This is a genomic window from Nitrosovibrio sp. Nv4, from assembly GCF_900215485.1.
Lineage (GTDB): Bacteria > Pseudomonadota > Gammaproteobacteria > Burkholderiales > Nitrosomonadaceae > Nitrosospira.
Genome location: NZ_OCMZ01000001.1, coordinates 346029 through 576714, shown reverse-complemented (window position 1 = coordinate 576714; position 230686 = coordinate 346029). Strand labels below are relative to the sequence as shown.

The window sequence follows — 230686 nt, the reverse complement described above, 5'->3', positions numbered from 1 at the left end:
ACCCTCCCGGCTATCGCAGAGCAATAACACCAGATTTGCCCTTTCGATAGCAGTGCGACTTCGAGCGATGCCAATTTTTTCCACCGCATCCTCGGTTTCCCTTAACCCGGCTGTATCCACCAGATGTAGCGGAACACCTTCAATTTCGATTGTCTGGCGGATAGCATCCCGTGTCGTACCTGGCACTTCCGTGACGATGGCTGCCTCTTCCCCCGCCAGCTGATTCAACAGGCTGGATTTTCCCACGTTGGGTTGGCCTACCAAAACGACGGATATACCTTCCCGCAGGATGCTGCCCTGCCGGGCTGACGTGAACACCTGCTCCAGTTGCATCTGAATCTTTCCCAGCTCGCTGCCGACGTCGGCCCCTGCGAGAAAATCCGCCTCCTCTGGGAAGTCCAATGACGCTTCCACAAGCATTCGCAGGTCAGTAAGCGCTTGCACAAGAATATGGATCGCGGCGGAAAATTCCCCCTGAAGGGAGCGCATTGCACACCGCGCGGCTTCGCTTGTCCCGGCATCGATGATATCTGCTACGCTTTCAGCCTGAGCAAGATCCAGCTTGTTGTTCAGGAAGGCGCGCAGCGTAAATTCCCCTGGCTGCGCCAAGCGGGCGCCTGCGAAAAGACAACTGGATAACACCAGATTCATTACAGCAGGCCCGCCATGGCCCTGCAGTTCCAGTACATCTTCGCCGGTATATGAATGAGGAGCTGGAAAAAAAAGAGCGATTCCCTGGTCGATAATCGACCCCCGTTCATCGAGGAACTTGCTCAGACGTGCATGACGGGCTTGGGGAGTAGACCCAATGACTTTCCGCGCTAAAGTGCTCAGGTTCTTGCCAGAGACCCGCACAACACCGATACCGCCTCTTCCGGGCGGCGTAGCGATAGCGGCAATAATGTCAGAATTTTCCATCCGACATTCACCCGGCGAGAGGTTCATTCAGTCAGATATGAGGATTCCAGGCGTTAACTGCTTGCAGGTTAGCAGGTTCACACTTGCTAATTCGCTTTTTTCTGCTTGCCGGCAGCTGCTGCGGAGCCCTCGATCATGCGCGTGATTTGCCATTGCTGCAAGATGGAAAGGACGTTGTTTACCAGTGAATACAGCACCAGTCCAGCCGGAAAGAAGAAGAAGAAGATACTGAAGGCGAAAGGCATAATCTGCGTCACCTTGGCCTGGATGGGGTCTGTTGCAGGCGGATTGAGCCTCGTCTGAATAAACATGGAAATGCCCATGATTACCGGCAGTACATAATAAGGATCGGGCGATGACAAATCCTGTATCCATAAGGCAAAGGGTGCGTTACGCAATTCAACGCTAGCGAGCAGAACCCAGTACAGCGAGATGAATACGGGAATCTGGACGATGATGGGCAGGCACCCGCCCATGGGGTTAATTTTTTCCGTCTTGTAAAAATCCATCATCGCCTGGTTCAGGCGCTGACGGTCGTGGCCGTGCTGTTCACGCAGTCGCTGCAGCTTTGGCGTGACCAGCCGTAATTTTGCCATGGAACGATAGCCTGCCGCGGATAATGGGAAAAACGCTATCTTGACGGACATGGTCAGGAGAATAATAGCCACTCCCCAGTTTCCGGTCCAGGAATGGAACAACGACAACAACCAGAACAGGGGCGCGCCAATTATCGTCAGCCATCCGTAATCGACCGTAAGATCCAGTCCTGGCGCGATTGATGCGAGTTTGCTCTGTTCCTCCGGGCCGGCATAGAGCGGAACGCTGACCGTGGCGGTTTCGCCAGGCTCAATTGTGCCCACAGGTACGATCACACCGGCGGAATACTCGTTTTCGCTGAGACGCTTCGCGTAATACTCGCGCGGTTGCTTATCCTTAGGCAGCCACGCTGCAAGAAAGTATTGCTGCAGCATGGCAATCCAGCCATTATCCGCATTTTTTGGATACGTTGCGGTGCCCTTGTCGAGCGCGGAGAATTCGATCTTCTTGAATTTATCCTGCTCGGTAAAAAGCGCTGCGCCGGTATACGTGGGAATCATGAAGAACGAACCCGCCGGCGGCTGGCTGTCACGTAACATCTGGAAATAGGAAAACGGATTGATGGGAGCAGCTGTATCGTTGGTCACCTCGAAACTGACATCGATGAGATAACTTCCGCGATGAAATGTGTATACCTTGTTCACGCGCACGCCGTCGGTAGCGGGTGCAGCCAGCCGTAATTCGATTTTCTCCTGGCCTGCCTCCAGGCTATACGTACCCGGCTCCGCTGTATAACGCGTTTTGTGCGTGGGCAAATTCTCTCCAATCAGACCAGACTGAGCCACATAGACGTGATCGGGTTGATTTTCCAGCAACGCGAAAGGCTTGCTTTTATCCTCCTTATCAGGGTGATACAGCAGCTCAAGACGGCGCAAATCACCGCCGGCGGTATCGATTTCCGCGACCACCATGTCGGTCTTGACAACTATCTTTTCCCCTGACTCCAGCCTGTCGATTGCCTTAACCGGAGCGCCGTCCGCTGCGGTTTCGCTTTTCGCGGGCTGTGTCGAAATCAGTTTATCCCCGGGAACCGGCGCCCCTTCCTGAGCACTTGGAGGCGGCTGATTTCGCGATCCCTGAGGCGCGGGCGCCGATGATGTCGGAGGGGCCGGCGGAAGTTGTTCTTTCTGCCAGGCGTCCCACAGAAACAGCATCGACGTTGAAAAAATCAGGAACAGTACAAATTTTTGTGTATCCATCTTGCTTTGCGTTTTTATGTTTTGCGATACGCGTATCGGTATCGAAGTAATTCAGGTCTGATAAGTTCTATGGAACAGGATCATGTCCACCGCGAGCCCAGGGATTGCAGCGCAGTATCCGCCATACACTGAGGAATATCCCACGCAGCGCGCCATGTCTGGCTAGCGCCTCACATGCATAGTGTGAACAAGAGGGGCTGAACCGGCACGAGGGTCCAAAAAAAGGACTCAGGCAATATTGGTAGAGCTTGATAAATCCAATAATTATCCGCGACATCGCTGCAATTGAACCATGAGACTTTCGAGTTCTCCCGCCATTCGTGACAAATCGTTATGACTGACGCGACGGCGCAGTCGCACCACCAGATCAAGGCCCGCCAATTCATGTTGCCGCGCACGAAACACTTCCCGCAACAAGCGCTTCGTCCTGTTACGTCTCACGGCCAGCCGCTCGATTTTACCAGCGACAATCAGCCCCAATCTAGAATTTAACAGACCGTTGGGTTTTGCGAAAATCTGAAGAAGTTCGCTGCGGGCAGAACATCTGAATCGAATAACCGAGGAGAATTCTTCTGCTTTACGCAACCGGTGAGTTTTCGGAAAGCGAATAATACGATTCCTCTAGGTGCATTTGACGCTGCCGGTTATACCCCCAGGCGAACTCGCCCCTTTGCGCGGCGAGCCCGTATAACAGCCGCCCCGCCTGTGGTTTTCATGCGAACCCGAAAGCCATGGGTTCGCTTTCTTCGCGTGACGGATGGTTGATAAGTGCGTTTCATCGCTTCCCCTGGGTCTGGTAAATAAAACTCGGCATTACAACTCTTTACGGAGGTTGATGTCAACCAATATTTTTTTCTCCCCCTGTGGATAAGTAGGTAGGAAGAGTCTAAAATACGTCACTCGCCCCGCTTTCGAATTTCCGCTTCTTTCCCGATCCGCAATGATGACCCTGCCTGCAATGGACACCTTTTGGCTTTCCTGTCTTAAACATTTTGAGAAAGAATTAAGCGCACAGCAGTTCAATACATGGATCAAGCCCCTGTACCTGGAATTGTCGCATAACGTCCCCGAGCCCGCCCTTGTTGCTCCCAACCGTTTCGTGATGCAATGGGTCAAGGACAACTTTCTATTCCAAATTGAACAGATGGCGGAAAACTGTTTTTCTCGGACCGTTCATTTCCAATTAAAGCTTGCTGATCAGGCCTTGGTGAAAACAACCAATTCCGTCGCAGCGGAAGCCGCCATCGATCCAGTCCAGCTGTCTGCCAGATTTAATGCGCCAGCGGTGCCGGCAGGAAAAGCTTCCAAAGATACGAAGGAAAAACGCGAAAAAAATCCCAGCAGGCTGAATCCTTCATTCACCTTCAATACTTTCGTCACGGGAAAGGCTAATCAACTGGCGCGAGCCGGCGCTATCCAGGTTGCGGAACGTCCCGGAACCGCCTACAACCCGTTTTTTATTTATGGGGGCGTTGGACTCGGCAAAACACATCTGATTCAGGCTATCGGCAATTTTGTGGTGGAACATAACAGCGCGGCTAAGGTCAGATATATACACTCTGAACAATACGTCTCAGACGTAGTAAGGGCTTACCAACATAAAGCTTTTGACGATTTTAAAAGATACTATCATTCGTTGGATCTTCTGCTGATAGACGATATCCAGTTTTTCGGCGGCAAGAATCGAACTCAAGAAGAATTTTTTTACGCATTCAACGCATTAATCGAAGCGCATAAGCAGGTAATCATTACCTGCGATTCCTACCCGAAGGAAATCTCCGGCATGGAAGAGCGCCTGATTTCCCGTTTTGGCTGGGGTTTGACGGTTGCAGTCGAACCTCCGGAGCTGGAAATGCGGGTTGCCATCCTGTTGAAAAAAGCACTGATGGAAAACATTGTCCTGGATGAAAACGTTGCCTTTTTCATCGCCAAACATATTCGTTCCAATGTCCGCGAACTGGAAGGCGCCTTGAAACGGGTGCTTGCTTATTCCCGCTTTACCGGCCACTCGCTATCTCTGGATCTTGCAAGGGAAGCGCTGAAAGATCTGCTGGCGGTGCAAAATCGGCAGATTTCCATCGAAAATATCCAGAAGACCGTTGCGGACTACTATAAAATCAAGGTCGCCGAGATGTATTCGAAAAAGCGTTCGCGCATCGTTGCAAGGCCCCGGCAAATGGCCATGGCCATATCCAAGGAACTCACCCCTCTGAGTCTGCCTGATATCGGCGAAGCTTTTGGTGGCAGAGATCACACTACCGTACTGCACGGTTATCGGAAAATTGCTGAATTACGGGCATCCGACCCAACGATCAATCGGGATTTCAATACCTTGTTACATATTCTGCGCGGTTGACCATAGCAGGGAATAAAACAGAATTATTTGTGGATAAGTTGCCACTTTTGCGGAAAGGCTAATTACATGCACAAACTATCCACAGGCAATACCGCATCGATACCGAGTCAAGATAATACTTAACTGATTAATAGTATTACTGTTTTTTTATTTATACCGGACTTGGCGGACCTTTATTAATGATTATTGGATTTTAAAACAATGAAACTAATAGAAACCGATAGGGATACTTTGCTTAAACCGTTACAGACGGTTACCGGTATTGTCGAGCGTCGTCATACCTTACCTATACTTTCCAACGTGCTGATAGAACGAAAGCAGGAAAAAATATCGTTTGTTGCAACTGATCTGGAAATCCAGATTACCACTTCCGCAGAGCATGTTAATCCTGACAGTGAAGAATATGCTGTCACTGTGGCGGCAAAAAAGCTTCAGGACATATTGCGTGCTCTTCCTGACAAGGCACAGGTGATACTTGAAACCGACGAAAACCGGCTTCGAGCCAAAGCGGGAAAAAGCCGTTTCAGTCTACAAACGCTTCCTGTCGAAGATTTTCCCAAATTTCCCGAGGGCACAGAACCCCAGGCAAAAATAACGGTTCAGCAGAAGGAACTGAAACATATGCTGTCTCTGGTGCAATATGCCATGGCGCAACAGGACATCCGCTACTATTTGAACGGCTTGCTACTGCTGCTGGAAGATAATTACTTGAGGGTAGTGGCCACTGATGGTCATCGTCTGGCGTTTGCGCTGATGATGCTGGAAGCGTCTCAGGAAAAAAAAGAGGTCATTTTGCCCCGCAAGGTGGTACTTGAGCTGGTCAGATTATTGAATGACAGTGATGAACCTGTAACAGTAGAAATTCTGCAAAATCAGGTACGCTTCAGCTTTTCGAATGTGATACTGGTGTCCAAGGTTGTGGATGGCAAATTTCCCGACTACAACCGGGTTATCCCAACGGGATACGAGAAGCAATTCGATATAAACCGGCTGCTGCTGTTGCAGACACTGCAGCGCGCATCGATTCTGTCAAACGAAAAATTTCGTGGAGTCCGTTTGATATTGACCACCGGTAATCTTCGTATCGTCTGTAACAACAGCGAACAGGAAGAAGCACAGGAAGAACTGGAGCTTCAATATGATGGAGATGCGCTTGATATAGGATTCAATATTACTTATCTGCTGGATGTGTTGAATAATCTGAGCAGTGAAACAGTGCGGTGCTCGTTCGGAGATGCCAATAGCAGCGCGCTTATCGCTATCCCGGGCAACGATGATTTCAAGTATGTCGTAATGCCGATGAGGATCTAGGTGGCGCGAACTGGCAAGAACAGCTTAAACCCATTCTGGCGAAGATAAATCTCAACAGTCAACGAGTCGAGCAACCACGTTTCACGTGAAACTGAAAACAACTGAAGATATAAGGCAATGAACGAAAAAGATCGATCCCGGCAGCAAAAGAGTAAAAGCTCGACTGATTATGGTTCGGACAGCATAAAGATCCTGAAAGGGCTGGATGCGGTACGTAAGCGTCCAGGTATGTACATTGGTGACACGAGTGATGGTACCGGTTTGCATCACATGGTGTTCGAGGTGGTTGATAATGCCATTGACGAAGCGCTGGCGGGTCATTGCGATGAAATTTCGGTGATCATCCATCCAGACAATTCGATCAGCGTACAGGACAACGGCCGGGGCATTCCGACCGGCATCAAGCATGATGATGAATTGAAGCGCTCTGCCGCTGAAATTGTCATGACTGAACTTCATGCTGGCGGCAAGTTCGATGACAATTCCTATAAAGTGTCGGGGGGACTGCACGGCGTTGGCGTGTCGGTAGTCAACGCCTTGTCGGAATGGTTGCGCCTCATTATCCGCCGAAATGGACAGGTTCATCAGATCGAGTTCCGAATGGGTATTCCCGTTGCTCCGCTGGCTATAACCGGCAAGACCGAACGTCGCGGCACTGAAGTGCACTTCCTCGCGAGCAAGGAAATATTCGGCGATATAGAATATCACTATGACATATTCGCGAAGCGCTTGCGCGAACTTTCCTTCCTCAATAATGGCGTCAAGATTCATCTGATCGATCAGCGCAATGGCAAGGAAGAAAATTTCGCTTTCGCTGGCGGCGTCAAAAGTTTCGTCGAGTATATCAATCGGACAAAATCGGTTCTTCACCCGACTATCTTTTACGCTACCGGTGAAAAAGAAAACATCGTGGTGGAAGTCTCGATGCAATGGAACGACAGTTATTCCGAACAGGTTTTATGCTTTACCAACAACATTCCGCAAAAGGATGGCGGCACCCACCTGACCGGCTTGCGCGCCGCCATGACGCGCACCCTCAACAGCTATATTGAAAAAAATGAGCTGGCAAAAAAAGCCAAGATTGAAACTTCCGGGGACGATATGCGGGAGGGATTATCCTGTATTTTGTCAGTGAAGTTATTCGAACCCAAGTTTTCCTCACAAACCAAGGAAAAGCTCGTCTCCTCGGAAGTACGTCCTGCCGTGGAGGAAATCGTGTCATTAAAACTGGCTGAATTCCTGTTGGAGCACCCGCTTGATGCAAAGACGATCTGCGGGAAAATCATCGACGCGGCCAGGGCGCGCGAAGCTGCACGAAAAGCGCGTGAATTGACGCGGCGCAAGGGTGTGTTGGATGGCATGGGACTGCCAGGCAAACTCGCGGACTGCCAGGAAAAAAACCCGGCGCTTTCCGAGCTTTATCTGGTTGAGGGCGATTCAGCCGGCGGATCGGCGAAGCAGGGCCGAGACCGTAAATTTCAGGCGATCATGCCGTTGAAGGGAAAAATACTGAATGTCGAAAGAGCCCGTTTCGACAAACTGATTTCATCTCAGGAAATCGCCTCCCTCATTACCGCGCTTGGAACGGGCATCGGCAAGGATGAATACAATCCCGACAAATTGCGCTATCACCGCATCATCATCATGACGGATGCGGACGTGGACGGCTCGCATATCCGTACCTTGCTGCTTACTTTTTTTTACCGGCAAATGCCGGAACTGATCGAACGCGGCCATATCTACATTGCCCAGCCGCCTTTGTACAAGATCAAGCATGGCAAGCAGGAACGCTACATCAAGGATGATCATGAGCTTAAGCAATATCTGCTGGGGCTCGCACTGGCCGACGCGGAATTGCATACGCATGAAGACAAGTCCCCGCTAACCGGAGAAACGCTGGAAAATATTGCGAATGAATACCTGCTGGCCGAAGCCGTGATCGATCGTATGAGCTCGCTGCTCGACAGCGAAGTGATGCATGCCCTGTTGCGCCATCCCGCCATCGATTTGAGCAACGAGAGCCATGCCGCCGAAAGCGCAGCCAAGCTTGCAGCACACGTAGCCTCGCCGAATCTCACCATAACGCCGGAGTATGACGCTGCTTCCGAAGAGTACCGGCTGAAAATATCGCGTATGCATCACGGCAATGTCCGGGCCAGTTATCTTGATCAGGATTTTCTGCAAAGCGGTGATTACATTCAGGTAAAGCAAACCGCTGAAGTACTCCACGGTCTGATTGGACCTGCGGCTTACGTCAAGCGCGGCGAAAAGAAACAGGCCGTCAGCGATTTCAAGCAAGCGCTCGACTGGCTGCTTGAGGAAGTTAAAAAAGGTATCGGTACCCAGCGTTACAAAGGGTTGGGGGAAATGAACCCCGCCCAGCTATGGGAAACCACCATGGATCCAAACAGTCGCCGGTTGCTGCGTGCGCAAATCGAGGACAGCATTGCCGCTGACGAAATTTTCACCACCCTGATGGGTGACGTTGTAGAGCCGCGCCGAGCATTCATCGAGAACAATGCGCTGGGAGTGAGAAATCTGGACGTCTAGTGGATGTGCATTGCCGCTTAAAATGCAAAAACCTTGCAATCTCGTGGCACTTCCCGGTGCATATGCGTCCAGTTTTCTGGTGTTGAGCGCTGGAACATAAGAGTTCGAAGCCATTTAAAATTAAGAAGACTAACCGGATTCTTCGGCAGATTACCAGTGGTAAAATGCCCGATTCATTTTCTAAAAATATCAAAGGACTGAACCGCCATGTTGTCCCCGAAATTAACCCTGGAAAGCGTTGACCCCGATGTCTGGCAGGCAATCAAAGGTGAAATACAACGGCAGGAAGAATATATCGAGTTGATCGCCTCCGAGAACTATGCCAGCCCGGCGGTGATGCAGGCGCAAGGAACGGTGCTGACCAACAAATACGCGGAGGGCTACCCCGGCAAGCGTTATTACGGAGGTTGCGAATATGTCGACGTAGTGGAACAGCTTGCAATAGACCGGGTAAAGGCGCTGTTTAATGCGGAATATGTGAATGTTCAGCCGCATTCCGGATCGCAGGCCAACGCCGCGGTGTATTTGACGGCCCTGAAGCCGGGCGATACGCTCCTTGGCATGTCGCTCGCCCATGGCGGGCATTTGACTCACGGCGCCTCGGTCAATCTCAGCGGCAAAATTTTCAATGCGGTTTCCTACGGACTCGATCCAAAAACCGAAGAGCTCGATTACGAAGAAGTGGCACGCCTCGCGCACGAACACAAGCCTAAAATGATCGTTGCAGGGGCTTCCGCTTATGCGTTAGTGATAGACTGGAAGCGTTTTCGCAAGATCGCCGATGAAGTGGGCGCCTATTTATTCGTCGATATGGCGCACTACGCAGGATTGGTAGCAGCAGGGTATTATCCCAACCCTGTCGGCATTGCAGATTTTGTCACGAGCACCACGCACAAAACATTGCGCGGGCCGCGCGGCGGATTCATCATGGCCAGGCCGGAGCATGAGAAAGCGCTTAATTCAGCCATTTTTCCCCAAACTCAGGGCGGCCCACTGATGCACGTAATCGCAGCCAAGGCGGTAGCTTTCAAAGAAGCCGCCAGCGAAGAATTCAAGAATTACCAGGAACAGGTGATCGATAACGCGCGCGTGATGACCAAGGTGTTGCAGGAGCGCGGTCTGCGCATCGTCTCCGGGCGCACCGATTGTCATATGTTTCTGGTGGACTTGCGCCCCAAGCATATTACCGGCAAGCAGGCGGCCGAGTCGCTGGAGTTGGCGCACATCACCGTCAACAAGAATGCCATACCCAATGATCCGCAAAAGCCTTTTGTCACCAGCGGGATCCGTATCGGCACGCCAGCCATGACGACGCGTGGTTTCAAGGAAATTGAAGCGGAACAACTGGCGAATCTGGTTGCCGATGTGCTGGATGCGCCCGCCGATGTCGCGGTGCTTTCGCACGTGGCGCATGAGGCAAGATCCCTATGTGCGAAATTCCCCGTTTATCAGCGTTGATTTGTGCAAGGGTCGAAATTGCCGCTGCCGCAGGGGGAGCGGCTATGGGCAGCACCGGCCGATTTAACGGCTCATTCTCTTGACTTGAATATGAATCATGAAATGCCCCTTCTGCAATGCAGATGACACAAGCGTAATCGACTCCCGGGTAAGCGAGGAAGGCGACAGAATACGCCGCCGCCGCCGTTGCCCTGTATGCGATAAACGCTTTACCACCTATGAAACGGTGGAACTGCGTTTGCCTCAGGTAGTAAAACAGGATGGCAACCGCACCGAGTTCGATCGCAAGAAACTGCTGACCAGTTTCATGAGAGCGTTGCACAAGCGTCCTGTTCCCACCGGAGAGGTGGATGCAGCGATGGACCGCATCGTGCAAAAGCTTTTGAGTCTGGGCGAACGCGAGATACCTTCGCGCAGGATCGGCGAGATGGTAATGGAGGAATTGTATAAACTGGACAAGGTCGCATATATCCGCTTTGCCTCGGTTTACAGGAGCTTTCAGGACGCTGACGATTTTCATAACGCGATCAGGGAAATGCAAAGGCCGCAGAAGAGGAAGGCAGTAAAAAAAGCCTGATTCAAACCCAGCATCCAGCAACTCTTCATCATTCCCTACTGGACAGAGCAGTAACTGAAAGTCGCAGCAGCGCCCCGCATTTCGGAATTATGGGTTCCCATATGTTCTCGTCAACCGATTACGGCTACATGGCCCAAGCCTTGCGGCTTGCCGAAAAAGGGCTGTATAGCACCAGCCCCAATCCCCGCGTCGGCTGCGTACTGGTGCGCGGCGATCAGGTAGTGGGCAGCGGCTGGCACGAACGCGCGGGCGAGCCTCATGCCGAAATAAACGCTCTTGCTGCAGCCGGCGCGGCGGCGCGAGGCGCGACTGCTTATCTTACGCTGGAGCCGTGCAGTCATCATGGACGCACCCCTCCTTGTGCCGACGCATTGATCAAAGCTGGCATTGCCAGACTCGTAACAGCCATGCAGGACCCAAATCCCCTGGTATCAGGCAGGGGCTGCGCGCTGCTGCAAAATGCCGGGATAGAAGTGCAAACCGGTTTAATGGAAGCAGAAGCAAAGGCGCTGAATATCGGTTTCATCGCCCGCATGACGCATGGGCGACCGTGGGTAAGAATGAAAATAGCGGCGAGTCTCGATGGCAAGACCGCACTCAACAATGGCATCAGCCAATGGATTACCAGTGAGGCAGCGCGGCGCGATGGCCATCGGCTCCGAGCCCGGTCCTGTGCAGTCATGACTGGTATTGGCACTGTGCTGGCGGACAATCCGCAACTCACGGTCCGCCACATGGAAACCAGTCGCGAAAACATCAGGCAGCCGCTCCGGGTGGTAGTGGATAGCCGTCTGGAAATCCCAGTGGACGCCAGCCTGTTGCGGGGGGGCGGAGAATTGATTTTTACCACAAGCGCCAGCGAGGGTAAAATCCTGGCGTTACATGACATGGGCGCGCGCGTGATCGTATTGCCGGGGGAAAATAACGGTGTCGATCTGGCTGCAATGATGCAGAGGCTTGCCGATTTTGAAATAAACGAGCTGCTGGTTGAGGCGGGCTGCAAATTGAATGGCTCGCTTATCCAGGCGGGACTGGTGGATGAGCTGGTGATTTATCTTGCGCCATATCTGATAGGTGATATGGCGCGCGGCATGTTAAAGCTGCCGGAATTATCGAATCTTGCGGAAAAGCGTGCGCTCAAGATTCATGATTTGCGAACGATTGGGCCGGACATTCGTATCATCAGCCGTTTTTCGTAGACGGCATCAAGAAAAGTTTTAGGGTTTTAGGGCTGTCCTCATGTTTTAGCCGGGTATTTGGTAAGTTTTCGCTGCAGCGTCCGGCGATGCATGTTGAGTATTCTCGCTGTTACGGAAACATTGCCTTTGTTCTCATTCAGGACGCGCTGAATATATTCCCATTCAAGCCGCCCAACCGACAGCGGATGCGAGCGAATCTGCACATCCGCATCGCCTGAAGTGCGCTCAAATGCAAGCAAGATTTCATCCACATCGACGGGTTTCGCCAGATAATGCGTTGCCCCGAGTTTGATAGCCTCCACCGCAGTGGCGATACTGGCATAACCAGTCAACATGACTATGCGGGTACCGGGATCAAGCATTTGCAGTTTTTCAACCAGGGTCAATCCGGAAGTGCCGGGTAGCCGGAGGTCGATAACCGCATATTCGGGCGTGCAAAGCTCGACACATTCCAAAGCCTGTTCGACGGTATGCGCGCAGGTGACATCGAACCCGCGTTTTGTCATTGCGTTCGCGAGAACGGTACAAAAAGTCGTATCGTCGTCGACAATCAGCAAAGTGGGGCGATCCTCCACTTCCATCGTCGTAACCATTGTCATATTGATTGCCGTATCAGAGGTAGTATAACTTGAGTACAGGCACCGCCTTCCCGATTGGTAAGGCGCACAGTGCCGCCAAACCGCTCGATATTGGCGTTCGCTAGAAATAAGCCGATTCCGAAACCCTGCCCTGGCGCCTTGCTCGTAAAGAAAGGTTGGCCCGCGCGCTGTACGGCTTCCCCGGTGAGTCCCTCGCCGTAGTCGAGTATTTTAAGGTGTAATTCCTCATAGTTCCAGGTCACTTCTATCTCAATATGTTTCAGTGAGGCATCGGCCGCATTATTCAACAGATTTAAAATCGACTGGCTCAATAACTGCGTATTCAGGATTTGGGGAGCGGGCTGTACGCCGCTGCCGCGGTAAGTAAACTGGACGGCTGGCCGCATCAATTGCCATTTATCCAATACCTGGCGCAAAAAATAATCGACAGCCTGACCGCTGCCGTCTTCCGCTCGCGCTTGACCGGCATCGGCCAGCAATTGTGTCAATGTACGCTTGCACTGGGTGATCTGATCGCGCAGTATTCGGATATTGCCTTGAAATTCGCTATTTTCCGTATGTTCATTCTGCAGTTCCCCGGTTACCACCGCCATCGTTGCCAGCGGCGTACCGAGTTCGTGCGCCGCGCCTGCAGCCAATGTCCCAAGCGCGATGATCTGTTCATTACGTAATGCCTGTTCGCGCGCCAGTGCCAGGTCCTTGTCGCGTTCGCGTATCGAAATCCCCATCTTGACAACGAACCAGGCGATCAATACGGTGCTTAGCACAAATGCCAGCCACATTCCGGACACATGCAGGTTGAACTCGCTGTTATGCTCTTCATGATCATGCGGCAACGGTACATAATAAAAAAGCAGCAGCGTGTAACAGCTTATCGTGATTGCGGCCATTACCCAGGTGTAAGCCCAGGGCAAGGCGGCGGCGGCAATCGTCAGCGGCAAGAGATACAGAGAGATAAAAGGATTGGTCGAGCCGCCGCTGAAATACAGCAATGCGCTTAATGCAAAGACATCAACCAATAGCTGAACAAAAAACTCGACGCTCGAAACCGGCCACTTGCGGCGGAGGCGTATCCATGTTGCGACGTTCAAGACGCCCAGCATAACCGCTACCGCAACCATTTCGGACCACGGCAGCTCCATTTCGAGTACCCAGTGCGCCAGTGCAAAAGTCAGGCATTGAGCCGCAATGACAATATTCCTGAGCAGGAACAGTCGGTGCAAATTCTTGCTTAGCGGCGATTGGCTGGAATCACTGAACATTTTCGTTGCTGGTTCCTGCGCGACGTGTTTGTGTAATATGTAAGCTGGACATTAGCGTATATTGCCATTCAGGATCCCGCAGCAAATTGCCCCATGCCTTCTTGTCCTGAACAGGCGTGCAATCAGAGGTTATTGTATTTGAAATTGGAGGGTTTGATGTTCACCGGAATTGTCGAAGCGGTTGGCGAGATAAAACAAGCCGTCTCACGGGAGGGTGGCATAGCCTTGAGTATTGCCCCTGCGCCCGGCAAACTGGACCTGGGCGATATCAAAACTGGGGATAGCATCTCGGTAAATGGTGTCTGCCTCACCGTTGTCGTGTTAGAAAAGGAAACGTTTTCGGTGGATGTATCATACGAAACATTGAGCTGTACCGAAGGTCTGGATAAACAGGGGGGGCGAGTCAACCTCGAAAGGGCACTGCGCCTGTCGGACAGACTCGACGGCCATCTGGTAAGCGGCCACGTGGACGGCATCGGTGATGTGGTCAGGTTCGAGCCGGCAGGAGAAAGTTATTTACTGGCGATCAAGGCGCCCCGCTCATTATTGAAGTATATTGCCAGGAAAGGTTCAATCACGGTGAACGGCGTCAGTTTGACGGTAAATCGAATAGAAGGAGACGAGTTGGAGACCAATCTCATTCCTCACACCCTGGCTGTAACGACATTGAAGGATTTGCGTCTTGGCGCGAAGGTAAATCTCGAAGTCGATATGATTGCACGATATGTAGAACGCTTGCTGGCGGCGCGTGAGCCGCTGAATAATGGTTGAGGTTTGACATGGTTACCAGTTCGATTCAGGAAATAGTTGCCGAAATCAGGGCCGGCAAAATGGTAATCCTCGTAGATGAGGAAAATCGCGAAAACGAAGGGGATCTAGTACTCGCGGCTGATTTCGTCACCCCCGAAGCCATCAATTTCATGGCGACGCATGGCCGTGGGCTGATTTGCCTGACATTAACCGAAGAGCGCTGCCGCAAGCTCAATCTGCCGCTCATGGTAGTGTCGAATCGCTCTCCGCTGGGCACGAATTTCACGGCCTCCATCGAGGCGGCCAGCGGGGTCACGACTGGCATTTCCGCCGCCGACCGTGCCCGCACCGTGCAGGCAGCGGTGAATCGTGACGCAAAACCCGACGATATTGTTCAGCCTGGACACATTTTTCCGCTGATGGCCCAGAACGGAGGCGTACTTGTGCGGGCGGGGCACACGGAAGCCGGTTGTGATTTAGCGAATCTGGCGGGGCTTGGTCCTGCCTCCGTGATTTGCGAAATTCTGAAGGATGATGGAAGCATGGCTCGTCTACCGGATCTGGTGGAATTTGCCGCAAAGCATCAACTCAAGATCGGTGCTATCGCTGATCTCATTCATTACCGCAGCCGCACCGAGAGCCTCGTTAAACGGATGGCCGAACGTTCCATCCAGACAGTTCACGGCGAGTTCCGGCTTGTCGCCTATCTGGATAAAACAGTCAATGCTACCCACCTGGCTTTGATCAAAGGCACGATTGATCCGGACACTGAAACACTGGTGCGTGTGCATGAGCCGCTTTCGGTCATGGATTTGCTCGACATAAAGGACGATACCCATTCCTGGAATGTAAATGATACGCTTCACGTAATCTCGAATGCGAAAAGCGGCGTTATCGTGCTGCTCCACTGCAGGGAAAGCGCGGCGGAGTTGATGGAACGGGTTGTACCGGCAAAATCCCAACGTATTGTTGCCCGGACGGACCTGCGCGATTATGGTATAGGTGCGCAGATACTCAAGGACCTTGATGTGGGCAAGATGCGGCTACTGGCCGTCCCGCGAAAAATGCCCAGCATGACGGGTTTCGGGCTCGAGGTAACGGGCTATCTGGAGCCGATAAATAAAGGCCGGACGCAGCACCGCTGAAAATCCAGCCGAGATTTGGCACCGTTTCATTTTCGTTAACAGGAAAAACATTTTCCAACAGTATCCGCGGCAACCTGAGTAAATTGGCGTCTCCCAACGGATACTTGCAAGCCCGGTTTTAATGGCAGCTTTAACCGCTTTCGCTTTCGGATAGTCCGGATTTACTCTTCGTCTGTAGCAGCCAGATCTTGTTTAAAGGAGCAAACATGGCACGATATGAAAACATTCTTGAACTTGAACCCGATCTCGACGGCGCCGAGTTGCGTATCGGCATCGTTATGAGTCGTTTTAACATTGATGTAAGTGAGGGATTGCTCAGCGCCTGCACCGCGGAACTGGCGAAGCAGGGCGTGGACGACGCGGCCATGTTACTGGTGACAGTCCCCGGCGCGTTGGAAATTCCCATGGCGCTGCAAAAAATGGCTTTGACCGACCAGTTCGACGCACTGATAGCCTTGGGTTCTGTGATACGCGGCGATACTTATCATTTTGAAGTCGTATCCAATCAGTCCACCAGCGGCGTAGCCGCAGTGCAATTGGACACCGGCATCCCTATTGCCAACGGCATTCTTACTACCGACACCGACGACCAGGCATTGGCGCGGATGAGCCAGAAAGGAACAGAAGCCGCGCAGGTGGCGATAGAGATGGCAAATCTACTCAGAGAACTGGATGAAGTGACACAATGAATTTAGCGCAATGACACAGACCAAACCGGTAGTCAAACGGGGAAACCAGCCAAATCAGCCACCAAACCAGCCGGTAGCGGATGCGCCAGCCAACACGCCGTCCGTCAAACCGCACACCAGGCCGGGACGTAAAACGCGCCGCCGCCAAGCCCGCGAACTGGCTTTGCAAGGGCTTTACCAGTGGTGCGTGGCCGGCGGAACCGCTGAGGCAATCGAAGCGCAGCTACACGAAACGAGGGAATTCCCCAAGACGGATGAGGAATATTTCTCGGGCCTGCTACGAGGTGTGCTTGGGAATGTACCGCAACTGGAGAAGCAGATTCAGCCTTATCTGGATCGGCCATTGAAGGAACTCAGTCCAGTGGAAATTTCCATACTGCTGCTCGGCACCCACGAGCTGGAGAGTCACCCGGAAATACCCTATCGGGCAATAATCAATGAAGCCGTCGAGCTAGCCAAAACCTACGGCGGCACGCACGGACATAAATACGTAAACGGTGTACTGGATAAATTGGCAGCCAAGCTGCGAGCAGCCGAGGTCAGTGCAAAGTTTTGATCGCAAAACGCCAAAAAAGTGCTCTCCGAATTCGACATCATTCAGCGTTATTTTATCCGTTCCGCCTCCCATGCCGTATTAGGCATAGGAGATGATGCTGCTCTGATCAGGCCTCCCGCGGGAATGGAATTGGCAGTTTCCACCGATATGCTGGTATCCGGCCAGCATTTCTTTTCCGATGCCGACCCGCGCAAGTTGGGCCACAAATCCCTGGCGGTGAATCTTTCCGACATGGCCGCGATGGGTGCAACCCCGCGCTGGGTCATGCTTTCGCTGGCACTACCCGAACCAGTGGCGAGGGAGAATGACAAGTGGCTGCAGTCGTTCGCCGACGGGTTTTTCGACCTTGCTCATGCACATCAGGTGGAGCTTATCGGTGGAGATACCACCAGGGGCCCGCTCAATATCTGTGTGACTATCATTGGCGAGGTAGGGAAGGGAAAGGCTTTACGCCGCAGCGGGGCCAGGCCGGGCGATGATATCTGGATATCCGGCCATTTGGGCGATGCCGCTCTGGCGCTTGCCCATCAGCAGCGGCGCATCGTGCTTGAGACCGGGGATATGGAAGAATGCCTGCCTGCGCTGCATACTCCAACGCCGCGGGTCGCCTTGGGGCAGCGATTGATCGGTCTGGCCCGTAGCGCAATCGATATCTCCGACGGACTGCTGGCCGACCTGGAGCATATTCTGAAACGTTCAAACGTCGCGGCTGTCATCAGAATGGCTGAGATAAATTGCTCGGCGTCAGTAAAAAGATACCTCCCGCATCCGGTGGCGATCCAATGCATGCTGGCCGGAGGAGACGACTACGAACTCTGCTTCACGGCTTCCAGGCGGAAGCGAGCAAAAATCGAAATGCTTTCCCGTGAGCAAGGAATTCCACTGACACGCATCGGTGATGTCTGCGAGGGAGAAGGATTGGTCGTGCTGGATGCTACGGGCCGAGCAGTAACACCGGAGACAAAAGGTTATGACCACTTCCACATCGGGTAATCCACATGGTAGCAGGATGGACGGCCGGCCTGATAGCCCGCCCGAGAGCCTGCTACCGCCTGAACGGGAGACCGGGGCGGCAAAAGGACCGGGTGGGCCTGACAGATCTGAAGGACCTGGGCTTGCGCCGTCCACCGGCGCCGCCACGCCACGCCCTAGTAAGGCATTTGTGCGGAACCACCCCGCGCATTTCATCGCGTTCGGTGGTGGCGCAGGCCTAAGCCCGGTTGCGCCCGGCACCGCAGGGACGCTCGCGGCATTCCCCTTGTTCTGGGTGTTTAACTATGTCCTCGACCCGGTTAAATTTTTCCTGCTGATCAACGTCATGTTTGTTGCTGGCATCTGGGCGTGTAGCGTAACCGGCAAGACGCTGGGCAGTCACGACCACGGCGGTATGGTTTGGGATGAGATTACCGCTTTCCTGCTGGTACTGTTCCTTACGCCCAATAACCTGATCTGGCAAGCATTTGCGTTTCTGCTGTTCCGTTTGTTCGATATAATCAAGCCGCCTCCCATCGGATATTACGATAAAAAGCTGCGCGGCGGTTTTGGTGTGATGTTTGATGACTTGCTGGCTGCATTCCTGACGTTGCTTTGTCTGGCCGCATGGAAGGCGTTTGCTATATAGGAGACCAATATAGAGCATGTCGCAAGGGGATAATCTTAAAGGAACGGATTTCCAGAGGATCAAATGACATGGATGACATGATGCTTCAAGACCTTGCCAGACAGGCTGGCACCGCACTTGCGCAGCAGGAACTGATGCTTGCTACTGCCGAATCCTGCACCGGCGGTTGGCTGGGGCAGGCCCTCACATCGATAGCCGGAAGTTCCGCCTGGTACGACCGTGGCTTCATCACCTACGCCGCCATCTCAAAACACGAAATGTTGGGCGTAAGCAGCACAACGCTTGAACAGTACGGCGCGGTATCCGAGCAGACCGCATCCGAAATGTCGGCCGGTGCAATTGCCCGAAGCCGCGCCCAGGTTGCGGTTTCCATTACGGGTATTGCCGGCCCCGACGGCGGCACAGTCGAAAAACCGGTGGGGATGGTTTGTTTTGCCTGGATAATGAAAGAAGGAATGGCGCTTACCGAAACTCGATATTACAGTGGCAGCCGTGAGGAGATAAGGCGCCAGTCGGTAGCTGGAGCGCTGCAAGGCGTAATAGACCTGTTGCACAGTATCCCGCCCAAAGTCGCGTAAACACACCTGTTGTTCAGTGGGTATTCTTTGCCTTATGGGCGACGCTATTGCCGGACATGAGACGGTCGCTATAAGCAATTGCAATCGCGGAAAGCAGAAAAACCAGATGGATTCCCGTTTGGGCCAAAATGGTTTTCTCATCGTACGCCTTGGCGTTGATGAAGGTCTTGAGCAGGTGGATGGACGATATGCCTATAATGGCCGTGGCAAGCTTGACTTTTAGCACCGATGCGTTGACATGCGACAGCCACTCCGGCTGATCGGGATGGCCCTCGAGATTCATGCGGGAAACGAAAGTTTCATATCCTCCGATGATCACCATGATAAGCAGATTGGAGATCATCACGACATCGATCAAGCCCAACACAACCAGCATGATAGTCGTTTCGGTGGTCTTGGTAGGCCTGGCCGCGCCATCGATCGCAACCGCGTCCAGGATATGCTGTAACGCAGACTCGTTACCCATGACGGCTCCGATCAAATCAAGCAATTCGACCCAGAAGTGGTACACATACACGCATTGGGCCAGAATCAATCCGAGGTACAACGGTAATTGCAGCCAGCGTGTGGCGAAGATGAAATACGCCAGCGGTTGTATTCTTCGGGCAGCGGCGCGCGGACGTGGCTCTCCGGAATCCTCGTTGATATCCATTCGTTTCCGTGGTTCGCGGTAAAAAATAATTCGATATTTTACACGCTGGCTGTTTTGTTGCGCATATCGTTGACATTGCTCCACGACGAGCGTACTCAATATAAAGTAGTGACCGTTGCGAAACAGGATGCCGAAAAGAAGAAACATGAGATCCCTATATCCGGTAATGCTCGGGGCTTTGGCATCCGCCTTGCTTTCTCCGCTCGCCGCGGCTAAAACCGCCGAGGAAATTTTTACAGACGCATCGCCTTTCGTGGTATCGGTAGACATGGATGACGTCCGGGGCAAGCGTGGCAGCGGAGTAGTGATGGAAACGGATGAGGTGATTACCACCTGCGATGTGGCCGGAAAAGAAAAAAATGGCCAGGTGAGCCGGTCGGGCAGCACCTTCAAAGCCGTGTTGGAAGGCGCCCTGGCTGACCGCAATCTTTGCCGTTTGAACGTACCAGATATGCAGTCCCCACGGATCGCCCTGGGCACGGCAAAAAAACTCCGGGTGGGGCAGCCGGTCTATGCTATTGGCATTCCCGCAAAGCGGGCGGGACAGCACCGACGTGAACCGGTCCTGAATGAAGGAGTCGTCTCCAGCCTTCGGCCATACGGGGGCTCACAGTACATTCGTATTTCTGCGGCAATTCCCTCGGGCTTCAGTGGAGGAGCGCTGTTTGATAACGAGGGACAGCTGATCGGGATACTGTCACCGCAGATTGTCGAAGGCGAAAATCTTGCTTTCGCGCTGCCTGTGGATTGGATAGGTGAGCTACAAAAGGGGGCGCAGGGCGTGCGTGAGGGGCCACGGACGCAATCTGCTCCGGCGACGATCAACAAGAATGGGCTCAATTGGCTTAACCGCACGTTAGCGCTGGAAAAGAAAGGGAAGTGGCGCGATCTGCTAAAACTTTCCCAGCAGGAAATCAAACGCAATCCCGCAAACGCCGCTGCATGGTTCAATATGGGTATTGCTTCCGCCAATCTCAAACAATATAACCAGGCAATCGACGCCTATCGGGAAGCCATACGCAACCAGGCCGAGTATGCCGACGCTTGGCATCACCTGGGCGTTGCCTATGCGAATCTCGAAGAATACGCTGACGCGATCCAGGCCTATGAGGATGCGCTGTTCATGCGGCCGGACAATGCGGGGGCATGGTTTGACCTGGGAAATGCCTACTATGACCTCAAACGGTACGCCTATGCAATCCATGCCTATCGCCAGGCCCTGCGAATAGATCGCGAAAATTCCAATGCCTGGTACAGCCTCGGTGTTACCTACGACGAGTTGAAGCTATACGATGAATCGGCTGAGGCCTATCGCGAGACTGTGCGCATTCAACCGGAGAATGCTGACGCCTGGTATAACCTGGGTGTGGCTTACGCGATGCTGGACGAGCGTGGCAAGATGCGGGAAATATATCAGACCCTGCGCAAGCTCGACCCGGCACGAGCAGAGCAGTATTTCAACATTTATATTTTGCCCTGAACATTGCTCCGGTAAGAAAGGAGTTTATGCATGGCAGAGTAAAACTTGCGCCTTGCCGAACACGTTGTCATTCTCCGTCCGCCTTTCCGGTTGTGGGTTCCTGTGCGATAATTATCCTCTCTACAAAGGAAGAATTTCATGGATGAAAACAGAAGCAAAGCATTGGCAGCCGCTCTTTCCCAGATCGAGAAACAGTTCGGCAAAGGTTCGATCATGCGCCTGGGCGCCAGCGATGTTGCCAAAGACATCCAGGTAATTTCCACTGGTTCGCTAGGCCTTGATATTGCATTGGGTGTCGGCGGGCTGCCTCGAGGGCGGGTAGTGGAAATTTACGGACCGGAATCCTCCGGCAAAACTACCCTCACGCTGCAGGTCATCGCGCAAATGCAAAAGATGGGCGGCACCGCGGCGTTCATAGACGCGGAACACGCGCTCGATCCGCAATACGCGCAAAAAATCGGCGTCAACGTGCAGGAACTGCTGATTTCTCAACCCGACAATGGCGAACAGGCTCTGGAAATCGCCGACATGCTGGTGCGTTCAGGCTCCGTTGATGTGGTGGTGGTAGACTCGGTTGCCGCGCTGACTCCCCGTGCGGAAATCGAGGGTGAAATGGGCGAGCCACAGATGGGCCTGCAGGCGAGACTGATGTCGCAGGCGTTGCGCAAGCTCACCGCCAACATCAAGCGCAGTAATACCATGGTGATTTTCATCAACCAGATACGCATGAAAATCGGCGTCATGTTCGGCAGCCCCGAAACCACGACTGGCGGCAACGCACTGAAATTCTACGCATCGGTTCGCCTTGATATACGCCGTACTGGTTCGATCAAAAAGGGCGATGAGGTGATCGGTAGCGAAACGCGTGTGAAGGTGGTCAAGAACAAGGTCGCGCCGCCCTTCAAACAGGCCGAATTCGATATTCTCTACGGGGAAGGGATTTCATGGGAGGGTGAAATCGTCGAGCTGGGTGTGCAGCATAAGCTGGTCGAAAAGGCCGGCGCCTGGTATTCCTACAAGGGAGAAAAAATAGGTCAGGGCAAGGACAATGCTCGTGAGTTTCTGAAAGAGCATCACGACATAGCGATGGAAATAGAATCGAAAATCCGCGCTGCCGTGGGCGTTTCCAATCCGGCCGAACCTGCGACCGTAGAATAGTGGCGGAGTAAGTAACGTCCGGGCTCGCTGAGGCTGCTGCCCATGGCACACAAACCGAGTCTGAAAACCCGCGCCCTCGGTTATTTGGCCCGACGGGAACATTCCCGGCTGGAGCTGGAAAGAAAGCTTGCTCCTCATGCCCAAACTTCCGAAGAACTTTCCACCATGCTGGATGCGCTTGAGCAACGCGGCTTTCTCTCAGCCGCGCGCATGGTCGAGCACGTGATACACGTCCGCAAAAGGAAGTTCGGCAGCCTGAGGATAATGCATGAGTTGCGTGAGAAGGGTATAGCAGAGAATTTAATCGCCGAGGCGTTGCCTAATATCAGGGAGACTGAGCAGGATAGCGCGCGCGAAGTCTGGCGGAAAAGATTCGGTGGGATGCCTGCCAATGCGAAAGAACTCGGCAGGCAAACGCGCTTCCTGATGGGACGGGGATTTACGGCGGAGGTAATACATCAGGTATTGCGCCAATCTGTTGAGGATGAATCATGACAAAACGCCTGGCCACAATCGTGCTGGCAGCGGCAACTATAGTGGTTCTGTTGGGCGGTTGCGATCGCATCAATGCGACGCCCATCAGTGAAATCAATATGTCCCCGGCAAATTTCGACGGCAAGGAGATCATGCTTCACGGCACGGTGAAAGAGCCTACCCGGCTTCCGTTATTGAACATGAAGTCCTATGTGTTGAAAGACGATAGCGGAGAGATTGCCATCCTGACCGAAGGCGATCTGCCCAGAATGAACGAAGAAATTAATGTGAAGGTGAAAGTAGCAAATATTGCGATCATCAATGGTGAACCGTTGGGAACGACGGTAACGGAAGTGGAACGGCGGTAAACTGACAGCAGGCAGAAATGCGGTTGAAGCAAGGCCGATCGGCCAGTAGTTGTTAATCAATGACTCGAGATGAAAAGCAGCGAAATACGCCAAAAATTTCTTGAATTCTTTGAATCGCACGGTCATACGATCGTCGCGTCGAGTCCGCTCGTTCCCGCCAACGATCCCACGCTCCTCTTTACCAACGCGGGCATGGTGCAGTTCAAGGATGTATTTCTTGGCCACGACAAGCGGCCGTATGTGCGCGCTGCGAGTTCGCAACGCTGCGTACGGGCGGGCGGCAAACACAATGATCTGGAAAATGTAGGCTATACCGCGCGGCATCACACCTTTTTCGAGATGCTGGGCAATTTCAGCTTTGGCGACTATTTCAAGCGCAACGCCATCAAGTTCGCCTGGGAATTTCTCACCGTTACCTTGGGGGTGCCACGGGAGAAACTATGGATAACCGTGTATGCGGAGGATGACGAAGCTGCCGATATCTGGCTCAACGAGGTGGGGATCGACGCCTCGCGGTTCAGGCGCATTGCGACGACGGACAACTTCTGGCAGATGGGCGAAACCGGCCCCTGTGGCCCCTGTTCCGAAATTTTTTACGACCATGGTCCGGGGATTCCTGGGGGCCCGCCCGGCGCGCCCGACGCGGATGGGGATCGCTATATAGAAATCTGGAACCTGGTATTCATGCAATACAATCGGGACAGCGCGGGCACACTGCATCCGCTGCCCAGGCCATCGGTGGATACCGGCATGGGACTGGAGCGTATTTCGGCGGTTATGCAGCAGGTTCACAGTAATTATGAAATAGATTTATTTCAGGAACTGATCAAGGCGGCGGCGCAAGTTACGAACACGGCTGATTTGCATAGCAACTCGCTCAAAGTGATTGCCGATCACATTCGTGCCTGTTCTTTTCTTGTTGTGGATGGCGTGATTCCCGGCAACGAGGGCCGCGGCTACGTTCTCCGCCGCATTATCCGCCGCGCCATTCGCCACGGCTATAAACTTGGGCAGAAACAGCCTTTCTTTCATCTCCTGGTGGAAGCTCTGGCGAGCGTAATGGGACCGGCCTACCCGGAACTGATGGAAGCCAGGGTTCGCGTGGTGGCGGTACTGAAGCAGGAGGAGGAGCGTTTCGCCGAAACGCTGGAAAATGGAATGCAGGTTCTGGAAGCCGCACTGCGCCGGGGCGACCGCATGCTTGATGGCGAAACCCTTTTTCGCCTCTACGATACTTTCGGTTTTCCGCTCGATCTCAGCGCGGATATCGCGCGTGAGCGGGGTGTGGAGATAGACAAGGCCGGTTTTGAACAAGCAATGGAGCGCCAGCGTGAGCGCGCCCGGGCGACGAGCAAATTCACCATGCAGGAAGGCGTAACGTATAGCGGACCTTCAACGGCTTTTTATGGCTACGAGAGCCTGCAGCACGAAGGGCAAATTCTTGCCATCTATAAGGAAGGCAGTCGGGTCGATTTCATCGAGGCGGGAGATGAGGCGGTGGTCGTGCTGGATAAAACACCGTTTTATGCCGAGTCTGGCGGACAGGTTGGGGACTGCGGTGAACTGCTCGCCGCCAATGGCACCTTTGCCGTATCCGATACCCAGAAAATTCAGGCGAACGTATTCGGGCATAAGGGACTGCTGCGCAGCGGGCGTCTTGCAAGCGGCGACATCGTGCTGGCGCAGGTCAATCCCGAAGCGCGGGCGCGCACCGAGCGCAATCATTCAGTCACGCACTTGATGCACAAGGCACTGCGTCACGTATTGGGTGCTCATGTACAGCAGAAAGGCTCGCTCGTTGATGCCAGCAAGACGCGCTTTGACTTCACGCATAACCAGCCGGTGACGGATGCAGAAATTAGACGGGTGGAAATGCTGGTAAACGCCGAAATCCTGGCTAATGCGGCTACGGAGGCGCGCGTGATGACGATAGAGGATGCAAAAAAAACAGGGGCGATGATGTTGTTCGGCGAAAAATACGGCGACGAAGTGCGCGTGTTGGACATTGGCACTTCAAGCGAGTTGTGTGGCGGCACGCACGTTAAACGTACGGGCGACATCGGGCTCTTCAAGATCGTGGCCGAATCCGGCGTGGCTGCAGGCATCCGCCGCGTGGAAGCGGTGACGGGCGAAGCAGCTCTGGCTTACATTCAGGAACAGGAATTGCAATTGCAGCAGGTGGCGGATGCGGTGAAGGCCCAACCGCAGGAAGCAGCCGCGCGCATCATGCAAATTCTCGATAACGTCAAAAATCTCGAAAGAGAGCTCGGACGCATGAAATCCAAGCTTGCCAGTTCGCAAGGCGATGATCTTGCCGGGCAGGTTCGTGAAGTCAAAGGCGCAAAAGTGCTGGCGGTTTGTCTTGAAGATGCGGATTCCAGAACCCTGCGGGAAACGCTGGACAAGTTCAAGAATAGGTTCCAGTCCTCCGTCGTGGTGTTGGGCGCAATTGAGGATGGACGAGTCAAGCTCATTGCAGGCGTCACTGCCGACCTGGCAACGAAAGTGAAGGCAGGTGAACTGGTCAATTTCGTGGCCCAGCAGGTGGGTGGAAAGGGTGGGGGGCGCGCCGACATGGCCCAGGCAGGCGGCACCCAGCCAGATAATCTGCCTGCAGCCCTTGATAGTGTTGCCGGCTGGATTGAGCAACGGTTATAACCGCCATCCTCTTTATTTAAAAAAACAAACCCCAATAACTTAAAATAATGACTAGCAAACACTCCCGCCTCCTCATCCTCGGCTCCGGCCCAGCCGGTTATAGCGCAGCAGTTTATGCCGCTCGCGCCAACCTCAGGCCTGTACTCATCACCGGCATCGCGCAGGGCGGCCAGCTCATGACCACGACCGATGTCGATAACTGGCCGGCTGATGCGATGGGCGTGCAGGGCCCGGAGTTGATGGAACGCTTTCAGAAACATGCGGAACGCTTCGACACTGAAATCGTTTTCGATCACATTCACACAGCCAAACTTACGGACAAGCCCATTACCCTGATCGGTGATCAGGGTACCTATACTTGCGACGCGCTGATCATAGCGACCGGCGCTTCTGCTAAATACCTGGGGTTGCCCTCAGAGGAAGCATACATGGGCAGAGGCGTATCCGGCTGCGCGACCTGCGACGGCTTTTTCTACAAGGGGCAGGATGTAGCCGTTATCGGCGGCGGCAACACGGCCGTGGAAGAGGCGCTTTATCTTTCCAACATCGCACGCAAGGTTACCGTTGTGCATCGCCGCGAGAAATTCCGGTCGGAAAAAATCCTGATAGACAAATTGATGGGAAAGGTAAAAAACGGCAACATTACGCTGGAACTCAACCATGTACTGGATGAGGTGCTGGGCGATGATGCCGGCGTTAACGCGATGCGCATCAAAAACCTTCAGGACAGTTCCACCAAGACCCTGGATTTGCAAGGCGTATTCATCGCTATCGGGCACAAACCCAACACCGATATTTTCCAGGGGCAACTGAAAATGGAAAACGGTTATATCATCACTCGCAGCGGGAATCATGGCAACGCCACCGAGACCAGCATTCCCGGTGTGTTCGCGGCGGGCGATGTACAGGATCATATTTACCGCCAGGCGGTGACCAGCGCGGGAACGGGTTGCATGGCGGCGCTTGATGCGGAAAAGTATCTGGATGTTCTGACCTGAGCAGCGATTGAGCAACTACAGTTTGAGAAGTTCGTATGAAACGGCCGGACAAGCCCGCAATGGGTTATGCGGTTCCACCGAAAACGGAACCGAAGATCGACGACGACGCTGTCTTGTTCCGCAGTGCGGTTCGGGACGTTGCGCCGCTGGCTGCGTCCGGTAAAGTCGTCCTCACAGGCAGGCATCCCCAGCCAATTCCGCGCCAGGCTCAAGATGACAGACAACCCGGGTCGGAGGATTCACTCTCCGACCATGTCCCGTCGGAGATGGCAACAGGCGATGAAGGATCATTTCTACGTCCTGGCCTGTCGCGCCAGACTTTGCGGCGGCTTCGACGCGGCTACTGGAAAATTCAGGCTGAACTTGACTTGCACGGATTCACACGTGACGAAGCGCGGCAGCAACTGGTGTTTTTTCTGGATGCCAGCCGGAATCGGGGCTTCCGTTGTGTACGGGTGATACATGGCAAAGGGCTCAGCTCCAGGAATCACGAACCGGTTTTAAAAGCCAGAATTGGAAGTTGGCTCTCGCAACGAGATGATGTGCTGGCTTTCTGTCAGGCCAGGCCCGAAGATGGAGGCAGCGGCGCAGTGCTCGCGCTGCTCAAGGTTTCGGTATTGCAAAAAACGGAACATTTCTGAAAAGCACGAATTGCACGGCAACAATCTTTTGGGAAGATTCGTGAGCAAAGATGCGGGGCTAAAAAAGCTCATCCCGGTGCTTCCCGGCTAAAGGGTTGGGTTCGGCTCGTGAGAATAGGTTTTCTCATGCAATTCCTGACAACGCACACATCTTTCAGCGGTGGGAAGGACCATCAAGCGTTCGAAGCCAATTTCACCGCCGCACTCGATACAATCACCGAAATCCAGTTCCGCCAACCGCCTCAGCGTAACTTCCACCCCTCGCATCTCGTTTACCTGACGGTCTACAAGCGCAGCGTCCACGTCCACTAACATGTCAGCCACCGACTCATCGCCCGGATCAGCCACGCTGCCCGCCAGATCGGCATAACGCTGATCTCCCGAGCGTTCCAGTTCCCCTCGGACTTCTTCCCGCAATTCCAGATACCGGCGCTGCAGCATTTCTTTCAGTTGCGCTAATTGGTCTTCGCTCAGTTTTGCCATGATGGATTATCTCCTATGTCCCTTGCCGCCATTTGCCGCAACCCGCGGATTCATTCCTCTATAAGTATGGCCGATAGTCGGTAAATTGCACTGGGAAGTTTTGCAACGTCAAAAGTGACAAGCCGGTTTTATGAATCTCCAGGATTACGAACCTTTCAGCTTTTTCAAATCCTCGATTACTTGAGCAGAGTTGCGCGAAGTGCTGGCCGATAGATAAATTCTGGCGATCCTGCCTTCCGGGTCGATCAGAAAAGTGTTGCGCTTGGCCATACTGCCGTCACCCCGAAGCGAACCATATCGCGCGGCCATTTCGCCCTTGCTATCCGCCAGAAGCGGGAACGGAAGATTATATTTTTTGGCGAAACTTGCATGACTCTCGGCATCATCCACACTCACCCCAACCACCCGCGCACCCAGGTCTTTAAGCTCGCCGATATCGTCACGAAATTTACAGGCCTGTTCGGTGCAGCCCGGCGTGTCATCCTTGACATAGAAATACAACGCCAGCCACTGGCCCCGAAAATCCACCAGCTTACGTGTTTTGCCGTCCTGATCGGGAAGGCTGAAATCCGGCGCCGGCTGACCTACCTTGAGCGCAGGCGCCTCGGCACGTACCGCATGACTCGAGAACAACAGAACCATCGCCATCAATACTGCAAACATTTTCAGTGATTTCATAACACCCCTCTATCTTTGTAGGATGGGTGGAGCGAAGCGCAACCCATCAAATCGCAACCCATCATTCACACCTCACCGAATTTTCCCTCGCCTGTCTCACCATTTCCACCCCAGGTTCTCAGGATACATGCCACCTTCAACGTAAGGATGAAACGTTGAATACTTCCAATCCGCAACCTGCTTTACAAGCCGTTGTTTGACCGGATTGTAATGAATATAATCCATGTGACGTTGCCAATCTCCCTCGTCCCGCAACGTATGCTCCCAATAACGGCGCTGCCAAACGCCGCGTTCACCCTTCAGCATTTTGCTGTGAGAGCGAGAATTACTATTCGCCAAACTGCGCGAGAACGCAGCTTTGATGCGCCGCCAGCGTTCGGGATAATTAGCATCTTCGCGCAGTAACGTCCAGATACAATGCAAGTGCTCGGGCAGAACTACGATCGCGTCAAGGCTGAAGGGGTATAAGACTTTAACGTGGCGAAACGCTTGGCGTAGGCTATCGACGTGATCCACCAGCAGACGCTGGCTTCGATCTGCCAGCGCCACTGTAAAAAAATAGCTACCACCTTTGACGAAATTGCGCCGGTATTCGGTCATGGATCAATATGTCGTATTGCCTGGTCTTGATGGGTTTCGCTCCCGCTTCACCCATCCTACGCAAAACTGTCGCTCCCACTTTCAGTTAGAGTTCATAGGAGCGGTTATGAAACTTACTGTGGAACCGCTCCTGTTAGCGCTGTGGTAGCTTTTGTAGGATGGGTGAAGCGGGAGCGAAACCCATCGTTTCCTCTAAAATACAGACCATCTCCAATTCCTATCCTTTCATCTATCCACCACATTCAATTTCCTGACTGGCCAAGCCCACACTCGCAACAACAGCGCCGCGCAAGCTGCCAACCCACCTGCAAAAAAGAACGCCATCGCCGCGCTTTGGAGCTGCCAGATCGATCCGAACAGCAATCCCGCAGGAATCGCTGCAATGCCTACCATCAGATGATACCAGCCGAAAGCGGTTCCTCTCTCGCGAGGGGCTGCGTAATCGCTGATAATGGCTCGCTCTGCCCCTTCGCTCATGCCCGCACAAAGGCCATAAAAAATGCTTACTGCCCACAGCCCCGCACCATACTCAACCATGCCAAGCATCAGGAACGAGAGCGAGAATGTCGTCCAGCCGATCAGCATCAGCGTCCCGCGCCCCAGGCTATCAGCCAGTTGCCCGCCCCAAGTGGAAGTGGCGGCTTTGCAAAGATTCAACGCCGACCACAGTAATAATAATTCGACTGTGCCCACACCCAATTGGTGCCCCAGCAGCAGGATAAAAGTCTCCGAAGCGCGGGCAAATGTGAATAGCATCAGCACCAGAAGGTAGCGCCGCATCGGCAAGGATAATACGGACCAGCGCAAAGGCGGCAGTACTACGGGAGCAGAAGCAGCAGGATAATTGGCGGAAGCTTTTTCATCCTGCACACCCACCCCCAGCAGCAGCACCGCGACAAAGCCCGGAACCGCTGACCACAGAATCACCTCGGTCAGGCTCAGGCCCGACCATGCCAGCACAGCTGCCGCGGCCAGACTTCCCGCCACCGCCCCGCCATTATCCATGGCCCGGTGATAACCAAACGCATAGCCGTGCATTCCGGGTGGTGTCGCATCCGCCACCAGTGCATCGCGCGGCGCACTGCGAAGGCCCTTGCCGACGCGGTCGATACTGCGCAATACCAGAATCATTGGCCAGGAACCCGCCAGCCCAAGTAAGGGCCGGGCAATGTTGGAAAGTGTATAGCCAGTCACCGCCAGCCCTTTGCGCCGCCCGCTCATGACGTCCGAATGCCGCCCCGACCACAGCTTGAGCAGGCTCGCTATTGCATCGGCAACACCCTCGATCAAACCCAGCGCCACCGGCCCCGCGGTCAGCACAGTCGCCAGTAATATCGGAATAAGCGGAATGACGATATCGGAAGCGAAATCGTTGAAGAAACTGACCAGGCCGAGAACGATGACGGTACGCGGCAGTTTTTCGTGTTTTCTTTGATCAGCGGAGCCGCTGTCAGGATTGCTTGGAGGTGGGGAGCCGGGTTTATCCATAACCCGAATATTAGCGTAAAATGCAGCCACGGCCCTGGTAGCTCAGTGGATAGAGCAACCCCCTCCTAAGGGGTAGGTCACACGTTCGATTCGTGTTCAGGGCGCCAATCAAGACTCAGCCGGAACCGCGGCTTCCTGAGTTATCTCTACATTCTCTCAAGTGCCGTGTTCTCCAGTTGACGTGCTCTGTGTAAAGATCCTGACTTGGGTCATCTAGTCTGGCTTTAGCAACAGTTTAGGGACGATCTCGAGGATGCCGGCAGCCGTCAATACTTCCTCGCGGCTCATGCTCGCCACAGTATGACGCCAGTTTTCCATCCACCGGGATCGCGTAAAGTCGACGGACAAATGACCATTATCGATCAGCCAGACCAGTTTTCGGATAACATCCTGAATCCGTGGCGTCCCACCGGGAATATCAAAATAATGCAGCACCAGCTTCCCACGATTGGCGCAGAAGTGGATTTCCTTGAATGTACGAAGCGCGAGGATCATATAGTCGATTAGCGATTGCCAATAAATGTCGTCGTATTTTTTCCAGGATGGAATCATGAAGCGATTATAGGCCGAATTGCATTTTCCCTTCTGTGGCAGATCGCGCTCGAGCAGGACCTGCACAGGCAGGAGTTGGTCTTCCGCGATTTGCGACAGAACGACATGCAAGCGTTCCCGCTGCTGGACCCTTACAATTTTTTCGATTTGCTCAAGCAGGCGGCCTTGTCCCGGTTCATGGCTCACCGTTTCCAGAATATCCTGAAAGGTCAAATAAGACCGAGGAGGGTCTGCCTGTGCCGCTGAATCAGAATGTGCGTTCATGTGCACCTCCACAATGGTTTGACGAGTCGCGCAGATAGATTGATATTGAATATTAGTATCGTGGATTGCATTAAGCAGGGAATCTTGCCGCCTGCCTGCCGCGATTACACCAAAGTTGCACAGACAACAGAAAAGCCTTGCCACCTGGGTGAGGTAACGTTACGGTAACGGGTGACGTAACGGTGACGCTTCCAGATACAGAAGCAGATAAAAATAAGAAGAAAGCTACCCCTCTCCCCCTGATTTTCACGTCACCAACAAACTCCAAGCCCCAGACGATGCAAAGCCAATTGCGTGTCAAGAGTGTCAACCTTGGGTAAAATCTTAATACGTCAGAATTTAGGACGTTGCTGAAACCGTGTAACAGAAGGGAGCTGGCATGCGCATTTTGCTTGCTGGCCCTATGCGTGAGCAGTCGCGAGCGGAAGAAATCGCGAACAGCATCAGCCACGGCATAGCGCTGGTTGCCGCATTTGTAGGAAGCCCATTCCTCATCACGCATGCCGCAAGGCACGGGGATACTGCCTTCCTTATCGGCACATGCCTCTTCTCGGCAACCACGATACTTCTTTACCTTTCTTCTACCCTCTACCATGCCTTCCCGGCCGGTAAGACCAAGCGAGTTTTTCGGGTTTTCGAGCATTCCGCGATCTTTCTTCTTATCGCTGGCACCTATACACCATTTACGCTTGGGGTACTGCGTGGCGCATGGGGCTGGACACTTTTCGGAGTTGTTTGGTCTCTTGCCATAGCTGGTGTGGCACTGAAGGTATTCAGCAAGAGGCCACATCCTATATTTTCGACCAGTCTTTATCTATTGATGGGGTGGCTTGTCCTGATTGCAATCGAACCGTTATCTACCAGGATGCCAGCAGTGGGGATGTCCTGGCTGGTGGCGGGAGGCCTGTCTTATACCATCGGCGTAATCTTTTTCGCAACCGATTCGCGGCTACTTTATGGCCACCTGATCTGGCATCTGTTTGTTATAGCAGGTACTGCGTGCCATTTCATAGCAGTGCTTTGGTATGGAGCCTGATATCCAGGTCAACTGAACACACCCAAGCAAAGCGAAAATATGGGCCAGGACAGTTTATCGAACTTTCTCGCCATAATGAGGTAAGCCGACTAGCCGATCCGATGTGATAATAACCACCTCATCTGGCACTCCACCCTACTCCTTGCAACTCTTCACATCCTCAGTAACCGTCTTCCCATCTTTCAGCACAACGGTTTGCCTGATCGTCTTGCATTCGCGATCCTCGCTCGTTCCTACGACCTCGGCCTTGCCCTTCACGCCACTATCGGTGTTGCTGAAGGTCTGCGTTTGATTGGTTTCGTATGCCCGCTGCGATGTCTCTGCCATTCGCCGTTGATCGTCCTGGCCAAGGTGGCCTCCAATCTCGGAGCCGAGGTAGTATCCGCCAACCCCGCCGGCGACAGCGCCGATGATGCGGCCGGCGGTCCCACCGCCCAGATAGCTGCCAAGATAGCTTCCCCCAACAGATCCGGCGACGCCGCCAAGAATACCCCCAAACCGTCTTGTTTCCGCTGACTGGCACGCCGCAAGGAGCATGAACAGGGCTAATACGATCACCCGCTTGAACCATGCCATCGAGATTAATGTTCCATCCATGATATTTCCCTCCAAAATTTTATCTGACCTCTGATTCGTTTTTGCCCAAGGTGTCGGGACGCCGGTTCTGACGCCGCATGATCCATCTTTCTCCGGACTCGTGCCGTGCCGAGTCACATACGGGAAACAGGGTGCTGGATGACGCAATTGACAACTCCCTGTCGTACAGGATAAATTCCAGGTTATTTTGTTTTGCCTGTTTTATATTAGAAGAATTGTGATGAGAATAAAGAGAATAGTCTCCCTGGGTATGCTTCTGGCCGTGCTTCCGATGCTTTCGGGTTGCTGGTATGTGGTCGCGGGAGGAGCTGGCGCCTATGGGGGATACAAGATGAAAGAAAAAGGCTATACGCTGCAGAACCCGATTGCCAAGGAGAAGCGCAGTACGCAATCGTCCAAGTAGTCCGGCTTCAGGCATATTTGGTCTCGCCTTCGATTCTCCCTGACTCCCACTCTTCCTGATCTTCCGGCGGCTATCCTTTCGTATCCTGTTGCGAGGCCAGCCACCTGTTTTTCAGGCGGCTTTCAGGCGGCCTCGCCGCTCGGCGATAAGCCTATATGAGCGCATTACTTCTGATGCGCTCTTGCCCACTCTTCCGCTTGTCGCTGCGCATCGGCAATTTGCACCGGCGTCATCAACTTTTCCATCAACTCGCGGTTCTCTTTCGCATCCTCATAATCCCCCGCGCTGGCAATGTTGAACCACTTATCCGCTTCGACATAGTCTTGTGGAACGCCACTGCCCTTGTAATATAGCACTCCCAGATTCGTTTGTGCTCCGGGATGACCCTGCTCGGCTGCCTTGCGATACCAGGACAAGGCCTGCGCGTAATCCTGGGGCACTCCCTGACCATTGTCATATTTCACGCCTAAACTGTATTGCGCCCTCGCATATCCCTGTTCGGCTGCCTTGCGATACCAGGATAACGCTTGCTGCTCGTCCTTTTCAACGCCGCGGCCTTCGTCGTACCTTACGCCCAGGTTGTATTGGGCATCAGGATCTCCCTGCTCAGCCGCCTTGCGATACCAGGTTACCGCTTGCTGTTCGTCCTGTATGGCGCCTTTGCCCGTGGCATGCATGACGCCGAGATTGAATTGCGCAGGCGCGTAACCCTGTTCCCCCGCCTTGCGATACCAGGATGCGGCTTCATAATCGTCCTGTTCTATCCCCCGGCCTTTGGCATACGCAACACCAAGCTTGAATTGCGCCCTTGCATATCCCTGATCCGCGGCTTTCCGGTACCAGTGGGCCGCCTGCTTATAGTCCTGCGTAATCCCTTCGCCAGCTGCGTACATGACGCCGAGATTGAACTGCGCGTCCACATTGCCTTGCTCGGCGGCTTTGCGATACCAGGACACGGCCTGCTGATCGCTCTGTTCAACGCCGCGGCCTTTCGCATACAGTACGCCAAGTGCGTATTGCGCGTCGGCATATCCCTGCTCGGCAGCCTTGAGATACCAGGATGCGGCTTGCCGATCATCCTGTCCGACTCCCTGGCCTTTCAGGTACATGAATCCGAGAATAGCCTGAGCGGGCGCGTGCCCCTGCTCCGCGGCTTTGAGATACCAGGAGAGGGCCTGCTGATAGTCATGGGCAACCCCCTGGCCTTTTGCGTACATGACACCCAGATTGTACTGTGCTACTGCGTATCCCTTGTCCGCAGCCCTGAAATACCAGAGCATGGCCTGCTGATAGTCCTGCTCGAGCCCCTGGCCTTTTAGGTACATGAACCCCAACATGGATTGCGCCGGAACGTCCCCCTGCTCAGCCGCCTTTCGATACCATTTCGCCGCCTGTTCATGGTCCTGCGGGACGCCGCGGCCTTTCGCGTACAGGACTCCCAGATTGAATTGCGCATCCGCGTTTCCGTTCTCGGCAGCCCTTCTGAAAGATTCCGCAGCTCTGGCGTAATCCTTGCTTAGAACGAACTGCATTCCATCCTCGAAATCTCCGGCAAAAGCAGCGAGGTTCAGAAATGCCAGTATCAGCCCTGTTATTGTCGGTCCCGCTATCGTCAGTGGTATCGATAAGCGCCTCATTTGCACACCATTATTCCGCCAACTCCCGTGTTAGAACTGCCATCCGCCACGCCTCGCGAGCTTTTTCGCTATCAATGCTTTTTGCTCCATCGTCTAAAACTCGAACTTTAACTTGAAAAGCCCCGGATGTGCTGGCCGCTACCAGAACGCCATTCTAACGCGGAGCGCCTCCAAAAATTGCATGCGCGACACGACGAAGTGATTTATCGTTCGGAGTTTTTATCGTGAACGGTGGTTTTGCTCTGCTAACTTCTGACGAGGGGTCGGCGGCTGCGAAGGTGAAACGAGAGATCCTGCGTATTTTTACGGATTCGAACAGGCTTTCAGCTTCTCCCACGCTATATCGCTCTCGTATTTCTTGCCGTTCAACGTGGCGAATACGGTTGCATTGTCGGTCCTTTTTATCATCAGGACAAAAGAATAGTCGGGATTGATATCGCCGCGGGCGTCAGCATCTGGCTTGTATTGCTGAATCTTGGGAGGCGGTGGGCCATGACGGAAAACCGCGTCAGGGTTTAAGGGTGAGTTGCGCGCATATGTGCCCGGTAACGAGCCATATGCATAGGCATAAATTTCTGTTGCCTCCAGATCCGGATATCTGCGTACATCATATTGCAGGCCGCGGATTAACCACCGGTTATCCGATTGAAGGTTGCTGATGACACAATGTGCAAGCGCAGGATGACTTCCCGCAAATTTTGCTCCACGAGCTTCGGTTTTCTCTTTTAAGCCAACGCCTGCGCAGGCAGTCAAGAGGCACGCTGATAAAAGCGGGGCTAAAGCTATAATGAGTTTGTTCATGCTTGACGCTCGATCGCGATCCTGTGTTTGCAGCGAATTAATCAAGTGTACCGTTCGTCGTTCTCGTGAATGATAACCGGATTCAGCAACGGCTCTTTCCTTGCTAACCGTGTCATGTAAACGTAGGCTAAAAATATCGGGTTGTAAAGATCATTGAACTGTATTCATGGGTAGGCGCATGAGTTCTGTATACGAATTTTCGAAACGGTCCAGCCAATCGGACGCCGATGTTCAACTAAGTGAGCAGGGCGGAGTGCGTTTACTCCATCTGGGCGGAAGCAACGTGCAGAGCGCCATGCGATTGACCGCGCCGCACGAACTCGAACTCGCCTATACGCAATGCATGATGGGTTTCATGCTGTTCCATCCCAGCCCGGAAAATATTCTGATGATCGGTCTTGGGGGAGGATCGCTGGCCAAATTCATCTATCGTCGGCTGCCCCTGACCAAAACTACTGTGATTGAAATCCATCCCGAGGTGGTAACTGTGGCGCGTAGTTATTTCTTTTTGCCAGCCGATGACGAACGCCTGCAAGTGGTGATTGGCGAGGGCGGCGAATATATCGCCAGTCATCCCAGCAGCGCGGATGTGCTGATGGTTGACGGTTTCGATGACTGCCGTCAGGTTCCTTCGCTTTGTAGCCAGGATTTCTACAATCGCGCTCGCGAAGCATTGAAAAAAAATGGCGTGCTGATTGTTAATCTTCTCAGCAGGGATAAAGGATTTCAGGATTATATAAGGCGCATAGAGCATGCTTTTCCCGGTTGTGTTGCCACATTAACGGTTGAGGCGCACGGTAATCTGATAGTGTTTGCCTTCAAGCACAGCCCCGGCAAGCAAGTCTGGGAAGACCTGCAAACGCGCACTACAAAACTGGAAGCAGAACTTGACCTGCCGTTTACCAGGTTCGTAAGAAAATTACATCAGCGCAAGCCCTTCTGAGCCGCTCTGTCGCACCGTTTTTTTGAGGGGATGAATGGAGCATTGAGCCGTAACCCATCAGCTGCGGACGGGCCGCGCATGCTCGGCCGTGCTACACGCAAAGCTTACCACTTCAACATACGCAGATTGCTGCTATAACGCTCTGTTTATGGTAAAGTTTCAGGTTCGCAATAATAAAGAAAGGAGAGAATCAGACTATGAAACTGTACGAATCGGACCACACCAAATTCATGCGCGAATTGTTTGAAAAAAACCCGAAACTGGCCGAGGATCAGAAAGAAGCACGGGCCATCTGGTGGGATAAGAAACTGGACCTGGAAGAGCGTAAGCGCTTCAAGGAATCCGCTGTGGCGCAGAAAGCCTACGTCTATTTCGGAAAATAATCATAGCGCTTCGAACACGCCCGCAGCACCCATGCCGGTTCCGACGCACATCGTAACCATGCCATATTTCTTGTTATGCCGGCGCAGGCCGTGCAGCAGCGTGGCGACGCGGATCGCGCCCGTAGCGCCCAGGGGATGACCGAGCGCGATCGCGCCGCCCAGCGGATTGACCTTGGCACGGTCCAACCCCAGATCATTGATAACCGCCAGGCTCTGGGCTGCGAAAGCTTCGTTCAATTCGATCCAGTCGAGATCGTCCTGTTTTAAACCAACCTGTTTCAGCGCCTGAGGTATTGCCTTGACCGGCCCTATACCCATAATCTCAGGCGGTACGCCAGCCACCGAGTACCCTAAAAAACGACCTATAGGCGTAAGATTGAAGCGCTTCAATGCGGCTTCGCTCGCTACGACCACTGCGCCCGCGCCATCCGACATTTGCGAGCTATTGCCCGCCGTTACCGAGCCATTGGACGCGAACACCGGCTTCAGCGTAGCAAGAACCTGCGGACTGGTTCCGGGGCGCGGGCCTTCATCCGTGTCCCGTACCACGGATATGTCCCGGACTTCATGCGAAGCCAGATCGGGCCGTTTTTCCTCCACGGTATAAGGCGCGATTTCCTGCGTGAATTCCCCTGTTTCAATAGCTTTGAGCGCTCTTGCATGGCTTGTTACGGCAAATTCATCCTGTGCCTCACGGCTGACTTGCCATCGCTGCGCGACTTTTTCCCCGGTTATACCCATGCCATAGGCGATGGCAACGTTTTCATCCCTCTGGAATATCGCCGGGTCCAAGGCCATCTTGTTACCTGACATCGGTACCATGCTCATGCTCTCGGTGCCGGCAGCGATAATCACGTCAGCGTTCCCCAAGCGGATGCGGTCGGCAGCGAGCGCTACCGTCTGCAGGCCGGATGCACAGAAACGATTGACTGTCATTCCGGGGACGTTATTGGGTAATCCTGCGAGCAAGAGCGCAATACGGGCGACATTCAAACCCTGTTCCGCCTCCGGCATGGCGCAGCCGGCAATAACATCTTCAATGGCCGCCGGATCGAGCCCTTCACATTGTCCCACCGCAGCTTTCAACACATGTCCCAGCATGTCATCCGGCCGCACGGTTTTGAACATGCCGCGCGGCGCCTTGCCCACCGGCGTTCGCACGGCGGCAACAATATAAGCTTCCTGAGTTTGTCTGGTTGTCATCTCTGTTCCCTTTAACTCTAATTCGTAAGACCCCGATGGCACCCGTTGGCTTTAATTCAGAGCAATTAGAGCGCCGGATTGGCGAATCGTGCGATAGGTGACGCGTTCTTTATCAGAGGCAGCCTTATAAGCTCGAAAATCCCGATGAGGTTGCTTGGGAACCGAGGCGCGAATTTTCATGAATAGCCTAATTCCTCAGCGGCTTCCCGGTTTTCAGCGTGTGTGCCACGCGAGCCTGCGTCTTCTCGGTCGCGAGCAATTCTATGAATGCGGTACGCTCCAGCTCCAGAAACCAGTTCTCGTCGACCAGACTGCCGGGGGTTAGCTCACCTCCGCACATGACATGAGCGAGTTTCGATCCGATCAGATAATCATGCTCCGAGATGAAGTTGCCTTCGCGCATGTTCACAAGCATGCCCTTGATGTTGGCGATACCGGTAGAACCAGCCACGGTAATATTCCGGGCTTTTAGCGGAGGACGGTAGCCCGCTTCCGCCAGTGCAAGCGCCTGCGCCTTCGCGACATGAAGCAGTTCGAACCGGTTCATCACTATCGTGTCTGCACGGCGCAAATACCCCAGTTCCTTCGCCTGCTCGCCGCTTTTTGCCAATTGTGCGGTTGCCACGCTTTGAAAATAATTTTTCAGCAATGGAAAAGGATCGCCATCTTTTGCATCCTGCGATGCTCTCAGGGCAAGTTCCTTGCAGCCGCCGCCTGCTGGCACTAATCCCACGCCAGTTTCCACCAGGCCGATGTAACTTTCCAGCGTGGCAACCGCGCGGTCGCAGTGCATCACGAATTCACAGCCGCCGCCCAGGGCAAGCCCATCCACTGCCGCTACAGTTGGGATCATCGAGTACCTGAGATCCTGGGAGGTTTGCTGGAACTGCGCCACCATCGCTTCCACTTCCGCCAGTTTTCCCGCCATTAGCGCATCGGCAAGATTAAGGCTGCGCGCCGCCTTGAGCACAGCGGATTGAGCTGTTTTCCTGAGTTTTTTTGCCAATGCGCTCAAGGCGGAAGGCGGTTCGCCGCTTTTCAGGCGCTCCGTCGCTTTTTGAAGATTGGCGCCAGCGGAAAACGGAGGCTCGGTTTGCCAGATCACGAGTGCGCGCCAGTTCCGCTCCGCTTCTTCTATGGCCTGTTGTACGCCATCCAGTACATCGCTGCCAATGGTATGCATCTTGCTCTTGAAGCTGAGAATGGCAATACCGTCATCGCCCGCTCCGTTATCTCCGGGCTCGGCGGCGGTATGCCACATCCGCACCGCGTCGGTTTCGAATATGGTGTGGCCGTAATATGGCTCATCGCTCAGTAACCGCTCCGGAAACAACTGCCGGCGATATACGGGCAATGCCGAACGCGGCCGGAAAGTGTGCGTGGATGGTGCGTAAGAACCTTGCGCCCTGTGGACGCCCTGTATATCCTGATTTGCGGCTTGACTGACACTTTGACCCAGATCCCCCACCCATTGGGGCAGAGGTGTATCGCTCATGCTTTTGCCCGCAGCGATATCCTCGTTTATCCACTCCGCAACGTCGCCCCACCCCGCTGCCTGCCAGATTTCGAACGGGCCGAGATTCCAGCCAAAACCCCAGCGTATTGCAAAATCGAGGTCACGTGCATTATCGGCGACTGCATCGAGATGAATCGCGCAATAGTGAAACAGATCGCGGAATATTGCCCACAGGAATTGCGCTTGCGGATGTGGGTTGACACGCAGTGCGCCAAGCTTGTCTGCGGGATCCTTGTGTTTGAGCAACTCCCTTATATCGTCGTCAGCCGTACCTCCAGAGAGGATATATTCCTTTTTGGCAAGATCCAGCACATGAATTTCCTTGCCTTTTTTCTGATATATCCCGCGCCTGGTTTTCTGTCCCAGGGCCTTTGTTTCTATCAAGCCTTGCAACCAGCCGGGCACGGCGAAGTATCTATGCCATGGATCATCCGGTAATGTGTCGCGCATGGTATCGATCACATGTGCGAGGATATCGAGCCCTACCACATCGGCGGTGCGGAAAGTCGCGCTTTTTGGACGGCCGATGAGAGGACCGGTCAAGGCGTCCACCACATCAAACGCCAGGCCGAACTCTCTGGCGTGATGCATGGTGGCGAGTATTGAGAATACGCCTATCCGATTGGCGATAAAATTCGGTGTATCCTTTGCCCTGATCACGCCTTTGCCGAGATACGTGACCAGAAAGGCTTCCAGGTCGTCCAGCATTGCGGTGTCGCTCTCCGTGCAGGCGATCAGCTCTGCCAGATGCATGTAGCGCGGGGGATTGAAAAAATGGATGCCGCAAAAACGGTGACGCAGGTTTTCCGGGAACGCCTTTGCCAGTTGATCGATGGAGAGCCCGGATGTGTTGCTGGCAAAAATGGAATGCTCGCCGAGATACGGCGCTACTTTCTTGTATAACTCGCTTTTCAGGTCCATGCGCTCGGCGATGGCTTCGATCACGATATCGCAATCCCTGAGCTGCTCCAGGTTCTCGCCGTAGTTTGACGGCTGAATGGAGGCTGCCTTCGCGGAGATCGACAGCGGAGCGGGGTCCTGTTTCTTCAGATTCTCTACCGCCTTGACCACATTGGCGTTGGGATTGTCCTGCTCGGCGGGAAGCTCGAATAACAATGTCTCGACATTGGCATTGATCAGATGCGCTGCGATCTGCGCTCCCATTACCCCGGCGCCCAGAACAGCGGCTTTGCGCACGATGAATTTGTGATTATTCAAATCTGCCTCCAGTTCGATCCCGTTTTATCTTATTCCGGCGGAACGACGCGCGGCCTCCGGTTCTCGTCTACCGCCACGTAGGTCAGCACCGCCTCGGTCACCATGCAGCAGGTTTCCTCATTTCCTTGACGCAATCCCCGCTGGGAATAAACCACGACATCCACGGTAATGGACGTGCGTCCAACCTTGACGATGCTGGCATAGAAACTCACGACATCCCCGACAAACACCGGCTGTTTGAACACGAAGGAATTCACCGCCACCGTCACCACGCGACCGCGGGCCCGGCGGATTGCCGGAATACTGCCGGCAATGTCCACCTGCGCCATGATCCAGCCGCCGAATACGTCCCCGGCATAGTTCGTATCCGTCGGCATTGGCACCAGACGCAGTATCGGATCTCCTCCTTCGGGTAGCGATGTGGGTAGTGATGTTTGAATTTCTGCCTCAGCGTTCATTTATGCCTCAAGTGTTGCAGTTTCCTGGATGGGGGGAGTGAAACGTGACCCATCATCCGGCTAATGTCCCTCGTAGAGCCGTTCCACTTCAGCGCGATAATGGTTCAGCACGTGCCTGCGCCGCAATTTCAGGGTAGGCGTCAGCATATGGTTCTCGATAGTCCACGGCTCCTTCGCCAGCCCCACGCGGTATATTTTCGCGTAACCGGGAAATTCTTTTATCTGACGGGCGATTCGTTCCAGCAAAATTTCTTCAAGCGAATGATCCCGCGCCAGACGCCGCCAATCGCGATCAAGATTATATTGCCCGGCCATGTTTTCCCAATTGCCGGAATTCAGGACTACCAGCGCGCTTAAATATGAACGGCCTTCGCCAATTACCATCACTTGATCGAACAATGGATCACGCAAAATCGCCGCTTCCATATTCGCGGGTGGAATTTTCTCGCCTGTGGACATGACGATGATTTCCTTCAGGCGCCCGGTGATGGTTACCCTGCCATGCCCATCGATATGGGCGATGTCGCCGGAGTTGAGCCAGCCGCCAGGCGCCATTACCGCTTTAGTGGCCTCGGGATCGTTCCAGTAACCCAGCATTACGTTGGGGCCGCGGATCAGCAGGGCATTGTTTTCGCCAAGTTTTACTTCCACCCCCGGGATGGGACGGCCCACACTGGTCGGAACGTTGTCATCAGGTGTGTTGCAGCATACCACGGGGCTGCTTTCAGTCATCCCATAGCCTTGCAGAATGGGGAGCCCCAAGCCGATAAAAACCCGCGAGACATCGCCCGACAAGGCTGCGCCGCCGCTCATTGCCGTGCGCAGCCGCCCGCCCAGTTTGTTCATTACCTTCTTCGCCACCAGCTTTTCCAGCAGCGGCCACAACAGATGGGAAAAATGCCGGGGGCCGCGCCGCTGCTGATACTCAAAGCGACCATAGCCGACATCTACTGCCAGCTTGAACAGTTCCCTGCGCAAAGCCGGCCCTTCCGCCAGCGCGATTTGAATTCCCGAGTAAATCCGCTCATAGATTCGAGGTACCGAAATCAGGATAGTCGGCCGGATAGTCCGCAAATCCTCCTGCAACAGGTGAACCGAACGGGCATAAGCGACGGTAGCGCCGCGCATTATCGGGACATAGTAACCGACTGTTCGCTCGAAGGTATGCGACAGCGGCAGAAATGAAAGCAGCAGATCGTCCTGTCTGATAGGCACGACCTGGAGGGAGCTATAAGCATTCGTAAGGATATTGTAATGGCTCAACATTACGCCCTTGGACCGGCCGGAGGTACCCGAGGTATAGATGATCGTGGCAAGTTCATGTGGATCACGATCGGCACGCTGTATCGCTTCAGCTTCTTCCGGCGGCCGCTCCGGCATTTCTTCCCCCGATCTGTCCGGCAACCAGTCATGCAACGCGAGCACGAGGTCGTCGTCGGTTTTTCTGGGACTCGCCTGGATCGTAATGACGCGTACGAGATTGCCGATCTGATCCCGCACATCGGAAAATGCTTGCCATTGTGCCAGTTCTTCCAGCAACAATACCTTGACACCCGCATCATGCAGGATATAGGCGGCGTTTTCCGGGCGATCCGCTGTATAAAGCGGTACAAGCACGAGTCCGAGTCTCAGCGCCGCGTGCTCGAACATTACCCATTCCGGGCAGTTTCTTAACATCACCGCCACCCGGTCGCCGGGGTCAAGCTTTTCCCGGGAGAACGCAGCTTGCCAATGTGCGATGCGTTCATCCATCTGCGCCCAGGTGAGATCACGCCATTTGCCGCTGGACCGATCGTAATCGCGGTAGGCGACCATTTCGGGGGAACGGCGCACTCGCTCGCGAAACAGGCCGTCGAGCGTTCGGGCGGTCTCTACCGGGATAATGTCAGTCAGGTCTGGTTGTCCGGTTTGCATGATGTTTTCCGTATGCTGTTGTTTTTGACCCGCGGGATTATTGCGGCGAGCCCCTGCCTTCCATGCGCTACTCATGCAGTTGATTGCGCCGGCGCAGCTTCCGGTACCATGACTGATGCGCCACCAAAATCCGGAGGAAAATCGTCTACCATAATGACACGGCGGCGCAATGATTTCATTTCCCCCATCAGCTCCAGTTCCGATGTGGTGATGACTCTCTGCTTGAGAGCAGCCGCAATTCTTTCGTCGCCCTGAGCTGGAATTCGGCCTGTCTTGACTGCGGCGCGCAACTTGGCTTCCACTGCTTCGCACACCATTGCGCACTGTAGGGCCTGTTCCAGAATGCCCAGCGGTTCGTCAGCGGATGCAGGCACATAAATCCCCGCGGTAAGCCGGTCACGTGCTTCCCCTGGGGACAGCATCAGCTTGGCTACTTCATGGCCCAGCTTATCTGAAGGCGGTGAAAACGGCATGCCCCAGGGGAATATCATAAAACGCAACACTCGCCCCGCGACAACACTACCGGGAAAATTATCGAGCAATCCCTCGAATGCCTGCTGCATGCGATAAAGTGCATCTTGCATGGACCAATGCAGCAGGGGTGAGTCGGCGGCAGGCCGGCCGTCGTCTTTATAACGTTTAAGCGTTGCCGAGCATAAATAAAGCATGCTGAGAATATCGCCAAGGCGGGCAGATATTCTTTCCTTCCGCTTCAGGGTCCCTCCCAGGATCAGAAGGGAGATATCGGCGAGAAAAGCGAAAGCGGCAGAGAAACGCATCAGCTGGCTGTAATAACGCTGCGTTTCAGGGCCTACGCTGCCGGGAGCACTCGCAAGAGTACCGCCGGTAAGTCCATGCAGCAGGGTGCGCAAGCCATTGCCGAGTGTGAAAGCAACGTGCCCGCTGAACGCCCGGTCAAATTGCACGGAGGCGCGCACTGCATCGGCATCATTGGCAGCCTGAATTTCCTTTAGCAGGTACGGGTGACACCGTATGGCTCCCTGACCGAAAATAATCATATTGCGAGTGAGGATATTGGCGCCTTCCACTGTGATGCTGACGGGGATATGCTGATAGTTGCGCCCCAGATAGTTGCTGGGCCCAAGGCAAATACCCTTGCCGCCATGCACATCCATTGCGTCGTTTATCGCCTGGCGTCCACGCTCAGTAAGATGATATTTGACAATGGCCGAGATGACCGAAGGCTTTTCACCCAGATCCACCGCCCCAGCCGTCATTATTCGCGCAGCGTCCATCATGTAAGTATTGCCGCCGATTCTTGCCAGCGCTTCCTCAACGCCTTCAAACCGTCCGATTGGCATCTTGAACTGCACTCGCACCCTGCCATATGCGCCGGTGGTGCGCGCCGCCAGCTTGGCCGCGCCGGTGCTGGTGGCAGGCAGGGAAATCGAACGCCCGACGGCCAGGCAGTTCATCAGCATGCGCCAGCCGCTGCCCACTCCTTCGAGCCCTCCGATTACCCATTCCATCGGGATGAATACGTCTTTCCCCGAATTGGGGCCATTCTGAAAAGCGGCATCGAGCGGGAAATGACGCCGGCCGATGTTTATTCCCGGCGTACTGGTGGGAATAAGCGCCAGTGTAATCCCCAGGTCCTTCTCGTTGCCCAATAGCCCATCCGGGTCATGCAACTTGAAGGCGAGGCCGAGGAGCGTTGCGACCGGTCCAAGGGTGATGTAGCGTTTTTCCCAGTTGATCCGTATGCCCAACACGTGTTCATCGCCATTGAATTCGCCATGACAGACGACGCCGGTATCGGGAATTGCACCCGCGTCAGAGCCGGCATCCGGCCCGGTAAGCGCAAAACAAGGCACTTCCAGCCCTTTTGCCAAGCGTGGCAGATAATGATTTTTTTGCTCCTCCGTGCCGTATTGCAGCAACAGCTCTGATGGCCCCAGCGAATTCGGCACCATCACCGACACCGCCGCGGTTCCGCTGCGCGAGCTGATTTTCATGACCACCTCGGAATGCGCCAGTGCCGAGAAGCCGTGGCCACCATATTGCCGGGGGATGATCATCCCGAAAAAACCGTTGTCCTTGATGAATTGCCAGACATGGGGCGGCAGGTCATATAGCTCGCGCGTAATTCGCCACTCGTCCAGCATCGCGCACAATTGTTCGACCGGACCGGCAAGAAAGGCTTTTTCCTCGGCGCTGAGTTTCGGTTTGGGATAAGCCAGCAATTTGTTCCAGTTCGGCCTGCCGCTGAACAGTTCTCCATCCCACCATACCGTTCCCGCATCCAGCGCTTCCTGCTCGGTTTGCGAAACCTGCGGCAGGATTTTGCGGAAAATTTTGAGCATGTGGTTCGAAATGAGCGCGCGACGCACCGGCGGAACGAAAAGAATAACGCCGATGATCAGAACCAGCATCAGAAGCAGAGAAGAAATCAAGATAATTTTCCTGCGTAGTTTTGCTATAGCTGTATCACTAACTACCCTCTACGGGACTTCGGATAAAATCAACTACCCGCTGTGTCTGCTGGCGCCGCCCCGCTTCTTACGCTCATTTTATTGTCTACTTTCTTGACGCCTTCAGCCATCCACGTGAGCATGTTTACCCGCTCCAGCTGGGTTTCGTTGTCCGCAAAACCGCTGAGCATGATCTTGCCATCGTTTGCCTCGACTTTGACATCCAGATGTCTTACCTCGGGGTCGGCCAGTAACGCAGCCTTTATCGTGCTGTTGAGGGTGCTATCGTCTACCTGCCCCTGTGCTGGAGGCTCCACCCAGGATTCATGCACTTTTTCGGATTTTCCGCAACCGGCGACCGACAGGGCGCCAACAAGGGTTACGGCTAGAACAATCAATCCGTATCTATCGTTCATTTTGTTTTTCCTTCAGAATTTATTTAAAGAAATATCAACCGGGCCATCAAATAAATCATCCCGATTATGAAGCCTCTGCAGGTTTCAAGCCAGTATCCAGGAGATACCTGTGTACCTGTTGCGGCAAATTTTCTTCCAGGCAATCGAATTCCTGTATTTCTTTCATGGAACGCAACCAGGTGAGCTGCCGCTTGGCCAATTGCCGTGTGGCGGCCAGTCCCGTTTCCCGCAGTCTTTCCGCATCGATTTCTTTTTCCAGATACATCAATACTTGCCGATAGCCGACGCAGCGCATCGAAGGGCTTTCGGCGTTGAGTTCGAATTTATCACGGATTGTGCGGACTTCGTCGATTAATCCCAGTTTGAGCATTTGTTCGAAGCGTTGCGCAATGCGTTGATGCAGCAACCCGCGATTAGAGGGAATGAGGGCGATCTTGACTACGCGATAAGGAAGAGAAACGCGTCTGGGCTTCTTCAGAATTTCCGACATGGGCTTGTCGGTGAGATAACACACTTCGAGCGCGCGCTGAATGCGCTGGCTATCCGCAGGCTGGATGCGCGCCGCACTGACGGGATCCAGCCGCGACAACACCTTGTGCATCGCGAGCCAGCCGTGTTCTTCTGCTTTGGCTTCGATTATCTCGCGCACGCCGCTATCTGCGGAGGGAAGCTCCGAAAGACCGTCTAGCAGAGCCGTGAAATAAAGCATGGTCCCACCGGTCAGCAGCGGAATATTGCCTCGTTGCATAATCTCGCGCATTGCCCCAAGCGCGTCACTGAGGAATTGCGCCGCGGAATAACGCGCCTGTGGCTCAATCAGGTCGATGAGATGATGCGGCACCGCAGCCAGGGATTCCGCGTCGGGTTTCGCCGTACCGATATCCATGTGCCGATAGACCTGGGCCGAGTCCACGCTAACGATTTCCACTGGTAAATACCGGGCGATTCCCAGCGCGATATCGCTTTTGCCGCTTGCGGTGGGACCCATCAGAAATATTGCCGGCGGTAGGTCGGCCAGATGAGGATTTTGGACTTTTATGCTTTGCTGTGTCACAGGTAAACGGCGCGGGACCGGCTTATGTTGGTAGCAGGATGCCCGCAAAGCCATTTTTTGCTTTTTTAACGACGCCTTTCAGATCGAAAAATGGATTTCAGGGCCCTATTTATGTAGGAAAAAGTTATTAAACGCCATATTCAATTGAATGGCAAGCATCGGTTTTTTCGGTTAGAATTCCGTCTTTTCGCACGCCACGCTTCAAAGCGCCCCGGTTTGCCGATACCCGATACTACTCCATGATCCTTGTTCTGAATCCGGATACTCGTCCGGACAGCCCCGAATATAAGCAGTTATTGGCGCATCTCGCCAATTTACCCGGTATTTCCACGCGCGTGCATACTGAGGTCGGCATCGAACAGACGCTTACCGAGGTGTATCTGATCGGAAACACCAAGCCACTGCCTGTCGAGGAAATGCAAAACCTGCCTTGTGTCGAGCAGGTTGTCCGAATCTCGGAGGAGTATCGTGTTCTCGGGCGGCACAAGAACGATCACAGGTCCACGCACTTCAACTATAACGGCGTACGCTTTGGCCAGGATACGCTGAACGTGTTCGCCGGGCTGTGCGCAGTGGATACGCTGGAGCATGTCGAATCGATGATGCAGGCGTTACGCGACAATGGACAGGTTTGCACTCGTATGGGCGCCTATAAGCCGCGTACCAGCCCATACTCGTTCCAAGGCCACGGCAAAGCCTGCTTGCCTTACGTGTTCGAGCTGGCCGGGAAATACGGCATCAAAGTGATAGCCATGGAAATCACTCATGAATCCCATGTGGAAGAAATTTGTGACGCGCTTTACCGGACAGGAAATTCAACCGGCGTGATGCTGCAAATCGGTACGCGCAACACGCAAAATTTCGAACTGCTGAAAATCGTCGGACGCCAGCAGGAATTTCCGGTACTGCTCAAGCGCGGCTTCGGCATTACGTTGGATGAATCGCTGAACGCCGCGGAATACCTGGCTTCCGAAGGTAACCGCAAGGTCGTCTTTGGCCTGCGCGGCATGAAAACCAACATGGCTGATCCTCATCGCAATTTCGTGGATTTTGCCCATGTGCCAGTGGTCAAGCGCCTCACGCGCATGCCGGTCTGCATAGATCCTTCGCATTCCGTGGGTCTCCGCGCGTCCTCGCCGGATGACCTGCTCGATATCATGCACGTAACCGCCCAGGGAGTGATTGCGGGCGCCAATATGGTACTGGTGGATTTTCACCCGGTGCCGGGCAAGGCGCTCGTGGATGGGCCACAGGCGCTGCTGATCAGGGAGTTGCCGTTCTTTCTGGAAGATGTTCGCATCGCGCGTGAAGCTTATGAGCAACGCGTCGCTCTGGCTGGACGCTATCAGGATGCATAGTCTCCATTATTTTCCATAAAAATCTTCTTAAAAAAACGCGAATTCACAAATATCCGCATTGGGAATGCCCGTCCACCTTGCCATGCTCCTCGATAAGATACGGCGCAGCATTTTAATATTGCTGTTTGTATTTTCGGCATCACTTTGGGCTTCTATGCGCGTTGCTGGCGCTGTTGACATTGCGGATGAAGCTTCGCTGCTCACTTTTCCCATTAATCTGACCGATGATCGCGGTCGCAACACCCATCTGGACCATTTTGCCAAGCGTATCATCTCCCTTTCTCCGCATATCACTGAACTGGTATTCGCAGCAGGAGCCGGGGACAAACTGGTAGGCGTCAGCCGTTACAGCGATTATCCGGCGGCCGCCACGGCTATTACCGATGTCGGCGATTCATCCAGCCTTGATCTGGAGAGAATTATTGCCCTCCAGCCTGATCTGGTGATTGCATGGCGCAGCGGCAACGCCTCAACGGATATCGAGAAACTGGAGAAACTGGGCATCACGGTTTTTGTCACTGAAGCATCCAGGCTGGAAGATGTTCCGCGGTTGCTGCGGGCTACCGGCAAGCTGGCGGGAACCCTCACGCGCGCGGGATTAGCGGCGAAGACCTATGAGGAGGAGTTGCAGCGAATCAAGCTGAACTATGGTGGTCGACATAAAATCAGCGTATTTCCGCTAATATGGCATCAGCCGTTGATGACGGTGAATGGCAATCATGTTATCAGCGATATCATCGACATTTGTGGAGGCGTCAATATATTCGCGTCCGCGCCTTCCTTGACGCCGGTGATATCCGCCGAGAATTTACTGGAAGCCGATCCTCAGGCCGTTATCAGCAGCGTATCGCTTGAATTCGCTGAAACTGGAACGAAGCGGATGTTGCGCGGTTTTCCGGACCTCAGCGCAGTAAGAAATAACCATTTGTTTTTTGTGCATCCAGATCTCTTGCATCGCCAGACTGTTCGAATGCTGCAAGCAGCAAAAACAGTCTGTGCGAAGCTGGAAAGCGTTCGGTCAGGCCAGGGAAGGAATGTTTTTCAACAAGGCATTTAATCTCGCAACAGTAAAAGGGATTTTTGAGGGGCTGCCTGAGGACTGCCTCAGGCGGAGCCGATTTCCTTTAAGTCCGACAGGTTGTTAAAATAACGGTCCACGGCTTTTGCCATCGGATTATCGAACCATTGTGCATGTGTGGACCCCGGCGGAGTGTGCAGTGGTTGCTGAACCGCGAACAGTACCATGAGCATTATCGGTACTTGAATGAAGTCTTTATGGAGAATGACCAATGATCAAGGTATTGCTTGCAAATCCTCGCGGTTTTTGTGCCGGAGTGGATCGTGCGATAGAAATTGTCGAGCGCGCGCTGAGTATGCATGGGGCGCCAATTTATGTACGCCACGAGGTGGTGCATAACCGCTTCGTGGTGGAGAATCTGGAGAAAAAGGGAGCTGTATTTGTCGAAAATCTCGATGAAGTGCCCGTTGGCAGCATTCTGATCTTTAGCGCACACGGAGTTTCCCATGAGGTACGGCGAGAAGCCGAGGCGCAACAGTTCAAGGTGTTCGACGCCACTTGCCCGCTGGTGACCAAAGTCCATATTGAAGTGGCAAAGATGCGGGAGCAGGGAAGGGAGATCATCATGATCGGCCACGCAGGGCACCCCGAAGTAGAGGGCACGATGGGACAGGCTGAAGGAGACGGCCCTTGCATGTATCTGGTGGAAACAGAAGAAGATGTCGACAATTTGCAGGTTAAAGATCCGACTCATCTGGCCTATGTTACCCAGACTACGCTGTCGGTGGATGATGCGACGCGGGTGATCAAGGCTTTGAAAAAGCGCTTTCCAAAAATTACCGGGCCGAAAAAGGACGATATTTGCTACGCGACGCAAAATCGGCAGGATGCCGTCAAAATGATGGTCAAGCAGTGTGACCTGGTAATTGTGGTCGGCTCACCCAACAGCTCCAACTCCAACCGGTTATGTGAAGTTGCGAGGAATGCGGGCGTGGACGCATATATGATAGATCGCGCCGAGCAGTTGCAGGAAAGGTGGCTGAAAGGAAAAGACCAGATCGGTATCACCGCCGGCGCTTCCGCACCAGAAGTACTGGTGCAGGAAGTCATTTCGAGACTGAGACAGATAGGAGCAGGACAAGCGGGAAAGGAAGTGGTGGTGGAGGAATTGAGTGGCGTGGTTGAGTCAGTGGTATTCCCGTTGCCCAAAAACTGATCGGCCTCTTGCTCATCGGGCATTTTCCATAAGATAGAATCGAAAGGAGGGGGTTGCGCCATATCAGCGTGCTTGCTCCCGCTATCAGGGGAGGGCGTCCGATAGAGTACTACCCAGTACCTAGCGAACGGCCCCGTTTCCTCGTTGTCATTAACGTATCAAGGGCCCCTCACAGGCTTGAAGGACGAAGGGCTATATCTCGGCTTGTCAGGGCCGCCTCTGGTTCTGGTACAATTCCCTGTTGCGCGTCGTCTGCCCATCGCCAGAGTATGGCAAGCTACCACCCGTTGGACTGAATAACCTTATGTTCCCGCGTCTATGGCGCCCCATTTTTATGTCAGGTGCCAAGAGCCAAGCGCAGGTGTTGCCTGGGCAAGAAGTCATCATTCAGATCTTCTTCTCCGCGTTCATCTCAATAGCAGTATTGGGCAGAAGCTATATATCACCGGCAGGGGACGGAGGGCGAATGCCGTTGCTGAGATACCGGGTATGAGGCCAGTTGACCTGCTCCATATCCGGAAAATTTAACTATTTATTTTGAACCGCGACGAGCAATCAGCCGTTGTTATATCGATGCAATACCTACTGGAAAGAGCCAGGAAGATCCGTACAGTTATCTTCGACGTTGACGGAGTACTTACGGATGGAAGCCTTTATCTCACAGATGGCGGCGAGGAGATCAAGGCATTCAATAGCCATGACGGCCATGGTCTGAAAATGCTCAGGGCGAGCGGAGTCAAAATCGCCCTCATTACGGGCAGGCAGTCGCGCTGCGTGGATTTGAAAGCAAAAGACTGGGGCGTCACAACTGTTTATCAAGGCGCAAAAAGTAAGCTGCCTGTATTCGAAGCGTTGGTGAAGGAACAGGAACTGGATGCTTCCGCCTGCGCATACGTAGGTGATGACCTGATAGATTTGCCGGTAATGTTGCGCTGCGGTCTTGCCATCACCGTGCCTGCTGCGCCTGCCCTGGTGAAAAAACATGCCCATTATGTCACCCGTCTTGAAGGTGGACGCGGCGCAGTGCGCGAGATCTGCGAAATGATCATGCACGCCCAGGATACGCTGGATACCCACTTGGCGACATATCTTAAATGACCAGCCGCCTCCTTTTCGGCGTCCTTCTCGTTATACTCGTCTTGCTGGCAGCGTTGTCATTATGGCTGAATCAGCCGGCACGGACGCTTTCTCCGACGCAAGACAACGGATCGCGCCGCACTCCCGATTACGTGGTGGAAAATTTCTCGGCCATTCGCATGGGAAATGAAGGCATTGCACGTCACACCCTCATAGCGAAAAGAATGGTGCATTATCCGGACGACGATACCACTGACGTGGAAAACCCTCATTTTATCGATACCGAGCCCGGCAAACCACCGGTGCAAGTGACAGCGGACCAAGCGAAGATGTCCGCCAATGGCGAGGATATTTATTTGACGGGTAACGTTACTGTACTGCGAAATGCGGGTAAAGGTCGAGCCGAGACAACCATGACGACCAGCCTGCTGCATCTCATGCCGGATGACGACATCGCTAAAACCGATAAGCCTGTGGTTATTACCGAAACGAATGCGGTTATCAAAGCAGTCGGCATGGAAATGAACAACCGTACCAATGTCACCCGCCTGTTGTCACAGGTAAAGGTTGTCCATGATAACGCACGTAAGCCGCTATAACGCGGGACAGGCATGAAATCGTTTTTTGTCATATTTTTTTTGGGTATGCTGTTTGCGGGGCCGGTATTGGCTGAGCGGGCCGATAAAGACAAACCGGTCCATTTGGAGGCGGACCGGGCTACGGTGCAGGATGCCAACAAGCTTGCCACATTTACCGGCAATGTTGTGTTCACGCAGGGTACGCTGGTTATCCGTTCCGACAAGATGACGGTGAAAGAAGACGCGAACGGGTTTCAGCACGCCACTGCTTTCGGTAACCTTGCCAGTTTTCGGCAAAAGCGCGATGGCAAGGACGAGTACGTCGAGGGCTGGAGTGAACGTATGGAATATGACAGCAAGACTGATACAGTGGAGCTTTTCAAGAAAGCGAGATTGAGGCGCGGACAGGATGAAGTACATGGCGACTATATTTCGTACGATGCTATCAACGAGTTTTTTCAGGTAACAAGCAACAATGGCAATAACGCGAGCACTCAAACTCATTCCGAGGGGAGAGTGAGGGCGGTCATCCAGCCGAAGAAAAAGGAACCTAAACCGGACGCCGGGAATCCATGAAATGGAACCGCCAACAGTTCCAAAAATGAGCGAGTTCAAAGCCAATAATTTAAAAAAGCGTTATAAGTCCCGGACCGTGGTGCAAGATGTTTCGCTTTCTGTTCGCAGCGGTGAAGTCGTTGGCCTGCTGGGCCCCAACGGTGCGGGCAAGACCACCTGTTTTTACATGATGGTGGGTTTGGTGCCGCTGGATGGGGGCAGCATCTGTCTGGACGATGGTGATTTAAGCCAGATGCCGATGCATCTGCGCGCACGGCTGGGCTTGAGCTATCTGCCGCAGGAGGCTTCAATCTTCAGGCGGCTTTCCGTGGCGGATAATATTCGCGCGGTCCTGGAATTGAAGAATTACACGGCCGATGAAATGCAGCAGCACCTCGACGATCTGCTGCATGATCTGCATATCAGTCACATACGTGCCAGTCCGGCTATCAGTTTATCCGGCGGAGAGCGCCGCCGTGTTGAAATTGCACGCGCACTGGCAACGCAGCCACGGTTCATCCTGCTGGATGAACCATTTGCAGGTGTGGATCCCATTGCCGTGCTGGATATCCAGAAAATTATCAGGTTCCTCAAGGAGCGTGATATCGGCGTACTCATTACGGACCACAACGTCCGGGAAACACTGGGTATTTGTGATCATGCGTACATCATCAGCGACGGGAAAGTGCTGGCTAGCGGTATTCCCGATGAAATCATTTATAATGAAAGTGTGAGAAAAGTATATCTGGGAGAACATTTCCGGCTGTGAAAATATATATTCAATCCTGAATCTGGTTTTACCGTAGTTTTCCAAATTATGAAGCCTACTCTCCAGTTCAAGCTATCGCAGCATCTGACGCTTACCCCGCAGTTGCAACACTCCATACGGCTGTTGCAGCTTTCTACAGTTGAACTGAACCAGGAAATAGAACGCATCGTTCAGGAGAATCCGCTCCTGGAACTGGACGACAATCTGGGTAACGACGCCATAGACTATCGAAACACCACGCTTGATAGCCTCGCGGAGCCGCTCGCTGACTTGATTGAGATTCCGGATGATGGCAGCGCCAAGCTGCTCCCAATCGAGGATGATCCCTACGAAAAAAAAGCCGCGGATGAGCCGGACTGGTTTTCGGATGACGGACCGTTTCGCCATGCGCGTGATGACGATGACGAGCGTGATTTTCCGCAGCAGGCGGCGGAGCCACCAAGTCTGCGTGAGCATCTCAACTCGCAACTAAGTCTTAGCCAGGTCCCCGAGCGCGACAGGAAAATCGTCGGTTTACTGATCGACAGCCTGAACGATGACGGCTATCTTGTCCAAGACCTGGAAGAACTCGTCGATCTGTTGCCACCCGAGCTTGCAATCGATATTGACGATCTGCACATCGCTCTCGAATATTTGCAACATCTGGACCCCCCCGGCGTTGGCGCACGTAACTTGAGGGAATGCCTGGTCATGCAATTGCATGCACTGCCGGAATGTACCCCTTACCGGGATCAGGCGTTGCTGCTCGTGAACAACCATCTCGACAGTCTGGCGTCACGAGATTTTTGCACGATCAAAAAGCTGCTGCATTGCGACGACGAATGCCTGCGTTCGATCCAGCACACGATTACCCGCCTCAACCCGAGACCAGGCATGGCATTCAGTTCAGCGGTCGCCCGTTACATCATACCCGACGTGATTGTGACAAGGGTCAGTGGCGCCTGGGTAGCCAGTCTTAATCCGGAAGCCATGCCACGCCTCAAGATCAACCGGCTCTATGCTGACATTCTGAAACGTTGCCATGATGATTCCGCCCGGCGGTTGTCCAGCCAATTACATGAAGCCAAATGGCTCATCAAGAACGTGCACCAGCGTTTCAGCACCATTCTTAAGGTATCCTCGGCCGTTGTCGAACGCCAGCGTCAATTTTTCGAGCATGGAGCCGTCGCCATGCGGCCGATGGTATTGCGGGAAATTGCTGATACGCTTGATTTGCATGAGTCCACAATTTCGCGGGTGACCACACAGAAATTCATGCGAACGCCGCGAGGCATATTCGAATTGAAGTATTTTTTCGGTAGCCATGTGGCAACCGATACCGGCGGCGCCTGTTCCGCCACCGCCATTCGCGCTTTGATCAAGCAAATGATAAGCGCCGAGAATTCGAAGAAACCGCTGAGCGATAATCAGATTTCGGAAATTCTGGGACAGCAGGGTATTATGGTTGCCCGCCGTACGGTAGCAAAATACCGGGAGTCCATTCAGATTCCTCCCGTTAATCTCCGGAAATCGTTTTAACCCCCCAGGGAGGCATGATGAATCTCAATCTTACCGGTCACAATGTTGAAATCACTCCCGCATTGCGTGATTACGTGAATTCGAAGCTGGCGAGGATTACACGCCATTTTGACAACGTTATTGATATCAGCCTGGTCTTGTCGGTCGAAAAGCTCAGGCAAAAGGCTGAAGCCAATGTACACATACGCGGCAAGAATATTTTTGTAGAAGCCGCCGATGCCGATATGTATGCCTCCCTCGATAGTTTGGCGGATAAACTCGATCGTCAATTACTCAGGCACAAAGAGAAGAATGAAAGCTATCGGCATGATGACGCATTGAAGAATCAGGAAGCGGAGCCTGAGTGACGATGACCGATTCAGGATCACCGCCATCGGGACAATGATCAATTTTCTTTATCTCCTGTTAACTTAGAAGGCAATCCCATCCAGATGTCCGGAATCAACGCTGCACAGCTGTTTGAGGACAAACGGCAAAAGCTGAGTCTGACCTGGGACGCCGGTAGAGATGGGGGCGGCAGTCATCTTGATAATGAGTCCATTGCGCAGTCCACGCAGGGGATGATTGGCCATCTCAATTTCATCCATCCCAATTGGATACAAGTACTGAGCGAGACCGAAGCCGAGTATCTCGATGCGCTTGACGCCGCTTCTCTGGAACAGCATATGCAGCGACTGGCGCAAAGCCGCCTGTTGTGCATTATTGTAGCGGGCGGCGCCTCCGTACCAGCCTCGATAAGAAATCTGGCAGACACCACTCATACTCCTCTTTTCTGCTCACCATACTCCAGCCTTGAGGTGATCTGGGTATTACGCCCATATCTGGGGCGTGTCCTCGCTCCTTCCTGTAGCCGGCACGGGGTGTTGCTGGATGTTCTGGGACTCGGGGTGATGATTACCGGTGAAAGCAGTGTCGGCAAAAGTGAGTTGGCACTGGAACTTGTGAGCCGGGGCCATGGGCTGGTTGCGGACGATGTGGTGGAACTTTATCGCATTGCGCCGGAAACCCTGGAAGGTTGCTGTCCTCCAATGTTGCGTGATTTTCTTGAAGTGCGCGGACTGGGGATGCTGAACATCCGGACCATTTTTGGCGAGACCGCGGTCCGCCGAAAAAAAAATATGAAGCTCATTGTGCATTTACAAAAACCCAGCAGCGCTGACCTTAATGCCATGGAACGGCTGCCGATCAATGATGTTACCGAAAGCATTCTGGACGTTAATATTCGAAAGGTTATCATTCCGGTTGCCGCTGGGCGAAATCTGGCTGTCCTGGTAGAAGCGGCGGTGCGTAATTACGTTCTGCAGCTACGCGGTATCGACAGCGCCCAAGAGTTTTTCTCGCGGCATCAACTGGAAATGGAGAATGGGCAAAATAAGCAACTGCCTGAAAATGAACCGTGAACAAATTTTGACAAATGCAGCTGATCGTCATCAGCGGCCTTTCCGGCTCCGGGAAGAGCATCGCGCTTACTGTTCTGGAAGATAATGGCTACTATTGTGTGGACAATCTTCCCGCAAACCTGCTGCCCGAGGTAACGGTTTATTTAAAGGAGTCCGGACACGAACGCGTGGCTGTCAGCATTGATGCCAGGAGCCGGGAAACGTTACATCTGTTGCCGCAACAATTGGCTGATCTGAGACGGCAGGGAATGGAAGTGCACCTGCTATTTCTTGAAACTAAAACCGATACGCTGGTAAAGCGTTTTTCTGAAACCCGTCGTCGCCATCCGCTGAGCGACAATCAGTTAACCCTGCCGGAATGCATACAGTTGGAGCGCGAAACCCTGCGTGAAATACACGATCTCGCAAACCGAATCGACACCAGCGACTTGAGCGCCAGCTCCCTGAGGGCATGGATAAGAGATTTCATCGGCCTCGATCATGCGCGTTTGACGCTCCTGTTCCAGTCGTTTGGCTTCAAACACGGCATTCCTCTGGATTCCGATATGGTATTCGATGTTCGCTGCCTTCCCAATCCGCACTATGAAGCGCTTCTGCGGCCCCTTACCGGAAAGGATGGCGGGGTAATCGAATTCCTTGACGCGAATGTCAGCGTCAATCGAATGTTCGAGGACATCAAACGATTTGTGGATGACTGGCTGCCCTGCTTCATTCGCGACAATCGAAACTACCTCACTGTCGCTATAGGTTGCACCGGCGGGCGCCACCGCTCGGTTTATTTCGTGGAACGGCTGGCACGGTATTTCACAGAGAATAACCAGGTTCTGGTGCGCCATAGGGAGTTGGATGCATAGAATCGGGTTGAATACAGAAGAATAAGCGTCTCAATGAATACAACAAAAACAATTACGCTTGCTTATACCGGCGCCTCGGGGATGCCGTACGGCGTGCGTCTGCTGGAATTGCTGCTGGCCGGCGGCAATAGGGTTTACCTGCTCTATTCGCAAGCGGCGCAGATCGTCGCGCACCAGGAGATGCAACTGGTGCTGCCGTCTCGCCCGAAAGAAGCAGAGGAATTGTTCAGCCGCCGCTTTAATGCCGCGGAAGGACAGCTGCGGGTATTTGGACGCGAGGACTGGTTTGCACCGGTTGCCTCAGGCTCCAATCCGGCGGACGCCATGGTTGTGTGTCCATGTACCATGGGAACGCTCGCCGCCATCGCTGCCGGGCTAAGTCAAAAGCTGATCGAGCGTTCGGCGGACGTGATGCTGAAGGAAAATCGCAAGCTCATTCTGGTTCCGCGTGAAACACCGTTTTCTCCGATCCACTTGGAAAATATGCTCAAGCTTGCGCGCAGCGGGGCGATAATCATGCCGCCCAACCCCGGCTTTTATCACCATCCGGAGACCGTGCAGGATATGGTGGATTTTGTGGTGGCGCGCATACTAGATCATCTCGGGGTAGCGCAGTCTCTCATGCCTCGTTGGGGTGAGCAAAATTAGCTGACTGACGTAACTGATATCGATATCGGCGTTTGCCCGGCCGATAAAAATAGTCCGTTATCCTAAATCCGGTAGTTGGACGGGGTGGAGTGTGCGGTTTTTGGGGTGCGGGGCAAGGCGCGACGACACGGAATGGTGCGACCGCGCAGGGCGGAGCGGTGCCTTCCGTAGGAAGGTGCGATCCCGTAGCGGGATGCGGGCGCCGTGAAACGCGGTCGCGGCGTCCCCACGCTGCCCGATCCCCGCGTTGCGGGGTCCCTCGGGCACCCCATTCCAAGGAGTTGCAACGCAGCCATGTGCCGCAAAAACCGTTTTCAATCCGCCCCGTAGCGAACTCACCAAAAAGGTGAAGCTCAAGTGATACAAAAAGTCTTTGTCAATTAATAATGTTAAATTGAAAAAATGAGCGGTCAACTGCCGGATTTAGGGTAAGCATTCTCCGCTGCGCACTCCTCGGCAGAAATCAAATCCAGTCCGGTCAACGTTACGCGATAAATTCCAGCCTCGGTCACGACAAAATCCATAGGTACATCGTGCCGGTGCGGATGCACGCTATCCAGCCGCAGAATTTCAAACGCCACACCGATAGCCAGTGGCCGCGGATCGATTGCAACCAGCGTACGATCAAAATAACCCCCGCCATACCCGATCCGGAAGCCCATCTTGTCAAAACCAATCATTGGGATGATCAGCGCGCCGACCGTTACCGGGTCGGTGTTTTCGGGCACCGGGATGCCATAGGCACCGATTTTCATTGGCGCGTCACGCCACCATTTGCGAAACCGCAGCGGTTCGTATTTGTTCACTACCTCAGGAAGCGCAAGCGTCGCACCTCGCGCCTCAATAAAACTCATCACTGGACGGGGATCATATTCGCCGCGGTGAGGCCAGCAGAATCCCACTATGCTTTTTTGTAACAATGGAAAACCCTGTTCGAGCGAACTGGTAATGGCGGTACTCCAGCAGCGGTAATCTTCTACAGCAACGCATTCCCTCATCGCCATCAGTTCAGCTCGCTGATGCTTTCTCCAATCCCTCCAGTCATTCATCTTTTTAATTTCATGTGACGACATATGGCTAATTGGTTAAGTTGCAGTCCGTTTTTTTTGCGACAACGGCATAATTTGTGGACAGCCATGCTGTATGAGCAGTTTCCTGACCGGTGAGGGAATAGCTGCTTTCAGCGCGTCATCGGCTGTCATCCATATACTTTCGCCTCTGTCTTGTCCTTTGCTTCCGGTAGCGACTGAACAAGAAACAACTTGCAGCGACTGTGGATAGATCCTTAATTTGAAGTGGGTAAAGGTATGATCGAACGGCTGCATCTGCGCCGGTGGCTTTACTTTCATTCCAAAGTTCTGCATACAATATTCGACGGCATTTTTACTCACGGGCATTTCGGGCAGACACCACAAACCGCCCCATATACCGGTGGCCGGGCGTTTTTCCAGAAGAATCATGTTTTGCTTCATCAGCACCAACAGGACTGTTTCCTTTTCCGGTAGCGATTTTCTCAGCCGGGGAGTCGGCAGCTTGTCTGTCCGGCTATCTCGCAGCGCAATGCAGTCGCTTTGCACGGGACACGATGCGCACTTCGGTTTGCCGCGAGTGCAAACGGTTGCCCCGAGATCCATCAACGCCTGAGTATAAGCTTCGATCCGCCCATTGATCTGGTTCTGGTCTGCGTCACGGGGTGGCAGCAGTTCTTCAGCTTTTTGCCACAGCAATATTTCGTTCCATTTTTCCCCTGGGTAACCCTCAATGCCAAAATAGCGGACAAAAATACGCTTGACGTTGCCGTCGAGTATTGCGCACCGCTCGCCGTAAGCAAATGCGGCAATTGCGGCAGCGGTAGAGCGTCCTATGCCGGGAAGCTGACGGATTGCTTCCACGTCTCTCGGAAAAATACCCTGGTGATTAGCAACGATCAAGCGTGCCGCCCGGTGCAGATTTCTTCCACGGGAGTAATAACCCAGGCCGCTCCATTGTGCCAGCACATCATCGAGCGAGGCCAGGGCAAGGCTGTTGATATCGGGAAAGCGCTGGAGAAATCTCCGGTAATATGGAATCACGGTACTCACCTGCGTCTGCTGCAACATGATTTCGGACAACCAGATCGCATAGGGGTCGCGCGTATTTTGCCATGGCAGATGGTGGCGGCCATGCTGTTTTTGCCAGCCGATCAGTTTTGCGGCAAAAGAGTTCAAGTTCGGGCCTCCAGCGCTAGTTAGACCTGATATCCAGCCTGATCCCGGATGACGTGGAATTGGCAGCCTTCAATAAACCGATCCGGATTGAGCCCTGGACTTTTTGATCCTCCAATACGGATAAATCCAGCCCTTGCTCAGATGCCTTCGGCATTTCCACTTTGGCATGTTCTACGTGTTTTTGCGCTTCCAGGGACAGAAAGCGATCTAAATCCAGTTGATCGATGTCCACTTCAAAGTTGAGGTCGGGCTGGGCAAACCCGGTCGCTGCCAGCTTCGCTTCAATATTGCTGTCTGCGAACTTCCCGCTGACGCTCGCCTGCACATTCTGCGATAAGCCATCCAGGACCGCGCTCCCCAGTAGCGTAACGCCAACGCCGTTGTCACGTATGCGAGGACCATTGCCATGAATAACCCCCTTCAAGTCCGGCAGATGCAATTGCCGGGTAGTGATGCTGCCAGCAAGTGGCGAGGCAAGCATGGTTTTAACCACCAGATCTCCCCTTTTTGATTCCAGCTCAGCAGTCAGCTCACGGCTCGTGAAATCATTCACGGTGCCTTCTATGTCCGTTAAAATGAGCTGCCCGTTAGTGTTAGCTTCGGCGCTGACGATATTCACCACTGCAGTAATCCGCTTGCCAGCCACGTTTTCGCCGGTCAGGCTTAAACGCGGCGCCTCGAGTTGGATGTCCAAATTATTTCTGCCGCTTATTCCGGTAATGGTGAGAGTAAATTTATCTGCCGCGAATTCACCAGCAGCAGGACCTCCAGTCATATTTGCAAACAAGTCACCTGTCGAATTTATCACCAGATGATTGAATCCAGGAATCTGTCCCTCGCTTTTCAGCTTCAGGCCCTCCACGGCGTAATACTGCTTTTCCGCATCCAGCGTTAAACCGAATGTCAGCCTGGTCGCCAGCTTGATCCCGGCTTGTTTGGGTTGATCTAACCTGAAGCCCAGATCTACCTTGCTCCGAACCTCATTTTCAATCGAGCCAGATTGACCACCGATCCTGTCAGCCTCAAGATTAAAATCCGCTAATACAAAATGCCTTCCGCTCGCTTCGTCGCGAAGAGCAAGCGTGCTTTTTTCCACCCGCACATGACCAATATCGAATTTGAATTGTTTGGGCTCTTCGTCCCTGGCGATCAGGTCGTCAATATTCGTGCTGCCATCCGTGAAACGGACCAGGTTAACCGTCAGCCCCGTCATGATGATTTCGTCCAGCTCCAATTGCTTCCTGAGCAATGGCAGGATCGCGAGAGACACGAGAACGCGTTCCGCAGCAGCGAATTCCTGGTCGCTCTTATGTTCGCTAAGAACAAGATTGTTGAACTCCGCGCCGAGGCTGGGGAAAAACGTGAGTTTGATATCGCCATCGAGCCTGAGTTCGCGCTGCTTTTTATCTTTCACCAGTTGGATGATCTGGGACTTGTAGGCATTGGGATCGAAGATGGTGGCGATATAGATGACAAAGCCGAGCAGAAGAATCGTTACGGCGACAAATATGATTGGAACATATCTGGAATAACGTTTCATAGGCGGGGAAGGTTGGAGCGGGTGAAGGGAATCGAACCCTCGTCGTAAGCTTGGGAAGCTTCTGCTCTGCCATTGAGCTACACCCGCTGCGTAGCTGGATTATACGATGGAAAGAGCTTTATGGCTGTACCGTGATGTGAAGACAAAAACGCTATGAAAAAAGGTGCTGGCTTGCAGCCTGTCCAAGTAAAGACAGAGCAAGTGTTGGCGGAACACGCGATGCGCTGTTGTCGACTATGAGACCGCTCCCCCGTATAATCAGTGCAATAATACAATGTTATTTCAATGTATATCCTGCACTGTATCCGCTTAAGGCGGTCTTAAAAATGATACAACTCATCGTTAATGGTCAGCCCCAGCACGTCCCCATCTCGCATGGAGCGGAAACGAGAGCGCAGAGTGCAGCTGATGCAACTTTGAATATCGCGCAATTGCTGGAGCACATGGGATTGCAAGGCAAGCGGATCGCGGTAGAACGCAATGGCGAAATCGTCCCGCGCAGCAAGTTCGATGAGCCGATTCTGGTAAATGGCGATCGGCTTGAAATCGTAGTGGCTGTAGGTGGAGGATAAGGATGGCGGATAAGCTCATGGATAACCTCGTCATTGCCGGTAAAACTTATTCTTCCCGGCTCCTGGTCGGCACCGGCAAATATAAGGATTTTGACGAGACTCGCGCGGCAGTTGACGCAAGTGGTGCAGAGATCGTCACCGTGGCGATTCGCAGAACCAATCTCGGCCAGAACCCCGATGAGCCAAATCTGCTGGATGTGCTGCCGCCATCACAATATACGTTGTTACCCAACACGGCCGGGTGTTACACGCTGGAAGACGCCGTGCGCACCCTGCGCCTTGCGCGTGAATTGCTGGATGGCCACACTCTTGTAAAGCTTGAGGTTCTCGGCGATCCGAGGACGCTCTACCCCAATATGGTGGAAACCCTTAAAGCCGCCGAAATTCTGATAAAGGAAGGCTTTCAGGTAATGGTTTATACTTCGGATGATCCTATCGCAGCGAAGCAATTGGAAGAGATTGGCTGTGTGGCGGTGATGCCGCTCGCTTCGCTGATCGGCTCCGGCATGGGTATTCTCAATCCGTGGAATCTGCAGATCATTATCGAGAATGCCACCGTTCCGGTAATCGTGGATGCCGGTGTGGGCACGGCTTCGGATGCGGCTATCGCGATGGAGTTAGGCTGCGACGGCGTGCTCATGAACACTGCCATTGCTGCTGCACAAAATCCGGTGCTGATGGCTTCAGCCATGAAAAAAGCCGTTGAAGCGGGCCGCGAGGCTTATCTGGCCGGTCGCATGGCAAAGAAATTATACAGTGCAAGCCCCAGTTCGCCAGTCGCCGGGACTATCGGCCAGTTAAAGACGTAAGACAGGGGCAAAGCCTCATAATTTCCTCGTCCTTCCGCTCCTCGCTCCTTTGCGGCACTTGTTAATGGCAGAGCATCGTGCAATCCGCAGCTTTGTCCTTCGTCAGGGGCGAGTCTCAAATGCGCAGCGCCGCGCCCACGAAATGCTGATGCCGAAATATGGCATTCCATTTGCGGGAACGTCTTCGGAAAATCTGCTTGATCTTGATCAAGTCTTTGGCAGGAGTGCCCCCCGGTTTCTGGAGATAGGTTTCGGTATGGGCGAAACGACAGCCGCTATCGCAAGGTCGCATCCACAGAACGATTATCTCGCCGTTGAAGTTCACACCCCCGGGGTAGGCAGCCTCCTCAAGCAAATCGAAGAATTTGGATTGACGAATATACGCATTATCCAGCATGACGTGGTAGAGGTGCTGCAACACGCGTTGCCACCCGAGTGTCTGGAGGGCCTGCATATTTTTTTCCCCGACCCATGGCCTAAGTCGCGCCACCATAAGCGCCGGCTGATACAGCCGGAATTTATCACGTTGCTGTGCCGGTACCTGAAGCGTGACGGCTATATCCATGCTGCCACGGACTGGAAGGATTATGCCGAACAAATACTGAGCGTATTGACCGGCGAATTGCAACTAAGCAACACCGCTGTTGGTTACGCCCCCCGTCCCGAATACCGGCCCTTGACGAAATTCGAACAGCGGGGTTTACGCCTGGGGCACGGCGTATGGGATTTGATATTCCGGAAAAAATAGAAGCCCTTTCGGACAGTCCCGGGCAGCCGCCACAGCCGCTATGCCTTGCTTTTCTCCGGAAGAAAAATTTGCAACAAATCATTCAAAAACCGCCGGCCCGTGAGGGTGGGCGCGATGCGTTGATAGTCCCGCGTGATCAGCTGTCGTTGCTCTGCCTCTTCAAGCTGGCGCTGGATGCTGTTGATGGGCAGGCCGGTACGCTCTACGAACATTTCCGTAGTAAATCCTTCCGTCAGGCGCAGCGCATTCATCATGAATTCAAATCCCCGATCTTTCCGCCCGACTTCATGCTGTTCCATGACAGGCGGGCCGGAATCCGGCGTGCTCAATGCAGCTTTTTCGAGATACTCTCCAGGTTGCTTATAACGCATCTGGCGCAGTATCTTGTCTAAAAAGCTTATTTTGCTATGCGCCCCGGCGCCGATCCCGAGATAGTCGCCGAATAACCAATAATTCATGTTATGGCGCGATTCCCGCCCCGGCCGGGCGAATGCGGAAGTTTCATAGTTCGTGTAACTTGCTTGCGCAAGCGCCTGCTCGATCATTATCTGCATTTCCGCCGTGAGATCATCATCAGGCAGCGCGGGCGGATAGCGATAAAATAATGTGTTGGGCTCCAGCGTCAAGTGATAGGCAGAAATATGCGCAACATCGCAGGCGACTGCGGTTTCGATATCGTTGCGAGCCTCGTCCAGCGTTTGACCCGGCAGACCATACATCAGATCGAGATTCACATTGTCGAAATTTTTCCGGGCGATCTCGATTGCACGGCGGGCATCGTTGTCGTCATGTATTCGGCCCAGCGATTTAAGGTGCTTGGGATTAAAGCTCTGGATACCGATGGATAGGCGATTGATTCCTGCAGCACGGAAATCGGCGAATTTTTTTGCCTCGAATGTTCCCGGGTTCGCCTCCATCGTGACCTCGGCAAAAAGTTCCAACGGCAGCAAGGCCCTGACAGCGGCGAGAATGGTGTCTATGGATTGGGCGCCGAACAGGCTGGGGGTGCCGCCGCCAAAAAACACGCTGATCACTTTGCGTCCCCATATCTGCGGCAGCGCCGCTTCAAGATCGCGAATAAGCGCCGCCACATATTCAGCCTCCGGCATGCCACCGCTTTGATCGCGAACTTCATGCGAGTTGAAGTCGCAGTAGGGGCATTTTTTCATGCACCATGGGATATGAACGTAGAGACCGAGCGGCGGCAGCGATGTCAGCCTTGGAGCCTGCGATCCTAATATCGATGCGGGAGAAATGATTGTTGTCATAATCAGTTCGAAAGACAACAACAAACAGTTGGCATTACCGTTTCAATGACGACCAAAACCGATCTTCTATTTTCGCTCATCACCCCACGTGTGGGATTGCTCAAACCCATTCTTCCCTGATTCGTTCAACCAGTTGTGCCAGTGCTTTTCCCCGATGGCTGATTCGATTTTTTTGCTCCATTGGAAGTTCCGCTGCTGTTTTGTCGAGATCCGGAAGAAAAAAATAAGGATCATAACCAAATCCGCCCTTACCGCGCGGAGTTAGCGCGATCTCACCGTACCAGGTACCGTCGACAATAATCGGTTGAGGATCCTGCGCGTGGTGCAGCAGCACGATAACGCAGTAATAGTGCGCTCTGCGGTCGGCCTGGTTTTTCAACACATCGATCAGCTTCTGATTATTTCGCTCATCCGACCTCGGTTCGCCCCCATAACGGGCGGATAATATGCCCGGTTTACCCTTCAAGGCGTCCACACAAATGCCGGAATCATCCGCAAGGGATGGCAGGTTGGTGTGTGCGCTGGCGTGTCGCGCTTTGGCAAGCGCGTTTTCAACAAAAGTCTGATAGGGCTCGTCAGCTTCGGGAACATTGAATGCTGATTGCGGCAGTACCTCGATGCCCAGCGGTTCCAAAAGATGACCTATTTCCCGCAGCTTGCCGGAATTATTGCTGGCAATGACAAGTTTTTGCTTTTGCATATCGCGCTCTTATCTGGCTAACGCCGTTTTCTGAATCTGAATCAGGTCTCGTATTCCCTGCTGTGCCAGGTCCACCATGGCATTCAGGTCCTGCCGGCTGAACGGAACTCCTTCTGCGGTTCCCTGCATTTCCACCAGGCCAAAGTCGCCAGTCATAACGACGTTCATATCCGTATCGCAACGGGAGTCTTCCAGATAATCCAGATCAAGCACCGGCACCCCCTCGTATATGCCGACGGAGACTGCGGCGACATGAGCGAGTATCGGTGTAGTTTCTATCATTTGCTGACGCAGCAGTTTCTCTATCGCATCATGCACTGCAACAAACGCGCCGGTAATGCTGGCAGTACGGGTTCCGCCATCCGCCTGAATTACGTCGCAGTCGATCTGGATGGTACGCTCGCCCAGTTTTGTCAAATCCATTACAGAACGCAATGCGCGCCCGATCAGGCGCTGGATTTCCATGGTTCGCCCCGACTGTTTGCCCTTGGCCGCTTCGCGCTGCATGCGCTCGTTAGTGGAGCGGGGCAGCATGCCATATTCAGCAGTAAGCCAGCCTTGCCCTTTGCCCCGTAGAAACGGAGGCACTTTCTCGTCCAGACTGGCCGTGCACAATATACGGGTGTCGCCACATTCGATCAGCACCGCCCCTTCCGCGTGCTTCGTGTAGTGTCGCGTGATTTGAACCGAACGGAGTTGATCCGGAGTACGTTTACTGGGGCGCATGAGTAGTGAAGTCTTCAAATGATCCTATGTGGGCAGAGTTCGTAGCGGAGCATCAGCGCTGCGGAGGTTCGATATTTGCCGCTGTTGCTTCTCCACAGGCAACGATTGCATGGCAAGGCCGCGAATTCGTTGTGTAACACGTCCGCGACGATGATATGCGATAATTTGCGACGCTCATATTTTAACGTATTAGGTACCTGTCAGTGGATGAGTTAGCTACGATCTACAGCATGACCGGCTATGCCGTTGTTGCCAAGGAATTGCCGAAAGGGTCATTGAATCTGGAGTTACGCTCTGTTAACAGCCGTTACCTTGATATCCAGTTCCGCCTGCCTGACGAATTCCGTTTGCTGGAGGCGACAATGCGTGAGTTTCTGGCTTCCAGGCTCAAGCGGGGAAAAATTGATTGCCGCGTGAATTTTTCCCGGGTTGCAGGTATGGAAGATCTGCAGCATATCAATGCCGATATGTTGCAAAAATTGCTGGAACTGGATCGTACCGTCAGAGCGGTGCTACCCGATGCCCGAGGTCTGGAAGTAGCTGATATTCTTCGCTGGCCGGGGATGTTGGGCTCCGATTCCCTGCATCCCGAGAATTTATTCGGGCCATGTATGGACTTGCTGCGCGGAGCCCTGAATGAGTTGGCGGCGGCACGCGCCCGCGAAGGTCAAAAACTCAAAGTCATCCTGCTGGACCGCCTCGGCAATATGCGCCGCCTCGCGGCTGAAGTGAGTCCACGTATTCCCGCATTGCTTGTGGCGTTCCAGGAAAAGCTCAAAGCCCGCCTAGGCGAAGCCATGATAAATTGCGACGATGAGCGCATCCGGCAGGAGCTGACCTTGTTTGCCAGCAAGGTCGATGTGGATGAAGAGCTATCCCGTCTGCAGACTCATTTTGATGAAGTGGAAAGGGTTTTGCAAAAAGGCGGCGCAATCGGCAAACGCCTGGATTTCCTGATGCAGGAGCTTAACCGCGAGGCCAACACCATAGGCGCAAAATCGGTGGACGCGGAAGTATCGAAAATTTCCATAGAAATCAAGGTATTGATCGAGCAGATGCGGGAGCAGGTACAAAATCTTGAATAGCGACTCCTTGCACCTTGTGTGCCCTCACTGCCAGGCCATCAATCGCGTACCGACTTCAAGGCTCGACCAGCAGCCCAACTGCGGACAATGTCACCGGGCATTATTCACCAGCCAACCAGTGGAGCTGGCGGGCACGATCTTTGCACGACACCTTGAACGCAACGATATCCCTCTACTGGTGGATTTCTGGGCGCCGTGGTGCGGACCATGCAAGACAATGGCTCCAGCCTTTGTACAGGCGGCTGCTATGCTGGAACCTCGGACCCGTCTTGCCAAGGTGAACACCGATACGGAGCAGGCACTGGGTGCGCAATATCACATCCGCAGCATTCCTACCCTGGTTCTTTTCAGGGGTGGGCGCGAGGCGGCCAGACAGGCCGGTGCGATGACAGCCCAGGATATCTCACGCTGGGTTCGCTCTCATTAGCTGGGTTGGTTGGAGGGGTGGAAGCTGTTACACTCCATAAGACGTGTCCTCAAGAGGCGAAGCGGGGAAAAGGAGGAAGCTGAAACAGCACTGCGGGGCGAATTCAAACATGACAATAACGCCAGGCAATCTATTCATTATCAGCGCGCCGTCAGGCGCCGGAAAAACCAGCCTGGTCAAGGCACTGCTTCAAACGGGTATTGATCTGAGCTTGTCGGTTTCATATACTTCGCGACCGGCGCGTCCCGAGGAAATCGACGGACGTGATTACCATTTTGTGAGCCGGGAAGTTTTTGAGCAGAGATTGAAGCAGGATGAATTTCTGGAAAGCGCCGAGGTTTACGGAAATTTCTATGGAACTTCCAAAAAATGGATTAATGAAACCATAGTATCGGGGCGTGACATATTGCTGGAAATTGACAGCCAGGGCGCCGGTCAGGTGCGCCGTGTGTTTCCTGCGGCAGTCGGGATTTTTGTCCTTCCGCCATCGCGCGAAGTGTTGGAAATGCGCTTGAGAAACCGGGCTCAGGACACCCTTGAAGCGATCGGACGGCGTCTGGCCGCGGCGCGCGACGAAATCAGCCATATGGGCGAATATGACTATGTTATCATCAATGACAAGCTGGACAAGGCATTGCAGGATTTGAAATGCATCGTACACGCCGAACGCTTGAGAGTGACGAAACAACTCGCCCGCCATCATAGCCTCATAACACAACTCGGCAAGACGCCGGTTTCCTAAATAGCAATAATTCGCGAACATCTGGCACTCCCTGACGGTGTGCCGCGCATCTTTTATGTAGAGTTGCCTTTATCGGATCGGGCATTCTATACTGATAATTCTTATAGCTTAGGTGGAACAAAAACATGGCACGCATTACTGTTGACGATTGTTTGAAAAGAATTCCCAACCGCTTCGATATGACTCTGGTCGCCACCATTCGAGCAAGGCAGCTTTCAATCGGGGGCAGTCCCATGGTGGAGTCCGCGCGAGACAAGCCCACAGTCATAGCATTACGCGAACTCGCTCAAGGAAAGGTGGGGCTGGAAATTCTCACCACCGTACCGCTTTAATCTCATAAGCGGCTGATGTTTTTTTAAAAAAATTGTTGAACATGTGTAGTCAACCACCCGTTAGCCAAAAAATCGGGTTACATTGGATAGTAGAAGGGGTGTCGGCAGCCGTCTTGAAAAACTGATATTGATAAAATAGAGAGATGAAGGAAATCACGATGCAAGCACGAGGTTTGCCGAGTTCTTCTGCTACCTTGCCCGAGGCGAATTTCCTATTTCACGAACTATCCAGCTACCTTAAGCGCGAGGATGTTTCCGAGCTTCAGAACGCCTATCTTTTTAGCCAGAGCGCCCATTCCGGGCAATTCCGAAAATCCGGTGAACCTTACATTTCTCATCCGCTGGCGGTAGCCAGCATACTCGGCAAATTGCGTCTGGACAGCCAGACATTGGCCGCCGCGTTATTGCACGACGTGATGGAGGACACACATGTCTCCAAAGCCGAGATCAGCGATAGATTTGGCAAGTCGGTTGCGGAACTTGTGGATGGTGTTTCCAAGCTCGACAAGATCGAGTTCCAGACACATGCCGATGCGCAGGCGGAGAATTTCCGCAAGATGCTGCTGGCAATGGCGCGGGACGTGCGCGTCATACTTATCAAATTGGCCGACCGGTTGCACAACATGCGTACGCTCGAAGCGATGCGACCCGAGAAACGGCGTCGTATCGCGCGCGAAACCATGGAAATCTATGCGCCTATCGCCAACCGGCTGGGACTCAACAATATCTACCATGAGTTGCAGGATCTCAGCTTCCGCTATCTGTTTCCGACGCGCTACAGGGTACTGAACAACGCCACCAGAGCGGCGCGCGGAAACCGCCGGGAGATGGTGACAAAAATCCTGGATACGATCAAGCAGCGCCTGAAGGCGGCAGGATTGGATGCGGAGGTGACCGGGCGAGAAAAACAGCTCTACAGTATCTACAAAAAAATGGTGGAGAAGCACCTCACGTTCTCCGAGATTCTCGATATTTACGGTTTTCGTGTCATCGTCAAAGACGTGCCGTCGTGTTATATCGCGCTGGGCGCGTTGCACAGTCTTTATAACCCCATCCCCGGAAAATTCAAGGACTATATCGCCATTCCCAAAGCGAACGGCTATCAGTCATTGCACAGCACCTTGTGGGGACCCTATGGTACGCCCATCGAAGTGCAAATCCGCACCCCCGAAATGCATCGGATTGCAGAGGCCGGCGTCGCCTCACACTGGCTCTACAAGAGTACCGATGCCGATCTCAACGACCTGCATATGAAAACCCATCAGTGGTTGCAGAGCCTGCTGGAGACGCTCAGCGATTCCACTGATTCGCTGGAATTTCTGGAACATCTCAAAGTTGATCTGTTCCCCGGGGAAGTCTACGTATTTACGCCCCAGGGCAAGATATTAGCGCTACCCAAAGAATCCACCGCCGTGGATTTTGCCTACGCTGTACATACGGATATCGGCGACTGCTGCGTGGCTGCGAAAATAAACGGTGAAAATGCACCGCTGCGCACGGTTCTCAGAAGTGGCGACCGTGTGGAAATCGTAACCGCGTCGCATGCAAAACCCAACCCGGCATGGCTTAATTATGTGGTTACCGGCAAGGCACGCTCGCACATCCGCCATTTTCTCAAGACCATGCAATACGAAGAATCGGCAAAACTGGGAGAGCGGCTGTTGAATCAGGCTTTAATGTCGGTCAAGGTTGATCCTCAGACGATTAGCGAGGCACAGTGGGATAAACTGGCGCGCGAAAGTGGAGCTAAATCGAAAAAGGATTTGCTGGCGGACATGGGGTTAGGCAAACACCTGCCAGCCGTAATCGCGAGGCGGCTGGCGACGCCGGGGGAATCCGACTCAGGCCCGAACGGGATTAACGATGTCATTACCATACTTGGCACGGAAGGCATGGCAGTGCAGTTTGCGAAATGTTGCCGCCCCATTCCAGGAGATCCCGTTATCGGCTTCATCAAGAAAGATCAGGGACTGGTGATTCATATCCATGACTGTCCGGCAGTTTCAAAAAACAAGGGTAACTCTGACAATTGGCTGGATGTGGCCTGGGGTAAAAGTATCGACAGGCAGTTCGAGGTCAGCATCAGGCTGATGGTTGCCAATGAGCGTGGCGTGTTGGCGAGAGTAGCGGCGGCAATCGCCGAGGCGGGGTCCAATATCGATAACGTCGCGATGGAAGGAGATGGCGTGTACACAACCATGAATTTCATGTTGCACGTCCGCAACCGCCATCATCTCGCACAAGTGATGCGCCGCTTGAGGCGTATTCCTGAAGTAGCGAAAATCAGCCGCCAGAGAGGCTAAGAGGCTGACTGGTTAATCGTTTTGCTTTACCACGTACACGACAGACCTTGCCTAATAGCTGGCGGCTCACTCAACCAGCAATCAGCTCCGCCATCCACAAGCTACCGCTACCGTTCGTACGCCAGAACCGGCGCCAGCCATTTTTCCGTCTCCTCCAGTGTCCAGCCCTTTCGTTTGGCGTAATCTTCCACCTGATCCTTTCCTACCTTCCCCACAGCGAAATAGTCCGCATCGGGATGAGAAAAATAAAAACCCGATACCGCCGCGGTAGGCACCATGGCATATGATTCCGTTATGATGATTCCTGCATTTTCCGGTGCTTTCAGCAATTCAAACAGAGGTCCCTTCTCGGTATGATCAGGGCAGGCCGGGTAGCCTGGCGCCGGGCGGATGCCGCGATACTCTTCGGCCACCATTTGCTCACTGCTCAGGTTTTCATCTTTGACAAAACCCCAGAATTCGCGCCGAACCCGCCAGTGCATATGTTCGGCGAAAGCTTCCGCCAACCGGTCAGCCAATGCTTTCAGGATAATTGCACTATAGTCGTCATGCACCTCCTCGAAAGCTTTTATTCGCGCGTCTATGCCCATTCCCGCAGTCACTGCAAATGCTCCGATGGCATCCCGGATACCGGTTTCCTTGGGGGCGATAAAATCCGCGAGGCACAGATTCGGCCGGCCAGCCGGCTTAGTGGTCTGTTGCCGGAGGTTGTGGAACGCCATCGCCACCCTCATGCGAGCTTTATCCGTATAGATTTCTATGTCATCGCTGTTTACCGTGTTGGCCGGAAAAAGGCCGAACACCGCATTGGCGGTAAGCCATTTCTGCTCGACAATTTTTTTCAGCATGGCCTGGGCGTCCCGGTAGAGACTGCTGGCCGCCTCGCCCACCACCTCGTCTTCCAGAATAGCCGGAAACCGCCCTGACAACTCCCATGCCTGAAAGAACGGCGTCCAGTCTATGAATGGCACCAGCTTTTCCAAGGGGTAGTTTCGCAAGGATCTCACGCCGACAAAATCCGGCTCGGGCGGAGTGTAGTTCTCCCAATCCGCTTTAAATGCATTTTTTCGGGCGTCTGCAATGGATAGCATCGGTGCCGGTCCTCTCTTGTTTTTATGCTGTGCGCGGACTTTCTCATACTCAGCCTGGAGTTTCTGTACGTACTCCGTACGCAACTCCTCCGACAGCAAATTACTGCACACGCCCACAGCACGGCTCGCATCCGGGACCCAAACGGTAATGCCGCTGTAATGAGGCGCTACTTTCACGGCGGTGTGCACTCGCGAAGTAGTGGCGCCTCCGATCAATAACGGGATGGTAAAGCCTTCCCGCTCCATTTCCTTTGCCACATACGCCATTTCCTCCAGGGAAGGCGTAATCAAGCCCGACAAACCAATCATATCGGCCTGCTCCTGTCGCGCCATCTCCAGGATCTTCGCACTGGGCACCATCACACCCATATTTACCACTTCGTAATTATTGCACTGAAGCACCACCGTGACGATATTTTTGCCGATGTCATGCACATCGCCCTTGACGGTGGCAATGACAATCTTGCCCTTGGGTCTGGAATCGCCCAGTAACTTCTTTTCCGCCTCGATAAACGGCAGCAGGTGCGCCACCGCCTGTTTCATCACCCGGGCCGACTTGACCACCTGGGGCAAAAACATCTTGCCCGAGCCAAACAGGTCACCCACCACGCCCATGCCGTTCATTAGCGGCCCTTCGATCACCTGGATCGGACGCCCGCCCTCTTTAGCTACTTGTAGCCGTGCCTCCTCGGTGTCTTCTACTATATAAGTCGTGATACCTCTTACCAGCGCATGTGTCAGACGTTGCTGCAGCGGCTCGTCACGCCAGGCAAGGTCTTCAATATTCTCCTTGCTTTGTCCCTTGAAGCTCTCGGCAAATTCCACCAGTCGTTCGGTGGCATTGGCCTCTCCGCCACCTTGGGGAATGCGATTGAGCAGCACATCCTCCACCCGCTCCAGCAACTCCTTGGGAATATCCGAATAAACGCCCAATTGACCGGCGTTGACGATGCCCATCGTCATGCCCGCCTTGACGGCATGGTAGAGGAAGGCGGTATGAATAGCTTCCCGCACCGGCTCATTGCCGCGAAAAGAAAACGACACATTGGATACGCCGCCGCTTATCTTGGCATATGGCAGGGCTTGCTTGATGAGGCGGGTTGCCTCGATGAAATCCACACCGTAATTATTATGTTCCTCGATGCCGGTTGCGATCGCGAAGACATTCGGATCAAAAATGATGTCTTCAGGTGGAAAACCTAGCTGATCGACAAGAATGTGGTAGCAGCGCTTGCAAATCTCCACTTTTCGTTCCAGCGTGTCGGCCTGACCTGTTTCATCGAACGCCATGACGATTACCGCCGCACCATAGCGGCGTGCCAGTTTCGCGTGTTCGATGAACTCCGCTTCGCCTTCTTTCAGGCTGATGGAGTTGATGACAGATTTGCCCTGCACGCATTTCAGCCCCGCTTCGATCACCGACCACTTGCTCGAATCGATCATGATCGGTACGCGGCTGATATCCGGTTCGGCGGCGACGAGGTTCAGGAAGGTTACCATCGCCTTCTGCGAATCGAGCATCGCCTCGTCCATGTTGATGTCGATAATCTGCGCGCCATTTTCGACCTGACTGCGGGCAACACTTAGCGCATCCGCATAATTGTTATTCAGTATCAAGCGCGCAAAAGCTTTCGAGCCGGTCACATTGGTCCGCTCACCCACATTCACGAATAACGAGTCGTCAGCGATGCTGAGCGGCTCCAGGCCGGACAGGCGCAATTTTTTTGGAATGTCAGGCACGGCTCTCGGCGGGACATTGCCAATCGCATCAGCGATAGCCTTGATATGGGAAGGCGTCGTACCGCAACAGCCGCCGACAATATTGACAAAGCCAGATTGTGCAAAATCCTTGATCAGGCTGGCGGTATACTCGGGCGATTCATCGTAGCCGGTCTCGGCCAGGGGATTGGGCAACCCCGCGTTGGGGTGGGCGCTGACATACACGCCCGCAACCCGGGAAAGCTCCTCGATATACGGGCGCATCAATTCCGCGCCCAAGGCGCAGTTAAGGCCGACCGACAATGGACGCGCGTTACTCACAGAATTCCAGAAGGCTTCCGGCGTCTGCCCGGAAAGCGTGCGTCCGGAAGCATCGGTAATGGTTGCCGAAATCATGATGGGAAGGCGCGTGCCGTGCTTCTCGAAATATTGATCTATTGCGAACAGCGCAGCCTTGGAATTGAGGGTATCAAAAATCGTTTCCACCAGCAGAATGTCCGCGCCGCCGTCGATCAAGCCGCGAATGGATTCGGAATAATCCGCCACCAGCTGATCGAAGGTAATGCCCCGAAACCCAGGGTCGTTCACGTCTGGCGAGATAGAGGCTGTTTTGGTGGTAGGCCCCAGCACGCCCGCGACGAAACGAGACTTTTCCGGTGTTTTTGCCTCCATTGCCTGAGCCGCTTCCCGCGCCAGTTTAGCGCCGGCGAAATTGAGTTCGTACACCAGATCCTGCATGTGATAGTCGGACATCGAAGCGGCGTTCGAATTAAAGGTATTTGTCTCGATGATGTCCGCGCCGGCCTCCAGATAGGCGTCATGAATGGACCGGATGACCTGCGGTTGGGTCAGCGTCAGAAGATCGTTATTGCCCCTGAGATCATGCGGAAAATCGGCAAAACGGGTTCCGCGGTAATCCGCCTCGTTGAGTTTGTGGCTCTGGATCATGGTGCCCATTGCACCGTCCAGCATCAGGATGCGCTGGGCGAGGAGGTCTTCCAGTAATTTGGTTCGGGGGGTTTCGTTCATGATAACGCTGCGTTTGAGGTGGAGACTGGATTCTATCACGCGCCTGCCGGTATTTTGACCAAGCGGTAACGGCTCGCCTTTTGAAACCCGCGGGTTCCTCATCGCGGGCGAATTACGGAGCATATAGATGGTGCTTGCTCGCCCACTGCTCAAAGCCTGATAGATTCTCTCTCCCACCAATCCTGGACCGTATGGGGCGGCCGGAAACAAAACAACAGATCAGGACTCTCGCGGATTTCATGTGAACCGGTAGATAGCAACCATAGCTGTCGCGTTTTGAACTACCTTGAACTACCTAGGGTTTGATAGCAGCACTTTACGAAAACGTCTAGTTTCTAACTGCTATAAGCTCCTGGAAGAGCCTGGCCCATCGCCCGATGGTGGCATGATCGAATGCGCTGGCGCCTCTTTTAAGGGCCTGTTCCTTACTCCGCTTCGCAACTTCAACTCTCCATCCGTCGCTTAACGTTACGTCCTGTGTTTCCGCCCAAGCTTCTACTTGGCTCACAAGCGGTTTACCGCTGGCTACCACGTCTGCAAATGGTATCTCGGTATTTCTTTCCCAGCGGTCTATCACTTGAGCAAAGAACGAGACAGGTATCAAATCTTCTACTTCGGAGCCGGTAAAGCCGGCATAAGTATCCGTTGATAAAATCCTCTCTTCCGCAGCGTTATACAGGCCCGATTTCAATTCCTCGCTGATCCGTTTTCCTGACTCATTACTACCCAGAAGTATTTTGGGCAACGGTTCGTCCCGTCCTGCAAGGATACCTGCGATCACTTCCGCCGTTCTGCTTTCACCTGAGGGAGGAAAAACCAATTCACGCTTTGGCGATATTTTGTTTGCACCGATAAGAAGCGTTTTGATAGTGGAGAGATAATATTGATCCGACAGATCTTGGACGATAACTGGCTGGCAGCCCAGCAGCAGGCTCTCGCCGATATTCAGGTTCAATGCAGAGTGAACAACATATGCAGCGCCCGCTTGCCGAGGATCCTTTTCCACATGCCGAAGGTCCGGCGTAGCCTTGGTAGTACCGTTTTCGGATACATATACCTTACGCGCACGTCCCAGATGCTCCGCGTCGATCAAAAACGGCGAATGGGTTGTATAGAGAATTTTATTGAAATTTGCGAGATTATCAAAGAAGGCAGACAGGTTTCTTTGGGCCAGCGGATGCAGTGATAATCCGGGCTCATCCAGCAGTAAAACCGCGTTTTGATGTTCACCCTCGCTTTCCACCAGGAATACGAGATAAAAGCTCAAAAACCATTGCAGGCCGGTGCTCCTGCTCTCAAGCTCAACCTCCTCTGGACGACGATCATCGGACACCCATATCCGGAAGTGGCTTCCATCCGCTTCGAAGCGGAATTTGTAATCTCCCTGTTTCCACCAGTTTCTGAATTTTTCCGTCAAGCTGGCGCCGGCGGATTGAAGCAATATCGAACGCTCCCTTTTTTTCAGCGCAATTTCTCTGATTTCTTCTGGCGTGGGTTCATGATGGTTGTCGTGTGAATCTCTCAGGTCCTGGCCAAGTTCCAGAATTTCGTTCGGCTCGAGCCGTACAAACTTGAACAGGACGCGCAGGGTTCGCGCCTTGGCCGCTTCTTTCGAGCCAAGATCGGTTCTTTGAAGATTTTGTACAACGTGAGGAAGATAGATTTCAGAATCCAGGTTCCCAAATTCAGAGTAGTAAACGAATTTCGGCAGCGCCTCGATTACCATATCCTGTACATTACTGATGCCGTCGGGCGAGGGCTTCGTAATCTCGGAGGTTATCCGTTCGACTTCATCCAGCAGTTCCGCTACCTGACGGTAAACGGGCGTAGTTCTTCTATCGGGCTCGGGAATGAGGAATTGCAGTTCTTTCTTCAAGAGGGACGCTTTGGCCGCCGAAAGATTCGGTTCCGCGAGGTTATCGCCCATTTCATGCAATTTTGCGATAACACTTTGTTTCAACTCTTCTTCTTGCCCAGACAGTGCAAGATCGTTAATGCTTCTAGCGGTAGCAGCGACCCGCTTTTTTATCTCTGAGCTTATCTCTGAGCTTACCCCGGAGGCCTCGATGCCGGCCTTCCCTTCGGACCGGGGGAAAGAAATCGCGTACTTCCCATTAAAGTACCGTTTCACAGACACAAGAGAGGCATCTTCCACTGAAATTCCCGCCTTGTCGGAAAGCTCTCCCGCAAGTGTTCCAGTCTCGAACTCCGCTGTTATAAAGCAGTAGTCTCCCGGGGCGTGGCGTACCGCGCCGAAATTTTTTTTCGGGTAGTCGGAGGTGGGCTGAATTTCTCCCTCTACCGCTGGGTTCAGCTTCCAAAGCGGAATCAGAAGATTGGTTTTGCCGGATTCATTCACGCCGATCAGGGCGGTGACGTTATCCACGTCCACCCACCCGCTATTCTCGACAGAGCGAAAATTTGTGACCAGAAATCGAGTAAGGTTCATAAGTTCTGTCTGTCCTGCTTCTCTTTCAGTCAGTGGAACACGCCTGCAAATTCTTGCTGCTGTTCCAGCATCAAACCCTGGCAGGTTAGCGGCATCGGGAGGTAAAGGAGCAAACAGGTTCCTCCCTTGATTGCTTTGCCCCTAAGATCGCTCTGTTTCACTTGCCGCCTTGGGTACTCAAAGCAAAATACGTGCCGCCTCTTTATATTGCTGATTATACGGTACGTTTAGTTGCAGCATTCTGGTCGACCCGTCATATGTAATACTTTCCGACATGAGTCTTGGAGGTTAAACAAAAGGCATCGAACGCCATGCTTCGTATTCTTGCGCTCTTTGGTATAAACAACAGTGCTATGAATAGCAGTGTTTCAAATTCTTGACGGGATTTGTTGACGGGGTTGGATCGAGCATTCTTCTCGAATCACCTCCATCGCTGGAACTGTCGTCAATTGCAGACGGGCAAGAGGGAAAGTTTGGGAAATAGTCGCGGCTGGATCAAACCCATTGAACTGCTATCCCGCCGAAGAAAGAAGCCGATGCACCACAAGCACAAGAGCATCGGCCCATTGAGCCATTAATTCTGAGTTTCTGCGTGTTGTAGTCGGATGATATTACCTCTCAGCAGATCTACTCAGGGCTTAAGATCGGTATTATTCTTTCCGTCCGTCCTTTGACATAAAGAACCAAAGAGCGACGGCGCCTATACCTACGACGAGAATTACCATTTCCATGATTGTCTCCTTAAGGATTTAACCGTTCAAGAAAATGACGAACTCGCTGACACCACTATGGTATTTCTCTCAGTGGGGTCAGCACCACCTTCAACATCGCTTGCGAACAGAAATAGACGTCCGCAAGAATTTTGACTCCAGTCGGAATAAAAAATTCACACAATATTAATGCTGGTATTAATTTTTTTTGCGTCGGATTGAGTAGAAACGCCTTGGGACACGAATAGAAATGAAGTCCTTCCTGAATTCTTCCTTTTGTAAACGCAAATGTTTCAAAAGGACTATCCGTTGTGGCTCTAACTGAAGGTCACCGCCGCGTCACCACCCCCGTTTTATAAATACTGAACTATCGGTCAGCTACCTGACCGCAAATGCGGTCGAGACATCAGTGGCCGAACGCGGGCCCCGACCATAATAGAATGGCTGCGCAAGGCACTGTCTTTTGCTTTTCCACATCGTCGTGACCAGCCTTATCTCCTATACCCTATACCCTATACCTCAAAAGAGAATCGAAGGCAGAAAAGCACCGGAGGGCTGATTGTAGAGGCCGAGGCTCATCAACGTAGCAGGCTGGACGACGCGAAGCCCGTGCTGCAAACACCAACGGAACAGTTCACCATTGCGGGAGGGGAGGAGAAACCCGGGTCCCGCAAATACATCCGCAGCCCCGATGAGGGCCTTGAGATCCTCATTGCTTTCTCCCACAGCATGCCCCATGAACCCGATTAATGTGGCGTAGCCGGTGATGCGGCCGGCATGTTCAACTACCATCGCCGTGCCCTGTTCAATAGCATGGCTCAACTCTTGTCCTCGATTGTGACCATGGATTTTATGGCAGAGATAATTGCAGGCTTCCATATCGCTGCCATGCGCCAGGCGGACCGGGTAGCTGGGGATATCAAGCTGAAGCGCCGGCCCCTGCAAGTTTACGAGCGGCTCTCGTACGTCGAATCCCAGTTTAGTATAGAGGGCGAGCGAGCGGTTATGATATGCAGCCTGCACCAGACGTACGCCAGCGCACCGTTTCTGTCGCGCACGCTCCAATACGTTATCCATCAGGCGCCGGCCAAGGGCGTTATTTTGGACCTCAGGCGCGATGGTCAGAGGACCAACACCAGCAATGGCTGCATCTTCCCAAAGGAAATTACTCCCGACTATTCGCCCCTCACTCTCGGCAATCACGGAATACACGTCCGTACGGGACAGCAGCGATGAAAAGAGGTCCCGCGCCATCTCCGGCGAGGGAAAATCCGGAGGAAAATTGTGTTGCCCGGAAATCGTCTTGAAGGCCTCGTAGCAGATCATCCCGCCTATCTCCGCATCTGCCGGGTTGCCTGCTCGTAAATTGCAATTCATATTAACCCTTCGTTCATAATTTCCTCCCTAACCCTCGTCTGCGACCAATTGGGGCTCAGCGATTATGAGATTGTGCTGGCGCAGAAAAAGAACTGCTACAACTCTGGCTAGTTTATTTGTTCCTTGCACTTTCTCAAAGCGTGTTGACGGTCTAATCGGGATGACTACAAAAAAGGATTGGGACGGAAATTCCTGGCGCGTTCCACTGATGCCCAGATGGAGCCGCCGCGTAGCGAGAATTAAGCGCCTCGTCAGTGCATGCACGCTGATCGACGTTGTAGAAAACAACCCAGAAATGGGCGATGGTGCCGATGAAATTTAAATTGATTTCGTAGAGTGAGCGGGGCGACCGTCCCGCCAATTTTCTGTTACCTCAGAGTTCAGCGCCATTTCTAATTTCCGCGCCTCCGGATTGCCGCTACCCCGAGCATCTCCTGCTGAAAAGTGCAATACTTTCTCCATGGTCACCGCAACATTCCGCTTCTACGAGGAGCTCAACGATTTCCTTGCGCCTGAACGGCGCAGGCGCGAATTCGCCTGTTCTTGCGCTCGGGCAGCAACAACCAAGCATATGATCGAGGCACTGGGTGTACCGCACACAGAAGTAGAATTGATACTGGTCAACGGCGAGTCCGTAGGATTCGACCGATTGCTGAAAGACGGCGACCGCGTTGCCGTCTTTCCCAAATTCGAGATGGTCGACATCACGCCCTTGCTGCGCGTGCGCGAGCATCCTTTGCGCGTGATGCACTTTGTCGCGGATGCCCATCTTGGCGGGTTGGCGCATCTGCTTCGCATGGCGGGTTTCGATACCCTTTACGATAACCACTATCACGATAGCGAAATCGAGGCAATCGTCGTGAATGACGGACGCATTGTTCTTACCCGCGACCGGGAACTGCTCAAGCGCCGCTCGATCACGCATGGATGCTACGTACGTACGTTGAAGCCGCCGCAACAGTTATGCGAAATATTCGACCGGCTGGACCTCGCACGAAGTGCACGGCCTTTCACCTTATGCCTCAATTGCAATGCACCTTTACGGGCAATTGAAAAAGCCGAAGTGCTGGCGCGCTTGCCGCCTTCCGTGCGCGAGCGTTTCGATCACTTCAGTACCTGCGATGTCTGCCGACGCGTTTTTTGGGAGGGCTCCCACTGGCACCGGATGCGGGCCGTGTTGGAGGATTGTATGCGGTCAGACTAATCCTGGCGACCAGCATGTGAGAGGGTGGTAGTAACTCTGTTCAATACCGGGCAGCGGCATTGGGAGTAATGATCCTGACTATCTGTTCGACCATACCTTTCCCGCCACGATCTCATCGTTCCGTTCGAATTTTTCCCCGAATGTGGTACGATTAACACTCTCAAAGTCGAGCAGGGAATGCAGGGTCAAAGCGTTTTCTTCTCGATCGCAACTGAAAAATTCCGGTTCATCCGATCCGGGTCGTTAGCTCAGCTGGTAGAGCAGCGGACTCTTAATCCGTAGGTCGACAGTTCGATCCTGTCACGACCCACCAATAATAAGGGAATATGGGTAGACGCCTGTAATCCCTTTTTCTTTTTCTTATTTTTGTAATTGTAAACGCGCGTTTCGCTTGAGACTATTTTGCACGTAATTTGATACTGGTTTACCGGCAATTCTTCCGCCTATTCGTGAGCCTTCCTGTATCTTTCCCGTTAGAATCCATGCTGTACATCCGTTGCGGCGTTAACATACTAGCCTTGCAGGCACGCATATTTGGCAGAATCTCAGGTTGGCTGCGTGGCTGTGGCAAGTGTGCCTCTCATCAACTCATCAGACCTATGAAGAAGACAAGCATTCCAAAGCAGTTTCCCATTGATAAAACATTAACGCTGCTCCACAAATGGCTCCCGGACGGGCATGAATTCGGCAATGAGTTCTATGTTGCTAACGATCCGAATAATCCAGGTCGTTGCATCATTGTTTTGATTGCCAGCGGCAAATGGCAGGGTTTCAAAATGAGCGCGGCTGATGCGATTGAACGGCTTTGGAATCCTGATCATGTTTCGGGCCTTCGCAAACATTTCACCAATTTCTGATGATCAGCTCGGCGCGCTTCCCGCACCTCTGCGCTCCGCCGACCGTGTAGTTGATATCGACTGACTCCATCGTCAGTCCAGCGAAGGCGTCTCGCATCTCAGGGATATCGTTGACGCTGATGATCATGTATCCCTTTATCGTCTTGGCCAGCTTAGCCATCTCATCATATTGCTCCAGCCCGAACCCGACGCCATATCCTTCTGTGCCCCAGTACGGCGGGTCGCAGTAAAAAAGAGTGTGCGGCCGGTCGTATTTGTTGATGCATTCCCGCCAATCCAGATGCTCTATATAAGTTCTGGCCAATCGTAGGTGGGCCTGGCTAAAATCCTCCTCAAGCCGTAATAGGTTAAGCTTGGGCGGTGAGGTAGTAGCTGTGCCAAAGGTCTGGCCTTCCACTCGACCACCGAATGCCAGTTTTTGCAGGTAATAGAACTTGGCCGCGCGCTGATATCGGTCAGCCTTTCCTCTGGTGTGGCCTGCAGCCACTTGAAGATTTGTCTGTTGGTTAACGCCCACTTGAATTGCTTGGCAAGCTCTTCCATATGATGCTTGACCACTCGGTATAAATTCACCAACTCGCCATTGGTGTCGTTGAGCATTTCGACCTGTGCCGGCTCCTTCCGGAAGTACAGCGCGGCCGCTCCCGCAAACGGTTCGACATAGCATTCGTGGGAAGGGAAAAGCGGCATGATCTTGTTTGCAAGGCTGCGTTTTACCGCCGACCCATGGAATGATTGGGTTGTGCATTTTTGTGAGTCTCTCCGTTATGCTAGACTTCGCCCGCCGCGTACGCGGCGGGGAGGAGTGGGCATCGCCCTTAGTCACAAGGGGCATCGCCTCTCGATGGCTTTAAGACTTAGTTCAGTACCAGGCTGAAGTTAATCATAAGTCCCGATACGTATATCGCGAACCGAGTTGCTGTTATTCATCAGGCTGCCGCATGACCGTACCGTTCTGTTCGCAACAGAGGTGCACTTAAGTCCAATTGCGCGCTTGGCTCGTACCACCTAAGGTATCGACCGCGGACTAATTGTTCTCTCACAGGCACCGTTGCTCTCGTATCAGGAATTCGGGAAAGGCCGGCAGCCACGGCTGTAGCTGTCGTACCGAGCCCAATTGACATACCACAGATCCCGCTTGCCGCAGTAGCATTCTTGTACTACATAATTTTTTAGTGGCGTACCGCCAGGGAAGAAGATGACCAAGCTTCGAATTACGAGTGTTCGATTCAGTCACTACAAAGCCTTCGAGAACTTTCAGATTGCCCTCCAAGATTTTAATGTGTTGGTGGGCCCTAACAATTCGGGGAAGTCGACGATCATCAGCGCTTTCCGTATCCTGGCCGAAGGGTTACGCCGCGCAAGGGCCAGAAGCCCTGAGCCAATAGACGTTAACGGGTTGACCGGCTGGGGGTATAGGCTAAACATTGCGGATCTTCCGATTGCCGCAGAGAACATCTTCTTCGACTATGACGAATCAGTCCCCGCGCAGGTAAGATTTCGGCTATCAAATGGCAGTCATTTGAAGCTCTACTTTCCAGAGCAAAGTGCGTGCTATCTGATCCCGGAATCCACTGGCCGCGCGCCGAGATCGCCATCTCAATTTAAGGCTAACTTCCCCATAGAAATAGCATTTGTTCCGATCCTTGGGCCCGTCGATTCAAAGGAGCCTCTATACGCCAAGGAGGCCGCGCGCCTTGCATTACTGACGAGCGGCGCGTCAAGAAACTTTCGGAATATCTGGTATCACTATCCTGAGGGCTTTCAACGGTTTCGCGAGTTGGTCATCTCGACCTGGCCGGGAATGGATATTAATCCACCGGAGCTGACTGGAAACGTCCGTCAGCTCGCGATGTTTTGCCCCGAGGAGCGGCATCCTCGAGAAATATGTTGGGCGGGCTACGGGTTCCAGGTTTGGTGCCAGATGCTGACTCATATCGTGAAAGCGGCTCCGACATCGTTGCTTGTCATCGATGAGCCGGACATCTACCTGCACTCTGATCTCCAACGTCAGTTAGTCGCCTTGCTGCGGGATTTGGGGCCGGACATACTCATTGCAACGCACTCCACGGAGATCATTGCGGAATGCGAAGCAAACAGCCTATTGAACGTGAACAAGAAAAAGGCGAGTGCGCAACGCGTCAAGGATGTATCGCAGTTGAAGCGGGTCTTCTCAGTCCTTGGATCGAATTTGAACCCGACGCTTACCCAACTTGCGAAAACAAGACGGGTGGTTTTCGTCGAAGGGCTTGACTTCCAAGTATTCGGAATTTTTGCAAGAGTGCTTGGACATCAACGTGTGGCGAATAGGTCTGACTTTGCGGTCGTGCGGATGGACGGCTTTAATCCTAAGAGGGCTGTTGATCTGGCAGCGGGCATCGACGCGACTGTTGGAAGTCGTGTGGCCAGAGCAGTGGTGCTAGATCGCGACTATCGCTCATATGAAGAAATCGAAGAAATCAGAAAGGAACTTCTAAAGCACGGATTCACAGTTCGAGTGCACGGGCGTAAAGAGATGGAGAACTACCTCCTTGACGCGACTGTACTTGAGCGAGCAGTCGAAGGACGCCTCCTTGAGCGCGCACGACGATCCGGAGAGCAAAAGAAGAGCGCTCCAGACATTTCGGAGCTTATCGAACAAGCCACGAATGAAGTTCGGCACAATGTTTTCGCCCAAATTCAGGCTCGAGAAGTCGACTTTGTCCGCAAGAGAGCCCCCCACCTGGACCCGGCGACAATTACGGCGGATATTTCTTTGCGCTTCGAACTATTGTGGGCGCATCCTGACGGACGACTATCCGTGGTGCCCGGCAAAGAAGTGTTAGCTTCGGTTAATACTCGGCTACAGGCGGCCGTCGGAGTATCGGCGTCCGACGGGCAAATTGCGAGCCAATTTCGATCGAGCGAAGTACATCCAGACATCAGGGGCCTCGTGGAAGAACTTGCCAGCTTTGGTGCTTCGGAGCCAAAGGATTAGGCTGGTGCTATTGAGGACGTGAGCGGCTGGTCCGTTCAAAGGGCCGCTATTGCGAAGCTGTCTCCGGACGTCAGCTGCCTAGGATGCTTCTGACGTTGATCTGACCGCTCTCAGCTATGAGCAATTGATCGCACTGGCACGATTTCTGCCCAGCCGAAGGTTCCTAATCCGATGTCTGCCTCTAACTCGGGTGTCCAATATCTCTCTGAAAGGCTTTTGCCGACCAGATAACTCTTGTAACTTGCATTTATACATATTGAATTTTCATAAAAAGGAATACTACGCATATAGGAGGGCGGCAGCATCACCCAGTGCGTCCGACTGTCTGTTTTCGGGTAAAAACACTGATACCCGCTTCTGGCACATTTCTGTCCAATGGGGCCTGTTCGGGCTAAATTATGCCAACGTGAAGCTCGTTCACTTTGAACTGATACTGAAAGACTACAGCACCAGATCAATGCCTTTCGAATGCTTAGCAACATACCGCTTAGCTTCGGCATTGTAACTCTCGACGCGAGGTAACTGTTTGGCATGGAGCACAAACTTTGTTGATCGATCTTCGTCTGTCCCACCAACAAGTTGCCATCCTGGTGCATGAAGGCTGACATGGATTACGTCTACCCTAAGCTCTTGCATGAATCGGTGGAGTGAGTTGCCAGAGAAATCTCGACTGATATGCTCACGACAGGCTGGAATCTGTACCAATTTTGCAAGAAGTCTAGTTTGGTCGACTACAGTCATAGAGGAGGCCGCAAAGATGTATAGCTGCTCCTGAATGAGTTCGTCTAGCTTGCGATGATCTTCGCGCCGGTTTCTCCGGTACAAGTTGTTGATTGTGCTACGAAATGGTAACGATCAGTGGTTTTCAAGATGCCCTTGGCGCTCTTGTTGAACAGGCGCAAGACTGACGCGAGTGATTTGAGATCATCGTCAATCTTTGCGTCCGGGGTGAGAATGAAGCGCGGCTTGCACGTCTGCGAAGTTCGATAGCGTGGCGCACTCGAGCGTGGCGCTACTCCAGGGCCATGGACCAAGATCTAGAGGGGGACACCTGCGTCCAGACATCTTTTAATAGTACTGACCCTTAATAACGCTACTGTATTTCATTTGTATGTAATGATTTTATTGCCAGCTGCCCCTATATCATCACCAATAGTAGTGCGTAAATGGTAGTTTTTTACGTTTCTGCCCGTGGCGAAGGTTGCAAATCGACCCAAAGCGGTCTTTGCCAACAACCTAAAGCAAAATAAGGTGATAAAGCTTGAGCAATACTCAGCTGGTCAGTCGAGTAGCGCCTTACAACCTCTTGCGAATGCTTAACATATGGTTAACCTGTTCTTTTAGAACCCGAGATAATTCACTCATCATGCGCCGAATGGCGCCGTTGTATGCGTTGCGTGATGAAATTGCCTTACCCGTTCCGCGCTCCCGTTGACTTCTCCCAAGGCCTTTAAACATGACTGGTCTTGCCAGCAGCACCAAACTAACGCTTTTTACCTTGGCTAGCGGCCGTTCTGGCACGAGCTACCTCGCTGACTTTTTTGCCAGGAACGTGCAACAGTGTTATAGCACGCACGAACCTTATCTTATTCCCGGCAATCCTGTTCTGTTTGGCAAGCCCATCGATTGGAATACGCGTGGTAACGATAAAGCGTTGGTACCAATCCTAGAGCGTAAGTGTCGTTTCATCGCAAACTGTAAAGCACCAGTGTATTTTGAATCCAATCACGCCTTCCTCAAAGCGTTCAACCGTCACGCCGGGGCGTTACTGAAAAATCCCGGTTTTATTCACCTTGTTCGTCATCCCGGCAAAGTGGCCAAAAGTGAACTGCTGCGCGAGCAGCTGGCGCGGAGGATGCATATCCCGTTTGTGGATTACACCAGTGACACGGGCGAGCGCTATTTCCGCTGGGCACTAACCGGGAAGGAAGAGATTTTTCAGTATTATGCCGGACACACCTTAAGCCGGTTCCAGTTTTACCTGTTGCAATGGATAGAAATTGAATATCGGGCAACGCAGCTGATCAAACAGAATGAGTGGCAGGACCGTGTATTTTTTATAGATGTGGACGCACAATTAAAAGATGAAGCCATTTTAAGACAAATGCTGGGTTTTTTTGATGTACGCCACAAGCCTCGTTTCCATATGGATTTACGCAGAAACAAAACGCCGTTTGTTGGCCCCACGATAATGACCGCCCAGGATGAGCTGGAAATGCGATGGGTAATGGAAAACCTGCCTGATGCTTACCGGGTATTGCTTAAAGGCGAACCCTATTCGAAATGTTCGGGCTGGGCGATAAGTAATTGGTTGAGCGGGGACAGGAAGTGATAACAGGGCTACTCCTTCCGCTGGTAACACGTTTTTAAATCTTGCCAGGTTTGAAAGGATAAACCGCTTCTTTCACGCGAACCTCCGCAATGCGATGGCAGCCAAACCATAGATCAGAACAGCGAGCAGAATCACCGCTGCAAAACCCAGGTGAATAGCCAGCAAGGTAGCGAGTACCGCGCCCACTACTGAGGCAAAACCATTGATTGCCCACGCCCAGGGAATGGAGTCCTGAGCTGTTGAGGCGAGCCGCATCGTTCCGGTAGGAAAGGGCATTCCCATGCATACCGCCAGTGGCGCGATCAGCACTACCGAAATAGCTATTTTTGCCGCATCAGTCAGATGGGTGAGCGCCTGGAACAAGCCCGGCAGGACGGCGAGATAAAGCAGCGATAACACGCCCATCGTCATTACCGCTAGGGTCAGGTGCCTGCTGCCTCTACCCATTGCTTTCTTTTGCCATCGACCTGTAAGCCAGCTCCCCGCGGCAGCGAATATCAGAAATGCGCACAACACAACCGCTACGGCATAGAGCGGATGGGCGAGAAACAGGATAAATTTCTGGATGAAGGCGATTTCCATGAACATGAAAGCGAAGCCGATGGCGAGAAAGTACAGGGCTACGGGTGCGGTGGGCAGCGCGCGTCGAGCCCGCGAGGCGGCCAGCGGCGCCAGAATCAGAACAATGCTGGCAACAAATGCCTGCACCAGTGCCGCCACCAGCAGCGGATAGCTCCAGTCGAGCAGCGGCATACCTCCCTGCTCGCGCAGAGCGAATAGTTCTGCGGCTGCCGCCCATTTGAAGAAACGGAAAAAATAAGGCCGATCGTCAGTCGCAGGCTCAATGTAGAACTTGTAGCGGTCGATGAAGACCTCTCGCTGCGGACCCAGCAGCGCAGCGGCTCCTTCGAAGAAATACGGCTGCTCCAGCAGGTTGTAGCGGTTTGCCTCCTCGGGGGGCATCCCTGGATAATAAGCCACATCAAAAGAACGCGTGCGACCGAACTCCTTGATCGCCTCGATTTCCTCAGCGGTGAAATCGCTGTTCTTCACGAGCAGCGTGACGGTTTTCCAACCTCGTATCATCACCAGCCGCTCACCGGGATTGGGGATACCGTTTTGCTCCAACGCAAACACCGCCGTAGCAAATAATTTCAGTGCGTCGCGCGGCGGCAGGGTCAGCCAGCGGGTAACGGCCAGCATGCCGTCCGGCGTCAATCGGCTCAGGTACGTCTGGAGCGCCTCCACAGTGTAGAGATAACTCTCGCTCAGACCGTATAGCCCGGCCGAGGCGACGCCAAATGAATCCATCAGCGCCACTTGGACAAGGTCGTAGCGGTCAGGGCTGGCGTTAACGAAGCCACGCGCCTCGGCTGCAAACACGCGCACTCCTGGCTGTGCATAAATGTTCCCCGCAAAGTCGTGAAAACGCTGCTGGACCAGATCGATAACATTGCGGTCGAGCTCCACCGCATCGACCGCGACCGCGCCATGGTAAAGTGCCTGTAACACATCGCTGCCTGCTCCTGCGCCCAGCACCAGCACCCGGGGCTTTTCCAGCACGTGATAAGGCAGCGCCGAGGTCAGCTGATCCAGGTAGGCCAGCGGCGCGAGCTTGCCGTCAAACCTTGTCAACACCAATGGCCCTTCTCCGTCCACGAACACAGCCAACTGGGGCGGCGGCTCGTCCACGGCATTGAGACTCATCCCCGGCGCATGACGGAAGGGGATCAGGATATTTTCCACTACTGTGATCTGCCCCAATGGACTGGAACGCTCCTCTACTACCTGGGCCCCGGCAATATTCAGGGTTTGGCTCAAATCCTTATAGGGGGAGGGCTGTGCTTGCAACCAACTGCCGGGCAGTGCCATGAATACCGCCAAACCCAACCCAACAAATATTCCGGCCAGCCATTTTGGCCGCATCTCCAGTTCGACGATGGCAATAGCGGCAGCCAGCAGGGCCAGTGCCGTGAGGGCGACGAGCGCATTGTGGGGCGGCATGAGAAAAAGCACGCCGATAACGCCCAGGCTGCCTATCCCCGCCCCTAGTATGTCGAACGCATAGACTCGCCCTGCCTGGCTGCCGAAGTGCCACATGACGAGACCGATACCCAGTCCTCCGCAAAAGAAAGGCAGCATCATCAACAGATAAATGGCGAGCAGTCGGGTCAGCTGGGCTTGATCCCACAGGAGCTGCAGCGGATTGAACGGAATCTGCTGCGCCAGCAGAAACGCCGCGGGCATGAGAAACGCCATTGCCGTTGCAACCATGACATAGACCAAGCCGACGCGCGGCGCAATTTTTTCCTTTAGCAATGCCAGCGCCGTGCCACTTGCCCCATAGCCCAGCATTGCCGCACTGATGATCATGTAGGCGAAATGGTGCCACAGCACAATGCTGAACAAGCGGGTCAGCAGTACTTCATATGCCAGCACGCAAGCTGAGAGCAGCCCGATGGCGACTAATGGCGGACGCGGTATGGACATAGGGGGTTCCGCAGCTCAATGTCCACCGCTGAGTGGAACGAACCGCACTGGCACAATTTGACGGGTGGTCACCGAGCCGTCCTGCTGTTTCTCCACCAGCATCAAATACTGGGTCATGAAACTCGCGCCAAGCGGAATTACCATGCGGCCGCCCGGTTTCAGCTGCTTGAGCAGAGGAGGTGGCACATGGCTAGCGGCAGCCGTTACTATGATGGCGTCGAATGGCGCCGCTTCCGGCCAACCATAGTAGCCATCGCCCACCCTTGTTTCTACATTTTTATAACCAAGGGATTTGAGCCGTTCTGCCGCTTGTTTTCCCAGCGGCTCGATAATCTCAATGCTGTAAACGGATTTGGCTATTTCCGCAAGAACAGCGGCTTGATAACCTGAACCGGTGCCGATTTCAAGTACGGTGTCACCTTCTTTGATGTTCAGCAGGTCTGTCATTCGCGCCACGATTAGAGGCTGCGAAATGGTCTGTCCATAACCGATGGGCAGGGGATGGTTGCGATAAGCGAACGGCGCCAGCCACCCAGGCACAAAACGGTGCCGCTCCACTTTTCCCATTGCTGCCATGACGTCGGGATCGGGAGGAGTACTACCGGATGAAGCGATTACCTCCTCCACCATTTTTTGGCGCAACGCATCGAATTCCGCTGCTTGCGACGGTAAAGCACAACCGAAATAAAGGAATGCGCCTAAGGCGCTGGCAGCGCCGGCAGCGAATTGGCATCTCATAACCTCATTAAAGCAAATTCCCCGCAGACTGCTGGCGAAAAATTGAGGACCGCGCCGGGCATCATTGGCACAAAATCCGATGCCGGTATCCGTCACCGTATTTCGCGATGCGGTAATGAGGAAACTACGCGCTAAGCTTACTGCGGTGGAGGTGGGGGTGGAATACCTGGAGGCGGTGGCGGCGGCGGTGGCAGCGAACTCCTCCGTACGCTTCTGGCAGGTGGATAGGATGGATAAGGAGCACCTGTATACTGGTTGCCACCGTTCATGTTAGAGCCGCTCGTGACCTGGCCGTGTACCGGAACGCGGTGACCTTTCCCGTACATGCATTGGGTATAGCCCATGTCGTAACGTTGCTGACCGGCATATCCCGACGCGCCGGCAGTTCGGGTTCCGGCAAGGCTCCCGGCCAACAGACCGACGCCGGCCCCGATAGCTGCACCGCGCCCGCCTCCTAAAGCCGCACCTGCTGCCGCGCCCAACCCTGTACCTACCGCGGCACTCCCTATTCCGCTGGATATGGAGGCCTGATCCGGCGTCCGGCCACCGATTTGCTCGTGGGCGAATTGCCTGCAGTAATGATCGTCGTAACGAAACTGGTCGAAGCTTCTGCCGGAACCTGGCAAAGCCATCATGCTGGGTCCTGTAGGCATGCTTGTGCACGCAGTCAGCGAGCACAATGAAGATAGCGCCAGCAGGGCGGATAACGTAAGTGTTTTATGCATGTCGGCGGTTATCCCGCTACTCCCCGGGCTGGGGCGCGACCCGGAGCCATCCGTCAGGGCATTTTTTCACATAGGGATAATAGCCCTCAGGACTTCGGCAGTAGTGCCAGTAGTTGGCTGCTTGAGCTTGCGGCTGGATTTGGACAACCTCCCGCTGCTGGATGTATACGGGTGGCGCAGAGGGGGCCGCAACGACAGGCGCATAGCCGTAACCCGGTCCATACCCGTAATTGGGCGCGTACCCGGCAGGAGGATACCCATAGGAAGGAGGATAATAAGGGGCTCGACTGCTATACGAGCCCAGGCCGTAACCCAGTAATCCGAGTCCCAGCGCCAACCCATATCCCCCATAACCTCCCCTATGATGGTGGTGGCCATGATGATGGCCGTGGTGACCATGATGACCGTGGCCCCCACCCGCCAATGCCGGGGTTGCCGGAATCGACCCGAGCAACATAAGAGCTGTGGCGCACATCAATTTCATGATTTTCATTTACGTCTCCATACCGTAGCAATGGTTGCGTTTTAATCACAAAAAAACGACCAGTCCCTTATCGCCATCCCTGCTGGATATAAACCGGCGGCGCAGGAGGTACGACAACGGGCCCATACCCATAACCCGGCGCATAACCTGCGGACGGATAGCCATATGCAGGTGGATAGGAAGGTGCTCTATTACTCAGATAGCCCAGGCCATAACCCAGCAGTCCCATCCCCATTCCTATTGCGAGTCCATATCCCCCGTGTCCTCCTCCGTGGTGATGGTGGCCGTGGCCATGGTGGTTACGATGATGACCATGGTTATGATGACCATGCTTGTGATGCCCATGACCTTTTCCCGCCCATGCCGAACTCGTGGGGACCAACCCAAGCATGATTAGAGCAACACATGTAAATTTTATTTTTGTCATGAAAGTCTCCATTTCAGTAATGATCGCAGTTAGCAAGAAACATCGGTCAGGAGCAATTTTCATCGCACCATGGTTGATATAACGCACCGATGGAGAATCGGTTGTCTTTTTTTCACATAAATTTCACAAAAATTTCACAAAAATGGTAATTTACGGATCGAGTAGCTCAGTATTAGATACTTTCGTAGTTAGCACGCTTGTAACTGGATGGCCCATTCACATTATTTGTTATGAAATATCCGCGCAGACTGATTGTCGACCGGGAAAGTGACCAGCTCTGTAATAGGTGTACTTAAGTCCAATGGTCATTGTTATCGAAATGTGTAAGATGCCGGGCTATATCAACGGACGGACTTCTACGCGCCGCCGAGGCGGATTAGTTGGTTGTCTGGAAAGCCCTAAAAAGGGAATCTGATTTTTCGTACACTCTGTCCGGCCAGAATTCCGGCCCATGGGTGAATATGTTTCCGATGATTGCTATTGACAGTGTCGCGTGAAGAGTTATGCAGGAAGGTTTGTATCCATAACTGAAAAATATGGGATTACTATTTCATCCAGCCATCCTGGTCTGGAAGGCATCAACCACAAGAGGAGATCGGACATGCGCAAAGGTTTAGTGATAATGCTGGCGGGTTTTCTGGTGTATGGCGCTCCAGTACTTGCCCGTGAAGGGGGCGGCGGCAATGGCGGACATGGCGGACATCATGAAGGCATGGGTGGCCATGGTCAGCATGGTAGTCCTGGCGGTTCGGCATCCGGACACATGAGCGAACGAGGAATCGAGAATACAAACGCGCAGTGGTCCACCGGAGCCGCCAGGGGTGACGATCGTTCTGATCTGAGAAATCATGATGGCCGCGGGCATGGCCACGAAGCTGGAGAAGGCGGCCGCAACTATGGGAAGGGCAAGCATCAAGGTCATGAATACAGGGGAAACAACAAGGCTGATAAGGATAAAGCCATCAAGGGCAAAGGCGGCAAAGGCGATAAAAATAGCAAAGGGAAACACGGCATGCACGATGGTTCGCAATGACGTTTGGTAGAAAGCTATAGGTCGAAGCATGGCAAAAAAAGCAATACCTTTTCATAAGGAGACACAATGTCAAACGAATCCGTTAACTATTGGAAGCTGACCACGATTGGAATACTGCTGGTTGGCGCAACCGTGGCGGCAACGCTGATGGTCGCCGGGCCGGACTCCAAGACCGAGGAATCAGGCACGCCGTCATCCACGGCCCAGTCCGGGGATATTCCGGGCGCCGAGCACGAAAAGAAGGCCGCGTCCACCTCGGCCATTGAGGAAACGCCAGGGGAACGTCCCCGGAGTGTCCGCGCCACACAGCCAAACAGGAGCGCTTCGGCAGCGGTTCCACCTCCTTCCCAAGCTGCATATCCCCCCCAGCCGGCATATCCTTCTCAATCTGTCATGGATGCGTGCAACAGATACGCGAATGAGCAGGTCAATAGCAAAGCCCAGGAAGTACTCACGAGTGCCGCGCTAGGCGCTGCTATTGGCGCAGCCGTGGGTGCGGCGGGCGGCGCGATTGCAGGTGGCGGAAAAGGCGCGGGAAAGGGTGCCGCGATAGGTGGAGTAACAGGCGCGGCGGGCGGGACGCTATACGGACTCAACGAAACCAAGTCGCACGATGCGCAATATCAGGCGGCCTATTCTTCCTGCATGCGATCGAAGGGTTTTTAAAATCAGTTGTTGTTCATATGCCCCAGGCATTTCCAGCAGCAGGCTTCCTGCGGATAATTGGCTGTGGTAATCGGCCGGTAAAGTACGGTAAATGCCTGGGGCGATAACGGATCTCCGCCGTTCCTTATTCCATCACGGCCGGCAAATGTGCGGCAAGCGCGTTCTTTTCCTTGGTTGACATACCCAGCAAGGCATAACCCAGCAGCTTATCTTCCACACTTTTAAACAGCGCCTTGACACCGTTTTCATCTTCCTCGACCAGCCATTCGCCCTGCATAGAGGTATCTGGCGGTGACACGACAGCGGGACAAGATGGCGTTTTAACCAGCACAGGCATGGCTGGATAGCGGATTGGAGTCAAAGTTTGGGCAAGCGTTGCCGCCAGGCCGCGGGCCGCATGCATGATTGGCATGACGAACGGCAGCACCCGGCCTTCCACCTCCGCGCAGTCGCCCAGCGCGTAAATATCCTCATAGCGGGTCTGCAGCGAGCGGTTTACCGTGATGCCGCGATTCACGGCAATCCCGGCCGCTTGCGCCAAGGCGGTGCGAGGGCGCAACCCTACAGCGGAAAGTACGATATCCGTCTGGATAGTTTCTCCATCGGCAAGAGTCAAACGCAAGCTTTCATGGATCCGCTCCACGAATTGAGTTGCCGCCCCCAAGTGAAAAACCACGCCGGCAGCTTCCAGTCTGCGTTGCATAAAGGCGCCCCCGGCCGGTGGCAGAAGCCGCCCCAGAGGTTGGGTGCTGATATCGATCACACGTACCCGATAGCCTGCCATGGTCAAGTCGTTAGCAAATTCACAGCCGATCAGCCCTGCGCCAAGAATGGTTACATCCTTTTTTCCTTCCAGCGCATCACGAAGGCGTTGATAGTCATCAAGGTCGTTTACGGAAAGAATGTCTTTTACCCCCTCGCCTTCCAGCGGCAGCCGGATCGGATCGGCGCCCATGGCCAGGACAAGTTTGCTATAGAACAATTTCTCTCCATCTTGCAACGTCACTGTTCTGCTCGTCGGGTCAATGGCTGTCACCCGGCTATGCGATCGAATCGTCATTTTCAACTGCTCAGCCATTTTCTCAGCGCTGGCATTCAGTATGGATGCGGGGGTTTTCCCCGTCGCCAGGGCATTTGAAAGCATCGGCTTGGAGTAGAAACCGCCATGATCCGCCGAAATGATCAGAATAGGCGTTTCGACGTCCAGCTTCCGAAACTCCCGGGCCACGGTATAACCCGCAAGGCCGCTGCCGATAATGATTACAGGCTGCTGCGTCATGGTCAGGCTTCTCCAGATTGGAAGCTGGCGTTCATGCCGTACCCGGCATAATGCCCTTTGTCCCGACTATTTTGCTGGCACATAAATGTGCCGACACCGCGTTGCGCGGCGATCGTTTTATTATGGACAAGATTGTCACGTTCAAGTATATCCTTTTGAAATTCGATCATTCCGTTTCCTTGAAATTATCAAATGGTAAATCTGGATTTTGATGCTTAAAAAATTTTATGAACAATTTTATGAACGCGCAGACGGCAGTAAGGCGTTCATAGTACGTATATCTGTATTCGGCAGCGAAACATCGTGAAAGTTTATACTAGCGGGTACTAGTGGGATGTGGGCGCATGCGAACTCGGGCCAATAGATCCCCATCGGGCGCAGATAGCAAAAGAATAGCCGAGATTGGCCGCCAAGGATAATCTTATTGATGAGCGAAAATAGAATGAAAATCGGTTTCATTGGTCTTGGCATCATGGGGAAGCCCATGGCCGAGCGTCTTATCAAGGGTGGACATACCTTATTTCTGCATTCCCGTAGTGGTGTGCCGGAGGAGTTGCTCGAGCAGGGTGGCAAGGCTTGTTCCTCGCCCAGAGAAGTCGCACAAAATGCTGATATCATCATCACGATGCTGCCCGATACTCAGGATGTGAAACGAGTGCTGTTTGGTGAGAACGGCGTAGTGCAAGGATTGAGATTAGGGTTGGGATTGGAGTCGAGCGGCGGTTCGAGTACAGGCAAGATTGTGATGGACATGAGTTCCATATCTCCCATTGAAACCAGAGAATTTGCCGCTGACATCAATAAGCTCGGTTGCGACTATGTCGATGCGCCAGTGTCGGGTGGCGATATCGGTGCGAGGGATGCTACCCTTACCGTAATGGTGGGCGCCGCCGAACCGGTGTTCGAGAAGGTAAAACCAGTCCTCGAATTAATGGGTAAAACCGTTACGTTGATTGGGGCCAATGGCGCAGGCCAGGTTTGCAAGATTGCCAATCAGATTATCGCTGCCCTCACAATCGAGGCCGTGGGAGAAGGATTGTTGTTTGCTTCCAAGGCTGGCGCCGATCCTTCAAAGGTGCGCCAGGCCCTGATGGGTGGTTTTGCCTCGTCACGCGTTCTGGAGGTTCATGGCGAACGCATGATCAAGCGGGCATTCGAACCGGGATTTCGCATTGAATTGCATCAGAAGGACCTGGGTCTGGCGCTATCCAATGCGCGCGCATTGGGCATCAGCCTACCAAACACTGCTACAGTTCAGGAATTGTTCAGTGCATGCATCGCTCACGGCGGCGCCAAATGGGATAGTGCGGCAATGGTAAAAATGCTCGAAAAATTGGCGAATCATGAGATTCGGGATTCAGCCGGAGAATCTGATAAGCTGGGCTCTTTAAAATGAGTCGCTGAACAATGGATTTATGAATTCTCTCGAACTTGTCACCCGGCTGCGCACTTTTCTGCCACCCGAAGCGGTGCTGCATGAGAAAGAGGACTTGAGGCCGTACGAGTGCGACGGTCTCTCGGCTTACCGGCAAACGCCGATGATTGTCGCATTGCCGCAAACCGAAGACGAAGTAGCCCAGATTCTGCGGATCTGCCATGCATCGAAAATTCCGGTGGTGGCGCGCGGCGCGGGAACCGGTCTGTCCGGGGGCGCGCTGCCCCACGCAGAGGGTGTTCTGCTGTCGCTCGCCAAGTTAAAACGCATACTTGAACTTGATCCGGTGGCGCGCACCGCCAGGGTGCAGCCAGGTGTGCGCAATCTTGCCATCAGCGAAGCAGCAGCAAATTATGGTCTATATTATGCGCCCGACCCCTCTTCTCAGATTGCGTGCTCTATCGGCGGTAACGTGGCCGAAAATTCCGGAGGCGTGCATTGTCTTAAATATGGGCTCACGGTGCACAATATTCTCGAGTTGCGCGTGTTGACCATAGAGGGCGAGCTTCTTGAAATCGGGGGCGGCGGCCTGGATGCTGCAGGCTATGATCTGCTGGCACTCATGACAGGTAGCGAAGGCATGCTGGGTATCGTGACCGAAGTTACCGTAAAACTCACGCCCAGGCCTGAAAAAGCCCAGGTGGTCCTTGCCGCCTTCGACGACATACGCAAGGCCGGTGATGCGGTGGCAAATGTGATCGCTGCGGGAATAATCCCGGCGGGCATGGAAATGATGGACAAAATCACGACCCGCGCAGTGGAGGAGTATATCCATGCCGGTTATAACCTCGAGGCGGCGGCGATTCTGTTGTGTGAATCCGACGGCGCGACGGAGGAAGTGACGGAGGAAATCCAGCGCGTTAACGAGATCATGAAGCAGAGTGGGGCGATCGAGATCAGAACATCCCGCGACGAGGCCGAACGCCTCAGATTCTGGGCGGGGCGCAAGGCCGCATTCCCGGCGGCAGGGCGGGTTTCGCCGGATTATTACTGTATGGATGGAACGATTCCTCGCAAGAACCTTGCGAAGGTACTGTCCGGAATCGAAGCGCTCTCTGCTGAATACGGTTTGCGTTGCATGAATGTCTTCCACGCGGGCGACGGAAATTTGCATCCATTGATTCTTTATGATGCCAACCGTCCCGGAGAACTTGAATTAACAGAGGAATTTGGCGCAAAAATACTCCAGATGTGCATCCAGGCCGGGGGAACCATTACAGGTGAGCATGGAGTCGGCATAGAAAAAATCAATCAGATGTGTTCGCAATTCAAGACTGGCGAACTGGAAATGTTCCATGCCGTAAAGGCTGCCTTCGATCCGGATGGACTTTTGAATCCGGGTAAAGCCGTGCCGACGCTGCGTCGCTGCGCGGAGCACGGAGCCATGCATGTGCATCGGGGCGAAGAAAAATTCCCTGAACTGCCAAGATTTTGATGATGCGTATTTTACGTACTTCGTCTTGGCGAGCATCTGATTAAGCCATGCAGGAAATCATCGATCAGTTTGCCGATACCATTCGCGCAGCCGCTCGAGAGAGCGCATCGTTACTTATACGCAGCGGTGGCACCAAGGATTTCTATGGCAATCGGACCGCGAATCCCGACGGCTCAGAGGGCGGTATTCTGAATGCCACAGCCTATACAGGCATTGTCGATTACGAGCCTACCGAACTGGTCGTAACAGCCCGCGCCGGCACCCGCTTGGCTGAACTTGAAACGGAACTGCGTAAGCGTGGTCAAATGTTGGCCTTTGAGCCGCCGCACTTTGGTCCCGGCGCCACGCTTGGCGGTTGTGTCGCAAGCGGCTTGTCCGGTCCACGGCGCGCATCTGCCGGGGCGGTGCGTGACTTCGTACTGGGCGTTCGCATGCTGGACGGTAGAGGTGATGACCTGAGTTTTGGCGGGCAGGTGATGAAAAATGTGGCGGGCTATGATGTCTCGCGTTTGATGACGGGTTCGATGGGAACACTGGGTTTATTACTGGACGTTTCGCTTAAGGTACTGCCGTTACCGGCGGCGGAGCTTACGCTGCGCCTGCCGATGAACGAGGCGGAGGCTATCGACAAGATGAATCTTTGGGCAGGCAAACCGCTACCGGTTTCCGCGACCTGCTTCTGCGATGGTGAGCTGATTTTCAGGCTCTCCGGCGCAGCACCCGCCGTGCGTGCTGCTCGCACGATAATGGGCGGCGTGGAAATCGCCGAGGGTGCGGCTTTCTGGCAATCGATACGCGAACAGACGCACTCTTTTTTTCAACCAGGAAAGCAGCTCTGGCGCTTGTCCATAAAATCAACCACACCGCCGCTTTCGCTGCCGGGAAAGCAGCTGATCGAGTGGGGCGGAGCGCTGCGCTGGCTGGCAGTTGATATGGATGCAGATACGGATGCTGTGCATACAGCCATACGCAATACGGCAAAAGATGCGGGCGGTCATGCGACATTGTTTCGCAGCGATGGACCATGCGCCAGCGTATTCCATCCGCTCGCGCCGGCATTAATGAATATCAACCGGCGCCTGAAAGAAAAATTCGATCCCAAACGTATATTCAGTCCGGGCCGGATGTACCCGGAAATATAAAGTGCAAACCAATCTCGCGGATTTCATCAAGGACACTCCAGAGGGGCAGGAAGCGGAGGCGATACTGCGCACTTGTGTTCATTGCGGTTTCTGCCTTGCCACCTGCCCGACGTATCAGTTGCTGGGCGACGAACTGGACAGCCCGCGAGGACGCATTTACCTGATGAAGCAGGTATTGGAAGGTGAGCCTGTCACGCAAAAGACGCAGCTGCATCTCGACCGTTGCCTGACCTGCCGCGCCTGCGAGACGGTTTGTCCGTCCGGTGTGCGTTATGGGCGGCTGGTGGATATCGGCCGTGGCATCGTTGAAAAGAAGGTGGGGCGAGGGGTTGCTGCCGGTACTATGCGATACGCACTGCGCCAGGTCTTGTCCAACCCCGGCGTGTTTGCGTCGTTGCTGAAACTAGGGCAGTCTTTCCGTCCACTACTGCCCGGGGCACTGAAGGATTCACTACCTCCGCCTGTGCAGAAAACGCAAGCCGCGGAATCATGGCCCCCCGTGCGTCACAAACGCAAAATGCTGATACTCGAAGGCTGCGTGCAACCTTCGCTGGCCCCCAATATCAACGCCGCAGCCGCGCGGGTACTGGACAAGCTTGATATATCGCTCGTCATAGCGCCGAAGGCAGGTTGCTGTGGCGCCGTGTCTTATCATCTCAACGCTCAGCAGGAAGGGCTGGATTACATGCGCCGTAATGTCGATGCCTGGTGGCCCTATATTGGGAAGGAAGGTGGAGACGCGGATGGCGCAGGTGGAGTAGAAGCAATCGTTTTGACTGCCAGCGGCTGCGGCGTGACCGTAAAGGAATACGGCCATTTGTTGAGTCATGATCCTGCCTATGCGGAAAAAGCGGCGCGAATTTCCGAATTGGCCAAGGATATCAGCGAGATTGTAGAAGCTGAAACCGACGCACTTTTCCCATTTCTCAACCGAAGGTCTCCTGATACACCCAGCACAATAAAACCCAGGCTAGCATTCCATTCCCCCTGTACTCTGCAGCATGGGATGCGCATCCGAGGTGTCGCAGAGAAGATTCTGATCGCCGCTGGCTTCGAATTGACGTACGTGCCCGACGCTCATCTTTGCTGCGGATCGGCGGGGACCTATTCGATTTTGCAGCCCGAACTGTCGCAACAGCTGCTGAAAAATAAGGTGACCGCGCTGGAATCGGGCGGGCCAACCCGGATTGCCACCGCCAACATCGGCTGCCTCATGCATGTGCGAAGCGGAACGTCGTTGCCAGTCGAGCACTGGATCGAAATACTGGACGAGACACTTCGCGAAGAGGAGGGAACACCAGGGAAGTTGGAATTGCGGGCGGCTTCACCGTTCTCCCGTTAGCCTCTCGCCCTACAGTAACCCTTCCACGAGGGGCAGTTTCACTTTTTACCCCTGCCTTAACTCTATATAATCAAGTCTACCCTTCCGTACCCTGAGGCCGCCGATACCATCCATGAGCTTTGTCAACAAGCCAATGGCGAAAAAATCAAGCTCCAATCCCTTGCCACCCAGGGTCGCCAGGCTGCTGCGCGAATCCGCCGGGCTTGCGTTGCTAGGTATAGTGCTTTATCTGATGCTGATATTTTACGGCTATGATCGCGCTGATCCGGGATGGTCGCATAGTGGCAACACGCCAGCCCTCAATCCTGGCGGGCTTGCAGGCGCCTGGCTGTCAGACCTGCTACTGTACTTATTCGGCGTTTCAGCCTGGTGGTGGGTATTCTTTTTCCTCTTTCTGGTTTCATGGACTTATCACCGCATTGAGGGGGGAATATTCGACCGTCGTCCATTGTTTGTTTCCGCTGCCGGATTTCTTGTATTGCTGGTTACCAGCAGTGCGCTTGAAGCGCTGCGGTTTTATACACTCCAGATAACCCTGCCCCAGACCCCGGGAGGAGTGCTGGGTTTGATAATCAGCAAGAACCTGTCGCAGACACTGGGTTTTACCGGCGCTACGCTGGCGCTGGTCATATTGATCGCGATCGGTTTCAGCCTGTTTACGGGCCTTTCGTGGTTGCGCTTCGTCGAAAAACTGGGCGCCGCATTGGAGGGAATCTGCCTGTTCTTCAGGCGACAATGGGAGAACTGGCAAGATCGGCGCGCGGGTATTGCCTCTGCAATCCGGCGCGATGAATTGGTCGAGGTAGGAAAAAAACGCTTCCACGAAAATCCGCCTCTCCATATTGAGCAACCAGCAACCGCGATTCTGAAGTCGCCTCGGGTGATCAAGGAAAAACAGACGCCGTTGTTCATTGACCTGCCTGATTCACCGTTGCCGCCGTTGCGTCTATTGGACGAGCCACTGAAGAAAGATGTGGAAATTCTCTCGACTGACACGCTTGAATTTACATCGCGCCTGATCGAACGGAAGCTGATCGATTTTGGTGTGGAGGTCAAGGTGGTGGCGGCCTACCCAGGCCCGGTCATCACCCGCTATGAAATCGAACCCGCGGTGGGTGTGAAGGGCAATCAGATTCTTAATCTGGTGAAAGATCTGGCGCGGTCGTTATCGGTTGTAAGTATCCGCGTGGTCGAAACTATCCCCGGCAAGACCAGTATGGGCCTGGAAATACCCAATCCCAAGCGGCAGGTGGTGCGGCTATCGGAAATCCTCAGTTCGCAGGCTTATGCCGAGATGGCGTCACCATTGACCATCGCCCTGGGTAAGGACATCGGCGGACATCCGGTGGTGGCGGATCTGGCGAGAATGCCGCATGTACTGGTGGCGGGAACGACGGGATCAGGCAAGTCGGTAGCGATCAACGCCATGATACTGAGCCTCATCTATAAAGCTACGCCTGAGCAGGTGCGCCTGATTCTGGTGGACCCGAAAATGCTTGAATTGTCCGTATACGAAGGCATCCCTCATCTGCTGGCGCCCGTGGTAACCGATATGCGGCAGGCGGCCAGCGCGCTTCGATGGGGCGTAGCGGAAATGGAGCGGCGTTACAAGTTGATGTCGGCGCTCGGCGTACGTAATCTCGGCGGCTACAATCAGAAAATCCGCGATGCGATCAAGAACGAGATGCCGCTGACCAATCCATTCAGCCTGACGCCGGATGCGCCGGAGCCGCTGGAAGAGATGCCGCTGATAGTTGTGGTAATAGATGAATTGGCCGATCTTATGATGGTAGTGGGCAAGAAGGTTGAAGAATTGATTGCCCGGCTTGCGCAAAAAGCGCGTGCGGCCGGCGTGCATTTGCTGCTGGCGACACAGCGACCCTCGGTGGATGTGATTACCGGCCTTATCAAGGCCAATATTCCGACACGAGTGGCGTTTCAGGTATCGAGCAAGGTGGATTCACGTACCATACTTGACCAGATGGGGGCCGAAGCGCTACTCGGACAGGGCGATATGCTTTATCTGCCGCCGGGGAGCGGTTATCCGCAGCGGGTGCATGGTGCTTTTGTCGCCGATCAGGAAGTGCACCGGGTAGTGGAGTACCTGAAGGAACATGGTGAGCCGAGATATGTGGATGGGGTGCTTAACTCGCTGGAAGAGGAAGGTGGCGCGGGCGAAAACGGCGGCATGGCCGGGCAGGAAAACGTCGAATCCGATCCGCTTTACGATGAAGCCGTTGGGATAGTGCTCAAGTCGCGCCGGGCCTCTATTTCACTGGTACAGCGGCACTTGCGAATCGGTTATAACCGGGCCGCACGGCTGATTGAAGAGATGGAACGCGCAGGCCTTGTCTCGGCCATGCAAACCAACGGTAATAGGGAAGTGCTTGTGCCATCGCGGAACGAATAGAGCAAGCAACTTGACCAGCTAGCGAGACCAAAGTCAAGCACCTGACCAACCCCTGTAGTCGTACCCGCGAAAGCGGATATCCATCGGGTACCAGGTACTCAACTCGTATCGCCAACAGCACGTCATACCCGCGAAAGCGGGTATCCACGGAGCCCAGGACATATCATCGTTTGTCTCTCCGGATTCCGTATCACAGGATTTCTCAAAGGATAAGCAGCAGTCGGCAGCAGTTGGTTTAAGGCACTAATCGATATCTTGATGAGATGCAAGGAGATTCTGCGTGTCGTTTAGCGCAGATTCACGGATATCTTGGCAAGAAGACGCTGAATTAGCGGCGAAAATGAAAACGCGCCGTTCCTCTTACGAGGAACGGCGCGTCCGTAAAGCAGCTTCAGCTAATCAGTCAGTCATCGATTAACCGGCTCCGCTACGATGCGGTTGTTGAGGATGACTTTGCTCTGGCCATTCCAGACGACGTCGGTCAGGTTGGAGTAGCGCGTGATGATCTGCGCCGCTATGCCACCTGCAAACAGTCCCGACCAGCCCAGGATGACAAAGCCCCAGTGCAACGGTGCGCTGAAGAGTTCTTCCATGAACCAGAAGGCATGGCCCCATTCGTTCAGACCCACGTTCGGCAGAATCATGAGCGGTCCGGCAATCGCCATGACCAGCGGGAACGAGGTGCCCCGGGCATACAGCGGCAGACGGGTCATGGCATACAGGTAGCTCGCCACGCCGCACACGATGTACATCGGGAAGGAGCCGTAGAACACCACGACGTGACTCGGGGTGAAGCTCGTGTCACGGATGATGACCTGGTGCCAGGAAGCATCCTGCTCGGTGAAGAAGCTGCCGCCCCAGTAAACGCCAAACAGATACACGCCCAGCCACATCAGCCAGTAGAAGTAACGCTTGATTTCCAGCTTGGGGTCAAGATTGTCCAGTTGCTCTTTGGTGTCGCGCGTCTTCCAGATCCAGCCCCAGGTGACCAGGGCAAAGATCGGCATCACTATCATGTGCACACGCCACAATCCCATCCAGACTTTCTCGAATTCCGGCTCCATCGAGTCCATCCCGTGCGAGTATGCAAATGTGCGCTGATACCAGATCCAGAATATCGCCACCGCCAGCATGGTGATCAGTCCAAACTTGTACCACCTTGAGTCATACCACAGCGACATGTCGTAATCACGACCGCCTGACTTCGCCTGGCTTGACGTTCCTAGTGTTGTTGCCATATCGTTTTCCTCCTGTGACTAATACTCGAAAATAACAGTCAACATTCAGTTGGCGGAATGCATTCCGCCAGCGAATTTTAGACTTTTCTGTTTACAAAAGAGTTCCCTTTCTTCGGTCCGTTTTTTTTGCAAGCTTTTCCACACCCTACACCTTTGCACGCTTGAGAAACCTTGAAACGGCTTTTTTCCGGAAAGGTTTACTCCGCCACAAGAACTACAAGAGCCGATATCTATCGATGATTGTGCTAAAGCGCGAGGACGTTTATGCTTCCGGTAAAGAGCGGAAACGATAAAATCACAGCCGCAGGCTCCCAAATAAACCAGTGCCCTCCAGATTGCGGGGAACAGTAATTCTGCCGGATTCAGGTCGAGTACAAACCGAAATTGATCCACGTTACTGAAGCGTTGTTTTTTGACTGTCTTTGATATAGGAAATATTCATGAATTTTTCGGAGCGCTGCTGGTTTTTTCTCATGTTTTTTTTATTTGTTTCTGTTGCCGAGGCTAGTGCAATTAGCAGTCTCAAGAATTTTATGCAGAACACGCGAACTGTCCGCGCGGCATTCTCACAGATGGTTCTTGATAAAAACGGACGTGTGGTGCAAAGAGGGGGTGGTACGATGCAATTCGAGCGTCCGGGAAAATTTCGATGGGTTTATGAGAAGCCGTACGAGCAACTGATTGTTGGCGACGGTGATCGGATATGGTTCTATGATCATGACCTCAATCAGGTGACCGTCCGCAAACTTGACGTCGCTATCGGCAGCAGTCCAGCCGCATTGCTCGCGGGAAGCAGCGATATCGAGAAAAGCTTCGATCTTGCTGAAATGGGCCTGGATGACGGTACCGAATGGCTTGAAGCCACGCCCAAAACCAAGGAAAGTACGTTTGAATGGGTCCGCCTGGGATTTACGCCAGAAGGCATACTAAAGGCAATGGAATTGCGTGATCATTTTGGCCAGACCACCGTGCTTACATTTTCGGGGGTGGAACGAAACCCCAAACTTCCACAGGAATTGTTCAAATTCAGTCCCCCTGAGGGGGCGGATGTGATCAGTGATTGACCTGTTCGAGCAGCGCGAGCCTGCCGCGCCGCTTGCGGAACGCTTGCGTCCTCATGCACTGAAAGACATTGTCGGACAGCAGCACTTGCTTGGTCCCGGGAAGCCCTTACGGCTGGCGTTTGAATCCGGCAAGCCGCATTCAATGATATTGTGGGGACCACCCGGCACCGGCAAGACCACTCTCGCTCGGCTCATGGCATTGGCGTTTGATGCGGAGTTCATCGCGCTTTCGGCAGTGCTGTCCGGGGTCAAGGATATTCGTGAAGCGATTGAACGCGCAAGAGCAGTGTTGCAGCAGTCGGGGCGCCACACCATACTGTTCGTGGATGAGGTTCATCGCTTCAACAAAGCGCAGCAGGATGCTTTTCTACCCTTTGTAGAACAGGGATTGGTAACGTTCGTTGGTGCAACTACCGAGAATCCTTCGTTTGAAGTCAATAGTGCCCTGTTATCACGGGCACAGGTTTATGTGCTAACGGCCTTATCGGAAGATGAACTCGTTATCCTGTTCGAGCGCGCAAAGAACCTGGCATTGCAAGGGCTGGAGTTTACCGATGATGCCAGATCGTTATTGATCGAATATGCAGATGGCGATGCCCGGCGGCTACTCAATTTTCTGGAACAAATAAAAACTGCGGCGGTAACCGAAGGAATTACGAAAATAGGGGCGGAATATGTGCGCAGTGCGCTTTTTCGCAGCGCCCGCCGGTTTGACAAAGGCGGAGATGAATTTTACGACCAGATTTCGGCGATGCATAAATCCCTGCGGGGTTCCAACCCGGATGCCACGCTTTACTGGATGTGCCGCATGCTGGACGGAGGAGCGGATCCGCGCTATATCGCCCGGCGCCTGGTTCGAGCATCCGTGGAAGACATCGGGTTGGCCGACCCGCGTGCGCTGCGGGTAGCCCTGGACGCTTCCGAGACATACGAACGTCTTGGCAGTCCGGAGGGCGAACTGGCGCTGGGGCAGGCAGCGTTATATCTTGCTTGTGCGCCCAAGAGCAATGCCGCTTACGTTGCTTATAATAAAACCCGGTCTGTTATTAGTGGCGACAAGTCACGTCGCGTACCGGAGCATTTGCGTAACGCGCCTACTCGTCTGATGAAGGAACTGGGCTTCGGGCGAGACTATCGTTATGCCCATGACGATCCCGAGGCCTATGCCGCAGGTGAAAATTATTTTCCCGAAGGAATGCCGGCGGTGAGAATTTATGAGCCGTCAACGCGCGGGTTCGAAGGTAAAATTGCGGAAAGGCTGGCGCATTTGCGCGAGCTGGACAAGCAGGCGAATAAAAATTCATAAATAAGGGCGTTTTGCATGGGGCATTGTCCGGCACGCGCTTTTTCGGAGTAAGCATGTTAGACATTCAGTTGTTGCGCACCCATCCAGATCATGTTGCAAGGCTCCTCGCCACGCGCAACTATGTTTTTCCCCTGACGGAATTCGGCGAGCTGGAGGCGGAACGAAAGAATATTCAGACCTATACCGAGGAACTGCAAGCGCGGCGAAATGCTGCGTCCAGACAGATCGGTAATGCCAAGAGCAGAGGAGAGGACGCCAGCAGTATCCTTGCGGAGGTGGCTCAACTCGGTGACGAACTGAGGCAGGCGGAAAATCAGCTGCAGCAAACTCAAACTGCATTGCAGCATATATTGCTGCAAATTCCCAATCTGCCGCATAGCAGTGTACCTGAGGGTAAAAGCGAAGCCGATAATCGGGAAGTGCGCCGTTGGGGAACGCCGCGCTCGTTCGATTTTACAGTGAGAGACCATGTCAGCATAGGCGAGAGCCTGGGATTGCTGGACTTACCAACCGCGACTAAACTCAGCGGCGCACGATTCAGCCTGATGACAGGCGGTCTCGCACGCCTCCACCGTGCTCTGGCGCAGTTCATGCTCGATGTCCATACGCAGGAGCATGGCTATACTGAAGCATATGTGCCATATCTGATTAATGCGGATAGCTTGCGGGGCACCGGACAGTTGCCTAAATTCAAGGATGATTTGTTCGAGATCCCCCGGAAAAAAATGGGTATGGTCGAATCCCTTCCGCGAAATGAGGGGCATGCTCCGTTATCGAGCAACCCTCGATGTGAGTATGAAGATGACGATTTGTATTTGATTCCTACTGCCGAAGTGCCGCTCACTAATATCGTGCGGGATCGAATTGTTGCTCTTGAGTCGCTTCCCCTTAAATTTACAGCGCATACCCCATGCTTCCGTTCGGAAGCCGGGAGCTATGGTAGAGATACCCGCGGGATGATCCGGCAACATCAATTCGAGAAGGTGGAGCTGGTCCAAATCGTGCATCCCCAACAATCTTACAAAGCGCTGGAAGAGCTTACCGGTCATGCCGAAACGATTCTTCGGAAACTCGGGCTGCCTTATCGCGTAATGACGCTCTGCACGGCCGACATGGGTTTTGCGGCAACCAAAACGTACGACATCGAGGTGTGGCTGCCGGAACAGAATACCTATCGCGAAATTTCATCATGCAGCAATTGCGAGGCGTTTCAGGCACGGCGCATGCAGGCACGCTTTCGTAATGAGAAAGGCAAACCGGAACTGCTGCATACCCTTAATGGCTCGGGGTTGGCCGTGGGACGAACGCTCGTCGCAATTCTGGAAAATTTTCAGAATTCGGATGGCAGCGTATCGATTCCTGAAGTTCTGCGGGATTATATGGGCGGCCTTGGCCGGCTCACAGCACAGACCGAATGATAAATGAGTAGTAAACCATATAAATTTCTTAATCTTAGGGAGGGGTTTAACTATCATGGAGAAGAAAACTGGCGGCGAAGGTTCTTCTGACAAAACCGCAGGCAAAAAGGCCGACAAAACCATGAGTAAAGCCGCAGGCAAAACCGCAAGCAAAGCAGCGGGTAAAACTTCGAACAAAACAGCAGTCGCGCTGGAAGCCGAAGTGCGCAACACGATGGCTCAGGGAAGTGATGTTCGGCAGGAAGTGCGGGACCTGACAGTGAGAGCCCTGAGTACGCAAAACCAGGATCGGGAATCGCTGAGGCACGTTATGACAGCTGTGATGAAAGGCGTACGCGAAGGAGCACAGCAAAAGCTGCAACAATCACCCTTACACACGCAAACCGCCATGAAACCTGTCCGCGATGCCGTGGCTGGATTGGATGCCGCACTGGCACAGCTCGCCGAAGCTTCGAAACTGGCGTTGGAGGAGGCTGCAGGCCGTGCGCAAAAGTTTTCAGATGAGGAGCTTGCGCGGGTCCGCACCGATCTGGAAGGTGTTGAAAATCTCTTCCTGGATGTCTTGCAGGGATCCGCTTCCGCCGCTCAGGATCTGGTGAAGGAAACCTTGGGTGATCTTGTGATGCACGCGAAGCGCAACGGGACAGCTGTCGGTTCTGCGTTGCAGGATACCCTTTCGACTTTTAACCGGCAGATGACCTTGGCCGGACAAAATCAGCTTGAAGCGGGCTTACAGTTGACTCATGCCATCACCAATCTGATGCGCCAAACGGCTGCTGGCGTTCTCACCGGAATTGCAGAGCGCGTCAAACCAGAGGATAAGCCCACAGGATATCGGAGTTGATCGATTTTTTGGCTGGCTGCTCAGCGAAGTCCTGCCGGCAGACCCCTGGACGTCCCAATGCACGCTTGCTCTGCGGCATTTAAAGCAATTACAGGGAGCCCTGGCATTGCTCTACCCGGATATGCGATTCAGATGCTGCACCCATCTTCATCGCAGGCTCGATTTTCCGCGATTGCCGGGCCTGTTTCCGGCGAGCTTGCCAATTCGTCAATTTCTTCGGAAAGCAATGCGCCAATGGAAAATCCGACCGTTAGATCACTTACATGTCCAAACTTATGCAAACGGATGCGGCCTGCTTTGTCTATCAAAATGAGAGTGGGAGTCCCCTGCATCCGGTAGGCGTGCATGGTCAGGGGAATGCCTTGTGGCTGGTCTTCATATTTATCAATACCAATCGGGAAGCGCAATCGATATTCGTGCACAAAAACCTCTAGCGCCTCACGTCCCATCACTGCATGATGTTCGAAAACCGTGTGCAGTCCAATCACCGCTACGCGACTGGGATCAAACTCCTGATATATTTTCTGGGCCTGCGGAATACCGATTTGCACGCAACCCGGACAGAAGATTTGAAAAGTATGCAGCACAACCACCTTGCCGCGTAATGAGGCGAGCGTAAGCGGGTGAGGTGTATTAAGCCAACCCGATGTCTGCAGCTCCGGCGCCCTGATACTCTTGTTTGTTTCCGCCATTTTTTTATACTCTCAAAAATAATCCGCTTACGATTATAATCGAGCCGCCGAATAAGTCCTAATAGGGGGGGCGAGACGGACTTCGCCGGATGGGTGCTTAAAAGGCGAGGGAGAGGGAGGCGTGGAAAATGAGCCGAAGTATGCCCCGTCGATTAGTTTGTCCGCAAACTGTTTTTCGTCCTTAACGTACGGTGATACGGGAAACTCGTCCTGAAAGTAGCAGTTTTCTGCTCGCGATCGCATATGTCGGCGCTCGCCAGTCGCTTGACTGGAACCGCGCCATTGCGAAACCGCCGCGTTTTCTTACCACGAGCCCAGCTTTGGGTCGTACTTCAGGTCGTATTGTGAAACTCCAAAAATGGGAGCGCTGCCATTCATGTGGCGGTAAATAATCGTGACCTATTCCGATGCGGGACCAGAGAATCCGGTAATGATAAATGAATAGATTTGCGTTTGATGGTTGATAATCACCACAATGCAAATAGGGTAAAATCACCACAATTGGAAAAGGGGGAAATACCGATTTTTAGAATAAGGGCATTATTGGTATGGGTTGCCAAGATCATGTTTCGTTCTTGTACGCCCCATTCCCGTGTGGTAGAATTTTTCCGTTTCAGTAGCGGTGTTTCGGCGACCAATTAAAGCGGATACCGGAAAATTTTGAAAAGCTGGATCAGCTTGAATGAGAAAGAACGGAAATATAGCCGGAAAGCCGTGTAACACATGGATTTAAGTCACATTTCAAGCCATGTGTTTTGATTAAGAAGATAAGCAAAAAACATAAAATGGATCATGATGAAAACATATATCCATTTCGTGAGCTTCCGCCTGATTCCTGATTTGATGAATGCGGTACTGGTATCAACCAGGAAATTTATTGTTCAGGTTTGAATAATGGCGACGCATAATTTTTTGTTTTTAGTGGAAACCTGGAACTTATGGAAATGCCGTTATTCTTAGTGTTTGAAATTCGCATAAAGCCAGCATAAAAACCATGGTAGAACTATAGAATAACACAATTACCGACGTTCGCAACATGGCTATTTACGCAGGACAGATCTGGTAATGAAGAGACTTGCATCCGCCATCTGGCGATGCCGAGCTAAGCAAAAAATGATCTGGAAGCCAGTTCGTGGGGTCGGTCACACATTGTGGAATTTTAGAATTATTGGCTCGTACTGTAATCAGTAATCAAGTGGGGGGAAATATGAGCAGTAAAGCAGCAGCAAGCATAGTGGGGATGATGGCGATCGCATTGTATTCCGGAATGGGAATGGCGGCGGCGGATCCTTACCAGTTGAATTTGCCCGAGCCGCAGACGATCATAGCCAGGCAGATATATGATCAGCACACCATGCTTTTATGGATTTGCCTGGCGATCTTCATTGGTGTATTTGGCGTCATGTTTTATTCGGTACTCAAGCACCGCAAATCTGTTGGTTACAAAGCGGCAAACTTCCATCACAGCACCACGGTCGAGATCATCTGGACCATCATCCCGTTCTTCATCCTGGTGGGGATGGCTTTTCCTGCCACCAAGACCATCATCGCCATGAAGGACACCTCCAGTCCTGACATTACCATCAAGACCACCGGGTACCAGTGGAAATGGGGGTATGACTACCTGACAGGAGAAGGGGAAGGGATCAGCTTCTTGAGCAACCTCGCCACACCCCGGGCGCAGATAGAGAATGCCTCGCCCAAGGAGGAGAACTACCTGCTGGAAGTGGACAACCCCGTAGTGGTACCTGTCGGCAAGAAGGTTCGCATCATCATCACCGCCAACGACGTCCTGCACGCCTGGTGGGTACCGGCATTGGGCGTCAAGCAGGACGCCATCCCCGGCTACATACGCGACGCCTGGTTCACGATCGACAAGCCTGGCACCTACCGCGGGCAATGTGCTGAACTATGCGGCAAGGACCACGGCTTCATGCCGATCGTGGTGGAAGCGGTGGAGCCTGAAAAATATACCCAATGGGTGGCGGAACAGAAGAGCAAATCGGCTGCGGCAGTAGTGGATGTCAGCAAGGAATTCACGATGGACGAGTTGAAGGCCGAAGGCGAGAAAGTGTATGCCGCCAACTGTGTTGCCTGCCATCAGGCCAATGGCAAGGGTATTCCCGGCACATTTGCCGCGCTGGACGGATCGAAGGTAGCCACGGGTCCGAAGGCCGGCCACATCGACATCGTCATGAACGGCAAGACTGGCACGGCAATGGCTGCATTCAAGCATCTGTCGGATGTACAAATCGCGGCGGTGGTCACCTACGAGCGCAATGCCTGGGGCAATACGGCAGGCGACGTAGTGCAGCCATCGGAAATCAACGAACTCAGAAAATAGCATCAAGGAGGAAACCATGGCAGCAGTACACGATCACGACGTTGCGCACGCCCACGACCATCATCCCAGCGGCATGATGCGCTGGATGATGACAACCAACCACAAAGATATAGGCACGATGTATCTGTGGTTCAGTTTCATCATGTTCCTGACAGGCGGGGTGATGGCGCTGACTATCCGCGCCGAGCTGTTTCAGCCGGGCCTGCAGATTGTCAATCCTGAGTTTTTCAATCAGCTGACCACGATGCATGGCCTGATAATGATTTTCGGCGCCATCATGCCGGCCTTTGTCGGTTTTGCCAACTGGCAGATTCCGATGATGATCGGCGCTCCCGACATGGCCTTCGCCCGTATGAACAACTGGAGTTTTTGGCTGCTGCCGCCGGCGGCCCTGCTGCTGTTGAGCTCGTTCTTCGTGCCGGGTGGAGCCCCTGCCGGTGGCTGGACCATTTATCCACCGCTATCGGTGCAGATGGGCATGGGCATGGATATGGCAATCTTCGCGATCCATATCATGGGCGCCTCTTCCATCATGGGTTCAATCAACATCATCACGACCATTCTGAACATGCGCGCGCCGGGCATGACGTTGATGAAAATGCCGATGTTCGTCTGGACCTGGCTGATCACCGCCTACCTCCTGGTGCTGGTAATGCCGGTGCTGGCGGGCGCGGTCACCATGCTGCTGACCGACCGCAACTTCGGCACCAACTTCTTTAATGCAGCGGGTGGCGGTGACCCAGTGATGTTCCAGCATATTTTCTGGTTCTTCGGGCATCCGGAAGTCTACATCATGATTTTGCCGGCATTCGGCATTGTCTCCGAAGTCATCCCGACTTTTGCACGCAAGCCATTGTTCGGATATTCGTCAATGGTGTATGCAACCGCCTCGATCGCCATTCTGTCATGTATCGTCTGGGCGCATCACATGTTCACCGCGGGCATGCCGGTAACCGGACAGTTGTTCTTCATGTACGCAACGATGCTGATTGCGGTGCCCACGGGAGTGAAAGTATTCAACTGGACCGCCACCATGTGGCGCGGCTCCATGACTTTTGAGACCCCCATGCTGTTTGCCATTGGTTTTATTTTCCTGTTTACTCTTGGCGGCTTCAGCGGCGTGATATGCGCAGTAGTCCCGATAGATATTCAGGTGCAGGATACATACTATGTGATTGCGCACTTCCACTACGTGCTGGTATCGGGTGCGCTGTTCGGAATATTTAGCGGGGCTTACTACTGGCTGCCGAAATGGACCGGGCACATGTATGATGAGACGCTAGGAAAAGTGCATTTCTGGCTGACCATGATCTTTTTCAACCTTACGTTCTTTGTCCAGCACTTCCTGGGATTGGCAGGCATGCCGCGCCGTATTCCCGACTATGCATTGCAGTTTGCGGATTTCAACATGATTTCCAGCATCGGCGCCTTCGGCTTCGGCCTGAGCCAGTTGCTGTTCCTCTATGTCGTGCTGAAATGCATCCGTGGTGGGGCAAAAGCACCTGCTAAAACCTGGGAAGGGGGCAAGACGCTGGAATGGACTCTTCCATCACCCGCGCCGTATCACACTTTTGAAACACCCCCAGTTGTCAGGTAAACAGGGGCTGATATGAGGGATAATGCAGAGAGAAGGCGCGGTGCAATCAGGACAGCCCTCTTTCTGCTGGTGATCGTGGTTGGAATTTTTGTTGCGGTCATTGTTAAAAACTTGTGATGAATACAATCGAAGCCAATTCCGTCGTAATGAAAAAGCTACTGATATTTACAGTAGTGATGTTTGCCTTCGGCTTTGCATTGGTCCCATTTTACGAAAAGATTTGTGAGGTTACCGGCCTTAATAATCTGTTGCAGGCGGACACGCTGACGGAGAATCCCCAGGTCGATACCACTCGCTGGGTGACGGTAGAGCTTGATGCCAATACACGCGGACTGCCTTGGCAGTTCAAGCCCCTGCAGTCCAGCTTGCGTGTGCATCCGGGTGAATTGGTGGAGGTGATGTATGAAGTCAAAAACAATTCCGATCGAGAGATCAACGGCCAGGCAATACCAAGCTATGGTCCGCAATTACTTGCCAAGCATCTGAAGAAACTCGAGTGTTTTTGTTTCAGCAAACAGGTATTGAAGCCAAACGAGACACGACAGATGCCAGTTCAGTTCATCATTGAGTCGAGTTTGCCAACCGACGTCAGCACCGTCACTATCTCATACACCTTTTTCGAACTGGCGGGTGCGAGCGCTGCCAGTATGGCTACCAAAACGAATCAGAGTTGAATGACAACGGCAAAAAAAAACAAGGCGACGTTTTTGCAAATAGCGAAAGCGGTATCCTGGGCTTTTTTCGGAGTGCGAAAACAAAGCGATCTTGACATGGACGCGAGCAACTTAACGCCAAAGCAAGTAATAATTGGCGGTCTTATAGGAGCAGCGTTCTTTGTCCTGACCTTGATATTGCTGGTCAAATTAGTAACAAATTAGAGATTAATCAATTACACGCAGGAGAAAGAGCATGAGCCAGGGGAGTCACTATTACGTTCCAGCGCCATCGACTTGGCCTATCACCGGGTCGATAGCGCTGTTATTCATGGGTTTCGGTGCGGCATTTTCGGTCAATAAGATGCCGCTGGGCTACGGGTTGCTGGCATTCGGTTTTGCCGTGCTCATTTACATGCTGTTCGGCTGGTTTGGCACCGTTGCCCGGGAAAGCGAGAGCGGCAAGTTCAACCAGCAGGTGGATAAATCCTTCCGCTGGGGGATGAGCTGGTTCATTTTCTCGGAAGTCATGTTTTTTGCCGCCTTTTTCGGTGCGCTGTACTACATGCGGATATATTCGGTTCCCGAACTTGGCGACCTGGAGCATAAATCGCTATGGCCGGATTTCACTGGGGATTGGCCAACCGCCGGTCCCGGCGTCACCGATAAGTTCATGCCCATGGGACCATGGGGTCTTCCGGCCATCAATACCGTCCTGTTGCTGACCTCGGGGGTGACGGTTACCTGGGCGCACTGGGCGCTCAAGCTGAACAAGCGCGGACAGCTCAAATTGGGATTGTTTCTCACTTTCGCCCTGGGCTTTCTCTTTGTCGGCCTGCAGGCATATGAGTATGGCCATGCCTATTCCGAGCTTAACCTCAAAATGACGAGCGGCGCCTATGGTGCGACGTTCTTCATGCTGACGGGTTTCCACGGCTTCCATGTGACCCTGGGTTCCATCATGTTGTTCGTCATCTATTGCCGTGTGCTGAAGGGGCATTTCACGCCAGAGAATCACTTTGGCTTTGAGGGGGTCGCCTGGTACTGGCACTTTGTGGACGTGGTCTGGCTCGGACTGTTCATATTTGTTTATTGGCTGGTATAAGGATCCTAGGCGCTCATACCGCAGGTTCAGCGGATTACTGGCTCAGCGGTATGATGCCAAAATAAGTACCCAGCATTAACAATGCAAACAGAAGAACCGACAGTCCGATACGCAGGGTTAAGGACTTAACCGTCCGTGTTCCTTGTCCTTTGTCCTTGATCAGGTAATACATGGCGGATGCCAGGCTGGCAAGGATAAAGAACATGAATAGCGCGGCGAAGAGTTTCAAGATCAATCCCTGTAATAATGGTGTTTAGGATTAAGTTTAGCGGAGTTCTGCACACTATCCAATGACTATTTTAGGCTGGCGGTTTACGCCGCGATTATGGTCAACAGTAGCTGCGGCGGTTGTCATAGTGATAATGGTGCAACTTGGCAACTGGCAACTTTCCCGCGCCCGGGAAAAGGAATCAAGGCAGGAGCAGCTTGATCTCCGTTCGCGAGAACCGACCGTAGCGCTGCCAGCGGTTCCAGTCAAGCTGGAAGATTTTCAATACCGTCGGGTCGAGGCGCGCGGAAAGTACGTTCCGGAGCACATAATTTATCTTGATAACAAAATATACAAGGGGTTGGCTGGTTATAACGTCATCACCCCATTGAGAATTGGAACAAGCTCAATGCATGTTTTGGTAAATCGGGGCTGGATAGCAGCGGATCGCGACCGTAGCAAACTGCCGCAAATAGCGACGTCCGACGAACCGGTAATTGTCTCGGGAGTGGCGACGACAGCGAACCAGAAAACGCTGGAGCTATCAACGGAAATGGTAGCGGGGCAGGTTTGGGAAAATCTCGATCTTGAGCGTTATCAAAGCGCCACAGGATTAGCAGTACAACCGGTAATGATATTGCAAACGGACGACGTGAAGGACGGTTTGGTGCGCGAGTGGGTGCGGCCGGGTTCCGGGTCTGGCAAGAACACGGGTTATGCGTTTCAATGGTTCGCGATGGCGCTGGCCGTATTGATTATTTATTTGGTGTTAAGTGTCAAACAAGAGCGCTCCTAACAAAAGCAGGCGCACGCTGATTTTAATGTTCGTACTGTTGTGCGCGCCTATTATCGCTTCTTATGCGCTGTTTTTCGGGAACGTACGACCGGGCACCGATAATTACGGCGACCTGCTTGAAGTAAAGACCTTGACGGGTACTGGGTTGAACCATGCTGACCAGACCATCTTCCGCGTGCGTGACCTTCGAGGTAAGTGGGCTCTGGTGTCGGTGGATTCCGGAAAGTGTGACGAGCAATGCCGCCAGAAGCTGTATTACATGCGGCAGGTGCGCCTGATACAAAACGCGGAAAGGGAACGTATAGAGCGGGTATGGCTGATAAATGACGGCGAATTACCCGAGCCTGAACTCATGAAGGAATTTGAAGGCACCTGGATTATCAACGCGAAGGATAGTGACCTCCTCAAGTCGATTCAAGGGAAAACTTCGCAGCGCGATCATATTTACGTTATCGATCCTATAGGAAATCTCATGATGCGTTTTCCCAAGGACCCGGATCCGAAAAAGATGTCAAAGGATATTAAACGGTTGCTCAAGGTATCCCAGTTGGAACATGCGATGGGGACCGATAAAAGGCACTGAGGCTCGTGAGTGCAACGGAAATGCTGATATGAAAGCCGACTCCCCGCAATGGCCCATAATTTTTCAGGCAATTGCTGTAGTTTTCGAAAATCGCTAGGTGCAGGCACATTGCCTGCGATGAATAAGGAGAGGAACGTTATGACTACTACGAGTATTGCCTGGCAGCAAACCGCATCGCGTATGCAGCAGTTTTATCGGTTAACCAAGCCGAGAGTGGTGTCCCTCATTGTTTTTACCGCCGTCATCGGCATGTTTCTTGCGGTCCCTGGCGCTGTTCCGCTAAACGCATTGATATTCGGCACGGTGGGAATTGCTTTCGTGGCGGGCGCCGCCGCCGCGGTAAATTGCCTTGTTGAACAAAAGATCGATGCGGTGATGGCTCGTACGCGGGGCAGGCCCTTGCCGCGGGGCACCGTCACGTCGCCCGAGACCCTGTTCTTTCTGGCGCTGATCGGTGGTACAGGCTTGCTGATGCTTCACCAGTTAGTGAATCCACTGACCATGTGGCTGACCCTGGGAACCTTCGTCGGTTACGCAATCATCTATACGGTGATACTGAAACCCAATACTCCACAGAACATCGTCATTGGCGGTGCTTCCGGCGCAATGCCGCCGGTGCTTGGCTGGGCTGCGGTAACCGGCGAAGTTTCCGCCGACGCCCTACTTCTGTTCCTCATAATCTTCGCATGGACGCCTCCACACTTCTGGGCGCTGGCGCTCTACCGCAAACTGGAGTATGCGAAAGTGGGCATGCCAATGCTGCCAGTCACCCACGGCGATAAATATACCCGTTTGCAGGTTTTGTTATACACGTTGATACTCATCGCCGTGACGTTGATGCCTTATGCCACGCAAATGAGTGGACTCATTTATCTTGCAGGCGCGGTAGTGCTGGATGCCATATTTCTATACTATGCGATAAAAATCTACCTTGATTATAGCGATGAGCTTGCGCGGAGGGCGTTTCGTTATTCCATCGTGTATTTAGCTGCGTTGTTTGCCGTGCTATTAGTAGATCATTACATCCGTTTCTAAATGGTTGCTTGTGAGCTATCGGGCCTTTACCTTTAACGCGCTGGTGTTAACGGCAATAATTTTATTGCCGGCGCTTTTTCTAACAGCCTGCGGCGACGCTGCGAAGCCCAAGCCGGAATTTCTCTCAACGGATATCAGCAGCGTCAATTTCGGCAAGGATTTTCGCCTTGCCGATCACACCGGTAACATGCGCACCTTGTCGGATTTCAAGGGCAAGGTAGTCGTATTGTTTTTCGGTTACACCCATTGCCCTGATGTATGTCCCGCAACCATGGCCAACCTTGCCACCGCAATGGAGAAACTCGGCCCGCAGGCCGACCGCGTACAAGTATTATTCGTAACGGTAGATCCCGAACGCGATACCCCGGCAATTCTTCAGCAATATCTTTCGGCGTTCAGTCCCGCATTCCTTGGCCTTTCCGGTAATCCGCAGGCAACGAAAGATGTAATAAAGGAATTCAAAATTGTTGCTCAAAAGCAAGCCGGAGAGTCCCCGGGACATCACACTGTGGATCACTCCACGGGAACCTATATTTTCGATACCAGCGGCAAGCTACGGCTATATGTCACGAGTGATAAAGGCGCGGATGTTTTCGCACACGACATTTCGGAACTGCTAAAAGCATCGGAAAAGTAACGGCGGACAGAAGTATGCGCCGGAAAGGAAGGTAGCGATTTCTCTTGAAACCGGATTAAAGCAGAGGTCGAGCAGTTCGCGCTGACATGCATTAGCGATCCGATATTAAGGAAATAGCTTCCCGGGGTTTAGAATATTGTTTGGGTCAAATACCCGTTTGATCTGTTTCATCAGGGCCATTGTCGCGGAATCGATCTCTTTCCCGATATACGCGCGTTTTTCGCTACCAACGCCATGCTCCCCCGACAAGGTACCATTGAGTCTGATCACCAGATCGAATATCTCGTTCAGGCACATCTCCGCACGCTTCATTTCGTCCTCAATCTCGGGATTCACCAGCAGATTCACATGTATATTGCCATTGCCGGCATGACCAAAATTGACATTTGCAATATCAAACCTGGCGCTCAGGCGTGACAACTCATCCAGAAAAGCGGGTAGCGCCGAAATGGGCACAACGACATCCTCGTTGATTTTCTTCGGTGCGATATCACGTAGTAATGGAGACAGCGATTTTCGAGCGCGCCATAAGGTGGAGGCATCGGCGGTTTTCTCCGCATGAATCAATCCCTCATTGCGGCATGCGGATAGAACCTCCGCGCATGCCTCCGAAATATAATGCTCGGGTCCATCCACTTCGATCATCAGCATGGCACAAGCATTCGCTGGTAACATATCAGGATACCGGCTGCGTATCAGGCCGAGCGCGCCGGCATCGAGGAACTCAAGCGCGCTAGGGGTCTGAGGAAGCGCCATTACCTGAAGTATGGCCGCAGCACAGCTTGCGATGTCCCGGTAGTGCGCGGTGAGACCGCCATAGGCTTGGGGAAGGGGAGTGAGCTTGAGTGTTGCCTCTGTAATCACGGCCAGCGTGCCCTCAGAGCCTATCAAAAGCCGCGTAAGATCGTAGCCCACCACGCCTTTGGTGGTATAGCAACCGGTCCGGATTATTTCACCGCTTCCCAGAACCGCCTTCAACCCCAGCACATGGTCACGGGTAGTGCCGTACTTCACTGCGTGAGGACCACCTGCGGAGGTGGCCAGATTCCCGCCAATGCTCGAGTAAGCTGCGCTCGAGGGATCTGGCGGCCAAAAGAAACCATAAGGCTTGGCAGCATCCTGCACGGTTTGGTTAATCACCCCGGGCTCCGCGATAATCACGCGATTAGCAGGGTCAACCGTGATAATGCGCAGCATCCGTTCCAGCGATAATGCAATACCACCCTGCTCGGGAAGGCTTCCGCCCGAGGTCCCGGTGCCGCGTCCGCGCGGCGTAAGCGGGATGCGATACTCATTACAAAGCGCCACAACAGCTTGCACTTCCAACGCCGTAACAGGAAACACCACCGCATCGGGGGGGAAAAGTTTGCGGGTATTGTCGTAAGCATAGGCATAACAGTCTACCGGATCCGTATAAAACCGGTCTGACGGAAGCAGGCAGCCAAGTTGTGCCACGATAGCAGGCGACAGCATCAGGAAGCTGCACCAGCCATTGGATCAGCCCTGCGACGACAAGAGCGCAAACACCTGACGCAACGAAAACCTTCTAAAACAGTCACTCCAGGTACTCGAAAACCTTCACCACCTTTCGAACCCCACCTGTGGATCTCGCGATATCCACAGCACTCTCGGCCTCATTAATCCTTACAAGGCCAAGCAGGTAGACGACGGCGTCCTCCGTCACCACTTTCACATGGTTAACCTGAAATTTGCCCCCATCCATAAAACGCGCCTTGACCTTGGACGTAATCAACGCGTCATTACTGCGGGAGGAGAATGAGCTCGCTCCCGCCACTGCTATCTCGTTTGTGACGCCACGTACGTTCTCCACGCCTCTCACCAGTTTTTCAACCTCCCGTTTCAACGCTTCTGTTTGAGCTTCTCCAGTAAGCAGCACGCTACGGTTGAAGCTGGTGATATTGACATTTACACTTCCGCCCAGCTTTTCGCGAATCCGACGGTCGCTCTTTATCTCAATCCCTTCATCCTCCACGAACATACCACTCGTACGCCGATCCTGGGATACAGCCACCCCAGCACCGAGGCCGGACGCAACGCCACCCGCAACCAGCAGCGCGCAGCCCGAAAGAAGGGGAAACAGCAATGCGAGCATTATCAGCCCGCTCCAATTCCTATTTTGCATCAATACCTCTAACTAAAACGATTAGCCGCCTGAACATATGATTTTGTCATTTCTAAAGAAGAATTCCCACGCAGACACCAGGAAAATGCAACAATACAACTGGCCCTCACATTTGACCAAAACATCTATTGATTGTCAAGTACTTGAATAATAGCCGAATTTCTAAAAATACAGGCCTCTCATGCGGTTCTACCGGCCAGCATAACAGTCTAACCTAAAACCTCGAATTATTGCCACGCAGCTCCAGTTCTATTCCCCAAAAGCGTTTTTGATCCATTCCACATTCTCGCTGTCATGGCCGGATAACAATACTGCGTCGAAGCGGCACGGTGGCTCGAACTTGAGAGAAGCGAGATAATGTCGTGCAGCGCGTAATAACTTTCTTTGCTTCGCCAACGTTATGCTGGCCGCTGCTCCGCCAAAGGCGGAGCTGGTTCGCATCCGTACTTCAACAAACACCAATGTTGTCCCATCACGCATGATGAGATCAATTTCCCCAAACCGGCAGTGGTAGTTTCTCTGAATCAAAACGAGGTTATGATGTCGAAGAAACGATTCTGCGTATCGCTCTGCCTCGCTACCATCCAAAATGAGCGCTCCAGTAATGTGTTACCCGCATTAATCGGATATCAGCACACATGCGGTTAAACCGGCAATAACTTTCTTACAATGCACCTGACTCCGCTCATTAGCCAAACACCTCATCAATGCATTTCCCCAAAATAATAATATCGCCGGGCATGTTATACGTCGTTGCCACGCCAATAGGGAATTTGCGTGACATCACTCTGCGGGCGCTTGATGTACTTGCGGCCGTAGACGTCATTGCTGCGGAGGATACTCGAACCACAGGGCATTTGCTGACCCATTATTCGATACAAAGAAAGATGGTTGCCTTGCATCGGCACAATGAAAGCACCACGGCAAAAAAAATCGTGGGTTTACTTTCACGCGGACAAGCTGTAGCGCTTGTTACCGATGCCGGTACGCCGGGAATCTCCGACCCTGGCGGAATTCTGGTAAAACAGGTACGGGAACAGGGCTATAACGTGGTTCCGATTCCCGGTGTGAACGCGGCAGTATGCGCGCTATCAGTAGCAGGGGCCACCGAGCCGCATTTTCTGTTTTATGGTTTTCTTCCTGCCAGTGCCGGATTACGTCGACGCGAATTGCAAAGTTTAAAATCCCATCCTTATACCCTGGTATTTTACGAAGCGCCCCACCGCATTCTCGAGTGTATTTCCGATCTGGCTGAGGTGTTAGGTGTGCATCGGCAAATCACTATCGCGAAAGAGCTGACAAAGTTGTTCGAGACAATTCATACCTGTGCTACCGGTGAAGCGCTCGCATGGCTCCAGGCTGACTCAAACCGGCAGAAGGGCGAATTCGTGTTATTACTATCAGGGGCGGAAGCGCGGGGCCCAGGCGAACTGAGTGATCAAGCCCAGCGGACCCTGGCAGTGTTACTGCAAGAGCTGCCGTTAAGGCAGGCAGCAAAACTCGCTGCGGAAATCAGCGGGGAAAGCAAAAATATACTCTATTCGCGGGCACTAGCGCTACAGGGTGAAACAACTCCAAGAAAATAATCAGCTAATCCTGATCTGGATCAGTTCCGAAAGCGCCATAGAAGTCTCATCATAAACAATCCGAAACTTCGATGATTCTCTATCGGAAATCCCATGGAAAAAGAAGCCTCCCAGCATCCCGACTGATGAGCACTGGCGCTAGCATGGGGCAGCGATTATAATCATCCCGTCGCATGGTGACAGTTTGATTGGTTCTTGCGAACGTGGGTAGTCCCCACGGAAATTTAAATTTTTTGGAGAGATTGGCTATGAAAACACCTGCTACCTTTTATCACGCTGGCTGTCCTGTATGTGTCGAGGCCGAGCATCAGATTGCCGATGCGCTGGATCCCGACCGTTATGAGGTTGAGCTCGTAAATCTCGGCGAGCAAAAGGATAGGATCGCAGCTGCTGAAGCGGCTGGCGTCAAGTCGGTTCCCGCAATTGTTATTAACGGAGCACCTTTCCACATCAACTTCGGCGCCCCAATGTCGGCATTGAAGTCCTAATTGCGGCAGAATGGCGGGCGGACTGCCCGCCATTCATCCTCATGTCTATCGCAACCTCTGCAATGCCTCTGGTACCATCCGCAAATCCAGTTCCCATAGCCCATCCGTAATCTTACATTTTTTCCTGCTTTCCTCTCCCTTAAGAGCGCTTGTGCTCACCGGCCGACGAAGTATGTGGATTGTCCCTTGCGAGAATCATGGGCTGGGCATGCCTGAGATCGCCAGAGCCGGCTCGCTGGCATGTGGGCAAAAGACGTAATTAGCCTCTATACTGAACACGTCTGTCTATTGGCCAACGGATTTATGCAGGAGGAATCAATGGAACTCATTTTATGGCGCCATGCGGAAGCCGAGGACGGTTTGCCGGACAGCGCACGAAGACTTACCGAGAAGGGATTAAAGCAAGCTCAGTCCATGGCTGAATGGCTTAAACCGAGATTGCCAAAAAACACGCGAATCATAGCCAGCCCAACCATGCGCACCCGGCAGACCGCAGAAGCGCTTGATGATGATTTTGAAACCGTCAAGGAAATCGGACCTGCCGTTTCGGCAAAAGCGATTCTCTCCGCAGCCGACTGGCCAAATGCAAAAGGCGCAGTTGTGGTGGTAGGCCATCAACCCACACTAGGGGAAGTCGCAGCCCGGCTCATGTCCTGCGATCCCATGGAGTGGAACATCCGCAAGGGTGCGGTATGGTGGTTCAGTTACAAAAAAAAGGAAGGTATCGCGGAAACAGTTTTGCGAACCAGCATATCTCCGGACATGTTGTGATACTCATCCGTAGTTCGAAATCAGGCATTCCACGGCAATTTCGTTGACCCAATCGAATTCCATCGATCCCATGCGCCATAATGGCTTTTGATCGGGCCTACCGGCAATGCAAGCAGAACCAATAATAATCCTGCGATAATGCTTGCCGCAGAACCCATATCGGAATAGCCTGTCAACACCAGGGGCGCAGGAATCAGCCACATCCCAAACATGATGTTGGCAAAGCGCAACGGACGGCCCACTTCACTCAACGCCATGATCGAGAATGTGACAACGAGCGAGCCGATCAGGTGGTCACTATTCGCGGCCGCTCCGGTGGCATCGAAGGTGACGCGGGAAAACATCAGCGCGACGCCAATGATAACGCTGGCCGTCATATTCCACGTAAAGCGGACACCAGCTCCCATTATCTCGCGCAGCACCGCCATCGGAGGTCCTTCAAAGTTACTGGAATAATCCGGGCTTCCGCCTTCTATCGTGTCTCCATGCCACAAAACATGCCACCATGATTTGCCATTCTTATGCCGGTCTTTGAGGAACTGCAGCGTCGCCAGAATCTCATCGAACGAATACGGAATCTGTAGCAGCATCGCTACGGCGGCGATCAGGCATAACGTGCACCACGTACCTATTACGATCGGCTGGATGATGATGAAGTAGATACTTACTACGCCCAGGGGCACAATCAATATTCCGAATAACAGCACCATCCATGGCATGGTGCGCCAACGCCGTTTGTCGCCGATCAGGCCGGTTAGAATTTCCATCACATAGACGGTCGCACCCAGGCCAGCATCCGCTACCGGCCATGCCTCGGATACCTCGGAAGTAATGACGCGCGCGGTGCCGTCGCCAAAGAATGGGTCCCAGGCATTTTCGATATGGCCCAATTGAAACGCGGCCATATAGCGCGAAAGAAATATGCCCACAAACGCCAGCGCTACAATCGGAATACGATTGGTCATCCCCGAGGGGCTGTAGCTCCAACCGGGCGGTGTGTCGGGACCGCTCATCCGGGCGATGGGCCCGATACCCGGCGGGGGTGATACCACCACTGCCAACAAAATAACGAGCGCGCCTATCAGGGTATCGTTTGCATAAACTGCCGCACTAGGCGTCCAGAAAAAAAGCGGTGCAAATAATAACCAGATACCGAGAAGGGCTGTAACCCAGCGTGCCCAGCCATTGTCACGCGACACCGATAGAAAGCCGAATAGCACGATCAGCAAGCCCGTGATGACATCACTGGCCGTCATCCAGGTGGCTGACAATGGCAGGCCGCGCTGAGTGGGCGTAACGAGATCCTCAGCTATCATCCACGATTCGGTTAGCCCAAAAATAAACGGACTCGATATCAGCCATAATCCCAGCGCGACGTTGGCAAAGTGGCACCAAACGGTTTGCCTGTGCTCGTGCCGTTCCTGCTGGCTGTTTTGAACAATAAGGGTCGCGCTGGGAAGATGGTTTTTTTCCATTTCTTCCAGCCAAAGGGGCAGCGCGATTTTATTGCGCTTATACCACGCGGCAGGGCTCTGTTTGAGGTGGCCAATAATTTTCGGCAGTGTTTCGCGCAGCGTATGCCTGGGGCGCCAATTCAGTACCTTCTTTGCCCGGGAAATATCCAGTTCGAAATGGTCGTCGGACAACGCCACCATGAACGGTTTGACGAAAGGTTCAATCCCTCGATCAATGGTGTCCGGAACAACGTCTTCAATTTTGTTCTGAAGCCACGCGCCCGCAACCGCCACCGTTTTTGGAACCTGATGTGTAGCCCACGGCTCGCCATGAATCAACTGTCCCATCAAATTCTGCAGGCCTTCATAGCTTTCCGTGGTCGGCTCACCTATCAACAGTGTAGTTTCCTCTGGTAACTGCGAGCGTCGCTCCACTGTTTCGCGAAATGCCCGCGCTACGTCATCCAGGTGTACAAAGGATTGACCATGAGACGGATTGCCGGGAAATACATGGCTCTGCAGCTGGCGTTCATAAATACGTTGAATCTGAGTACTCAGGGACGGCACTTCGCCCCAGTCGGTATAGACGCCGGCCAGGCGAAATATCACGAACGGAATACGCCCGTGGTGCGCGCGAACCTCGTTTTCCGCCGCTACCTTGGATTCCGGATAGGGCCATTTTGGTTCAAGAGGCCCTTCCTCGCTGATGGGCAAGCCCGGTTCCGACGGTGCGTGCACCAGCATGGTACTGGCATATATGAACTGGTCGACGTCAAATGCCTGAAGCGCTTCCAATAGCCGCCGGGTCCCCTGCACATTCACCTCTTCATACAGGGGGTTCGGCTCATCGGAGAAATCGTAAAAGGCAGCCAGATGAATGACGGATGCAATGCGCTGTCCATAACGCTGGCGCAACTGTTCGCACGCGGTTGCCATTGCCTCGTCGGACGATATGTCGACGGTAATGCAGTTCAATCCACTGTCGCATTTCTGCTCGAAGCCGACGGTCGTATAATCCTCGCCCAGCGCCGCTGCAATTCCCTTACCGATTCTGCCTTCCGAGCCGGTAATAAGGACGACTGGTTTTTCCGCAGATATGCGATTTTTCATTTCATCGCCGGAGTGATGGGAGCGAGGCATGCAGCGATCCAGTTTTGGCCCCCTCCGCCCGCCACTGCTCCCTTCTCCATGCTTATCCAGGTTCAGCCAAGTGCGGACGCTGCTGCCTCCCTATCCACAAATATGCATAGGGAGCAAAGGCGCCAATTCCCTCTCGCGTTAGAACTGCCGTAGAAAGACAGGACCAGGTCAGACGTCGGGAATCGTGAGCCGGCTCTTTAAAAGTTAGAGCCGGCTGTGTATTTAGCTGATGCGTCCCGAATCCATTTTGGTCGTTTCGCGCTTGGTGTAGGGCGTCTCGTCATACGGTATGTCGGGTGTGTCCTTAGGCTGTGCAGGTTGTCCAGGGGATTCCTTATAGGACTGGGTTCCATAATAAGAATGAATCGTGGTCTGCCAGGCGGGATCCGCCATATCCGGCCAATTATTCTTGTCGAATCCAGGAGCGGATGCCAGGCGTTCCTTATCAACATCGAGTATGAAGCGCTTGTTCGCAGTATCCAGCTTCAGCGCGTTCCAGGGCACAGCGAAGAGCTTGCCGCCCATACCCATCAATCCGCCGAAAGACAACACAGCATAGGCAATTTTGCCGTTGTTCATATCCAGCATGATTTCCTTGATATCGCCCAGGTCTTCGTCCTTTTGATTGTAAACATCCTCTCCCATGAGCGTGTCGGCGCCCATCAGCCGAGGGCCGGGCCCCTTCTCGTCGTAGCTCTTGTACATCCCGTACGTATCGCGATCTTCGTAGCTCATGTTTATCTCCTTGTGAGTAGCGATGACTTTCAATCAAAGCATCGGTAGATTTCCAGGTATTGCAATAATTAAAGGATAGGGGAGAGAATCAATTCGATCGGTACGGTAAGTCACACAAAGAAATTTTGTCATTGATCGGCTGGAGGAAATCTTTCTGCTGCAAGGTGTAGGGCAGCAGGGCAGCAAAGGCAAAAATGACGTGTGATTTCCTGCAAAACGTGCCCGGTTCTCTCGCGAAGACGCTGAATGAACCCTTTGCGTTGTCACCATCCAGGTCGTGTACAATGCGTAAACGCTGCCGGGGGCTTGTCAGGGGGGCCGTCACGAGGCTCGATTGGCGGCTGTCACGGTGGTTTTCGTCGGGATACACCGGGCTATTAACTCTTTAAGCTCTTCAAGACCCTTTAACAGAGCCTTCAAACAATTATTACCGCTTATCTGCCCTATTTAGCGAAAGAAAGGTTTCCGGTAACCCGTGCCGCCCATTACTTAACGTTATGACTTTCTTGGTTCCCGCTATCGTCACCCCAGATCATCTCCGCGCTCGGATACATCAATCATGACCAGCCAAAGCACGGAGCGCAAAATCACCGCTGGCCATCAGTCCCTGGGTTTGCTGAGCCTCGCCGCGCTGGGTGTCGTCTATGGAGACATCGGTACAAGCCCCTTATACGTCATGAAAACCGTTTTCGACCCCATCCATGGGCTTGTTGTCAGTGAGGGTAACGTGATCGGGGTGATTTCTCTCATTTTTTGGGCGCTCGTGATTGTGGTGTCGCTCAAGTACATAACATTGATCCTGCGCGCGGACAATAATGGAGAGGGCGGCATTATGGCGCTGCTATCGCTTGCCAGCTCCTCGGTGGCCAACCGTCCCCGCCTGCGTAACATCCTCTTTCTCATTGGCGCGTTTGGCGCGGCACTATTCTTCGGCGATGGTGTTATCACGCCAGCGATCTCGGTTTTGAGCGCAGTGGAAGGCCTGGAGGTGGCAACGCCGCTACTCAAGCCATATGTACTACCCATCACATTGGCCGTGCTGATTGCGCTTTTCGTACTGCAACAAAGAGGCACAGGGGGAATCGGCGCGATGTTCGGCCCGATAACGCTGATATGGTTCACTACCCTGGGGCTCGTCGGCTTGGTAAATATCACGCTCGCACCACAGATATTGGTGGCGTTCAGCCCTTTACATGCCGTGTCTTTTTGCCTGAATAATGGTTGGCTGGCGTTTATCGCATTTGGAGCTGTAGTGCTGGCGGTTACCGGCGGAGAGGCGCTCTATGCCGATATGGGGCACTTTGGGGCGAAACCGATTCGGCTGGCCTGGTATGGATGCGTCCTTCCCGCGCTCACGTTGAATTATCTCGGCCAGGGAGCGCTTCTGCTCTCGGACCCATCAGCCATCTCCAATCCCTTTTTTCTGTTGTTTCCCTCCTGGGCGCTTTACGCCGCCGTGGGGTTGGCAACGGTGGCGACCGTAATCGCATCGCAAGCCGTTATTTCCGGCGTTTTTTCGATGACCAAGCAAGCTATTCAGTTAGGATTCTTGCCGCGCATGCAGATCAAGCATACATCCGACCGCAAGATCGGCCAGATATATATCCCTTTCGTCAATTGGACTCTGCTGGCGGCAGTAATTATGGCGGTACTGGGATTCGGTTCGTCGTCCAGTCTCGCCTCTGCCTACGGGGTCGCTGTTACCACCACGATGGTGATTGAAACCATACTGACTTTTTTTGTAATTCGCTATGCATGGAACTATCCCTTCTTCCTGTGCCTGTTGGCGACGGGATTTTTCCTGTTAATCGACACGACTTTTTTTGCCGCCACCATGCTGAAAATCGCGCAGGGGGGCTGGTTTCCGCTCGCAATCGGAGCTGTCGTCTTCTTTGTCATGTCCACGTGGAATCGTGGGCGTCAAATTCTGGTTGAGCATTTGCGCTCGGCGGCCATCCCGCTCCAGCCGTTCCTGGAGTCACTAATGGCGCATCCACCTGCGCGCGTCGCCGGCACATCGGTTTTTTTGACTGCGGATCCGGATGGCGTACCCCATGCGTTGTTACATAATCTCTCACATAACCAGGTCCTGCATGAGCGCGTGGTGATTCTCACCGTGATGTACATCGAAACTCCGCGAATACTCAAAGAACATCGGATATCCGTAAAGCCATTGGTCGACAACTGCTACCAGGTCACAGTGCGATACGGTTTCAAAGACGAGCCCAATCTGCCCTATGCGCTTGAATTGTGCGAACCATACGGACTTGTGTTCGAGCCGCTTCAAACATCGTACTTTCTCAGCCGCGACATCGTCGTACCAAGTCCAGGTCCAGGCATGGGTTTGTGGCGGGAACGTATTTTTGCGGCAATGGCGCGTAACGCAAGCAACGCCGCCGAATATTTCAAATTACCGGCAAATCGTGTCCTCGAACTCGGCGCGCGAGTCGAGATATGACCTTATTTTCCTGTTCAACGAGGCGTCAGGCCATTCACGTCATTCAGCTGAATAACGGGTACGGTACAGTAGGTGTGAAATGGATGTAATCCACCTAGTGGGATTGGCGCGCCCAACACGATTCGAACGTGTGACCCCCGCCTTCGGAGGGCGGTACTCTATCCAGCTGAGCTATGGGCGCAATATAGATGAGATAGGAGTGTTTATTGAATTTGCCGCTAGGATAACGTTTTTTATCCCCCTAGTCCAACCTAAACAAATCGCTTTTGCTTGAATACGCGAACCTATACAATAATGATTTTTTTACTTGCGGAGTTATTGTGAGCGGCAGTGAAGATGACGGGCATTCCTCGGCTATAAAGACACCTAAACAATTAGTTACGGTCATCGTGGCGGCGTTTGTGTTTCCGGTTGTGATTCTTTGGCTATTGGGCAAGTTTATTACCGGAGATGCTCCCATAGATCCAAATAGTCGTGCTTTTTCGGACGAAGCCGTTGCGCAGCGTTTGGAGCCGGTGGGTAAATTGATGCTCGCGGGTGATTCTTCTCAGGCTGACGTGCAACCGGAAGCTGGATCTGGTCCGGTAGCGGATGCGACCTCGGCGTCCGTGGCTGCTTCCGCCGCTGCGCCGGTGGCAGATGCGGGAGACCCGATAGAGAAAGCGAAGGCAATCTATACCGCCAGTTGCGCCGCCTGTCACACTACCGGTGCGGCAGGCGCGCCGAAGCTTGGGGACAATTCGGCTTGGGCGCCGCGCATCAAGGCAGGTAACGAGACGCTTTACACGAGTGCACTCAAGGGCAAAAACGCAATGCCGCCCAAAGGCGGAAACGCCAGCCTTTCGGATACCGAAGTTAAAGCGGTAGTCGATTATATGGTGAGTCAGTCAAAATAATTCGGCGCGGTAGTGGAATAGGTAGTAACAGGGCGATAGGAGAATTCCATATCGCCCTTATTTTTGGCAAGGATGTATTCTCTGATATATTGCAATATGCTCTGATTAATCCTCTTTCAACTTATGGCCACGTTCGCAGTCGGTGATTTGCAAGGCTGTTATCAGGAGTTCAGGGAGCTTCTTGACCTGATTCATTTCGACCGTGCAAAAGACCGACTGTGGCTCGTCGGGGACATCGTAAACCGTGGTCCTGATTCGCTGGCTATATTGCGTTTTGTGAGGGACCTGGACGAAGCAGCAGTAATGGTACTGGGAAACCATGATCTGCATCTGCTTATGGTCTCCGAGGGGTGCGCCAAGCTGCATCGGAACGACACCCTGCGGGATATTCTCGACGCATCCGACAGGAACGGGTTGCTCCATTGGTTGCGCCAGCAGAAGCTGTTGCATGCTGAGGGAAATTACGTGATGGTACACGCGGGCTTATTGCCATCCTGGACCATCGCGCAAGCCTCTCTGCTGGCAAAAATCGTGGAGACTGCGCTGCGCGGGTCGGACTTCCATGAATTTTGCTCCAATATGTATGGAAATCAGCCCGACCATTGGGACGATAGTCTCGGAGGCTACGAGCGCCTGCGAGTGATCGTTAACGCCATGACACGAATGCGTGTCTGCACCCCTGATGGAAAAATGGATTTTTCTCACAAGGGTCCAGTGCAGGATATTCCGGCTGGTTATCTGCCGTGGTTCGAGACGCCAAACCGCGCCAGCCGGGAGGCCACCATCGTTTGCGGGCATTGGTCGGCGCTGGGTCTGCAAATCAGGGATAACCTGATAGCGCTCGATACGGGCTGCTTGTGGGGCGGAAGCCTCACCGCTATTCGCCTGGAAGATCGTCAGGTTTTTCAGGTGCCTTGTGCGGCAGAGGAAGAGATAAGGCGTTGGCAATAGCCTGCTCGGCACACCGTGCAAGTGCTCGCCGGTTTTTTCCGCTACTGTCAATCGGATCGGCGAAGGTCAGTTCTACATTGATGCAGGGTTGTCGCAAAATCCGACGCAATGATTCCAGCAGAGAAATATTGACTAGCGGAGCCGCTTTACTGATTTCGCCAGACATGTCGGTATAACGTATTGCGACGGGGTACAACCTGGCTGAGACGGTTATCGCCGATTGCAGCAGTGACGCATGGAAATGCCGAAGCGCATTGCCGTCGCCGGTCGTACCCTCAGGAAATAGCGCCACCCGATCCCCAATTTTTAACGCGTCCGCGATATCCTCATTTATTCGAGCCGTATCGCGACGCTTGGTGCGCTCTATAAACAACGTACCGACGTTACGGCTCAACCAGCCGAACAGGGGCCAGCCGCGAATTTCAGCCTTGGCGACGAAACGGGCGGGGCACACTGTTATCAGCGAGTAAACATCCAGCCAGGAGACATGATTGGCGGCTAGCATCACTGGCCGCGCTTCCGTCGGCGGCGGAGTGCCAAGATAGCGCAATCTGATACCAAGAATCGCAAGTAGCCTCGCTGACCATTTCTGGGCCATGCGTTTTTGCGCCAGCTGACTAACATGCGGGTAAATTGCGGACTGAATCAAGCCCGAAATAATATGCAACAACAAGCGGACGGAGCGAAAAACCTGTGTCAGCCGACTATTTATTTCATTTTTCATGTCATTATTATGCATCAATAATGACAGTACTCGTCGCTCGTATTCTCTATTCCTGAAATCGGGGACCACTCAAACCCTGCTATTCTCCAACTAGTGCGAGACGCGCGAGACCCCGCCGCCGCCCAGGATCCTTACACGCTCGCCGGGTTTGAATTCCTCATCGGCTTCCTGGGTTATGGATACCAGAGAGCCGTTGTCCAGTTTGACGGTGATCTCGAGCCCTGTCCTGCCTGTAACGCCTTGTTCCAGCGCCTGTCCCACGAGGCCGCCGCCGAGTGCGCCAAGAACAGCGGCAATGGCGCCGAGCCTGCCGCTTGCAGCGGTGCTGGCGCCTATCCCGCCAGCGACACCCCCGGCTACTGCCCCGATACCACTACGCGTGCCTTCGATCTTTACTTCCCGCACACTTTCCACCACCCCGGTACGCACGCTTTGTTCCTGCCGGGCCTGACCACGAGTGTAGTCGCTGCCCGATGATCCCGCTGCACAGCCGGTCAAAACAACTACCGATGAGCATATAAGCGCTATCGCAAAGATATTCGTCCGGTTCATTGCGCCCTCGCTAGAGAATGCGGCTGCCGAAATTTTCAAAATATCGCTGATCTATTTCATCCCGGGTGAACTTGTGATTTTGCCCGCCCCGCTCCGCAATTTTAAGGGCTCCCATAAGTGAGCCGAGCCGCCCGGTGCTCTGCCAATCCATTCCGTTGGTAATTCCGTACAGCAACCCTGCGCGATAAGCATCGCCGCAACCTGTCGGATCGATCAGCTTATCCGGTTTAACGCTTGGAATCTCGATCTGTTGACCATCAGTGTAAACTACCGACCCCTCGGCGCCTTTTGTGACAATCAATCCTTTTACAAGTTTTGCCAGCGCTTCCAGCGTACGTCCGGTGCGCTCATGCAGCAGTTGACCTTCATAGTCGTTCACCGCGATGTAATCCGCCTTGTGGATAAAATCCAGCAGCTCTTCGCCGTTGAACATGGGCAACCCTTGTCCGGGATCGAACATAAAGGGAACGCCCGCCTCGTGAAATTCGCGCGCATGCTGCACCATGCCATCCCTTCCGTCCGGGGCAACAATGCCGAGACTCACCTTTTTTGCATCAACTACGTGATTCTCATGCGAATAATTCATCGCACCAGGGTGAAAGGCGGTGATCTGGTTGTCTGACAGATCAGTAGTGATGAATGCCTGTGCGGTAAACGTGCCCTGTACCTGGCGAATATGGGTCTGCGCAATATCCAGGCTCGCCAGACGGTATGCGTAAGGCTGATAGTCATCGCCAACGGTGGCCATGATAAGCGGCTCGCCGCCTATCATTTGCAAATTGTAGGCAATATTGCCAGCACAGCCGCCAAACTCCCGGCGCATATCCGGTACCAGAAAAGCGACGTTCAGGATATGAATTTGTTCCGGCAGGATATGGTTCTTGAAATGGTCTTTGAACACCATGATGGTGTCGTAAGCAATGGAACCGCAAATGAGTGTATGCATGGGCCTGCCAAGGGTTTAGAGAGAGGGCTTTTTCAACCTTTAAATCAGAAGCTGTCTGGACACGTTCAGATCTGTTTCCAGGTCAAGTCCAGCTCGCGCGCGGCTTTTACATCGTCCAGCCTGCGTACGGGAGTGGTATGGGGTGCGTTTTTGACCAATTCCGGCTGATTGTAGGCTTCTTCCATAATTTCCTTCATGGCCGCCACAAACGCATCCAGCGTTTCCCTGGATTCGGTTTCAGCGGGTTCGATCAGCATGCATTCAGGTACCAGAAGCGGAAAATAAATAGTAGGGGCGTGGTAACCCTTGTCCAGCAGCCGCTTGGCCACATTCATCGCGGTGACGCCCGTTTTTTCCTTGAGTTCTTTCAGCGTCACGATAAATTCATGGCTGGCCCGACGGGTCGGATAGGCGATCTCAAAGCCCGCCTTGCTCATTTCCGCCATCAGGTAATTGGCATTAAGCGCAGCGAATTCGGCTACGCGGTGCATGCCTTCCGCCCCCAGCAGACGCACATAGACATAGGCCCGGAGCAGTACACCCGCGTTACCCATATGCGCCGAAAGTCTGCCGATGGTTTGCGGGATATCCTTTTCCGTCAGCCAGCGATACATTCCGTTGTCGGATCCCACCACCGGCACAGGCATGAAAGGCAATAAACGCGGCGCGACTCCTACCGGCGCCGAACCAGGGCCCCCGCCGCCATGGGGCGTGGAAAATGTCTTGTGGAGGTTGATATGAATGACATCAAAACCCATATCGCCCGGCTTCACCTTGCCGAGTATGGCGTTCAGGTTTGCGCCATCGTAATACAGCAGTCCGCCCGCCTCGTGGACGATTTTGCTCATCTCGGCGACGTTCTTCTCGAACACGCCAAGTGTCGAGGGATTGGTCAGCATCAGTCCTGCCGTTTGCGGCCCAACCGCTGCCTTCAGCGCTTCCATGTCCACGTCGCCTTCCTTGTCGGTGGCTATTTCCACCACCTTATAGCCGCACATTACCGCTGTGGCGGGATTGGTACCGTGCGCTGCATCGGGAACGATGATTTCGGTGCGAGCGGAGTCGCCGCGAGATTCATGATAAGCGCGTATCATCGCGATGCCGATCAGTTCACCCTGGGCACCCGCCATCGGCGTAAGGCATACTCCCGCCATGCCGGTTACATCTTTCAGGATTTCCTGCAACTCGTACATGCATGCCAGAAATCCCTGACCGGTACTTTCCGGCGCCCGGGGGTGCCGCGCCAGAAATTGAGGCAGCATGGCAAGCGAATTGCAGGCCCGCGGGTTGTACTTCATCGTGCAGGAGCCAAGCGGATAAAACTGGGTGTCTATCGAAAAATTCTTTTGCGATAGCCGCGTGTAATGACGTACCACATCCATTTCGGATACTTCCGGCAATAATGGCGGTGCTTTACGCATCAGGTTCTGCGGAATGCCAACTATTTCCGCAGCGGCTGGGGATTGAGAATAATTGCGCCGCCCCGGGCGTGAATGTTCAAATATCAGCATGGTTAAATCCGAGTGTTTGCGATTAGTGTTTTATGGGAAGCAGGTTCGGGGGATCGGATAGCTAGCATCTTTTTTTGCGCCTGGTCACCCTCAGGATTGCAGTGCAGCCAAGGCCGCATCGTAATCAGGTTCATCCTTGATTTCGGGTACGAGTTCGGCATGAATTATTTTATCGTTCTCATCCAGTACCACGACGGCACGCGCAGTGATGCCGGCCAACGGGCTGTCGGCGATGGCAACGCCATAATTTTTCATGAATTCAGAGCCTCGCATGGTGGAAAGCGTCACAACTTTATCCAATCCTTCGATGTCGCAGAAGCGGCTCATCGCAAACGGCAGGTCAGCGGCGATTATCAGCACCACCGTATTGGCCATGTTACTGGCCTTCTCGTTGAACTTGCGGGTCGACATTGCGCAGACCGGGGTATCCAGGCTGGGAACGATGTTGAGCACTTTTTTCCTGCCCGCAAAATCGGCCAGCGTGACGTCTTTCAAGTCCTTGTTCACCAGTGAGAATTCTGGTGCTTTATCGCCCACCTTTGGAAAGGTACCTTCAATTTTGATGGGATTGCCGGCTAGAGTGACCATGCTATTTCTCCTTAATTGAGAGTGAATAATTCGAGCGGTTGAGAAGCAACTAAATTAAATTACGAATTTTCAAGGATGCTGCGTAATTGGCCGGCGTACTTATCCAAATCCTCCGATGTTTTCGTTTCCGTCGCACATACCAGCATCGCATGGCCAAGTTCCGGATAATATCCTTCCAGATCCAGCCCACCCAGTATTCCCCGGGATTTAAGCGCATGCATGACATCCCCCGCGGGAGCAGGCAGTGAAACGACTATTTCATGAAACAACGATCTGGTGAAAAGTCTTTTCACTCCCTTTAACGTTTCCAGTTTTTCCAGCAGAGCCAATGTGTTTGCGTGGGACTGCACGGCAGTTCTGCGCAAACCTTCGGGGCCCATTAGCGCCAGGTAAATGGTTGCCGCGGTGACCATCAGCCCCTGATTGGTACAGATGTTCGAAGTGGCTTTGGACCGCCGGATGTGCTGTTCGCGTGCCTGAAGGGTAAGCACAAAACCGCTCTTGCCATCCTGATCCGTAGTGCGTCCAATGATGCGGCCTGGCATCTGGCGCACCAATGCCTGCTTGCACGCCATGAAACCAAAATAGGGTCCGCCGCTTGAAAGGGGAATTCCCAATGGCTGGCCTTCGCCCACTGCCACATCCGCACCTTTCTCGCCCCACTCCCCCGGGGGTGTGAGTATTGCGAGCGCCATGGGGTTGACCACGCCTATGGCCAATGCGTTTTTGCTGTGCGCCCAGTCCGTGAGCGCATCGACATCTTCGAGCACGCCAAAAAAATTGGGCTGGGGAATGACCAGCGCGGCAAATTCCTCCTTGCCAAACTCATCCAGCGCTTCAGCCAGGGTTTGACCGGACGTCTTGCAATAAGGTAGTTCAATGACGTCAATACCCTGATTCCTGACAATGGCGCGCACGACACTACGATAAACAGGATGAACGGTCGATGGTATCAGGATACGACGCGAGGACTTATGCGAGCGTACCGCCATCAACGCAGCTTCCGCCAGAGCAGATGCGCCGTCGTACATGCTGGCGTTGGACACATCCATTCCAGTCAGCGACGCCATTATCGTCTGGTATTCGTAGAGCAGTTGCAGCGTGCCCTGGCTGGCTTCCGCCTGGTAGGGGGTATATGAGGAGTAGAATTCGCCGCGAGTGGCAATTTGCCATACAGCAGCCGGGATATGGTGTTCATACGCGCCTGCACCGATGAAGTTGAGATAACGCCCATCGGTCTCGGCCCGTTCCAGCATGAGCCGTGATATTTCCATTTCGCTCAAGCCGGGGGGCACCCGTTTAAGGCCCCCGCTTTTCAGGGCAGGCGGAATTTCGTCGAACAGGTCATCAATGCTGTTTGCACCGATGCTCGCAAGCATCGTTTGTACATCTTCTTGAGTATGGGGAATGAACGGCATGGGTGTGTGTTCCGCGAATCATCTGGTAATGAAGGGTAAAACCCGAACAATGAAAATAATACAAGGCTGAGAGTGTTGGCTGCGCCTCGTTTTCCATCGCCTGCGATTTTATTGGTTTTCCTCGCTTTCGAGTATTTTCTGATACGCTGCATAATCGAGCAGGTTAGCCAGATCGGCCGCATTTACGGATTTCAGCTTGAAAAGCCAGGCTGCATAGGCATCCTGATTGATTTTCTCGGGGGCCGATTCCAGATCGGGATTGACGGCAGCCACTTCTCCCGCGATGGGTGCGTATACGTCGGCAGCCGCCTTCACTGACTCGACGACGGCGCATTCCTCTCCCTGTTTGAGTTTGCGACCCACCTTGGGGGTTTCCACGAATACCATGTCACCCAACAACTCCTGAGCATGCTGGGTAATACCTATGGTCGCTGTGCCGTCGTCTTCAAGCCTAACCCATTCGTGGGATTTGGTGTACTTCAGATCGTTTGGAATACTCATGTTTTGCTCCAGAATTAAATGACAGCTACTTCGCCGCCCCATATCAAACCAAAATTTTGCCGTTTCGCACGAACGGATATTTCACTACTTTCGCTCTCAACATCTTATCCCGCACGACTACCCGCACTTCATCTCCAGCAGCTACGTTAAGGGGTAGCCGCGCGAGCGCGATGGACTGGTTAAGCGTCGGAGAAAAGCCGCCACTGGTAATTTCGCCTTCGCCTCCGCCTTGGCCTGTATTCGCATCGTACTGTATAACGATCTTCTGATGGCTTCGTAATATCCCCCGATCCAATAGAATCAGGCCAATCAGTTGTTGCGCCACAGGTTTTTCAAGAAGTGACTGTTTACCGATAAATTCCCGATCACTTTTCAAATCGATTGTCCAGCCCAACCCGGATTCTAACGGATTGGTAGTTTCATCCATATCCTGGCCGTAAAGATTCATTCCGGCTTCAAGTCGTAACGTATCGCGCGCACCCAGTCCCGCAGGCGCCACGCCCGCGGCATGGAGCGCATTCCAGAAATCTGCGGCATCAACTGCCGGCAGCATGATCTCAAACCCGTCCTCGCCAGTGTAGCCAGTGCGTGCAATGAAATACTTACCAAAAAAAATTGCCTGAAACAGCTTCAGATTCTCCGTTTCAGCCTGAGACCCCGCAATGACTTGCCAAACCTTGGCACGGGCGTTAGGCCCCTGTACCGCGATCATGGCGAGATCACGGCGCGGGATAATTTCCAGGCCGGGAGCGATTTCATCTCGCCGGGCCTGCATCCACGCCAGGTCCTTTTCGGCGGTACCGGCATTAACGACCGTGCGGAAATGCGATTCCGTCAGAAAATAAATGATGAGGTCATCTATTACGCCCCCCTCTTGATTGAGCATGCAGGAATAGAGCGCTTTGCCGGGCTGTGTCAGTTTGTCCACATTGTTGGCGACAAGCCTTCGCAAATAACCCCGTGCAGCCTCGCCCTTGATATCAAGGGCCAGCATGTGAGATACGTCGAACATGCCCGCATCACTGCGCACCCTGTGATGTTCATCAAGTTGGGAGCCGTAATGCAAAGGCATATCCCAGCCGCCGAAATCGACCATCTTGGCCTGCATGTCGCGGTGGGTTTGATTAAGAGCGGTTGCTTTCAAAGATCGATACCTCAAAAAAAAGGGTGAAGTCATATGCCATATGACTTCACCCCTCTGTCCTTGTTACCTGAGAGATTACGGAATATCTGCTCCTCTATTCCGTCTGCCCCTTCGGTGGCCAACTCAATGTTGGCACTCTCCAGATTGCCCTTTCGCAAGCGGTTCTCAAGGATCAAGGCTGGCCTGATCTACGCCTGAGCGATTCCGGGGGGTTGCGCCTTCGGCGGCGCCACTGAAAACTGGCGCGCTCTTCCGCTTGGATATAAATGGCAGATACGAACTATACTCCAGCAATCGGGATCAAGACAAGGTGTATCACATCCCCAACTGTCCTCGCATTAGATTCCAATACTAATCGATCAAGGAATTTTGAACTTATAGTGGTATCTTATTCAAGCCCAGCAGGATTTTGACTCGAATTTTTCTGCTATTGTCTGAACGGTCTGAACGAGGAAAGCGATTTGACGCTGTGATAACACCGGTGGGGCTTTTCGAACGCGTGAGGTAATAATGTATCTTGGCCACTTTGGGCTTTCCGAGCCGCCCTTTGCCCATTCATCAACTACCGATTTTTTTTACGAAGGGGCCAACCGGGGCGCGACGCTGGATGCGCTCATTTATGTGCTCACGCACGGTGAGGGAGCTGAAGGCGTTATCCAGGTCACAGGCGATGCCGGCAGCGGCAAAACCACGTTATGCCGGTCGTTGATGAAGCGGTTGCCTGCGCGGATGCAAACCGTTTATGTCGCCAAACCCGATTTGTCGCGAGAAGAATTTCTCCGTTCAATTGCAGACGAATTGAATTTCGGGGTCGCTGAAAGTTGCACTACCGCCGCGCGATCCACGCATGCGATAGAAGAACTGCAACGCGCGCTGGCCGAAAAACATACCGCTAGCAGGCAAGTAGTGTTACTCATGGATGAGGCCCATGCCATGTCTGCGGAGGTGCTCGAAGATGCATTGACGCTATATGATCTTGAATCGTCCTGTCACAAGTTGCTCCAGATTGTCCTGTTTGGGCAGCCCCAACTTAAAGATACGCTGGGTTTGCCCCAGATACGCAAGTTCAAGGATCGCTTCACTCATCACTTTGTCTTGCAGCCATTCAATGCTAAAGCGGTTGCGGAATATCTGATGTGCCGCGTACGTGACGCGGGCTACCGTGGCCCTGGTATTTTTTCCGCCGAAGCCATACGAATGATTGCCAGAGCTTCCAGCGGGCTTATCCGCCGGGTGGATATTCTTGCTGATAAGTCTATGCTGGCTGCGTCCCGCGCTAATGCTCGTGAAATAAAAGCGCAGCATGTAAAAGCAGCCTTTGAGGATGACGCAATCACGACCCGTTTCCACTGGCGGGACAGTTTGGATTTGTTGAGCTATCGAACAGTCAGTGCACGCATCATGTTTTCCACCTTAGCTGTAGGAATGAGCGCGCTGGGCTGGCAGGCACTTAGTTCCTCCCCAACGGAGGTTGCCTCCATTGCCGCCCTGACGCCGCTTGAAGCGCGCCCATCAGTGCGGGCTTCGATCACCGCCCCTGCTCCAGTCCCAGCTCCAGTGTATCCCGCGAGCACTCCCTCCTCAGCTTCAGCAGGTGCCTCCGCGCCTTCCGTGCCTCCCTCCATATCTTCCAAATCTCCGCCCGGGTCTTCTCAGTCCATTGAAAGAGTGGTGGAAATGTCAACTTCCCCTCTAAATCAGTCGGCTACGGCGGCGGAACAGCCGAGGAATACTAGATCGAATATCGCCGGGGTAAAGTTGGAGGAGTATGCGTTGTTGGCGCAACGAGTTGGGGAAACAAGGAAAGCCGTCGCTGCAACCGATCCAAATTTCTATACAATTCACCTCTTTGCCACTGATAATGTCCAGCCAGACCGGATGGAACGATTTCTGGTACGGGCTCGGGGTGTGATTGATCTATCCGATCTCTATGTACATCCCGTAACTGATGGAGACCAGGCGAAGTTTAGAGTCACCTACGGTATTTACTCCAGTCGCGACGAAGCCACTGCGGCAGTGGCCGAACTTCCACAGAAATATCAAAGCTCTTTTCATGCGGAACTGTATACTTTGAGCGAACTACGCTGATCTTATCGCATAGGCTTTCCGGTTTCTGCTACCGCGCAGCATGTAATCTAAACCCACGATGTTACAATGGTCACTGTTCGTCAACCTCGACCTCGACCCTATTCCATGCCGGCACCTCATCTTGATACTGCCCTGAGCGGCCCGATCCTTGATCTCGAGAGATGCATCATCGGTGCCATGCCCTCGATTGAGCACTGGCTGCGCAACGAGTGGCAGAAGCATGCCGTGCCGTTTTACTGCTCTGTGGATTTACGCAACAGTGGATTCAAGCTGGCACCCGTGGACACGAATCTGTTTCCCGGGGGGTTCAATAATCTCAACCCGGAATTCATGCCGTTGTGCGTACAGGCGATGATGGCGGCGGTTGAGAAAATATGTGCCGGTGCTCGAAGTGTACTGTTGATTCCCGAAAATCATACCCGCAATATTTTTTACCTGCAAAATCTGGCAACATTGCAGGCCATCATGCGGCATGCGGGCATAGAAATTCGCATCGGTACTCTCCTGCCCGAGATAACCACCGCCACAACGGTCAGCCTTCCCGACGGTGGCAAGCTCACGCTGGAGCCAATTCAGCGCAGAGGCGGTCACCTGCTTATAGAAGACTTTGATCCATGCGTCGTACTCCTCAATAACGATCTCTCAACCGGCATTCCCCCGATCCTGCAAAATCTCGAACAGACTGTCATTCCGCCTCTCCATGCAGGATGGGCGACGCGCCGAAAATCGCAGCATTTCGCCGCCTACGATAATGTGGCGCAACAGTTTGCGGGTCTGGTCGGCATCGATCCGTGGCTTATCAACCCCTATTTTGCCGCCTGTGGAAAAATCAATTTTCGGGAAAAAAAAGGGGAAGACTGCGTCGCGAACACCGTAGACGAAATCCTGCGCGACATCCGGGAAAAATATGCGCAATACGGGGTCAAGGAAGATCCTTTCGTCATTGTCAAAGCCGATGCGGGTACTTATGGCATGGGTATCATGACGGTAAAGGATGGTGCCGAAGTCCGCGCGCTTAACCGTAAACAGCGTAATAAAATGGCAGTGGTGAAAGAGGGCCTGCAGGTGACCGAAGTCATGGTGCAGGAAGGGGTATACACTTTCGAGCGAGTTAATGAAGCAGTCGCGGAACCTGTAATTTACATGATCGATCGTTACGTGGTTGGCGGATTCTACCGTGTGCACACCGGTCGCGGCATTGACGAGAACCTCAACGCGCCAGGTATGCAATTCGTACCGCTGGCGTTTGAAGATACCTGTCTGTTGCCAGACCGTGACGCACGGCCAGGCTGCAGTACCAACCGATTTTATGCTTATGGCGTGATCGCCCGGCTGGCGTTGCTGGCGGCTGCGCACGAGCTGGAGAAAAGCGAAGGGCGCATTGCGGCCGCTGTTGCCTAGCAACAGATCCAACTGATGCAGCGCTGACAAATATTTACAGGCTGTCTTATCTGAACATCCCGCTCTTTACGATGCTTGCACGCGAGCAGCGTGCGTAACCGAGGGTTCATGATTCATGAAGCTCGCCTTTATACTCGACCACCTCGATTCAATCAAAACATACAAAGACTCAAGCTTTGCCATGATGCGTGAAGCTGCTTCCCGTGGCCATAGGTTGTTCTCCCTGCAACAGGGCGACCTGGCTTGGAAAGGAGGTGAGACGATGGGTTTTGCGCGGGCGCTGGAGTTGGAGGGCGATGCCGATAGCGCGGATAACGCGGATAAGGACCATCGCTGGTATCGGACAGAAGCCCCGGAGGAAATACCGCTACAGGAATTTGACGTCGTGCTGATGCGCAAGGACCCTCCATTCGACATGGAGTATGTCTACAGTACCTATTTGCTGGAGCTGGCAGAAAGCCACGGCGCACATGTAATCAATAGCGCGCGCGCAGTACGGGATCATAACGAGAAGCTCGCGATAGCGAAATTTCCTCAATATACCGTGCCTACGCTTGTAACAAGGCAGGAACACCTGATTCGCGATTTTCTTGCCGAACACCGCGATCTCATCCTGAAACCCCTCGATGGCATGGGGGGAGCGAGCATATTTCGCATCCACAGCGATGATCACAATTTAGGCGTGATAATAGAAACCCTGACACATTACGGCACACGTACCATTATGGCTCAGCGGTATATTCCCGAAATCATTCAGGGTGACAAACGCATCCTGCTGATAGCTGGAGAGCCAGTCCCCTATACGCTTGCACGCATTCCCAAACCGGGCGAGTCGCGCGGCAATCTTACCGCAGGCGCTACCGGGTTAGCACAGCCTTTGACCCGGCGCGACCGTGAAATCGCGGAAGCGCTGGGGCCCGCATTATATGACAAGGGTTTAATGCTGGTCGGGTTGGACGTGATCGGTGACTACCTCACCGAGATCAACGTCACCAGTCCCACCGGCATGAGGGAAATTGCCGATCAGACCGGCTTCAACGTGGCTGGAATGATGGTGGATGCGCTTGAAAAGAGTACCACTAAAAATCTTTGAGCAAAGTACTGCGTCAGAGACCCAATAAGATATTTCATTCCGATTCTTGTCTGCCCAGCCTGGACTTACGTTAGGCCGATTCTCTGTATTGTATTTTTGTGTGGCGCTGTTTGCCGAGCTATCCTCGCGAAAACCTGAAGCCATTCGTAGAAGTCTTTGAAGTCTTCCGTCGAAGACGCGATTGCCAAAGGATGTCGCTCAGCCGCACGAGGCCGACAATGCTAGAATGCTTTTCCATCCTCTGATAATCAAATATGGCAGCAGACCATGATTGGAATTTTAATTATCTCGCACGGTAATCTGGGCGATAGCCTTATCCATTGCGCTAATCACGTGATGGGGAGGAAGTCGCCGTATTTGACGCATCTGAGTATTACCATTCAGGACGACCCTGATGTTGTCATGCCAAGGGCGCTCGAACTGGTCAGAGAACTGGACCAGGGCGATGGCGTACTGGTGTTGAGTGACATCTGCGGTGCAACGCCGTGCAATATAGCCAGTCGGCTGATTAGCTCGGGAAAGGTGGAGTGTCTCGCTGGCGTTAATCTGCCAATGCTGATACGGGCGCTTACCTATCGCAATGAATCACTCGGGGTAGTTGGGGAAAAAGCATTGGCAGGCGGCAAGGAAGGCGTCATGCGTCTCGATCCAGGACTGCAAAATGCAATATAGAGAAGTCAAGATTCTGAACAAACTGGGAATGCATGCCCGTGCTTCCGCAAAGCTTACCCAATTGGCCGGCCGATACCGCAGCGAAGTATGGTTGTCACGAAATGAGCGGAAAGTCAATGCAAAAAGCATTATGGGAGTCATGATGCTGGCTGCGAATCAGGGCGTCACCCTGGGCATTGAAACAACGGGCGCGGACGAGGCAGAAGCGATGCAGGCCCTGGTGAGCCTGATCGAGAATCGGTTCGGAGAAAGCGAGTGAGCTTTGTGTTGCACGGTGTGGGGGTTTCTGGCGGCATTGCGATAGGACACGCTCATCTTGCCTCCCATGCCGCGCTGGAGGTGGCGCACCACACCGTGCCGCAGGATCAGGTCAGCAATGAAATCTCCCGCCTCGACACGGCATTCACAGCGGTTCGTGAAGAGCTTGAGGCATTGCATGCCTCCGTTGTCAGTGGTCCCGCAGCCGCAGAATATGGCGCATTTCTCGATCTGCATCGGATGATTCTGGACGATCCCACGCTTTCCACCGCGGCAAAAACCTATATTGCTCAAAACCAGTGTAACGCTGAATGGGCTATCACCCAGCAGATGGACGTATTGATGGCGCAGTTTGAGGAGATTGAGGATGCATATCTCCGTGAACGAAAAACCGATGTCATTCAAGTGGTGGAAAGAGTACTGAAAGCTTTGCTGGGCCACCCCGGCTATGTTCCAGCCCCGCTAAAGCATGATGGCGACAGTATTCTGGTTGCCCATGATTTAAGTCCCGCCGATGTGCTGCAGTATAAACAGCACTGGTTTACCGCGTTTCTCACCGACTTGGGCGGTTTGACTTCACACACCGCTATTGTCGCCCGCAGTCTAAATATTCCCTCTATCGTGGCCCTGCATCATGCGCGCCAGCTCATTCGTGATAACGATGTGCTGATCGTGGACGGCAGCCAGGGTGTAGTAATAGTCGATCCTGACGAGCATGTGCTGTCTGAGTATCGGTTGCGCCAGAGCCAGCTTGAATTGGAAAAACAGAAGCTGAAGCGCATCAAGACTATCGCTGCGACGACGCTGGATGGCACGACGATAGAATTGCACGCCAATATCGAACTGCCTCAGGATGTTGAACAGGTAAAAGAAAACGGAGCGACCGGCATCGGCCTGTTCCGCAGTGAGTTCCTGTTTCTCAATCGCGATACGTTGCCCGACGAGGACGAACAGTTTGAAGCATATCGTACCGTGGCGCGAAAAATGCGGGGACTGCCGGTAACGATACGCACATTCGATCTGGGCGCCGACAAGAATCTCGATCATGCAAAGCGCGTGGCAGCCAACCCGGCGCTGGGCTTGCGCGCCATCCGGCTGAGTCTGGCTGAACCGCAAATGTTCAATACCCAGTTGCGTGCGATTCTGCGCGCTTCCCGTTATGGCCAGATTCATATTCTGGTGCCGATGCTCTCCAGTGTTTCCGAAATCACGCAGACATTGCATTTTGTCGAGAACGCCAAACAGAGCTTGCGCAATGAAAAAATTCCCTTCGACGAGAAAATACAAGTGGGAGGGATGATTGAGATTCCTGCCGCTGCGCTGTGCCTCGATATTTTCATGCGCAAGCTGGATTTCCTGTCAATCGGCACCAACGATCTGATTCAGTACACCCTGGCGATAGACCGTGCCGATGACTCTGTGGCACACCTCTACGACTCGTTGCATCCGGCAGTGTTGCGACTGGTGGCTCATATCATACGCAGCGCCAACCGGACCGGGATACCGGTGTCAGTATGCGGCGAAATTGCCGGGGATCTGGTGTTTACCCGGCTTCTACTCGGTTTTGGGCTCAGGTCATTTTCCATGCATCCCGCACAACTGCTAACTGTGAAAAGAGAGGTATTGAGAAGTAACCTGCCTGATATCATACCGCTCACGCAAAAAATACTTAAAGCCGACGATCCGGATAGAATTCATGCGTTATTGATGAAGCTGAATGGCTGACGTTTTTGTATGAGGACTAATGAGCAACGATGCGCAGTTGGATTTTCAGAGGTGTGTTTGACTATAATTGCCGGTTACGGATCGCATTCATCGCGCCCGAAGATGCAACCGCCAAGTCACGCAGGATCTTTTTATACGCGAATACGCGAGATAAGGGAGATCAAAATTGCTGTTTATCTTTTACATGTATTTGCAGTTCATTAGTTATAAATCATCCTTCTGATCTCCTGACGGTTTTTTCACGTTAATGCAAGATTCCGATTCAATTAGTATCGTCGCGCCCCAAATTGCGCGTTTCGACACGCCCTTGCATTTAAAGAGCGGGACAGCGCTCGACAATTACGAGTTGGTATATGAAACCTACGGCGAACTCAACGCATCTAGATCCAACGCTGTACTGATTTGCCACGCACTTTCCGGTAACCATCATCTCGCTGGCTTCTACGCGGACAATCCAAAGAGCGGAGGCTGGTGGAATAACATGATCGGCGCCGGCAAATCCATCGATACGCAAAAATTCTTTGTCATAGGGGTGAACAACCTTGGCGGTTGCCACGGTTCGACCGGACCTGCCAGCATCAATGCAAAAACCGGCAAATGCTACGGTCCGGATTTTCCGGTGGTGACGGTAGAAGACTGGGTGCAAACACAGGTAAGGCTGGCGGACTACCTCGGCATCGATCAGTTCGCCGCAGTGGCGGGCGGCAGTCTTGGTGGAATGCAGGCCCTGCAATGGACGCTTGATTTTCCGGAAAGGGTGCGGCACGCACTGATTATCGCCGCTGCAGCCAAGTTAACCGCCCAAAACATCGCCTTCAACGATGTTGCACGCCAGGCGATCATTACCGATCAGGATTTTCATGGCGGGGATTACTATTCACACGGTGTAGTACCGCGGCGCGGGCTAAGGCTTGCCCGCATGCTGGGACATATCACCTATTTGTCGGATGATGCGATGGCGGCGAAATTCGGGCGGGAACTACGTAACGGAGCACTCGCGTTCGGTTACGACGTTGAGTTCGAAATAGAGTCGTACCTGCGCTATCAGGGAGACAAATTTGCCGACCAGTTCGATGCGAATACCTATTTGCTGATGACCAAGGCACTGGATTATTTTGATCCCGCATACCAGCACAACAACGATTTGAGCGCGGCATTCCGCGCCGCCAAGGCAAATTACCTGGTGTTGTCTTTTACTACCGACTGGCGTTTTTCGCCCGAACGCTCGCGCGCCATTGTCAGAGCATTGCTGGATAACGAACTGAATGTCAGTTATGCGGAAATCACGTCCAGCCATGGACATGATTCCTTTCTGATGGAAGATCGTCATTATCACAAGCTGGTTCGCGCTTATATGGACAACATTGTTATATAAGAAGGCAGGGAACCGTTATGGATATCCACCATGACTTTCGGCTCGACAGGTAAATGAGTATCGCTCGGAGCTTCATTTCCAGATGCACCTTACCAATGTTCCATGAATAGCGCATGCGCGGCTCGTCAGTTGTTACGGGCACATCGCTATGGTGCGTTATGCACCCTGTCGAAGAAGTTCAACGGCCATCCGTTCGGCTCAATGACTCCGTATCTGGTGGATCACGATGGTAGTCCGCTCATCCTTATCAGCACATTGGCGGAGCATACCAAGAATATCCAGCATGATTCTCGCATCAGCCTCATTACATACAGGCAGGACGACTCGGATATCCAGTCACAGGCGCGCATCACGGTGGTGGGCGAGGCACAACCGGCAATGGATAAACAGCAGATCGGTGCGCGCTATCTGCGCTATTTTCCGGAGGCACAAAGCTACCTCGTCATGAGCGATTTTTCTTTCTACCGCATCAGGCCGCTGACGCTGCGTTACATTGGCGGCTTCGGCAAAATCCATTGGGTTTCGGCAGCCAGCTATCTGGTAGCGCCCTATCCATTGATCGAACAGGAGGACGGCGTCATCACACACATGAACACGGATCATCGCGACACGATGCGCCGCTACTGCCGGCACGTTCATCAACGGGATACGCTGAACGTGGAAATGCTGGGCATCGACTGTGACGGTTTCGATGTGCGTGCCGATGACAGAATATTGCGTTTCGATTTTACGGAGAGGGTTCTGGATGCGCAGCAGGCTAGACGTGCATTAGTGGAAATGGCGCGAAGCGCAGCATAATCCTCCTATCACCGATGTGATCAGGGTGACTACGCTCTGCGTGTAACTAATTAGACGCTACAATATTCGGAATTCTGTCACTCCCTTCGCCTGACGAGACCGTTTGATGCCATTTGGCCGAACCTATAAACAACATTTTTTGATGCGGGGTTCATAACTCCTGTGAATACTGAAGACGTGGCTGACATTACTGCCCCATCCGTTGCCTACACGCATAGGCCCGATTTTGCCGTCATTGCTGCATGGGTAAAACCGGGCGCGAAAGTGCTTGATCTCGGCTGTGGCGATGGCTCGCTTATATGTTTCTTGCGCGACGCACGTAACATTCGTGGCTATGGCGTTGAAATTGACGATACCAATGTTCTGGCTTGTTTCAATAATGGGGTAAACGTAATACAGAGCGATCTGGAATCAGGGTTGCAAAGTTTCGAATCGGGATCATTCGATTATGTGGTTCTCTCGCAAACGTTGCAGGCAGTAAAAAATACCGAGAACATCGTCAAGGAAATGCTGCGGGTGAGCAAAGAAGGCATCGTGTCATTCCCGAATTTCGGGTACTGGAAAAATCGCCTGCAGGTTTTATCGGGCAACATGCCTGTTTCGGAAGCGCTGCCCTATCAATGGTTCGACACGCCTAATATTCACAACTGTACGCTGGGTGATTTTGAGGAATTTTGCAGCCAGCATGGCGCGCGCATTCTCGAACGCAGGGTAATGAGTGGAAATCATCAGATCACATTTATGCCTAATTTGCTGGGAATGCTGGCGTTTTACCGGTTTGAACAGCAGAAGTAGCGGCAGAAAGATCCATCACTATCACTCCAAACGTGCAGAGGACTCGGCAGCTTCGAATTTTGCCCGTCCGGCCAGCCATACCAGAATTAACACCGGTAGGCCGAGTAGCGCAGTGCCGGTAAAGAAGCTGGCATAGCCGTAGGCATCGACGAAGTCGCCGCTGAATCCGGCGATGAATTTTGGCAGCAACAACATCACTGAGCTGAACAGCGCATACTGCGTAGCGGAATAGGCTGAGTTGGTGAGACCGGAAAGATAGGCGATAAAAGCTGAAGAGGCGATGCCGCCGGACAGATTGTCGGCTGAGATGGTAAATATCAATCCGGTGATGTCGTGTCCGCGCCCTGTCAGCCAGACAAAAAGCAGATTAGTCGCCGCCGACAATACTGCTCCCAGAAAAAGCGTACGCATGATACCGATTTTCGCCGTCAGCACCCCTCCTATGGCTGCGCCAACGATCGTCATGATGACTCCATAAACCTTGGAGACCGTTGCCACTTCGTCCTTTGTGTAACCCATGTCGACATAAAACGGATTGCTCATCACGCCCATTACCACATCCGAGATGCGGTAAACGGCGATTAACGCCAGAATCAGCAAAGCCTGCCCGCCATGGCGCACAATAAAGTCACGGAAAGGCGCTATCATTGCTCCATACAGCCAGGCGAACAGTTGTTCGAGTTTGCTGTTCAGATGCCAGTGTGCGATGGTTTTTCGGGCGCGGTCTTCATTCTCCGAGATGAGACGAGTGATCGGAACTTCCGGCTCGCGGATAATAAGGGTGGTAACAATTCCGACCGCCATGCAGGCAGCCATGGTCAGGTAGGCAATACGCCAGGGAGCATACTCGTACGTCGCCTCCGAAAGATCTGCCGCCGCAGCGATCCACAAAGCACCGGCGGAAGCCAGAATCATCGCCAGGCGATAACCCGCCTGATAAGTAGCGGCCATGGCTCCCTGGAGCCTGGGCGCGACGGCTTCGATCCGATAGGCATCGAGGGCGATATCCTGGGTGGCAGAAGCGAAAGCAACAGCCAGGGCGAAAAAGACCATATGCGTCAGGTTCTCGAGCGGGTCGGTGGTGGCTATACCGACCAGTGCGAGGGCAATGGCGACTTGCGATAGCAGAAGCCACGCACGCCGCCGGCCAAGCAACCGCGTTAATAACGGCAACGGCAGGCGATCCACGAGCGGGGACCACATCCATTTGAAACCATATGCCAGACCGATCCAGCTCAAGTGGCCGATGGTGGAACGGTCAATTCCGGCTTCCCGCAGCCAGAATGAAAGCGTGCCCATTACCAGTAACAGGGGCAACCCGGCAGAGAAGCCCAGCGACAGCATTCCCAGCACCCTGGGATGCGTGTAGATGCGAAAAGCATGCAGCCAGCTGGCTAGGGCAGCTGACATTATTGCTGATCCGGCAGTCGGACAGGACCTGGTCTCCCGATCGGTTTCTTGCGGTCAACCGTGCGGGCCAGAATCATAAGTTGTAGTCGTAATCGATAATAAGCGGCGAGTGATCAGAGAAACGTTCTGTCTTGTAGATGGCGACCGCATTGGCTTTGGCAGCAATTCCCGGCGTGGCAATCTGATAGTCGATGCGCCAGCCGACATTCTTGGCCCAGGCTTGTCCTCGATTTGACCACCAGGTATATTGCTCAGGCTCTACATTGATTTGCCGGAATACGTCTACAAACCCAAGCTCTTGAAAAACGCCGGTAAGCCAGATGCGCTCTTCAGGAAGAAAGCCGGAATTCTTCTGGTTGGATCGCCAGTTTTTCAGATCGATTTCCTTATGGGCGATGTTCCAGTCGCCACATAAGATAATCTCACTGCCGCAATCAGCCAGTTTTTTAAGCATGGGGAAAAATCGCTCCATGAAAAAGAATTTGGCAGCTTGTCGATGCTCACCGCTCGATCCCGACGGAAAATAGATCGATATCACACTCAAATGGCCAAAGTCCAGGCGTATAAAGCGTCCTTCCGCATCAATCTCGGGAATGCCTAACCCTTCGATAACATTGTCCGGCTCATGCCGGCTATAGATGCCCACACCGCTATATCCTCTTTTTTCGGCACAGTGAAAATAACCATGATAGCTATCAGGCGCGAGGATTTCCGCGGTAATGTCGCTGGTTTGTGCTTTCAGTTCCTGCACGCATACCAGATCCGCATCCTGCATTTTCAGCCATTGAAAAAACCCCTTGCTTGCGGCGGAGCGCACGCCGTTCAGGTTAAGCGTTATAATTCGCACGTCTATTTTTTCCGATTTGTCATAGTGATGTCCGATTTCCGGCAGGAGTTCATTGAATTTGCCATCAGCCGTAACGTATTGTGCTTCGGTGAATTCAAAACTAAAGCAGGGCGAATGTCGCCATATTTTTTTAACGCCGGGCTGTTCAACGACGGGGACTCTCTGAGGAAGTTGGGTCAATTTTACGCCAAAGCGATTCTTGCTGCCCAGCTTCAATTTGACATGCTATTCGGCCCTGCTTACAAAGGTATTCCTCTGGTGAGCTGTATTGCCATTGCGCTGGCCGAGCGTGGATATAACTACCCTTTCTGCTTCAACCGCAAGGAGTCGAAAGATCATGGCGAAGGCGGAAACCTCGTGGGCGCGCCGCTTGCAGGACGCGTGCTGATCGCGGACGATGTAATTTCCGCAGGTACTTCCGTGCGTGAGTCTGTTGGCCATATTCAGGCCTCTGGCGCTACGCCGGGAGGTGTGGTTATCGCGCTTGATCGGATGGAGCGTGGAAACGGGACGCTTTCGGCGGTGCAAGAAGTTTATTGTGCTTATGGAATTCGCGTCGCGAGCATCGTCAACCTGGACGAGATTACAACTTATCTGCGGACCAGAAAAGACCTGGCGCACAATCTGCGCAAGGTTGAAGAATACCGCGCACGATATGGCATAGCTGATCAGACAGCCTAGTTGCTTGATGGATGTTCGGCGGAGGGCTGATTCAGAGGTTCATATGGCATTTCCTCCGGCGGGGTCGGCAGCATGATTTCTCCCTTTGAGTCGAAGCGCCTTCCGCCGATGGGCCCCATTCCGCCCAGTCGGCCATGCAGCTGGTAGTCAGCCTTGGTACGGTCGCCAGTTGCGAAGTCGAATGCGTGACGGATCATTGCCGTGGCCGGTACGGTAACCGGCACGGTAATGACCGTTTCTCCAAAGCGCGGAACAACACCGTGCTGGTCGCTCACGCCGCTCGCGAAACTCATTCCGCGTAAATCCAGATCAAGCGCGATGCCATCGTAATCAAGTGGTTTTTCGCTATGATTCTGAATCCTGAGGTGTACTGCGAAGCGCGCCTCCATGCCTTTTCCCTCCAGAGGCTCAAGTCCAGCGACGGAAATCCGAAGCGGATCCTGCCGCTCCAATGCCGCACATCCGGAAAGGAGGAGAAACAACGCTGAGACAAGCAATATGAATGGGTTCATAGGTAACCAGCGCCACAAACCAGAATCATAACTCGAATAATTTATAAATTTGAGATGTTTGCGCTTATTTTTTGCCTGATATGAAGAAGCAGCGGATCGAGTATCATTTTTCCAGGTGCGTTACCCGAGGAGCGAAAAGCATACTGAGACTACACACGCCGGCACCAGTCCCAGCAGGAGTGGATAGTTTATTGCCTGCTGCCTGCAGCTAATACTTCCATACATGTTTCAGCTTGAATCTGGAGGGCCGATGCTCGTGCGGCTGAGTTTGCTCCGTTCGCCCCGGTTAGGGTATTATTCATATCGAAGCTGGCTAGACAATCGCTGCTTGTCTTTCAGTAATGAAAGACAAGGGGAGGAAAGTCCGGGCTCCACAGAGCAGGATGCCGGTTAATGACCGGCCGCCGCGAGGCGAGGAATAGGGCCACAGAGACGAGCGTATTAAGTTACGGTGAAACGCGGTAACCTCCATCCGGAGCAAGACCAAATAGGCAGGCTATGATGCTGCTCGCTGAGCCTGCGGGTAGGTCGCTTGAACGCGCGGGCAACCGCGGGTCTAGAGGAATGATTGTCCAAGACAGAACCCGGCTTATCGGCCAGCTTCCTTTTGTTTTTGAACCTGATACACCGGAAACGGCGCGAATGCGGCGTTTAACAGGAATTGAAGCCGCGGAAAGGAGAACAGAATCTGAAGAATACTCTGTTTCCTCCCGACCGGTTTGTTATACAATCGGCGATTGCTCGCGCGGGTGCGAGGTGTCTGATCATTTGCTGATCAATTTGCGGATTTGAAACGGAGATATTATGAAGAGAATTTTTGGGTGCGCCGCAGGGCTGGCATTGGCTGCGTTGGTAGCAATGGTAGCGCTGCCAGCTCATGCGCAACTCATGCTCGCCCATGAAGGCCATCATTCAGGTGACTGTGCCATCAAGTCGGGGGCTTTTCCCGTAGCTTTCAGCGCTTATGAAAAGCCCAAGGGCGATCTTCCGCCCACTCATGCGTATTGCGATCATGTTCCGGAAACGGGCGAGCTGTATTTTACGGTGGATTTAACGGATCTCGATTCTCGCGAGATCCCCATTGCGCTGCGTCTTGTTATGGAAGGACATGGAGAAGGTGGGCATGAGATTATGTCCGTACCAGCTAAACCTTATCCATCGGGAAGTATTACATTTTCGGTGAATCTGGAAGAACTCGGTCAATACGCCCTGCTACTGGAGACGGAGAAAGCGGGTAAAATGACCACAGCGGTACGGATTCCGATACATGTAGGTGGCGGCGGTGGCCATGATGGACATGGTTCAGGCTTTGGCATGACAGAAATTGCTTTGTTGCTGGGCATAGGGGGAGCTGCCGCTTTCTTCCTGTTGCGCCGCCGAACGAGCGCGAAGATGTCCTGACTGGTTAATTCGATCTCTCTGTTCAGTTATACACTCGTTCAATAGTAGCGTCCAGTCAAGCCGGTAGACTACTGGTTTGACTGGACGTAAATATTGGATTCCCGTAGGGCATCAATAACCTATCCCTTGGAATAGCCATCCTTCGATTCATGACGAAGGCCGTAGTTGTCACCTGCTGATCTATTCGGGCGGAGTCTTCCTATCTATTGAGATATTCGAATCTCATGTACGGGAACCACTATCAAAGTAGAGGAGAGGGGTCAAACACAGACTTCCACGGATTTTTCAGAGATCGCTGTCAATCCTCCACAAAAATAAAATTTCCTGATGTTATTGGAAAATAGTTTTGCGTAGCTCGGAAAAAGCGTTCCCTACATAGTCCATCTGTTCACTGCTGTGGGCTGCGCTAACACTGCAACGCACCAATGAATTCCCTTCGGGCGCGGCCGGCGGTACGACCAGGTTGACATAGATGCCGTGTTCAAGCAGACCCCTCCATATCGCCAGCGCCTGCTGCGGTGTGTCAAGTATGGTTGCGATAATGGGACTGGGCTCCGGACCGAGCTGATAGCCGAGCTTATCAAGCCGGGAATACAGTTGGTGTACATTCCGCCAGAGTTGCTGGCGTAATCCGACACCATCCCGCAGTAACCTGAGCGCCGCCCGTGTCGATGCAATGGTAGCCGGTGTAGGCGACGCCGTGAATATATACGGACGGCTGACATAGCGTAATTGATCAAGTTGTGGATGTTTGCTCACACAATAGCCTCCGATACCGCCCAGACTTTTACTGAAGGTACCGGTGATGAAATCAACTTCGCCGACAAGTCCCGTTTCTTCCACCAGACCCTGGCCTGTCTTACCTAGAACCCCGAGGGAATGCGCTTCGTCCAGAAGAAGCGTGCTGCCGTAAGTGTCTTTTAATTTAACGACATCAGCCAACGGCGCTCGATCGCCCAACATGCTGTAAATGCCTTCAATAATGATGAGCGTGGAACGAGAGCGATCTCCCAAACGCCGAAGGCGCTTTTCCAGGTCGACCATATCATTATGTCTGAACCTGATAATCTCGGCGCCACTTAAGCGGCATCCATCATAAATACTTGCGTGGGAGTCGCCATCAATAAGAACAACGTCACCAGTTCCCGCCAAGCCAGAGATCGTGGCGAGATTGGCTTGATAACCGGTTGTGAATACGATGCAGGAATGGCATTGGTAAAAATCTGCAAACTCCTGCTCAAGGGCGCGGTGGCCACTGTAACTGCCATTGGCCATGCGTGATCCCGTCGTGCCTGTGCCCTCGCTATCGATCGCCACATGGGCTGCCTGCAGACATTCGGGAGCGAATGTTAGCCCCAGATAGTTGTTTGTACCCAGGAATAGTATGCGGCGGTCGCCAATTTTTGCCTCGGTGGAAGAATAAACCGCATCTATGGGCGTACCAAAAACCTCAACGTCCTCAGGTAACAGGGCTTTTCGCGCTGCAGCAACGGCCTCAAGCTTATCTAGCAAACTCATTTATTTGCAGTTCTTATCTGATGAATTAACGTCGCGAGCTCGTGAACAGTCTGAACATCCGCAAGCGCATTGATAGGTACGGAGATATCAAACTCATCCTCGATTTCCATGATCAGATTCAATAACTTGACGGAGTCGATTGCAAGCTGATTAATAAGATCTGTCTCTGGCGTAATTTCTGCATCAGGACCGGTAAATTGCTTGAGATGGTGGCAAAGTTTTTGCAGCACATCGTTGTAATCGCTCGCCATGGCTTGGTTCTGATTTGATTTGATGGGTTAAAATTATATCGCTTATGTTGCGCTTATATTGCTTCAGGCAAGGCGTCACGCAGTTGAACGGAAGGTTGCCAGTTGGGAAGCGCCCGGGTTAGAGGCGTGATATCGCACACCCAGTTGGGATGGCGTAACTCCCTGACCTTCCCCGGCGTCAGCATTGGGGAATATCGCAGCAACCGGGCCAACCACAAATTAATGGTGGCGATCACCAAAACAAGTGCTCCGGGAAAGAAAATGCAATGAACTGGCCGTTGCCAGACCTCTTGTGCAATATCCGCGACGGATTGACTGTCATAGCCCCCGGGCATCCCGTCATCGATCTCATAGAGTCCTCGTACGGGCGTTCTGGTGGAAAGCCAGCAGATAATAGCCGCCACCAGATCATTGACGTGCAGTAAACCAAAGCGCATCGCACGCTGCCCGACCATTGGCAATATACCGCGTTGGGTTACTCTGAAGAGGGGGCTCATTTCCTTATCACCTGGACCATAAACCGCGGTCGGGCGAAAAACTGCACATGCTATTTTGCCCGAGCAGTCACTCACCACCTGCTCGGCCATGCGCTTACTGGTTGCATACCAGGAAAGCTCCGGTTGTCTTGCAGCAAGGGAGGATATAAGGAGAAAACGAGGCGGGGAACTCTGTTCTATCGAGGCGCGCACCAAATTTTCTGTACCGCCTACGTTGGTATGAACGAAATCATCAAGAGAACTGCCCCGGACCCGCCCCGCGCAATGCACAACAGCGACAGTATCTTTGACAAGCCGCCGCAATGCATCGACGTCGTCCAGATCGCCCTCGATCCATTGCGTAAACTCATCATCTGGCCGAGGGCGTCTGGTCAAAGCCTTGACCTTCCACCCTTCCTTGATCAGTGACTGTAAAAGCATGCGACCAATAAAGCCGGTGGCACCAGTCACCGCCACCAATGACTGCGACATCTCCCGATTATATGTCCCCAGACTCGGCTGATAGCTGGTCTGTCAGGTTTGTCCGCTGAATGAAACCCTGGCGTGCCGCAAAACGCGATAATTTCCCGGATGAAGTCCGAGGCAACGTATGCGGAGGAACCAACTCAACCAGGCAATTAACGCCGAACGCCATATACACGAGCCGTTGCAATCTGCTGGTAAGAGATTGCCGATCTGTTACTGACGTTAGGCGGCACTCGATCACCAGAACAATCGTTGTAGCGTCGTTAGCGTCAGTTATGCCAAAAGCGGATGCTTCCCTTGTTCTCACCTCAGGCTGTTGTTCGGCAAGTTCTTCTATGTCCTGAGCGCGAATGTTCCGTCCGTTGACAATTATTACATCGGTGCGACGGCCAGTAACATAAAGATCGCCATCAAAAAGGAATCCCAGATCACCAGTATCCAACCAGTTGCCAGGCTGGAGCGTTTTCCGGGTATCTTCCGGGTTATTAAAGTAACCTGTCATGATACTGCTACCTTGCACCAGAACGCTGCCAACCCTTAAATCGGGCAAAAGCTGTCCGGCATCATCAACCACCTTGACCGTGTGCTCGGGCAAGGCGCGGCCGCAATTTACAAATTCGCTATACTTCCTGCCATCCGCCTGTAATCGAATGGCCATCTTTCTATCAACCAGGGTTCCAGCATCAACTCGCAGGCTCTGGAAACCTTGACCAACCTGAGAAAAAGTTACGGCAAGCGTCGATTCGGCCAGCCCGTAACAGGGGAGGAAAGCTCGTGCATCAAATCCCGCAGGTGCGAATTTTTCCGCAAAGTTTCTTAGGGTATCAGGCCGGATCATTTCAGCGCCGACACCAGCGGCACGCCAACTGCTAAGATCAAGGTCTTCCAAGTCGGAATCGCGGACCCGCAGGGTGCAGAGTTTAAGGCCAAATGGTTGACTAAACGCCACAGTAGCTCGATTCCGGCTAATCAGCCGCAGCCATTGAAGCGGTCTGATCGCAAAATCCCGGGTCGCCAGATAATCAACAGAAACCTGTGCCACCATGGGTGCCATTACCATGCCAACCAGGCCCATGTCGTGATAAAACGGCAGCCAGGACGCGCAACGATCACCCGCGTGGATTTCCAATCCGTGGCGAACAATTCCCTGCAGATTGCTCATCAATGCCCGCTCGGTAATGATTACTCCACGCGGGACACGAGTGCTTCCAGAGGTAAATTGGAGATAGGCGATTTCATCAGGATGATTTGGCGGCAGAGCCACGTCTGGAACGGGGAACTTACCGAGCTGCTCTGGAGTACCGACCCAGCGTAATTGTTGCGAACCCTCCGCAGCTTCCTCAAGGAAGTTAATATAGTCCACATTGGCAACCGCGGCACTTGCCTGTCCGGCTTCAAGCATGCCGCGAAGCTGTTGAACATACACCGCATGACTGCCAAGATTGACCGGCACGGGCATCGCAAAAGGAATCAGCCCCGCGAACCGGCATGCAAAAAATAATTCGACAAACTCCGGGGTGGTATCGGCAATAATTGCCACACGATCACCACTGGTCAGACCGATACTCAGCAGCCGTTGCGCCGAGTTGCGGGCGTTTTGCCTTAGTGCCTGATAGGGAAGGACTGAGCGTAGATTGCCTCTGGCATCGTAAAAATTATATCCGGCGGTCCCAACTGCCGCGTATTCCAAAGCAGCGGTCAAGGTTTCAAAGTCAGCCAATCTCTGAGTTTGAGTGTTATGAGTTGGTGTTGGGGTTATTGCTATTGGTGACTCGTTTAATAACCGAGGATCAAACGCTTGCGTTAGCGGAGCGTTCAACTTCGCTATTGTTGAACTCAAGGTCTTCCCCTCCAAATTAATGGTGCTAGTCATCTTTTTGTAATGTAAAGGATTCCGGTCGGGAACATTATTCTCGTTGCAACTGTCCGCTGGGCTCTAAGCGCTCAGCTTGAAAATCAAATTATTAAATCAAAAATCTTACGTACGGCGCTCGAAGCCAACACGTGTTAAGTTAATTAATTAACGGGCTTCTATTATAGCGACTGTCAGAGCACCGCGATTTATTTGTACAGGGTAAAAACACCAAACACCGCCGGGCTTCCGCGCGCAGATGCCGTTTAAATAAATAAATTGCAGGCTTTACGCTCGTTTTCAGGGCTGCAAAAGCAACGGGGTCCATTCTGTACGAGTTGGAAGCCAATATAAAGAGATTTTGGAGAATGGAAGAGAAATGTGTAGCTTTTTTGCAACACTTACTCGAAACCAGCGATGCCAATTTTGGGCCTGCGACGCTGATCTCAATTTATCCGGCTGCCATGCGGCATTCTACATCAACACAAGTGCCGAATGGACGAGTAGTTTCAATCGCCAGACGAGTCCCCTACCTGATAGCCAGGCATTTTACCAAGTGTTGTTAAATACGCCCATATTTTGCCGCAGGGTACCGTCAACCCCGGAATCCGGAAGGCATAACCTCAGGCCCCAACCCATGCTTTCGCATCCTCGTAATCACTGAATACCCTGATGTCGGCGTCAACGAATAGATTAGATACCCATGCACTCCAGGCACGCCACTGATTCTCGGTGATTATTGCGATCCGATTGAATTCGCTGCCGTGTTCCCGGATGAACTTGATGTCCTCCCATACGACGTCGACGGTGTAATCCACCATATCGCGCCAATCGAACAGTACATTCAGTTTGACGTCGCGCCGTGATTTCTGGAGCACCTGCTCCTCGAATTCTTTGTAGTCAGCCAAGGTAAACTCACCGAAGACGGCAACGCTGATCAGATTATCAGTTTCCTGAATGGTAATCATGGTAAGCCCGCAAAACATGAAATTTTATAGAGCACACTAATAGTCCTTAATGTGCGGCTCGATTTCCCGACGCAAAAATTCGTGGAAGTGTGCCATACCATCTTCCATTGGCGACTGATACGGGCCGGTTTCGTTGATCCCCTGCTCAAACAGGGCACGGCGTCCGGCAGTTATCAGCTTGCAGATTTCATCATCCTCAACCGCGGTTTCGTGATAGGCGGCTTGCTCTGCTTCAATAAATTCCCGTTCAAACAAAGCGACGTCTTCTGGATAATAAAATTCGACCACATTGGTGCAGCGTTCTGTTCCCGCCGGAAGCACCATGCTGATAATCAGGACGTGAGGATACCATTCTAACATGATGTTGGGATAGTAGAGCATCCAGATCGCGCCGTGCCTTGGCGTTTTTCCCCCGGTTTGACGTAGCAGTTGTTCATGCCATCTGGCGTAAACCGGTGTACCCGGGCGAGTGAGATCATTGTTTATACCTACGGTCTGTACGTTGTACCACTCTTGAAATTCCCATGCCAACTCGGCGGTATCAACAAAGTTGCCCAACCCCGGATGATATGATTCGACGTGATAGTCTTCGAGATAAACCTCGATAAAAGTCTTCCAATTGCAAGCATATTCTTCTATCTGAACGCGTTCCAGTACATGGCCGGAAAAGTCGAAGTCCTTGAGCACGCTCAAGTTCGCGAGGTCGCGCGCCACGTTTCGCTTGCCCTCAAAGAGCAGACCGTTCCAATTCTGCAATGGCGTATTGCCAAGATTGAGGCAAGGATTTTCGGAAAAATGGGGAGCGCCAAGCAGTGTGCCGTGCAAATCGTAAGTCCAGCGGTGTATGGGGCAAACAATGTTTCGGGTATTGCCGCGGCCCTTGAGCAGCAGAGATTGCCGATGGCGGCAGACGTTCGACAATAACTCGATTCCGCCCTTGTTGTGCACCAGTACTTTGGCATTGCTCATCCATTCCGGCACATAATAGTCGCCCACATCCGGCAGCATGATTTCATGCCCGACGTAACCGGGTCCCCGCTCAAATAAATAACGCTTTTCCAAATCAAGAATACGGGGATCGAGATACCAGTCAATGGGCAGTTGCGTCGGCGCCAGTTGGAAAACATCAACGAGATCGGACATATCCGTTACTTTAGACCTTTTGAAGGAGTAAAAAAGATAGTTGAAATATTAAAATGCTGGCCAAATGCAGCGAGAAATCCGGAAAGAGCCTGCTCTCTCCCGGAAACGCTTATAATCTCGACTAAGAGGCCCTTTTTGAGGGAAAGTTTCGTGGATATAATTGACCTGACCCCGCTTATTGCGTTATTTTTGTAGTTTCGCGGCATATACCTATTCCGTGACAAATGTGTTTATCATGACAAAGCCCGCTAACCCCGTCAAATTTTCGCCGCCGGAAAGTTTTGAAGCCGCACTGGCCGAATTGGAAAGCATTGTAGTAGAAATGGAAGCAGGGCAAATGCCGCTTGAACTATCGCTCGAAGCTCACAAACGTGGCACGGAGTTGTTACAATACTGCCAATCAAAGCTACAGAACGCACAACAACAGGTACGTCTTCTTGAGGCCGATACACTGAAAAATTTCTCCCCATCCGGTATCGATGACCGCTGATTTCCAGGATTGGGCGAGGAGCCGCCAGGTACGCATAGAAAATTCCCTGCAGACCCTGCTTCCCGCCGCAAATGTTGCCCCCGAGCGTCTGCACGATGCGATGCGTTACACCGTTCTGGGTGGAGGCAAGCGTGTGCGTCCGCTGCTTGCCTTTGCGGCGGGAGAGCTGAACGGGGCGGATGAGGAGCGTGTGACGATCGCTGCCGCCGCGGTAGAACTCATACATGCCTATTCTCTGGTGCATGATGATTTGCCTTGCATGGATAACGATGTGTTGCGGCGGGGCAAGCCCACTTGCCATGTCGAGTATGGTGAAGCCATTGCCTTGTTGGCGGGTGACAGTTTGCAAAGCCTGGCCTTTCAATTGCTGGCCGAAAACTGTCTGGCGGATAACGCGCAGATACAATTGCAAATGATCAAGCGCCTGGCATACGCCTCGGGCTCGCGCGGCATGGCCGGCGGACAGGCGGTTGATCTCGCCAGCGTCGGCAAGATGTTAAGTCTGCCAGAGCTGGAATTCATGCATATTCACAAGACTGGAGCTCTTATCCGTGCTGCCGTCATGCTTGGCGCCTCTTGCGGTAGCCGTTTGTCCGAAAACCAGCTGATGAGCCTTGATCATTTCGCCAAATGCATGGGTCTTGCGTTCCAGGTAGTGGACGACCTGCTCGATGCAGAAGCTACCACCGCGACGTTAGGCAAAACCGCCGGCAAGGACGCCGAAAATAATAAACCAACATACGTGAGCATTCTGGGTGCCGCCCAGGCACGTGAACTGGCCGAAGCGTTACGGCGCGATGCGTATCAGTCGTTGGAGGCTTTTGGTGTAATGGCGGAGCGGTTGCGGCAAGTAACTGACTTCATCATCCAGCGGGAGTTTTAAGGCTGGTGTTTCCCATGGTAAAGAATATTATTATTGTCAGGGTTTAAATGTATCCACTGCTTGATACCATCACTACTCCTTCCAAATTGCGCAAGTTGGAACGCAAGATGCTGCCGCAGCTCGCCGACGAGTTGCGCCGGTTCCTGGTTGAATCCGTTTCCAAGACGGGTGGGCACCTGTCCTCCAATCTTGGCACGGTCGAGCTGACGATAGCACTGCATTATGTTTTCAACACGCCGCATGACCGCTTGGTGTGGGATGTGGGTCACCAGACTTATGTCCACAAGATTCTGACCAGTCGGCGGGAAGGCATGAGCAAGTTGCGGATGCAGGGCGGCATCGCGGGATTTCCACGGCGCGACGAAAGCGAATACGACGCATTCGGTACAGCGCACTCCAGTACTTCCATCAGCGCTGCATTGGGCATGGCGGTGGCTTCGCAACGGGAGGGTAAAGGTCGATGCGCGGTTGCAGTGATCGGCGACGGCGCGATGAGCGCGGGTATGGCGTTCGAAGCCTTGAACAACGCCGGCGCCATGAACACCAATTTGCTGGTGATTCTAAACGACAACGACATGTCAATTTCGCGTCCGGTAGGCGCGCTCAACAATTATCTTGCGAGGCTCATGTCAGGGCAGTTTTATGCGACGGCACGCCGCGCCGGCGAAAAAATGCTGGGCGTGGTTCCGCCCGTGCTGGAACTTGCCAAGCGCGCCGAAGAGCACGTAAAAGGCATGGTAACCCCTAGCACACTGTTTGAAGAATTCGGCTTCAACTATATCGGACCCATTGATGGTCATGACCTTGACGTGCTGGTTGGCACACTCAACAATATAAAGCATCTTGACGGCCCCCAGTTTCTGCATATCGTAACGCGTAAAGGCGCGGGTTATAAGGCGGCCGAGGAAGATCCGATTCTTTACCATGGGGTTACCAAGTTTAATCCCGATGCAGGGATTATCCCCAAAGCTACAGCCAAGCCTTCCTATACACAGATTTTTGGCGACTGGCTGTGCGATATGGCCGCATTGGATGAGCGTCTGGTAGGGATCACGCCGGCGATGCGTGAAGGCTCTGGCCTGGTGAGATTTTCCCAGGAATACCCTGACCGTTATTTTGATGTCGGGATCGCCGAGCAGCACGCGGTCACTTTTGCCGCGGGCCTCGCTTGCGACGGAATGAAGCCGGTAGTGGCTATCTATTCGACTTTTTTGCAACGGGCTTATGACCAATTGATTCACGACGTCGCTATCCAGAATCTTCCGGTAGTATTCGCCATTGACCGCGCCGGATTAGTCGGGGCAGATGGTCCCACTCACGCCGGCAGCTTCGATTTAACCTATTTACGCTGTATTCCGAACATTACTGTAATGGCCCCTGCTGATGAGAATGAGTGCCGTCAGATGCTCTACACCGCGTTTCAGATGGATACACCGACAGCGGTGCGATATCCTCGGGGTGCGGGGACAGGCGTAATACCGCAAAAGCAAATGCAGATGTTACCGATAGGCTGCGGGGAAATTCGTCGCGAAGGAGTAAAAATCGCGCTGTTGTCGTTTGGCAGCATGCTCACTCCGTGTCTTGATGCGGCAGAAGAATTAAATGCCACCGTTGCGAACATGCGTTTTATCAAGCCGTTGGATAACGATCTGATCTCATCTCTAGCGGCAAACCACGAACTGCTGGTGACGGTGGAAGAAAATACCATCATGGGCGGCGCGGGTAGCGCTGTACTGGAATCGCTGGCAAGCGGCGGGCACACCGTTCCGTTGCTGCAATTGGGCTTACCTGACGTTTTTATAGATCAGGGTGACACCTCTCAAATGCTGACCGATTGCGGACTGGATAAGGCGGCCATCGTCAGGTCCGTCAGAGCTAGATTCTCCGAGTAGCCGACTCAATCCTCCGGCATATCTATTTTATGCGGCGGCCCCGTCAGGAAGTCAATACCCATGAACGACATGAATGTTTCCATTGCGGATGTGCAAGGCGCGCTTGATACGCGGCATATCGCAATCAACCGCGCGGGCATCAGGGCCATTCGCCATCCGGTGAAGATAATGGACAAGGGAGACGTCATTCAGCATACCGTTGGCGTTTTCAACATGTATGTGAATTTACCCCACCACTTCAAAGGCGTGCATATGTCGCGTTTCGTGGAGATACTTAACGGCCATGAGAGCGCAATCTCGGTGGAATCATTTGAAAACGTGTTACGGGCTATGGTAAAGAGACTTGGAACGGAGTCCGGCGACATCGAGATGACCTTTCCTTATTTCATCAGCAAAACGGCGCCCGTTTCCCGAATAAAGAGCCTGCTGGATTATGAGGTGACTTTCCTCGGTCAAATTGATAACGGAAGCTACCGGTTCACAATGAAAGTCCTCGTGCCGGTGACTAGTCTGTGTCCCTGCTCCAAGCAGGTTTCCGAATATGGCGCGCACAACCAGCGATCCCATATGTCAATATCGATTCGAACCAACAGTTTTGTCTGGATCGAGGAATTGATACGGATGGCGGAAGATCAGGCTTCATGTGAACTCTATGGATTGCTGAAACGTTCGGATGAAAAGTATGTCACCGAAAAGGCTTACGACAATCCCAAATTCGTGGAGGACGTGGTGCGGGATGTGGCAGCGGTACTGAACCGCGATGCGCGCATAGACGCTTATATCGTGGAGTCAGAAAACTTTGAATCTATCCACAATCATTCAGCTTATGCGATGATTGAACGGAATAAATTGAAGAATTGAGCTTATCATTAAGCGTCAGTTGACCAGAGCGGCCTTGCACGCAATATTCATGGGCGAATTACCTTTTGCCGGTGGAGGTCGAGATAATCTCTTCTGAAGAAACCCAAAATTGACCTTTTCTTGATGGGAAGGTATATTATCGCCCTTTCCGGGGTGTAGCGTAGCCTGGTAGCGCGCCTGGTTTGGGACCAGGATGTCGGGAGTTCAAATCTCTCCACCCCGACCATTCATGTTAATCTGAGGCGAAATCCGATTTGAGTGGTGCCCGTAGCTCAACCGGATAGAGCACCAGCCTTCTAAGCTGGGGGTTACAGGTTCGATTCCTGTCGGGCACGCCATAGGCTATCTTTTCTGGCGAATGGCGCCTGAGCTTCAGACGATGCATTATGGTTTCTCCGATGGTGGCTGTAGCTCAGTGGTAGAGTCCCGGATTGTGATTCCGGTTGTCGTGGGTTCGATCCCCATCAGCCACCCCATCAATTCAATGACTTACGTTGTATTTAAATCGTTTCTTTAATTTTGCTAGACCCTATCTTAGACGATTGTCTAAGATAACTTTAACTTTGGTAGTTCAGGTTTGATTTTTACAGATAGTATCTGACCAGTTGAGATGGGTGTTCTTAAAGACATTGGAGAAGGTCCGCTCGCTGAGATTTACCGCGATATCGCACAACCCACGACACGAGAGATTGGTGCGGCGCTCGGAAATGTTGCGAAGATCGCAAGGTTCGCACTTGCGCCGATCGACTACCTCGCAGCTCAGCATCTGCGTTGGGAACGCTATCTTGAACGACTAGCCGAGAAAGTGCCTGAAGAACGAAGGATTGAAGCTCATCCTCAGCTAGCAGGCCCCGCACTCGAGGGGCTTAGGTATGTCGAGGAGAGCAGCATCAATGCTGAGCTCTTTCTAAATTTGCTGGCTCGGGCTATTGATCGTGACCGCGTGAATGAAGCTCACCCGGCTTTTGCCCAATTGATTTCTCAGATTAGTCCTGATGAAGCATTAATCCTATTTCACTTGAAGCGGCGAACATTCTCGTATCGGCAACATGCGGCCTATCACCAAGAGTCGAATAAATTTGGTCCGAGAATCTTGACAGAGAACGAGTTTCCACTGGATGAACTAATGTTTCCGAACAATTTCGAATTCTATATTGATCACCTTGACAGCCTCAATTTGGCTGGCATCTGGCAAGATGGAAATCAAGTAGCCGTGATGGGAGGAACGCCTCGTCGCCAGACTGGTGTGAACATCAAGAGTCTCATCTGCCTCGAAAGTGTCGGGCGGATGTTTGTTAAAACCTGCGTACCAGATGAACTAAACCCCCAATGGGCTCAAGGTAAAAAGGGCATATAACCCGGATAGCCTAGCAGAACTTAAAAGTTCGTTTTGGTCCACCGCTGACTTTGGTCAAACCTCAGCTATTGCAGCTTAGCGTAACGGAGTCACTTTTCGGAATTCCTTAATCTTGATGTAGTGGTCGGTTGTGGCTGAGGATGTATAACCTGCCAATGCCTGAGCATCAAGTCCCTGTCTTTTGGCATCAGTTAGTGCCTTAGCTCGAATATCGTGAAAAGTGAAACGCTCACCCCCCTGATTCTGCCCATTTCACCTGAACGCGATTCCACATTGCCTTAAATCCAGCACAGTGTAAGGCTGTCCTCTCGTCGTGCAGAATAGATATAAACCCCGGATAGGACGGGGCAAAGCACGGGCACGGGCAATCACTTCCTTGGGCGTTGGTGTCCACTCAAATAGTTGCTTGATGCCGGTTTTGCCCTGCTTGATATAGATGCCCTCAGCAGTAATCTGCTCAAGTCGCAATGCAAAAATATCACCCTTACGAAGTGCTGTCAGGTAGGCCAACTCCATCACTGTCGCTATGAAATCGCCCGCAATCTGTTTGACTGCGGTGAACTCTGCGTCGGTAATATATCTATCGCGGCCTTTCTCGGTATTTCTTGCGACGCCTCGACATGGATTAGAGTCCACTACACCCCAGCGCATTGCCATGCTGAATACGTGCGATAGAAGGGATTTTTCGAGATTTGCCCGGACCGGCGCTTTCTTGCCTCTGACGTCAAGGTACTGTGCAACATGCATAGGGCGAACATCACCTGGGCGCATTTTCCCGAATACGGCAATCAGCGGCTTTGCCTCTGTGAGATTGTCCCGATAAGTGCGAGGGGCTTTCTTTGGTGCAACTTTGAAAGTACAGGCCAATCAGCGCAGCAACGGTGTCAGTTTGTGGAACCTCACCCTCAAGCTCAATCCATTTTGCCTTTGCCTGGGCAAGGTTATCTGAGAGACGGATCCACTTGTTGCTCTGCGTGACGTAGTAATAAGCGCCATGTTTCTGGTACATGCGCGGGGGCAAGTTGAGGTTGGATTTTCTACGGCCTACCTGAAAGCAATAGCCGTTTTTCTCGAGCCAGGTACATTGCCAATGCGGTAGCTTGTAATCGATCAATTCTTCCAGTTCTGCCCGCGTCAGAAACATATATTCAGCTATGAATTGTTATTGTGTGCGGATTCCCCACTCGGCGCGGTGTCGCGCCCGGCTGTGAACGTTTTCTGCGACGCCGTGGCTGCATAGTCTGCAAGGAAGGAAGGCGCAGAACGCGCAACGGAATAGGCAGCCTTCCCCGTCATTTTCCCGCTCCGTTCACTTCCAGCCACAATACAGGGCAAACGCAGCCGGTATCGCTATCCACCGGAAAAACATACCGGGTGGTCTGTAGTGCGCTGAGTAGATGTGCTAGGTTGATCATTGTTGCGGGTGCCGTAGCGTAATATTTAATGAGGTTAATCGCCTCCTGAAGCTAAATACGCAGAATAGCCGTCAAGGTCAGGAAATAAAGTGCCATGGTGGATTTGAGCATTTCTTAATTGCCGTAGAATTTTTACCTTGGCATTCTCTTTGACTCGGAATTTCCGAATTTCCTTCCAAGGGCGTATCGTTTCGGACAGTTCATCTAATGCGTCCTCATGAAAGATTTCTGCTGGAGGACTCTTTTCCGAAGTTGCGTTATGCGTTTGTGTCTTACCATTTTTGGGGTGGAACTTCGCTGCATGTCCCGCATATATAAACCGTGACGACTGTGCTTCAATTCTCCTTGTGAAGACAAGGGGCACCACTATTAGCGGCCTGTCGGCATCCTCTAATGAGAACGGAGTCTCCCTATCCTCTGGATAAACCTCTGAAGAGTTTGGAGCATTCGCCTTTACAGTTTGTCCAATCCTGATGCTTAGCTTGTGCTCGTCACGAAATTGTTTCTTATTTAATTCCATAACGTAGAATGCTCCATCCTTTCCGTTACTCCTCCAGGCAGAGAAGTACAAAGCTACCAAGGGATTTATCGTCCAGTCCGAAAGCAATGTGGGGAGGCCGTGATGCTGAGCCACACACAACCATTCCCAATCTGAGGGATGGGCACCTTGCCAAGGTCTATTATTCTGAAGATAAAGATGAACCGCATACCTTTTTAACCTCTGCAATATCCTCATTTGAATCTCGCCAATTGAAGCTTCATCCTTTACGACCCCTGGCATTCCATCTTCCCCGTTCAAGGTAGAAGTACGAAGAAGTTTAGGGATAAGCGGCCAATGATGAGTTGTTTCGCCTCTAAAGTAATATTTAGGAGTAGTTCCCTGGTCCAAATTTTGATCGGCAAGAATATTAAATAACTGATCCAAACTTGAAATTTCGTTATTAGCCTTCTCATCCTTATTAGTGGTCATAAATGTCTTCACTTAGCCATGACAATTGAAAAGAGACATTTTAGAGTTTAAATCTTCAGCTATCCAATTTTGATACATTTCCTTTGAAGAGTAACACAGAGCACAACAATAATATGGCCCCTACATCTGGCACCTACAGGTACCTGTAACCCGCATGGATACTGGATGGAAATACATAGGTGCAGCCCCATCAGCCACCCCATCAAAGTCAAGGCACTAGAATACTTTTTTGCCCCTTCCTGAATTTTTTCTAAAGGTTATCGTGGACAATTGGACAGTTGTACAAGATAACAAGCTTGTCTTCCTATCGAACTGATGTAGCCAGCGTTTGGAGTGTAGAGCCTTTCGATGTAATCGAAGAGGTCTGATCGCGGTTCCTTGCGGGTGTCAAGTTGCCGTCGCTGAGTCGCTCCATCTTCGGTGTGGAGAAGAAACTTTCCATCGCGGCGTTATCCCGGTTGACGAGTTGCCGTTGCTCCCATACCCAGCGATGAAGCGTGTTGCTTTGATCCTCAAATCCCTCTAAATCCCCCTTTGCAGATGCCAGGCTGACTTGCGAGCCGGACCGCCTCGCGTTTGAACTGCAAAGAAAACCGCGTTTAAGGACGCAAATTTCCTGTCCAGAAGAAATGAGGGCTCCGGTGTCGGCCTTTATTACACTCGTCCCTCGTCCAACTGCCACTGGTGTCTCGTTATTCTATAAGCTGCTGAATCTGCTTCTGTTTTGCATAAGGCATGGACCTTGCTTTGCGTTAAAAGGATCGATGATTGCTGCGATCAGAAAGTTAGTCACGAGTAACCCAAACCACGAGGAGAATAAGAATATGATTTCCGATAAGGCTCACGTTTTGGATAGTGCGACACCGGCAGCACGAATGAGAAAGGACGGTTTTATGAAACGATTGACGTTAACAGTCGGCCGCGCCAGCCTAACCAACATCGTTGTACTGTCTCTTCTCTTACTTGGAAGACCATCTTACGCAACGACGTTTACTGAGCTTGGAGACACAGGCAGTCTTCCGGGTACTGCACAGATAGCGAGTGTCGTTGGACTTCTCACAGAAATTCACGGAACATTGAGCCCGGCAGATGGAGACGCCCAGGATATGTATCTCATACGTATCGCTGGCGGTGGAACTTTTTCAGCTACTACCGTGGGTGGGGTAGGTTTCGACAGCGAACTATTTCTCTTCGATTCGAGTGGAAAGGGCGTATATGCAAATGATGATGTTGCTTTTAGAGACTTCGCCCCGTCAACACTCCCTGCTGGAAATCTACTCACACCCATTACTGCCGGAGATTACTACCTGGCAATTACACAATGCTGTTCCGTGCCAACCAGTTTGGGCGGTCAAATCTTTACGATTGCAGGGCCGAACCATCGCGTTGTAAGCGGTCCGACCGGCGCTGGAGGTGATTCACCGGTTACTGGGTACTCGGGCGGGTTTGTTCAGATTCCTACGATGGGTGGGCCTTACCAGATATTTCTTACAGGTGCTCATCTTACAGGTACTCATGCTGCAGTCGTCTCGGAGCCACACACATTTGCGTTAATGCTTGCCGGGTTAGGCATGATGGGTTTCTTCGTGCGTCATCGCCAAATAAAGTCAAAACCAAGCTAGCTCGGATATAGACACTGGGCTGGGCTTTTTGTTGGCGATGGAAGGGCTCGGCTTCTTTAAGGAAGCGCTGAACAAATCATCCGGTTTGAAATTATACGGCATTCCGACAACTTTTTTTATACGCCATGCCGTGCCAAACCACCTTTGCCGATCTTGTTATGCCCGCAAGAAACGTCAGACCCACCGGGAGATTTTTCTGGGTGGGATGGAAGCGGTAGTGCCGTGGACAGCACTGCTGCAGCGCATTGAACCCGTTACCCGAGGGGCGGGCGGCAAGGCCACCAGCCCCATGCCGACGGAGAGCAAGTTGCGTATTTACTGCATGCAGAACTGATTCCATCTGTCAGGCCGGCAGATGGAAAATGCCTGTATGAGATCGAGAGCATGCGCCATTTTGCCGGCTTCAGCGGTGTCACCGATGCGCTTCCGGACGAGACCACGATACTGAACTTCCGGCATCTGTTGGAGAAGCACGAGTTGACGGCGGGTTGCTGGAGGAAATCAATATGCACCTAAAGGATCAAGGGCTGCTGGTATCGAAGGGCACCATGGTGGACGTCACCCTCATTCATACCCTTCGACCAGGAATCAGGAGCAGGCCCGTGACCCTGAGATGCACCAGACCCGGAAAGGCAAGCAATGGTACTTTGGCATGAAGGTCCATATTGGGGCGGACGTGAATTCGGGGGAGGTGCACAGTGCCGAAGTTACCGCTGCCAATGAAGCCGACACCAAGGTTCTGCCAGAAGTGGCTGCGGGCGCTGCTACCCAGATCTGGAAACCGCTATTTGTTTAGGCGCCTCTTAGACTACGGGAACAATGTTACTCATAGAAGTCCTATGAAGTCGTGCAAGACGCAGGTGTGCTCTGTAGCCTCACTTCGAAGATAGAATTCTCCGGTCTACCCACTTTAATAACCCGCAATAAGAATGGCATAGCCCGTTTGACATTAGGCAGAGCATCAATGTCAGTCCGATTGATGAAATCCTCGCCATAGGCAATGATCGTAATCTTGTACGCGTTAACCTGCCGAGATAAATATCTCTTGGTTTTCAAGGTTATCGACAATCAAAGGCCACTCACCTCGGCATCGCCATTTCATTCATTTAGCTAGAATCATGCCTTGGCGACTTTCCCTCATTTCTGGCGGCACCAATCAATACCGTCCATATTGGAAAGATTCGTCAACCCTTTCACGTCGTTCCATACAAGCAGTCCATTTGTGGGCAACAATCTGCCCAAAGTAATATAAGACTGTATGTGACTTTATCCTACCCGTGGTTCAGCCTCCTGATTGAACTGTGACCCCACCTAAAGCGTCTCTTTTGAGAGACAACTTAAAACCATAATAAACAGCATATTATCGACGAAGACAGATACTTGGTTCGGTTTTTGGAGACAATGTCGCCGCGAAACCTGCCGCTAGCTCCATAGTTTACGCCATTATAAACAGGTATCTAAGATGGCATGGTTCTTGCTTTTGCTGAAAGTGAGGGAAAGATGGGATGATGACGCTGCAAAAATTATATGTTCGCTATCGTACAGACAATCTCCGTCACAAAAGGAAGTATCCGATTGTGGGTCGTTATCACTCTTCATTGCAGCCAGCATCCTAAATCTGTAAATTGTTGTTCGGTAATTGCCTAAGTCAAGTTAGGCATCTCGAGCGTTTCTCCTAATTGTAGTTGTGGCTTGCTGTGCTGTTTCAATAGGCTGATTGCGGAAATACTCCGGTAACAATGGTGGGTCATTATGGCAACGCAAGGGAAGGCTTCGGGGAGCGTTGCAAGTTAACGCCTTTTTGTATTCTCAGCTTAAGCAATAGTACTGGATCCATCCAGCACGTGCAGGGCGTATGAAATCGGATTTGAATGCCCGTCCAATTTTGGTTTGTGTGAAAAAAAGAAATCTGCTTCGGCACTGGCAGCATTTGATACTAAAGGCAATTCTAATTGGGCGAATGCTGGTCTGAGAATATAGGGATAAGACAGCCAAGGATAAAACGCCCGCCGAAGGGGAATGATAATCTGATACGAAAGATAACTATTTGACGCTAAAGCTTTCCAACCCATCTAACTAGACCAACTAATTCACGACATGGGTTTGTTTTCCTCTCTTTCCGCTGACCATCTCCAACGTTATTTCCGCATCATTCAGGAAGGACTAGCGGTGCGTCAGCATTTTGACCTGTTAATGTGGCTACAGGGAGAGGTGCAGCAGTATCTGCCGCATGAGATTATGCTTGTCGGTTGGGGCGATTTCAGCTCCAATTCAATTCAGCACGACATTATTTCCCCATTGCCGGGGGTTAGAACCGCGCGATCGGAATCGGCAGTTCTTTCCCCATTGCTGCGGACTTTTTATAATCGCTGGATCGAACTGGGCAGAATGCCGTGCGCGTCAAGTGTGGGGTCGACTGAGACCGCTAATTCCCATATTGCGCAGGCAAACAATCCAAAATGTTCTTTTGGCCTGGCTTTGCAAGGTATGCATTCCTCTCTTTTGCATGGCATCAGCGACAAGCGTGGACGTCACGACTGCCTTTACGTGATTTTCAGTTCACAAGATGAACTCAACGATTCCACACTTGGCGCAATGGAGATCCTGCTACCTTATCTTGACACCGCAATGCGCCGGGTAGCACCTCTGCCACAATCTTCCTGCCGGCCATCGTTCCTCGCGGATCCGCGAGGAAGCGAAAACCACAGACTGAGCGAGCGCGAAATCGAGATTATGGAGTGGGTAAGGAAGGGCAAAACCAATGCCGAGATAGGCAGCATTTTGTGCATCAGTTCCTATACCGTGAAAAACCATCTGCACCAGATTTTCCGGAAACTCGACGTTTACAATCGGGTGCAAGCGGTTTCCAAAGTCGAGCGCCGTGCCCATTATGGCTGAAGCACATCCTACATTTTCCGCTTCAACCGTTTCCACGCGGCATGCCCAGGGGCCGCTCGGAAATAATATGCTTAGCGCTGTCGAGGCCATACTGGACCCTGCTGTACTGACACTTTCACTCTGGCTTGTGAGCGCCAGTATTGAAGGGGAACTGCTTCCGCCCTACCTGATCCTTGCCGTTATTGTGTTTTCGATCACCTTTCCGGGTTCCTCGCGTCTGCAATCCTCGGTCAAATTACTAATCTTCCATGTCCTCTACAGTTGGTTCTGGGTAGCTCTGCTGCTGTTCTTTCTTGGCTTTGCCACCGGCTACATTGCCGAATTCTCCCGTGAGGCGCTGATCACCTGGCTGTGGGTGGCCCCCCTGAGCCAGATCGGCGCCCATCTGGCGCTGCGTTCCGCCGCCCCTTATCTGCTCATGCTGCAGGGGCCTCCGCAACGGGCTATCATCGTTGGAATGAATGAGCAGGGGGTTGCGCTGGCCAGCCGGATTCATGAGACACGCTATTCGAAAATCGAACTGTCCGGTTTTTTCGATGACAGAAACCAGAGCAGACTTCATCAGGCCGGGCATGGCTCACTGCTCGGCAGGCTCCGTGAACTGCCCGACTTTGTCAAGGAAAACCGTATCCAATTCATCTATCTTTCGCTGCCGATGGCCTCACAGCCGCGCATTCTGCACGTTCTTGATGAACTGAAAGACACTACAGCCTCCATATACTTTGTACCGGATATGTTTATTACGGACCTTATCCAGGGTCGTAGCGGAACAGTTTGCGGTACACCTGTCGTTTCCGTATGCGAATCGCCTTTTACAGGTTCCAATGGTGCCATCAAACGGGCTAGCGATATTATTCTATCCCTGCTCATCCTGGCGTTGATCTCGCCCCTCCTGTTACTTATCGCGATCACCATAAGATTGGACTCGCCGGGCCCCGTCATTTTCAAGCAGCGCCGCTATGGTCTGGACGGAGAAGAAATCCTCGTCTATAAGTTCCGCTCGATGCGTGTCTGCGAAGATGGCGATACCATCGTGCAGGCGCAGAAAGGGGACAGCCGCATCACGCGCATCGGTGCTTTTCTGCGCAAGAATTCCCTTGACGAATTGCCACAGTTCGTCAACGTCCTGCAGGGCCGCATGAGTATCGTCGGTCCTCGACCCCATGCCGTGGCACACAATGAAATATATCGGAATCTGATAAAAGGTTACATGATCCGCCATAAGGTCAAGCCAGGCATTACCGGCTGGGCGCAGGTCAACGGCTATCGCGGCGAAACCCGAACTCTCGACAAAATGCAGGCGCGCATCGATCACGATCTCGATTACTTGCGCAATTGGTCATTACGGCTCGATCTGCATATCATCCTAAAGACCATCCTGGTGGTCCTGAAGGATCGGGCCGCCTATTGAGATTCAATCACTGTTCTACGTTATTACGTCTATATTGCCCGACAATAATACTTTCGCTATCTTTCGCTGTTCTCCAGCTAGCCAAGATGATACCCTTGCGGTATTTTGTGTCATGGAAAGATAGAGCCTCCCTAATGAAAAAAATATTGCTCCCAAATCTTTCTCTACCTTATAGACGCTGTCTCGCGATTATTATTTCTTCATGTTTCCTGCTGGCTGCGCCACATGCCGCAGCACAACAGGCCAGAGTAGCCCCCGGGGATACGTTCGGCGCGACGATTGGCAGCACGTTCATGTACGATACCAACGTTTTTCGTATTTCTCCCCTCATTGACCCCGTTGCTTTAACCGGCAAACCAACGAGGTCGGATCAGATCATAACTTCAACGGCAACACTTAGCCTGAACAAGGTTTATTCGATGCAGCGTTTCGAGGTCAACGGCAGCCTCGTCGATAACCGCTATAACAATTTTGATTTTCTGAATTTCCTGGGAAAAAACTATACGGCCGCATGGCATTGGCATCTGACTCCTTATCTTCACGGCAGGTTGACCAGCAGTCACAGTGAGGCGCTCAACAATTTCGCGAATCTAACGGGCTTCGCCAACTCTACCACCCGTAATCTTCGCACTACGGACAATTTCCATTTTGAGGGAGTTTTCGAAATTGACAGGGCCTGGCACATCATTGGCGGTATTGACCACAACGTATACAAGAACAGTCGGCTTACCGTGCAGGACTTTAACAGCAAAATTTTCTCAGTCGAAGGAGGCATTCGTTATTCTTTTCTTTCAGGCAGCTCGCTTACCTATAAGGTAAGAAATGGACAAGGAGAATTTATCAACAGAGCGGCACCTATTGTCGAGAGTCTTTTCGATACCCGTTTTGACGAGATGGAACATGAAGTTCGCCTGGTATGGCCTGTTACCGGAAAAACTTCCATTGACGCGCGCGCCGCCTACTTGAAGCGTGAACACGCACACTTTTCTCAGCGCGATTTCGACGGATTTGTAGGTAACTTCAATCTAAACTGGGCGATTACCGGTAAAACGCGGGTCAACGCCGGTTGGGTGCGCCAACTCTCCAACTATCAAACTGTATTGTTTGCTTTTCAGCATCCTGTCTTTGAGCGTTTCTCCAGCAGTTTCATTGCCACGGACCGCTTCACGGTTGCTCCGATCTGGCAGATTACTGACAAAATCGCGTTGCGCCTGCGCTACGATTTCGTCCTTAGCGATTTCCGGGGCGCGGTCATCCCGCTTCCTTCAGGTGAGCGCAGTGATGCAATGCATTCAGCTCTCGTTGCCTTGGATTGGCAACCTGTAAAAGCAGTGTTTATCAGTGGGTCGCTCCACAGGGATCACCGTAACTCCAATCTCAGAGGCTTTGACTTCGATAGTTCTGCAGCCAGTGTTTCAGCAAAACTTAACTTCTGATTATCGAGTAGGCAAATGCGGTGATTAAATGTTACGAGATATAGTTGAGCCAACAAACGAAGCGTCGTCAGTTGGGGTAATTCTCCCGACTTAAGGTAATGCCTGTTAGCCTGTGCATTAGGAGGTTAGTATAGGACAAATGGACTATTGCGCTGAAAGTGCTACCTCCGCTACCGTGCATCCAGCCCAATGGTATTTGTGTGAAATTTCGGACAATGTAAGACCTACGCCACTGATGAAACTAGCTGCCTGATGCATTTCTTTCTATTGTTGGGTTTTCTTATGAGATCGCTTAATTTTGTGCTTAAAAACTGAACTGAATACCTGAATACAAGTGCATCATGTATATTCTTTTTTCATCAGATTGTTCTTTATCCGTAGCAAGGACCGCCACAATAATGTAATGCTGTATGGGCAAAATGTGCTTTAACCCTCACGGTAGCCAGACTAGCAAAGACGACTCAAGCTGAAGCGCCATAAACGCGGGCGTGTTCTGCTCAGGTTCTGAATATTATTGGTATTTATATTTTTCACTCAAGGCTCATATGAAGCTCAGCCGCAAAGTCATACCACAAATACTTTCCCTGTCACTTGCGCTGGGGCTTGTCGCCTGTGGCAGCAAAGACGCCGAGAAACCCGCCAGTCAGATTGCAGCTAAAGTCAATTCCGGCGAGATCTCCGTTCATCAGATTAACTACGTACTTTCCCACACGGCCGCGGGCGCCAACAAACCTGAAATGGCGCCGAAGATTCGTCGGGAAATTCTTGACAGACTTATTGATCAGGAATTGGCCGTCGAACAAGCCGTTGGGAAGAAACTTGATCGTTCACCGGATGTCCTTATGGCTGTGGAAAATGCCCGCCGGGAAATCCTTGCCCGAGCTTACGTTGAGCAATTGACCGCCGCGATGGATAAGCCCACTGTCGATGAAGCGAAGAAATATTACTCAGAAAATCCCCAGCTCTTTGCCGAGCGGCGCATCTACAACATCCAGGAGATTGTGGTTCCCGCAACTGCCGGGGTTACCGAAGAGTTGCGCGAGATGCTCAACAGTGACAAGTCTATGGAAAATATAGCAAATTGGCTCAAGGGCAAGGGAATCAAGTTTGCGGCCGGCAGCGCTACACGGTCAGCTGAACAGATTCCGCTTGAACTGCTGCCTAAAATACATCCGCTTCGAGTCGGGCAAGGCCTGATTATTCAAAGTCAGCAGTCTGTTACCGTGATGCGACTCGCCGCAGCACAGTCGGTACCGGTATCGGAAGAAGCCGCACTGCCGCGCATCCAACAGTTTCTCGGCAACCAGCGCGCATCAGAAGCCGCCAAGCAAGAGTTCAAGGAGCTTAAGGCCAAGGCAAAAATCACTTATATGGGTGAATTCGCTGATACTGGCATGGCGTCGCAACCGGCCCCGGTTCCGGCTGTGGCACAGGCTACAGATGTGAGTGCGCTAAAATCCAAGGTTGACGTCGGTGTGGAAAAAGGTGTTGCAGGTTTGAAATAGAAAACTCGTTCAATTTATAGAATGCATAAGGAAATCTGAAACCATGACTCAAGCTTTGATACGTATACTGACTCTTTTATTTGTCCTGTCAACTGGGAACGCGCTATCGTCAGACAATGTCGATTATCCACTTGGCCCGGGGGATGTGTTGCGCATTCAGGTTTTCCAGAACCCCGATCTGACGACCGAAACCCGTGTTTCTGAAAATGGCTCTATCACTTACCCGCTAGTCGGCGGCGTGGAAGTTGGTGGCCTTGCCATTGCTGCTGCAGAGCAGAAGATTGCCGCCGCACTTAAGAATGGCGGCTTCGTCAGACAACCGCAGGTTAACATCATCCTCTTGCAGATGCGCGGCAACCAAGTAAGTGTGCTCGGCCAGGTCAACCGGCCGGGACGTTTCCCGCTCGAAACTCTCAGTCGAGTCAGCGATATGCTTGCCGCTGCCGGTGGAGCCTCCCAGACCGGTGATGATTTTGCCATTGTCACAGGTTTACGCGACGGTAAACCCTTCCGTACAGTGATAGACATTCCCGCGCTCTACCTCGCTGAAAAATCAGAGGAAGATATCATCCTCGCCGGTGGAGACACAATCTATGTCCATCGCGCACCGGTTTTCTACATTTATGGTGAAGCCCAGCGCCCTGGAGCCTACCGAATCGAGCGTGGTATGACAATCATGCAAGCCTTGGCTCAAGGCGGCGGCCCAACCCAGCGGGGCAGTGAGTGGTGGTTGCGTCTTCATCGGAAGAATGCTGATGGCAACGTCGAGAGAATCTCGCCCGAGATGACTGACACCGTGCTACCCAACGACATCATCTACGTTCGGGAAAGTATTTTCTAATAATGGTCGAGATGAAATGACACTCCAACAATTCCTGCTTATCCTGCGAGCGCGTTATAAGATAGCTCTTCTCACGCTGCTGGTTACGGTATTAACCACCCTTGTGGTCAGCCTGCTGTTACCTAAGCAATATACCGCCAGTTCCGCGGTGGTTGTTGATGTCAGATCGCCCGATCCTGTTGCGGGCATGGTTCTGCCCGGTATGGCCAGTCCCGCATACATGGCTACGCAAGTAGATATTATTGATAGTGATCGCGTAGCTCAGCGTGTAGTCAAGCTGCTACGCATGGACGAAAGCCCGGTTATCCGAGAGCAATGGGTGGATGCCACGGGTGGCACAGGTGATTTTAACGCTTGGTTGGCTGATCTGCTAAAGCAGAAGCTTGACGTCAAACCGTCGCGCGAGAGCAACGTCATCAACATCGAATTCAGCGGCAAGGATCCCAATTTCACCGCCACGGTGGCGAATACCTTTGCCCAAGCCTACATCGATGTCAACCAAGATCTCAAACTTGCACCCGCCCGCCAATCCGCGGCATGGTTTGAAGATCAAACCAGGGCGGTGCGTGAGAACTTGGAAAGAGCTCAGGAAGCGCTCTCGGCTCATCAGCAGAAGACTGGCGTTGTCGCCACCGATGAGCGCCTGGATTACGAAACTGCCAGGCTCAACGATCTCTCCGCGCGATTAACCAGTGTTCAGACTGAAACCACGGATAGCAGCAGCAAGCATAAATCCACCAGTTCCGAAACATTGGCTGAGGTGATGCAAAGCCCGTTGATTAACAGTCTTAAATCGGACATTGCGCGTCTTGAGGCAAAATTTCAGGAGAGCAATGTAAATCTCGGCATAAACCATCCGCAAACAAAGCGCGCGGAATCTGAACTTGCCTCCCTCCGAAGAAGACTAGCAAGCGAAACGCGGCAAATCTCCAGCAGCATAGGCACTACCTACGAAGTCGGCAAGCAAAAGGAAAAAGAGTTGCTGGAAGCTATGGAAGCTCAAAAAAAACGAGTGCTTGAACTCAATAGGGAGCGGGATGGAATCGCTGTGCTCATGCGCGATGTCGAAGCTGCGCAACGTACATTTGAAGCCGTGAGTCAGCGTGCCGCCCAGACCCGCCTCGAAAGCCAGTCGGTCCAGACGAATGTTGCAACTCTGAACCCAGCCACAGTGCCGACCCAGCATTCTCGACCGAAAATCCTGCTCAACGTTCTGATCTCCATTTTCCTCGGCTCACTGCTTGGAATAGGAATTGTTTTGATGCTCGAATTGGCTAACCGCCGGATACGTTCAGCGGAAGACCTTCTCCAGGCCATTGATCTGCCAGTGCTTGCGGTTATTCCAGGTAGCGGAGCTCGCGAAGTTTCCAAGCCCCCCAAACTACCCAAGCTACCCAAGTTGCCTAAACAGCTTGGATCCACAGCGAGCTGAACACCAAAAAAGGGAACCAGACCATGAAACCGGTAAGCGCCGCCTTCCAGACCTTCAAGCGGAATCAGACGACGAATCCTGGTGAGCCATCGATTTACGGTAAAGCCCAGCTCAACGGCGTCGGCGGTTCGATTGGGACCATCCTCGTCGATACCGGGCGTCTCACTGCGGAAAACGCCGAGCGCATTCTGCGGCTGCAAATAGAGCAGGGTAAGCGTTTTGGCGATACTGCCATCGAGTTAGGGCTGTTGACCGAAGACGATGTTCGCTTTGCACTATCGCGTCAATTTAATACCCTCTACCTTCCCGCGGGCGATAACAGTCTTAACCATCAGTTAGTGGCCGCCTATAAACCTTTCAGTCCGGTCGTCGAGAAACTTCGTGCCTTGCGAAGTCAACTTATGTTGCGCTGGTTCGATGCAGAGGCGCGACTGAATTCTCTCGCCATCGTGAGCCCTGGCACGGGGGAAGGGCGAAGTTTCATTGCTGCCAATCTGGCTATCGTATTCTCGCAGCTTGGCAAACGCACCTTACTCATCGACGCCAACCTGCGCGCGCCACGCCAGCATGAATTATTCAAGCTCGGCACCAATCCCGGTTTATCCGGTATGCTTGCCGGTCGCGTCGGTATCGAGGCCATCGCCCGTATGCCTTCACTGCCTGGGCTCTCGGTACTACCGGGTGGCGCCGTGCCACCTAATCCGCAGGAACTGCTCGGTCGCTCAGGCTTTCACGAGTTGTTGCAATCGCTAGTACGCGAGTTTGACGCCGTCATCATCGATACCCCTGCTGCACGTGACTATGCCGAAACACAAATGATCGCGGCCCGTGCGTCTGCTGCCCTCATTGTGGTTCGCAAAAATCTTACTTCAATGCCCGACACGATCGAATTAGCGAACAGTCTTCAGCAGACAGGTACATTGTCGGTGGGGTCAGTGCTGAACGACTTCTGAATGAACCAAGATGGAAGAGACGAATCTCGGGTTTGTGAGCATGATACCCGACTCTCTACATCTGCCTATCAGCGCTGCAATCATTTTTGGAGTAATCAGGCAAGTTCTTGCCTCCCGTTTTTTTGTCAGCCTTTCTTTCTCTTATTGGGAACGGGAATCTGGATGATCAGCATTCCTCAACTATTAACATGGTGCTAACCGCCCCTTATACGCCCTATGGCAAGCAACGCAGTACCAGTGAGGCTGCCCGATACGTCTGCCGCGAGATCCAGCCATCCTGCATGCCTGCCGGGCAGATACATCTGATGCCATTCATCAAGCATACCGACCAACAGCGACCCCAAAAGCGCGACGACCAGTCCGCGCCTTCCAGGCAAGCCGCTAGCAACGCCAATTGTCCAGGCGAGCAACGCAAAAATAGCACCGTGAGCCAATTTATCCCATGGCGCCGGAATCAAGTTCACGGCGACAGGTTGCGCCCCTCCAACAAACAAGCTGACGATGATCCCGAGCGTCAACAGCATGGCTGTGGCGCGGACGGCGCGAGATAATGGGCGTTGCGAAAAAAAGATGAGCATTAATTCTTCAATTATCTTCAATAAAAAAAACCTGCCGGAGGGATGGCGCAACCAGCTACCCATCTGGTTGCCTATCATTGGTGGATTAATCGTACTTTATTTGCCGAGTCTGGTCGATCTATTTCGAGGCATCTGGAGTACTGACCAGCAAGCGCATGGTCCCATTGTGCTTGGCATTGCCTGCTGGCTTATTTATCGCAAGTGGCCCGAAATGTGGCGCTTGAGTGAGGGCCAGCCCACTGCCCCTGCAGCTGGCTGGCCCATCTTTATTTTAGGTCTGCTACTCTATGTTGTTGGCCGGTCTCAAGAAATTCTGCTCCTTGAGATCGGTTCGGTCATTTGGCTGCTCGCGGCTATTCTCCTGCTCATGCGTGGTGGCGCCGCGCTCAAGGCGCAATGGTTTCCGCTCTTCTTCATGCTATTCATGATTCCCCTTCCCTCCACGGTTGTGGATACCTTGACGATGCCCATGAAGATGGCGGTTTCCTATGTGGCCGAGACCATTCTTTTCTGGGCGAACTATCCCATCGCCCGCACGGGAGTTATCCTCCAGATTGGACAATACAAGCTGCTCGTAGCAGATGCGTGCGCGGGCCTGCATACCCTCTTTACGCTCGAGGCACTGGGTCTGCTTTACCTTAACATCATCCGGCACGATTCCTTATTCCGGAACGTCGCCCTTGCTATTTTTATCGTTCCAATATCCTTTACGGCCAACGTCATCCGCGTGATGGTATTAACGCTGATTACCTACCATTTTGGTGATGAGGCGGGGCAAGGCTTCTTGCATGGATTCGCTGGCATGGTGCTCTTCCTTAGTGCGCTGCTGCTGATCATTGGGGTGGATTCGCTGTTACAACTCGGCGTCAAACTGCGGCGTGACCATAGCACCTTAAGTAGCGCGTAACAATGAATCTCTGGCTCAGAAACTTCATTCTTTTAATACTCATGCTAGCTGCCTCGGGACTTGCGTTGGCCCTGCGTCCGACCCAGAAAATTGCCGATCAAGGGCCGGCCATCGATTTGGAAACGATAATCCCGCAGACGTTCGGAGACTGGCATGTGGAGCAGCAGAATTCCGTGCAAATTGTCGACCCCCGCCAGAAGGAGATGATTGACAGGATCTATACTCAGACTCTCAGCCGCACTTATATGAACAGCCGCGGATATCGCGTCATGCTCTCGATAGCATATGGAGACGACCAGAGGGATTCAATGCAAATGCACTATCCCGAAGTCTGTTATCCGGCTCAGGGATTTTTGCTCGAGGGCAAAGAAGCAGGCAACATGGCTACTGGAAGCGGTTCAATTCCTGTTACTCGCATACTGACCAGTCTCGGCCAGCGCAACGAGCCGGTGACCTACTGGACCATAGTTGGCGATCGGGTATTTCAAGGCGGGCTTCAGAAGAAACTTGCTGAAATGAGATACGGTATGACCGGCAAAATCCCCGACGGTATGCTGATCCGAGTTTCGTCTATTGATGGCCAAACAGCGAATGCATACGACATACAGACTCAATTTGCCGATCAGATGCTTCATGCTTTAGAACCGGAATATAGGAGAAAGTTAAATGGCAACGCGCGAATCAACTGATCCAGCGAAAAAGATTGCCCTCATCACGGGCATCACTGGGCAGGATGGTGCTTATTTAGCTGAATTTTTGCTCAAAAAGAATTATATCGTTCACGGGATCAAGCGCCGCTCGTCGCTGTTCAATACCGACCGCATTGATCATCTATATCAGGATCCACACGTTTCGCAACGCAACTTTATCCTGCATTACGGGGACTTGAGCGATTCAACGAATCTGATTCGCATCATCCAGCAAGTCCAGCCTGACGAAATCTACAATCTGGCCGCAATGAGCCATGTCGCGGTCAGCTTTGAAACACCAGAATATTCCGCCAATGCGGATGGCATTGGCACATTACGAATACTGGAGGCCATCCGCATCCTTGGGTTGGAAAAAAAAACGCGCTTTTATCAAGCCAGCACCTCTGAACTCTATGGTTTAGTGCGGGAAACTCCGCAGAATGAGACAACGCCTTTCTATCCTCGCAGCCCTTATGCGGTGGCAAAGCTATATAGTTATTGGATTACGGTCAACTACCGCGAAGCCTATGGCCTTTATGCCTGTAACGGCATCCTCTTTAATCACGAAAGCCCCATTCGCGGCGAAACCTTCGTTACCCGCAAGATTACTCGCGCGCTTAGCCGGATTAAACTTGGCCTACAGGATTGTCTTTATCTAGGTAACCTGGACTCGCGGCGTGATTGGGGTCACGCTCGCGATTACGTTGAGATGCAGTGGCTGATGCTACAACAGAACCGGGCAGACGACTTCGTCATTGCTACCGGTGTTCAGTATAGTGTCCGTGATTTCGTAAACGCGGCAGCAGAAGAGCTTGGTATGCATATAAACTGGGACGGTCACGGTGTCGACGAAATAGGACGCATCGATCAGACATGTCCAGTTCGGGAATCGCGAGTTATCGTACGTGTAGATCCCCGGTACTTCCGTCCAACTGAGGTCGAGACTCTGCTCGGCGATCCATCCAAGGCCCGGAAGAAACTCGGCTGGGCGCCAAAGACTACCTTCAGGGAACTCGTCAGCGAAATGATTCGGGAGGACCTCAAGAGCGCTGAGCGAGATGAACTTGTCAAGAAAAACGGGTTTGGCGCTTATGACTATCATGAATAGGAAACGATAGACATGGATAAAAATGCCAAAATTTATATAGCCGGTCATAACGGTTTGATCGGGTCAGCTCTTGCACGCAATCTTAAGGCGAAAGGCTACCTCAATCTCCTGACCCGTACTCATGCTGAACTCGATTTAACCGACCAGAAAGCAACAGAGGCTTTTTTCGCCGCTGAGAAGCCCGACTACGTTTTCCTGGCCGCCGCAAAAGTAGGCGGTATTTATGCCAACAATACCTATCGTGCCGATTTTATCCGTGACAATTTAACCATTCAGACTAACGTGATTCACGAGGCACATCGCAATGAGGTCCAGCGATTAATCTTTCTAGCTTCCAGTAGCATCTACCCCGCCCTTTCCCCACAACCTATTAAGGAAGAATACCTCCTCACGGGTCCGTTGGAGCCGACTACTCAGCCTTATGCTCTCGCAAAGATTGCAGGGATTGAAATGTGCTGGAGCTATAACCGGCAGTATGGCACCCAGTATTTGGCCGTAATACCAACGAATCTCTACGGACCCGGGGATAACTATGATCTCAACACCAGCCACGTCATTCCGGCATTGATACGGAAGTACCACGAGGCCAAGGTCAACGGCGCACCCATGGTCACTGTTTGGGGGACGGGTATGTCTCGCCGTGAATTTATCTACAGTGAGGACATGGCCGAGGCCTGCGTGTTCCTGATGAATTTGAGGGATGACGATTATTCCCGGTTACTCTGGCCGGCCGGGACGCCGCTGGAGTCGACTGCTTTGGGCCTTGCACCTCTAATAAACATCGGGGTAGGCGAGGACATCACCATACGCGAGTTGGCGGAGACGATAAGTAAGGTTGTAGGCTACTCGGGTCGCATGGAATTCGACCGCACCAAACCGGATGGCGCTTCCCGCAGGCTGATGGATGTTTCGAGATTGCACGCTCTCGGATTCAGGTCCACTTTGGGGTTAGAAGAAGGGTTGACTCGAGCCTATGCAAACTTCCGCGCCACTAAGTGCTGACTATGGAACAGCAAACATACTGCCCTCGCCGGGTTCACTGAACCTTATGGAAATTCCATTTGATACGTGGATCTGGGACAAAATGGGCATGCCCGAATAAAATTCGTGAGCTTCAGCAGACGCGGCGACTGCGTTGGACGTTCGTCAGCGCGACTTGCTGATGAGCCGCACGGAATGACTGTCACAGACAGTTCATTCATACTTCATGTTCGTCCAACGTCCAAAAAACATTGGAAGCAATCGTCCGGGAAACTGATACAACTCGATAGTTATTGCTCAGCCAGAGGCGTACAGGCTTCACTTTCAAGTGGAATCGAATTTACTGTAAGAACTCCCGAGAATCTGTTTATTAAGATACCGTTTACCCCAACCTTCGGGTCCTCGCCCCAATGCTACAAACCCGTTCCCTAGCACACAGCGCCCTCCCGATATCTTTGCTATTCGGTGCTTTCGCCATTTTCGTGGGGTTGCTGTGCGCGGTATTGCCCCTGGCAGCCGCATTGCTGATGGCGGCCGCCGTGGGAGCGGTAGTGGTCTTCATCGCACCCTTACGGTGGGTTACAACCCTGGAGCTTATTCTCGCAACTGTGGTTGCGGGTTCCGTGGAATATTTTCTAGGTATAGCCCAAGCTAACTGGGTACCCTATTTGCTGGCTCTCTTACTGGGCTTGCGCGCACTAATGGAACGAAAAACGCTGCACGAAAAAAAAGTCGCAGCCAGCATTCGGTCGCCCCGGCCATGGTTCATCCTGCCCTTGATAATATATTTCCTCACCATATTGGCTTCTGTCGGGTTCAACCTTTCACCTCTCGCGCAACTCGTTGTAGGTCTCAAAAACAATGTGTTCATGTTTGGGGTGTTTCTCGCCTTCCTCGCTGTCCGACCCTTCGATACAGCAACGGCACTCGTTTGGAAGGCACTCATAATTGTCGCGTGTGTTCAATTACCCGTAGTCCTGTATCAGAAATTCTTTATTGCAAGCGGCCTATCTGACGTGGGCGGCACTGCAGGCTTGAGCTGGGATGCGATATCGGGCACTTTTGGCGGGAGCCTGCTTGGGGGCCGCTCGGCTGCTATGGCGCTCTTCGTCATCATGGCAGTCGTCGTTTCTTTGGTCGCATGGCGCAATCGCAAGATTAGCCTTTCCCGTTTACAATTGATTTGCTTACTAGTCCTCCCATCGCTAATTCTTGCTGAGGTAAAAGCCGCTATCGTCTGGCTTCTTTTTTCCGGCACCCTGGTTTTTTCTCGTCAAATTAGAACCCGCCCTCTTGGATTTCTGGTTGCGGTGCTTATGCTCCTGACAGTTGCTGTTGGCATCGCCGCCGCATATAAAGCGATGTATTACGATGGAGGCAACCGCTCGGGTGGCTACGCCGAACTCTACGACAAACAGATCACATATTTTTTTGATCCGGATTTGTTCAATGCGGGAACACGCGAATTGGGACGAACGGCTTCCATTATTTTCTGGTGGGACCAGCACGATATTTCTGATCCCGTTCGGATGATAGTCGGACATGGACTGGGCGCGAGTCGTGGGAATAGTTCATTTGCGGTGGGTGAAGTAGCGAAACTTTACGATTTTCTTATCGATACCTCGACCGTGACAACGTTGCTGTGGGACCTTGGACTTTTAGGCTTGGTGTCCTTTGTAGGCGTTCTTTTTCTTGGTGCCATTGAAAGCTACCGGCTTGCTCGTCGAAAGGATTTACCGTTGGAGTTGCAGTCAAGTATCGAGTGCGCCGGAATCGGCCTGCTCCTGATCTTGAGTGGAGTCATTTACAACCGGGATGCTCTAGACGCTTCGGCGGTTCAGTTTCTGATCTACTTTTTCCTTGCTATCCTAGCGCGTGCAAAGGCCTATGGCATCCGGAGCCCGGCAGTATGACAAATGCCCATAGCCATCCTTTTTCCGGATGGCAGATCCGAAGCAGTTTGGGTTACTTCACCGTTGGCAAAATTGCATCAGGCCTGATCGGTTTGGTATTGCTGGTCGTACTGGTCCGTTTGTTACCAGCGACCGAATACGGCGCTTACGTTATATGGGTTGCGATCATGGAGATCACACTCCTGGTCAGCAATGCTGGAGCTTATCCGATAGCGCAGCGCTATATTACTGAGGCTCGTCTGCCCCCCAACTTGCCCTGGCTACCTAGGCTGGTGTGGAGCTCGCTCACGTACCGTCTTCTAACACTGGCAGTTGCAGCGGCAACGTTGCTCATTTTTGCCCAGAACCTGTTGGACGCCATAGGCCTGATAGTATTCTCCGAGTTATTTTTGCTATATGTTTTTGCCATCGTATTCGAAGGCGCAGCCCGTTATATCGATTTGATATTTGACGCGCTATTGCAGCAGGCCCGCAGCCAGTTTTGCATTTTAGTCCGAAGCGGTACGCGGTTGGCCGTAGTGCTTAGTCTTCTGTATATGAAGGGAACCCTCACCCTGCAGGACGTAATCTGGATGGAGGTCATTGCCGCGCTCTTTGGCTTCTCAATCTCCACTTTAATATTATTCTTTTATCTGCGCCGGGTGTGCGCAGGATTGAAAATAAATAGCAACAAGGGACCCTTCGAACTAAAAAGAGTTTTCGTATTCTCCCTTCCGCTTTATGTTGCCCAGTGCATGTCTCAGTTATACAGTCCAGATGCGGTAAAAATGGTTATCAGCCGCTTTCTAGGTGTGCTGGAGGCAGCGGCGTTTGGTCTTGCCCATGCGTTCGGCCTCGTTCTGCAACGCTACCTGCCGGCGCAATTGTTAATTGGACTGATTCGCCCAGTGCTGGTCGCCCGCAGGGCCGGCGGCGGCAGCAATGATGAGCTGGTTCATATCGGCAATCTAATTCTCAAGGTGAACCACTTCTTTCTCATTCCCGTTATTGCATTTTTCGGTATACGGGGATTCGAGTTCGTTTCAGCGGTTTCCAATGGGAAACATCTTGCTGCCGGTCACCTGCTTTTCTGGTTATCAGGCTTGCTCCTCCTTCAAGGCCTGCATACTATTTTATCCGCTGTTGCCATAGCCCTCGAGGACCGTCGGGCAGTGTTGGCTGGGACTTTCGCAGCTGCTCCTGGCATCCTCGTGGGCATTGCTCTCTCCGATAACTTTGGAGCAAACGGTATGGTGGCAGGTCTCTGGATTAGCGAGTTACTTTGGTGCAGCACTGCCTGGTGGTGCCTGCGCAACGCAAAATTTCACTTCCGGATCAACTGGGGCAGTTGGCTCAAACTGGCAGCCTGCGGTGGGTGCGCTGCATGGGTAGCAAACTGGAGTGGAGCATTCACTGATAATAGCTTGCTTGATCTTGGTCTGTGCGCTTTCATTCTGGGTCTGACTTATCTCGTTGTATGCAGCCTTCTGAAGCCGTTTTCGGCTGAAGAGCGATCCTCCATTAACAGATTGCTGCCTTGGCCCATGTTCTTTTTTTAGCGAACTATTGTTCCATCAAGCGCTTCTCTTAATATTGTGGAGTTTCAGGATGAAGTTCTACCTGGCGGGTCAAACCAACTTTGGTAATCGGGGCTGCGAGGCGCTGACACGCACCGTTATCAGTACCCTCTCGGAAGAGTTCGAGAATACCTCTTTTCTTGTTCCCGCAACTGATCCCGAAGCCGATGCGAAGCAGTGGCCGCAAATGGCTCGATATGGAGCGACGTTTGTCTCTGCAAACTGCGTACCGCCAGCAATAAAGTGGTGGAATCGGGCGATTCGTTTGGCGCCGTGGATCAAACCATTTTGGGAACCGTCTTATGCGTTGCCGTCCTATGCGTTCCGGGACATGGCGGAGTGCGATGCGATACTGATGATTGGCGGCGACACGATTTCTCTGGACTATGGATCAGGTTCACTTTTCATGGCCAGTGGCTTCATGGACGCCGCCGCCCGGGCCGGCCATGCAACCATGCTAGTTGCCGCATCGATAAGTCCGCTCAAGGATCCGGTGTTCGAACGTTACATGGCACGGCATCTCAAGCGATATTCCGTAATTACCGTGCGGGAAACGGAAAGTCTTGCCTATCTGAAGCATGTGGGGTTGGACAATGCGGTGCTGGTAGCTGATCCTGCGTTTGCGCTCGAGCCTGAGGCGGTCGAATGGGTGCACCCTTTGACTCAATCGAGAGCCGTGTTGGGATTCAATATCAGCCCGGTAATCGAGGAGAGCTGGCGGCGGGCTGGCAATTCAGGCAACCTTGTGGAGGAATCAGTTGCATTCCTCAGAAAAGTACTGGCAGAGACGGATTTGAGAGTGGCACTTATACCGCATGTGGATCCACTTGATGATAGCCTCTATAACAGCGATACCTCAATTCTTGATCGTATCCAAACCAGCTTAGGGGGGCCTTCGGCGCGCCTGGTACTGGTTCCTAGAAGTTTTAATGCCGCGCAATTGAAATATCTTATCGGACGCTGCCGATACTTCATGGGAGGCCGCACGCACGCCACCATCGCGGCCTGGTCACAAGGTGTTCCTACTATATCGTTCGCATATAGTACCAAGGCTTACGGCTTAAACAAGGATTTATTCGGCACACTTGACTTTGTCTTGCAAACTCCGCGCATCTCTCGCGATAGTCTTTGGAAAGCCTTTACTGAACTGACGGAAAGCGAGAATTTTATCCGATCCCTGCTTGCCCAGCGCATTCCCGAATGGAAACGCAAGGCTTCATTAAGCGCAAATGTTCTAGCCGAACATTTAAAAACGCGAATATATTAATTGAACTATCAAGGTAGGCATTCCATGGGGCCAACATCAACTAGTTTTATCAGGGAATAACCAGAGCTTGGGTGAGGAGAGGTATCAAGTGACAATCTATAATCAGTATACGAAACGCGATCGGTTCAGAGTCGGGATTAAAATAAAATTGCGTCAAGCGCGATCAATCTATGAACTTGGAATTTGTCATTTTAATAATCCGAAACATATCTTAGAAATTGGTCCAGGTGATGGTTATATCGCAGCTCTTACACGTGATGACGGATTTTCGTATACGGCAGTGGAGGGTAGTGATTCAGTTGCGTCTCGGCTGCGGAATGAGGGTTTTTCGGTTGTCCAATCTTATGTTCCGCCATTACCGCCAGAGATACGAGGCTCCCAAATCTGCTTCCTGCTTCACGTTATTGAGCATCTGACGAGTGCTGCGGAAGCATCACAGCTAATTTCACAAATTCGGAGTGCTCTGGATGAAGATGGCATTCTGGTAATCGCATGTCCGGACTATGTAAAGTGGGGGCATTATTTCTTTGACTGCGACTATACCCATGCAATGCCATTTACTCGGCGACGCTTGCAGCAGCTTCTTCGGGACCATCAGTTTGAAATTGTTGAAGAAACAATTTATAGCGGACCGTTATTTGGCTATAGAAGTCTCTTGTTGGCTTGGTTCGCCAAACTTTTTTACCCTCAAATAGTCGACGATGTCGTTGGAAGATTTATTAAAAGGGATGCATTGAGTCGAGGGTTATTTACCCTTTTGCCTAATCTCCTGGTTGTCGCAAGAAAACTCTAGATCCTGGTCAACGTTTGGGACGACGCACAATATCGGTCAATCAGATCCTGGTGTAGTAGCCCTCATTCAACCGGACACGGAATGCACCGATAACAGGAGATAGGCATATGCCTGCTGAAATGCATAGTGCTTCAGGTATCGAAGTATTGAAGTGGTCCCCCCGGCTGGATTGTTGTAATCGGGAAGTTATCAGTCATGTGGCCACTACTGGCGGCATTACCGGTGAGATGATGCGGGACCTGATGATTGAAAGTGTCGAGCGCGCTTTGGGTCGGCCGCACGGCTCCCGCAGGGCGATCGAATGGCTCAGCGACAATGGCAGTTGCTACACCGCCAGAGAAACGGCTGCCTTTGCTTGGGATACGGGATTCATCAGCTGCTTCACACCGGTACCGGTTAGAAGTCCCGAATAAATAGGCGGAATTCTGAAGGTGGGCGAAAGGTAAAAGGTCGGAGGTGTTGATAATGCTACGTTTATTTTTACTCGTACTGTGCCTGAGCTCGAAACCAGCTGCCGCAGACCAATGGCTACCGCTCGGAGATCAAGAACTTAGTGTCGCTCCTGGGAGTGCCCTCGATTTTTCCCAATTGGTCGAGGTGGGCCCGGCCGGCAAGCATGGCTGGGCCAAGGTGCTTGAGGATGGACATATCGGCTTTGAACGCCGCAGCATTCCCCAGCGATTTCTCATCGCATCGATGGGGTTCAGTAAGCTGAACGGGGGATTGCCCGATAAAGCCGGAAGCGAGCGCCTGGTTCAGGAGCTCAAGCGCACAGGCTACAACATGGTGCGCCTGCATCAATTGGACGCTCATCTCATGACAGGCCGCTCGAAGGATTTCGATTTTGATCCGGAACAATTTGACCGCCTTCATTACCTGCTTGCTCAACTCAAGGAAGCAGGGATCTACTGGATTACCGATGGCTTGACCTCCAATAATGCCGCCTGGGGCGACGTTCGCCCGCACCGTTGGGTGAAAAAACACCACGCGAAAATGGACGTACTCACTAAATCCGAGGGTTTTGCGCATTGGGCGACACTGGTCGAGCGTCTTTGGGGCACGAAGAATCCATATACCGGCAGCGCTCCGCTACAGGATCCGGCAATGCTGGGCATGATCTTGGTAAATGAAGGCACTGTTGGTTTTCTAGCCGCCCTCGAAGGCAATTATCCAGATAATCTCGGTCCGCTCTTCCGGGATTGGCTGAAAGATCGTTATCGAAATAACGCAGCGCTAAGGGCCGCCTGGGGGGGCGAGTTGAAAGCAAAAGAATCTGTTGACGGGGTGATGGAAGTGCCTGCAACGGTTCGCGGACGCGGTCCACGCAATGCAGACTTCGCTCGTTTTGTCAGCGACCTGGAACGTAAAAGCTATAAGGCGATGGAAGCGCATGTTCGTAAACTGGGTTTCAAGGGCTTGACAACCGCCTTCGACAACTGGCCACATTTCGGAGCGGATATTACTCGTACTGCTGTTCAGTGGGTCGATATGCATGCTTACCATGCCGAGGCCAGCGCGCATGGGCAGCCTGGCTCTAAAATTTCGCAATTAAGTGTGCATGACAATGCTGCGAGTTATATCCGTGGACTCACCACTACGCGTCAATGGGGCAAGCCTTTTACAGTGACAGAGTATGGTCAACCTTTCTGGAATCGCTGGCGTCATGAGTCGGCGGCATTGATGCCGGCGGTGGCCGCTCATCAGGACTGGGACGCGATCTCTCAATATGCCGAAACTCCTGTCCAGTTTGATTACGGACCATCGCCGTTCACCCGTATGCAGGCGATCTATCCATTTAATGTAGGAGCCGATCCGATCGCCAGAGGCGCAGAGCGACTCGCGGCGCTGCTGTTTCTGCGAGGCGACGTGGCGACAGCGAAAGGCCGCATTCACCTGCACCTGGACGCGGAGCGAGCGCTAACTCATAGCGCCGGATGGGAACGGGCGCCGGAGAGTCTTTCCAAGCTGGCCTTCGTATCCGCTGTCGGGCTTGATTTTCGCTCAGACCCTGTGAAAAATCTCAAACGCGAGGTCTCGTTCGAGATGACAACCGGAAGGTCGATCTGGTCTGGTAAACTGGATACAGCGCTAACCCGGTCCGGTCTGGGTTCCGGCGATAGCCCGCTCGCTGTCTTACGCGATGCGGACATTATCGAAGCCTCAAATCGCACCCGGTTGGATGCGGGGGTATTCGAGTCGGATACCGGCGAGGTCGTGTTTAATAATCAGACAAAACAGATAGAGGTCCTAACGGCCAAAACAGTGGCGCTGGTCCTTAGAGGCGGGTCAGCCACAACGGGGCCGCTCACTGTAAAGGATGCGAGCGGCCCCGCCCTCTTCGCGCTTTCAGCACTGGACAATCAGCCAATCGCAAAAAGCAAACGGTTGCTTTTGTGGGTGCTGACTGACGCAATCAACAGTGGGATGAAGTTCAAGGATGATGAGCGGACGGCAATTAAGACTCTTGGAGGTTTTCCTCCACAAGTGCAGACGGTTTCTGCGACGCTGAAAATCGCAACCGAAGGCGACGCCAAGCTGAAGGCTTGGCCGCTCTCCCTCAGTGGCGCGCGCCGGCAGGCGGTTTCCCTCGTTCCAGTGCCGGGTGCCATTGAACTGCGATTGGACACGTCAAAATTGCGCGATGGCCCAGCGCTTTTTTTCGAGATTGCCGCCGAATGAATGGCGATGGTAAGCGGGTCGGTCGGGATTTTCTCCGCTTTTCTGCATGTAGACGCCCCATGCTGTTGACCCCGTGGGGCTTGACCTTGACCGATGATAAAAATGAATATGCATGATGAGTACTATACGCGTTCGCATCTTTTACCCCGCTGATCCAGTTGGCATTGTTCCTGGCGGTATTGACACGTTCATTCGCGGTATCGTTAAATGGGCGCCAGAGGACATCGAATTCAGCCTGGTTGGCATGACGACTGATCCGGTCGCACGGCCCGTGGGTCGTTGGACGCGCTGCAGTTTTGGACGGCGTGAGTTCGACTTTTTTCCAGCCGTCTGGGTCGCGAATGCAGGCGACCGTTCCTACGTGCCACTTTCGCTGCGCTACACCGCCGCAGTCGCATTGGCACCACGGGCTGTGTATCAGGACTTTGATATAGTGGAACTGCATCGCATCGAGCCAGGCTTGTTATTCGGCGACTCACGACCCAAAAACGCTTTTTTCCATACTGACTACTCAGTTATCCACAGAGCGACAAAAACCGATTTCCGCTGGAAGTATTTACCTCGTATTTACGATCTGATGGAACGAAAAATTGTACGGGGACTTTCCTCAGCGTGGTGCGTTAGCAAGCAGTTCACTGCGGTACTTGAGACCAGATATCCGGCGTCTTCCACAATGATTCGATACATCCCAACCTGGGTTGATACGGAAGTGTTTTCTCCCTTACGAGATGATCTCCGGGCAGAGCAGCGGAGACGTCTCGCTACAACATTAAATATCGATGCGGCCGCATCGTGGATCATTTTTGTTGGCCGACTTGATATAACAAAAAATCCTGAACTCCTGCTGTCTGCTTTTGGGCGACTTGTGTCTAGGGGACGGCACATTGTGCTTCTCTTCATAGGAGATGGTGTGTTGCGGGCTGGGCTCGAGAAAAGAGTCGTTAAAGAAGGCCTTTCGGCGCACGTGCGGTTTCTTGGGCTGAGGGGACCTGCTGAAATTGCTACCATTCTTGCATCGGCCGACCTCTTCGCCCTTTCGTCGACTTACGAAGGTATGCCGATGGCAGTTCTGGAAGCGCTTGGAGCAGGCCTCCCGGTCGCGACCACCGATGTGGGGGAGGTGCGCAAAGTGGTGTGCCCCAAAGTGAACGGTGCTATCTCCGCGGATCAAAGCGTGGAAGGGTTTTCCATGTGTCTCGAGGATGTGCTTGATAATCTCAACCATTACGGGGGAGCGCCCGCAATACAAGCGATCCAGCCTTTCCGTCCGGCTGAGGTGTTAGAACCGGTTTATCAGAACTATCGAAAGCTCAGTTCGAGCTTTCGAACACAAAAGAGGTAAAAAGAGCATGGAAGAAATCAAACCCACCTATCCCGGCAGGCAATACGGCCTAGTCGCCGGTATTCCCATTGATTTGGTCGACTGGCCAACGGTGCGACAGGTAGTTTGTAACTGGGCCACAGCTCGGGAAGCGCGTCAGGTATGTGTTTGCGACGTTCATTCAGTGATTACAGCAGGGCGAAATGGCAGCCATCGCAAAGTCATTGAAGAGGCGGATATGGTGACCGCGGACGGAGCTCCGGTGGCCTGGACTTTGCGGCGCAAGGGGTTTTCAGGTCAAACTCGAATCAATGGTCCTGATATGATGTGGCATCTATGCGCCGATGCGCCTCGGCGCGGCATCAAGGTCGGACTCTTCGGGTCTGCGCCGGAAACGCTAGAACGCCTGCGCGCAGTTATGGAGAAGACCTTCCCACAGCTCGACATATCCTATTGCGTCTCACCGCCATTTCGCCAGCTCACCCATGACGAGGATAATGAGATTTGCGACAGCATCAACAGGAACGGTGTCGGTCTTCTGTTTGTCAGCCTGGGATGCCCAAAGCAGGAAAAATGGATTTCGGAACACCGTGGCAGAATACACGCTGTTATGATTGGGGTGGGAGCTGCTTTTGATTACCATGCCGGGGCTGTTTCGCGTGCTCCACTCTGGATGCAATCGAATGGACTGGAGTGGCTTCATCGATTATGGTCCGAGCCGCGACGGCTATGGAAGCGCTATTTGATAAACAACTCACATTTTATTATTAGAACATTATATGACTGGTTTTCGGGAGAGTTTGATAAGGCAAAAGCTATTTCAAATGAAGTGCCCGGCTCCGGCGGAGTGCGCAAGTCCGGAAAATAACTTGATGCAAAAAAAAGATGGGTGTACCTCTAATGACGAGCCTGAAAGTATTCTTTAATCAGCGGGGATGTCGGTCTGTGTATGTATCGATCAAATAGAAGATCGAGGTTATTTAGCGCGTGGCTTTCCACATTCTATTTTTTGCGTCGTGTGAGTTGCGAGGGCTTTAGTTAAACCGGAGGGAAGCCCGTTCATAGCGTGTGACACGAGTTACAACGGTAATTTATCTTTTTGCCAAGCTAAGCTACAGTATTATCTATAATCGGTGTGTTCGTCTCTGATGGCCTAATTTCTTACAGAGAAAGGAGCATGTGTGCGAGGGAATAGCGAGGGGGTGCGAACTATGAGCGATAGCAGCATCTATGACAACGGAACTTATCTTGAGAAAAATCCGGGTTGGCACGAAGAAGATTCCACGTGGAAAGCAAGTCAAATATCCAAAATAATCACAGGGAATAAAATAGCCCCATCGACGTTGTGTGAGGTAGGGTGCGGGGCGGGGGAAATATTAAACTGCTTGTCGAGCGAGTTCGCTAATATAGCTTTTTCTGGATATGAAATTTCTCCACAAGCGTTTGAAATTTGCAGGACTAAAGAAAAAAATAATCTGAAATTTCACCTGAAAGATATCTCCGATCACTCAGATCAAACATTCGATGTCGTAATGGCGATTGATGTATTTGAACATGTCGAGGATTACTTTGGATTTCTTCGAAAGCTCAGAACAAGAGGAATATATAAAATATTTCATATCCCCCTGGACTTATCCGTTCAATCTGTGCTTCGAGGCTCACCTATTTTAAATGTCAGGGAGTCAGTCGGCCATATTCAATATTTTACAAAGGAAACCGCCTTGGCAACCTTGAAGGATACAGGATATGAAATTGTTGATTATTTTTACACGGGAAGTTCCCTGGAGCTCTCTAATCATTCTTTAAAATCTCACCTAATGAAGCTGCCTAGAGGGCTTTTCTTTAAGCTTAATCGTGATTTGGCCGTCAGGATACTCGGTGGATTCTCACTAATGGTTCTGGCGAAGTAGGAGAATTTTTAGACAAGGACCAAGGAGGCTGCGCTCGAAGGGTGGGAACTCCATTAACCGGCTAAGCGCGCACGCCCCATGAAGGCCAGCCTCGGCTTCCTTCAGTGGCTCAGCCTCATCACAGCGGCTCCCGCCCTCTCAGCCAGAAGCATGTGGACTTTGGGAGAGGCTGCGGAGGGATGCAATATTTTGGGAGAGACGAATGAAATCTGCATTGCGTCACTTTGCTAATGCCGTATCGGGAAAAAGTCGGGAGCAGAAATGGCATCAATTTTTGGCACTGATGAGGCCTCAGCCTGATGAAACAATCCTTGATATTGGCGTCAACACCACCGAATATACTGATGTGGACAATTACTTGGAGAAGCGGTACCCGTACCCGGAGAAGATCAGCGTAGTCGGGGTTAGCGAAGATTTTACTGAATTTAACAAGCGCTATCCGGCAGTGCGGACATTCTCGTCCGACGGGCGCAACCTGTGTTTTGAGAACGATTCATTTGATATTAGCTATTCTAACGCGGTAATTGAACATGTGGGGCCTCAGCCTGACCAGCAGCGCTTTCTTGAAGAAATGCTTCGAGTCGGGAAGCGCGGTTATTTGACTACGCCGAACCGCTTGTTTCCGATCGAGACCCATACGAGCATCCCCCTGCTGCACATTGTGCTGACCCGACGTGCATTCGATGCATTCCTGCGCCTCATCGGTAAAGGGTGGGCGACTGATTATATTTTTCTATTGTCAGAGCGCGAGTTGCGATCGCTGTTGAAGTCAGCCGGAATCCGCAATTATCAGCTGGTTCGTAATCGGTTCCTCGGCCTGCCAATGACGTTTACTGTTACGTGGCATAAGTAGTGAGTCACTAAAGGCTTGAGTTGAGGCCAGTAGCGACGCCTTGGCCGAGTTGGCCGGCGCATTGATCAAGTATCTGTTCCAAACCCATGCGGAACAGGTCATCACCCACATTCGTCTCTGCTTCTTTGGCTTCATGAATTCACTAGAAATCGAGTGGAAATAACTCTGATTCTGACAATTCCTCAGCCGTTGTACCCTCAATGCGAATATCCATAAGGGTTGGAGTCTATTTCAGAGGGACTACCGAATTTAGAACTTGTTTCGAAAGCTTGGCGCGGATTCAAGCATTCTCTCGACTTTGAGAACTGCTCTGCCATATTGTTTCCCTTTGACAGTTCGAACGTTACTTGTTACAGGGCGTAAAGGCTGTTGCTAATCTTGCTTTATTAATCTTGAGATATCGTGATCAAGTTCTATCCCACTCCGGGGCGGACGTCTCGGCGTGGAAGACGCTCGCGGCGCTGTAGATCATGAGTCTGTCAGAAAAGGACAGCCAAGACTGTTTGTAGCTGATGCCACCGGTGTCTCGGGACATTGATCCTGTGTGTCGGCAATGCCGTCTCCATCCGAATCCATGAGAGTATAGTCGCGGGTGAAGATGATTTCTGATGAGTGCGGGGCTACAGAGCGTGGCCAGGTAATCGGGGTGCCATCGACGAAGGAAACGTATCGACCGCATAGGGTTGGATCTTCATCTGGGCATGAGACCTCCGATTCGATACCGCTGGGGTTGGTCAACAGTGCAGTACGCAGCGTCGCACCTACCTGCTGCAGAGGAACTATCTCGACATTGGCGATCGTAATTTCTTTCCCCGATTCGACGTAGAAATCGATACGCGCGCCATTGTCCCCGGTAACGGGATCGCCCTTTTTTATGGTTGAAATCGATTCGATGAGTAAGGTATGGCGTTTCCAGTCCCGGCTTCCGTAAATAGATGTCATCCTATGGGTAAATAGCTCGTAACCATTATCGCCTCCGCCCCCCCGCCTGGGGGCAATCGCGACTCTCTGATTGTCTATTTCAGTCTTTATATCGAATGTCAGGCGATACCAGTGACCCGCTTCGACGGAAAAATTTGGTGACATCAACAGGTTCGGGGTGGCGCCAGCGATCATCCTGATACAGGGGAAAGCGCCGCAGGCTCCAACGGAGGCCGTTGCGCCTGTGCTGCCGTTACCCCAAGGTCGCCAGCCTTCTTGAACACTCGTGGTCGTATTAATTGGAGTGAGGAGGCTTTCGCCCTGGACCTGGAAGCTGGTGTAGCCCGCTTGAGTAATTTGTTTGCCATTCGGGTCCAGATTGCGGGCTATACCGGCAGTACGTGCCGATTGCCATTCGATGAAGTCATATTCTAACTCGCCCCCATTCCAACGTTCTCGGGCGATCCGCTTGGATATAAGTGCCGAGTGGTGGTTGAAGTCATAACTCGCGAAGCGTGTTGTGCTCGAAAAGGTAGTTTGCGCCACCACGCCCTGAGCATCACCAAGCGGAAAGATGAAATTATTGGTGACGATATTGTCTGAAATGTCGCCTGCAGGATCGAAACTTCGAGTTCCTTCCTGGAACCAGATCTGGTAGCGGCGATTTCCGTAGAGCGTGTTGCGGTCGATAAGGTTGCGGGCGGTGTTGTGCAGTAAGATGCCATACTCGGCATTTTCGACCGTGTTTCCGATAACGGCAACATCGGAACCAGGTTCGTCCAGATAAACTCCTGTCGTGTGCGGCCGCTCGTCGGGATGGCCGTGGAGGTCACCGTTCAAATTGCGGATAATATTATCTTCGATTTTGCTATTGTGATTTTGACCATACATGTAGATACCCCCACAGTCGTGCAATACAGTGCAGGCGTTTTCGATGTTATTACGGCTTACTGAGCTATTGGGCCCGATAAGTATGCCATGATAAGCCGCGTCACGAATGCTGTTTCTATCAATAGTAGCGCCAGCGCCGGTACTGACGGCAGCAATCGAGGGACGGGGAAGGGACATAATGCGGCCGTTCTGAATTTGCACCGCGCTGCCTTCAATTTGATTATCCAGGACCCGTAAGCGCAAGGCTGACCGAACCCCATTGGCCATTCCGCTTATGGCGTCGAGCCCCGTGTTGATAATCCGATTATTCTGGATCAAGTTGTCTTGTGATGCTGCGGCCAGCAGTCCTTCCTCAACAGTTTCCTCGATGTGACAATCGATGACGGCGACACGAGTACTGCGAGAAAGATTGATTCCCTTTCCTACGCGCCTGACCGCCAAGCCGTGTAGCTCAATGTCTGTACGTCCAGAGAGGTCGATGCCGCTTTGGAGATGAACGACAGAGACACGCGTACCAGGCTCCGCCACGTCAATGGGGCGAAGATGAATCGCCTTATCGAGGATGTCGTAGACCCATTCACCTGGCTCGTCAAGCATCCACCGGGCGCCAGTGAAAAAATAGCCATATCCTTTGCGCAGAGGATATCTGGTAGGAGAATCCAGCAGTAGTATGCCTTGGTCAACGCCAGAAATAAGCTTGCGTTCGAGCCTCCAGCCGGATGAGCGGACGAAGACGGATACACCGGGGTTCAGCAGTTCAGCAGTGGTAAGCGCGGAGAGGTCGTTGCTAAGCGGAAGGTAAGTACTGCCTGTCTTGTTGTCGTTGCTTACCATATCAGCATCTGACGTGAGCACAAAATACGGCGATTCCGGCGCATTTGAATCATGCCCTCGGTTTGGATGATGAGCGATAGCATGCGCTGTGTTGCCGACGTAAAGCGCGATGGGCGTATCAACAGTGGGACTAAGGCTTACATTGTCAAGTCGGATTATGCCGGCATTCCCGCTGCCCTGGATGTCAAGACGCGCATGCCGAACCGATAAGGCTGTCCGGAAGGGCAAACTGATAGTCTGCCAGGCATTATTTCCGATAATGGGAGTTGTAGCACCTATCGTATCCCAGGGCGATTCTGCACGCCGTATATTAGCCCGTGCGGTCTTGCCGATAGGAACCCATATGGTCAGTGTGAGTTGATAAGTAGTCCCAGCCTCCAGCGGAAAGGCGGCGGAGCTAGCCGCCCACCAGAGCGTGGAACTGGTGCCGCCATTCATGACGAGGCAAGGGCCTGTGTCGGAGGCGCAGTTAGTGCTATCGACAGCGATATTCAACGAGTTGTCGGAGGACCAGCTATTCCACTTGGCCGTGCCCTGATCAAACTGGCCATTCTGAATAAAGTTAACCGGGAAAGAACTGCGGTAGGCACCTGCCTCTCCAGAGCTCCAGGCGGAGGCAGGGATGGCGATACTGCCGTCAATCAGCGGCTTCACATTGCACGGCGCCGGGTAAGCTCCTACCCGGATTGGCTGCGAGAGGCTACCAGACATCCCAAGCCGTAGGGTCTCATTCCAGACTTGGCCACAACGGAGAAAGACAGAGTCGCCCGGAAGCAAGTTGGCTCTCGCCACCTGGGCTAGAGTCTGCCATGGCCCGTCGGCAGTACCGGCTCGGTCTGGTAGATTGCCGGACCAGGCGTCATTGCCCAGTTTGGAGTCCACATAATAGGTTGCTCCCAAAGCCAAGTGCGGGAAAATGAACAGGGTGGTAATAACAAGTGCTTTTTTAATGATGATCATGGAATTATCTGTTAAAAAAATAACTGTAAGAGCTAGACATGACAGAGGCTTGTTGAAACGCCTCTCGATCTTGCCGCAACCCGATGGGGTGGTTTTTGCGGGCGGTTTGCTTGCCCGGTCTTCTGGCAAAGGGAGTTGATTATTCGCGTCGTCGCCTTTCGCGCGTCCCCCCGTCCCGCAAAGCCTCGTCGCGCCCGCCTAGGGGCTATTCGGAGATTCCTTTACGAGCTAGCTGCGAAAAAATTAATCAGGGTGGACTATACGCGGCGTTGAATCTCTTGAATCGCGGAAAAAGATAGTAAAAGCATCGTTTTTTTGCCGAGGTGCATTTCCAGGAAAATATACGTTTCCCGCATGCAAAAATTCGTCCAATTAATCAATTCCCTTGCTCAACATTGATGGGAACGGGACCGAGCTCGCGGTGGTGAGGTACTTGCTGTTCAACCTCTTTCTGACCAGTGTGACGCAACACCAAGGCTAGCGCCCAATCCTCGCGTTTGATAAGCTGATCGCCGCCGCACCGTGCGCTGTTCTAAAGGCCAGTTCTCGCGCGCGTGGTAATTTCACTTCGCAGGTATATGGTGATTAATGTATCTATCAACATTGCTATATGGGAGTGACGGTGTGTAACTAAAACATGGGATGTTTCTTTTATAAAAGCGGGCGCGATTAATAAGAACCTGCGAAGGGGATTCTGTAGCGCGCTTTTACAGGCAATCTGAGGGGCGATAACCGTTAACTCTTGTTATTGATGATTATATCTCGAACTGAGCGGTTTTATCAGCTCTTCTATATTCTTTCTTTATGAGGTAAAGTTATCAGGCTGTTCAGGATAAGTGAGTTTCAACGTTGTCTCTGTATAACCCGGCTTGAACGCAGCAAAATTCTCTTTTCAGGTTCTCGAACCCGCAACGAGCCTTCAATTTTACGGCGAACCGGCGAGCGAAGTGAAATTAATCCGATGTTCAATATGTCGCATAAGCATTTATGCTTGATGGATCATTATCTACTGTTGCGGCATGAAGTGATTTGAGAATTCAGGTACGGCAGGTCTAGGGCATGAATACTCCGACAAAGCGCAACGGGCGTGTTAGCATTCTTATCAAGGCACTCAACGAAGAGGCGCGGATTGCAAATTGTCTGGCTGCTGCCGTGCGTGAGGCACAATCGCTTGATGGGGAAGTGATTCTGGTTGATTCACTATCAACGGACCGAACCGTCGAAATTGCGCGCACCTACCCCATCCGGATTGTACAGTTCTCCTGCCTGGGAGATCGTGGCTGTGGCGCTGCTGTTCAACTCGGTTACCAGTTTGCGCAGGGAGACTATATTTACATTCTCGATGGTGACATGGAGTTGCAGACCGGTTTTATTGCCAAAGCGCTGAATGTGCTGGAAACTGAACCGGATGTCGCCGGAGTCGGCGGTAAACTCCTGGACAGGCAGATTCGAACTGCTGCGGACCTGAGACGTGCGCAGACACTGGGGATTCTGAGCCAGAGAATAGAAGTGAATGAATTGGGTGGTGGTGGTCTCTATCGGCGTGAAGCCATCGAATCCGTCGGTTATCTTGCTCATCGCTGGCTTCCGGCCTTTGAAGAGGCTGAGTTGGGCTTCCGCCTGAGCGCTGCAGGTTGGCGATTAATCCGATTACCTGACCCTGCCGTGTTGCATACCGGTCACGCGGAGTCAAATTGGGATATGGTGCGACGGCTCTGGCGAAATCGTCGTGCCCACGCGGTCGGCATGTTTTTGCGTTCCGCTCTTGGGAAGTCCTGGTGGTGGCGGGCGGTGCTAAGCCAACGGATTGTGATTCTCACGCCCGGAATACACCTGGTGGTCCTGGGAATCGCGATTCTGCTCGGAAATAGCTTACGAGCTACCGTGGGAGTCTGGTTGGCACTAGAATTTGGAGTCTGGTTATGCCTATGGTTGGCGCTGGCTGTCAAGAAACAGGACCTGCAAATAGCGGGGTTTTCTTTAATCAGTTGGCACATCTCAACTGCGGCCGCACTTATTGGCTCAAGCCGACCTCTAGCGGATCCACACACGCCTATCGCCGCAAGGGAGATCATCTGATCTGAGAGCAACGGCCATTCTGTTATGATGTGTTCCGGCGAAGCCCAAAAAAGTGATCTGAGCCGTAGGTAGGGCATCACAAGAATAGCAGGCAATTCGAAGAGATTCAGTTGTCAGTTGGCTAGGAAAGCAGAAAACGACCGATGGTTCGTCGACTCCCCTTTCACTCTCGGGGCTGCTCATTTCTGATGCTCCGCAGTAACAACATTAGATACAAAATTCTTTTAACTTGTGTGGTGAATGCTTTTATGACGAAAGCTTTGTTGAGAGACGTCGCTTTCCCTTTATTTTTTGTGCAGCAGATCACAAGCGCAGTAAGCAAGATCAACACGTGAAATATATCTATCTGGTTGCCGGTGCTCGTCCCAATTTCATGAAAATTGCTCCTATCGTGCGTGCAATGCGTGCTCATGGCGGCCTGGATTTTAAAATTATTCACACTGGTCAGCATTACGACCGGGATATGAATGAGGTATTTTTTGAGGAGCTTGGTATTCCCGAGCCGGACGTATTCATGGCCGCAGGTGGAGGTAGCCATTCGCAGCAGACCGGCAGGATCATGGTAGCATTCGAGGAACTGTGCCAGACTGACCGGCCTGATGCTGTGCTGGTAGTGGGTGACGTGAATTCGACGCTCGCCTGTGCGATCGTTGCGAAGAAGCTGAGCATCCCGGTGGCCCATGTTGAAGCGGGCTTGCGCAGTGGGGACAGGACCATGCCGGAAGAGATCAATCGCCTGGTTACCGATAGCATTTCGGATCTGTTTTTTGTTACAGAACCAAGTGGAGTTGCGCACTTGAAACGCGAGGGCAAGGATGATTCCGCGATTCATTACGTAGGACATGTAATGATCGATAATTTATTATATCAAGTAGAAAAGCTTGCCGGCATTGATACTGCTCAATTCGGAACAAATTGTTTCAAGGCAGCTAATAGGGTGAATAGCAAGTCGGGTAGCGGGCGTTATGGCGTGGTCACGCTACATCGACCGGGCAATGTTGACAGCGCCGAGATAATGATGCGAGTCGGTCGTGCGCTGACGGAGATCGCAACGGAATTACCATTAATTTTTCCAGTACATCCCCGCACGCGTAATAACTTGGAAAAATTCGGAATTGATCTGGGACCAAACATAACGCTGGTAGGTCCGCAGGCTTACATGCCTTTCCTCAATCTTTGGAAAGACGCTGCTGTCGTGTTAACGGATAGCGGCGGCCTGCAGGAAGAAACCACGGCTCTCGGTGTGCCCTGCATTACCATTCGCGACAATACTGAGCGTCCAGTAACCGTCGCTGAAGGTAGCAATGTGTTGGCAGGCACCGAACCGACGAGAATAGTTGCGGAAGTACGGAAAGTACTGCGCGGCGAAGGCAAACAGGGCTGCCGCCCTCATCTGTGGGATGGCAAGGCAGCCGAGCGGATTGTCGAAATACTTGCGCGGGAGTTCGCTAGTAATTCATAACACTTTGAAGCCGCTTGGGCTGTATCATTCTCGTAATCGTATGAGTTTAACGTGATACGAACGAAGAACGTGGTTCCCTCCGAAATGATGATAACGCTGAAATGAGCATTTAGTGTAGAGCTAACAGCCATTCAACAGGATATCCCCCATGATTCTTGTCACCGGTGGTGCTGGTTATATTGGTTCGCATACTTGCGTCGAGTTGCTTAACGCCGGTCTTGATGTCACCGTATTCGACAATTTTTGCAATAGTCATCCCGAGGCATTGGCAAGGGTGGAGCGTATCACGGGGAAAAAGCTCTACCTGGTACGGGGTGATTGCCGGGATCGTGCCGCACTGACAGCAGCTCTGCATGAGAGTGGTGCGAGCGCGGTAATCCATTTCGCCGGCCTCAAAGCCGTAGGCGAATCGGTCAAGCAGCCTTTGGCGTATTACGACAACAATGTCGTCGGCACCCTGCGTTTGCTTGAGGCGATGGGTGAATGTGGCGTAAAAAAACTGGTATTCAGTTCCTCTGCTACTGTCTACGGTGAGCCGAAGTGGTTGCCACTGACCGAGGATCATCCGCTCGCCGCCACAAACCCCTATGGACAGAGCAAACTGGTCGTTGAGGAGATTTTGCGCGACCTCTACCACAGTGATTCTTCCTGGCGTCTCTGTATTCTGCGTTACTTCAACCCCGTTGGAGCCCATACTAGCGGTTTGATTGGAGAAGACCCACGCGGTATCCCCGATAATCTGATGCCTTTCATAGCCCAGGTAGCGGTAGGCAGACGGGAAATTCTCAACGTGTGGGGCAACGATTATCCAACGCCCGATGGAACGGGCGTAAGGGATTACATTCATGTGGTCGATCTGGCGTTAGGCCACCTTAAAGCTTTGGAAGCACTGGACGCGTCGGCCGATTCGGGCACACCGGAGCTGACCGGGTGTCTGACAGTAAATCTGGGAACTGGCACGGGCTATAGCGTTCTTGATATGGTACAGGCTTTTGAGCAGGCAAGCGGCCGGAGAGTGCCCTACAAGATTGCTCCCCGTCGTCCCGGCGACATAGCCTCCTGCTATGCCGATCCGCGATTGGCCTATGATTTACTGAAATGGCGGGCAGAGCGTGGCCTGAGAGAGATGTGTGCGGACACATGGCGCTGGCAAAGCGCCAATCCTGAAGGATATGGAGGTTGAGGTTTAAAACATGAAGCAGTGCCAACGTTCCTCTTTTCCGGTTTCCGGTCCTGGCATGGCAGCGGGACCGCTTCTGTTACAAATAGAAAATGCATCACACCCATCGGTGAACTTTCCATGCAATCATTAATCCCTGTGGTGCTCTCAGGAGGCTCCGGCACACGCCTGTGGCCCCTTTCTCGCGAGAAATACCCAAAGCAGCTTTTGCCGCTTATCGGGGATGAGTCGTTATTGCAGGCCACGCTTAGACGCATGGAGGGGTTGGCCGATATGCGAGTTGAAGCACCACTTGTCGTTTGCAATGAGGAATACCGTTTTGTCATCGCTGAACAGCTCCGGTTGATGGAAGCAGCGGGGACGATACTGCTCGAACCCGTCGGACGTAATACGGCTCCCGCGCTAACACTGGCCGCTCTGGCTGCGATGCGTGATGGGGCAGATCCCGTCATGCTGGTAATGCCAGCTGATCATGTAATTCTGGATAAATCACGTTTTCAGGCGGCAGTACGTGAAGGCGCCATACTTGCGGCTGAAGGCGCAGTCGTAACCTTCGGCATTACGCCTGACTCACCCGAGACGGGCTACGGCTACATCCAGGCGGGTAAGCCGATCGGTACAGCGGGTGCCAGCCGCATCGCGCGCTTTGTGGAAAAACCTGATCTCGTTACGGCGCAAGCTTATCTCGATGCAGGCACTTACTTCTGGAACAGCGGCCTGTTCATGCTGCGCGCCTCAGTATGGCTCTCGGCTATGGGAGTATGTAGGAACGATATTCTGGCAGCTTGCCATGAGGCATGGGACTTGGGCTCAACGGACGGAGATTTTGTACGTGTTGGTAAAGAGGCGTTCTTGCAATGCCCCAGCGACTCGATCGACTATGCGGTAATGGAACGTATTGCCGTTGGCGAAAACACGCTTCCGGCTGGAGTAATGATGCCATTATCAGCTGGTTGGTCCGACGTCGGCGCCTGGGATTCATTGTGGCAGGTGCTACCCAAGGACCATCAGGGAAATGTAGCGCAAGGCGATGTGTTATTGCATAACTGCCACAACATGCTGGTCATGGCGGAGCATCGGCTGATAGCATGCGTGGGAATAGAAGATATGGTGGTGGTCGAAACACCGGATGCCATTCTCGTCGCTCATATGAGCAAGACTCAACAGGTAAAGAATATCGTAGACCATCTCAAGCGTGAGGGCAGGCCGGAAGGCGAGTTGCACCGCAAGGTATTCCGCCCATGGGGATGGTACGATGGTGTCGATTCAGGTGAGCGTTTTCAGGTCAAGCGCATCGTGGTCAAGCCTGGCGCCGCCCTGTCGTTGCAAATGCACCATCACCGGGCGGAGCACTGGATTGTCGTTCGAGGCACGGCTCAGGTCACGCGGGGGGACGCGAGTTATCTGGTATCCGAAAATGAGTCGACCTTTATTCCGTTGGGTGCGCGACACCGGTTGGTAAACCCCGGTTGTGTACCTCTTGAGATGATCGAAGTCCAATCGGGCTCCTATCTGGGTGAAGATGATATTGTTCGCTTTGACGATGTTTATGGGCGATAAAGAATTCGCGGCACCGTCGATCCACTGGCATCATCTGATGACCCTCCGTTATTTTTTGAGTCATTTCTTTTCCCTAGTCCACACGGTCTATTGACTCTTGCTCTATATTCCGAGCATTCTGTAAGGGGTTATCCAAGATCATCGGGAATTTGCATTGTTAACTATCTGCCCTATTTTGCGATAAAACAATTGCAGAGCGTCTTGCTGGTCGTCTACCCTGGCCAGGTTTTCAATTTTTCAATTCCGTCACCTTTGCCAACCTTTCGCGTCGGAGAACAATATGAATAAATTACGAACATGCCCCCAGCTTGTCATGATCGTGGCGATAGCGGCCTTGATCGGCTCCACGATGCCAACGGCATCTCAGGCCAGCGATTATGCGCCCGGTTTTCGTTGGGATCGCAGTGAAGACTGGGTGCCGGGTACGGTGCCAGGATCGACCGCCGGAAATCCGGCCGCGGATAAGAATGGCAATCCGGTATGGTTTTATGGATATACAACCGGTGGAGAACTGGGGTCGTCAAATCCATGGTACGCACAGCAATTTTCGCCACTGGTTTGGAATGATCAGATAAATGTGGGGGGAGGTCAGGGAGTTTGGGCTCGAGTATATAATGGTCCAGATACACATATCATAAATACTGATCCGCTAATCGGTAAATGGTCACTGGCTCATTCTTTGACTGAATATATACAATCTGCTGAGTATATGCCTGTGGTTGAATGGCGCAACCCTGTAGGAGACGGAGCGATCGTAGATGTTGGCGGATCTCTGAAGGCTACATGGGAGGGGCACTATACGGATAATTCACCTATGGGCCTCGTCGATATAGCTGTTGCCCGGCTGGACGCGTCTGAAGGTTCCTTCGAACTTCTTTACTCGGCGACACTTGCAAATCCCACAGAAGGTGGCGCGTTATCGTCGTTTTCGACAATTACGCAGCCTTTGGGCATTTCGGACGTGCGGTTGGATGAAGGCGATACCTTGCGATTCACAGCTCGCCTGAGGGGCGATGAACATACGACGCCATTCTGGTTATTGCTGGACGACCAGGGGACCGACATCCGGTTGGTCAGTTCTGTACCTGAGCCAGAACAGTTCATTCTGCTAGCGTTGGGGTTAGGTGTTCTTGCGGCGCGGCTCCGGCGAAAGGATTTAACTGGGCGTGCCATGCGCTAGCACTGTTGATAATCTCAATTTTAAAAAAACGTCTGGGTTTCAGCTTCCGCTAAATAAAAATCGAGCTATTCATTGATCACGACAAAAAATCATAATCAAGCGTCGCCGCCCAATCGTATCACGATGGAATGTCGAATGTAGTACATACGGCATAGGTCAGGCGAAGGGATGATATGAGTTAGCTGGCATTCGAGAATGAGCCATCTTTGCCAGGCATTCGGCACGGCTGTAGAGTCCTTGTTGTCACTGCTGAGATGATCGAAGTTCGATGAGCCCTTCTCTATAGCTGAGGTGGGGCAGTTAACATCCCACCTCACCCTTTAGGTATTTTTATTGAAGCTGATCTTTTTTGACTAGCCAGAAGGGCCTATTGACCTCTACTCAATATTCGGCGTAATCTGCACGGTAGGTTTTTAAGATTTCAGAACTGGTGTGGTTGATAAGTAAGCATTGATAGTGGGATAGTGGGTCGTTGTGTCTTGATCAAGCAATTGCAGAGGAGCCTGGGGGGAGTGATTTACGTCAGTTAATGCGCCCTGCAGGTTTTCTATTTTTTAGATTCCGTCATCTTTGCCAACATTTGTGTCGGAGAACAATATGAATATATTACGCATATGCCCCCCGCTTGTCATGGCAGTGGCCTTGATCGGTTCCACAGTGCCAATCACATCGCTGGCCAACGACTACGCGCCCGGTTTTCGCTGGGATCGCAGCGAAGACTGGGCACCGGGTATAGTGCCAGGCTCGATGGCTGGAAATCCGGCCGCGGATAAGAACGGCAATCCGGTATGGTTTTATGGATATACATCCGGCGGGGAACTGGGGTCGTCAAATCCATGGTACGCGCAGCAACTATCGCCAATGGTATGGGATGACGAGTGGTGGGGTGGTTCTGGTAAAGGACTATGGGCTCGAGGATATAATGGACCGGGTGCCGATAATGTTGGCACCAATCCACCCATCGGTAAGTCGGCAATGGTGCATGATCTAACCGCGCACACCATGTCTTCTGAGTATATGCCTGTGGTTGAATGGCGCAACCCTGTAGGAGACGGAGCGATCGTAGATGTTGGCGGATCTCTGAAGGCTACATGGGAGGGGCACTATACGGATAATTCACCTATGGGCCTCGTCGATATAGCTGTTGCCCGGCTGGACGCGTCTGAAGGTTCCTTCGAACTTCTTTACTCGGCGACACTTGCAAATCCCACAGAAGGTGGCGCGTTATCGTCGTTTTCGACAATTACGCAGCCTTTGGGCATTTCGGACGTGCGGTTGGATGAAGGCGATACCTTGCGATTCACAGCTCGCCTGAGGGGCGATGAACATACGACGCCATTCTGGTTATTGCTGGACGACCAGGGGACCGACATCCGGTTGGTCAGTTCTGTACCTGAGCCAGAACAGTTCATTCTGCTAGCGTTGGGGTTAGGTGTTCTTGCGGCGCGGCTCCGGCGAAAGGATTTAACTGGGCGTGCCATGCGCTAGCACTGTTGATAATCTCGATTTGAGAAAAGAGAGAAACGTCAGGATTTCAGCTTCCCCTAAATAAAAAATCGAACTATTCATTGACCCCGACAAAAAATCATTATTAAGATGTCGGCGCCTGATCGCTGCAGGCGCTCACCAGGATGGAATGCGGAATTGTGGTGTTTCCGGATAGATCAGGCGCAGGGATGCGCGACCGCAGAGCCCCCTAGATCGCTTCAACATTATCCGCTTGTTTTTCAACGGTAGAACCCTGCTACGTTATTTGTGCTGACAGCGGGAACGGGTCGGCGCACCCTGCTTCAGATCTTTTGGGCTTATCGGGAAACTGGAAGAACAACTAAAAGGCGAAGCCAGGGAGCTCATGGGTTCGCCGAGGCAGCGGGCAACAACCAGGTATACCCAGGGTTGGCCCGCTCCGACGAGATCGTGGTTAATAAAATACCGTGGAAAGTTGTTACAAAAATAAATCGTTTCGAGTAATGGGTTAGTCTCGTGCACAGCGGTATCTCGCCCTCTCAGCCAGAAGCATGTGGACTTTGGGAGAGGCTGCGGAGGGATGCAATATTTTGGGAGAGACGAATGAAATCTGCATTGCGTCACTTTGCTAATGCCGTATCGGGAAAAAGTCGAGAGCAGAAATGGCATCAATTTTTGGCACTGATGAGGCCTCAGCCTGATGAAACAATCCTTGATATTGGCGTCAACACCACCGAATATACTGACGTGGACAATTACTTGGAGAAGCGGTACCCGTACCCGGAGAAGATCAGCGTAGTCGGGGTTAGCGAAGATTTTACTGAATTTAACAAGCGCTATCCGGCAGTGCGGACATTCTCGTCCGACGGGCGCAACCTGTGTTTTGAGAACGATTCATTTGATATTAGCTATTCTAACGCGGTAATTGAACATGTGGGGCCTCAGCCTGACCAGCAGCGCTTTCTTGAAGAAATGCTTCGAGTCGGGAAGCGCGGTTATTTGACTACGCCGAACCGCTTGTTTCCGATCGAGACCCATACGAGCATCCCCCTGCTGCACATTGTGCTGACCCGACGTGCATTCGATGCATTCCTGCGCCTCATCGGTAAAGGGTGGGCGACTGATTATATATTCCTATTGTCAGAGCGCGAGTTGCGATCGCTGTTGAAGTCAGCCGGAATCCGCAATTATCAGCTGGTTCGTAATCGGTTCCTCGGCCTGCCAATGACGTTTACTGTTACGTGGCATAAGTAGTGAGTCACTAAAGGCTTGAGTTGAGGCCAGTAGCGCCTGTCTTGCTGCTGAAACGTGGTGGCCAGATACAAGGTTACCTCTCTGATCCAATGCCAAGGCCTGCGGTGAGCAGGGAGGCGCACATCTGATCCGCTGGAATGCTTCCGCCATTACAAACCTTGGGATTCAGCTTTTGCCAAATAAAAATCGAGCGATTCGTTGACTGTTTAGAAAACTATGATTAACGCCTCGTCGCCCTGTCGCTCAAAATATGTCACCCTCATACCGGAACACTGGATCCTGGTACTTGCACGGCACAGGCCAGGCGATGCGAGTAATCTGGAATTGGAAAATAACCCACGTCTTCCGCCAGATCGCGGCAACGGTTGCAGAACCCCACTTAGGCCCCGCGTGAGATAATCCAGACCTAATCGCGACAATATTGAGCGAAGACATTATTCGGTTTGAGGATGATTACGGATGGAAAGAAAGTTACTGAAATTATTGATAGTCCTATCGGTCTATTGATCATTCCCCTAGCAAGTGTAATCTTTAGACGTCGGGTTTTGCGTTTCCTGACCCGATGTTATTAATAGCTGTTTAACAGAAGCACATCTATCCTGCATATATGAGGAACTTAAGTCGCATATAGCCTTATGCACAATTGTTTCAAAATAAAGGAGGTAAAAATGATTAAGTCATCTTTGAAAGGAGCTGTTGCTATAGTGGTCTTGGCGGGCGCCAGCGCCAGCGCAAGTGCTGATACAGTAACAGACTTGGGCACGATATCTACCAGTACACCCACGACGTTCACCGGTTCCGTATTGGAAGCCCAAACAAGCTTTAGTGATATATTCACCTTCACCCTTGCGGAACCCAATATAAGCTCAGGATACAATGTCGTCAATTTCCCGCTTGATCTGGGGGAAGCAGGCACATTGGCGACGGTACTCGCCACGATGTCGTTGGTTTCTTATGGAGTTGATAACATGCAAGGAACCGCTGACGACCAGGTTCTGCAATCGGTCGTACTTCCTTCAGCCGGGAATACTCAGGATAATCTAAGTCTGGCATGGGATGGACCTCTTACTGGCGGGCATTATCTCAATATCACTGGAGTGACAAGTGGCTCGCTGGGCGGTATTTACGCTGGCTCGATCGCCGCAGCGGTTCCTGAACCCGAAACCTATGCCATGCTTCTGGCTGGCCTTGGGTTGATGGGTGCGGTAGTGCGTCGCCGGAGTATGCGCAAGCCTTCCTGAGTAAAGTCAGCTCAGGCTCTGCCTTGCAAGTGTCATCGCGGCCTCCTGTGGAGGCCGTTTTCTTGTCAATCTCTTCCATTCCACCAACCAGTAGTCATACGCTGTGACCATTAGTGTAAGTGGTAAGTTATTCTTTCAGAGAATTCGACGTAGTCCCACTAGTTTTAATCCGGCTTGCGGTGCTCTCGTACCCATCCGACGCACACAGACTACAGACTATCGCTTGTTTTATTCCTCACCTGCTGCAAAATAAACCGGGATTGCGCGACTCACGAAATGCTATCGTGTTTAACCTTCGTAAAAATTACGGGCGAGGGATAGTGGCGATCATTTTCGGAACAGGTTTCGCCACTCAAGCATAACCTGAGGAGAGATTGGTAAAAAGATACCGAAGCAGCTGATTAGCCGCGATTTACTGGCAGATGTCCTGGTAGGCGCGATTGGACTCGAACCAACGACCCCCACCATGTCAAGGTGGTGCTCTAACCAGCTGAGCTACGCGCCTGGGAAGATCGAATTTTATCTGAAACGGGGCGGGCGTTCAAATTATAATGCTGAATTCCGGCTAATGGTATTCGGGTGCCGTACAGCATCTTTTCCCAACCTCCGACGAACTCATGGAAAAAATCCGTTTATCCAAACTCATGTCTCAAAAAGGACTATGTTCTCGCAGAGAAGCGGATAGTTATATCGAACGTGGATGGGTATTTGTGGATGGGGAGCGCATCAGTGAATTGGGTACAAAAGTTTCTCCTGCACAGAAAATAAAACTTCATGATATGGCGCAGGTGCAACAGGCAGCCCAGATCACAATATTGCTAAACAAACCTGTCGGCTACGTATCAGGGCAACCAGAACCGGGGTATAGGCCAGCGATCAGTCTGATTAATCAGACATCCTGCTGGCATGGCAATCAAACACCGCAACATTTCAGTCCCGTGCATTTGAAGGGTCTGGCGCCAGCTGGCCGCCTTGATATCGATTCATCGGGCTTGTTGGTGCTCACGCAGGACGGCCGCATCGCCAAACAGCTGATCGGAGCGGAGTCGGGGATCGAGAAGGAGTATCTGGTTCGTGTGGAGGGAACATTATTGAAGTCCGGACTGCGCCTGTTAAACCATGGTTTGAGCCTGGATGGTGAAGTATTGAAACGCGCCGAAGTGATTTGGCAGAATCGGGATCAGCTACGGTTCATTTTGCGCGAAGGCAAGAAACGGCAAATCCGTAGAATGTGCGAGCTGGTGGGGCTGGAAGTCACCGGGCTAAAGCGGATTCGCATTGGAAAGGTTAAACTGGGCGAACTGCCGTTAGGAAAATGGCGTTACATCAAGCCGGACGAAGCGTTTTGAGCGCATTCCGAAGCGCTGGTCACAATTAATTTCATAAACTTCAGGAACAGCAAATGATTTTGGTAACCGGGGGCGCCGGATTCATCGGCGCCAATTTTGTGCTGGATTGGCTAGCTGAATGTGACGAAACAATTGTCAACCTTGACATACTTTCCTATGCGGGGAATCTGGAGAACCTCGTCACCCTGGCAGAAGATGAGCGGCACTTTTTTATAAAAGGCGACATCTGCGATTCCGCCCTGGTAACGCACCTGCTTCGGCAGTACCGGCCCCGCGCCATCATCAATTTTGCTGCTGAAAGCCATGTTGACCGTTCCATCCATGGCCCGGAAGATTTTATTCAGACCAACATCGTGGGTACCTTCCGGCTTCTGGAAGCTGGACGCAGTTACTGGAATGGTTTACTGGGACAGGCAAAGCAGGATTTCCGTTTCCTTCACGTTTCGACCGACGAAGTTTATGGTTCCCTGCGCAAGAGCGAACCGCCCTTCACCGAGACTCACCGTTACGAACCCAACAGCCCATACTCGGCAACCAAAGCTGCCAGCGACCACCTGGTGCGCGCTTACCACCACACCTACGGGTTGCCTGTGCTCACTACCAACTGTTCCAACAACTATGGCCCATACCAATTTCCGGAAAAACTCATCCCGCTCATTATCGTCAACGCGCTTGCGGACAAACCATTGCCTGTGTACGGCGACGGCCAGCAAGTTCGCGACTGGCTATATGTAAAGGACCATTGCAGCGCCATTCGCCGCGTGCTGGATGCCGGCATTCCGGGGCATATCTATAACATTGGCGGCTGGAACGAGAAACCTAATATTGATATCGTCGAGACAATTTGCGGATTGCTGGATACACTGCGGCCGCGAGTTGCCGGGCCCTACCGCAATCTGATCAATTTTGTCACGGACCGTCCTGGCCATGACCGACGCTATGCAATCGATGCAAGTAAAATCGGGCACGAATTGGGCTGGAGGCCGGCTGAAACTTTTGAAACCGGCATCCGCAAAACGGTTCAGTGGTATCTCGACAATCCGGCCTGGGTGGGCAATGTGCAATCCGGAGCCTACCGGAACTGGGTCGAAAAGAATTACGAAGGGCGCGTCCCATGAAAATTCTTCTGTTCGGGAAAAGCGGTCAGGTCGGGTGGGAGCTGCAGCGTAGTCTTGCGCCTTTGGGCGAGCTGGTGGCACTGGATTTTGATAGCCAGGAACTGTGCGGCGATTTCAACCGTCCTGATAGCATCGCGGAAACCGTTCAGGCGGTTGCTCCCGATGTGATCGTGAATGCCGCCGCTTATACCGCGGTGGACAAGGCGGAAAGCGAGCCTGAGCAAGTCCGCATCATCAATGCTCTGGTTCCCGCCAAGCTTGCCCGCGAAGCCGGCAAGCTTGGCGCCTGGCTGGTCCATTATTCCACAGATTACGTATTTGACGGAAGCGGACGCACACCCTGGGTGGAGACCGATTCTACGGTTCCTTTGAATGTGTATGGCATAACCAAGCTGGAAAGCGAGGAGGCTATCATTGGATCAGGCTGCCGTCATCTGATTTTTCGCACCAGTTGGGTTTTTGCCGCCCGGGGCGGTAACTTCGCAAAAACCATGTTGCGTCTAGGCCAGGAACGCGATCGCCTTACCGTGATCGATGACCAGATCGGGGCGCCCACCGGCGCAGATTTGCTGGCCGACGTCACTGCGCATGCCATTCGTACTGCCATGCTACAGCAAAGCGTATCCGGCCTCTATCATCTGGTTGCGGCAGGCGAGACGTCATGGTACGGTTATGCACAGTTTGTATTAAACTTCGCTCGTCAAGCCGGGGTCACCCTCACTGTTGCGGCAGATAACATTCTACCGGTACCCAGTAGCGCATTTCCCTCACCTGCCCGGCGACCGGAAAACTCGCGTCTGGATACCGGAAAATTGCAAAACACCTTCAATTTGAGTTTGCCATCCTGGCAAACCGGAGTGGCACGCATGCTTACCGAAATTCTTGAGAAGGCACCATGACTCAGCGCAAAGGCATCATACTCGCCGGTGGTTCTGGCACCCGGCTCTACCCCGTGACCAAGGCAGTCTCGAAGCAACTCCTGCCTATTTACGACAAGCCGATGATCTATTACCCGTTGAGTACCCTCATGCTGGCGGGTATCCGCGACATTCTTGTCATTTCCACGCCGCAAGACACACCGCGTTTCGAGCAACTGCTTGGCGATGGCAGCGATTGGGGCCTGAACCTGCAATATGCGGTACAAAATAGTCCGGATGGGTTGGCTCATGCCTTTACCATTGGCAAAGATTTTATCGGCAATCATCCAAGCGCGTTGGTTCTGGGGGATAACATTTTTTACGGGCACGATCTTCATCTGCAACTTCGGCGCGCTATGGAAAAGGGCGATGGCGCGACCATATTCGCATATCACGTGCAAGATCCACAGCGTTACGGCGTCGTCGCCTTCGATGCTCATAATCGAGTTTCTACACTGGAAGAAAAACCAACTCAGCCTAAAAGCAACTATGCTGTCACCGGTCTTTATTTCTACGACAACCAGGTTGTCGATATCGTAGGTGGGCTCAGGCCTTCCGCCCGCGGCGAGTTGGAGATTACCGATGTCAACAGGATGTACCTGGAGCGTGACCAGCTCAATGTGGAAATCATGGGCCGTGGCTATGCGTGGCTGGACACAGGCACGCACGAAAGCCTGATAGAAGCCAGCAACTTCATTGAAACGATCGAGCATCGTCAGGGTCTCAAGGTAGCCTGCCCGGAAGAGATAGCCTATCGCCAAGGTTTTATCAGCACCGCGCAGCTTGAGAAACTGGCGCAGCCACTCGTCAAGAATGGTTATGGGCAATACTTGATGCGTTTATTGGACGAGGGGGTGATTACGTGAAAATAATTACCACTTCCATCCCGGATGTCCTGATAATCGAACCTAGAGTCTTTGGCGACAGCCGGGGATTCTTTTTCGAAAGCTTCAACCAGAAAGATTTCAGCCAGGCTACCGGGCTTGACGTGAATTTTGTGCAGGACAATCATAGCCGCTCCGCCAAAGGCGTATTACGCGGCTTGCACTATCAGATCCGGCAGCCCCAAGGCAAGCTGGTGCGGGTGGTACGTGGTGCGGTATTTGATGTCTCGGTCGACATTCGAAAGTCGTCTCCGACTTTTGGCCGATGGGTTGGCATGGAGTTGACCGAAGACAATTATCGCCAGTTGTGGGTGCCGCCAGGCTTCGCCCATGGCTTCTACGTGCTGAGCGAGAGTGCCGATTTCCTCTACAAAACGACGGATTACTATGTACCCGACCTTGAGCGCAGCCTTTTATGGAACGACCCCGGGATTGCCGTTTCATGGCCCATCGGTGCGGGTACGCAGCCCATCATTTCAGCAAAAGACACAAAGGCGGCAAGGTTGGCTGATGCCGAGATATTTGAATAATTGTCAGCCGTTCATCTGATAGTCTGTTCGATAAAGGAAAAGAAAACAGATCCGTATGTGGCAAAGGTGAGTATTCGGGAATGATAAAACCCACAGAAGACCGGGAGTTTCCATTGCGGGAGGCGCACAACCTCGTCCGTGATCTCATGACGCCTAATCCCTGGATTTACTGGACCGACTTTCTCTTTCATATTTCACTGGGCTGGGCCGCCTTTGTGATTTTTCTGTCTATGCCGCTTTCCTTACCGTGGCAATTTCTGGCAGGTATCGTTGCCACGTTTGCCTTTTATCGCGCGGCAATTTTCATTCATGAGCTGGCACACCTGAAAAAGGGCACATTCCGGTTTTTTCGCCTCGTCTGGAACATCACTTGCGGGATACCGCTACTCATTCCCTCCTTTACTTACGATGGCGTGCACAACGACCATCACAAGCGCGATGTGTATGGCACGGACAAGGACGGCGAGTATGTGCCCTTCGCAACCTTGAAACCTGTCGTCATGGTCGGGTACGTAATGCTGTCATTTATCTTGCCGCTTTTCTTCATAATCCGTTTTCTGCTGCTTACGCCGTTGTCTTACCTCATCCCGCCGTTGCGTAAATTCGTCTGGGAACGAGCCTCCTCTCTCACTATCGATATGAATTACAAACGTGGGGAGAACGCGATACGCAATGATAAGCACTGGAAAATACAGGAGTTCGCCGCTTTTATTTTCATCACAGCAGTGGTTGCGGCTATTGCGCTGGAGGTTCTGACCGCCCGTTTTCTGATTCTCTGGTATGTGATTGCCATGTTCATCTTTTTTATAAATTCATTGCGTACGCTAAGCGCCCATGCATATCGCAACCCCGGTGACCAGCCGATGGAATTTGCCGAGCAATACCTCGACTCCATCAACGTTCCAGGTAACTTGCTCATTACCGCCTTATGGGCTCCGGTTGGCTTGCGTTATCACGCGACACATCATCTCTTCATGAGCATGCCCTACCATAATCTGGGCGAGGCGCAGCGGCGCCTGGTAAATGGCTTGAGCGACAACACGCTTTATCTTGAAACCGTTCGGACCGGTATGTGGGATGCCCTGCAGCGAATTTGGGGCGAGGCTTCGACGAACACGCGGAGAGCCAGCCCGCACGGTATTGACTCTAAATTTGAAGATTCCATAGGCAGGAAAAAAAACGCGTGAGAAAAGCCTGCTCTTGTTGAGGGCAGGCAGTCAACGAGTCTGGAACCGGGCCTTTTCACCAATGGCGGTGCCTCGCGTTGATTCTCCAAGCGGATGGAATGGGAGGGCATGAGACGGAGGGCATGAGAGGCAGGGCCGGGAGAGCATAAACTTGCGGGATGGTGAAAGCGCCAGAAGAGGATTAAACAACGACCGTCCAGCCTCGGTATCGGCCGTGCAGAAGCATCTTTGCAGTTCTAGCTGACTGATTTTATCGGGTTGTTCCGGTTGTCATCCAATTCTGCTGCCCGACCCACTAAATGTTTTCTCAAGTTATTCTGTTTTCCAGTTTATTGCACTTGTTTCAGTAATGCTCTAGCCTCATCAATACTGGAAAAATTCTTTCCGGTACCCAGCAATTGTTCCAGTTCTTTACGGGCCTCAGGCTTGTTACCTGATTTAGCCAGTCCAGATGCGAGGTGGTAGCGAATTTCTGCCGCCTGCGGCGCCAGGGACGCAGCTTTCTTCAGAAGCGGCAAACCGCGCGTGGTATTGCCTTGTGCTACCAATATCCATCCCAGAGTATCTAATATCGCAGGGCTGTCCGGAGCAAGCTCATAAGCCTTTTCTGCATATTCAAGGGCAAGGGGATCTTTTTCATGCTGGTAAGCGGTAGCCAGATTGTTCAGGGCGGGCGCGTATTTAGGATGTTGCCGCAGGATAGTCTGATATTGTTCTATGGCCGATTTGGTCTGCCGATCCGTGAGATAGAACTCGGCCAGGTACATGCGGGTAGATGAGTCATCAGGGTGTTCCTTCAGCCATTGGAGCAGGCGAGGGGTTGCTTCCCTGCTTTTTCCCACGTGGCTGAGCGACGCATGCAATTTCATTATTGATGGCCCGCTCCTTCTGACAGCGAATGCCTGCTCATACGCCTTTGCGGCAAGAGCCGGTTTTTTTTGTGCTATCAGCATATCGCCCTCGAGAATGTAACCCACGGGCGACTTGTCCTGTTGTTTTTGAAGCTGCCTGGCAATGGCGATTGCTTGTTCGTGATTCCCTTTGCGCGCCTCGAGCGTAGCTTGTGCCAGTTGGGCATCCGGGTATTCCGGTTTTATAGTCAGTGCTTTTTTCAGCGCGTCAGATGCGGCAGGGATGTTTTCCATTGCCATTTGAACAGAAGCGATGCGATATTGGGCAAGAGCGGAATCTGGCCGCGCGGCGGCTAGTTCAGTATAGCTCTTCAGTGCGCCATCCTTGTCACCGTTGGCAAATTGCGCCTGTGCCATCAAATTCAGAATATCCGGATTGTCGGGATTCGCTTTCCCCAGCTGCTGGGCAAGGGTAAGAGATTTCTGCTTTTCTCCTGTACGGAGATAATGAGCCACTAAAAGCAGAGAAGGCTGGAGTATGTCAGGATTCTCCTTGCTCGCTCGTTCAAGCCAGGCCGTGGCTTCCTTGTTCTGCCCCTGATTGAGCGCAAGACTGGCTAACGCGGTCATGGCCTGAGTATTCTTCTTGTCTTTGTCCAGAATGGCGAGGAAGCGTTTTTTGGCCTCGTCTGGTTTTTTTTCCTGCAGGTCAAGTTGTGCGAGATTCGCGATCGCCGGAAAATAATCGGGCTGGAGAGAAAGCGCTTTCTCAAAACTGACCCGTGCACGGGCTAAGTCTTTCTTGCCCAGATATGCACCACCTTTCAGATTCTGAATAAGGGGATTATCGGGCTGTTCCTTTTCAAGACGTCCGGCTGCTGCAATGGCCTTGTCAAATTCCTTTAGACGAATGTGGGTCATGATCAGCAGCATGCCTGCCTGAGATGATTTGGGATCAACCTTTATTGCCTTTTCCAGCGCGGCCACCGCATCGATGTTATCGCCTTGTCCCAGTTTGCTCATGCTCAATGCCGTATGGAGCATTGCATTTTCCGGCACAATGCCGCTGGCCTTGTCAAAATATTCCGTTGCTTTGGCAAAATCCTTGGCCTGCATATAGGATTCACCGGCCAGGGCGAATAGCTGAGGATCCTGTTTTATGTTCTTGTCTTTGAGTGCAGGGCTCAGTACTGCAATTGCACGCTGTGTTTCGCGGTTTTTCAGAAGGACGGAAACTAACAGCTTGCGTGCATAGAGATTTTTCGGGTCCTTTTCCAGATAACGTTTCAGGTGCTGCTCGGCATGCAGCGGCGATCCCAGTGCGGCTTGCACAGCTCCGGCGAGTAGCAGGCTGGGCATATGGTCCGGTGATTTGCTTAGTATCTGCTGCAGGGAATCCCATGCAGCAGCCTGGTTGTTCTGGGTGAAATCGAGTAGTGCCTGGGTATAGAACACCATTACATTAGTGGGCGCAACCTTGCGTGCCGCCTCGATATCCGCCTTTGCGGCATCAAATTTTTCAGTGCCGATTTCTATGAAAGCCTTGCTGATCAAGGCGGGTGCGCTTTTTGGTTTTAGCTTCACAACCTCGTCATAAGCGGCAAGGGCTGCGTCAGCCTTGCCTTGGACACGTAGCAGGTCAGCCTTGAAAAGCCAAGCGTCCGCATTTTCCGGGTTTCGGGTTACCGCCTGCTCTGCCAGACTCGTCGCGGTCTCCACATCTTTTTCCAGGAGCGAATACCTTGCCAGGCCGATTAATGCATCCGGAAAATCCGGCTTGTCGTTGAGTGCCAATTCGAACAAGGCCTTGGCATCCTTGCCTTTATCCAATCCAAGCGAAGCCTGTCCCCGTAATGTTGAAATTTCGGCGGAACTTTTACCTTCTGATAATTGCTCTGTCTCATCCAGCACCTGCTTATATTGACCCAACTTGAGCAACGTTTGACCTAGATCAGGCATTACCCTGGCGCGGCTCATCCCCAGGCTCAGGGCCTTACGGAGCTCCTTTTCGGCGGATTGGAGATCACCGGTTTTGTTATAGATGGCGCCCAGGAGATAACGGGCCTCCGGATCGTCAGGATTTTTTTGCAAAGCGTTCTTAAGCTGGATAATGGCGGCCTTGTGGTCTCCTTTTTCCTCGTACCGTCTGGCGTCCGAAATCAGGGTCTGGGGATCTTTCGAATTGCCGCAGCCCATCAGGCCACCGCCGATTAATGCGACTGAGATCACAACCCTCAATAACGCCCCGGTTGCGCCAGCCTTGCTTGGATTAAGCATATAAAATTCCCTTCCCATTAGACGATCGTAATTAATATTGAACGCGGGTTTGTCCGAACTGATCCATGGCCGGAAAAATTATACATCGCATCGTACTACGTTTTGTTTCCTATTAAAGGATTTCCGGCCTCTACAGAGCGGATTGAAGCCAACCCCGAGCCATCCCTTCCTCGGTATGATATGCTGATACAAGCAGTACGGAAATCGGCCTTTGGTACAGTTCCCTTACACAGGTTTATTCAAGAGAATAGGCACGAAGATGCGCATATGATTTCGGTATAGCAGTACATATGGCACGAATAAATTATAAATGAGCGGGAGATAACTGATGAGCGTCGTAGCTGTGGTTGGATTAGGCTATGTAGGATTACCCCTGGCGGTTGAATTTGGAAGAAAACAGCCGACCATAGGCTATGATCTTTCCAGCAGCAAAGTCGAGAGTTATAAGCAATGCATCGATCCGACCGGCGAAGTTTCCATCGATGAACTGCAGGCGGCGAGTCACCTGCTTGCCACCACCGACCCGGCCGAGTTGTCGCGGGCCGACTATATTGTCGTAGCTGTTCCGACACCGGTGGATCTTGCTCATCAGCCGGATTTTGCGGCCCTCGTTGGTGCCAGCGAAACCGTTGGAAAGCATATGAAGCGGGGCGCGATCATTATTTATGAGTCTACGGTTTATCCTGGAGCAACGGAAGAAATCTGCGTTCCGGTTCTGGAGAGGCATTCAGGCATGAAATGGAAAGAAGATTTTCATGTTGGCTTCTCCCCTGAACGTATCAACCCCGGCGATAAGCAGCACAGGCTTACCACCATTCTAAAGGTTGTGTCGGGGGACGATGACGCTACGCTGGAGAAAATCGCCACGCTGTACGAAAGTGTAATTTCAGCCGGTGTACACCGTGCCTCAAGCATCAAGGTTGCGGAAGCCGCCAAGGTGATCGAGAATACCCAGCGCGACCTGAATATCGCCTTGATGAACGAGTTGGCAATCATTTTCGATAAACTGGGAATCGATACGCTGGAAGTCCTCCAGGCTGCCGGCACGAAATGGAATTTCCTCCCCTTCCGTCCCGGGTTGGTCGGCGGGCATTGTATCGGCGTGGATCCATATTACCTTACTCACAAGGCGGAAATGATCGGTTATATCCCCCAGGTAATTCTGGCTGGTCGCCGAATCAATGACAGCATGGCGAAGTTCGTAGCGGAACAGACCATAAAACACATCATCAAGGCGGATATAAATGTCAGAGGCGCCCGTGTGAACGTTCTCGGATTGTCTTTCAAGGAAAATTGTCCGGATCTGAGAAATTCCAAGGTTGCTGATCTGATTAATGAGCTCAGGTCCTACGGAATAGAGATTCACGTGCATGATCCTGTCGTGAAACAGGAAGAAGCTCGTCATGAATATCGTCTGGAGCTTGAGTCATGGGAAGATCTTCCCTGCGCTGACGCGATAATTGTTGCCGTTGCACATCGTCAATTTGTAGACAGACCTTTGACGGATTTCCAGTCCAAGATTACTGATAAGGGTTGCTTTATCGATGTTAAATCCCAGTTCGATCCGGCAGCGCTCCGTGACGCAGGCTTCAACGTCTGGAGACTTTGAGAAAAGGGCCTGCCGGATAATGACGAGATATCAACATGTGCTTCGACACTTGGAAAATCACCGGTATCAGTGGCTGATAACAGGCGTCGCCGGTTTCATCGGTTCCAATTTACTGGAGGTCTTGCTCAGACTGAACCAGAAGGTGACGGGGCTGGATAACTTCTCGACTGGCCACCATCATAATCTTGAGCAGGTAAAGGAATTGGTCGGCGAAAAAGCCTGGCTCAATTTCAGCTTTATCGAAGGCGATATCTGTCAACTGGAAGTGTGTAGCAACGCATGCAGGGACGTCGATTTTATCCTGCATGAAGCAGCCCTTGGATCCGTGCCGCGCTCTATTCAGGACCCCATCCGTACAAACGAGAGCAACATTTCGGGTTTCCTGAACATGCTGGTCGCCTCCCGCGATGCAAACGTGAAGCGCTTCATTTACGCGGCTTCCAGCTCCACTTATGGCGATCATCCCGCATTGCCTAAGGTCGAATCGGTTATTGGCCGGCCGCTCTCTCCATATGCCGTTACCAAGTATGTAAACGAACTCTACGCCGATGTGTTCGCCCGTTGTTATGGTATGGACTCCATCGGGCTGCGCTATTTCAATGTTTTTGGCCCAAGGCAGGACCCACGCGGCGCTTATGCGGCAGTGATTCCCCAATGGGTTTCCGCACTCATCGGGAACAGAATTTTATATATCAACGGAGATGGCGAGACCAGTCGGGATTTCTGTTTTATCGAGAACGTCATTCAGGCCAATCTTCTTGCTGCGCTGACAGAAAATCCCCAGGCGGTCAATCAGGTTTACAATGTGGCGATCGGCGAACGCACAAGCCTGAATCAGCTTTATGAAGCGATGCGCGCATTACTCCTGGATAAGTTTCCCCGGCTACGCGATCATAAGCCTACTTATGTAGATTTTCGCAAGGGCGACGTGCGGCATTCTCTGGCTGACATTTCGAAGGCCAGCAAAATGCTGGGTTTCGAGCCAACCCATCAAATTGATGAAGGGCTAAAGCAAGCGATGGAGTGGTACATCGAGCACAGTCCATCTGAGAAAGAGAAAATCGATGCATCGGCCTAGATAGTACTAAGCCGAGGTTTCTAGGGTGACCCGCCATTTTTTTCTAGACTAATCATTCCATTTTCCCATTTCCATCAATTGATTCTTCAGGCCTGGCAGTGGGAAGCCGAGTTCATACGCTTTTTTTGCATACGTATTTGCCTGTTCATAATTCTTTTTCTTCATATAGAGCAAGCCAAGGTTGTAGTTGATGGTAGGGTTTTCGGGCTCAAGATTAACTGCAATCTGAAACTGCTCCGTCGCTTTGTCTATTTGCCCTGCTTTTGACAAATAATTGCCGTATACCATACGCACCATTGCATCGTTTGGCTTGTAGCGAATGGCGCGATCAAAAAAACATCCCACAGAATACTTTGCGCCGGTCGGTTTTAACGTTTTCTCCCTCAGAGAAAGTTTGCCGAATGCTGCCAGCGCGCGATGGTGATTTGGGAAGATCAAAAGCGTGTAGCTCAAATCCCCCCCAAGAGTTCCCGTATTTCCGTAGCGAAGGTTTTCTATATTGGCAGTAAAATGGTGTTCCTCAACGGTCCTCAGAAATGTTCTTTGTTCGTCGCTCGTGTAATCACGCACATTTCCCAATTCTCCACAGTAAGCAGCGGCCCAAAGATTTGTGGAAATTATAAAACTTGCAAATATGATAATGCTGGGTATGAATTTCACTACCGTTCCCCTCATTATGAGTGATTTTGCTGCAGGCGCCGCAGCAGCATGGCAATGCGCTCTAATATAGTCCGTAGCAAAAAAATTGTTCAGCTTGCTGACCTCGATATCAGGAAAGCGACCGAATTCTTTCAAACTCCCATGACCGCCCAGAAATGGACGGTTCTAATAGTCTCGTGATGCCAGGAGACGCATTGTCACATTCTCCCTCTATCAGCACCGCGGCGGATATGTGAAACCATCAGACCAGGTTCACATATTGCCGGAAATTGTCTCGCCTTGAATCCACTCTGTTGTCCGAGCTGCTACCTGATCGCGCCACTCTCTTCGGGAAAACGTATGGTTAGCCTCCAGTAAATTGAGGCGCGACACTTGTGGCGAGGCCAGCAGTTTTTGCCATTCGGGTAAATCTTGAACGAGATCCGAGAACTCCTGAGCTGTGAGATCACGCCCACTGATGATCAGGAGCACCTCTCCCTTGAAACGACTAAGTCCATGATACATCCGCTCCGGTAATGGAGCAGAGCTACAGGATTTATCGCGTGCATTTTCCTTAAAGCGAGCGGCAGCTTTTTCTCTTCCTGTCAGGATTGTACCGATGGTTCTGGAAAACGACTGCACAGCTGCAACATAGTCAAAATTCCCTCGCCATATCTTGCGCCAGAATTCCAGCTCGAAAATACGTGCTGTGTAATAATGCTTCAGATAGACCCTGGCGGATCCTTCATCTGTTCTTACCCATGGATTTAGCAAAACCAGTCCGGTAACCCTGCGATCCTGATAAGCATAGAAAAGCGCAGCCGATGCCGCATCACACAAACCTAAAATCACCACTTCACTGAGTAACGGTACTTCCGTAAGAAATTTCTCTATCGCGCAACTCAGATCCTCTTCCACATCTTCGAAAGTTCTTGCGTCTCCCTCGCTATCGCCCATTCCCCGGAAATCAAAACGCAGAACTGGAATTCCATGGGCGGCCAGATGACGGGCGAGTAGCGTGAATTGGCGGTGGCTTCCCACCCGATATTGAGGCCCACCCACTACAATCAATACCCCCTTGGAAGCAGCTTGCTCAGGTAAACTTAAAATCCCGTACAGCCAATCTTGCTCGCAGCGAAAGACAACGGCGCGCTCGTCGAAATTCATCATGCCATTAAAGCAAAGACATCCGCAGTGGCAGAAACCAGCTCAGGGCATTCCGCGATTTCCTGCGTCGCCCAAAACGATGGGCACGCTACAAGATACACATGCGGATCAATACCATTCCGTTTCCACTCCCCGATAACCTGTATCCCGGCCGGCATCATGGAGCGGCCCGGCTCAGCCACGATTTCGAACCAGTGAATAGCGCTATTCTCGACGGCCAGTTCGGCTGCTTTCAAACGATCAATAGCGGCAGCCAGATCGGGCGCAAGTTCGTACCCAGCTATTTCCAGTACCTCTCCCTTCGCCAGGCGCTGGCGCATCATATTCGTCCCCGCCTTTTTTTCGGCGGAAGCGCCGGCGAGCATTTCATTAGCTATCTGTAACCGCAAAAACTGGTTCAGGAATGATTCTCCGTTAATCACCGGTTGCCATAGAATCAACCGGTCAATTGGATCCGCCTGATCCCTGGCGAAGTCCAATGCCAGTAGCGCGCCCAAGCGCAGACCCCAAAGACTGACCGGTGCAGTAACGTGATTCTCAAGCCAATTTCGCGCGCAAGCCAAATCCTGCTTCCAGATATCCCAACGCGCATCGCAAAATTGGCCACTGCTATCGCCGCAACCGAAGAGATCTATCTGCAGCACGCTAAACCCTATCGCAGCAAAGGCTCTGGCCTGCATCGCAGCCATACGCCGGGATTTGTTCATCTCGTCACAGAAGGGATGAACATATATGATAACCCCGCGGCATTCCTGGTCGAGATAGGGTTTATGGAAAAGACAGAAACGCTGCCCCGGTTCCGCTTTCAAAAAAAACGGCTCTGCAGGAGAAGAGGCGGGAAGGCCTTTCATTCCGCCAATTTCTGCTCAACGAAATTTGTCAAGGCGCCCAGGGTTTCAAACGTTCTTGCGCTGATCTCATCATCATCCACTGTTATATCAAAGCGCTCCTCCAGAGCAGTGATCACGTTGACGACCGCCATGGAGTCCAATTCAGGAATGGCTCCAAGCAGGGCTGAGTCCTCCTTGAGTGAATTCCTTCGCTCACCGAGGCTCAGTACGTCAGACAGGGTATTTTTCACTTCCTCAATGTACTTCATGCTTACTCCATAGTTGATTTAACTTCCGGGGGGGCGGGAGGTTGTTCCGAGCCTCTGCGTATCGAGGCGAAACTCCGGAAATGAATCGGGGTGGGATGACAGATGAAAATAGGGAGCAATAGAGGCGAACGTGATTTGCCAGTGGCCCGCGTAAAAAAAGATTGCGCTGCCCAAGGACACGGCTCCAAGATGTGCATGAGCGTCGAGGGAGCCAGAATTGAACGCGGAAATACGGCTGCACGACCATAAGACACCGTTTTCAGTCAAAACGCGATTCGCCTCGTCCCATAGACGCGGAAAAGTTCGACCCAGCCGAAAATCGGGCGCTACATACACATCGAAATCCCAAGCTGTCTGTTTCGACGGTAACGGTATGTAACGGGCGCGCACTTCATCTTCCTGATAATGGTAATTGCCCAGTACCAGCCACAGAAAGCCGATAAAGTGCCCATCTTTCGAAGCAACCAGGCATTTTGCACCTAGCTTGAACCTCGCCTGAATCGCTACGGGCGGCCTGGGGAATTGCCGGACAATTTCGTCCTGTTCGTCAATCAGCCGAATTTCTACTTTCCTGCCCTTCCCCTGTGGAATCAGAGCCTCTTTCGCAACTGGCTGCGCGATAAAATAATACCTGTATATACGAGAGCTTCCCCTCGACACCTTTACCAGAAGTTTGTTGAGCAGGAAAAGACAGAAATTGAACCTGCCCCACTGCTGCAACATCTGACACAACTCGTTTTTTCGTCCTGTCGATACCATTACGCTTCAAAAAACATTTTGCACGTGGTTAGCGCCGGCTGTCAGATTGACGCGACCGACTATTAGACGATTAAATTAGATAGCTGAGCACCAATTGATCGGTCATCCGATCAGGTCAAGCAAAGCAAAGCCGTGTTTGGGGTACCGAGCCTAAGTCATCATGCAAGCACTCGCCTACCTAACAGCATCCTATTTTCTCGTCATTGCGGAAACAAAACGTTGAATAGTACTATAGTTGTATCGTGGAATAAGAACGAAAATAAAAACGTCTTTACTTCTCACTAATTTTCTTCTACCTTTCGATTTCAACCCCCTTTCGGATTTTAAGCTCTAGCGCTTACCCGAAGCCGACCTACCTATTTTTTTCATTTCGAGAGCGAACATATATGTGCAAACCGAGCGTAGTGAATAAAAGTAAAAGCGTAATGAATAAACCAGGAAGAAGTAAAGGGGCAGTTGCAAAAAATTGGCTTCGGTTATCGAATCTTACGCTTTCCCTATTAATGACGGGTAGCTTCTCCATAGTTGCGGCGCAGGCACATGCGGAAACCTCCTCCGAGCGCCTGTCATCGTTATTGGCAACAACTCCGGCTGGCGGTTGGGTCCAGGCAAGCACCAATTTTTTCTCTGATGCATGGCCCACAGGTGCTGACGCGGTACAAGCGCCCAGTCACGAGTTTCCAGGCTCTATCGTACGTGCGTGGAGTTCCTTTGCCTGGGATTCAGGCCGCGGGGACCTTATGCTCTGGGGCGGCGGACATGCAAATTATGCTGGTAACGAGATGTATGTTTGGGATGGAGCTACCGGGGAATGGGGGCGCGGCTCTCTCGCGAGCAGGCTGGATGCAAACGGTTTTGTTGTCGATAGCGCGGCACCGCAATCCGCACATACCTACGACAATAATATCTATCTTCCTGTCAATGATATGTTCCTTACATTCGGTGGGGCGGCCGCACCCGGTGGAGGTGCGTTCCGGGAAACAGATGGAACAAATGTGAGCAATGCCGGACCATTTTTATGGGATCCGACCAAAGCCGATCCGAACAAGGTCGGGGGCACCACTGGCTCAGGCTGGAACGCTACCAATGTTGCCCAGGGCGGCAACATGTGGATTGACCGGGAGGTGCAGACCCCGGCTCACGTTAACGGAACAACAGCCTACACAACCGAGGACGGCAAAGACGTGGTTTACCTTACTGCTGATACGGGTGCATCAGGGTTTCCACCGCTTTACCGCTACACTTTGGGAGACGTGAGGAACGGGGGGCAGGACACGTGGGAAAAAATTGGTGTCAGTTGGAATACAGTTGGCTACCAAGGTGCTGCAACCATTGATACAACACACAATTTGTACATCAGAACAGCCAACCCCAATCCCAGTTATATGTCGGATTTGGCGATATGGGATCTGGACAATGCCAACGTTGCCAATCCCAACCAAAACACCGATATCGGAGTGAATCTGGTGAATGCCGATGGTAGTGACTTCAGAATGACAGGGAATTTCGGCATTGATTATGATTCGGCGCATAACAAAATTGTGCTGTGGGATGGCAATAATGGAGGCGGAACAGTATGGTCGGCCAGCGTCGTCACGGATGAAAACGGCGATATCGGCCCCAACACCACTTGGACTATTCACGAAATGGAGAGCTCGACACTAGAACATCCTCAGGGAAACTTTACCACCGGCGTTCTCGGCAAATGGAAGTACGATGCGACGCTTGGCGCTTTCATCGCTTTGGACGAGATTTCGGCTACCGGGGACGGAGGGTGGGATGCAAGTGTATGGTTGTACAAGCCGGCAGCAGCTATTCCGGAACCGGAAACTTATGCACTCTTTCTCGCTGGACTTGGCCTGATAGGATGGGTTGCCCGCAGACGTCGTGCCTGAATACCGGCTGTCAAATCAATGCCGCATCGGCGACCCGGTGCGGTAACAAGCTTATGCCGTAATGCGGTGTATATTGCTATATCGTTGGCGCATACCGCTCCGCTCATATCCAGATGAGGGCACATCACTCTCCTGGTTTCCAACCTATCCTGTTTCTTCATTGGCTACGCGCCCCGCAACGAGTTCTGTTGTCTCTACAAAGAGTGTCGGATAGCTTTTCATACAGTCCGAGCGCTCATGATAGATGCGCCGCAGATTCAGGGCCTCATTCGATTCGTTCAGCGGGTACCCGAATATATCCGGCTTGTCTTGCTCCGCGTTTACCATCTGCAAGGTATCGGCTGATTGGGAAAAAACGGATTCCAGCACGATGTCGCCAAGCTCTTTCTTGAAATGCCCCGCTTCCCAATACCAGCGGGTATTCGTCACGCGATCTCCTTTTGCGGGAATCTTTTCGCAGTTGTAGCTGCCATAGCCGCTGAAATCAAACAAGGCAATGCGTGCACCAGGATGACGTTGTTTCGCGGCGGATACCTCGCGCACTAAAAGATCCTTCCATTTCCAGAATGAAGACCACAGCCTTGTCTCTTCGAAAAGAGCAAGTATCTGGGCGTGATACGGATAGATGATCAATTTCACGTCGCTGCCGGACTCGGCCGCAATATCGAGAATCGCTCGCAAATGGTCAAAATCAGCAGAAGAAAGTGAGCCTTTTGCCTTCCTGAGATAAGTTTCGGTGTTTTCCTGCGCTCTTTGCCGAAACAGCGGGTAATAACCTTCTCTGCGCACGATTGGGCCATATTCGTTTAATGGATTAAACCCTCTTGAAG

General features: G+C 52.6%; 207 protein-coding genes, 8 tRNA genes, 1 other RNA gene, 3 pseudogenes and 1 riboswitch (2 of these 220 only partly in view). Of the genes and pseudogenes, 138 read left to right on the top strand and 81 right to left on the bottom strand.

The window, feature by feature from the left end; genetic code table 11:
- The 5 genes from mnmE to rpmH form a co-directional block, all read right to left on the bottom strand.
- On the bottom strand, positions 1–918 hold the 5' portion of the coding sequence (mnmE, locus tag CRO05_RS02545; protein WP_097065683.1) for a tRNA uridine-5-carboxymethylaminomethyl(34) synthesis GTPase MnmE. The gene continues 447 nt to the left of window position 1, outside the view; 918 of the gene's 1365 nt are visible here — the first part of the coding sequence; it begins with the start codon at positions 916–918; its stop codon lies off the left edge, out of view.
- Between the two features lie 86 nt (positions 919–1004).
- A complete protein-coding gene (gene yidC / locus CRO05_RS02540; RefSeq protein WP_097065682.1) occupies positions 1005–2714 on the bottom strand; it encodes a membrane protein insertase YidC in 1710 nt (569 codons plus the stop codon).
- Positions 2715–2781: 67 nt separating this feature from the next.
- Complete coding sequence (yidD, locus tag CRO05_RS02535; RefSeq protein ID WP_097065681.1) at positions 2782–2991, bottom strand: membrane protein insertion efficiency factor YidD; 210 nt, start codon at positions 2989–2991, stop codon at positions 2782–2784.
- Positions 2979–3323 carry a ribonuclease P protein component gene (rnpA, locus tag CRO05_RS02530; protein ID WP_097065680.1) on the bottom strand — a complete coding sequence of 115 codons (345 nt, stop codon included), beginning with the start codon at positions 3321–3323 and terminating at the stop codon, positions 2979–2981. The genes yidD and rnpA overlap by 13 nt, the downstream gene beginning before the upstream one ends.
- Positions 3324–3358: 35 nt before the next feature.
- A complete protein-coding gene (gene rpmH, locus CRO05_RS02525; RefSeq protein WP_004175644.1) occupies positions 3359–3493 on the bottom strand; it encodes a 50S ribosomal protein L34 in 135 nt (44 codons plus the stop codon).
- Between the two features lie 179 nt (positions 3494–3672).
- On the opposite strand from rpmH, the gene dnaA reads away from it, so the two are divergent.
- The 6 genes from dnaA (at position 3673) to ribD (ending at position 12165) form a co-directional block, all read left to right on the top strand.
- Positions 3673–5070, top strand: a complete 1398-nt coding sequence (dnaA, locus tag CRO05_RS02520; RefSeq protein WP_369831609.1) for a chromosomal replication initiator protein DnaA — start codon at positions 3673–3675, stop codon at positions 5068–5070.
- A 201-nt stretch (positions 5071–5271) separates the two neighbouring features.
- Positions 5272–6381, top strand: a complete 1110-nt coding sequence (gene dnaN / locus CRO05_RS02515; protein ID WP_097065679.1) for a DNA polymerase III subunit beta — start codon at positions 5272–5274, stop codon at positions 6379–6381.
- Positions 6382–6498: 117 nt separating this feature from the next.
- Positions 6499–8931: a DNA topoisomerase (ATP-hydrolyzing) subunit B gene (gene gyrB / locus CRO05_RS02510; RefSeq protein ID WP_097065678.1), complete on the top strand. Its 2433-nt coding sequence runs from the start codon at positions 6499–6501 to the stop codon at positions 8929–8931.
- A gap of 207 nt (positions 8932–9138) precedes the next feature.
- Positions 9139–10389, top strand: coding sequence for a serine hydroxymethyltransferase (gene glyA, locus CRO05_RS02505; protein ID WP_097065677.1), 1251 nt, complete (start codon positions 9139–9141; stop codon positions 10387–10389).
- Positions 10390–10486: 97 nt separating this feature from the next.
- Entirely contained in the window at positions 10487–10966 is a 480-nt protein-coding gene (gene nrdR / locus CRO05_RS02500) for a transcriptional regulator NrdR (protein ID WP_090882837.1), read from the top strand.
- A gap of 101 nt (positions 10967–11067) precedes the next feature.
- Positions 11068–12165 (top strand): bifunctional diaminohydroxyphosphoribosylaminopyrimidine deaminase/5-amino-6-(5-phosphoribosylamino)uracil reductase RibD, encoded by a 1098-nt coding sequence (ribD, locus tag CRO05_RS02495; protein ID WP_097065676.1) that lies wholly within the window; start codon positions 11068–11070, stop codon positions 12163–12165.
- Positions 12166–12203: 38 nt separating this feature from the next.
- On the opposite strand, the gene CRO05_RS02490 is transcribed toward ribD, so the two are convergent.
- Together CRO05_RS02490 and CRO05_RS02485 are read right to left on the bottom strand one after the other, a co-directional pair.
- The gene (locus tag CRO05_RS02490; protein ID WP_097066621.1) at positions 12204–12758 is read right to left on the bottom strand and encodes a response regulator transcription factor; all 555 of its coding nucleotides are present in this window, start codon (positions 12756–12758) and stop codon (positions 12204–12206) included.
- A gap of 2 nt (positions 12759–12760) precedes the next feature.
- Complete coding sequence (locus CRO05_RS02485) at positions 12761–14026, bottom strand: ATP-binding protein (RefSeq protein ID WP_097065675.1); 1266 nt, start codon at positions 14024–14026, stop codon at positions 12761–12763.
- Between the two features lie 156 nt (positions 14027–14182).
- On the opposite strand from CRO05_RS02485, the gene CRO05_RS02480 reads away from it, so the two are divergent.
- From CRO05_RS02480 to CRO05_RS02450, 7 genes are all read left to right on the top strand, one after another.
- On the top strand, positions 14183–14797 hold the full coding sequence (locus CRO05_RS02480; protein ID WP_097065674.1) for a riboflavin synthase: 615 nt from the start codon (positions 14183–14185) through the stop codon (positions 14795–14797).
- An 8-nt stretch (positions 14798–14805) separates the two neighbouring features.
- The gene (gene ribBA / locus CRO05_RS02475) at positions 14806–15921 is read left to right on the top strand and encodes a bifunctional 3,4-dihydroxy-2-butanone-4-phosphate synthase/GTP cyclohydrolase II (protein ID WP_097065673.1); all 1116 of its coding nucleotides are present in this window, start codon (positions 14806–14808) and stop codon (positions 15919–15921) included.
- A gap of 206 nt (positions 15922–16127) precedes the next feature.
- A complete protein-coding gene (gene ribH, locus CRO05_RS02470) occupies positions 16128–16610 on the top strand; it encodes a 6,7-dimethyl-8-ribityllumazine synthase (protein ID WP_097065672.1) in 483 nt (160 codons plus the stop codon).
- A gap of 10 nt (positions 16611–16620) precedes the next feature.
- The gene (gene nusB / locus CRO05_RS02465; RefSeq protein WP_097065671.1) at positions 16621–17166 is read left to right on the top strand and encodes a transcription antitermination factor NusB; all 546 of its coding nucleotides are present in this window, start codon (positions 16621–16623) and stop codon (positions 17164–17166) included.
- Positions 17167–17184: 18 nt separating this feature from the next.
- Entirely contained in the window at positions 17185–18159 is a 975-nt protein-coding gene (gene thiL / locus CRO05_RS02460; protein WP_097065670.1) for a thiamine-phosphate kinase, read from the top strand.
- On the top strand, positions 18137–18787 hold the full coding sequence (locus CRO05_RS02455) for a phosphatidylglycerophosphatase A (protein ID WP_369831581.1): 651 nt from the start codon (positions 18137–18139) through the stop codon (positions 18785–18787). Before thiL ends, CRO05_RS02455 begins: the two co-directional genes overlap by 23 nt.
- A gap of 68 nt (positions 18788–18855) precedes the next feature.
- Positions 18856–19365: a CinA family protein gene (locus CRO05_RS02450; RefSeq protein ID WP_097065669.1), complete on the top strand. Its 510-nt coding sequence runs from the start codon at positions 18856–18858 to the stop codon at positions 19363–19365.
- Positions 19366–19378: 13 nt separating this feature from the next.
- On the opposite strand, the gene CRO05_RS02445 is transcribed toward CRO05_RS02450, so the two are convergent.
- Positions 19379–20017, bottom strand: coding sequence for a TIGR00645 family protein (locus tag CRO05_RS02445; protein ID WP_097065668.1), 639 nt, complete (start codon positions 20015–20017; stop codon positions 19379–19381).
- 145 nt (positions 20018–20162) lie between these two features.
- Between CRO05_RS02445 and CRO05_RS02440 the strand changes: the two genes are divergently transcribed.
- From CRO05_RS02440 to CRO05_RS02410, 7 genes are all read left to right on the top strand, one after another.
- Entirely contained in the window at positions 20163–21497 is a 1335-nt protein-coding gene (locus CRO05_RS02440) for a tetratricopeptide repeat-containing serine protease family protein (protein ID WP_159462690.1), read from the top strand.
- Between the two features lie 138 nt (positions 21498–21635).
- Positions 21636–22655 (top strand): recombinase RecA, encoded by a 1020-nt coding sequence (gene recA / locus CRO05_RS02435; protein ID WP_097065666.1) that lies wholly within the window; start codon positions 21636–21638, stop codon positions 22653–22655.
- A gap of 42 nt (positions 22656–22697) precedes the next feature.
- A complete protein-coding gene (gene recX, locus CRO05_RS02430; protein ID WP_097065665.1) occupies positions 22698–23150 on the top strand; it encodes a recombination regulator RecX in 453 nt (150 codons plus the stop codon).
- Positions 23147–23497 (top strand): hypothetical protein, encoded by a 351-nt coding sequence (locus CRO05_RS02425; RefSeq protein WP_097065664.1) that lies wholly within the window; start codon positions 23147–23149, stop codon positions 23495–23497. The genes recX and CRO05_RS02425 overlap by 4 nt, the downstream gene beginning before the upstream one ends.
- Before the next feature lie 69 nt (positions 23498–23566).
- Positions 23567–26155 carry an alanine--tRNA ligase gene (gene alaS, locus CRO05_RS02420; RefSeq protein WP_097065663.1) on the top strand — a complete coding sequence of 863 codons (2589 nt, stop codon included), beginning with the start codon at positions 23567–23569 and terminating at the stop codon, positions 26153–26155.
- Positions 26156–26202: 47 nt separating this feature from the next.
- The gene (gene trxB / locus CRO05_RS02415) at positions 26203–27153 is read left to right on the top strand and encodes a thioredoxin-disulfide reductase (RefSeq protein ID WP_097065662.1); all 951 of its coding nucleotides are present in this window, start codon (positions 26203–26205) and stop codon (positions 27151–27153) included.
- A 35-nt stretch (positions 27154–27188) separates the two neighbouring features.
- The gene (locus CRO05_RS02410; protein ID WP_235001254.1) at positions 27189–27794 is read left to right on the top strand and encodes a Smr/MutS family protein; all 606 of its coding nucleotides are present in this window, start codon (positions 27189–27191) and stop codon (positions 27792–27794) included.
- A gap of 87 nt (positions 27795–27881) precedes the next feature.
- Here CRO05_RS02410 and CRO05_RS02405 read toward each other — a convergent pair whose 3' ends face one another.
- The 4 genes from CRO05_RS02405 to CRO05_RS02390 all read right to left on the bottom strand — a co-directional run bounded on the left by CRO05_RS02405 (position 27882) and on the right by CRO05_RS02390 (position 31073).
- Positions 27882–28277 (bottom strand): TraR/DksA family transcriptional regulator, encoded by a 396-nt coding sequence (locus CRO05_RS02405; RefSeq protein WP_097065661.1) that lies wholly within the window; start codon positions 28275–28277, stop codon positions 27882–27884.
- Positions 28278–28421: 144 nt separating this feature from the next.
- Entirely contained in the window at positions 28422–28955 is a 534-nt protein-coding gene (locus tag CRO05_RS02400; protein WP_181319862.1) for a peroxiredoxin, read from the bottom strand.
- Positions 28956–29051: 96 nt separating this feature from the next.
- Positions 29052–29555, bottom strand: a complete 504-nt coding sequence (locus tag CRO05_RS02395) for a transposase (RefSeq protein WP_097065660.1) — start codon at positions 29553–29555, stop codon at positions 29052–29054.
- 225 nt (positions 29556–29780) lie between these two features.
- A complete protein-coding gene (locus tag CRO05_RS02390; protein ID WP_235001253.1) occupies positions 29781–31073 on the bottom strand; it encodes an MFS transporter in 1293 nt (430 codons plus the stop codon).
- A gap of 1 nt (position 31074) precedes the next feature.
- Between CRO05_RS02390 and CRO05_RS02385 the strand changes: the two genes are divergently transcribed.
- A tRNA-Arg gene (locus tag CRO05_RS02385) sits at positions 31075–31150 on the top strand.
- A 106-nt stretch (positions 31151–31256) separates the two neighbouring features.
- Here the strand turns inward: CRO05_RS02385 and CRO05_RS02380 are convergent.
- Positions 31257–31859 carry a hypothetical protein gene (locus tag CRO05_RS02380; protein ID WP_097065659.1) on the bottom strand — a complete coding sequence of 201 codons (603 nt, stop codon included), beginning with the start codon at positions 31857–31859 and terminating at the stop codon, positions 31257–31259.
- A gap of 379 nt (positions 31860–32238) precedes the next feature.
- On the opposite strand from CRO05_RS02380, the gene CRO05_RS02375 reads away from it, so the two are divergent.
- Entirely contained in the window at positions 32239–32895 is a 657-nt protein-coding gene (locus CRO05_RS02375; protein WP_097065658.1) for a hemolysin III family protein, read from the top strand.
- A gap of 135 nt (positions 32896–33030) precedes the next feature.
- On the opposite strand, the gene CRO05_RS02370 is transcribed toward CRO05_RS02375, so the two are convergent.
- Positions 33031–33492: a glycine zipper 2TM domain-containing protein gene (locus CRO05_RS02370; protein WP_097065657.1), complete on the bottom strand. Its 462-nt coding sequence runs from the start codon at positions 33490–33492 to the stop codon at positions 33031–33033.
- Positions 33493–33712: 220 nt separating this feature from the next.
- On the opposite strand from CRO05_RS02370, the gene CRO05_RS15285 reads away from it, so the two are divergent.
- Positions 33713–33895: a hypothetical protein gene (locus CRO05_RS15285; RefSeq protein ID WP_143860880.1), complete on the top strand. Its 183-nt coding sequence runs from the start codon at positions 33713–33715 to the stop codon at positions 33893–33895.
- A 164-nt stretch (positions 33896–34059) separates the two neighbouring features.
- On the opposite strand, the gene CRO05_RS02365 is transcribed toward CRO05_RS15285, so the two are convergent.
- Together CRO05_RS02365 and CRO05_RS02360 are read right to left on the bottom strand one after the other, a co-directional pair.
- Positions 34060–35532, bottom strand: coding sequence for an SEL1-like repeat protein (locus CRO05_RS02365; RefSeq protein WP_097065656.1), 1473 nt, complete (start codon positions 35530–35532; stop codon positions 34060–34062).
- Between the two features lie 303 nt (positions 35533–35835).
- Positions 35836–36333: a hypothetical protein gene (locus tag CRO05_RS02360; protein WP_097065655.1), complete on the bottom strand. Its 498-nt coding sequence runs from the start codon at positions 36331–36333 to the stop codon at positions 35836–35838.
- A 178-nt stretch (positions 36334–36511) separates the two neighbouring features.
- On the opposite strand from CRO05_RS02360, the gene CRO05_RS02355 reads away from it, so the two are divergent.
- On the top strand, positions 36512–37276 hold the full coding sequence (locus CRO05_RS02355) for a polyamine aminopropyltransferase (protein WP_097066616.1): 765 nt from the start codon (positions 36512–36514) through the stop codon (positions 37274–37276).
- Positions 37277–37473: 197 nt separating this feature from the next.
- Positions 37474–37659 (top strand): DUF3460 family protein, encoded by a 186-nt coding sequence (locus CRO05_RS02350; protein WP_090882951.1) that lies wholly within the window; start codon positions 37474–37476, stop codon positions 37657–37659.
- Here the strand turns inward: CRO05_RS02350 and CRO05_RS02345 are convergent, their stop codons facing one another.
- The 7 genes from CRO05_RS02345 to miaA all read right to left on the bottom strand — a co-directional run bounded on the left by CRO05_RS02345 (position 37660) and on the right by miaA (position 47804).
- Positions 37660–38862, bottom strand: coding sequence for an acetyl-CoA C-acyltransferase (locus CRO05_RS02345; RefSeq protein WP_097065654.1), 1203 nt, complete (start codon positions 38860–38862; stop codon positions 37660–37662). It abuts the gene before it with no gap.
- Positions 38863–39049: 187 nt separating this feature from the next.
- Positions 39050–41596, bottom strand: a complete 2547-nt coding sequence (locus CRO05_RS02340) for a 3-hydroxyacyl-CoA dehydrogenase/enoyl-CoA hydratase family protein (RefSeq protein ID WP_097065653.1) — start codon at positions 41594–41596, stop codon at positions 39050–39052.
- Positions 41597–41625: 29 nt separating this feature from the next.
- Positions 41626–42054 (bottom strand): acyl-CoA thioesterase, encoded by a 429-nt coding sequence (locus CRO05_RS02335; protein WP_097065652.1) that lies wholly within the window; start codon positions 42052–42054, stop codon positions 41626–41628.
- Between the two features lie 60 nt (positions 42055–42114).
- The gene (locus CRO05_RS02330; protein WP_097066615.1) at positions 42115–43968 is read right to left on the bottom strand and encodes a long-chain fatty acid--CoA ligase; all 1854 of its coding nucleotides are present in this window, start codon (positions 43966–43968) and stop codon (positions 42115–42117) included.
- Between the two features lie 71 nt (positions 43969–44039).
- Entirely contained in the window at positions 44040–46361 is a 2322-nt protein-coding gene (locus CRO05_RS02325) for an acyl-CoA dehydrogenase (protein WP_200814312.1), read from the bottom strand.
- Positions 46362–46450: 89 nt separating this feature from the next.
- The gene (locus CRO05_RS02320) at positions 46451–46816 is read right to left on the bottom strand and encodes a BON domain-containing protein (protein WP_097065650.1); all 366 of its coding nucleotides are present in this window, start codon (positions 46814–46816) and stop codon (positions 46451–46453) included.
- A 64-nt stretch (positions 46817–46880) separates the two neighbouring features.
- Complete coding sequence (gene miaA / locus CRO05_RS02315; protein WP_219909429.1) at positions 46881–47804, bottom strand: tRNA (adenosine(37)-N6)-dimethylallyltransferase MiaA; 924 nt, start codon at positions 47802–47804, stop codon at positions 46881–46883.
- A gap of 305 nt (positions 47805–48109) precedes the next feature.
- Between miaA and CRO05_RS02310 the strand changes: the two genes are divergently transcribed.
- From CRO05_RS02310 to CRO05_RS02245, 12 genes are all read left to right on the top strand, one after another.
- Complete coding sequence (locus CRO05_RS02310; protein ID WP_097065648.1) at positions 48110–49228, top strand: 3-deoxy-7-phosphoheptulonate synthase; 1119 nt, start codon at positions 48110–48112, stop codon at positions 49226–49228.
- Between the two features lie 64 nt (positions 49229–49292).
- The gene (locus CRO05_RS02305) at positions 49293–50285 is read left to right on the top strand and encodes a cobalamin-binding protein (protein ID WP_235001252.1); all 993 of its coding nucleotides are present in this window, start codon (positions 49293–49295) and stop codon (positions 50283–50285) included.
- A gap of 232 nt (positions 50286–50517) precedes the next feature.
- Positions 50518–51462, top strand: a complete 945-nt coding sequence (gene ispH, locus CRO05_RS02295; RefSeq protein ID WP_090882968.1) for a 4-hydroxy-3-methylbut-2-enyl diphosphate reductase — start codon at positions 50518–50520, stop codon at positions 51460–51462.
- A gap of 573 nt (positions 51463–52035) precedes the next feature.
- Positions 52036–52560: an HAD family hydrolase gene (locus CRO05_RS02285; RefSeq protein WP_097066614.1), complete on the top strand. Its 525-nt coding sequence runs from the start codon at positions 52036–52038 to the stop codon at positions 52558–52560.
- Entirely contained in the window at positions 52557–53138 is a 582-nt protein-coding gene (gene lptC / locus CRO05_RS02280) for an LPS export ABC transporter periplasmic protein LptC (RefSeq protein WP_097065644.1), read from the top strand. Before CRO05_RS02285 ends, lptC begins: the two co-directional genes overlap by 4 nt.
- A 12-nt stretch (positions 53139–53150) precedes the next feature.
- Positions 53151–53693: a lipopolysaccharide transport periplasmic protein LptA gene (gene lptA, locus CRO05_RS02275; RefSeq protein WP_097065643.1), complete on the top strand. Its 543-nt coding sequence runs from the start codon at positions 53151–53153 to the stop codon at positions 53691–53693.
- A 25-nt stretch (positions 53694–53718) separates the two neighbouring features.
- A complete protein-coding gene (gene lptB, locus CRO05_RS02270) occupies positions 53719–54441 on the top strand; it encodes an LPS export ABC transporter ATP-binding protein (protein WP_097066613.1) in 723 nt (240 codons plus the stop codon).
- Positions 54442–54489: 48 nt separating this feature from the next.
- A complete protein-coding gene (locus CRO05_RS02265; RefSeq protein WP_097065642.1) occupies positions 54490–55959 on the top strand; it encodes an RNA polymerase factor sigma-54 in 1470 nt (489 codons plus the stop codon).
- Between the two features lie 17 nt (positions 55960–55976).
- Entirely contained in the window at positions 55977–56306 is a 330-nt protein-coding gene (gene hpf / locus CRO05_RS02260; RefSeq protein ID WP_097066612.1) for a ribosome hibernation-promoting factor, HPF/YfiA family, read from the top strand.
- A gap of 84 nt (positions 56307–56390) precedes the next feature.
- Positions 56391–57359 (top strand): HPr(Ser) kinase/phosphatase, encoded by a 969-nt coding sequence (gene hprK / locus CRO05_RS02255; protein ID WP_097065641.1) that lies wholly within the window; start codon positions 56391–56393, stop codon positions 57357–57359.
- 14 nt (positions 57360–57373) lie between these two features.
- A complete protein-coding gene (gene rapZ / locus CRO05_RS02250) occupies positions 57374–58213 on the top strand; it encodes an RNase adapter RapZ (protein WP_097065640.1) in 840 nt (279 codons plus the stop codon).
- A gap of 33 nt (positions 58214–58246) precedes the next feature.
- A complete protein-coding gene (locus tag CRO05_RS02245) occupies positions 58247–58861 on the top strand; it encodes a flavin prenyltransferase UbiX (RefSeq protein WP_097065639.1) in 615 nt (204 codons plus the stop codon).
- Positions 58862–59271: 410 nt separating this feature from the next.
- On the opposite strand, the gene CRO05_RS02240 is transcribed toward CRO05_RS02245, so the two are convergent.
- The 4 genes from CRO05_RS02240 to CRO05_RS02225 form a co-directional block, all read right to left on the bottom strand.
- The gene (locus CRO05_RS02240) at positions 59272–59910 is read right to left on the bottom strand and encodes a 5-formyltetrahydrofolate cyclo-ligase (protein WP_097066611.1); all 639 of its coding nucleotides are present in this window, start codon (positions 59908–59910) and stop codon (positions 59272–59274) included.
- 36 nt (positions 59911–59946) lie between these two features.
- The gene (gene mutY, locus CRO05_RS02235) at positions 59947–61068 is read right to left on the bottom strand and encodes an A/G-specific adenine glycosylase (RefSeq protein WP_097065638.1); all 1122 of its coding nucleotides are present in this window, start codon (positions 61066–61068) and stop codon (positions 59947–59949) included.
- Positions 61069–61084: 16 nt separating this feature from the next.
- Positions 61085–62608, bottom strand: a complete 1524-nt coding sequence (locus CRO05_RS02230; protein WP_097065637.1) for an AsmA family protein — start codon at positions 62606–62608, stop codon at positions 61085–61087.
- Positions 62609–62621: 13 nt separating this feature from the next.
- A tRNA-Gly gene (locus CRO05_RS02225) sits at positions 62622–62695 on the bottom strand.
- Between the two features lie 239 nt (positions 62696–62934).
- On the opposite strand from CRO05_RS02225, the gene thiS reads away from it, so the two are divergent.
- From thiS to trmB, 3 genes are all read left to right on the top strand, one after another.
- Positions 62935–63180 (top strand): sulfur carrier protein ThiS, encoded by a 246-nt coding sequence (thiS, locus tag CRO05_RS02220; protein WP_097066610.1) that lies wholly within the window; start codon positions 62935–62937, stop codon positions 63178–63180.
- A 17-nt stretch (positions 63181–63197) separates the two neighbouring features.
- Positions 63198–63989, top strand: coding sequence for a thiazole synthase (locus CRO05_RS02215; protein WP_097066609.1), 792 nt, complete (start codon positions 63198–63200; stop codon positions 63987–63989).
- 64 nt (positions 63990–64053) lie between these two features.
- Entirely contained in the window at positions 64054–64737 is a 684-nt protein-coding gene (gene trmB / locus CRO05_RS02210) for a tRNA (guanosine(46)-N7)-methyltransferase TrmB (protein ID WP_097065636.1), read from the top strand.
- A 38-nt stretch (positions 64738–64775) separates the two neighbouring features.
- Here trmB and hemW read toward each other — a convergent pair whose 3' ends face one another.
- From hemW to rph, 3 genes are all read right to left on the bottom strand, one after another.
- On the bottom strand, positions 64776–66005 hold the full coding sequence (hemW, locus tag CRO05_RS02205) for a radical SAM family heme chaperone HemW (protein ID WP_097066608.1): 1230 nt from the start codon (positions 66003–66005) through the stop codon (positions 64776–64778).
- Positions 66006–66105: 100 nt separating this feature from the next.
- A complete protein-coding gene (rdgB, locus tag CRO05_RS02200; protein WP_097065635.1) occupies positions 66106–66705 on the bottom strand; it encodes an RdgB/HAM1 family non-canonical purine NTP pyrophosphatase in 600 nt (199 codons plus the stop codon).
- 9 nt (positions 66706–66714) lie between these two features.
- Positions 66715–67431 carry a ribonuclease PH gene (gene rph, locus CRO05_RS02195; protein WP_097065634.1) on the bottom strand — a complete coding sequence of 239 codons (717 nt, stop codon included), beginning with the start codon at positions 67429–67431 and terminating at the stop codon, positions 66715–66717.
- Between the two features lie 230 nt (positions 67432–67661).
- Between rph and CRO05_RS02190 the strand changes: the two genes are divergently transcribed.
- The 5 genes from CRO05_RS02190 (at position 67662) to CRO05_RS02170 (ending at position 72320) form a co-directional block, all read left to right on the top strand.
- Positions 67662–68516, top strand: coding sequence for a YicC/YloC family endoribonuclease (locus CRO05_RS02190; RefSeq protein WP_097065633.1), 855 nt, complete (start codon positions 67662–67664; stop codon positions 68514–68516).
- Positions 68509–68943, top strand: a complete 435-nt coding sequence (gene trxC / locus CRO05_RS02185; protein ID WP_097065632.1) for a thioredoxin TrxC — start codon at positions 68509–68511, stop codon at positions 68941–68943. Before CRO05_RS02190 ends, trxC begins: the two co-directional genes overlap by 8 nt.
- 109 nt (positions 68944–69052) lie before the next feature.
- The gene (gene gmk, locus CRO05_RS02180) at positions 69053–69685 is read left to right on the top strand and encodes a guanylate kinase (RefSeq protein WP_097065631.1); all 633 of its coding nucleotides are present in this window, start codon (positions 69053–69055) and stop codon (positions 69683–69685) included.
- Between the two features lie 125 nt (positions 69686–69810).
- Positions 69811–70017, top strand: coding sequence for a DNA-directed RNA polymerase subunit omega (rpoZ, locus tag CRO05_RS02175; protein ID WP_090883005.1), 207 nt, complete (start codon positions 69811–69813; stop codon positions 70015–70017).
- Between the two features lie 158 nt (positions 70018–70175).
- A complete protein-coding gene (locus CRO05_RS02170; RefSeq protein ID WP_097066607.1) occupies positions 70176–72320 on the top strand; it encodes a bifunctional (p)ppGpp synthetase/guanosine-3',5'-bis(diphosphate) 3'-pyrophosphohydrolase in 2145 nt (714 codons plus the stop codon).
- A 107-nt stretch (positions 72321–72427) separates the two neighbouring features.
- Here the strand turns inward: CRO05_RS02170 and metH are convergent, their stop codons facing one another.
- From metH to CRO05_RS02155, 3 genes are all read right to left on the bottom strand, one after another.
- Positions 72428–76159, bottom strand: a complete 3732-nt coding sequence (gene metH / locus CRO05_RS02165) for a methionine synthase (protein ID WP_097066606.1) — start codon at positions 76157–76159, stop codon at positions 72428–72430.
- 328 nt (positions 76160–76487) lie between these two features.
- Positions 76488–78608 (bottom strand): AAA family ATPase, encoded by a 2121-nt coding sequence (locus tag CRO05_RS02160; RefSeq protein WP_097065630.1) that lies wholly within the window; start codon positions 78606–78608, stop codon positions 76488–76490.
- A 1229-nt stretch (positions 78609–79837) separates the two neighbouring features.
- Positions 79838–80695, bottom strand: coding sequence for a GNAT family N-acetyltransferase (locus CRO05_RS02155; RefSeq protein ID WP_097065629.1), 858 nt, complete (start codon positions 80693–80695; stop codon positions 79838–79840).
- A 460-nt stretch (positions 80696–81155) separates the two neighbouring features.
- On the opposite strand from CRO05_RS02155, the gene CRO05_RS02150 reads away from it, so the two are divergent.
- The 3 genes from CRO05_RS02150 (at position 81156) to CRO05_RS02140 (ending at position 82756) form a co-directional block, all read left to right on the top strand.
- Positions 81156–81899: a Mut7-C RNAse domain-containing protein gene (locus CRO05_RS02150; protein ID WP_097065628.1), complete on the top strand. Its 744-nt coding sequence runs from the start codon at positions 81156–81158 to the stop codon at positions 81897–81899.
- A gap of 237 nt (positions 81900–82136) precedes the next feature.
- Positions 82137–82212, top strand: a tRNA-Lys gene (locus CRO05_RS02145).
- Between the two features lie 286 nt (positions 82213–82498).
- The gene (locus CRO05_RS02140; RefSeq protein WP_097065627.1) at positions 82499–82756 is read left to right on the top strand and encodes a hypothetical protein; all 258 of its coding nucleotides are present in this window, start codon (positions 82499–82501) and stop codon (positions 82754–82756) included.
- On the opposite strand, the gene CRO05_RS02135 is transcribed toward CRO05_RS02140, so the two are convergent.
- Positions 82743–83273 carry a DNA adenine methylase gene (locus CRO05_RS02135; protein ID WP_235001350.1) on the bottom strand — a complete coding sequence of 177 codons (531 nt, stop codon included), beginning with the start codon at positions 83271–83273 and terminating at the stop codon, positions 82743–82745. The two genes, CRO05_RS02140 and CRO05_RS02135, sit on opposite strands and share 14 nt — an antisense overlap.
- 44 nt (positions 83274–83317) lie before the next feature.
- Positions 83318–83446, bottom strand: a pseudogene (locus CRO05_RS15775) (DNA adenine methylase); the annotation flags it as partial.
- Positions 83447–83954: 508 nt separating this feature from the next.
- Here CRO05_RS15775 and CRO05_RS02130 point away from each other — a divergent pair.
- On the top strand, positions 83955–85733 hold the full coding sequence (locus CRO05_RS02130; RefSeq protein WP_097065626.1) for an ATP-dependent endonuclease: 1779 nt from the start codon (positions 83955–83957) through the stop codon (positions 85731–85733).
- 1456 nt (positions 85734–87189) lie between these two features.
- Entirely contained in the window at positions 87190–88065 is an 876-nt protein-coding gene (locus CRO05_RS02120) for a hypothetical protein (RefSeq protein ID WP_097065624.1), read from the top strand.
- Between the two features lie 72 nt (positions 88066–88137).
- Here CRO05_RS02120 and CRO05_RS02115 read toward each other — a convergent pair whose 3' ends face one another.
- The 5 genes from CRO05_RS02115 to CRO05_RS02095 all read right to left on the bottom strand — a co-directional run bounded on the left by CRO05_RS02115 (position 88138) and on the right by CRO05_RS02095 (position 92929).
- On the bottom strand, positions 88138–90555 hold the full coding sequence (locus tag CRO05_RS02115; RefSeq protein WP_097065623.1) for an SAM-dependent methyltransferase: 2418 nt from the start codon (positions 90553–90555) through the stop codon (positions 88138–88140).
- Between the two features lie 15 nt (positions 90556–90570).
- Entirely contained in the window at positions 90571–91293 is a 723-nt protein-coding gene (locus CRO05_RS02110) for a protein-L-isoaspartate(D-aspartate) O-methyltransferase (RefSeq protein ID WP_097066605.1), read from the bottom strand.
- Between the two features lie 137 nt (positions 91294–91430).
- Positions 91431–92018 carry a YMGG-like glycine zipper-containing protein gene (locus CRO05_RS02105; RefSeq protein WP_097065622.1) on the bottom strand — a complete coding sequence of 196 codons (588 nt, stop codon included), beginning with the start codon at positions 92016–92018 and terminating at the stop codon, positions 91431–91433.
- A gap of 16 nt (positions 92019–92034) precedes the next feature.
- The gene (locus tag CRO05_RS02100; RefSeq protein WP_097065621.1) at positions 92035–92511 is read right to left on the bottom strand and encodes a hypothetical protein; all 477 of its coding nucleotides are present in this window, start codon (positions 92509–92511) and stop codon (positions 92035–92037) included.
- A 58-nt stretch (positions 92512–92569) separates the two neighbouring features.
- Positions 92570–92929 carry a hypothetical protein gene (locus CRO05_RS02095; RefSeq protein ID WP_181319863.1) on the bottom strand — a complete coding sequence of 120 codons (360 nt, stop codon included), beginning with the start codon at positions 92927–92929 and terminating at the stop codon, positions 92570–92572.
- Between the two features lie 601 nt (positions 92930–93530).
- Between CRO05_RS02095 and CRO05_RS02090 the strand changes: the two genes are divergently transcribed.
- Positions 93531–93962, top strand: a complete 432-nt coding sequence (locus tag CRO05_RS02090) for a hypothetical protein (RefSeq protein WP_097065619.1) — start codon at positions 93531–93533, stop codon at positions 93960–93962.
- 66 nt (positions 93963–94028) lie between these two features.
- Positions 94029–94628, top strand: a complete 600-nt coding sequence (locus tag CRO05_RS15430) for a hypothetical protein (RefSeq protein WP_159462689.1) — start codon at positions 94029–94031, stop codon at positions 94626–94628.
- Positions 94629–94752: 124 nt separating this feature from the next.
- Here the strand turns inward: CRO05_RS15430 and CRO05_RS02080 are convergent, their stop codons facing one another.
- Positions 94753–95907, bottom strand: coding sequence for an NAD(P)/FAD-dependent oxidoreductase (locus CRO05_RS02080; RefSeq protein ID WP_097065617.1), 1155 nt, complete (start codon positions 95905–95907; stop codon positions 94753–94755).
- A gap of 2 nt (positions 95908–95909) precedes the next feature.
- Entirely contained in the window at positions 95910–96077 is a 168-nt protein-coding gene (locus CRO05_RS15425; RefSeq protein WP_159462688.1) for a hypothetical protein, read from the bottom strand.
- 245 nt (positions 96078–96322) lie between these two features.
- On the opposite strand from CRO05_RS15425, the gene CRO05_RS02075 reads away from it, so the two are divergent.
- The 5 genes from CRO05_RS02075 (at position 96323) to CRO05_RS02055 (ending at position 103671) form a co-directional block, all read left to right on the top strand.
- On the top strand, positions 96323–97303 hold the full coding sequence (locus CRO05_RS02075; protein WP_339390132.1) for a 2-hydroxy-3-oxopropionate reductase: 981 nt from the start codon (positions 96323–96325) through the stop codon (positions 97301–97303).
- A gap of 19 nt (positions 97304–97322) precedes the next feature.
- Positions 97323–98777 (top strand): FAD-linked oxidase C-terminal domain-containing protein, encoded by a 1455-nt coding sequence (locus CRO05_RS02070; RefSeq protein WP_097065616.1) that lies wholly within the window; start codon positions 97323–97325, stop codon positions 98775–98777.
- Positions 98778–98824: 47 nt separating this feature from the next.
- Positions 98825–99919, top strand: coding sequence for a glycolate oxidase subunit GlcE (glcE, locus tag CRO05_RS02065; RefSeq protein ID WP_097065615.1), 1095 nt, complete (start codon positions 98825–98827; stop codon positions 99917–99919).
- A gap of 1 nt (position 99920) precedes the next feature.
- Positions 99921–101261, top strand: a complete 1341-nt coding sequence (gene glcF / locus CRO05_RS02060; RefSeq protein ID WP_097065614.1) for a glycolate oxidase subunit GlcF — start codon at positions 99921–99923, stop codon at positions 101259–101261.
- A 112-nt stretch (positions 101262–101373) separates the two neighbouring features.
- Positions 101374–103671 carry a DNA translocase FtsK gene (locus CRO05_RS02055; protein WP_097065613.1) on the top strand — a complete coding sequence of 766 codons (2298 nt, stop codon included), beginning with the start codon at positions 101374–101376 and terminating at the stop codon, positions 103669–103671.
- A 407-nt stretch (positions 103672–104078) separates the two neighbouring features.
- Here the strand turns inward: CRO05_RS02055 and CRO05_RS02050 are convergent, their stop codons facing one another.
- Positions 104079–104909 (bottom strand): methane monooxygenase/ammonia monooxygenase subunit C, encoded by an 831-nt coding sequence (locus CRO05_RS02050; protein WP_097065612.1) that lies wholly within the window; start codon positions 104907–104909, stop codon positions 104079–104081.
- A gap of 440 nt (positions 104910–105349) precedes the next feature.
- Between CRO05_RS02050 and lolA the strand changes: the two genes are divergently transcribed.
- Genes lolA through CRO05_RS02030 form a run of 4 tightly spaced genes read left to right on the top strand, consistent with a single transcriptional unit; the run spans position 105350 to position 109541 of the window.
- Positions 105350–105973 (top strand): outer membrane lipoprotein chaperone LolA, encoded by a 624-nt coding sequence (gene lolA, locus CRO05_RS02045; RefSeq protein WP_097065611.1) that lies wholly within the window; start codon positions 105350–105352, stop codon positions 105971–105973.
- Entirely contained in the window at positions 105966–107279 is a 1314-nt protein-coding gene (locus CRO05_RS02040; protein ID WP_097065610.1) for a replication-associated recombination protein A, read from the top strand. Before lolA ends, CRO05_RS02040 begins: the two co-directional genes overlap by 8 nt.
- Positions 107280–107332: 53 nt before the next feature.
- Complete coding sequence (gene serS / locus CRO05_RS02035) at positions 107333–108697, top strand: serine--tRNA ligase (RefSeq protein WP_097065609.1); 1365 nt, start codon at positions 107333–107335, stop codon at positions 108695–108697.
- A gap of 55 nt (positions 108698–108752) precedes the next feature.
- The gene (locus CRO05_RS02030; RefSeq protein WP_235001251.1) at positions 108753–109541 is read left to right on the top strand and encodes a DUF6781 family protein; all 789 of its coding nucleotides are present in this window, start codon (positions 108753–108755) and stop codon (positions 109539–109541) included.
- A 128-nt stretch (positions 109542–109669) separates the two neighbouring features.
- Here CRO05_RS02030 and CRO05_RS02025 read toward each other — a convergent pair whose 3' ends face one another.
- Positions 109670–110233 (bottom strand): peroxiredoxin, encoded by a 564-nt coding sequence (locus CRO05_RS02025; RefSeq protein WP_097065608.1) that lies wholly within the window; start codon positions 110231–110233, stop codon positions 109670–109672.
- Positions 110234–111440: 1207 nt separating this feature from the next.
- On the opposite strand from CRO05_RS02025, the gene coxB reads away from it, so the two are divergent.
- From coxB to CRO05_RS02000, 5 genes are all read left to right on the top strand, one after another.
- The gene (coxB, locus tag CRO05_RS02020) at positions 111441–112577 is read left to right on the top strand and encodes a cytochrome c oxidase subunit II (RefSeq protein WP_097065607.1); all 1137 of its coding nucleotides are present in this window, start codon (positions 111441–111443) and stop codon (positions 112575–112577) included.
- A 16-nt stretch (positions 112578–112593) separates the two neighbouring features.
- Positions 112594–114174, top strand: a complete 1581-nt coding sequence (gene ctaD / locus CRO05_RS02015) for a cytochrome c oxidase subunit I (RefSeq protein WP_097065606.1) — start codon at positions 112594–112596, stop codon at positions 114172–114174.
- 116 nt (positions 114175–114290) lie between these two features.
- The gene (locus tag CRO05_RS02010) at positions 114291–114848 is read left to right on the top strand and encodes a cytochrome c oxidase assembly protein (protein WP_097065605.1); all 558 of its coding nucleotides are present in this window, start codon (positions 114291–114293) and stop codon (positions 114846–114848) included.
- The gene (locus tag CRO05_RS02005; protein WP_097065604.1) at positions 114849–115052 is read left to right on the top strand and encodes a DUF2970 domain-containing protein; all 204 of its coding nucleotides are present in this window, start codon (positions 114849–114851) and stop codon (positions 115050–115052) included.
- A gap of 31 nt (positions 115053–115083) precedes the next feature.
- A complete protein-coding gene (locus CRO05_RS02000) occupies positions 115084–115932 on the top strand; it encodes a cytochrome c oxidase subunit 3 (protein WP_097065603.1) in 849 nt (282 codons plus the stop codon).
- 34 nt (positions 115933–115966) lie between these two features.
- Here CRO05_RS02000 and CRO05_RS01995 read toward each other — a convergent pair whose 3' ends face one another.
- Positions 115967–116161 carry a twin transmembrane helix small protein gene (locus tag CRO05_RS01995; RefSeq protein WP_097065602.1) on the bottom strand — a complete coding sequence of 65 codons (195 nt, stop codon included), beginning with the start codon at positions 116159–116161 and terminating at the stop codon, positions 115967–115969.
- Positions 116162–116222: 61 nt separating this feature from the next.
- Here CRO05_RS01995 and CRO05_RS01990 point away from each other — a divergent pair, with 61 nt between their 5' ends.
- From CRO05_RS01990 to CRO05_RS01975, 4 genes are all read left to right on the top strand, one after another.
- Complete coding sequence (locus CRO05_RS01990) at positions 116223–116936, top strand: SURF1 family protein (RefSeq protein WP_235001250.1); 714 nt, start codon at positions 116223–116225, stop codon at positions 116934–116936.
- Positions 116937–116961: 25 nt separating this feature from the next.
- Positions 116962–117519: a hypothetical protein gene (locus CRO05_RS01985; protein ID WP_235001249.1), complete on the top strand. Its 558-nt coding sequence runs from the start codon at positions 116962–116964 to the stop codon at positions 117517–117519.
- Positions 117520–117657: 138 nt separating this feature from the next.
- Positions 117658–118554, top strand: a complete 897-nt coding sequence (gene cyoE, locus CRO05_RS01980) for a heme o synthase (RefSeq protein WP_097065601.1) — start codon at positions 117658–117660, stop codon at positions 118552–118554.
- A gap of 10 nt (positions 118555–118564) precedes the next feature.
- Complete coding sequence (locus tag CRO05_RS01975; protein WP_097066600.1) at positions 118565–119191, top strand: SCO family protein; 627 nt, start codon at positions 118565–118567, stop codon at positions 119189–119191.
- A 105-nt stretch (positions 119192–119296) separates the two neighbouring features.
- On the opposite strand, the gene CRO05_RS01970 is transcribed toward CRO05_RS01975, so the two are convergent.
- The 3 genes from CRO05_RS01970 to CRO05_RS01960 form a co-directional block, all read right to left on the bottom strand.
- Positions 119297–120664, bottom strand: a complete 1368-nt coding sequence (locus CRO05_RS01970; RefSeq protein WP_097065600.1) for an FAD-binding oxidoreductase — start codon at positions 120662–120664, stop codon at positions 119297–119299.
- A gap of 82 nt (positions 120665–120746) precedes the next feature.
- Positions 120747–121334, bottom strand: a complete 588-nt coding sequence (locus CRO05_RS01965; protein WP_181319876.1) for a BON domain-containing protein — start codon at positions 121332–121334, stop codon at positions 120747–120749.
- A 249-nt stretch (positions 121335–121583) separates the two neighbouring features.
- Positions 121584–121922 carry a YraN family protein gene (locus CRO05_RS01960; RefSeq protein WP_097065598.1) on the bottom strand — a complete coding sequence of 113 codons (339 nt, stop codon included), beginning with the start codon at positions 121920–121922 and terminating at the stop codon, positions 121584–121586.
- 152 nt (positions 121923–122074) lie between these two features.
- Here CRO05_RS01960 and rsmI point away from each other — a divergent pair, with 152 nt between their 5' ends.
- The 3 genes from rsmI (at position 122075) to sixA (ending at position 124179) form a co-directional block, all read left to right on the top strand.
- Positions 122075–122920 (top strand): 16S rRNA (cytidine(1402)-2'-O)-methyltransferase, encoded by an 846-nt coding sequence (gene rsmI / locus CRO05_RS01955; protein WP_235001248.1) that lies wholly within the window; start codon positions 122075–122077, stop codon positions 122918–122920.
- A gap of 248 nt (positions 122921–123168) precedes the next feature.
- Positions 123169–123408: a thioredoxin gene (locus CRO05_RS01950; RefSeq protein ID WP_090882505.1), complete on the top strand. Its 240-nt coding sequence runs from the start codon at positions 123169–123171 to the stop codon at positions 123406–123408.
- A gap of 318 nt (positions 123409–123726) precedes the next feature.
- Positions 123727–124179 (top strand): phosphohistidine phosphatase SixA, encoded by a 453-nt coding sequence (sixA, locus tag CRO05_RS01945; RefSeq protein WP_090882788.1) that lies wholly within the window; start codon positions 123727–123729, stop codon positions 124177–124179.
- A 20-nt stretch (positions 124180–124199) separates the two neighbouring features.
- Here the strand turns inward: sixA and CRO05_RS01940 are convergent, their stop codons facing one another.
- Together CRO05_RS01940 and CRO05_RS01935 are read right to left on the bottom strand one after the other, a co-directional pair.
- Entirely contained in the window at positions 124200–126743 is a 2544-nt protein-coding gene (locus tag CRO05_RS01940; RefSeq protein ID WP_181319875.1) for a vitamin K epoxide reductase family protein, read from the bottom strand.
- A 252-nt stretch (positions 126744–126995) separates the two neighbouring features.
- Positions 126996–127508, bottom strand: a complete 513-nt coding sequence (locus tag CRO05_RS01935; protein WP_097065596.1) for a PRC-barrel domain-containing protein — start codon at positions 127506–127508, stop codon at positions 126996–126998.
- A gap of 559 nt (positions 127509–128067) precedes the next feature.
- Here CRO05_RS01935 and CRO05_RS01930 point away from each other — a divergent pair.
- The gene (locus CRO05_RS01930; RefSeq protein ID WP_097065595.1) at positions 128068–129966 is read left to right on the top strand and encodes a potassium transporter Kup; all 1899 of its coding nucleotides are present in this window, start codon (positions 128068–128070) and stop codon (positions 129964–129966) included.
- Between the two features lie 104 nt (positions 129967–130070).
- Here the strand turns inward: CRO05_RS01930 and CRO05_RS01925 are convergent.
- Positions 130071–130147, bottom strand: a tRNA-Arg gene (locus CRO05_RS01925).
- A 139-nt stretch (positions 130148–130286) separates the two neighbouring features.
- Here CRO05_RS01925 and CRO05_RS01920 point away from each other — a divergent pair.
- Together CRO05_RS01920 and CRO05_RS01915 are read left to right on the top strand one after the other, a co-directional pair.
- Positions 130287–130862 (top strand): c-type cytochrome, encoded by a 576-nt coding sequence (locus CRO05_RS01920; RefSeq protein ID WP_097065594.1) that lies wholly within the window; start codon positions 130287–130289, stop codon positions 130860–130862.
- Between the two features lie 123 nt (positions 130863–130985).
- Positions 130986–131813: a symmetrical bis(5'-nucleosyl)-tetraphosphatase gene (locus CRO05_RS01915; RefSeq protein WP_097065593.1), complete on the top strand. Its 828-nt coding sequence runs from the start codon at positions 130986–130988 to the stop codon at positions 131811–131813.
- Here the strand turns inward: CRO05_RS01915 and CRO05_RS01910 are convergent.
- The 8 genes and pseudogenes from CRO05_RS01910 to gcvT all read right to left on the bottom strand — a co-directional run bounded on the left by CRO05_RS01910 (position 131740) and on the right by gcvT (position 139230).
- On the bottom strand, positions 131740–132537 hold the full coding sequence (locus tag CRO05_RS01910; protein WP_097066598.1) for a 1-acyl-sn-glycerol-3-phosphate acyltransferase: 798 nt from the start codon (positions 132535–132537) through the stop codon (positions 131740–131742). The two genes, CRO05_RS01915 and CRO05_RS01910, sit on opposite strands and share 74 nt — an antisense overlap.
- A 90-nt stretch (positions 132538–132627) precedes the next feature.
- A complete protein-coding gene (locus tag CRO05_RS01905; RefSeq protein WP_097065592.1) occupies positions 132628–133089 on the bottom strand; it encodes a hypothetical protein in 462 nt (153 codons plus the stop codon).
- A 10-nt stretch (positions 133090–133099) separates the two neighbouring features.
- Positions 133100–134035, bottom strand: a complete 936-nt coding sequence (locus tag CRO05_RS01900; protein ID WP_097065591.1) for a carbohydrate kinase family protein — start codon at positions 134033–134035, stop codon at positions 133100–133102.
- A gap of 65 nt (positions 134036–134100) precedes the next feature.
- A pseudogene (gcvPB, locus tag CRO05_RS01895) lies at positions 134101–135549 on the bottom strand (aminomethyl-transferring glycine dehydrogenase subunit GcvPB); the annotation flags it as partial.
- 87 nt (positions 135550–135636) lie between these two features.
- Complete coding sequence (gene tpx / locus CRO05_RS01890) at positions 135637–136134, bottom strand: thiol peroxidase (RefSeq protein WP_097065589.1); 498 nt, start codon at positions 136132–136134, stop codon at positions 135637–135639.
- Positions 136135–136193: 59 nt separating this feature from the next.
- Complete coding sequence (gene gcvPA / locus CRO05_RS01885) at positions 136194–137552, bottom strand: aminomethyl-transferring glycine dehydrogenase subunit GcvPA (RefSeq protein ID WP_097065588.1); 1359 nt, start codon at positions 137550–137552, stop codon at positions 136194–136196.
- A 108-nt stretch (positions 137553–137660) separates the two neighbouring features.
- Entirely contained in the window at positions 137661–138053 is a 393-nt protein-coding gene (gene gcvH / locus CRO05_RS01880) for a glycine cleavage system protein GcvH (protein WP_090882527.1), read from the bottom strand.
- 43 nt (positions 138054–138096) lie between these two features.
- Positions 138097–139230 carry a glycine cleavage system aminomethyltransferase GcvT gene (gene gcvT, locus CRO05_RS01875; RefSeq protein WP_097065587.1) on the bottom strand — a complete coding sequence of 378 codons (1134 nt, stop codon included), beginning with the start codon at positions 139228–139230 and terminating at the stop codon, positions 138097–138099.
- Between the two features lie 11 nt (positions 139231–139241).
- A riboswitch (glycine riboswitch) is annotated at positions 139242–139350 on the bottom strand.
- 357 nt (positions 139351–139707) lie between these two features.
- Here gcvT and CRO05_RS01870 point away from each other — a divergent pair.
- The 9 genes from CRO05_RS01870 to metW all read left to right on the top strand — a co-directional run bounded on the left by CRO05_RS01870 (position 139708) and on the right by metW (position 149402).
- The gene (locus CRO05_RS01870; RefSeq protein WP_097065586.1) at positions 139708–141285 is read left to right on the top strand and encodes an ExeA family protein; all 1578 of its coding nucleotides are present in this window, start codon (positions 139708–139710) and stop codon (positions 141283–141285) included.
- A 105-nt stretch (positions 141286–141390) separates the two neighbouring features.
- The gene (gshA, locus tag CRO05_RS01865) at positions 141391–142686 is read left to right on the top strand and encodes a glutamate--cysteine ligase (protein WP_097065585.1); all 1296 of its coding nucleotides are present in this window, start codon (positions 141391–141393) and stop codon (positions 142684–142686) included.
- A 115-nt stretch (positions 142687–142801) separates the two neighbouring features.
- Positions 142802–143779, top strand: coding sequence for a glutathione synthase (gene gshB / locus CRO05_RS01860; protein ID WP_097065584.1), 978 nt, complete (start codon positions 142802–142804; stop codon positions 143777–143779).
- 267 nt (positions 143780–144046) lie between these two features.
- Positions 144047–144451 carry a PTS sugar transporter subunit IIA gene (locus CRO05_RS01855; protein ID WP_090882536.1) on the top strand — a complete coding sequence of 135 codons (405 nt, stop codon included), beginning with the start codon at positions 144047–144049 and terminating at the stop codon, positions 144449–144451.
- On the top strand, positions 144441–144710 hold the full coding sequence (locus CRO05_RS01850; RefSeq protein WP_097065583.1) for an HPr family phosphocarrier protein: 270 nt from the start codon (positions 144441–144443) through the stop codon (positions 144708–144710). The genes CRO05_RS01855 and CRO05_RS01850 overlap by 11 nt, the downstream gene beginning before the upstream one ends.
- Positions 144707–146434, top strand: coding sequence for a phosphoenolpyruvate--protein phosphotransferase (gene ptsP / locus CRO05_RS01845; protein WP_090882540.1), 1728 nt, complete (start codon positions 144707–144709; stop codon positions 146432–146434). The genes CRO05_RS01850 and ptsP overlap by 4 nt, the downstream gene beginning before the upstream one ends.
- A 247-nt stretch (positions 146435–146681) precedes the next feature.
- The gene (locus CRO05_RS01840; protein WP_097065582.1) at positions 146682–147809 is read left to right on the top strand and encodes a homoserine O-acetyltransferase; all 1128 of its coding nucleotides are present in this window, start codon (positions 146682–146684) and stop codon (positions 147807–147809) included.
- A 102-nt stretch (positions 147810–147911) separates the two neighbouring features.
- Positions 147912–148607 carry a HugZ family protein gene (locus CRO05_RS01835; protein WP_097065581.1) on the top strand — a complete coding sequence of 232 codons (696 nt, stop codon included), beginning with the start codon at positions 147912–147914 and terminating at the stop codon, positions 148605–148607.
- A 162-nt stretch (positions 148608–148769) separates the two neighbouring features.
- Positions 148770–149402, top strand: a complete 633-nt coding sequence (gene metW / locus CRO05_RS01830) for a methionine biosynthesis protein MetW (RefSeq protein WP_235001247.1) — start codon at positions 148770–148772, stop codon at positions 149400–149402.
- A gap of 21 nt (positions 149403–149423) precedes the next feature.
- On the opposite strand, the gene CRO05_RS01825 is transcribed toward metW, so the two are convergent.
- Both CRO05_RS01825 and CRO05_RS01820 read right to left on the bottom strand, forming a co-directional pair.
- Positions 149424–150812 (bottom strand): MFS transporter, encoded by a 1389-nt coding sequence (locus tag CRO05_RS01825; RefSeq protein WP_097065580.1) that lies wholly within the window; start codon positions 150810–150812, stop codon positions 149424–149426.
- A gap of 73 nt (positions 150813–150885) precedes the next feature.
- The gene (locus tag CRO05_RS01820; protein WP_097065579.1) at positions 150886–151659 is read right to left on the bottom strand and encodes an exodeoxyribonuclease III; all 774 of its coding nucleotides are present in this window, start codon (positions 151657–151659) and stop codon (positions 150886–150888) included.
- Between the two features lie 27 nt (positions 151660–151686).
- On the opposite strand from CRO05_RS01820, the gene pyrE reads away from it, so the two are divergent.
- Positions 151687–152340, top strand: coding sequence for an orotate phosphoribosyltransferase (gene pyrE / locus CRO05_RS01815; protein WP_097065578.1), 654 nt, complete (start codon positions 151687–151689; stop codon positions 152338–152340).
- On the opposite strand, the gene CRO05_RS01810 is transcribed toward pyrE, so the two are convergent.
- Positions 152337–152852 carry an LEA type 2 family protein gene (locus tag CRO05_RS01810; protein WP_097065577.1) on the bottom strand — a complete coding sequence of 172 codons (516 nt, stop codon included), beginning with the start codon at positions 152850–152852 and terminating at the stop codon, positions 152337–152339. The two genes, pyrE and CRO05_RS01810, sit on opposite strands and share 4 nt — an antisense overlap.
- 305 nt (positions 152853–153157) lie before the next feature.
- Here CRO05_RS01810 and rnpB point away from each other — a divergent pair.
- Together rnpB and CRO05_RS01800 are read left to right on the top strand one after the other, a co-directional pair.
- Positions 153158–153460: RNase P RNA component class A (rnpB, locus tag CRO05_RS01805), an RNA gene on the top strand.
- Positions 153461–153656: 196 nt separating this feature from the next.
- Positions 153657–154253, top strand: a complete 597-nt coding sequence (locus CRO05_RS01800; protein ID WP_097065576.1) for a hypothetical protein — start codon at positions 153657–153659, stop codon at positions 154251–154253.
- 330 nt (positions 154254–154583) lie between these two features.
- Here the strand turns inward: CRO05_RS01800 and CRO05_RS01795 are convergent, their stop codons facing one another.
- From CRO05_RS01795 to CRO05_RS01770, 6 genes are all read right to left on the bottom strand, one after another.
- Positions 154584–155771: an aminotransferase class I/II-fold pyridoxal phosphate-dependent enzyme gene (locus CRO05_RS01795; protein WP_097065575.1), complete on the bottom strand. Its 1188-nt coding sequence runs from the start codon at positions 155769–155771 to the stop codon at positions 154584–154586.
- On the bottom strand, positions 155768–156022 hold the full coding sequence (locus CRO05_RS01790; protein WP_097065574.1) for an acyl carrier protein: 255 nt from the start codon (positions 156020–156022) through the stop codon (positions 155768–155770). Before CRO05_RS01790 ends, CRO05_RS01795 begins: the two co-directional genes overlap by 4 nt.
- A gap of 53 nt (positions 156023–156075) precedes the next feature.
- Complete coding sequence (locus tag CRO05_RS01785; RefSeq protein WP_097065573.1) at positions 156076–156990, bottom strand: NAD(P)-dependent oxidoreductase; 915 nt, start codon at positions 156988–156990, stop codon at positions 156076–156078.
- A gap of 7 nt (positions 156991–156997) precedes the next feature.
- Entirely contained in the window at positions 156998–158857 is a 1860-nt protein-coding gene (locus tag CRO05_RS01780) for a fatty acyl-AMP ligase (protein WP_255405850.1), read from the bottom strand.
- A 602-nt stretch (positions 158858–159459) separates the two neighbouring features.
- Positions 159460–159804: an STAS/SEC14 domain-containing protein gene (locus CRO05_RS01775; protein WP_097065572.1), complete on the bottom strand. Its 345-nt coding sequence runs from the start codon at positions 159802–159804 to the stop codon at positions 159460–159462.
- 36 nt (positions 159805–159840) lie between these two features.
- Positions 159841–160947 carry an aromatic ring-hydroxylating dioxygenase subunit alpha gene (locus CRO05_RS01770; RefSeq protein WP_097065571.1) on the bottom strand — a complete coding sequence of 369 codons (1107 nt, stop codon included), beginning with the start codon at positions 160945–160947 and terminating at the stop codon, positions 159841–159843.
- Positions 160948–161182: 235 nt separating this feature from the next.
- Here CRO05_RS01770 and CRO05_RS01760 point away from each other — a divergent pair, with 235 nt between their 5' ends.
- The 8 genes from CRO05_RS01760 (at position 161183) to CRO05_RS01725 (ending at position 166430) form a co-directional block, all read left to right on the top strand.
- Complete coding sequence (locus CRO05_RS01760) at positions 161183–161437, top strand: exodeoxyribonuclease VII small subunit (protein WP_097065569.1); 255 nt, start codon at positions 161183–161185, stop codon at positions 161435–161437.
- Positions 161427–162320, top strand: a complete 894-nt coding sequence (locus CRO05_RS01755) for a polyprenyl synthetase family protein (protein WP_097065568.1) — start codon at positions 161427–161429, stop codon at positions 162318–162320. The genes CRO05_RS01760 and CRO05_RS01755 overlap by 11 nt, the downstream gene beginning before the upstream one ends.
- A gap of 47 nt (positions 162321–162367) precedes the next feature.
- A complete protein-coding gene (gene dxs / locus CRO05_RS01750; RefSeq protein WP_097065567.1) occupies positions 162368–164212 on the top strand; it encodes a 1-deoxy-D-xylulose-5-phosphate synthase in 1845 nt (614 codons plus the stop codon).
- A gap of 60 nt (positions 164213–164272) precedes the next feature.
- Entirely contained in the window at positions 164273–165073 is an 801-nt protein-coding gene (gene folE2, locus CRO05_RS01745) for a GTP cyclohydrolase FolE2 (RefSeq protein WP_097065566.1), read from the top strand.
- Positions 165074–165222: 149 nt separating this feature from the next.
- A tRNA-Pro gene (locus CRO05_RS01740) sits at positions 165223–165299 on the top strand.
- 35 nt (positions 165300–165334) lie between these two features.
- Positions 165335–165411: transfer RNA gene (locus tag CRO05_RS01735), tRNA-Arg, on the top strand.
- Positions 165412–165474: 63 nt separating this feature from the next.
- A tRNA-His gene (locus tag CRO05_RS01730) sits at positions 165475–165549 on the top strand.
- Between the two features lie 134 nt (positions 165550–165683).
- Positions 165684–166430 carry a DUF4393 domain-containing protein gene (locus tag CRO05_RS01725; protein ID WP_097065565.1) on the top strand — a complete coding sequence of 249 codons (747 nt, stop codon included), beginning with the start codon at positions 165684–165686 and terminating at the stop codon, positions 166428–166430.
- Positions 166431–166682: 252 nt separating this feature from the next.
- Here CRO05_RS01725 and CRO05_RS01720 read toward each other — a convergent pair whose 3' ends face one another.
- From CRO05_RS01720 to CRO05_RS01710, 3 genes are all read right to left on the bottom strand, one after another.
- Positions 166683–167177 carry a hypothetical protein gene (locus CRO05_RS01720; protein ID WP_097065564.1) on the bottom strand — a complete coding sequence of 165 codons (495 nt, stop codon included), beginning with the start codon at positions 167175–167177 and terminating at the stop codon, positions 166683–166685.
- A gap of 10 nt (positions 167178–167187) precedes the next feature.
- Positions 167188–167574: a DUF4224 domain-containing protein gene (locus tag CRO05_RS01715; RefSeq protein ID WP_097065563.1), complete on the bottom strand. Its 387-nt coding sequence runs from the start codon at positions 167572–167574 to the stop codon at positions 167188–167190.
- 305 nt (positions 167575–167879) lie between these two features.
- Positions 167880–168815, bottom strand: coding sequence for an FRG domain-containing protein (locus CRO05_RS01710; protein ID WP_097065562.1), 936 nt, complete (start codon positions 168813–168815; stop codon positions 167880–167882).
- Between the two features lie 824 nt (positions 168816–169639).
- On the opposite strand from CRO05_RS01710, the gene CRO05_RS01705 reads away from it, so the two are divergent.
- The 11 genes from CRO05_RS01705 (at position 169640) to epsG (ending at position 180913) form a co-directional block, all read left to right on the top strand.
- A complete protein-coding gene (locus tag CRO05_RS01705; RefSeq protein WP_107758445.1) occupies positions 169640–170437 on the top strand; it encodes a DVUA0089 family protein in 798 nt (265 codons plus the stop codon).
- 130 nt (positions 170438–170567) lie between these two features.
- Positions 170568–170771 (top strand): hypothetical protein, encoded by a 204-nt coding sequence (locus CRO05_RS16090; protein WP_146166051.1) that lies wholly within the window; start codon positions 170568–170570, stop codon positions 170769–170771.
- Positions 170756–170953: a transposase gene (locus CRO05_RS16085; RefSeq protein WP_369831608.1), complete on the top strand. Its 198-nt coding sequence runs from the start codon at positions 170756–170758 to the stop codon at positions 170951–170953. The genes CRO05_RS16090 and CRO05_RS16085 overlap by 16 nt, the downstream gene beginning before the upstream one ends.
- Before the next feature lie 97 nt (positions 170954–171050).
- Positions 171051–171233: a transposase gene (locus tag CRO05_RS16080; RefSeq protein ID WP_097065558.1), complete on the top strand. Its 183-nt coding sequence runs from the start codon at positions 171051–171053 to the stop codon at positions 171231–171233.
- Between the two features lie 1301 nt (positions 171234–172534).
- Positions 172535–173335 (top strand): XrtB/PEP-CTERM-associated transcriptional regulator EpsA, encoded by an 801-nt coding sequence (gene epsA, locus CRO05_RS01680; protein WP_097065556.1) that lies wholly within the window; start codon positions 172535–172537, stop codon positions 173333–173335.
- A gap of 67 nt (positions 173336–173402) precedes the next feature.
- Positions 173403–174746 carry an undecaprenyl-phosphate glucose phosphotransferase gene (locus CRO05_RS01675; protein WP_235001244.1) on the top strand — a complete coding sequence of 448 codons (1344 nt, stop codon included), beginning with the start codon at positions 173403–173405 and terminating at the stop codon, positions 174744–174746.
- A gap of 134 nt (positions 174747–174880) precedes the next feature.
- Entirely contained in the window at positions 174881–176182 is a 1302-nt protein-coding gene (epsL, locus tag CRO05_RS01670; RefSeq protein WP_097065554.1) for an XrtB/PEP-CTERM-associated polysaccharide biosynthesis outer membrane protein EpsL, read from the top strand.
- Between the two features lie 545 nt (positions 176183–176727).
- Positions 176728–177687, top strand: a complete 960-nt coding sequence (locus CRO05_RS01665) for an EpsD family peptidyl-prolyl cis-trans isomerase (RefSeq protein WP_097065553.1) — start codon at positions 176728–176730, stop codon at positions 177685–177687.
- A 43-nt stretch (positions 177688–177730) separates the two neighbouring features.
- The gene (gene epsE, locus CRO05_RS01660; RefSeq protein WP_097065552.1) at positions 177731–178528 is read left to right on the top strand and encodes a polysaccharide export protein EpsE; all 798 of its coding nucleotides are present in this window, start codon (positions 177731–177733) and stop codon (positions 178526–178528) included.
- Between the two features lie 16 nt (positions 178529–178544).
- Entirely contained in the window at positions 178545–179960 is a 1416-nt protein-coding gene (gene epsF, locus CRO05_RS01655; protein WP_097065551.1) for a chain length determinant protein EpsF, read from the top strand.
- Between the two features lie 23 nt (positions 179961–179983).
- Positions 179984–180913: a chain length determinant protein tyrosine kinase EpsG gene (epsG, locus tag CRO05_RS01650; protein WP_097065550.1), complete on the top strand. Its 930-nt coding sequence runs from the start codon at positions 179984–179986 to the stop codon at positions 180911–180913.
- A 194-nt stretch (positions 180914–181107) separates the two neighbouring features.
- Here the strand turns inward: epsG and CRO05_RS01645 are convergent, their stop codons facing one another.
- Positions 181108–181491 carry a VanZ family protein gene (locus CRO05_RS01645; RefSeq protein ID WP_159462687.1) on the bottom strand — a complete coding sequence of 128 codons (384 nt, stop codon included), beginning with the start codon at positions 181489–181491 and terminating at the stop codon, positions 181108–181110.
- On the opposite strand from CRO05_RS01645, the gene xrtB reads away from it, so the two are divergent.
- The 14 genes and pseudogenes from xrtB (at position 181484) to CRO05_RS01575 (ending at position 197468) form a co-directional block, all read left to right on the top strand.
- Complete coding sequence (xrtB, locus tag CRO05_RS01640; RefSeq protein ID WP_097065549.1) at positions 181484–182398, top strand: exosortase B; 915 nt, start codon at positions 181484–181486, stop codon at positions 182396–182398. The two genes, CRO05_RS01645 and xrtB, sit on opposite strands and share 8 nt — an antisense overlap.
- 2 nt (positions 182399–182400) lie before the next feature.
- Positions 182401–183087: an exosortase-associated protein EpsI, B-type gene (gene epsI, locus CRO05_RS01635; protein ID WP_097065548.1), complete on the top strand. Its 687-nt coding sequence runs from the start codon at positions 182401–182403 to the stop codon at positions 183085–183087.
- The gene (gene gmd, locus CRO05_RS01630; RefSeq protein WP_097065547.1) at positions 183065–184195 is read left to right on the top strand and encodes a GDP-mannose 4,6-dehydratase; all 1131 of its coding nucleotides are present in this window, start codon (positions 183065–183067) and stop codon (positions 184193–184195) included. Before epsI ends, gmd begins: the two co-directional genes overlap by 23 nt.
- Positions 184196–184207: 12 nt before the next feature.
- Positions 184208–185197, top strand: coding sequence for a GDP-L-fucose synthase (locus CRO05_RS01625; protein ID WP_097065546.1), 990 nt, complete (start codon positions 184208–184210; stop codon positions 185195–185197).
- 434 nt (positions 185198–185631) lie between these two features.
- Positions 185632–187089, top strand: a complete 1458-nt coding sequence (locus CRO05_RS01620; protein ID WP_097065545.1) for a hypothetical protein — start codon at positions 185632–185634, stop codon at positions 187087–187089.
- Complete coding sequence (locus CRO05_RS01615; RefSeq protein ID WP_097065544.1) at positions 187086–188627, top strand: lipopolysaccharide biosynthesis protein; 1542 nt, start codon at positions 187086–187088, stop codon at positions 188625–188627. The genes CRO05_RS01620 and CRO05_RS01615 overlap by 4 nt, the downstream gene beginning before the upstream one ends.
- 49 nt (positions 188628–188676) lie before the next feature.
- Positions 188677–189912, top strand: a complete 1236-nt coding sequence (locus CRO05_RS01610) for a polysaccharide pyruvyl transferase family protein (RefSeq protein ID WP_097065543.1) — start codon at positions 188677–188679, stop codon at positions 189910–189912.
- Between the two features lie 88 nt (positions 189913–190000).
- On the top strand, positions 190001–190705 hold the full coding sequence (locus CRO05_RS01605; RefSeq protein WP_159462686.1) for a methyltransferase domain-containing protein: 705 nt from the start codon (positions 190001–190003) through the stop codon (positions 190703–190705).
- Between the two features lie 161 nt (positions 190706–190866).
- Positions 190867–191115, top strand: a pseudogene (locus CRO05_RS01600) (DDE-type integrase/transposase/recombinase); the annotation flags it as partial.
- Between the two features lie 55 nt (positions 191116–191170).
- Positions 191171–193384 (top strand): beta-galactosidase, encoded by a 2214-nt coding sequence (locus tag CRO05_RS01595; protein WP_097065541.1) that lies wholly within the window; start codon positions 191171–191173, stop codon positions 193382–193384.
- A gap of 112 nt (positions 193385–193496) precedes the next feature.
- Positions 193497–194726 (top strand): glycosyltransferase family 4 protein, encoded by a 1230-nt coding sequence (locus CRO05_RS01590; RefSeq protein ID WP_097065540.1) that lies wholly within the window; start codon positions 193497–193499, stop codon positions 194724–194726.
- A 7-nt stretch (positions 194727–194733) separates the two neighbouring features.
- The gene (locus CRO05_RS01585; RefSeq protein ID WP_097065539.1) at positions 194734–195573 is read left to right on the top strand and encodes a WecB/TagA/CpsF family glycosyltransferase; all 840 of its coding nucleotides are present in this window, start codon (positions 194734–194736) and stop codon (positions 195571–195573) included.
- Between the two features lie 343 nt (positions 195574–195916).
- Positions 195917–196615, top strand: a complete 699-nt coding sequence (locus tag CRO05_RS01580; protein WP_097065538.1) for a bifunctional 2-polyprenyl-6-hydroxyphenol methylase/3-demethylubiquinol 3-O-methyltransferase UbiG — start codon at positions 195917–195919, stop codon at positions 196613–196615.
- Positions 196616–196817: 202 nt separating this feature from the next.
- Positions 196818–197468, top strand: coding sequence for a class I SAM-dependent methyltransferase (locus tag CRO05_RS01575; protein ID WP_097065530.1), 651 nt, complete (start codon positions 196818–196820; stop codon positions 197466–197468).
- A 468-nt stretch (positions 197469–197936) separates the two neighbouring features.
- Here CRO05_RS01575 and CRO05_RS01570 read toward each other — a convergent pair whose 3' ends face one another.
- Positions 197937–201074, bottom strand: coding sequence for a right-handed parallel beta-helix repeat-containing protein (locus tag CRO05_RS01570; protein ID WP_097065537.1), 3138 nt, complete (start codon positions 201072–201074; stop codon positions 197937–197939).
- 1059 nt (positions 201075–202133) lie between these two features.
- Between CRO05_RS01570 and CRO05_RS01565 the strand changes: the two genes are divergently transcribed.
- From CRO05_RS01565 to CRO05_RS15660, 8 genes are all read left to right on the top strand, one after another.
- Positions 202134–203153 carry a glycosyltransferase gene (locus tag CRO05_RS01565; RefSeq protein WP_097065536.1) on the top strand — a complete coding sequence of 340 codons (1020 nt, stop codon included), beginning with the start codon at positions 202134–202136 and terminating at the stop codon, positions 203151–203153.
- Positions 203154–203484: 331 nt separating this feature from the next.
- Complete coding sequence (gene wecB, locus CRO05_RS01560) at positions 203485–204615, top strand: non-hydrolyzing UDP-N-acetylglucosamine 2-epimerase (RefSeq protein ID WP_097065535.1); 1131 nt, start codon at positions 203485–203487, stop codon at positions 204613–204615.
- A 148-nt stretch (positions 204616–204763) separates the two neighbouring features.
- Positions 204764–205798, top strand: a complete 1035-nt coding sequence (gene galE / locus CRO05_RS01555) for a UDP-glucose 4-epimerase GalE (protein WP_097065534.1) — start codon at positions 204764–204766, stop codon at positions 205796–205798.
- A gap of 117 nt (positions 205799–205915) precedes the next feature.
- Complete coding sequence (locus CRO05_RS01550) at positions 205916–207355, top strand: mannose-1-phosphate guanylyltransferase/mannose-6-phosphate isomerase (RefSeq protein ID WP_097065533.1); 1440 nt, start codon at positions 205916–205918, stop codon at positions 207353–207355.
- Between the two features lie 280 nt (positions 207356–207635).
- Entirely contained in the window at positions 207636–208535 is a 900-nt protein-coding gene (locus tag CRO05_RS01545) for a PEP-CTERM sorting domain-containing protein (RefSeq protein WP_097065532.1), read from the top strand.
- A gap of 597 nt (positions 208536–209132) precedes the next feature.
- Positions 209133–210023 (top strand): PEP-CTERM sorting domain-containing protein, encoded by an 891-nt coding sequence (locus tag CRO05_RS01540; RefSeq protein ID WP_097065531.1) that lies wholly within the window; start codon positions 209133–209135, stop codon positions 210021–210023.
- 582 nt (positions 210024–210605) lie between these two features.
- A complete protein-coding gene (locus tag CRO05_RS01535) occupies positions 210606–211256 on the top strand; it encodes a class I SAM-dependent methyltransferase (RefSeq protein WP_097065530.1) in 651 nt (216 codons plus the stop codon).
- 668 nt (positions 211257–211924) lie between these two features.
- Positions 211925–212497, top strand: a complete 573-nt coding sequence (locus CRO05_RS15660; RefSeq protein WP_181319795.1) for an FxDxF family PEP-CTERM protein — start codon at positions 211925–211927, stop codon at positions 212495–212497.
- A gap of 428 nt (positions 212498–212925) precedes the next feature.
- On the opposite strand, the gene CRO05_RS01525 is transcribed toward CRO05_RS15660, so the two are convergent.
- Positions 212926–213002: transfer RNA gene (locus CRO05_RS01525), tRNA-Val, on the bottom strand.
- A gap of 112 nt (positions 213003–213114) precedes the next feature.
- Between CRO05_RS01525 and CRO05_RS01520 the strand changes: the two genes are divergently transcribed.
- From CRO05_RS01520 to CRO05_RS01495, 6 genes are all read left to right on the top strand, one after another.
- The gene (locus tag CRO05_RS01520) at positions 213115–213846 is read left to right on the top strand and encodes a pseudouridine synthase (RefSeq protein ID WP_097065529.1); all 732 of its coding nucleotides are present in this window, start codon (positions 213115–213117) and stop codon (positions 213844–213846) included.
- Positions 213847–213899: 53 nt separating this feature from the next.
- A complete protein-coding gene (rfbB, locus tag CRO05_RS01515; RefSeq protein ID WP_097065528.1) occupies positions 213900–214964 on the top strand; it encodes a dTDP-glucose 4,6-dehydratase in 1065 nt (354 codons plus the stop codon).
- Positions 214961–215863 carry a dTDP-4-dehydrorhamnose reductase gene (gene rfbD, locus CRO05_RS01510; protein WP_097065527.1) on the top strand — a complete coding sequence of 301 codons (903 nt, stop codon included), beginning with the start codon at positions 214961–214963 and terminating at the stop codon, positions 215861–215863. The genes rfbB and rfbD overlap by 4 nt, the downstream gene beginning before the upstream one ends.
- Complete coding sequence (rfbA, locus tag CRO05_RS01505) at positions 215860–216747, top strand: glucose-1-phosphate thymidylyltransferase RfbA (protein WP_097065526.1); 888 nt, start codon at positions 215860–215862, stop codon at positions 216745–216747. Before rfbD ends, rfbA begins: the two co-directional genes overlap by 4 nt.
- Entirely contained in the window at positions 216744–217295 is a 552-nt protein-coding gene (rfbC, locus tag CRO05_RS01500) for a dTDP-4-dehydrorhamnose 3,5-epimerase (RefSeq protein WP_097065525.1), read from the top strand. Before rfbA ends, rfbC begins: the two co-directional genes overlap by 4 nt.
- Positions 217296–217375: 80 nt before the next feature.
- Positions 217376–218482 carry a fatty acid desaturase gene (locus tag CRO05_RS01495; protein ID WP_097065524.1) on the top strand — a complete coding sequence of 369 codons (1107 nt, stop codon included), beginning with the start codon at positions 217376–217378 and terminating at the stop codon, positions 218480–218482.
- A 329-nt stretch (positions 218483–218811) separates the two neighbouring features.
- On the opposite strand, the gene prsT is transcribed toward CRO05_RS01495, so the two are convergent.
- On the bottom strand, positions 218812–221610 hold the full coding sequence (prsT, locus tag CRO05_RS01490) for an XrtA/PEP-CTERM system TPR-repeat protein PrsT (RefSeq protein WP_097065523.1): 2799 nt from the start codon (positions 221608–221610) through the stop codon (positions 218812–218814).
- 328 nt (positions 221611–221938) lie between these two features.
- Between prsT and CRO05_RS01485 the strand changes: the two genes are divergently transcribed.
- Both CRO05_RS01485 and CRO05_RS01480 read left to right on the top strand, forming a co-directional pair.
- Positions 221939–223219, top strand: a complete 1281-nt coding sequence (locus CRO05_RS01485; RefSeq protein ID WP_097065522.1) for a nucleotide sugar dehydrogenase — start codon at positions 221939–221941, stop codon at positions 223217–223219.
- 19 nt (positions 223220–223238) lie between these two features.
- Entirely contained in the window at positions 223239–224297 is a 1059-nt protein-coding gene (locus tag CRO05_RS01480) for an SDR family oxidoreductase (protein ID WP_097065521.1), read from the top strand.
- 48 nt (positions 224298–224345) lie between these two features.
- Here CRO05_RS01480 and CRO05_RS01475 read toward each other — a convergent pair whose 3' ends face one another.
- The 5 genes from CRO05_RS01475 to CRO05_RS01455 form a co-directional block, all read right to left on the bottom strand.
- The gene (locus CRO05_RS01475; protein WP_235001243.1) at positions 224346–225092 is read right to left on the bottom strand and encodes a tetratricopeptide repeat protein; all 747 of its coding nucleotides are present in this window, start codon (positions 225090–225092) and stop codon (positions 224346–224348) included.
- A 117-nt stretch (positions 225093–225209) separates the two neighbouring features.
- On the bottom strand, positions 225210–226106 hold the full coding sequence (locus CRO05_RS01470; protein ID WP_097065520.1) for a hydrolase 1, exosortase A system-associated: 897 nt from the start codon (positions 226104–226106) through the stop codon (positions 225210–225212).
- On the bottom strand, positions 226103–226954 hold the full coding sequence (locus CRO05_RS01465) for a hydrolase 2, exosortase A system-associated (protein WP_097065519.1): 852 nt from the start codon (positions 226952–226954) through the stop codon (positions 226103–226105). Before CRO05_RS01465 ends, CRO05_RS01470 begins: the two co-directional genes overlap by 4 nt.
- Entirely contained in the window at positions 226951–227202 is a 252-nt protein-coding gene (locus CRO05_RS01460) for an acyl carrier protein (RefSeq protein ID WP_097065518.1), read from the bottom strand. Before CRO05_RS01460 ends, CRO05_RS01465 begins: the two co-directional genes overlap by 4 nt.
- Positions 227203–227220: 18 nt before the next feature.
- Positions 227221–227925, bottom strand: coding sequence for a GNAT family N-acetyltransferase (locus tag CRO05_RS01455; RefSeq protein WP_107758427.1), 705 nt, complete (start codon positions 227923–227925; stop codon positions 227221–227223).
- 461 nt (positions 227926–228386) lie between these two features.
- Between CRO05_RS01455 and CRO05_RS01450 the strand changes: the two genes are divergently transcribed.
- Entirely contained in the window at positions 228387–229856 is a 1470-nt protein-coding gene (locus tag CRO05_RS01450) for a PEP-CTERM sorting domain-containing protein (RefSeq protein ID WP_235001242.1), read from the top strand.
- A 144-nt stretch (positions 229857–230000) separates the two neighbouring features.
- Here CRO05_RS01450 and CRO05_RS01445 read toward each other — a convergent pair whose 3' ends face one another.
- Positions 230001–230686, bottom strand: partial view of a hypothetical protein gene (locus tag CRO05_RS01445; RefSeq protein WP_097065515.1) — the 3' portion only. The gene runs 583 nt beyond the window's last position; 686 of the gene's 1269 nt are visible here — the last part of the coding sequence; its start codon lies off the right edge, out of view — the gene reads right to left on this strand; it ends in the stop codon at positions 230001–230003.

Excerpts from the sequence above, each read along its gene's own strand:
- yidC (WP_097065682.1), bottom strand. The coding sequence starts at position 2,714 with ATGGATACACAAAAATTTGTACTGTTCCTGATTTTTTCAACGTCGATG.
- yidD (WP_097065681.1), bottom strand. The coding sequence starts at position 2,991 with ATGTCGCGGATAATTATTGGATTTATCAAGCTCTACCAATATTGCCTG.
- rpmH (WP_004175644.1), bottom strand. The coding sequence starts at position 3,493 with ATGAAACGCACTTATCAACCATCCGTCACGCGAAGAAAGCGAACCCAT.
- dnaA (WP_369831609.1), top strand. The coding sequence starts at position 3,673 with ATGGACACCTTTTGGCTTTCCTGTCTTAAACATTTTGAGAAAGAATTA.
- dnaN (WP_097065679.1), top strand. The coding sequence starts at position 5,272 with ATGAAACTAATAGAAACCGATAGGGATACTTTGCTTAAACCGTTACAG.
- gyrB (WP_097065678.1), top strand. The coding sequence starts at position 6,499 with ATGAACGAAAAAGATCGATCCCGGCAGCAAAAGAGTAAAAGCTCGACT.
- glyA (WP_097065677.1), top strand. The coding sequence starts at position 9,139 with ATGTTGTCCCCGAAATTAACCCTGGAAAGCGTTGACCCCGATGTCTGG.
- nrdR (WP_090882837.1), top strand. The coding sequence starts at position 10,487 with ATGAAATGCCCCTTCTGCAATGCAGATGACACAAGCGTAATCGACTCC.
- ribD (WP_097065676.1), top strand. The coding sequence starts at position 11,068 with ATGTTCTCGTCAACCGATTACGGCTACATGGCCCAAGCCTTGCGGCTT.
- CRO05_RS02490 (WP_097066621.1), bottom strand. The coding sequence starts at position 12,758 with ATGGTTACGACGATGGAAGTGGAGGATCGCCCCACTTTGCTGATTGTC.
- CRO05_RS02485 (WP_097065675.1), bottom strand. The coding sequence starts at position 14,026 with ATGTTCAGTGATTCCAGCCAATCGCCGCTAAGCAAGAATTTGCACCGA.
- CRO05_RS02480 (WP_097065674.1), top strand. The coding sequence starts at position 14,183 with ATGTTCACCGGAATTGTCGAAGCGGTTGGCGAGATAAAACAAGCCGTC.
- ribBA (WP_097065673.1), top strand. The coding sequence starts at position 14,806 with ATGGTTACCAGTTCGATTCAGGAAATAGTTGCCGAAATCAGGGCCGGC.
- ribH (WP_097065672.1), top strand. The coding sequence starts at position 16,128 with ATGGCACGATATGAAAACATTCTTGAACTTGAACCCGATCTCGACGGC.
- nusB (WP_097065671.1), top strand. The coding sequence starts at position 16,621 with ATGACACAGACCAAACCGGTAGTCAAACGGGGAAACCAGCCAAATCAG.
- CRO05_RS02455 (WP_369831581.1), top strand. The coding sequence starts at position 18,137 with ATGACCACTTCCACATCGGGTAATCCACATGGTAGCAGGATGGACGGC.
- CRO05_RS02450 (WP_097065669.1), top strand. The coding sequence starts at position 18,856 with ATGGATGACATGATGCTTCAAGACCTTGCCAGACAGGCTGGCACCGCA.
- CRO05_RS02445 (WP_097065668.1), bottom strand. The coding sequence starts at position 20,017 with ATGGATATCAACGAGGATTCCGGAGAGCCACGTCCGCGCGCCGCTGCC.
- CRO05_RS02440 (WP_159462690.1), top strand. The coding sequence starts at position 20,163 with ATGAGATCCCTATATCCGGTAATGCTCGGGGCTTTGGCATCCGCCTTG.
- recA (WP_097065666.1), top strand. The coding sequence starts at position 21,636 with ATGGATGAAAACAGAAGCAAAGCATTGGCAGCCGCTCTTTCCCAGATC.
- recX (WP_097065665.1), top strand. The coding sequence starts at position 22,698 with ATGGCACACAAACCGAGTCTGAAAACCCGCGCCCTCGGTTATTTGGCC.
- CRO05_RS02425 (WP_097065664.1), top strand. The coding sequence starts at position 23,147 with ATGACAAAACGCCTGGCCACAATCGTGCTGGCAGCGGCAACTATAGTG.
- alaS (WP_097065663.1), top strand. The coding sequence starts at position 23,567 with ATGAAAAGCAGCGAAATACGCCAAAAATTTCTTGAATTCTTTGAATCG.
- trxB (WP_097065662.1), top strand. The coding sequence starts at position 26,203 with ATGACTAGCAAACACTCCCGCCTCCTCATCCTCGGCTCCGGCCCAGCC.
- CRO05_RS02410 (WP_235001254.1), top strand. The coding sequence starts at position 27,189 with ATGAAACGGCCGGACAAGCCCGCAATGGGTTATGCGGTTCCACCGAAA.
- CRO05_RS02405 (WP_097065661.1), bottom strand. The coding sequence starts at position 28,277 with ATGGCAAAACTGAGCGAAGACCAATTAGCGCAACTGAAAGAAATGCTG.
- CRO05_RS02400 (WP_181319862.1), bottom strand. The coding sequence starts at position 28,955 with ATGAAATCACTGAAAATGTTTGCAGTATTGATGGCGATGGTTCTGTTG.
- CRO05_RS02395 (WP_097065660.1), bottom strand. The coding sequence starts at position 29,555 with ATGACCGAATACCGGCGCAATTTCGTCAAAGGTGGTAGCTATTTTTTT.
- CRO05_RS02380 (WP_097065659.1), bottom strand. The coding sequence starts at position 31,859 with ATGAACGCACATTCTGATTCAGCGGCACAGGCAGACCCTCCTCGGTCT.
- CRO05_RS02375 (WP_097065658.1), top strand. The coding sequence starts at position 32,239 with ATGCGCATTTTGCTTGCTGGCCCTATGCGTGAGCAGTCGCGAGCGGAA.
- CRO05_RS02370 (WP_097065657.1), bottom strand. The coding sequence starts at position 33,492 with ATGGATGGAACATTAATCTCGATGGCATGGTTCAAGCGGGTGATCGTA.
- CRO05_RS15285 (WP_143860880.1), top strand. The coding sequence starts at position 33,713 with ATGAGAATAAAGAGAATAGTCTCCCTGGGTATGCTTCTGGCCGTGCTT.
- CRO05_RS02365 (WP_097065656.1), bottom strand. The coding sequence starts at position 35,532 with ATGAGGCGCTTATCGATACCACTGACGATAGCGGGACCGACAATAACA.
- CRO05_RS02360 (WP_097065655.1), bottom strand. The coding sequence starts at position 36,333 with ATGAACAAACTCATTATAGCTTTAGCCCCGCTTTTATCAGCGTGCCTC.
- CRO05_RS02355 (WP_097066616.1), top strand. The coding sequence starts at position 36,512 with ATGAGTTCTGTATACGAATTTTCGAAACGGTCCAGCCAATCGGACGCC.
- CRO05_RS02350 (WP_090882951.1), top strand. The coding sequence starts at position 37,474 with ATGAAACTGTACGAATCGGACCACACCAAATTCATGCGCGAATTGTTT.
- CRO05_RS02345 (WP_097065654.1), bottom strand. The coding sequence starts at position 38,862 with ATGACAACCAGACAAACTCAGGAAGCTTATATTGTTGCCGCCGTGCGA.
- CRO05_RS02335 (WP_097065652.1), bottom strand. The coding sequence starts at position 42,054 with ATGAACGCTGAGGCAGAAATTCAAACATCACTACCCACATCGCTACCC.
- CRO05_RS02330 (WP_097066615.1), bottom strand. The coding sequence starts at position 43,968 with ATGCAAACCGGACAACCAGACCTGACTGACATTATCCCGGTAGAGACC.
- CRO05_RS02325 (WP_200814312.1), bottom strand. The coding sequence starts at position 46,361 with ATGCTGGTTCTGATCATCGGCGTTATTCTTTTCGTTCCGCCGGTGCGT.
- CRO05_RS02320 (WP_097065650.1), bottom strand. The coding sequence starts at position 46,816 with ATGAACGATAGATACGGATTGATTGTTCTAGCCGTAACCCTTGTTGGC.
- miaA (WP_219909429.1), bottom strand. The coding sequence starts at position 47,804 with ATGGGTCCCACCGCAAGCGGCAAAAGCGATATCGCGCTGGGAATCGCC.
- CRO05_RS02310 (WP_097065648.1), top strand. The coding sequence starts at position 48,110 with ATGATCCTTGTTCTGAATCCGGATACTCGTCCGGACAGCCCCGAATAT.
- CRO05_RS02305 (WP_235001252.1), top strand. The coding sequence starts at position 49,293 with ATGCCCGTCCACCTTGCCATGCTCCTCGATAAGATACGGCGCAGCATT.
- ispH (WP_090882968.1), top strand. The coding sequence starts at position 50,518 with ATGATCAAGGTATTGCTTGCAAATCCTCGCGGTTTTTGTGCCGGAGTG.
- CRO05_RS02285 (WP_097066614.1), top strand. The coding sequence starts at position 52,036 with ATGCAATACCTACTGGAAAGAGCCAGGAAGATCCGTACAGTTATCTTC.
- lptC (WP_097065644.1), top strand. The coding sequence starts at position 52,557 with ATGACCAGCCGCCTCCTTTTCGGCGTCCTTCTCGTTATACTCGTCTTG.
- lptA (WP_097065643.1), top strand. The coding sequence starts at position 53,151 with ATGAAATCGTTTTTTGTCATATTTTTTTTGGGTATGCTGTTTGCGGGG.
- lptB (WP_097066613.1), top strand. The coding sequence starts at position 53,719 with ATGAGCGAGTTCAAAGCCAATAATTTAAAAAAGCGTTATAAGTCCCGG.
- CRO05_RS02265 (WP_097065642.1), top strand. The coding sequence starts at position 54,490 with ATGAAGCCTACTCTCCAGTTCAAGCTATCGCAGCATCTGACGCTTACC.
- hpf (WP_097066612.1), top strand. The coding sequence starts at position 55,977 with ATGAATCTCAATCTTACCGGTCACAATGTTGAAATCACTCCCGCATTG.
- hprK (WP_097065641.1), top strand. The coding sequence starts at position 56,391 with ATGTCCGGAATCAACGCTGCACAGCTGTTTGAGGACAAACGGCAAAAG.
- rapZ (WP_097065640.1), top strand. The coding sequence starts at position 57,374 with ATGCAGCTGATCGTCATCAGCGGCCTTTCCGGCTCCGGGAAGAGCATC.
- CRO05_RS02245 (WP_097065639.1), top strand. The coding sequence starts at position 58,247 with ATGAATACAACAAAAACAATTACGCTTGCTTATACCGGCGCCTCGGGG.
- CRO05_RS02240 (WP_097066611.1), bottom strand. The coding sequence starts at position 59,910 with ATGAATGACTGGAGGGATTGGAGAAAGCATCAGCGAGCTGAACTGATG.
- CRO05_RS02230 (WP_097065637.1), bottom strand. The coding sequence starts at position 62,608 with ATGAAACGTTATTCCAGATATGTTCCAATCATATTTGTCGCCGTAACG.
- thiS (WP_097066610.1), top strand. The coding sequence starts at position 62,935 with ATGATACAACTCATCGTTAATGGTCAGCCCCAGCACGTCCCCATCTCG.
- CRO05_RS02215 (WP_097066609.1), top strand. The coding sequence starts at position 63,198 with ATGGATAACCTCGTCATTGCCGGTAAAACTTATTCTTCCCGGCTCCTG.
- trmB (WP_097065636.1), top strand. The coding sequence starts at position 64,054 with ATGGCAGAGCATCGTGCAATCCGCAGCTTTGTCCTTCGTCAGGGGCGA.
- hemW (WP_097066608.1), bottom strand. The coding sequence starts at position 66,005 with ATGACAACAATCATTTCTCCCGCATCGATATTAGGATCGCAGGCTCCA.
- rdgB (WP_097065635.1), bottom strand. The coding sequence starts at position 66,705 with ATGCAAAAGCAAAAACTTGTCATTGCCAGCAATAATTCCGGCAAGCTG.
- rph (WP_097065634.1), bottom strand. The coding sequence starts at position 67,431 with ATGCGCCCCAGTAAACGTACTCCGGATCAACTCCGTTCGGTTCAAATC.
- CRO05_RS02190 (WP_097065633.1), top strand. The coding sequence starts at position 67,662 with ATGACCGGCTATGCCGTTGTTGCCAAGGAATTGCCGAAAGGGTCATTG.
- gmk (WP_097065631.1), top strand. The coding sequence starts at position 69,053 with ATGACAATAACGCCAGGCAATCTATTCATTATCAGCGCGCCGTCAGGC.
- rpoZ (WP_090883005.1), top strand. The coding sequence starts at position 69,811 with ATGGCACGCATTACTGTTGACGATTGTTTGAAAAGAATTCCCAACCGC.
- CRO05_RS02170 (WP_097066607.1), top strand. The coding sequence starts at position 70,176 with ATGCAAGCACGAGGTTTGCCGAGTTCTTCTGCTACCTTGCCCGAGGCG.
- metH (WP_097066606.1), bottom strand. The coding sequence starts at position 76,159 with ATGAACGAAACCCCCCGAACCAAATTACTGGAAGACCTCCTCGCCCAG.
- CRO05_RS02160 (WP_097065630.1), bottom strand. The coding sequence starts at position 78,608 with ATGAACCTTACTCGATTTCTGGTCACAAATTTTCGCTCTGTCGAGAAT.
- CRO05_RS02155 (WP_097065629.1), bottom strand. The coding sequence starts at position 80,695 with ATGAATTGCAATTTACGAGCAGGCAACCCGGCAGATGCGGAGATAGGC.
- CRO05_RS02150 (WP_097065628.1), top strand. The coding sequence starts at position 81,156 with ATGGTCACCGCAACATTCCGCTTCTACGAGGAGCTCAACGATTTCCTT.
- CRO05_RS02140 (WP_097065627.1), top strand. The coding sequence starts at position 82,499 with ATGAAGAAGACAAGCATTCCAAAGCAGTTTCCCATTGATAAAACATTA.
- CRO05_RS02130 (WP_097065626.1), top strand. The coding sequence starts at position 83,955 with ATGACCAAGCTTCGAATTACGAGTGTTCGATTCAGTCACTACAAAGCC.
- CRO05_RS02120 (WP_097065624.1), top strand. The coding sequence starts at position 87,190 with ATGACTGGTCTTGCCAGCAGCACCAAACTAACGCTTTTTACCTTGGCT.
- CRO05_RS02115 (WP_097065623.1), bottom strand. The coding sequence starts at position 90,555 with ATGTCCATACCGCGTCCGCCATTAGTCGCCATCGGGCTGCTCTCAGCT.
- CRO05_RS02110 (WP_097066605.1), bottom strand. The coding sequence starts at position 91,293 with ATGAGATGCCAATTCGCTGCCGGCGCTGCCAGCGCCTTAGGCGCATTC.
- CRO05_RS02105 (WP_097065622.1), bottom strand. The coding sequence starts at position 92,018 with ATGCATAAAACACTTACGTTATCCGCCCTGCTGGCGCTATCTTCATTG.
- CRO05_RS02100 (WP_097065621.1), bottom strand. The coding sequence starts at position 92,511 with ATGAAAATCATGAAATTGATGTGCGCCACAGCTCTTATGTTGCTCGGG.
- CRO05_RS02095 (WP_181319863.1), bottom strand. The coding sequence starts at position 92,929 with ATGACAAAAATAAAATTTACATGTGTTGCTCTAATCATGCTTGGGTTG.
- CRO05_RS02090 (WP_097065619.1), top strand. The coding sequence starts at position 93,531 with ATGCGCAAAGGTTTAGTGATAATGCTGGCGGGTTTTCTGGTGTATGGC.
- CRO05_RS15430 (WP_159462689.1), top strand. The coding sequence starts at position 94,029 with ATGTCAAACGAATCCGTTAACTATTGGAAGCTGACCACGATTGGAATA.
- CRO05_RS02080 (WP_097065617.1), bottom strand. The coding sequence starts at position 95,907 with ATGACGCAGCAGCCTGTAATCATTATCGGCAGCGGCCTTGCGGGTTAT.
- CRO05_RS15425 (WP_159462688.1), bottom strand. The coding sequence starts at position 96,077 with ATGATCGAATTTCAAAAGGATATACTTGAACGTGACAATCTTGTCCAT.
- CRO05_RS02070 (WP_097065616.1), top strand. The coding sequence starts at position 97,323 with ATGAATTCTCTCGAACTTGTCACCCGGCTGCGCACTTTTCTGCCACCC.
- glcE (WP_097065615.1), top strand. The coding sequence starts at position 98,825 with ATGCAGGAAATCATCGATCAGTTTGCCGATACCATTCGCGCAGCCGCT.
- CRO05_RS02055 (WP_097065613.1), top strand. The coding sequence starts at position 101,374 with ATGAGCTTTGTCAACAAGCCAATGGCGAAAAAATCAAGCTCCAATCCC.
- CRO05_RS02050 (WP_097065612.1), bottom strand. The coding sequence starts at position 104,909 with ATGGCAACAACACTAGGAACGTCAAGCCAGGCGAAGTCAGGCGGTCGT.
- lolA (WP_097065611.1), top strand. The coding sequence starts at position 105,350 with ATGAATTTTTCGGAGCGCTGCTGGTTTTTTCTCATGTTTTTTTTATTT.
- serS (WP_097065609.1), top strand. The coding sequence starts at position 107,333 with ATGTTAGACATTCAGTTGTTGCGCACCCATCCAGATCATGTTGCAAGG.
- CRO05_RS02030 (WP_235001251.1), top strand. The coding sequence starts at position 108,753 with ATGGAGAAGAAAACTGGCGGCGAAGGTTCTTCTGACAAAACCGCAGGC.
- CRO05_RS02025 (WP_097065608.1), bottom strand. The coding sequence starts at position 110,233 with ATGGCGGAAACAAACAAGAGTATCAGGGCGCCGGAGCTGCAGACATCG.
- coxB (WP_097065607.1), top strand. The coding sequence starts at position 111,441 with ATGAGCAGTAAAGCAGCAGCAAGCATAGTGGGGATGATGGCGATCGCA.
- ctaD (WP_097065606.1), top strand. The coding sequence starts at position 112,594 with ATGGCAGCAGTACACGATCACGACGTTGCGCACGCCCACGACCATCAT.
- CRO05_RS02010 (WP_097065605.1), top strand. The coding sequence starts at position 114,291 with ATGAATACAATCGAAGCCAATTCCGTCGTAATGAAAAAGCTACTGATA.
- CRO05_RS02005 (WP_097065604.1), top strand. The coding sequence starts at position 114,849 with ATGACAACGGCAAAAAAAAACAAGGCGACGTTTTTGCAAATAGCGAAA.
- CRO05_RS02000 (WP_097065603.1), top strand. The coding sequence starts at position 115,084 with ATGAGCCAGGGGAGTCACTATTACGTTCCAGCGCCATCGACTTGGCCT.
- CRO05_RS01990 (WP_235001250.1), top strand. The coding sequence starts at position 116,223 with ATGACTATTTTAGGCTGGCGGTTTACGCCGCGATTATGGTCAACAGTA.
- CRO05_RS01985 (WP_235001249.1), top strand. The coding sequence starts at position 116,962 with ATGTTCGTACTGTTGTGCGCGCCTATTATCGCTTCTTATGCGCTGTTT.
- cyoE (WP_097065601.1), top strand. The coding sequence starts at position 117,658 with ATGACTACTACGAGTATTGCCTGGCAGCAAACCGCATCGCGTATGCAG.
- CRO05_RS01970 (WP_097065600.1), bottom strand. The coding sequence starts at position 120,664 with ATGCTGTCGCCTGCTATCGTGGCACAACTTGGCTGCCTGCTTCCGTCA.
- CRO05_RS01965 (WP_181319876.1), bottom strand. The coding sequence starts at position 121,334 with ATGCAAAATAGGAATTGGAGCGGGCTGATAATGCTCGCATTGCTGTTT.
- rsmI (WP_235001248.1), top strand. The coding sequence starts at position 122,075 with ATGTTATACGTCGTTGCCACGCCAATAGGGAATTTGCGTGACATCACT.
- CRO05_RS01950 (WP_090882505.1), top strand. The coding sequence starts at position 123,169 with ATGAAAACACCTGCTACCTTTTATCACGCTGGCTGTCCTGTATGTGTC.
- sixA (WP_090882788.1), top strand. The coding sequence starts at position 123,727 with ATGGAACTCATTTTATGGCGCCATGCGGAAGCCGAGGACGGTTTGCCG.
- CRO05_RS01940 (WP_181319875.1), bottom strand. The coding sequence starts at position 126,743 with ATGAAAAATCGCATATCTGCGGAAAAACCAGTCGTCCTTATTACCGGC.
- CRO05_RS01935 (WP_097065596.1), bottom strand. The coding sequence starts at position 127,508 with ATGAGCTACGAAGATCGCGATACGTACGGGATGTACAAGAGCTACGAC.
- CRO05_RS01930 (WP_097065595.1), top strand. The coding sequence starts at position 128,068 with ATGACCAGCCAAAGCACGGAGCGCAAAATCACCGCTGGCCATCAGTCC.
- CRO05_RS01915 (WP_097065593.1), top strand. The coding sequence starts at position 130,986 with ATGGCCACGTTCGCAGTCGGTGATTTGCAAGGCTGTTATCAGGAGTTC.
- CRO05_RS01910 (WP_097066598.1), bottom strand. The coding sequence starts at position 132,537 with ATGAAAAATGAAATAAATAGTCGGCTGACACAGGTTTTTCGCTCCGTC.
- CRO05_RS01905 (WP_097065592.1), bottom strand. The coding sequence starts at position 133,089 with ATGAACCGGACGAATATCTTTGCGATAGCGCTTATATGCTCATCGGTA.
- CRO05_RS01900 (WP_097065591.1), bottom strand. The coding sequence starts at position 134,035 with ATGCATACACTCATTTGCGGTTCCATTGCTTACGACACCATCATGGTG.
- tpx (WP_097065589.1), bottom strand. The coding sequence starts at position 136,134 with ATGGTCACTCTAGCCGGCAATCCCATCAAAATTGAAGGTACCTTTCCA.
- gcvPA (WP_097065588.1), bottom strand. The coding sequence starts at position 137,552 with ATGCCGTTCATTCCCCATACTCAAGAAGATGTACAAACGATGCTTGCG.
- gcvH (WP_090882527.1), bottom strand. The coding sequence starts at position 138,053 with ATGAGTATTCCAAACGATCTGAAGTACACCAAATCCCACGAATGGGTT.
- gcvT (WP_097065587.1), bottom strand. The coding sequence starts at position 139,230 with ATGACTTCACCCTTTTTTTTGAGGTATCGATCTTTGAAAGCAACCGCT.
- CRO05_RS01870 (WP_097065586.1), top strand. The coding sequence starts at position 139,708 with ATGTATCTTGGCCACTTTGGGCTTTCCGAGCCGCCCTTTGCCCATTCA.
- gshA (WP_097065585.1), top strand. The coding sequence starts at position 141,391 with ATGCCGGCACCTCATCTTGATACTGCCCTGAGCGGCCCGATCCTTGAT.
- gshB (WP_097065584.1), top strand. The coding sequence starts at position 142,802 with ATGAAGCTCGCCTTTATACTCGACCACCTCGATTCAATCAAAACATAC.
- CRO05_RS01855 (WP_090882536.1), top strand. The coding sequence starts at position 144,047 with ATGATTGGAATTTTAATTATCTCGCACGGTAATCTGGGCGATAGCCTT.
- CRO05_RS01850 (WP_097065583.1), top strand. The coding sequence starts at position 144,441 with ATGCAATATAGAGAAGTCAAGATTCTGAACAAACTGGGAATGCATGCC.
- CRO05_RS01840 (WP_097065582.1), top strand. The coding sequence starts at position 146,682 with ATGCAAGATTCCGATTCAATTAGTATCGTCGCGCCCCAAATTGCGCGT.
- CRO05_RS01835 (WP_097065581.1), top strand. The coding sequence starts at position 147,912 with ATGAATAGCGCATGCGCGGCTCGTCAGTTGTTACGGGCACATCGCTAT.
- CRO05_RS01825 (WP_097065580.1), bottom strand. The coding sequence starts at position 150,812 with ATGTCAGCTGCCCTAGCCAGCTGGCTGCATGCTTTTCGCATCTACACG.
- pyrE (WP_097065578.1), top strand. The coding sequence starts at position 151,687 with ATGTCCGATTTCCGGCAGGAGTTCATTGAATTTGCCATCAGCCGTAAC.
- CRO05_RS01810 (WP_097065577.1), bottom strand. The coding sequence starts at position 152,852 with ATGAACCCATTCATATTGCTTGTCTCAGCGTTGTTTCTCCTCCTTTCC.
- CRO05_RS01800 (WP_097065576.1), top strand. The coding sequence starts at position 153,657 with ATGAAGAGAATTTTTGGGTGCGCCGCAGGGCTGGCATTGGCTGCGTTG.
- CRO05_RS01795 (WP_097065575.1), bottom strand. The coding sequence starts at position 155,771 with ATGAGTTTGCTAGATAAGCTTGAGGCCGTTGCTGCAGCGCGAAAAGCC.
- CRO05_RS01790 (WP_097065574.1), bottom strand. The coding sequence starts at position 156,022 with ATGGCGAGCGATTACAACGATGTGCTGCAAAAACTTTGCCACCATCTC.
- CRO05_RS01785 (WP_097065573.1), bottom strand. The coding sequence starts at position 156,990 with ATGTCGCAGTCATTGGTGGCGGTGACTGGTGCCACCGGCTTTATTGGT.
- CRO05_RS01780 (WP_255405850.1), bottom strand. The coding sequence starts at position 158,857 with ATGACTAGCACCATTAATTTGGAGGGGAAGACCTTGAGTTCAACAATA.
- CRO05_RS01775 (WP_097065572.1), bottom strand. The coding sequence starts at position 159,804 with ATGATTACCATTCAGGAAACTGATAATCTGATCAGCGTTGCCGTCTTC.
- CRO05_RS01770 (WP_097065571.1), bottom strand. The coding sequence starts at position 160,947 with ATGTCCGATCTCGTTGATGTTTTCCAACTGGCGCCGACGCAACTGCCC.
- CRO05_RS01760 (WP_097065569.1), top strand. The coding sequence starts at position 161,183 with ATGACAAAGCCCGCTAACCCCGTCAAATTTTCGCCGCCGGAAAGTTTT.
- CRO05_RS01755 (WP_097065568.1), top strand. The coding sequence starts at position 161,427 with ATGACCGCTGATTTCCAGGATTGGGCGAGGAGCCGCCAGGTACGCATA.
- dxs (WP_097065567.1), top strand. The coding sequence starts at position 162,368 with ATGTATCCACTGCTTGATACCATCACTACTCCTTCCAAATTGCGCAAG.
- folE2 (WP_097065566.1), top strand. The coding sequence starts at position 164,273 with ATGAACGACATGAATGTTTCCATTGCGGATGTGCAAGGCGCGCTTGAT.
- CRO05_RS01725 (WP_097065565.1), top strand. The coding sequence starts at position 165,684 with ATGGGTGTTCTTAAAGACATTGGAGAAGGTCCGCTCGCTGAGATTTAC.
- CRO05_RS01720 (WP_097065564.1), bottom strand. The coding sequence starts at position 167,177 with ATGCATGTTGCACAGTACCTTGACGTCAGAGGCAAGAAAGCGCCGGTC.
- CRO05_RS01715 (WP_097065563.1), bottom strand. The coding sequence starts at position 167,574 with ATGTTTCTGACGCGGGCAGAACTGGAAGAATTGATCGATTACAAGCTA.
- CRO05_RS01710 (WP_097065562.1), bottom strand. The coding sequence starts at position 168,815 with ATGACCACTAATAAGGATGAGAAGGCTAATAACGAAATTTCAAGTTTG.
- CRO05_RS01705 (WP_107758445.1), top strand. The coding sequence starts at position 169,640 with ATGATTTCCGATAAGGCTCACGTTTTGGATAGTGCGACACCGGCAGCA.
- CRO05_RS16080 (WP_097065558.1), top strand. The coding sequence starts at position 171,051 with ATGCACCAGACCCGGAAAGGCAAGCAATGGTACTTTGGCATGAAGGTC.
- epsA (WP_097065556.1), top strand. The coding sequence starts at position 172,535 with ATGGGTTTGTTTTCCTCTCTTTCCGCTGACCATCTCCAACGTTATTTC.
- CRO05_RS01675 (WP_235001244.1), top strand. The coding sequence starts at position 173,403 with ATGCTTAGCGCTGTCGAGGCCATACTGGACCCTGCTGTACTGACACTT.
- epsL (WP_097065554.1), top strand. The coding sequence starts at position 174,881 with ATGAAAAAAATATTGCTCCCAAATCTTTCTCTACCTTATAGACGCTGT.
- CRO05_RS01665 (WP_097065553.1), top strand. The coding sequence starts at position 176,728 with ATGAAGCTCAGCCGCAAAGTCATACCACAAATACTTTCCCTGTCACTT.
- epsE (WP_097065552.1), top strand. The coding sequence starts at position 177,731 with ATGACTCAAGCTTTGATACGTATACTGACTCTTTTATTTGTCCTGTCA.
- epsF (WP_097065551.1), top strand. The coding sequence starts at position 178,545 with ATGACACTCCAACAATTCCTGCTTATCCTGCGAGCGCGTTATAAGATA.
- epsG (WP_097065550.1), top strand. The coding sequence starts at position 179,984 with ATGAAACCGGTAAGCGCCGCCTTCCAGACCTTCAAGCGGAATCAGACG.
- xrtB (WP_097065549.1), top strand. The coding sequence starts at position 181,484 with ATGAGCATTAATTCTTCAATTATCTTCAATAAAAAAAACCTGCCGGAG.
- CRO05_RS01645 (WP_159462687.1), bottom strand. The coding sequence starts at position 181,491 with ATGCTCATCTTTTTTTCGCAACGCCCATTATCTCGCGCCGTCCGCGCC.
- epsI (WP_097065548.1), top strand. The coding sequence starts at position 182,401 with ATGAATCTCTGGCTCAGAAACTTCATTCTTTTAATACTCATGCTAGCT.
- gmd (WP_097065547.1), top strand. The coding sequence starts at position 183,065 with ATGGCAACGCGCGAATCAACTGATCCAGCGAAAAAGATTGCCCTCATC.
- CRO05_RS01625 (WP_097065546.1), top strand. The coding sequence starts at position 184,208 with ATGGATAAAAATGCCAAAATTTATATAGCCGGTCATAACGGTTTGATC.
- CRO05_RS01615 (WP_097065544.1), top strand. The coding sequence starts at position 187,086 with ATGACAAATGCCCATAGCCATCCTTTTTCCGGATGGCAGATCCGAAGC.
- CRO05_RS01610 (WP_097065543.1), top strand. The coding sequence starts at position 188,677 with ATGAAGTTCTACCTGGCGGGTCAAACCAACTTTGGTAATCGGGGCTGC.
- CRO05_RS01595 (WP_097065541.1), top strand. The coding sequence starts at position 191,171 with ATGCTACGTTTATTTTTACTCGTACTGTGCCTGAGCTCGAAACCAGCT.
- CRO05_RS01590 (WP_097065540.1), top strand. The coding sequence starts at position 193,497 with ATGATGAGTACTATACGCGTTCGCATCTTTTACCCCGCTGATCCAGTT.
- CRO05_RS01585 (WP_097065539.1), top strand. The coding sequence starts at position 194,734 with ATGGAAGAAATCAAACCCACCTATCCCGGCAGGCAATACGGCCTAGTC.
- CRO05_RS01580 (WP_097065538.1), top strand. The coding sequence starts at position 195,917 with ATGAGCGATAGCAGCATCTATGACAACGGAACTTATCTTGAGAAAAAT.
- CRO05_RS01575 (WP_097065530.1), top strand. The coding sequence starts at position 196,818 with ATGAAATCTGCATTGCGTCACTTTGCTAATGCCGTATCGGGAAAAAGT.
- CRO05_RS01570 (WP_097065537.1), bottom strand. The coding sequence starts at position 201,074 with ATGATCATCATTAAAAAAGCACTTGTTATTACCACCCTGTTCATTTTC.
- CRO05_RS01565 (WP_097065536.1), top strand. The coding sequence starts at position 202,134 with ATGAATACTCCGACAAAGCGCAACGGGCGTGTTAGCATTCTTATCAAG.
- galE (WP_097065534.1), top strand. The coding sequence starts at position 204,764 with ATGATTCTTGTCACCGGTGGTGCTGGTTATATTGGTTCGCATACTTGC.
- CRO05_RS01550 (WP_097065533.1), top strand. The coding sequence starts at position 205,916 with ATGCAATCATTAATCCCTGTGGTGCTCTCAGGAGGCTCCGGCACACGC.
- CRO05_RS01545 (WP_097065532.1), top strand. The coding sequence starts at position 207,636 with ATGAATAAATTACGAACATGCCCCCAGCTTGTCATGATCGTGGCGATA.
- CRO05_RS01540 (WP_097065531.1), top strand. The coding sequence starts at position 209,133 with ATGAATATATTACGCATATGCCCCCCGCTTGTCATGGCAGTGGCCTTG.
- CRO05_RS01535 (WP_097065530.1), top strand. The coding sequence starts at position 210,606 with ATGAAATCTGCATTGCGTCACTTTGCTAATGCCGTATCGGGAAAAAGT.
- CRO05_RS15660 (WP_181319795.1), top strand. The coding sequence starts at position 211,925 with ATGATTAAGTCATCTTTGAAAGGAGCTGTTGCTATAGTGGTCTTGGCG.
- CRO05_RS01520 (WP_097065529.1), top strand. The coding sequence starts at position 213,115 with ATGGAAAAAATCCGTTTATCCAAACTCATGTCTCAAAAAGGACTATGT.
- rfbB (WP_097065528.1), top strand. The coding sequence starts at position 213,900 with ATGATTTTGGTAACCGGGGGCGCCGGATTCATCGGCGCCAATTTTGTG.
- rfbD (WP_097065527.1), top strand. The coding sequence starts at position 214,961 with ATGAAAATTCTTCTGTTCGGGAAAAGCGGTCAGGTCGGGTGGGAGCTG.
- rfbA (WP_097065526.1), top strand. The coding sequence starts at position 215,860 with ATGACTCAGCGCAAAGGCATCATACTCGCCGGTGGTTCTGGCACCCGG.
- CRO05_RS01495 (WP_097065524.1), top strand. The coding sequence starts at position 217,376 with ATGATAAAACCCACAGAAGACCGGGAGTTTCCATTGCGGGAGGCGCAC.
- prsT (WP_097065523.1), bottom strand. The coding sequence starts at position 221,610 with ATGCTTAATCCAAGCAAGGCTGGCGCAACCGGGGCGTTATTGAGGGTT.
- CRO05_RS01485 (WP_097065522.1), top strand. The coding sequence starts at position 221,939 with ATGAGCGTCGTAGCTGTGGTTGGATTAGGCTATGTAGGATTACCCCTG.
- CRO05_RS01480 (WP_097065521.1), top strand. The coding sequence starts at position 223,239 with ATGACGAGATATCAACATGTGCTTCGACACTTGGAAAATCACCGGTAT.
- CRO05_RS01470 (WP_097065520.1), bottom strand. The coding sequence starts at position 226,106 with ATGATGAATTTCGACGAGCGCGCCGTTGTCTTTCGCTGCGAGCAAGAT.
- CRO05_RS01465 (WP_097065519.1), bottom strand. The coding sequence starts at position 226,954 with ATGAAAGGCCTTCCCGCCTCTTCTCCTGCAGAGCCGTTTTTTTTGAAA.
- CRO05_RS01460 (WP_097065518.1), bottom strand. The coding sequence starts at position 227,202 with ATGAAGTACATTGAGGAAGTGAAAAATACCCTGTCTGACGTACTGAGC.
- CRO05_RS01455 (WP_107758427.1), bottom strand. The coding sequence starts at position 227,925 with ATGTTGCAGCAGTGGGGCAGGTTCAATTTCTGTCTTTTCCTGCTCAAC.
- CRO05_RS01450 (WP_235001242.1), top strand. The coding sequence starts at position 228,387 with ATGAATAAACCAGGAAGAAGTAAAGGGGCAGTTGCAAAAAATTGGCTT.